This window comes from Microbacterium sp. SCPM-O-B-15248 (M128) (assembly GCF_058214835.1).
The window spans coordinates 1-220,767 of the sequence record NZ_JBYQLI010000004.1; the positions used below are offsets into that span (position 1 = coordinate 1).

The following is a 220,767-nucleotide window of genomic DNA, read 5'->3' on the forward strand; positions in this document are numbered from 1 at the left end:
TCCACCCCAGGAGGCGATCACACCGACCACGTCGTCACCGACCTTGTTGGCCCGCACCTCTCCCGAGTTCGAGACGGACAAAGCGCCCGAACCGCGAGTGACGAATCGCACCGCGACATTGCTAGGGATTTCGCCCGTCGCACTGAACGTCACGGATGCGCTCGCGCCACTGCCCAGTTCCATTTTGGCAGGCACGCCGCCAACTGAAACGGCGGTCAGAGTGGTGGCGGGGAAGGTGTACCAATCGTCTGTCGGCGTCCGGGCGAACGCTTCGAACTCCCGTATCTCGATGGCCGTGGAGGCGGACAATCTCAGAAACCGCGCACTACTGACTCCGCTCACGGTGAAGATCTGGACATTCGCCGACGTCTTCCGGAGATCTGCGGATACGGACTGCCAAGACTGCCCGTCCGTCGACCATTCGAGCGTGTAAGCGTCTGACGAGGGTACAGCCCCCCACTGCACGACCAAGGAGGACGGTGAGACGGGGCCGGAGAAGTGCCAGGTGATCGCGGCACCGGACGCTGGCGCACTCCACGATGATGCGAGCTTGCCGTCGAACGTGAATGTGGGTGAACCTGCAGCGGTGGCGGTTGCGGTTGCAGCGCGGATGGTCAAATCAGTACGAGGGAAGAGGACCCGATACTTCGAGGTGGAGCAGCCGGAACCGGACACCACGAGGAGCGCGTTGCGGTTGTCTGCGGTGCCCTGCGACACCGAGACGCTCCCCTGCGCCGCAGTCGCGCTCACGGCTGGGGGTGCCGTCCCCACTGGCTGAGGCACCACATAAGAAGCGACAGCGGGATCGAAGCCGTCAATAGTGGCACCGTTGACGGCGAGGGAACTCAGGGTGCACGGAGTCGCGCTCGGCGGCACCCAGGTGCTGAGCGCAGCGCTCCCGCGGAGAGGGGGAGCGGCCTCCGCGCTGGACCCGAGAGGGAGTGGAGTGAGTTGGACGGCGATTGTCGCCGACCCGTCTACGGCCGCCGTGACCGCTAGTTTACGGACGCCAGAGTTTGCCTCTTGCGCCGGCTGCGGCGAGGTCGGCTGCGCGGTGGCCGCCATCGTTGTGAAGGTCCCCGCGCTGGCAGGCAAGAGCCGCGCGAGTAGCCTTTGGCCTCCCAACCAGAGCAGCGCCGATCGTCCATCTGAGGCAACGGAGATGTTCGCGGCGGTGTGCATGGACCACAGGACGTCGGTGTTCGATGAGGCGGAGAATTCGTCTTGGACGAGGAGCTCGGTTCGCCCATTGAACAACTGAACGCCGCGGCGCCACGAATACAGGTTCGAGGTGGCGTTTGTTAGATCGGCGACCGTCGTCGTCGAGTCGACCGACGACCACGAATTCACGAGGTTGCCGACAGTGCCCGAAGGCGGTTCGGCCAGCGAAGGGTGGGTCGATAGTGTGTTGTGCCCCTCGGGGGCGACGCGGTAGTACTGCCAGCGGGGCGCGGCGCTGCCTTCCGAAAGCAGATAGGAGGCCGGCTCTAGACCGAGGTCCATCGCCCACTCTTGACCGAGCGCCTGAAAATTGAAGTCTCCCACATCGAACTGCTGATGACTGGCTGAGGGCGTGCCGCTGTACTTGAAGGCAAAGAACGATGAGTCCGACTGAAAACCCCCGCGACCGGAGGCAATGCTCCCATCGAGAGAGGCGTCGAGCGGCGCTCGGGGCGGAGCCACGCCACCGAGCGTCGCTGGATCCCGCCACAAAAGCTGCTGCGGCGCGAAGCCGGTCGAATCGGACGTCGCTGCGAGTGCCACGAGCGAGGGGTCTTGGAGCGCGGCACCAAGGCCACTCAGCGCGCCGCCGATCTGGATGTCCTGGGCGCTGTCCGCATACCCATACGCCGCACCATTCGGACCCACGAGAGACTGAATGAATGCGCCCGTCCGAGGGAAGCCGCCCTCAGAGCTCAGGCCGTAGTCGGAACCCATGCTGCTGCGAAGGGTCGTGATCGCTGAACTCAGGAAACGCGTTGCGTACTCCCAATATGTCGGGCCCTCAGCGAAGCTGCCATCGGCGGAGTATGCCCTGATGCCGACACGAAGGCTTGGAACGGCTTTACTCAGGACCGTGTTGACGACCGTCGAGGTCGAGTCACCTGCCACAGCGGAGGCACCGATGATCATCGCCGAGTTCACGACGACGTTAATGTTGTCGGCGCGCAGCGACCAATTGCCCAGGAACTTGAACGGCGACGCTGATGTTGTTGAGTCATATACGCGCAACGACGGTGCGAGCCCCTTGTCAACGATTGCCGTCCGCATGGCGCTGCGCTGCTGGTCGGTCCACGCGCTATATCCCCAGTCGTAGGCGATGCTCACGGCCTGGGTCATTTCCGCGGTCACGAGAAAGTGGTCGGGGTACCAGTCGGCGAGAGCGGTGGCCGCGGAGATGTCGGAGGCGAGTCGATCCAGGAAGGAACGGTCATTGGTCAGCCGCCACGCCATCGCGAGCGTGGTGCTTCGACTCGACAATGTCCGCGCTGAGGCGAGCATCGAGCCCGCGTCGGATCTGTCGAAGGTGACGACAGCCGAAGACATCATCTGACCAGCGTCCTGCAGCGTGCGCGCGCGCAGGATGTTCGAGTAGGCATCCGTTCCGGGCTGGGAAGGGACGGCTTCGAAGCGCCCTGGTGTCGCTAGAACCCGCGGGTGCGGGGACGAAATGCTTGAGACCGTCGGGCTGGCTGGAGCCTCCGCACTAGCTGCCTGCGCGTGTACGAGCGTAGATACCACGAGAAGAAAGGCCACTGTAAGCGACCAGGATGCGAATTGTCTGCAGCGCAGCATGACCCTCTACCCTCAAGACTTCCTCAAGATTGCGACAGTGTCCGCGCAATATTGTGCCAAGTCCAGCTTCGGCGGAGGATCGGATGCCTCGCAAGAGGTTAGGGTTGGGAAATTTGTCATCCTGCGCAAAGTGGCCGATGGTGGCGCATCGCGGGGTGATGCTCCGCACGGAGGCGTCAACTACACGCAGGTAGGATGACCCGACGGGTGCGAGTGTGAGGAGCGTCGTGGAACTTGGGGTGTATTTGCGTGTCTTTCGCGCGCACTGGGTGGCCATCGTCGTCGCGACCATTGTGGGGGGAGCGCTCGCGTATGGGTGGGCGGTATTGCAGCCCAAGACCTACACGGCCGAGGCGAGCGGGTACGTGGCGGCAACCGTCGGTGGAAGCGATGCGGGCTCCGCACTCATCGGCGAGAATCTCGCCAAAGCAAAAGTCAAGTCGTACATCGACTTGGGGTCGTGGCGCGCCGTTGCGCAGCACGCTATTGATGAGTTGGGCCTCAAAGTCACTCCGGAGTATCTGGTCAATCGGGTGGCTGTCACCAACCCGCTGGATACCGTCAACATCAATGTGCGCGCCCAGGCGTCCACGCCCGAGGGTGCTCGCGACCTCGCTCAAGCATGGCTGGCCGGGATGGCCGTCGAGGTGCAGAATTTGGAGGGCGGATCATCCGGCGGCGGCGAGGTCGTCCGCCTCGTCGAGGGTGACTCGGCCCGGCTGCCGTCTTCCCCGAGCTACCCCAACGACCGCCTGTTCGCTGCGCTCGGTGTGGTCGCGGGGCTTGCCCTCGGCATAATCTACGCCGTAGCGCGCCACACCTTGGATCGACGTGTCCGTTCGGCTGAGACGGTTGAGAAGGAGACGGGGCGAGCCGTCGTGGGTATCTTGCCTCTCGAGAGGACATTCTCGAGTGCGTCCCGACTTCTTCCGGCCGGCGGCTCTCACGTCCCCCACGAGCTTTTTGCGATGAGCGAAGCGATGCGGGAACTGCGCACGAACATCCAATTCATGGATGTCGATCACCCTCCGCGCATCCTTGTCGTAACAAGCCCACTTCCCGGCGACGGGAAGTCAACGACGAGCGCGAACCTCGCCGTCACCCTCGCCGCAAGCGGACAGCCCGTCGTGCTTGTGGATGCGGACTTAAGGCGTCCGATGCTGGCGAATATCTTCGGCATCGTGGCAGACGTCGGTCTCACCGACGTCCTCGCGCGGCGCTCGACTTGGCGGGAGGTTTCGCAGCCCGCCCACACTCCGAATCTCACGGTCCTTGCCGCGGGACGGATACCTCCTAACCCGAGCGAACTCGTAGGGTCTGAACGGATGAATCTGCTGCTGCACGAACTCGCGGCAGAAGCGATCGTCATTTTGGATGCGCCGCCGCTCCTGCCAGTTACGGACGCCGCTGTGTTGTCCAGACAGGCCGACGGGGCGATCATTGTAGTGACGGCGGGGAAGACAACGTATGACCTTCTGAAGCGCGCGCTCGCGAACATCGAAAAGGTGGGCGGGCGCGCGCTGGGAGTTGTTCTCAACCGTGTTCCAAAGCGTGGCGGCGGATACTATGGCGGGCACTACGGGCGCGAGTACTACGCGTCCGCCGAAGTTCAGGCGGTCTCAGCCGTCCCGGCGGTGACCCCAGCAGCAGGTGACAACCCAGCAGACGGGCAAGGATTGCGGCGTCGCTCGCGCCGATCAGCATGACTCGCGCGGTGTAGCCCGTCCGCTAACGGCGAGCGGTCACGTCGCGCATTGCCTCCGTCAAGAAGAATGCTACTGATGCGACGGCGGGGATCAGCTGCGCGAAGGAGCGGCGGTAAGTGTCGTCAGATCGCCCGAAGGGATCGGTCACGTCGAGTTCGCGCTGATCTTCCACTGGGCCGACGGAACCGCGGAGCGCCGCGGCGCGCGCGACGGCGGCGCGCATCGAACTAGAGATGTCTAGCGGAGGAGCGTCTGCGTCGATCTGGTCGAACCCCCCGCCCCGGGTCAGGTCGGCGATCCGGGCAAGCTCGCGCAGCGTGAAAGTCCGCCGCACCGCGCCTGGAACAGCTTCCACGATTGCCCGCCGATGGTCCCGGGCCATCGCGAGGATCAAATCCGCTTCTCGGATCTGGTCCTCCGTGAGCTGACGAGCGCGGTGCTCACTAGCGTCCAGGCCGTACTCCCGACCCATCGTCAGCGTCGTGGGTGGAACGCCGCTTCCGACAAGCGCGTGAGAGCCGGCGCTCGCGACGAGGACTTCGGGAATGTTGCGTAGCGCAGCCGAAAGCTGCAATTCAGCCACGGGTGAACGGCAGACATTGCCGGTACACACCGTGAGGATCGAGAAGGTCACGACCGCTTCGCCGATTTGCCGGCCGCCCGGCTTTTCAAGCCGGAGTCTTCGTCGAGTGCTCCGGCATAGGAGTACTCGCCGTAGCCGTAGCTGTCCGGTCCTTTGGGGGGCATCATGGTGACGACCACACCAAAAATTCGGCTCCCGATGGTGTTCAGCTTTTCTACGGCGGCGGAGAGCTGCGGCTTTCGCGTCGATCCCGATGCAGCGACGAGGAGTGTTCCGTTCGCGAGGCGAGAGATAACCGCGGCGTCCGTGACTAGAAGTAGAGGCGGGGCGTCGATCAAGACATAGTCGAACGCCGTTGTGAGCGCCTCGATTGTGCGCCGCATAGCCTCACTGCCCAGCAGTTCCGCGGGGTTGGGGGGGATACGTCCCGAAGGCAGAATGTACAACTTATTCGTGCCCCACTGCTGGAGAACATCGGCGAGAGCCGCGCGGCCGATCAGCACATCTGTCAAACCCGCGCCACCCTCGAGACCCATGTACTCCGCAATTCGCGGAAGGCGAAGATCGCCATCGACGAGCGCAACCTTTGCGCCTGTCTCTGCCAGAGCCAGGGCCAGGTTAACGGTCGTCACGGACTTGCCCTCGCCGGGCCCAGCGCTCGACACGACGAAGGTGCGGGCAGCGCCATCCACTTCGACGAACTGAAGGTTTGTTCGGAGGCTACGGAACGCTTCGGCACCTGGGCTTCGGCGGTCAGATTCAACGATAAGTGGCCTCTTGGTAATACCAACGTCATAAGGGATGCCCCCCAAGACTGGGAGGTCTGTGACGGCCTCGATATCGTGACGCGAATGGATGCGGGTATCCAGGACCGAGCGGCCCACCGCGGCAATCACACCGAGGGCGAGGCCTGCGACAAGGCCAAGCGCGATTGTGAGCGGGAAATTGGGAGATGAGGCCGTCGTGGGCACAAGCGCCGGCTCGATCGTTTCGATTCTCACGAGACTTGCGGTCTCACCTTGGGGCCGCTCGAGGGTGTTCACGACGACATCCGAGAAGTTTGTGCCGACGGAATTGGCAATGGCGGCCGCCGTCGATGGGTCTGGATCGGAAACCGTCACCGAAATGATGACCGAGTTCAGCGGGGTGGATGCCGCGACGGCGGAGCGAAGATGATCTGGCGTCGTGTCCAGTCGCAACTGGTCGATCACTCGCTCGAGCACGATCGAGCTGTTTACGACGTCGACAAAGCTCACGACCGCCTGACGGGCGAATGACGTTCCCTGGGCCAGTTCGCTGATCCCCGCTGCATCGGAGCGCGCGGACACATACAGCTTCGTCGTGGCCTCATAGCGGGGCGTCTGCAGAAACGAGACGCCGACCGCAAGGCCCCCGCCTACCAATGTGGCGACGAGAAGAAGTACCCAGTTCCTATGCAGGATCTGGAGGTAATCGCGCAGTTCCAACCTTCATCCGTTCGCTCGTAGGGGGTGCGAAGAGTTCGGTTTCAGCGTTACTGCACGTCGACCTCTCCTCGTCATCGAAAGCGTCTGCGCACAGCCTATGTCCAGATGTGCATTTGACACGGACGCGTCGATCGGATCGCAACGGCTCAACGGGTGAATCGGCGGGTGAAGTGCCGCCACTTGGCCGCCGCGTGCGCTTGCATGAGGGCACGCTGGCACCCGAAGCCGGCGCCGCGGTCCGTGCCCCGAAACACCCGCCGCGATCTTCGTGTTGCGTGAAACGAGCGTCAATTGTCGACGACACAGCACGGGCTCTCGCCGTCGGCGACCCCGCTGGGAAGTGTGCACCTGAGGGTGTACAACGAGCCGCGTCCGGCGGTTCCCGCCTTCGATGCGCGCGAGGGAGAGGCCTGGCTGGTGATCTCCCTGGACCGCCCCCCGTCGGCACAGGGCGGTGTCCACGAGCAGCGGGGGTGCCTCGCGCTCGTGGTGTCCGATCCCGCGGCGATGCCGTCGCTGCTGCCCGCGCGCTGTCACCTGACGGTGACGTTCCCCGCCGATGTGCTGCAGGGGATCGGCCTCGAGGACGTGGGTGCGCTCGCCCTGGACGTGGGATCCGCACTCTTCTGGCCATTCCTGACCTTCGCCTGGGCGTGCGCGACGGGGGAGAGCCGGCAGACCGGACTGACGCTGTACTACACCGAGCGACTCCTGCAGGAGATGGTCGCGGGAATCGTGGTCGCCTCGCTCCGGGGCGACCGTGCGCGGAGCACGGACCAGGGATACGCGGCGGCGTTGTCGATCATCGCCGCTCGTGTCGGCGACCCGGATCTGACGCCGGCTACCGTCGCGGCCGAACTGAACACGTCCCTGCGTTCGCTTCAGCGTCAGTTCGCTTCTCACGCGACGACGATGGATCGCAGCATCCGCAAGGCCCGCGTCGCGTACGCGGTCTCGTTGCTGGAGGACGCCATGTACCGCTCATTGACGATCGAGCGGATCGCCCACGTCTGCGGACTCGCGAACGGTTCGAGCCTGGCTCGCGCCTTCGCGTCCGAGGGGCTCGCGGCTCCGACGGCCGTTCGTTCGGCGGCGGCCGGCCGTCGCTGAGACCCCAACTCGCGTTCACCCCAAAGCGACACATCTCATACGCATCGCGACGGATCGCCTGCATCCCCGCAAATTCAACCTTACAGGCGGTGAATATCACCTGAACCGCACTCGGTACCCGAAGCCGAATGCACTACCGAACCTGAGGGGGCTCCATGAGCACCGAAACCAGTCAGCCGGGGCGCGACGGTTCCATCAGCCGTCGCACCGTCATCAAGACCGCCGCCTGGGCGGCACCGGTCATCGCCGTCGCTGTCGCCGCACCGCTCGCGTCGGCCAGCACGACCGGACCCGAGCCCGTTCAGCCGGGGTCGGCCACGACCCTCGACGGGGGAACGTCGATCTCGACCTACCGCGGGGGCAACCCGAACGAGATCCGGATCAACCAGTCGACCTCGGGCTTCGGCTTCTTCATCTTCGACGAGAACGGCGATGAGTACCCCGACGGCACCTACGTCGCGTCGACCCCGACGATCACCGTCACGTGGAACGGGGCCGGCGACTACACGCCCATCCTCCGCGACCTCCGCGGCTGGACCCAGTCCGGGGGCTCGCTGGCTGCGGGCACCTCGGGATCGATCACCTTCCTCTACTCGGGTCAGCTGCTCAACGGCGCGTCCAACCGGGTCCCAGCCCCGTATGTCGTCCTGCGCCCGACGACCGGCAACGCGCTCGGATCCACCCGCGCGACCGTGGAGGCCGCCGCCGTCAACTTCGACACGATCGACAGCTCCGTCACCATCTGACCGAGTTCGCCGGGGAGCGTCGCACCGAGGGGTGCGGCGCTCCTTCGCGTGTGACCGGTCCTCGGACCCGGGCCGCCGACATCTCGCACTTCCGCTCCGGCGCGCGGGACAGCACAATGAACCCCAGGCCGGCAGCGATGCCGGGATCCGAGACGAAGGGGAGACGCACATGGGAGTCGACGACATCATCAACAAGGGCAAGCAGCTGCTCGATCAGAACCGCGACAAGATCGAGGAGGCCCTCAAGAGCGAGAAGGCCGAGGAGGTCAGCGACAAGGTCCTCGACGGCGCCGCGGACGCGATCAAGAAGGTCGTCCCGGCTGAGCACCACGCCAAGGTCGACGAGGTGCGCGAGAACGTCGACAAGAACGTCGGCAACGCCTGAGTCCACCGCATCTTCACGGCGCCGTTCCCGGGAATCGGGGGCGGCGCTGTCGCGTTCTCGGTTGGGGGCTGAGGATATGCCGCACGCGACACGCCCGGGTTTGCGACACGCCCGAGTGGCCCGTAGACTATCCAGGTTCCACATTCCGGCGTGCGCCCGACGCGCGCCAGGATCACTGTCAGGGCAGTGCACAGGCGGCGCGTGAGCGCAGGGTCCTGGGCCGCGGGCAGCAGAACACACACCGAACCCCTCTTCCTTCGCGGGATTCGCACGCGTGCGTGCGAGGGGTGGGCCGGATGCCATGGCATCCGGTTTGACAGCTGAACAGCGGTGCAGCATCTCTCGCGCAAGCGAGGGGAAGTGCCAGGGCGCGAGAGCGCCACCGTGCGTCCGATGCCCTAGGTCGGGTAAGACGCGAGAAAGAGAGTGAGCAGACAATGGCGGGACAGAAGATCCGCATTCGCCTGAAGTCGTACGACCACGCCGGACTGGACTCGTCCGCGCGCAAGATCGTCGACACCGTGACCCGTGCCGGCGCCACCGTGGTGGGCCCGGTTCCCCTGCCGACCGAGAAGAACGTCGTGTGCGTCATCCGGTCGCCCCACAAGTACAAGGACAGCCGCGAGCACTTCGAGATGCGCACCCACAAGCGCCTGATCGACATCATCGACCCGACGCCCAAGGCCGTCGACTCGCTGATGCGCCTCGACCTCCCGGCCGATGTCAACATCGAGATCAAGCTCTGAGGTTCGACATGGCTGACATCAACTCCAAGATCTCCAAGGGCCTCCTCGGCACCAAGCTCGGCATGACCCAGGTGTGGGACGAGAACGGCAAGCTCGTTCCCGTCACCGTCATCGAGGTTGCGCCCAACGTCGTGACCCAGCTCCGCTCGATCGAGAAGGACGGCTACAACGCCGTTCAGATCGGCTACGGCCAGATCGACCCCCGCAAGGTGAACAAGCCCCTGACGGCTCACTTCGAGGCCGCGGGCGTCACCCCGCGTCGCCACCTCACCGAGGTTCGTACCGCGGATGCCGCGGACTACTCGCTCGGTCAGGAACTCACCGTCAACGGCCTGTTCGAGGCCGGCCAGCTGGTCGACGTCGTCGGCACCAGCAAGGGCAAGGGCACCGCCGGTGTCATGAAGCGCCACAACTTCAAGGGTGTCTCCGCTTCGCACGGTGCACACCGCAACCACCGCAAGCCCGGTTCGATCGGCGCCTCGTCGACCCCGAGCCGCGTCTTCAAGGGCATGCGCATGGCCGGCCGTATGGGTGGCGAGCGCGTGACCGTCCTCAACCTCACGGTGCACGCCGTCGACGCCGAGAAGGGTCTGCTGCTCGTCAAGGGCGCCGTCCCCGGTGCTCGTGGCCGCATCGTCTACGTCCGCAACGCAGTGAAGGGTGCCTGATCTCATGGCTGACTCGACTCTCGCGCTCGACGTTCGCAAGGCCGACGGCAAGAAGGCCGGCTCCGTGGAGCTGCCCGCCTCGATCTTCGACGTCAAGACGAACATCCCGCTGATCCACCAGGTCGTCGTCGCCCAGCGCGCCGCCGCCCGTCAGGGCACGCACTCGACCAAGCGTCGTGGCGAGGTCTCCGGTGCCGGTCGCAAGCCCTTCAAGCAGAAGGGCACGGGTAACGCCCGTCAGGGTTCGATCCGCGCGCCGCACATGACCGGTGGTGGCATCGTCCACGGCCCCAAGCCCCGTGACTACGGCCAGCGCACCCCCAAGAAGATGATCGCCGCCGCCCTCCTGGGCGCGCTGAGCGACCGTGCTCGTGGCGAGCGTCTCCACGTCGTGGAGTCCTTCGGCATCGAGGGTGCCCCGTCGACCAAGGCCGCTGCCGCGGTCCTGAACGGGTTCGGCGCCGTCAAGAACGTCCTCGTCGTGATCGACCGTGACGACGAGCTGACCGTCAAGAGCGTGCGCAACCTCGCGTACGTCCACGTGCTGACCTACGGCCAGCTGAACGCCTACGACGTGCTCGTCTCCGACGACATCGTCTTCACCAAGGCCGCCTACGACGCGTTCGTCGCGTCGAAGTCCGGCGCCACCGAGGAGGTCTCGGCATGACCACCGTCAACAAGGACCCGCGCGACATCATCCTGAAGCCGGTCGTCTCCGAGAAGAGCTACTCGCTCATCGACGAGGGCAAGTACACGTTCCTCGTGGACCCCCGCGCCTCCAAGACCGAGATCAAGCTCGCGATCGAGAAGATCTTCGGCGTCAAGGTGGCTTCGGTCAACACGATCAACCGCGTGGGCAAGGCCCGCCGGACCCGCTTCGGCATCGGCAAGCGCAAGGACACCAAGCGCGCGATCGTCAGCCTCAAGTCGGGCACCATCGACATCTTCACGGCAGTCGGCTGACGGTCGGGATAGAGGACAAGAACAATGGCTATTCGCAAGTACAAGCCCACGACGCCCGGTCGCCGCGGCTCGTCGGTGGCCGACTTCGCCGAGATCACCCGATCGACGCCTGAGAAGTCGCTGCTGCGCCCGCTGTCGAAGACCGGTGGCCGCAACAACCAGGGCCGCATCACCACCCGTCACATCGGTGGTGGACACAAGCGCCAGTACCGTCTGATCGACTTCCGTCGTAACGACAAGGACGGCATCGACGCCAAGGTCGCTCACATCGAGTACGACCCCAACCGCACCGCGCGCATCGCGCTCCTGCACTACGTGGACGGCGAGAAGCGCTACATCCTCGCGCCGAACAAGCTGTCGCAGGGCGACGTCGTCGAGTCCGGTGCCGGCGCCGACATCAAGCCCGGCAACAACCTGCCGCTGCGCAACATCCCCACCGGTACCGTGATCCACGCGATCGAGCTGCGTCCCGGTGGCGGTGCGAAGATGGCCCGTTCGGCCGGCGCCTCGGTGCGCCTGGTCGCCAAGGACGGCCCCTACGCGCAGCTGCGTCTGCCCTCGGGCGAGATCCGCAACGTCGACGTGCGCTGCCGCGCCACGATCGGCGAGGTCGGCAACGCCGAGCAGTCCAACATCAACTGGGGCAAGGCCGGCCGCAAGCGCTGGAAGGGCGTCCGCCCGACCGTGCGTGGTGTCGCCATGAACCCGGTCGACCACCCGCACGGTGGTGGTGAGGGCAAGACGTCCGGTGGTCGTCACCCCGTTTCGCCGTGGGGTAAGGCCGAGGGCCGCACCCGCCACGCGAACAAGGAAAGCGACAAGCTGATCGTCCGCCGTCGCACCGCCGGCAAGAAGCGTAAGTAGGAGTAGAGGAAGATGCCTCGCAGCCTTAAGAAGGGCCCCTTCGTCGACGAGCACCTGCTTCGCAAGGTCGTCTCGCAGAACGAAGCCGGCACCAAGAACGTCATCAAGACCTGGTCGCGCCGTTCGATGATCATCCCCGCCATGCTGGGACACACCATCGCCGTGCACGACGGTCGCAAGCACATCCCCGTGTTCGTGACCGAGACCATGGTCGGCCACAAGCTGGGCGAGTTCTCGCCCACCCGCACCTTCCGCGGCCACGTGAAGGACGACAAGAAGGGCCGCCGCCGCTGACGCGGGGGCGTAAGAGGAGAGAGAAATGGTGGAGTCCATCGCACGCGTGCGACACATCCGCGTGACCCCTCAGAAGGCTCGTCGTGTCGTCGCTCTCATCAAGGGGAAGCAGGCCGAAGAGGCCCTCGCCATCCTGAAGTTCGCGCCGCAGGGCGCGAGCGAGCCGATCTACAAGCTCGTCGCCTCGGCGATCGCGAACGCTCGCGTCACCGCCGACAAGACGAACGAGTACCTGGATGACGCCGACCTGTACGTGAAGAACGCGTACGTCGACGAGGGCACGACGCTCAAGCGTTTCCAGCCCCGCGCTCAGGGTCGCGCCTTCCAGATCAAGAAGCGCACGAGCCACATCACGGTCGTGCTCGCGACGCCGGAAGACGCTGCTGCGGCCCCGGCTCGCGCCAACAAGAAGGCGAGCAAGTAATGGGACAGAAGGTCAACCCGTACGGCTTCCGCCTCGGCATCACCACCGACCACGTGTCGCGGTGGTTCTCCGACTCGACGAAGCCCGGACAGCGCTACGCCGACTACCTCGCCGAGGACATCAAGATCCGTCGCCTGCTGACCACCTCGCTCGACCGCGCGGGCGTCAGCAACATCGAGATCGAGCGCACGCGTGACCGCGTCCGCGTCGACATCCACACCGCCCGCCCGGGCATCGTGATCGGTCGCCGCGGCGCCGAGGCCGAGCGCATCCGTGCCGACCTCGAGAAGCTCACGGGCAAGCAGATCCAGCTCAACATCCTCGAGGTCAAGAACCCCGAGGCCGACGCGCAGCTCGTCGCCCAGGGCGTCGCCGAGCAGCTCTCCGCCCGCGTGGCCTTCCGCCGCGCGATGCGCAAGGGCCTGCAGGGCGCGCAGCGTGCCGGTGCCAAGGGTGTCCGGATCCAGGTGTCGGGTCGCCTCGGCGGCGCCGAGATGAGCCGCTCCGAGTTCTACCGCGAAGGCCGTGTGCCCCTGCACACCCTGCGCGCGAACATCGACTACGGCTTCTACGAGGCCAAGACGACCTTCGGCCGCATCGGTGTGAAGGTCTGGATCTACAAGGGCGACCTCACCAACAAGGAGCTCGCCCGCGAGCAGGCCAACGCCCCGAAGTCGCGCGGTCGTGACGACCGCGGTGGCGACCGTCGTCGTGGCCCTCGCAACGAGGCCCCCGTGGCAGAAGGAGCGTCGGCGTAATGCTCATCCCCCGCAAGGTCAAGTACCGCAAGCAGCACCACCCGGGCCGTTCGGGCCAGGCCACCGGTGGCACCCAGGTGTCGTTCGGTGAGTTCGGCATCCAGGCGCTCACCCCCGCTTACGTGACCAACCGTCAGATCGAGTCCGCTCGTATCGCGATGACGCGTCACATCAAGCGTGGCGGAAAGGTGTGGATCAACATCTACCCCGACCGTCCCCTCACCAAGAAGCCGGCCGAAACCCGCATGGGCTCCGGTAAGGGCTCGCCCGAGTGGTGGGTTGCGAACGTCAAGCCGGGTCGCGTCCTCTTCGAGGTCGCCGGTGTCAACGAGGAACTCGCTCGTGAAGCACTGACCCGTGCCATCCACAAGCTGCCGCTCAAGGCACGCATCATCAAGCGCGAGGAGGGCGACGCGTAATGGCGATCGGCACCAAGCAGCTCGCTCCGAGCGAGCTCGACACGTTCGAAGACCAGCGCCTCGTCGAGGAGCTGCGTAAGGCCAAGGAAGAGCTGTTCAACCTGCGCTTCCAGTCGGCCACCGGCCAGCTCGAGAGCCACGGCCGCATCCGTGCGGTCAAGCGCGACATCGCGCGTCTCTACACGGTGATCCGCGAGCGCGAGCTCGGCATCCGTGCGACGCCGGCCCCGGTCGAGGCGACCAAGGCGAAGAAGACCAAGGCGAAGAAGGCGGATGCCGCCGACGACGCCGTGAAGGAAGAGGCGGAGTAATGGCTACCGCGAAGAAGGCAGAGGCCGAGGCGCAGGTCGTCGGTCACGAGCACGCCGCCAACGATGTGCGCGACGAGAACGCCCGCGGTTACCGCAAGGCGCGTCGCGGCTACGTCGTGAGCGACAAGATGGACAAGACGATCGTCGTCGAGGTCGAGGACCGCGTGAAGCACCCGCTCTACGGCAAGGTCATCCGCCGCACGTCGAAGGTCAAGGCCCACGACGAGACGAACTCGGCCGGCATCGGCGACCTGGTCGTGATCAACGAGACCCGTCCGCTCAGCGCCACCAAGCGCTGGCGCCTGGTCGAGATCCTCGAGAAGGCCAAGTAAGCCTCGCGGCTGCTTGGAACCCAAGGAGTAACAAGTGATTCAGAACGAATCCCGGCTGAAGGTCGCCGACAACACCGGCGCCAAGGAGCTGCTGACCATCCGCGTGCTCGGTGGATCGAACCGCCGGTACGCGGGCCTGGGCGACGTCATCGTCGCCACGGTCAAGGACGCCATCCCCGGTGGAAACGTCAAGAAGGGCGACGTGGTCAAGGCCGTCGTCGTCCGTGTGGTCAAGCAGACCCGTCGTCCCGACGGCTCTTACATCAAGTTCGACGAGAACGCCGCCGTGATCCTGAAGAACGACGGGGAGCCCCGCGGCACCCGTATCTTCGGACCGGTCGGTCGTGAGCTTCGCGACAAGAAGTTCATGAAGATCGTCTCGCTCGCCCCGGAGGTCATTTGATCATGGCGAAGATCAAGAAGGGCGACCTGGTTCAGGTCATCTCGGGCGCCAAGCCCGAGCGCGGCGGAGACCGCGGCAAGCAGGGTAAGGTCCTCGAGGTCCTCACCGAGCAGAACCGCGTCATCGTCGAGGGCGTGAACTACGTCACGAAGCACAACCGCGTGGGCCAGTCCCAGCGCGGCACCAAGACCGGCGGCATCGAGACGTTCGAGGCCCCGATCCACATCTCCAACGTCGCGCTCGTCGACCCCTCGACCAAGAAGCCGACCCGCGTCGGCCACCGCGTCGAGGAGCAGGTGAAGGACGGCGTCAAGCGCACCGTCCGCGTGCGCTTCGCGAAGAAGTCAGGCAAGGACCTCTGAGAATGAGCACTGTGACTGCCGCGGAGACTGGCAAGATCCAGCCCCGCCTGAAGCAGAAGTACAACACCGAGATCAAGAAGGCTCTGCAGGAGGAGTTCGGCTACCCGAACGTCATGCAGATTCCCGGCCTGGTCAAGGTCGTCGTGAACACCGGTGTCGGCGAGGCCGCTCGTGACAGCAAGGTGATCGATGGTGCGGTCGACGACCTCACCAAGATCACCGGCCAGAAGCCGATCGTGACGAAGGCCCGCAAGTCCATCGCGCAGTTCAAGCTGCGTGAGGGCCAGGCCATCGGCGCGCACGTCACGCTCCGTGGCGACCGCGCGTGGGAGTTCGTCGACCGCCTGGTCAACCTCGCTCTGCCCCGTATCCGCGACTTCCGCGGCCTCTCGGCCAAGCAGTTCGACGGCAACGGCAACTACACCTTCGGTCTCCAGGAGCAGTCCGTGTTCCACGAGATCGATCAGGACCGCATCGACCGCGTGCGTGGTTTCGACATCACGATCGTCACCACCGCCAAGACCGACGACGAGGGCCGTTCGCTGCTGCGCCAGCTCGGCTTCCCGTTCCAGTCGGCGGACGCTCAGGCCTGAGCCCCCGGGCCCCCGGGATCCCGGGGGCCTCTCATCGAAGGTCGCCTGTCGTGTAACGGCAGTCGAAACCTCATGATCGAAAGAAGCACCACATGACGATGACAGACCCGGTCGCAGACATGCTGACCCGTCTGCGCAACGCGAACTCGGCGCACCACGACTCCGTGTCGCTGCCGAGCTCGAAGCTCAAGACCCACATCGCCGCGATCCTCAAGCAGGAGGGGTACATCGCCGACTGGTCCGTTTCGGACGCTCGCGTCGGCCAGACCCTCACCATGACGCTGAAGTACGGCCCGAACCGCGAGCGGTCGATCGCCGGCATCAAGCGCGTCTCGAAGCCCGGCCTCCGCGTGTACGCGAAGTCCACCGAGGTCCCCACGGTCCTCGGCGGCCTGGGCGTGGCCATCCTGTCCACCTCCTCCGGTCTCCTCACCGACCGTCAGGCCGAGCAGAAGGGCGTCGGCGGGGAAGTCCTCGCCTACGTGTGGTGATCTGACATGTCGCGTATTGGACGTCTTCCCATCGACATCCCCGCCGGTGTCACCGTTTCGGTGAACGGCCGGGAGGTCGCCGTCAAGGGACCCAAGGGCGAGCTCACGCTCACCGTGGCATCCCCCCTCGAGGTGTCGGTCGACGAGAACCAGGTTCTCGTCACCCGCCCCGACGACGAGCGCGAGTCGCGGTCGCTTCACGGCCTGACCCGCACGCTCATCAACAACAACATCATCGGTGTCACCCAGGGCTACACCAAGGGCCTCGAGGTCGTCGGTACGGGTTACCGCGTGGCGCAGAAGGGCAGCTCGGTCGAGTTCGCCCTCGGGTTCTCGCACCCCGTCCTCGTCGACCCGCCGGCGGGCATCACCCTCACGGTCGAAGGCAACAACAAGCTGACCGTGAGCGGCATCGACAAGCAGGCCGTCGGCGAGGCCGCCGCCAACATCCGCAAGATCCGCAAGCCCGAGCCGTACAAGGGCAAGGGTGTGCGGTACGCGGGCGAGGTCGTGCGCCGCAAGGCCGGAAAGAGTGGTAAGTAGCCATGGCTCTCAAGACAAAGTCCGCTGCCCGCGCGCGTCGTCACGCTTGCCTTCGCAAGAAGGTCGTGGGTACCGAAGTCCGTCCCCGTCTCGTTGTGACGCGTTCGGCCCGCCACGTCTTCGTGCAGCTGGTCGACGACAGCAAGGGTCACACCGTGGCCTCGGCGTCGACCCTCGAGGTCGACCTGCGTTCGTTCGACGGTGACAAGACCGCCAAGGCACGCAAGGTCGGCGAGCTCGTCGCCGAGCGTGCCAAGGCCGCCGGTTTCTCGGACGTCGTGTTCGACCGCGGTGGCAACCGTTACGCCGGTCGTGTCGCCGCGATCGCCGAAGGCGCCCGTGAAGGAGGCCTGAACCTGTGAGTGACAACAAGGAGACCGAAGTGACCGACCAGACGGCGCCGGCCGAGGGTGCAGCTGCGACGCAGGCGCCCGCCGAGCGTGAGCGCGAGCCGCGTCGCGGTGGTCGCGAGCGCAACACCAACCAGCGCGACCGTGGTTCGCGCGACCGCAACGAGAGCCAGTTCCTCGAGCGCGTCGTGACGATCAACCGTGTCTCGAAGGTCGTCAAGGGCGGTCGTCGCTTCAGCTTCACGGCGCTCGTCGTCGTGGGCGATGGCAACGGTGTCGTGGGTGTCGGCTACGGCAAGGCCCGCGAAGTCCCCCTCGCCATCTCGAAGGGTGTCGAAGAGGCCAAGCGCAACTTCTTCCGCGTCCCGCGTTCGGGTTCGACCATCCCGCACCCCGTTCAGGGTGAGGCTGCCGCCGGTGTGGTGCTCCTGCGCCCCGCCGCCGCCGGTACCGGTGTTATCGCCGGTGGTCCCGTCCGCGCCGTGCTCGAGTGCGCCGGCATCCACGACGTCCTGTCGAAGTCGCTCGGTTCGTCGAACACGATCAACATCGTGCACGCGACCGTCGAGGCGCTGAAGTCGCTCGAGGAGCCCCGCGCCGTGGCAGCCCGCCGCGGTCTGGAGTTCGACCAGGTCGCCCCGGCCCGCCTCGTGCGCGCCGAGGCCGCCGCTCAGAAGGTAGGTGCCTGATGGCCGAGCGTCTGAAGGTCACGCAGATCAAGTCCAAGGTGAGCGAGAAGCAGAACCAGCGTGACACGCTGCGCTCGCTCGGTCTGAAGCGGATCGGCGACTCGGTCGTCCGCCCCGACGACGCGCAGACGCGCGGTTACGTCAAGACCGTCGCCCACCTCGTCAAGGTTGAGGAGATCGACTAATGGCTGACAAGAAGGACGAGACCGCCACGGTCGACGCCCCGAAGAAGGCTCCGGCCCGTAAGACGGCCGCCAAGAAGGATGCCGCTCCTGCGGCGCGCCCCGGCGTGCTGAAGGTCCACCACCTGCGTCCGGTCCCCGGCGCCCACACCGCGAAGACCCGTGTCGGTCGCGGTGAGGGATCCAAGGGTAAGACCGCCGGTCGTGGCACCAAGGGCACCAAGGCCCGCTACCAGGTGAAGGTCGGCTTCGAGGGTGGGCAGATGCCCCTGCACATGCGCACCCCGAAGCTCCGCGGCTTCAAGAACCCGTTCCGGGTCGAGTACCAGGTCGTCAACCTCGACAAGCTGGGCGAGCTCTACCCGCAGGGCGGCGACGTCACCGTCGTCGACCTGGTGGCCAAGGGTGCCGTGCGCAAGAACGAGAAGGTCAAGGTGCTCGGCACCGGCGACATCTCGGTCGCGCTCAACGTCTCGGTCGACAAGGTCTCCGGCTCGGCTGAGCAGAAGATCGTCGCCGCAGGCGGCACCGTCAACTGACGTCACACCCGAGGAGGGGCCGGCGGCCGTATGGCCGTCGGCCCCTTCTGGGTTAGTCTGATTCCGTGTGCGCCTCGGTGCGCGCCGAGATCTTTCTGGAGGAATCCCCTTGTTCAGCGCCATCGCGCGGGTTTTTCGCACGCCTGACCTGAGGCGGAAGATCGCCTTCACGCTGGGCATCATCGCCATCTACCGGCTGGGTGCTCACGTGCCGACGCCCTTCGTCGACTTCCCGAACGTCCAGCGTTGTCTCGCGCAGTCGGGGAGCACCGAAGGCCTGCTGTCGTTGGTCAACTTGTTCTCGGGCGGCGCGCTCCTTCAGCTGTCGATCTTCGCGCTGGGAGTCATGCCGTACATCACGGCCACGATCATCGTGCAGCTCCTGCGCGTGGTCATCCCGCACTTCGAGACGCTGTACAAAGAGGGCCAGGCCGGCCAGGCCAAGCTCACGCAGTACACGCGGTACCTGACGATCGCGCTGGCGCTGCTGCAGTCCACGACGCTGATCACGGTGGCGCGGTCGGGCCAGCTGCTCGGCACGGGCGGGGCTCCCGAGTGCCAGCAGCTGCTCACCAACGACATCTGGTGGGCCCAGCTGCTCATGATCATCACGATGACCGCCGGTACCGGCCTGGTCATGTGGTTCGCCGAGCTGGTCACCGAGCGTGGCGTCGGCAACGGCATGTCGATCTTGATCTTCACCTCGATCGCCGCGACCTTCCCCGCCGCGATGCTCTCGATCCTCAACTCGCGCGGCGTCGAGGTCTTCCTCCTCGTCCTGGCGGTGGGCATCGTCGTGGTCGCGCTCGTGGTGTTCGTCGAGCAGTCCCAGCGGCGCATCCCGGTGCAGTACGCCAAGCGCATGGTCGGGCGTCGCACCTACGGTGGGACCAACACCTACATCCCCATCAAGGTCAACATGGCCGGTGTGGTGCCGGTGATCTTCGCGTCGTCGCTGCTGTACATCCCCGCGCTGATCGCGCAGTTCAACCAGCCGCAGGCGGGCCAGGAGCCGGCCGGATGGGTGACGTGGATCTCGCAGTACCTCACGCGCGGTGACCACCCGCTCTACATGCTGGTGTACTTCCTGCTGATCGTCGGCTTCACGTACTTCTACGTCGCGATCACCTTCAACCCGGTCGACGTCGCCGACAACATGAAGAAGTACGGCGGCTTCATTCCCGGCATCCGGGCCGGTCGTCCGACCGCGGAGTACCTCGACTACGTGCTCACGCGCATCACGCTTCCCGGATCCATCTACCTCGGCCTCATCGCCTTGCTGCCTCTCGTGGCGCTCGCGACGGTCGGTGCCAACCAGAACTTCCCGTTCGGCGGCGCGTCGATCCTCATCATCGTCGGCGTCGGCCTCGAGACGGTGAAGCAGATCGACGCGCAACTCCAGCAGCGTCACTACGAGGGGCTGCTGCGATGACCGCGCGTCTTCTGATCGTCGGACCCCAGGGCTCGGGCAAGGGGACGCAGGGCGTCCGTGTCGGTGAAGCGCTGGGCGTCCCCGTCGTCTCGACCGGCGACGTGTTCCGCGCGAACGTGTCGCAGGGAACCGATCTGGGGCGTCAGGTGAAGTCGATCATCGACGCGGGGGACCTCGTGCCCGACGAGCTGACGAGTGCGGTCGTCCGCGACCGCCTGTCGCAGGCCGACGCGGCGGAGGGTTTCCTGCTCGACGGCTACCCGCGCAACCTCGCGCAGGTCATGCACCTGGACGAGTTCCTTGAGGGTCGCGACGAGAAGCTGGATGCCGTCATCGCGCTGGTCGTCCCCCGTGAGGAGTCCCTGGCCCGGCTGACGGCTCGCGCCACCGAGCAGGGTCGTGCGGACGACACCGAGGAAGCGATCGCCACGCGCCTGGGAATCTACGAGCGCGAGACGGCGCCGATCCTCAGTGTCTACGGCACGCGCGGCATCGTCGACGAGATCGACGGCGTCGGCGGGCTCGACGAGATCACCGCGCGGATCTTCGCCGCTCTCGAGGCACGCGGTCTGCGACCGGCGCGCTGACGTGGTGCTGCGCTCCTCGATCTACAAGAAGCCCGCGCAGCTGCGCGCGATGGTGGAGCCGGGTCTCATCACGGCCGCCGCGCTGGACGCGGTCCGCGAACTGATCGCGCCGGGTGTCACCACTCTGCAGCTCGACGCGGCCGCCGCGCGCGTCATCACGGACCGCGGCGCGAAGTCGAACTTCCAGATGGTGCGCGGATACCGCCACACGATCTGCGCCTCCGTGAACGAGCAAGTGGTGCACGGCATCCCGAACGATCGTCCGCTCCAGGCGGGGGACCTGCTCTCCATCGACGCGGGAGCGGAATTCCGAGGCTGGAACGGCGACTCGGCCTTCACCGTCGTGGTCCCCGGAGACGCGCCCGAAGAGGTCGTGGGGCCGCGACGGACGCTGTCCGAGGTCACCGAGGGGTCCCTGTGGGCGGGCATCGCCGCTCTGAGCCGTGCGTCCCACCTGGGCGAGGTGAGCGCGGCGATCGAGGAGTACATCGACACCCACGCTCCGGCCGGGGGATACGGCATCCTGCGCGACTATGTCGGTCACGGCATCGGTCGCAAGATGCACGAGTCGCCGAGCGTCTTCAACTACCGGGTGCCCGACCGGGGCGCCGAGGTGCGGGCAGGACTGGCTGTGGCCATCGAGCCGATGGTCGTGATCGGAGATCAGGAGACCCAGGTCGAGGACGACGGTTGGACGGTGTCCACGATCGACGGCACGGCCGGCTCCCATTGGGAACATAGCGTCGCCGTGCACGATGGAGGCGTCTGGGTCCTCACCGCTCCCGACGGCGGTGCAGAGAAGCTGGCACCCTTCGGTGTGGTGCCGAAGGAGATCGACTGATGATGGCTACTGCTCGCAAATCGACGAACTGGTTCGCGATCGGGGTGACCGCGGCGGCCGTCGTCGTGGTCCTCGTGATCGCGGGCGTGGTGTGGTTCGCCAACAACCAGGCGACCTCGCCCGGGACCGTACCCGAGTCGTCGGCGGTGAATGCCGACACCGGCGCGATCTCGGTCGGCTCGGGGAACCAGACCGTGGACACGTACGTCGACTTCATGTGCCCGGTGTGCAACTCGTTCGAGCAGGCCTACGGCCCGACGCTCCAGCAGCTCGCGGACGGTGGCACCATCACGCTGAACATCCACCCCATCGCGATCCTCGATGCGCAGTCGCAGGGAACCCAGTATTCGACGCGGGCCGCCGGTGCGGCGTACTGCGTCGCCGTGGACGACGCGGCGAACGTCCCCGCCTTCGTGAAGGCGCTGTACGCGCAGCAGCCCAAGGAGGGCACCTCCGGTCTCGACGACGCGACCCTCGCCACGATCGCGAAGGACGCCGGCGCCTCGGATGCCGTGACCTCCTGCATCCAGGACGGCACCTACGCGAAGTTCGTCACGGCGATGACGAAGAAGACGCCGTCGCAGACGGGGTCAGGTATCTCCACGCCGACGATCGCGATCAACGGTCAGGTTCTCGTGAACCAGAAGGACCTCACGGGCGACCCCCAGAAGGACATCGTCGGGCGTCTGAACGGCTGAACACGGCGGCAAGTTGCCGCATTGCGTTCTACCACGTATGCTTGATCTTTGGTGCGTTGCGCCTTCATTGGCGTGTCGCAGCACCAAACCCCCATCCACCGCAGACCGGCCGGTCTGCAACGAGCGTGAGCGAGTCTATGGCGAAGAAAGACGGTGTCATCGAGATCGAGGGCACGGTGTCCGAGGCACTGCCCAATGCGATGTTCCGTGTCGAACTGACCAACGGTCACAAGGTGCTCGCCACCATCTCGGGCAAGATGCGGCAGAACTACATCCGCATCATCCCCGAGGACCGCGTCGTCGTCGAGCTGAGCCCGTACGACCTCACGCGAGGTCGCATCGTCTACCGCTACCGCTGAGCCCGGCCGAGAAGTAACGAACCGCTCCGGCGGATCGAAGACAGCGAGATCAGGAATCATGAAGGTCAACCCCTCCGTCAAGCCCATCTGCGACCACTGCAAGATCATCCGTCGCCACGGGCGCGTCATGGTGATCTGCAAGAGCAACCCGCGTCACAAGCAGCGCCAGGGCTGAGTCCGCACGGACTCGACGAATCACTTCCAACTGAATACACACCGGCAGGATCAGAACCCGCGATGCGGGGGACACCTCGGGGCGGAGGCCCGAGCACCGATCCTGCTCCACACCTCCACGACACTCTGAGGAGAGCCGCATGGCACGTCTCGCCGGCGTCGACATCCCGCGCGACAAGCGCGTGGTGATCGCGCTTACCTACATCTACGGCGTGGGCCGCACCCGCTCCACCGAGATCCTCACCGCGACCGGCATCAGCCCGGACGTCCGCGTCAAGGACCTCACCGACGACCAGCTGGTCGCCCTGCGCGACCACATCGAGGGCACCTACAAGGTGGAGGGTGACCTCCGTCGCGAGGTGGCCGCCGACATCCGCCGCAAGGTCGAGATCGGTTCCTACGAGGGCCTGCGCCACCGCCGCGGCCTCCCCGTGCGCGGTCAGCGTACGAAGACGAACGCTCGTACCCGCAAGGGCCCCAAGCGCACCGTCGCCGGCAAGAAGAAGGCGCGCTAGGCCTCCGCCGGCGCAGGATCCAGGAGAACCGCACATGGCACAGGCCAAGTCCGCCGCGCGCAAGCCGCGCCGCAAGGAGAAGAAGAACATCGCTGTGGGCCAGGCCCACATCAAGTCGACGTTCAACAACACCATCGTCTCGATCACCGACCCCTCCGGGGCCGTCATCAGCTGGGCATCGTCCGGCGGCGTCGGCTTCAAGGGCTCGCGCAAGTCGACGCCCTACGCCGCAGGCATGGCTGCAGAGTCCGCTGCCCGCCAGGCGCAGGAGCACGGCGTGAAGAAGGTCGACGTCTTCGTGAAGGGCCCGGGTTCGGGCCGCGAGACCGCGATCCGCTCGCTGACGGCTGCCGGCCTCGAGGTCGGCTCGATTCAGGACGTGACGCCGCAGGCGCACAACGGCTGCCGTCCGCCGAAGCGCCGCCGCGTCTGACGCATCGTTCCCGGGGAGTGCTCGTCGCTCCCCGGGAACGCTCGCGCTTTCGCGCACCCCACGCATTCGGATGCCGTGACGCCCCCGGGCGGGCGGCATCCGACGAGTACAACTCAACACCTCACCCCATTACACGTGTCATATAGCGGGCACGTGATCGAAAGGAACACATAGTGCTCATCGCACAGCGTCCCACTCTGACCGAGGAGAAGATCGGGGAGTTCCGCAGCCGTTTCGTCATCGAGCCGCTCGAGCCCGGCTTCGGTTACACGATCGGCAACGCGCTGCGTCGCAGCCTCCTGTCGTCGATCCCCGGCGCGGCCGTCACGAGCATCCGCATCGATGGCGTCCTGCACGAGTTCAGCACCATCCCGGGCGTGAAGGAAGACGTCACCGAGATCATCCTGAACATCAAGCAGCTCGTGGTCTCGAGCGAGCGCGACGAGCCCATCACCGCGTACCTGCGCAAGACGGGTGCCGGCGAGGTCACTGCGGCCGACATCTCCGCTCCCGCGGGCGTCGAGGTGCACAACCCCGAGCTGGTCATCGCCACGTTGAACGACACGGCGAAGTTCGAGCTCGAGCTGACGATCGAGCGTGGCCGCGGCTACGTCTCGGCGACCCAGAACCGCAACGAGTACGCCGAGGCGGGTCAGATCCCGATCGACTCGATCTACTCGCCCGTTCTCAAGGTCAGCTACCGCGTCGACGCGACGCGTGCGGGTGAGCGTACCGACTTCGACAAGCTCGTCCTCGACGTCGAGTCGAAGCCCTCGATCGCTCCCCGCGACGCCGTGGCATCGGCTGGCCGCACGCTGACCGAGCTCTTCGGTCTGGCGCGCGAGCTGAACGTCGAGGCCGAGGGCATCGAGATCGGCCCCGCGCCGGTCGAGACCGTCCTCTCGAACGAGCTGTCGATGCCGATCGAAGACCTCGACCTCTCGGTGCGCTCGTACAACTGCCTCAAGCGCGAGGGCATCAACACCGTTTCGGAGCTGGTCGCCCTCTCCGAGACCCAGCTGATGAACATCCGCAACTTCGGTCAGAAGTCGGTCGATGAGGTGCGCGACAAGCTCACCTCGCTCGGCCTGTCGCTCAAGGACTCGGTGCCCGGCTTCGACGGCGCCCAGTTCTTCGGCGGCTACGACGACGAGACCGTCTGACCCGTCGGACCCGACCGAACCTTCCCACTGGAGTAACACGACATGCCCAAGCCCACGAAGGGACCCCGCCTCGGCGGCGGCCCGGCCCACGAGCGCCTGCTTCTCGCCAACCTCGCGGCGGCCCTGTACACCCACAAGTCGATCAAGACGACCGAGACCAAGGCCAAGCGCCTGCGTCCGCTCGCCGAGCGACTGATCACGTTCGCGAAGCGGGGTGACCTCCACGCTCGTCGCCGCGTTCTCTCGGTGATCGGTGACAAGGAGGTCGTGCACACCCTCTTCACCGAGATCGCTCCGCTGGTCGCTGACCGCGAGGGCGGCTACACCCGCATCACCAAGGTCGGCAACCGCAAGGGCGACAACGCCCCCATGGCTGTGATCGAGCTCGTTCTCGAGCCCGTCACGAAGAAGCCGTCCGCCGCCAAGGCTGCTGCCGCGCCCGCCGCGGCCGCTGCCCCCGCCGCGGAGGAGGCTCCCGCCGAGGAGACCGCCGCTGACGAGACGCCCGCCGTCGACGAGGCCGCCGACGCCGGCGCCGAGTCGCCGGAAGAAGGCGCGGCGGCCGAGGCTGCCGCCGAGGACGCGGTCGAGGGCGACGCCAAGGCGTAAACCCTCTCCCTCTCGCACTGAGGCCCCCTCCCGGACGGGAGGGGGCCTCAGTCGTCTCCGGGGCCGTGCCTCTAGGCTGGATAGGTGCGCATCCGTCTCGACATCTCCTACGACGGCACGCATTTCCGCGGGTGGGCGCGTCAGCCCGGACTGCGCACGGTGCAAGGCACGATCGAGGACGCGCTGACCCGCATCCTCGGAGGGGAGCCGCGCCTGGTGGTGGCCGGGCGGACGGATGCCGGAGTGCACGCCTCCGGACAGGTGGCGCACCTCGATCTCGACGTCGACCAGCTCGCGCGTCTGCCCCGTCGACGGCGTGACGGTGACGAGACCGATGCCGTGGCGGCGCTGGCCGGCCGTGTGAGGGGCGTTCTCGGCGCGTATCCCGACGTCACGGTGCGGCGCACCTCCGTGGCGCCCGAGGGCTTCGATGCCCGTTTCTCCGCCGTGTGGCGGCGGTATTCGTATCGCATCGCTGACCTCACAACCGGCTATGACCCCCTCGACCGGGCCCGAACGACGAGCGTCAAGGCGCACTTGGACGTCGAGGCGATGGATGCCGCTGCCCGCAGCCTCATCGGTCTCCACGATTTCGCCGCGTACTGCAAAGCCCGCGAGGAGGCCACGACGATCCGGACGCTCCTCGAGTTCGACTGGCATCGCGCGGCCGACGGCGCGGTCACGGCCAATGTCCGCGCGGATGCGTTCTGCCACAGCATGGTGCGCGCGCTCGTCGGCGCGTGCGTGGCAGTGGGTGAGGGGCGCATAGACGTGGACCGCGTCCTGGACATCCGTGACGCGGGTGCGCGCACCCCGGACACGAAGGTTCTGGCCGCGCGCGGTCTCGTCCTGGCGGAGGTGGGGTACCCCTCTGACGAACTGCTGGCATCCCGCGCGGAGCAGACGCGCAATCGTCGCGATGCGGACGGAATCAGTTCCTGAGGGTTTGGCAACCCTGGGTGAGCTCCGGGGCTCGGCGTCCTAGGCTGGCTTCGCCATGAAGGTCATCTCGTACAACTTGCGCAAGCATCGCGCGGCGGGGGAGCTCGCCGCTCTCGTCGACGCCCATGCGGTGGATCTCCTGTGTCTGCAGGAGTGCGACACCCGCGACATCCCGACCGAGATATCGGGGCTGCGACTGGCAGAGGCCACGCAGCGCAACCGCTTGGGGCTCGCCGTCTACTATCGCGAGAACACGTTCCGTGCGGTGGATGTGCGCTCGATCGCCCTGAAGAAGTCGCTGCACGACTACGTCCTCAAGCCTGCGGAGGAGCGCATGCTGGGCGTGCGGCTGCGCGACATCGATGACGGGCACGAGGTCATCGTCGCGTCGTTCCATGCGGCCCCGCTCACGGCGCTCAACTCCCTGCGCCGGCATCAGATCCGCACCGCGTTGGCCGAGCTGCAGAACCTCGGTCCGGGGCTTCCGACCCTGATGGTGGGCGACTACAACTACCCCGTCTTCAAGGAGAACCTCGGCCAGGCTGTGCGCGATCAGGGGTACGAGCTCACGCTGAGCGATTCCCGCACCTACACGCGGTACCGCTTCTTCCGCGGGCACTACGACTTCGCGACGTCGATCGGCTTCGACATCGCACACATCCGCACCCTGCCCCAGGGGCTCAGCGACCACCTGCCGATCCTCATCACGGCCGAGGTGCCGGGGACGCGCTCGGCTCTCGCTTCCTGAGGAACCGCGAGCACGAGAAGCGGGGGCCGTCCGGATGGACGACCCCCGCTTCTCGTATTCGCGGTTGTCAGGCGGTGTGGCGGCGTCGGCGGACGGTCGCCCCGATCCCGACCGCGGCTCCGGCGACGACCAGCGCGCCTCCGGCGATCCAGAGTCCCACGGTGTCGTCGGAGGCGATACCGGTGACCGCGAGACCGGCCTTGGACGGCGTCTTGGTGCCGGGCGCCACGACGGTGATACGCGAGTGCAGGACGACCTTGCTCGTCACGCCCGTGAACGTCAGATCGTAGGTGCCGATGCCGTTCGAGGGGAAGGCGATCGGGACGTTCAGCTTGCCCTGCACGGCGCGGGTGCGCAGGGTCGCGTTGGTCTCGACGGCGGCCTTGACCATGGCGAGCTTCGCGCCGCCGGCGTTCTCGCCCGTGATCGAGATCAGGATCTCTTCGGAGGCGTCGTACGGGGCGAGGTCGGTGGTGAAGGTGCTGGTACTGCCCGCGGTGATCGTGCTCGGGGTGGCGATGACGACGGCGGGGTCGGTGTAGGCGTTGGCGGCCGTCGGGGCCATCAGCGCGACGGCCGCCAACGAGAGCGCTGCGGCGGCACGGAGGATCGTGTTCTTCATGGTGGGCCCATCTCGGTGGCGGGTTTGGCCGGGTATGCGGTCGAGAACGGCATCGATGTGATGCCGCTCGTGCAGCCAGTCTTCCGAGGCGGCGCGACCGACATCGTCGGGGGCCAGCGAAGTTCACGCGGGGAGCTGCCGGATATCACCTCACCGCGACGGTGATTGCGAAGGGCCGCCCTCGATGCGGACGGCCCTTCGCGATCGACGTCTTCAGGTCTGGGGGTCGTGGCGGTGGCGTCGTACCGTCGCCCCGACCGCGATGGCCCCACCCGCGAGCGCGAGGGTTCCGCCGCCGATCCAGAAACCGAGAGCGGGCCCGGTCCCGGCATCGGACCAGGTGGCCGAGGCGTGGGTGGTGGCATCCTTTGGCGTGTCGGCGGTGGTCTCCGCCGAAGCGGTGGCCGGGAGGACGAGGGCAGCACCCGCGACGAGGGCTGCGAGGGCGACGGAACGGACCAACGTGAATTTCATGCGGCACCCACTAGCTAGAGGACACGTATCCGAGAACGGCACGTGCGGCAGTTCGGCGGAGATCGCGCCCCCACAGCGCGATGCGGATCCGTCTGTTCGACTATCCCTCATCCGCGCACGAGGCACCACCGGCGGGGGTTTCCATTGCGTAAAGGGTCGGCGTCGCGCGCGCTTCCAGGATGGGTGTCGCGGGCGTCGCGACACGCAGGTCGAGGGTGGCGGACTCCCCGGGTGCCAGGAGCACGGACCACTTCATCACCTCGTGGCCACCGTCGTCACCACCGGAGAAGCCGGTCGGCGCGCCGGTTCCGGTGGTGCGCCGCCCCTCGATCAGCGCACCCCGCGGAAGGTAGACGTAGACGCCGGTGAGCGTCTGGCCGGGCGGTACACCGTAGGCGCCGCCGCCTGTCACGTAGTCCGGGAGGGACTCGGCATCCGGGGCCTCGTTGCGCAGAGTCACGCGGAGCGCCGCCGTGGCGTCGGAGCACCACGCCGTGGCGACCCCGAGCCGCATGTAATAGTCCATCTTCGAGCCCGTGCCGTCGTTGACGTAGACGCCGAACGAGGTGCGACCGGCGTCATTCCCGGGCAGCGCTCCCTGCAGGTCGGTGCCGTCGAGCACGGCCTGTGCGGCGGGATCGGCGTTCCAGACGAGCAGACGGCGCTCGCGCGCGGCCTGATCGAGAGCCTCGACGAGCGCACGCGCTTCGGCTCGACCGGCGACCACCGCCTCGAAGACGGCGGCGGAGGCGGACTGGAAGAACGCGTCCTGACGCTTCGGGTCGTCGTAGCGCCGATACACCTCGTCGAGCAGGAGCGGGACGGCATCCTCGCTCGTGAGCACGTCTCCCGAGGGGAGTGTCACCGGACCGGTCGCGCGCAAGAGGTACGAGAGCGCGACGGGGTCGACCGCGACGACCCCGTCCACCTCGACACCGTGCTGTCGGCGCCACATCTCTCTCGCGACCGAGGCCCCGACGGTGAAGTCGGGCACCTGCGTCACGTTCTGCACGAAGCGGGCAGGACGATCGTCGAACAGCGCACGCAGACCCTCGGGCAGGTCGGCGACGGGTTCGCCACCGGCATCCTGGAAATCCGTCGACGACGCCTGCGCGCCGAGGGCGAGGCGCCCGTCGTCGGCGTCGATCTGCGCAACTGCTCCCACGACCCCGCCCAGGGAACGCCATTCCGCGCTGTTCTGGAACACCACCAGGTACGACCGCGTCCCGTCGGCGCCGAGCATGCCCGGCACGAGCAGGGTCGTGCGGTGGAGGGCGTCGGCTCCGTCGCGCGCGCGGGCGAGGAGTTCCCATGCGTGCACGAGCGGTGCGGCGATCGGCTCCAGCAGGTCATCGGGATCCACCGACGACACTTCGTCGCTCGCGTCGGCGAGGGCGGTGGCGGCCGCGCGCGCCCCGGGCTCCCAGGATGCCACCACGTCGAGGTCGTATCTGCCGTCGTCGGTGCGCAGAGAGCCGGACGAGAGGGCGGATGCCACCTCCTGCAGCGGTGCGAGAGCACCGACCGCGCGGTCGGTGGCGGAGGCGACGCGTGCCATGGCCGTCAGCTGAGGGCCGATCCACGGGAGCGATCCCGCCGCGGCCCAGATCGGGTCGTCGGTCAGGGCGTGCGCCGCGGCGACGTCGTCCGCCGTCGACCGCAGGAGGGCGGCCGCGGCGAGGGGGTCGTCGGTCGGGGCACCGGTCATCGCGGCGCGGGCCGCGGAGAGGTGGTGGAGAGCGAGGCCCCCGCGCACGGTGATCCACACCGCTCCGAGCGCCGCGGACACCAGCATCGTCACGGTGAGGGCGACGAAGAGGCGTTCTGCGGTGCCGCGGGCACGGGAGGTTCGAGAACTCACGCCAGCACCCTAGGCCCCCCCCGGAGGGGCGCTCCGGGGCCGGAGCGCCCCTCGCCGCCTAGACTCGACGGAAGACCACAGGAGGATGCATGGGGCACCGGGTGCGACGCGGCCGTGCCGCGCTGGGCGCGATCGTTGCGGGGGCGACGATGGTCGTGCTCGCCGGATGCGGGTCTCCGCCATGGGCCCAGGGCGGGGGACAGGCTGCGCCGTCGACCACCCCGTCGGCGGCCGTCGTGCCGGTGCCCGCGCCGGTGCCCAACGATCTCTCCAGCGGCTCCACGGAGCGCCAGGTCGCCGCCGGAGCCATCGCTGCCACGGTGAACTACTGGTCGACGCTGGCGATGGACCGCTGGACTCCGACGGCCCTCAAGCCGGTGAGCATTTCGATGGCCACCACCGTCACGCCGGACGACGGGCAGAAGGTCTACCTCCAACGCGCGACGATGACGGCGGTCCCCGGCAACGAGACGCAGTCGTTCGCGCCCCTCGCACCCCAGACCGATCAGGGCAACCCGCCGGGCTATCTCGTGCTGTCGCCGTACAGCTACTCCCAGACGTTCAACGTCGGAGAGGTTCCCGCCGACGCCACATTCGTCACCCTGCAGTTCACCTACGAGTTCCTCCTGCAGACGACGCCGACCTCGAGCGAGTTCGCCAAACAGACCGCCAGCGACTCGATCACCGTCGCGATCGCGCGGTCCGCCGCCACTCCCGCCGACTGATCAGGCGCGCACGCGCTCCCACCGGTCGCCGCCGAGGCCGGTGGCGATGAGGGCGGCGGCGTCGGCGCGCTCCACGAGCGTGGTCAGGTCGTACTGGGCCGACTCGGCCGGGACCCATCCGACACTGGCCGAGAGCTGGATGTCGACCCCGTCGGAATCCGCCTCCGTCAATCTCCGCAGAAGGGTCCGCACGTGCTCGCGAAGCACCGGTCCGGGGCGGCACACCAGCACCACCACGCGTCCCCGCGCCGGACGTCCCAGGTCGGCCTCGGCCGGCATGGTGTCGGCGACGAGGGCCTCGAACGTCGAGACGATCCGGATCCAGCTGCTCTCGCCCGTCGTGCTGCGGATCTGATCGGGATCGTCGAGGCGGATGGAGAGTATCGCCCACGAGCTCTCCTGCGCCCGTCGCGCTCGCGCGAGACGATCGGACGCGGTCACCGCGAATTGCGGCCACGAGATCGATGATCGCTCGCCGACGGGTGAGACCGAGCTGAAATACAGCAGGCTGACGGTCGCGCACACGAGGTAGACCAGCATTCCCAGACTGTTCAGGATCCGGGGGAGCTGCAGGTCCTGAGCGTTGGCGGGGAAGACCAGTCCCGCCACGACGATCGAGACGGCGAGCCCGACGAAGCCCGTCGAGACGATCATGAGGGGGAGTGCGAGCCTCTCCAGCCCGTCGGCGGCACGGCGGATCTCCAGGATCGTGAGCCCGGCGAACACCGCGGCACCCAGGAACGCCAGTCGGAACGTCATCCCGTAGCCACCCAGATCGCCCGCGGCGATGAAGGCCCCGGCGCTCGCGATCGACTGGACCACGGCGATCCACGGGAGGGCCCGGACACCCCGCCGCGCACGGAAACCCGCCCAGATGAGCGCGGGGGCGCCGAGCATGAGACCGAGCCCCGAGCGCCGTATCGCCTCGTCACCGATGACCGAGCCGGCCACCGAGACCCACGTGCTGGACATCGCGAGGACGAAGGCCAGCGACCACAGCAGCGAGGCCCGGGAAGGGCGGTGCAAGAAGCCCAGGCTGATCACCATCAGCGTGGCAAGGGTGGCCATGGTGGCCTGCGCCAGACCGAGGTTCTCCAGCGTCTGCTGCACGGTCATACGTTGCGGGCCTTCGAGGGCGAAGGCAGCCGCACCGTCACCGTCGTCCCCGTGCCGACTTCGCTCTCGAGCTCGAGGGATCCGCCCTGCTCCTCGACGATCCCGCGCACGATACCCATGCCCAGTCCCGTCCCCGGTGTGGGGCTCTCGCGAGCCGCCCGGGCACGGAAATAGGGGTCGAAGATCCGGGGCAGGTCATCGGGATGGATGCCGATCCCCGTGTCGGCGAACGTCAACTCCACGTGGTCATCGGACACCCTGATCGAGATGTGCACGCTTCCCCCGCCGGGGGTGTACTTGATGGCGTTGCTGAGGATGTTGTCGAACGCCTGACGCAGACGGAAGCCGTCGCCTACGACCTCGGCCGAGGCGGGGAGGTCCTCGCTCACGCTCACGCGCCGGGCGGCGGCAGCAGGACGGAACGACTCCAGCGACGACGCGATGATGCGCGTGGCATCCGTCGTCGTGGCCGCCTTCTCGTCGCGGAAGACTCCCCGCGAGTTGACGAGGATCTCCGAGATCAGCGTCTGCATGCGCTCGCCGGCTCCGACGATGACATCCAGCTGTTCACGCACCTTCGGCGAGAGGTCGGGGGCGTCCAGCGCCAGGTCGGCATGTCCGATGATCGCCGTGAGGGGGTTTCGCAGCTCGTGCGACACGGTGGCGGCGAGGCGTTCGCGGGCGCGCTCGGCCTCGATGAGCGCGGTGACGTCGTGGACGATCAGCAGGCTGCTCTCGGGTTCGTCCGACGACACGAGGCGACGCGTCGAGGCGGACAACGCGTGCCAGTTGCCCTGCGCATCGAACAGCCAGACCCGTTCGTCCTCGAACTGCTCTCCCCTCGCCGCACGGGTGAAAGGGCGCTCCGACTCTGCCAGCGGCTCGCCGCGGAGCGCGGCGTACTCGACCGCGCCGCCGGGCCGAGACGGATCGTCGCGATCGATCCCGTACAGACTGACGTAGGTGTCATTGAGGGCCAGGACCTCGCCGTCGACGGAGAGCCGGGCGATTCCCGTGTCCAGACCGTTGAGCATCTGCGAGACCCGGCGCTCCTGGCCGGTGACCCGTTGCAGAGTGCCCTGCAGCCGGGTGGCTTGGCGGCGGAGCAGCTGTTTGAACGCGCGGGTCTGCCGGGAGGACATGTACGCCGTGATCCCGATGAAGGTCAGCGACAGCATCACGACGGTCAGTCGTAGCGTCGCCGCCGGGCCGACGCCGTTGACCGCGGCATCCGCGACGATGATGACGCCGGCGGTCGCCAGCGAAGCGATCATCATGCTCAGGATGAAATGCGTGGCGATCCAGGTGATGGGGAAGACCCAGAAGTACCCGAAGCGCAGGTCGGTTCCGAAGCTCAGCAGGCCGATTCCGATGATGTCCCCGAAGGGGACGAGCGCCACCGTATTGCGTGGCAGGCGATGCCAGGGAACCATGATCGCCACCGCGGTGAGGGCGATGACGACACCGACTCCGCTCGAGAAGGTCCACACCGCGAACAGCGAGGGATCGAGCGCCTGCACGAGCAGGACCGTGATGATGACGCTGGCCCCCAGGACCAGTTGCAGCAGCCAGACAGAGCGTGTGCGGCTGCTCGGCCCGCTGGCGTCGTCGGTGTCGGAGCTGCCCGGCGACGTCGCGGGCTGAACGCTCCTCGCGGCTGCCATGTGATCGAGTGTATAGACGATGGTGTAGTCTTCTGCGCGCCATCCTGTCTCTGCTCGCCCTTTCGCGTCCTACCCGTCGCGTCGTCCGGTCAGACTCCCCCTGAGGCCTGCATCCCGCAGCGTGATGGTCGTTCGTCGACCTCTGCGCAGCCCGCGCCCTCAGACTCAGGAGATACCCGTGAGCAGCCCCTCTCGCCGTCGTCCCGTGCGCGCTCTCGCTCTCGCCGTCGCGCTCGCAAGCTCGGTCACCCTGACGGGGTGCACCCAGGTCGTGGATGCCTTCAACGCCCTCCAGGCCCAGACCTCCGGCGGGGGACAGCCGGTCGTGGTGTCCACGCCCGTTCCGCAATCGTCGCCCACGGCGATGCCGTTCGACTCCCGGTTCACCTACGACGGCTCGGTGTCGCTGTCCTCGGAGGTCGCGGACGGTCTCGAACTGCGCCTGGACGTCTGGGCCGTCGATCCCAAGCGCACGATGGAGTGGACTTCCTCGAACGAGAAGCAGTTCGGCTTCGCCCTCAACGTGCACGACCACCGTGTCGATGAGAAGGCGGTCCTGGCCCAGAAGCGTCGCGTGTACATCTCCTCGGTATCGGTCACGTCGCAGACCGCGCAGGCCGGCGGCCAGGTGTCGAATCCCTTCCAGTTCAGCGCCGACCCGCGCACGCTCGTGCCCTCGGACACGCTCCGCTCCGATCGCGGTCTGCTCCTGAACAGCTTCCAGGGCGGTCTCCTGGTGCCGACGACCTCTATCCGTCAGCTCCCCGCCGACACGTACGGCATCACGCTCGAGTTCGCGTTGAACATCGCGGTGGAGGGAACGGCGAACTCCGACGCCTCTTTCACGCAGCAGACGGTCTACCAGTACCTCCCCGTTGCGATCTTCGACGGTGATTCATCGTCGGGCTCGCCCGCGCCGGCCGGCTCGGGCACGAGCACCGGTCGTGCCCCGGGGTGGGGCCAGAGCGGCAACCAGGGCTGAACGCCGCGAAGCCGTCTCACGGGCGCGGCAACGCCCCCGAACCCGGGCGCAGCCGCCGGCTCTCCATGAGCAGCGACAGGTCGTGCAGATCTCTCACCGCGTGGTGCTCGAACGACAGATCCGGGACGTCGGAGTAGTCGATCAGCGGCATGTGGCCGGCGAATGCGTGCCGCAGATCGTCCTCGGCCCCGGGCCGGGGCGCCGACTTCGGGTGCACGATGAAGACGGTGTCGCGGGCGGGGACGCCGGGGGAGGACCCTGGCATCGTCTCCTTCGCCGCATCCGCGAGCACCATCACGATCTCTTCCGCGCGCTCGGAGCTGTGCGCGGCGCGGATGAGGTCGATCTCGGGGATGCGCACGATCATGACGCCGATGCGGTCGCCGGAGCGGAGCAGGTCACCCGCGGCGGCGCGGAGCGCCCCGCGGTCGTGCGCGCGGGTACCGGGGGTCGGGTCGTCGTCGAGTTCGCGCCCCAGCCGTACCGACCCGTACCCCATACCGACGATGGCCAGTGCGCTCAGGACCGTCGTCACCTGCGCGGAGGCGGTGTGCTGCCACAGCGCCGACGGCATCCCCGTGAGGGAGGCCACGACGAGTCGGTAGAGGTTGTAGGAGCCGAAGGCGACGAGGGTCACCACGAGCACTCGCGACCCGGCGAGCTCGCTCAGAGGTCGCCGGCTGAACTCGGCGGCGGCCAGCGCGCTGAGGACCGCGATGGCGCCGGTCTTGACCAACGTCGCGTCGTCGAGGGGCATGACAAACGTGAGACCCAGCATCAGGATGCCGCCGGCCGCCGTCGTGGCAGCCCCGATCGCGCGGCGGGCGTTCAGCCGCCGGGCGCCGCTCCACGCCAGGCCCACCGCCACGACGTTGGTGGCGTTGCCCACGGCGGCGGCAAAGGTCCCGCCGCCGACGATCTCGACGACATTCGCGAGAGCGCACGCGAGGGCCGCGAGGGCTGCCACGCCCATGTAGCGCACCAGCTCTGCGCGCGGACCTCCGCGGTCGTCTCCGTGCCGGCCGTGGGCCAGGAACAATGCCGCCCCCGCGACGGCGGCCGCGGCGATGGCGGCGAGGAGGTCGAGGACGACCATCGTCGAAGCTCTTCCTGTGCCGGGGCCCCGGGGGAATCTTGCGGAAACCTTGCGGGGACGGTGGTCATGTGCGGCGTTGGCCTTGCGGCGAACCTACCAGAGTGAGACACGGCTGAACCGCCACCCTCCGACAGGAAGACACCGCCATGACCGACGCGCGTAGCTACGCTCCCCAGACGCGAGCGTTGACCCACCCCATGGCCGGTGCGGGCTACGTCGTCGAGGAGCACGGCTTCGCCGACGACTTCGCCTCGGTCCTGGAGCACGCCACCGTCCACCGTTCGACGATCGGGTGCATCATCCCGGCGTACAACGAGGAGGAGTCGATCTCTCAGGTGATCGAGGCCCTGCTCGGGCAGACCCGCGTTCCCGACGTCATCCATGTCGTGGTCAACAACACCTCGGACGCCACGGTGAAGATCGCCTCGGAGTACAGCGGACCGCACGAGATCACCACCGACCTCGGCGAGCAGTTCACCGAGGTGTTCGTCCACGACATCGGCAAGAACCCGGACAAGAAGGTCGGCGCCCTCAACTACGGCTACTCGCTCGTCGAGGGCTACGACTACCTGCTCGGCGTCGACGGGGACACGATCGCCGACAGCAGGGCCGTGGAGTACCTCGAGACGGAGGCGGTCTCGGACTCCCGTATCGGCGGGATCTCGGCGATCTACACGATCGACGACAAGCCCATCAAGGGTCTTGTCGCGCGCTTCCTCACCGCCGGACAGCGCACCCAGTTCGCCGCGTTCAACCTCCAGAACCTGTTGCGCGGCCGCAACATGGCCGTTCTCGGCGGGCAGTTCTCGATCTTCTCGACGAACGCGCTGCGCGAGGCGATGAAGCAGAACCACCAGATCACACCGTGGGTGAAGGACTCCGAGGTGGAGGACTCGCTCCTCTCCCTGCAGATCAAGAGCGCCGGGTACCTCACCAAGATCAGCCCGTACGCCCGCGCCAACGTCGGGGGCATGACGACTCTGTCGGGGTACGACGCCCAGCAGGTCAAGTGGACGTACGGCGCGATCGAGCTGATGTGGCCCGGACAGCGCGGCGACACCAAGGGTCAGCCGTTCCATCCCAACCTGCGACTGCGCTGGTTCGAGAACTTCGGCATGCTCACCAACCTCTTCGTGCGGGTGGCGTTCTTGACCCTGTTGGCGGGGTCGCTCTCGATCAGTGCGTTCGTGTTCTCGCCACTGTGGCTCATCCCGCCGGCGGTCGCCATGCTTCTGAACCTGCGTATCGCGCGGACGATGGCCTCCTGCGACCGCACGGATGTGCTGTTCGCCGTGCTGTTCTTCCCCGCCGAGATCTTCATGTGGATCCGCATCAGCCACTTCGTCCGCTCCTGGACACGCTTCCTCTCGCGCAAGAAGGTCGACAACTGGGCGATGCAGGCCAAGGCCGAGCGCGGTGGCGGGCTCGGTCACTGGGCGCCGATGGTGGTGCTCATCGCGGTGGCGATCGCCCTCGCCGTCATCTGGGTGCTGGTCGGGCCGATGGTGCAGTCCTCGATCCTCTGGATCGGCTGGCCGATCGTCGGTGTCGTCACCGTCTTGCAGACCCTCCTCATGTTCTCCAAGCTCGTCCGTCGCCACCACGGATACAAGGTCTGATCGCGACCCGAACGCATCAGAGAAGAACGGATGCCTCGGCCCTGGGGAGGGTCGAGGCATCCGTGACGTCAGGGGTCGGCGCGTCAGGGCGCAGCCATGAGCTCCGAGGTGAGGCGGTAGCCGACCCCGCGCACCGTCTCGATGTACCGAGGGTTGGCGGGGTTGTCGCCGAGCTTGCGGCGGAGGTTGGTCATGTGAGCCTCGATGGCGCGTTTGTCGGCCTCGCCCACGAAGTAGCTGGTGACGTACGACTCACCGCGCAGGACGAGCGTCAGGTCCGCTTTGCTGCGCACGCGCCGCTTGGATTCCATGAGCGTCGCGAGGAGGTCGAACTCCGTGCGAGTGAGGTCGAGTTCGATGCCCTCGATCAGCACGATGTGGCTGTCGGGGTCGAGCTGCAGGTCGCGGTGGACGACCCAGGGAGAGCCGGTAGGGGTCAGTTCGCCATGCGATCGGGAGGCGACCTCGGTGCCAGGTCGGGCTGCCAGCTCGTTTCCCGGCGCCGTTGCCCACGGCTCGGGTCGCTGCGACGAGGGCACGACCACCGGGGCGCTCGGTTGCGGAGCGGGCAGGGTGGGCGCCGGGGCGGACTCCATCGGGCGCGCGGGCTCGGGCGTGGGGCGGGTCGTGGGGAACGAAGGCCCGACACTGTCTTGACGCGGCGCGGTCGTTCCGGGGCTGCCGGCGCGGGGCCGCCGGAGCAAAGCCTCGATGCGGGCCCGCAACTCACGCGGTCGGAAGGGCTTGACCACGTATTCGTCTGCGCCGGCCCCCAGGCCCAAGACCACGTCCGCCTCTTCCTCGAGGCCGGTGAGCATGATGATGTACGTGTCGCTCTGCTGTCGGATGCGCCGCGCGGCCTCGAAGCCGTCGATGCCCGGCATGTTGACATCCAGCGTGGTGATGAGCGGCTGATATGCGATGACGGCGCGCACCCCGTCGATCCCGTTGCCGACTGAGACGGTGGAGAACCCCGCGGACTCGAGCACCTCGACGAGGAGATGACGGATGTCAGGGTCGTCCTCGACGATCACTGCCGTCTTCAGCATCTCGGTGCTGTTGCTCATCCCACCACTCTTCCGGCTTCGCACGTCTGCCGTGCCCGCGCTCTCCCCCGAGGCACGGCGACCGCGGAGCGGCCGAGCCACATCCTTACACACTTCGGAGCGTGGACGGCGACTGCCGGCGGTCGTCCGCCCCGGTTCAGCGGCTCTCGCGCGTCAGTTCCACTGCGGCATCCGGCCACCAGGTGCCCGCAACGGGACCACCGTTGCATTCGCCGTCGCTCTCGCCCGGAGGCTTGATCCAGAGTGTGGTGTCCACGACACCGTCCCCGAAGGCGCCGCTGGCGGCGCCCACGAGTCGGCCGCCGGGGTTGCACCAGTCCGGTCCGGCAGGACCTGCGCCGTTGCGGGAGGTGTCGATGATCGCGTGCGTGCCGCCGAGGAGATCGGACAGTCGGTGCGCGTAGGCGAACTCGTTCGCCGTGTCCTGGTAGTTCGAGACGTTCAGGGCGACGCCGCGGACCTCATCGACAAGCCCGGTCGACCGCAGCAGGTCGGCCATCTCATTCACCGGATGCCATGCCGAATGACCTCCGTCGAGGTAGATCCACGTGTTCACGCCGCGCAGGTTCTCTACCGCCGTACGCAAGTGGCGTGCGCGCTCCTCGAGGGAGCCGCACGAGGGGGCGAGAGCGATGCTGTCGGGTTCGAGGACGACGATCTTGCGCACGTCGGACGCATTGCGCAACGCGTCGCCGATGCGGGCGGTCCACTCGCGGTAGGCGTCGGGGTCGAGACCTCCGGCGGAGTGGTTGCCGCAATCCCGGTCGGGCAGGCCGTAGACGGCGATGGACACGGTGGCGTCCTGGTCGCGGGCCTCGGCCGAGAGGTGGGCCACCCGGTCCCACACCTGGTCGACGGGGTCGATCTCGGGAGTGAGCCAATAGGTCGTGGGCTGCGCTGCCAACCAGGACGCGGCCTCGGCCGCGGCCGATCCCGCCGGCGTCTGCTGGGCGGCTTTGGCGGCCTTCGACTCGTCCGGGGTGACGATGCGGGTGTCGACGGCGGGAGGGCGCGCGGACAGCGTCTGGAACAAGGAAGACACGAGGGAACCCACCACGGCGATCCCGACCACGAGCGCCACGACGAGCACGACGGCCCCGCCCACCAGGACCGGCCGCGGAATCCGACGCCGGCGCTTCGGGCGGTGTGCTCTCCCCACTCTGAGGACTTTAGTCGAGCGATCCCGTGCGCGGCCGCAGGTCGAGGAGCGAACCCGGCCGTGATGAGGGCGGTTGCCCCGGGGGCCAAGGCGCAGCCGTCGTGCACTGATTAGGTCGATCGAGCGGATACCCTGTCCTCGTGGGCAAATTGGTTTACAACGCTCTCGGTCACGCGGTCGACGTCGAGGATCGGACTCTCGCCCATCTGCGCCTGGTCTTCATGAACAAGCTCCGTCGCGGCGAACCGTTCATGTTCCACTTCCCCGTCGGTGACGGGAGCGGCTCGCGCACTCTCTGGATCCATCCATCGATCCCGCTGGTGTTCCACTTCTACGGCAGTCGTCCGCCGCACGTGAACCGTCGTTGGGTCGACGAACTCATGCACGAGGCGAGTTCGCCGAACGGGCTGACTGTCGTGCCGGAGCCGGATCCGGATGCCGTGGAGCCGATCTCGGTGTGAGTCGAGTTCAGCGGCACTCGGCGTCGATGACCTCGCGGACGCGATCGAGGAAATCGGCGAGCTGGTCCGCCGCGCCGGCGGGAAGATCGAGAGCGAACTCGCGGATCCTCGCCGTGACCGGGTCGATCGCATCGGCGTCCGTGCTGCGGTCGAAGGGCACGACGAACTTGCTGCGACGATCGGCCGGGTTCGCCACGAACCCGATCAGCCCGCCCGCGTACAAGCGGTCGAGCATCCCCGTCACCGAGGCGGTCGACACGGCCAGGGCTTGAGCGATCTCGGTTGGGGTGATGGTGCCGCCCTCGTCGGCCCGTTCGAGGATCAGACGCATCGCCGCACGGGCGTTCTCGCTCGGTCCGCAGTCGGTCTGTCGGCGGCGGGCCAGTCGAGCCTCGGCCAGGCGAAGTCTCTCGACGGCGCGGGCGGCGACCGTCGATGGGTCGTCTTCAGTCACGATCGTCATTGCTCTCCTGTCGGGTCCGGCCGCCCGAGGCGACAGTCTAGTTACGCAAACGAGGCTCACGTGCGGCGGCGTCGGCCTCGGACGCGTCGGTGAGCGAGAAAGAAACTCGGTGGAACGTCGCGATTCCCGCGTGATTCACGTTGTGATAGTTAGGCGATCTAGTAAAATCCTGATTGCCGAAAACTCCGGAAGGAGATGCTCATGGGCCTACTGTTCTACGGCTCTTCCGAGCGCCCGATCCGGATCCCGGATCGCGTGCTCGCTCACGTGAAGGTCGTCACCGCGACCAAGCTCCGCCGCGGCGAGAGCTTCACCCTGTCGTGGCGCCATCCCGACGAAGAAGAGGGCGGGCGCAGCACGATCTGGATCCAACCCGCGATTCCGCTGCGTTTCGTCTTCGGATCCGTCGAGCCCGAGGTGCTCGACCCGTCGCTGTTGCAGACCTTCGCCAACTCGGCGAACTCCTCCAGCGGCCTCAGGATCGACCTCGACGACTCGCCGTCCGAACAGTCGGCCGGGGCGTCTCGGCGCACGGTCTGACGCCAGACGTTCCGCGCGGCGCGGGGACGTCATCGGTCAGACCCGACCGGCCGCGTGCCGGTACGCGATGAGCGACACCCACTCGTTGCCCGGGCAGGGCGGGGCCGATCGTCCGCGCATGCGCTCCCACGCCTCGACGTAGATGCCCTCCAGAAGGGACTCGGCGCGCGCGGCCTCCCTGGTGAGGGTGAGGAGTACCGCGTACACGCGCGGAGCCGTCACGTCGTAGAAGTGGACGAAGGCGCCGCGGTCACCCGAGGCGGCGCGCACGAGAAGGGCGTCCAGATCGACGCCGTCCCGTGCCGCGCGGGTGCTGTCCGTGAGCGTCATGGGCACCTCCTCGGTCGACGGGCTCTCAGTCAACAGTCCGGTGCTGCTCACGCCCGGGGGTTGCGTGACCGTGGCCATTCGCGTAGCGCTTCGGGCCCACGCGCGTCACGGGGATCGGACGTCCCGTCAAGCCCGCCCCGCTGCAGTCCTAGCGTGGCGGGATGAGATCGTTCGTCCGATGGGGCCTGGCCCTGGCAATGACCTTCGCCGGCCTGGCGCACCTGACCTTCGCCCGTCGTGACTTCCAGGCGCAGGTTCCCGACGCGGTGGTCGCGCACGGCCCCCTCGACCGCGACGCCGTGGTCGTGGCATCCGGGGTCGTCGAGATCGCCTTCGGAGCCGCGTTGGTGGCTCTGCCGAAGGAGCGGCGTCGCATCGGCGCCGCCCTGGCGGCCTTCTACGTCGCGATCTTCCCCGGCAACGTCGATCAGTGGCGCAAGGGACGTTCGGCTTTCGGGCTCGATACCGATCGTCGTCGCTTCGCCCGACTCTTCTTCCAGCCCGTGTTCGTCGCTGCCGCATGGTGGTCGACGCGATGACGTTCTGATGAGCGACGTCGTCAGCCTGGAGATCGTCTTCGACGCGGCCGCCGAGGCCGTGGTACGACGGGAATGGCGACTCCTGGCCGACGCGGGGCTTCCCAGTCAGGCTCGTCACACCGGTGCGAGCAACCGGCCGCACGTGACCCTGCTCGTTCGCCCGCGGGTCGCGGCCGTCGCCGCGGACGCGCTCGAACGTCGGCTGCCGCTGCCGATGAGGCTCGGTGCTCCGCTGCTGTTCGGTGGGGTCCGCTCCCGGGTTCTGGCCCGATCCGTCGTCCCCGACGCCGCCCTGCTCGACCTCCACGCCGCCGTGCACGCGTGGGCCGGGTCGGGCGACGATGCCCCGCATACCGGCGTGGGGGAGTGGATGCCGCACGTCACTCTCGCGCGTCGTGTCCCCCTCGCCCGGGTCAGCGAGGCGCTGCTGGCCCTCGGGGCGGAGGGTGGTGAGCCGATCGACGCGCGCGCGATCGGCCTACGTCGATGGGATGCCGCCACGCGGACCGTCTCGCACGTCGCCGGACGTGGCACGCTGGAACCGTGCTGACCGACGACGCCCTCGCCTTCCTGAGCGAGTACCACCTGGCTACTCTCTCGACCATCGGCCGCTCGGGGAGGGTGCACGCGGTGCCGGTCGGTTTCACGTACGACGACGGCGTGGTGCGCATCATCGGTTCGCGCGGCACGCAGAAGTTCGTCAACGCCGAGCGCAGCGGACGCGCATCGGTGTGCTCCGTCGACGGCGCCCGTTGGATCAGCTTCGAGGGACGCGCGCGCGTCAGCGACGACCCCGCGGAGGTCGCACACGCGGTCGACCTCTACGCCGCCCGCTACCGGCAGCCGCGAACGAACCCCGAGCGCGTCGTCCTGGAGATGACGGTCGAGCGCGTGCTCGGATCGGCCCCCTTCCGCGGCTGATCGGCGTACCCTCGAGGTATGTCGTCCTTCGCCCCATCGATGCCCTTCGGGCGTGAGGGGGTCGTCGGCGCCATCTGCGCCGACGGCAGAGGCTCGATCGGATCCGTGCTTCCCGCCGCCTGAGCGGCGATGTCGTGCGACCCTCCGGGTCGTGCGCCCCACCCGCGCCGAGACTCCTCGACGCGGAGGAATCCGATCGCCCGCGCCGTGCCGCGGGTGCCGCACGACCGGACCCGTTCCGGTCCACCGATGGGACCGTCATGATCTCCCTCACCGAATCCACCCTCCGATCCAGCTTCGTCAACGTCTCGTTGCGCGAGCGGAAGTCCATCGCTCTGCCCGCCGATCTCGCCGACCGCCCCTGGGATCGGCTCGACTACCTGGGCTGGCGCGACCCCAAGGCGCCCCTGCTCGGGTTCGTCGTCGCCGAGATCGACGGAGCTCCCGTCGGTCTGCAACTGCGGCAGGCGGAGCAGCCCACCCGTTCGCGTCCGCAGTGCTCGTGGTGCTCGGACGTCACCCTGCCCAACGACGTGGTCTTCTTCTCGGCCCGACGGACCGGCCGGGCGGGCAAGGCCGGCAACTCCGTCGGCACCCTGTTGTGCGCGCACTTCGAGTGCTCCGCGAACGTCCGGCGGCTGGACCCTCCGGCGTATCTCGGACACGACGCCGCCGCGGCGCGCGACCGTCGCATCGAGGGCTTGCGGGCGCACGTCGATGGGTTCTTCCGGGATCTCCTCGCCACTGCCTGAGTCGTCCCGCCCCGGGGCGGGGCTCAGCGCGCGGGGCAGGTCTGGAACGCGTACTCAGCCGCACCGGGCGCGGTGAGCAATCGGTCGCGGAGCACCGTCGAGGCGGGGGTGTCGGCGTCGGCGCACATGTCCCCGAAGCTCCTCGGCAGTTCGTCGGTGTACTCGATGTCGATCACGCGGGCACCGTAGACGTCGGTGTAGGCCCCGCACTCCTCGAACGCGGCGCATTCCTCGGTGACGGCGAAGTCGAAGCCGGCGGCCGTGCGGAGGTGGGCCGCGAATTCCGCGGCGTTCTTCTGTCCCGCGGCCAGGCCGGCTGCGTGGGCGACCGCCACCAGCGCCGTGGCGACGGCGGTGTTGTCCTCGAGGCTCAACGCTCCGTCGGTGCGCGTGAAGGTGTCGAGGTTGTCGAACTCGACGGCCCGGAACCCGGATGCCGCGCACCCGCGGATCCAGGGGGTCACGTGCTCCACGACACGATGACGCGCCTGCGCGGTCGAGGTGTCGACAATACGCTCCTCGGGCCAGGCCGGGTCGACGACCGGGTGCCCGTCGCGTTCGAGCAGCGTGCCGTCCGGCCAGTGCGCGCTCTCGCCCGGCTGGGTCTGGAACGCGTTGACATAGCAGATCGAGTAGAGGCCCGGCGCGGGGTCGGCGGATCGATCCCGCGCCACGATCCCCACCCCGTCGGCGGGGGGATAGGCCTCGCCGAGCTGGTAGTCGACAGCGGCGCCCGACGGGAATGCGGCGGCGGCGCCCTCGGCATCCTCTGTTCCGGTCGTGCCGCACGCGGCGAGCATCAGCACGAGCGCGAGCGCGATCGCCGGGACGAAGACACGCGACATACGACAACCCTACGATCGCGGACTGGGATACTCGACGCGATGAACCGCTTCCTCGCCGCGCTCGCGCTCGCCGCCGCCAGTGCTGCGGCGCTGTCGGCCTGCGCGCCCGCCTCCCCGAGCGCGCCTCCGCCCGCGCCGTGCGCCCCGGGTGCCGTCGCCGTGGGCGAGGGGACCGACGCTCTGCAGGCGGCACTGGATGCCGCGGTGCCGGGGGCGGTGCTGCAGCTGTCGTCCGCGGTCTATGTCGGGCACTTCCGCGCGACGGCGTCGGGGACGTCCGAGGCGCCGATCGTGTTGTGCGGATCCGACGGGACCGTGCTCGACGGTGGCGACGTCTCCGACGGCTACACGCTCCACCTCGACGGCGTCGCGTTCTGGGACGTGCGCGATCTCACGGTGCGGGGAGGCCAGAAGGGCGTCGTCCTCGACTCCACGACCCACAGCGTCCTGACGTCCCTGACGATCTCGGACGTGGGCCAGGAGGGCCTGCACCTCCGCGCCGGGAGCACCGACAACGCGGTGCGTTCGGTCACCGTGGAGCGCACCGGGCTGGTCGACCCGGAGTTCGGCGAGGGCGTCTACGTCGGTTCGGCCGAGTCGAACTGGTGCCGGTACTCGGCCTGCGAGCCCGATCGCAGCGACCGGAACGTCTTCGACGGTCTCGTCGTGCGGGACACCACGGCGGAGGCGCTCGACGTGAAGGAGGGGACGACCGCGGGCGTCGTCCGCGGATCGTCGCTGTCGACGGGGGCGTCCCCGGCGGTGGACAGCGCCGTCGATCTCAAGGGGAGCGAGTGGCGTGTGGAGGGTTCCACGGTCCAGGGCCCCGTGGATGCCATCTCGATCCACGTCATCCTGCCCCCGTGGGGTTCGCGCAACGTCGTCGCATCGAGCGTCCTGCGGCCCGGACCGGGGGGATTCGGAGTGACGCTGGTGGGTGCGGCCCGCGCCGCGGGGAACACCGTGGCGTGTGACAACAGCGTCGAGGCGGGTGCCTCCCTCGCCGACGTTGCGTGCACGTAATACGAACGCGGTAACCTTCACTGTCTTCCCCGGGCCGTTTTGGGCGTATTCGCCGCGCGTACCGGGGAGAACGGATGGGCCAGGGGTCATTCGGAGAGCAGCTGATGTGGCTGCTCCCCTTCGGCTACCTCGGCATCGTGTCGTGGGGGTTCTGGATCGTCCGCAAGATCCTGGCCGCAACCTCGCGTCCGGTGCGCAACGACTACCGCACCACGACCACGGTCGTCGTGCCGTCCTTCCACGAGGACCCCGACGTGCTCCTGCGCTGCCTGCAGACGTGGGTGCGGCAGGGGCCGTCGCGCATCATCATCGTTCTCGACGTGGCCGATGTGGAAGCGCAACGGCGTATCGAGGCGATGCAGCTGCCCACGGTGGAGGTCGTGATGTTCCACCACCGGGGGAAGCGCTCGGCGTTGGGGGTCGGCATCCGGATGGTGGACACCGAGCTGATCGTGTTCGTCGACTCGGACACCGCGTGGGAGGACGGCATGCTCGACGCCGTCCAGATGCCCTTCATCGACCCGGCGGTCGGGGCCGTCAGCACGCGCCAGAACGTCTACCTGCCCAAGTCGAGCATCTGGCGCCGGGTGGCGGACTGGATCATCGACCTGCGCTACACCGACTATGCGCCCGCGATGGGGCGGTTCGGCGGCATCATCTGCGCCTCCGGGCGCACGGCGGCCTACCGTCGATCGGTCATCCAGCCGCGCGTGGAGGACCTCGAGCACGAGATGTTCTTCGGCAAGGAGTGCATCGCGGGCGACGACGGACGGATGACGTGGCTCGTGCTCTCGCAGGGTTTCCGCGTCGCGCACCAGGACAGCGCCCGCGCCCTGTCGATGTTCCCGGGGACGTTCCGAGCCTTCGTGAAGCAACGCGTCCGGTGGAGCCGGAACTCGTTCCGCTGTTATCTCACGGCGATCCGCCACGGCTGGGTCTTCAAGGTGCCGCTGATCTCGCAGATCACGATGATGCAGATCCTGCTGACCCCGTTCACGATGTTCGTCGCGTTGGCGTACATCGCGCTCTCGGTGCGGGCGGAGCATCCGCTGCTCGGTCTGGGGCTGGCGATCGTGTGGCTGTTCGTCGGTCGCGGCATCCGGGGCATGTCGCACCTCTGGCGGCGTCCCGAGGACATCGTGCTGCTGCCGCTGGTGACGGTCGTCATCATCTTCGTGGCGCTGCCGATCAAGGTCTACGCGCTGTTCACGATGAACAAGCAGGGCTGGTTGACGCGTTCCGCCGACAGTCAGGGCGGTGAGGGGCAGTCCGAAGCGAGCCTCGGCGGCGAGGGGCAGTCGGCGGCCAGCGTCGGGCTGGATTCGACGACGGAACCCGCGGAGACACCCGGTGTCTGACGACGGCGCGCTGACCGCGCAGGAACGGGGGGACACCCACCCCGCCATCCGCGGAGTCGCGCGCGTGCTGATGGTGATCGCGGTCGTCGTGCTCGTGGCGGGCGTCGTGCTGGCGGGCAACTTCGTCCAGACGGGCACATTCCTCCCGTGGATGCAGGCCGATGCGCCGACGGGCCCGGTCGTCGCGGCGACGCCGTCCCCGGAGGCCACCGCGGCGGCGGATGCGCCGAAGACGGCCGCGCAGAGGGTCGCGGACGAGGACGCGCGGCTGTCCGCTGTCGCGGCCCTCGCGCCGGGCGACCCCGCCCTCACGGAGCTGTGGAACACCGTCGTCCTCGCTCCGCGCGGGGGGCAGCACACCGCGTACGGCGTGCAGGACCTGGTCGCCCTGGGTGCCGCGCGACAGGACGACACCGCAGTCTTCACGCTGATCCGCAATGTGGTCGTTCGCCCCGGAGCGGAGCTCGCACTCATCGGGCACGGGACGCTGAGGATCTCGAGTGCGCCGCAGGGCGCGGTGAGTGTCGTCGCGTGGGGCGGCACCCTGGGGTTCGGCGGCTCCGAGGAGCTGCCGCTCGTGGTCACGTCGTGGGACGACACCACCGGCGCACCCGATACGGACGAGAGCGACGGCCGCGCCTACATCCGCGTGCGGGACGGAAACCTCACCTCCGTGCGCGCCGAGTTCCGGGATCTCGGTTACTGGAGCGGTCGGACCGGCGGTCTCGCCGTGACCGGTACGGGCGATGCGCGGGCGACGGCCGCTGTCCAGAGATCGACCATGACCCGCCTGCATTACGGTCTCTTCCTCTCGGACACCACGGGCGTGCTGGTGCAGGACTCGACGGTCGAGGATTCCACCCTCACGGGCGTCGAGGTGACCAACGGCTCCGATGCCACCACGATCGAGCGCACCACCGTCTCCCGTTCCGGCGGCGACGGCGTTTCCGTCTCGCGGCAGTCCACGGGGACCAATATCCCCGACTCCACCGTGCAGGGCTCGACCGGCTGGGGCATTCGCATCGACGGTGCGGCGCTGGCCGACGGCCCCACCTCGGGCGGATACGGGCTCAGCCCCGCGAAGGGGTTCGCGCTCACCGGCTCGCACGTGAAGGACAACCGCGACGGCGGCGTGCGTGTGATCTCGACCGACGCCATCGAGATCCGGGGCGCCGAGGTCGACGAGACGCGCAGCGCCGTCCTGGTCGAGGGGCCGTCGACGGGCCTGACGGTCGCCGATGCCGTCCTCACCTCCGCCGAGCTGCGGGCTCTCGACGTGTCGGGGAGGATCACGGATGCCACGGTGACGGGCTCCCGCCTCTCGGGTCGCCGCATCGCCCTCGAACTGACGGGCGCGGCGGTGATCGTGAGAGACAACGATCTGCGGGTGGCATCCGGTTTCGCCATCGAACTCTCCGAGGGGGCGCGCGCCGACATCACCGGCAACACCTTCCACGGGGTGGGACAGGACGTCGTGGCCGTGTGGTCGGGGTCGCGCACGATGCAGGCGGACAACGACCAATCGGACTGGACGTTCCAGTGGGCATGGGTCGGGTGGATGAACGAGCATCCGATGATGTGGATGTGGGGTCTCGTCCTGCTGATTCCCGCGATCGGTCTGCCGCTGCTGTGGCGCCGGCGTCGCGAGCACGTCAAGCTCCGGGCGCTCCTGCACGAGGCGCTGCTGCGGCACGGGGAGCAACAGGTGGCCGCGTACCGGGCCGATGTGGCGGTGGTCGGCGGAGGTCCCCCGGCGACCGCCGTCGGGGCGCCGACCGCCGCCGGCGGGGCCGCGGAGACATCACCGAGCGTGCCGTCGGCGTCACCGGCATCCGTCCCCGTCGGAGGCGTCAGCCGCGGCCCGGCGGTCCGGCCCACGACGGTGTCGGCTGCCGGGACGCGAGCCGCTCCGCACCGGCCGCGCTCCTTCGCGGACCTGCGCACGGGTGCGCTGGAGGGACGGACGTTCGCCTCGCTGCAGCAGTTCGCCGTGGCGGCGGTGCTCGAGGGCGGCTATTCGGTGCCGACCATCGCGCGTCTGTTCCGCATCCAGCAGTGGCGACTGCAACAGTGGGTGGAGGAGGCAGCTCGAAATGCCGCGGTAGGAGGGGGCCGGCAATGACCGAGGAACTCGAGGACGACCGGCTGGATGCCGTCCTGCACCGGCTCGGACAACGCGTGCGGGCGATGCGCCTCGCGCGCGACCTGTCGATCACGGCGCTGTCGTTCGAGGCCGAGCTCTCGGAAGATCACCTGCAGGCACTCGAGGCCGGACGCACCACGCCGCCGCTGCCCGTCCTCGTCGCGCTCGCCGACGTGTTCGAGGTCGGAGTGGCCGACCTGTTCGGTGACGGTGCCACCCCACCCGACGGGACCGATGAGCCCCGTTCGAGCCGGCACGTCGTCCCGAGCCCGGTGATCTGGGGTGGAGAGCTCCCGCCGGCGCCGTGGATGACGCCTGCGGCGCCGGAAACCCCCACCGCCGCGACCGTGCCCGCTCCGCCGCCGCCGCTGGCGGCACCCGCCGCCATCCCTCCCGCCACGGGCATCCCTCCCGTGGCCCCCTCGGCCCCGGAGCCGTCGCCATGGCCCGCCGCCCCCGGCGGCACGGGCGGCCGCCCGTACGTCCCCTCGGCAGTCCCGCGCGTTCATCAGCGCGCGGCCGAACGCGGGATGCAAGGGGAGTCGCCCTACGTGTTCGTCGCTCCCGGAGCGGGGCCGGGCGTTGTCCCCCGGACCTTCGCCGACCTGCGCACCGGGGCGCTGGAGGGGCGGAACTTTCGCTCGCTCCAGGAGTTCGCGGTGGCCTCCGTCGTCGAGGGGCACCACTCGATCCCCGATGTGGCGCGCGTGTTCCGCGTACCCCCCTGGCGGCTCGAGCAGTGGGTGCGCGAAACCGGCCACGCGGTCTGAGCTCGAGGAGCGCGCGACCGCGCGGCCGATGCCCCGTCAGAGGGCCCGGAGCTTTTCCAGCAGCGGTGCGGCGACCTCGTCGACGAAGCGCTGCTGCTGCGCGTCGCCCACCTGCACGATGGCGATGTCGGTGAAGCCGGCGTCGATGAACGGCCGGACGCTCTCGGCGAGTTCGTCGAGATCGGGGCCGCACGCGATCGACTCCGCGACGTCCTCGGGGCGCACGAACTGTGACGCACCGGCGAAGCCCGCCGGCGTCGGCAGGTCGGAGTTGACCGCCCAGCCGCCGGCGAACCACCGGAACTGCTCGTGCGCGCGCGCGATCGCGGCATCCTTGTCGGGGTCCCAGCTGATCGGGATCTGACCGATCTTGCGCGACTGGCCCTCGTGGTGCTCATCCCATCCGCGTACCAGATCCGCCTCCGGCTCGGTGGTGATGAGGTGGTCGCCGAGGGGAGCGAAGCGGGCGATCGAGTGATCGCCCGACACGGCGACGCCGATGGGCACGCCACCCTCGGGCGCGTCCCACACGCGCGCCGAGTCGACCCGGAAGTACTCGCCGTCGTAAGTCACGAGGTCGCCGGTGTGCAGCGCCCGGATGATCTCGATCGCCTCGACGAGCATGTCCTGGCGGGCATGCACCGCGGGCCAGCCGTCGCCGACGACGTGCTCGTTGAGGTTCTCTCCGGAACCGAGACCGAGAGTGAAACGCCCGTCGGAGAGCAGCTGCAGCGTCGCGGCCTTCTGCGCCACCACCGCGGGGTGATACCGGATCGTCGGGCACGTGACGTACGTCATCAACTCGACATCGGTCGTCGCGTGGGCCACCGCGCCGAGCACCGTCCAGGCGTACGGCGCGTGTCCCTGCGAGGTCAGCCAGGGGGAGTAGTGATCGCTCGAGACGAGGAAGTCGTAGCCGGCGTGTTCGGCGCCGACGGCGTAGTCCACGAGCGCGCGGGGCCCGCTCTGCTCGGTCATGAGGGTGTATCCGAAACGAGTCATGTCGTCACGGTAGGAGCGGGAGGTGACGCCGCCCGCGGGGTTGCGCTCCGTCACCGGATACGGCAACGGGCCCGCAGCGCTCGCCGCGGGCCCGTCGCCGATGACTCAGTCCTCGGGAGCGTGGATGACCTTCTCGCCCTCGAACGTGTCGCGTCGCTTCTTGTCGGCATCCCGGCGCGTCTTGGCCAGGCTCGCCACGGTGGCCACGGCGACGGTCGCCGCGATGAACAGCAGCGAGAACCAGATCGGGATCTCGGGCACCCACAGCAACGGCTCACCGCCGTTGATGAAGGGCAGCTCGTTGACGTGCAGCGCGTGGAAGACGAGCTTGACGCCGATGAAGGCGAGGATGACGGCGAGTCCCTGCGACAGGTACACGAGGCGCTCCAGCAGCCCGCCGATGAGGAAGTACAGCTGACGCAGACCCATCAGCGCGAAGGCGTTGGCCGTGAAGACGATGTAGGCCTCGTTGGTCAGACCGTAGATCGCCGGGATCGAGTCGACCGCGAACACGAGGTCGATGAAGCCGATCGCGACGATCACCAGCAGCATGGGGGTGACGAAGCGCTTCCCGTTCTTCTTCACCGTCAGCCTGTCGGCGTTGTACTCCTCGCTGACGGGGAGGACGCGACGGACCAAGCGCATGAACTTGCCGTTGGCCGGGTCGCTCTCACCGTGGGCGAAGGCCTGGCGGTAGGCGAGGAACAGCAGCAGCGCACCGAAGATGTAGAAGATCCACGAGAAGTTCTCGATCAGGGCCGCACCCACCGCGATGAACGCGCCGCGCATGATCAGCGCGATGACGATGCCGACCATCAGGACCTTCTGCTGGTACTTCTTCGGCACCGCGAACCCGGTCATGATCAGGAGGAACACGAAGAGGTTGTCGATCGACAGGGCCTTCTCGGTGAGGTAGCCGGCGAAGTACTCGCCACCGTAGGTCCAGCCGGAGAACACTCCGATGCCCACGCCGAACAGCAGGGCGAGACCGATGTAGAACGCAGACCAGCGGGCGGATTCGCCGATCGAGGGTTCATGCGGTTTGCGGACGTGTGCGAAGAACTCGAACACGAAGAACGCGATCGTGACCGCGATCGTGATGAGCCAGATAAGCGGGGTGACACCCACGCGGGCCTCCAAGGGATGTGGTGTACGTCGAAACACCAAGGTCTCTTCCACTCGCGATGCGAGCCGACGACCCGGGGCCACGATGGCGTGGACCGTATTGACGGGAACGTCGCGTGGGAGTACTCCCCTTGCTGTACTCGATTCTAGGGCACGGTTCGTGCCGGAGGCTCCCCGTCGGCGGGGAACGGCGAGACGCCGTCCCGACGCAGCATGCGCGCCCCTCGTGCGCAACCCCTCGTCCCCGCGTGTTCCGTGCCCGGAGGATTCCAGGACGACATCGATCGAGGAGGACCCCATGGACGATCGCGATGAGACGCAGGACGGCCCCGTGATGGACGGTGCCACCGAGGCGGCCCCCGCGGAGAAGAAAGCGGGCGCGCAGGAGCAGCGGGCCGCCGACGCCGCCGTGAGCGACGACGCAGCCGAAGAGGAGCTGCAGGACGACGTCCGCAGCATCTGGGCCTACGGCGAGGATCGCTGAGACGACGAACCCCGTCCGGAGCCGCGTGGGGGCGTGGCTCGACGGACGGGGCGTCGCGCGCCCCGGAGGGCGGCATCCGCACCGGCGATGCCGGGGCTGGATGTCTTCGACGATACGCCGGATCGCGGAGAAGAGGGCCGTTGTCAGCCGATCCGTAGGCGCCGCCGCACCATCTCGCGGAAACGCCACGTCTGTCGGCGCGCCGCGTGTCGACGCGCCGCGCGACGCAGGACCGCCGCCCACCGATCCCGCACCGCCCGCTCATCGAGCGTGCGCGCCCGATCCACGGCATCCCGCCGCATCCGCGCGAGAACGCGCTCGTCGGTGGTGGTGGCGCGCACGAGCGCCTCGCTGAGGGCCGCGACGTCCCCCGGTGCCACCAGCCAGCCCGTCCGACCGTCGCGGATGAGTTCGCGGGGCCCGTAGGGCACGTCGTAGGCGATCGGCAGGCACCCCGCCGCCATGGCCTCGGCCACGACGAGGGAGAACGCCTCCGAGCGGCTGGTCAGGAGCAGGACGGATGCCGAAGTGAGTGCTGCTCGCGCCGAAGGGTCGAACCCGTGGAATCTCACCGCGCCGTCCGCGCCGGCGAGTGCCTCCAGGGCTCCGCGCCGGGGGCCGTCGCCGTAGACGTCGAGCGTGAGACCCGGTACGCGGACCTCCGCGTCCTGCACCGCTCGGACGGCGTCCTCGACGCGTTTGATCCCCTCCAGGCGCGCGATCATCACCGCGCCGCGGCGCGCAGAGGCGGGGGCGGCGACCGGGGCCACGGGGTGGGGCACGACGGCCAGCAACGGCAGCGGCCCGACACGGCGTCGCACGTCGCGTGCCTGCCGCGCCGTGCAGAAGACGACGGCGTCGAAGGCTCCGAGCCGCGCGAACACCTCAGCGCGGGAGGGGCGCAGGGCCGCTCCGTCGTCGGTGAGGTGGGAACCGTGCACGACGTGCACCACGACCACGTGTCGTCGACGGTACCCGGCCGCGAACCGTGCCATCGCCTTGCTGTCCACCAGCAGGAACGACGTCTCGCCTCCGGTCAGGCGATCCAGCCACGCGGCGTAGAGGGTGCGCACGCCCCGCCAGGCGGCGCGCGGTCGACCCGCCTCATCACACGTCACGATCACCCGGCGGACGTGACCGTCCGCGGTCGGGACGTCCCGACGGTCCGAGGCCGCGAGCGTTCCGTCGGCGCGCAGGTGATCGATCTGCTGGATCGCACCACGCGCGTCGGTGCGGATGCGGCGGTGCACGGCCCCTCCCGAGACCTCCTCGCCGAAACCCGCCGGGAGCGGCGAGAACCCCGCGCTCGGCCCGACGACGCGGCCGCGCAGATCGTTCTCGCGCAGCCACTCCCACAGGTTGCGCACGTGAACGCCGGGGGACAACGCCGCGCGTGCGGAGAGCTCCGCGTCGATGGTGATCGGATCCGCGCGGTCGTCGCAGGTCAGGACGTCGACGGGAACTCCGCCGAGGCGGTCGAACAGACGTGACCGCTGCAGGAGGGCGGCCGTCAGACCGCCGTATTCGCGAGGGATGCCCCACGTCAGGACGAAGTGCCGACCGGTCGGCAACCCGGTCATCGTTCGTCCCCGGGGGAGCAGAGCGGTCGCGGCGCGGGATCGCGCCGACGCCGGACGTCGTCGGCGCCGAGGGGGGAGGAGCGCATGACGCGACTCTACGCGGGGCCGGGGCACGCGCTGCCGCGGACGGGTTCGCCGAACGCCGAGCTCAGCGTCCCCCGCCGCCGCCCCCGCCCATCCCGCCCCGGGAAAAGCCGTCGCCGAACGAGCCGCCCGAGAAGCTGCCCGAGCCGCTGACCTGCGGGGCGGGGCTGCTTGCGGCGTGCATCGTCGACAGCGTCGAGAGGAAGACGGTGCTCGAGAAGCCGTTCGGTCCCGAATACCAGGAGAGGTCGCCCCCGCTCTGCCGTGCCTGGGCGCCGAGGACGTCGGCCCATTCCCGTTCGACGCCCCAGACCACGGCCCAGGGCAGCAGCTTCTCGTACAGGTGGAGCACCCGGGTCGGGTCTTCCGCGTCCATGACGCGGCGCTCGGCACCCTCGGGGCTCTGCAGGACGCGCAAGCGGTCGGCCTCGGCGAGGGCCAGGTAGTCGCGAAGGCCGCGGAGATGGTCGCGGGCGGGAGCGCCGGCATCCGTCACCACGTCCGAGTAGCGGAAGAGGACGAAGGTCAGGATGCCGGCGACCACCGTCACGGGGATCGCCGCGACCTGCCACCAGGCCGGCGACCCGCCGACCGCGGTGATCCCCAGTGTCGCGACCGACAGTCCGAATGACACCACCGCGATCGCGCCGGCGACCACGGCCGTCCCCGCGCGAGGGCGCCGCATCCAGCCGCGCCGCCGCAGCTCGGCGGCGGCCACGGGCGCAAACCCGCGCAAGCGCTCGCCGACGTCGCTTCCCGCGGTGTCGAGTGCGACGCGCTCGCCCGGGCGCGGCTGCGCGCCGAACACCGCGCTCAGAACCGCGGAGCGAAGGGGTGTCGCGCCCTCGCTGTCGACGTACTCCAGGGCGAGTCGCGTATCCGCGGCGGGGGCCTCGACGATGCGGAGATGCCCGGCCACCGCGGTGTCGAGCACGGCGGCCGGGATGGCGGCACCGCTCCTGCGCACCAGGTGGGCGCCCTCGACGACGTCGACGTCCTCGGGTGGCGTGTACTCCGGGATGATCACCCCGCGGCCCGGTGCGTCGCGGTTGCGGCGGCGGGCCAGGACCGCCACGCCGATGCCGATCGCGCTGAGCCCCACGGTGCCCAGCGACACCGCCGACAGGGTCGGCGCGGCATCCACGGAGAACTGCTCGCCGGGCGTGCGGACCACCTCGCCGGGGACGAACGTGCCGCGGGCGAACCCGACGGCGACCGTGACGTTCTCGCCTGGGCCCAGATCCGTGGCGCCCGCCGTGAACGTCACCGGTCCGTCCACGTCACTGCTGCGCGCGATGTCACAGCGCTCCTCCGATCCCTGTTCTCCCCGGTAGCACGATGCCGCACCGTCGAGTGCGGCATCGGCGAGCGTCGGTTCGATCGACAGCTCGACGCTCACGCGCCCAAAGGGCTGCTCCCACTGCGTCCCGTTCACGTCGCGGTAGAACTCGTCGGCGTCCGTGTCGGCGAAGGAGCGGATCGTGTCGCGCTGCGAGTAAGAGATCACGTAGGTCTGCTCGCCGTGGACGTACGTGTCGTCTCCGGTGAGCACGCGCACTTCTCGACGATCGGTCTCCACCTCGTAGGGGATGGGCGACCCGTCGGCACCGGTGACGGCGGTGACGCGCGTGTGCAGCGGGACGCCGTCGTAGTCGTCGGGGATCGCGCGCACGATTCCGCGATTCTGGTCCTCGTCGGGGAAGCGCGCGACGAGGGTCTCGGTGACGGTGAGTTCGGCGTGACCGTCGTCGGCGCGCGACAGGTGCATGCGGGCGTCGAAGGAGTCGAAACGGAAGTCGTCGACGTCGGCGTGCGCCGGAGCCGGGACCGCGCCGAGCACGGCCCACAGGGCGAAGACGGCCGCGACGAACACGAGGGGGCGGGCGGCGCGGACGCGGGTGGCGAGCTCGTGCATGCCTCGACGCTACCGAGAACGCGGCGGAGGCGACTCCGTCCTGTGGGGGATCCGGGACGCTCGGAGCGAGGCTCGCCGCAGTCTGCGCGACGAGGGGTCGTCGGTCCCGCGGAACTCAGCCTTATATCTCGCTTGCCTATTCGCTAGTCAATCTAGTAAGTTTGCGAACAATCAAAGAGGGAAGGTAAACATCATGGCGAAGATGTTCTACGGAACAACCCCCGAGCCCATCACGATCGACGATCGGATGCTGGCTCACGTCAAGGTCGTCGTGGCCACCAAGCTCCGCCGCGGCGAGAGCTTCACCCTTTCCTGGACCCACGGCGTCGACGAGCCCGGCGGACGCTCGACCATCTGGCTCCAGCCGTCCATTCCGCTGCGGTTCGTGTTCGATTCGGAGCAGCCTGAGTCTCTGGATCAGAACCTGCTCAAGCGCATGGCGAACGACGCCAACTCCTCTCGCGGGCTGAGCCTCGACATCGACGCCGACCGATCGGACGTCGCCGAACGCCCCGCGCAGGTCCGGAGGTCCGCGGCTCCGCGCTCTCTCGTGCGTGCGGCATGACCGCCACGGATACCCTGTCCGATGGCGCGTGGGTCAGCGGTCCCGCGTCCTGGGATCTGCCGACCGAGCCGCTGACCATCGTCGCCCCCGCGGCCGAGGCGGTCACCGTCAGCGTGTGACGTCGTCCTCCGACGCGGGCATCTCCGGCTCCCGCACGCCGGGCTCGGCGCGGGTGAGCACGATGGCCGCGGCCAGGATCACCGACCCGGCGACGATGAACGCCAGTTTCTGTCCGACCGAACTGTCCGCCGGCAGGAACAGCGTCGGGGCCGCGAAGACGACAGCGGCCACGACGGCCATGATCGCGCCCCAGGGTCGTCGCGTCATCCTGTGATTCCTCCCGTCGCCACCCGCTCGGTCAGGGGACGACGTATCCCGCAGCCCGGACCAGCGCGTACCACTCCGCGCGGGTGAGGTCGATGTCGGCACCGGCGGCGGCGTCCGTGACCCGCTGCGGGCTCGTCGTGCCGAGCACGACCTGCATGCCGGCGGGATGACGCGTGATCCACGCGACGGCGATCGCGAGGGGCGTGACGCCGTACCGTGCCGCGAGCTCGTCGATCACCGCGTTCAGATCGGCGTACGCGGGATTCCCGAGGAACACCCCGCCGCCGCGCGTTCCCTGGAGGGGCGACCACGCCTGCAGAGTGATGCCCTCGATCCGGCAGTACTCGACCAGGCCGCCACCGTCGAGGACCGCCGCCTGCGGGGTGCTCTCCATGTTCATGGCGAGGCCCTGCGTGATGATCGGCGCGTGCGCGATAGACAACTGCACCTGGTTCGCCACGATCGGTTGACGCACGGCGGTTCGCAGGAGATCGATCTGCCGCGGGGTGTGGTTGGACACCCCGAACGCGCGCACCTTGCCCGCCGCCTCGAGCTCGTCGAACGCGCGCGCCACCTCGTCCGGCTCGACGAGCGCGTCGGGGCGGTGCAGCAGCAGCACGTCGACGTAGTCCGTCTCGAGCGCGCGGAGCGACTCCTCGACGGAGGACACGATGTGCTCGTAGGAGAAGTCGAAGTACGGTCCTTCGCGGACGATGCCCGCCTTCGTCTGCAGACGGATCTCCGATCGCTCCGACGGGCTCAAACGCAACGCCTCGGAGAAACGCCGCTCCGCGGAGTGCAGCTCGCGGGCATAGATGTCGGCGTGGTCGAAGAAGTCGATCCCCGCGGACCGTGCCGCCGAGTACAGGGTGCGCACATCGTCATCGGACTTGCCGTCGATTCGCATCATTCCGGCGACGACGGCGGGAACGGCGGGGCCCGAGCGGCCGAGGGGAACGGATCTCATCGTTCCACGTTATCCCGCGTCCCGTCGCGAGCGGCGTCAGCCGCGCTCTTCCGTCCCGTCGTCGTCCGCCGCGCTGTCGTCGACGATGATCGGGGCGCCCCGGGGCGTCGCCCGCAAGAGCTCGTTCATCTCGGCCATGAAGCTGCTCACCTGCTGCTGCTGCCACCGGAGATCGCGGGTGCGGTCCTCGGCGTCGCGCAGCACGGCGGACGCGTGCCCGGTGATCGCGGCCGCGATGCGCTGAGCCTTCTCGCGAGCGTCATCGAGGATTTCCCGCGCGTGCACCTGCGCCTGGGTCTCGACCTGCTGCGCTTGCGCACGGGCGAGCCGCTCGTAGTCGTCAGCGCGAGCGGAGATCCGACGCGCGTGCTCGAGGGCGCCCTCGACCTGTTCGCTCGCATCCGCGGTGATGCGCTCCGCGTGGGCGACGGCCTGATTGTGCAGAACGAGGAACTCCTGCTGCGCGTCGTCCTGGCGTCGGGTCAGGGACTCCTCGAACTCCAGCACCCGCGCCGTCATCTCGCGAACGTCCCGTTCGGCTTTCGCGCGCAGGTCGCCGGTCTCGCGCGAGACGAGGGATCGCAGGGCTGCAGCCGCTTTCTCGGCCTCCGTCCGCAGCGCGACCGCCTCGCGTTCGGCCTGCGCGACCCTCTCGGCCGCGTGGGCGCGCTCCCGCTCCACGCGCGCGCCGTGGGCGGTGGCCTCGGTCTCGATGCGCAGTCGCACCTGGTCGGTGTCATGCTGCGCCTCGGCGAGCAGCCGTTCGCGTTCGGCGACGGCATCGTCGCGCAGGGCTGCAGCCTCGTCGCGGGCTCCCGCCAGAAGGCGCTCCGCCTGGGACACGGCGTTCTGAACCAGGACCGCCGCTTGCTCCTCGGCCACGCGCAGGATCGCTTCGAACTGCTGCCGGCTCTGCGCGGGATCGGTCTCATCGCCGAAGTCCGCGACCAAGCCGCTGGAGAGGGCGTGCACCTGCGCCTCGGCCTCCGCCGCGCGCGCGGCGGCTGCGCGCACCTCTTCCTGCAGACGTCCGGCGTCCTCAGCGTGGCGGCGCGCGGCCGCTTCGAGCTCGGTGTCGTGCTCGGCGCGCTGCTGCGCGAACAGCGACTCCGCGTGCAGCTTGTCGCGGTGCGCGTCGTCGGCGAGCTTGCGGACGCGCTGCGTGAGGCGGCGCACGGCATCGTCGACGGCATCCCGCTCGTATCCGCGGAAGCCGACCGGGAAAGCGGGAAGGGCGTCGCCGTCGTCGGCGGTGCCCAGCAGCTCGTCGAGGGGGGAGGCCGTCTCTCGCTCTTCGGGGGCCGGCCGTGCCGGGGATGCCGCAGAAGCACCGGCCTCGCTCTGGTCGTCCGTCACGGAAACTCCTCTCGGGCGGCGACGTCCTCATGGGCTCCTCGGCGCGCCGTGCGGGCGGGAGAGCCGGAGGGGATGCGCGGTCTCGAACCGGGTGCCGTGGCTACGAGACCGCGCATCCATGTTGAGTGACCGAGTTGAAGAGTAGGGAACTTGGGGGAGAACCACTCGCGATCACTCGAGGACGACAATGCCATGCGGTGCTCGATCCCATCGCCTGTGAGCCGATTCCTCACCCGCAGAATCGCCCGTACTGCGTCCACGACCCGACCGCTGCGCGGCGCCCGCCGCCTCTCCGCGATCCTCGACGCGGTACTCTGACCGAGCCCCCCTCGACGCCGCCGGAGACGCTCATGACCGAGACGATCGCGCGGTTCCCCCGTCCGGCGACGCGACCCGGGAACCGCCGCGTCCTGGTCCTGGCGACGGTGGGCGGGGCCGCCGCCTTCGTCAGTGCCGGGTTGATCTGGCTGAGTCGGCTGTGGGACCCGAGCGTGCACTACGTCAGTCAGCTCGGAGCGACCGGGATGCCCACCGCTCCGGTCTTCAACTCCGCCCTGTTGCTCTTGGGGATCGCGGCGGTGCTCGTCGACCGTGCCCTTCTGCACCAGTCGGCGTCGTACGTCGCGGGGTGGCCGATAGCGACGACCCTGGTGGTCTGCGGAGCGTGCTTCGCCGTGGCATCCGTCGTCACGTGCTCGCCCGGCTGCCCCGTCCCGTTCACTTCGGGCGCGCTGCCGCAGGATCTCATCCACATCAGTGCGGCCGTGCTCGGCTTCGTTCTGGCCATCGTGGCGATGGCGCAGGTCGCGGTGCTTCGTCGTCGTCCCTGGATGCGCGCCGCGAGCGTCGCGACCCTGGTCGCCGTCGGAGTGACCTCGCTCACGGGAGCCATGCTGGCGCTCTTCCGCGGCGACACGGTGCTCGGAGGCAACCTCGAGTTCACGGCCGCGACGCTCGCGATCGCCTGGTTCGGGATCTTCGGTCTGCAGGTGGCCGCCGACGAGCGGATCACCCGTCGGTCGGGCGCCGATGCGCTCGCGGTGCCGGGCTAGCGTGGGGTCATGACCAGACGACGTCTCCGACAGCTTCTCGGTGTCCTCGCCCCGGTCGCGGGCCTCGTCGTCATTCTCGTCGTGCTCCACGGAGCCGGGATTCCGCTGACCATCCCGGGTGTGATCGTGGTGCTCGTGCTGCTGGTCGTCGGGCGTCTCGTCTTCGCGTTCGCCCGACGGCGGCGGCCCGACCGACGATGAGACGGCCGGGCCACCGCGGTCAGAGCTCGTTCTCGGCTTCGATGAGTCCCCAGGCGTGGGCCGCGCGGATGGCACTGGCGCGGTCCGACACCTCGAGCTTGCGATAGAGGCTCTGCAGCTGCGTCTTGACGGTGTTCGGCGAGACCACCAGCGCACGCGCGATGTCGGCGATCGTCGAGGTCGGGGTGAGCTGAGCGAGCACCACCTGTTCGCGCTTGGTCAGGTGGGGGACGCTCACCGACGACGCGAAGAACGAGGCGCGATCGGCCACCTTCTCTCGGGCGGTCGGGGACAGCAGGCGCAGGACGAGGGCGCGGTCCTCCGGAGCGACGGCGCTCCACGGGCTCCACAGGTCGTGCCGGCCGCTGAGCGCCTCGGCGCGCTGAGCAGTGGAGCGGTGGGCACCGGTGCCGTTCAACCGGACGTCGGCGACCATGCTCACCACCAGGCTTTCCAACGCCGCCCGCGGGGAGGACTCCTGGTGGATCCCCCACTTCACGCTCATCACGTAGGCCTCGTGGGCGCGTCCGGCGTACAGCTGGGAGAGCGCGATCGCCGGCGCGGTCGCGGACGAGAGACCGAACGGTCCCTCGAACAGGGCCATGGCCTTGCGGGCTTGGCGCAGGGCGATGAGCACCTTGGCGCGGGCGGTGAGCAGCTGGATCGACTGGAAGTGGGACGGGGGCGTGCTGCGGGTGCGCGCCATCCACGAGCGGAGCATTCCGAGTGCGTCGGGAGCCGCGCCCGAGAGCAGGAACGCGATGGCCTGAGTGGCCGCGGCGAACGGCCAGAGCTCCCGCGCTCCGCCCGTGGCGGTCATCGTCTCGAGGCGCTCCCGCGCCCCCATCGCGTCGCCGCGTTCCAGGCGCAGCCATGCGTCGGCCAGACGCGTCCCCCCTCCCCACGGGGAGTTCACCCAGCTGTCCTCGCGGTCCGTGTCGCACAGCACCCCCGCCGCGCGCACATCGCCTTCCAACAGGGCGACGATCGCGAGGACGCCGCGGGCGCGCAGCCGCCGCGCGGGAGGAGCGAGCCGCTCGACCTGGCCGAGTGCGAGGGTCGCGTCGCGCAGCTTCCCCATCGCCAGGTGCGTCATCCCCACCTGATACCAGCCCTCGGCGACGACGTCGTCCGTGAGCGCAGGTCGCCGTCTCAATGCATCGACGAGCAAGGATGCCGATTCCGTGGCGAGCGCGAAGCGGCCCGCCGCGCGCAGCAGATCGACCCGCATGATGAGCGCCTCGACGTTGTGCTGGGCGGCGGCCTTCGCCTCGGGGAGGCGACCGAGCGCTCCGACGACCAGCGCGGGGGTCTCCGCGGATGCCGCGGTGTCCGGGTCGACGGTCAGGAGAGCGTCCACCGAGACCGGGTCGAAACCGACGTGGGCGCGCATCGTCTCGACGAGCCTGGTGAAGGCCGAGGAGTCACGAGCCCAGATCTCGGGCCCGGTGGAACGGAGGATGGATCCCAGGGTCGACCACTGGCCCGCATCGGCGGCGAGCTGGGCAGCCCGCAGGGGCTCGCCGGCGGCGACGAGGTGGTCCAGCAGCCGCAGCCGGGCGTGTTCGACCAACTGGGGAGCGCCTGCCGTGATCTCGCGCAACCACTGGGCTCGCACGGGTTCGGCCAGGACGAGTCGGGTGGTGCTCGGCCACACGAAGCCGGCGTCCTGCAGCTCGCCCAGCAGCTCGCTCGTCGACGCGTTGGTGGAGTCGATGCCGATCGCGTCGGCCAGCTCGACGTTGACGTACGGCGCCACGGCCAGTAGGCGCACCTCGTCGGTGACGGGAGTGCTCAAGTGCGCCTCCATGTCGGCGGTGAGCGCGCGGGTGGCGTAGTCGGCGATCGCATCGGCCTCGTCGCGCGTCCGCAACGGGAGCCCCTCGAGACGCAATCGCGAGCTGGAGAGCTGGGCGAGTGCGGGCCACCCATGGGTGCGCCGCATCAGCACGTCGATCGCGACGTCGGTGGTCTCGATCCCGTTGAGCTCGAGGACCAGCATCAGCTCCTCCCGCGACATCAGCAGGTCGGCGGGCGTCAGCACGTGCACGTCGAATTCGAGCGCGACGAGCGGACTCTCGAGCCGGGTGACATGCCGGGTCGCGACCACGATGCGGAGCGCGGGGTCGGTGCGCAGCATGTCCAGGACGACGGTGGAGTCCACCCCCCGGCCATCGTCGAGGTTGTCCACGAGCAGGACGTGCTGAGGCGGGCCCTCCCGGAACGCCGCAGCCACGCGATCGAGCACCTCCGGACCGGCGTGCCCGGCGTCGAGCAGCTGTATCCCGATCTCGGGGTCGTCCTCGAGCGTGGAGGCGAACTGCCGGAGCAACGCGCTCTTGCCGACACCCGCGGGACCGCGCAGGAGCACGACGTCGCTGTCGAGTGCCGTCCGGAGCGTGGCGATGGTCGCCGTGCGCGGCGTCCAGAAGCGGCTCGAGCGCCGTGCGGCGCGTGCCGTGGTGGGTGGGGTTTCCAGGTCGATCAGCATCGTTCTCTCCAACTCTCACGCCGGTGGTGTCGTCGGCCCGGTTCGGGTGCCGGGGACGAAGGGCGCGCACGGCGGTGGTGCGCTTCACCCGATCTTTGGGGTGATGTTCGCCCGTGCTTCGCACGAGAGGAGCGGTTTCATACCCGTCGTCATCCCCCTTTCACCCCGCCGGCATCACCTCCCCGGATCGTTCCTCACCAACACGGGCGGTCTCCGCGACGACCGCGCTTCGCCCGCTCGTGCGGATGCCCCAGGTGGCGGGAACGGGTGCCGGTGCGCACCTATGCTTCCCCGGGCTCGGCGTTCCCATCGCACGGGCCCGGTGAAAGGCGGAACACGAGTGGACATGCAACGCGTCGCGCGGATCCTGCGCGCGTACTGGAAGGCGATCGTCGCCCTGACCATCGCGGGGGGCCTCGTGGGCTTCGGATGGAGCGCCCTGCAATCGCCGGTGTACACCGCCGATGCGAGCGGATATGTCGCCAGCGTCGCGTCGGACGGCTCCACCGGGGCTGCGCTGGCGGGCAATCAACTGGCGCTGTCGAAGGTGAAGTCCTTCATCGACATGGGGTACTGGCGCTCGGTCGCCGAGACGGCTCGCGACCAGCTCGGTCTCACGGACACACCGGAGTCGCTCGTGCAGCGCATCCACGTGTCCAACCCGGTGGACACCGTCAGCGTGCGGGTCGAGGCGACCGGGTCGACACCCGAGTCTGCTCGAGACCTGGCCCAGGCGTGGCTGCAGGGGATGACCGTACAGGTCGACCAGCTGGAGTCGACGGGTGCTGCGCAGGGGGCCGTCCGTCTCATTCCGGGGGACTCCGCACGGCTGCCGACCGCGCCGTCCTCGCCGAACGTCAAGCTCAACGTCGCGATCGGCGCGATCGCGGGAGCCGTGGTCGGTGTCGTCTTCGCGCTCGTCCGTCGCGCTTTCGACCGTCGCTTGCGGTCGGCGAGCGACATCTCCGACGCCGTCGACGCCGCCGTCGTGGGAGTCTTGCCCGTCGACAAGGAACTCGCCGCCGGGCGCGCCGTGTTCTCGTTCGACGACATCCGCGACGGGCGGGGGTCCTTCGCTCACAAGGAGGCGATGCGGGAACTGCGGACCAACCTGCAGTACGTCGATGTCGACCACCCCGCTCGGGTGATGGTCGTGACCAGCCCGCTCCCCGGCGACGGAAAGTCGACCACGGCGGCCAATCTCGCCGTCAGCATCGCGGCGACGGGCCAGCCCGTCATCCTCATCGACGCCGACTTGCGGCGGCCGGTGCTGGGGGCGACCTTCGGCTTCTCCGACGACGTCGGTCTGTCCGACGTCCTCGCCGGCCGCGCCCAGATCGAGCAGGTGGCGCACCAGGTCGACGAGCACGGGCGTCTCTTCGTCGTGGCTGCGGGGCGCACTCCGCCCAACCCGAGCGAGATGGTCGGTTCGCAGCGGATGCAGCAGCTCGCGCGGAAGCTCGCCGACGATCTCGTCGTGATCATCGACTCCCCGCCGACCCTCGCCGTGGCCGACGCCGCCGTCATCGCGAGCTGGGCCGACGGCGCGGTGCTCGTCGTCACTGCCAGACGGACGACCGACGACATGCTCGCCCGCGCGGTCGAGAACATCGCCAAGACCCGCGGACGGCTCCTGGGTGTCGTGCTGAACCGCGTTCCGCTGCGGGGTGCCGACTCGAGTTACTACGGGTCGCAGTACGGCGGCTATTACGGCTACGGCGCGCCCAGCACCCGAGGCGGGAAGCCGTGGTGGCGGCGTCCGTGGAGACGTGTCTCCGGGGCCGAGGTCGGACCTGATGACGTCGTGCCCGGGCCGCGTCGACGGCCATCCGAGCTGCCGCCGTCCAACGTCAGCGGCTTGCGCACGCTCTCGCAGCGGCGGAAGGCGTCTTCCCTCGCGGGTGATCCCGATGGTGAACCAAACGAGCTCATCGCGCCGGTTCCGGGCGACGACGCGCGCACGTCCCGCCGCCGCCCGCGCGGCTGACGGACACCGAACGACGAAGGCGCCGGTCCCTCGGGAGCCGGCGCCTTCGTCGTTCGAAATCAGTGCGCGGTCGCGCCCGGAGCGACGACCGCCTTGACGGTGCGGAACAGGATCACGATGTCGCCCACGAGCGACCAGTTCTCGACGTAGAAGAGGTCGAGGCGGATGGCATCCTCCCACGACAGGGTCGAGCGCCCGCTGACCTGCCACAGGCCGCTCATGCCCGGGCGCACGATGAGGCGCCGACGGGCGTCGTCGTCGTAGAACGCGACCTCCGCGTCGCGCTGGGGGCGCGGGCCGACCAGGCTCATCTGACCGAGCAGCACATTGAAGAGCTGGGGGAGCTCGTCCAGCGAATACGTGCGCAGAATCCGGCCGATGGGGGTGATGCGGGGGTCGTTCTCGACCTTGAACAGCGGCGCACCGTCACGTCCCTGCTGCGCGAGCAACTCCGACAGGCGGGCATCGGCCCCGTCCACCATCGACCGGAACTTGAACATGCCGAAGCGGATCCCGCCCTGGCCGACACGTTCCTGGCGGTACAGGATCGGGCCCGGGCCCGACAGACGCACCAGGGCGGCGAGGACGAGGAGGACCGGGCTGAGAGCGATCAGCAGGAGCCCGGATCCGACGATGTCGAAGGCGCGTTTCAGCACCCTTTGACGGGTGGAGTACTGCGGCGTCTCGACGTGGACGAGCGGGAGTCCCGCGACGGGTCGCGTGTGGATGCGCGGACCGGCGACGTCGGTGAGGTTCACAGCGACGATCAGGTGCTCCCGCCCGGGCTCCAGGCCCCATCCGATCCGTCGGATGTCGTGCGCGTCGAGATGGGTCCCCCCGGTGACGAGGACGCTGTCGGCGTCGAGCTCCCCGAGCCGGCTCCGCAGCAGGCGGGCGTGCCCATCTGTCCAGCCCTGGCCCTGGTCCGCATCGAGCGGATGAAGTCCCACGATCGTCAACCCGACTCCGGGTTGGCGCGCGATCTCCCCGGCCACGCGGGCGTTCTCGTCGGCGCTGCCGACGAGAACCACGCGCGCCGACATGGCGCCCTTGCGGCGTCGGGCGACGAGCCAGGACCGGCAGGCGCTGCGCGCGGCCAGCAACGTCACGGTCCCCACCGGCAGGCTCAGCAGGAAGTACCCGCGCGAGAGATCGATCCCGCTGAGATAGGCCGCCATCGCGACGAGGCCGAAGAGTTGGACGGAAGCGGCCAGGACGAGTCGATGTTCGGCGACGCCGTGGCCGATGACGCGTGGCAGTCGCGTGCCCCACAGCGTCAGCGCGAGCAGCCACGCGAGGCTGAGCAGGGCCGACACCGTCGTGTAGTCGATCGGGACGGCGCTGACGCCGGTGGGCAGCGGGCCGAGCCACAGCACTTGCGTGCCGAAGACGGCGGCGACCACCACCACGGCGTCGACGACCGTGAGCAACGCGGCGTAGTGGGCCTGCCAGGTTCTTCTTCTTACGGGGCGCGCCCGGGTGAAGGTCTTGGCTAGGGCTGGTGAACTGAGTGAGGAGGTGGCGAGATCCATGGGTACTCCGCTGATCGGGCTCAGTGGCCGGAGATGATGCGCCTCTGGGCTGGAACAGGAGGCGCGGGGTCCGGGCACTCTGCCACTCGGTGGGCGGGGGGAGCATGGACGCCGTTCGGACGACGGAAGGGTGAACGCTCTCGGCGGCTCCATTGCGGCGGCGCGTCCTCGGTCCTTCGCGGCGGCGTCGGGCGCCGCCGCCCGGGGGATCGCCTCGACATTCACCTCGCCGGTATCGCTCGTCACCCTCCTCGTTCGGGCGCCGCTGTTCGCGCGCGTCGAAGATGAGGCATGCATACATGTTCATGTGGGCGTATGCGGACGGACAAGCTGGATGCATGACCGACGTGCCCGATCCCTGGACCGAGTTCGCCCGCGATTTCGGCGCCAGCCTTCGCCATGCGCGGGCCGAGAAAGGCCTCTCCCAGGAGCACGTCGCTCACGCGGCGGGGCTGGCGACGTTCACTTATCGCAAGCTGGAGCGCGGCGAATCCAACCCCGGGACCCCCGCGAACCCACGTCTGCGCACGATCGTATGTCTGGCCGAGGTGCTGGACATCTCTCTCACCGAGCTCTTGCCTCCGCCGCCGGAGGGGGTCGCCCCCGGGCGCTGACGGCGGTGTCGGAGGCTCGTGCTTCACTTCCTCCGTGCCCACCGACGATCGGGTCGTCCACGCGGACGACCCGGAGAAAGAGGTGTCCGGCATGAGTGAGTTCGACGTCCGCCCCCCTGGCCGCGCTCGGCGTTGCGGTTTCGCCTGGTGCACGACTCGGCACGGCGAGACGGCGCATCCCGATGACGAGGCGCATCGCAGTGACGGCGTGGCCTTCTCTGCGCGTGTTCGTGCCGTCGACGAGAGGGGCCCGGGAGTCGACGCCGAAGTGGAAGTGGGTCTGCTGCGGCGCGTGACCGACCAAGACACCTGGCTCGTGATCGAGTCCGCCGGCGGCACCGGTCTGGCGCTGACCCTCGAGGGGGCACGCGAGCTGCGTCGCATGCTCGACGGCGATCCGCAGGTCCGGACGGCGTTGTCGTCGTGACGCGCAGACGAGGTCTCGACCTCGCTGCGTTTCACCCGGGGTCGCCCGGGTGACGTCGCTCGCGGGAGTGTCCGGTGGCGTCCGGTCGGGCGATGGACTGGACCGGTCGGCGTCTTCCCCCGAGCGAAGTGAGGTCTCCGTGATCGCATCCCCGACGTCCGCGCGCGTCATTGTCGTCTGTACCGCGAATGCCATTCGATCACCGTTCGTGGAGCACCTGTTGCGTGCCCGTCTGGAACGGATCGGTGTCGCCCGACTGGACATCGGCAGCGCGGGCTCGGCAGCGCGACCTGGACGAACGGCCGAAACGCGCATCGTCGACATCGGCCGCGCGCACGGACTCGATCTCGGGGAGCACCGCACGCGCCGACTCGGCGAGTCGATGCTGCAGCCCGGAACCACCGTGCTGTGCGCGGCTGCAATTCACCGACGCGTCGTCCTGGACATGCGCCCCGATCTGCTGGATTCGACCTTCACCGTGCGTGAGTTCGCCCGGCTCCTCGAAGTCGACGACGGGCAGGGGAGTCAGGTGGACGACTGGCTCTCTCTCGTGCGGTGGGCGGCGCGGCACCGCACGCGCGCCCGCCCGGGTGCGCCGGCGGACGACGATCTCGTCGACCCGATCGGGCGGGAGCCGGCCGTCTGGACGGAGTTCGAACGTGACGCGGTCGCCGCCGTCGAGGCGATCGCTCGTCGCATCGCCGCGCTGCCGGTCATCGGGACGGGCGTCACGCCCCCCACCACGGTTCCCCGCACTCGGCGAGAGATGCGGGCGCGATCGGCGGCCGGCGCCGTGCCGCGGTGAACGCGGGGCTCATGTCCGATGTCGCGAGGGGTGGTGGCGTTGTAGGAGACGCCCCACAGCGACGGTTCCCGCACCGATCACCCCGCCGACGGTGTTCGCAGCGACGTCGAGCACGCTGGAGGTCCTTCCGGGCAGGAAGAGGCCCTGGGCGATCTCGATCAGCAGCGGTACGGCCCAGACGACGCCGAGGACGATGAACGGTCGACCGGGCAACACCGTCGCCAGGATCATCCCGAACGGGATGAGAAGGACGACGTTCAACGTGGCGTCGATGCCGAAGGGGAACGCCGCCGACGCGTATCGCAGGAGCAACGCGTAGAGGGGGCCCGCGCCGGAGTCGACGTGATGCGGCCACAACACGATTGCCGCCAGCGCGACGAGGTAGCCGAATGTCACAGCCGTGGCCAGGCCGCGAGTTCGACGGGGCACGGCCGTGGTGGGCATGCCTCACGATAGCCCGGACAACGCTCGCGTACGGACACGCCTATGGTGCGCTCAGAGGGTGGCGGCTCCGCTCAGTTCCGCGGGGGCGGGAGCGTCCAGGGCATGGCGCTCTTCGCTATCTGCGCGGGCGATGATCCGGCCGAGGCCGATCCCGGCCGCGAGAGCGGCAAGGACCCAGGTGAGGATGCCGACAGCGATGGCGGCGGTGACGAAGACCATGGGACTTCTCCTTTGGAGTCCGGTGGTGCACAACGGGAGCTGGTCGTCACTGTAGCGCCCTCCCACTCCCGGTGGGGATACTGACGCGCGCAGAACGGATGTGGTAGGTCAGCGTCGGCGGCTGAATGTGCGTCGGACGACGCGGAGCAGCCCGAGGAAGCCGAACAGGCCGATCACCGCGCCCAGGACCGAGAACAGGGTCACCGACCCGCCCAAGACAGGGCCGCCTCCCGCGACGATGAGGACGACGGCGATCACGACCGCGGCGATCGAGACCAGCGTCGAGGCGATCTCGGAGGTGATCCGGGTCAGGATGCCGCTGGCGTCGGTGCCGTCGTCGGACCGCAGGGTGATGCCGATGGACCCCCGTTCGATGCCGGTGAGGAGCGCCTCGAGACGCTGCGGCATCCGTTGCATCCGAGCGAGCGAGATCACCGCGGCGGCTTGGAGATCGGTCGCGGTGCGCGTGAGCGAGAGCGTCCGCCGCAACAGGCTCGGCATGAGTGGGAGGGCGCGACCGACCATGTCGAAGTCCTCGACGATCACGCGCAGGCACCCTTCCAGGGTGGCGAAGCTGCGCAGAGCCGAGGCCAGTTCCCCGGGGAGGGCGATCCGGTGCTGCCGGATGACGTCGACGATGCGGGTGAAGATCGATCCCTGACCGCCGCTGCGCAGATTCTCTGCCGTGAGGACGACCCCGACGTCGTGGCGGAAGGCGTTGAGGTCCACGTCGTCGGGCGCCGCGACGATCAGGAGGAGCGCATCGGTCGCCGCCACGTCGTTCTCGCTGAGCGCTGCCAGCAGGAACGCCGTCATGTGCTGTCGCGTGCTGCGTTCGATGATGCCGACCGCGCCGAAGTCGATCAGGCCCAGGGTTCCGTCGCTCTTGAGCAGCACGTTGCCCGGGTGGAGGTCGGCGTGGAAGACGCCGTACACGAGGATCTGCTCGATGACGGTCGTCATCAGCGCCTCGGCCAGCCGGTCGCGTTCCTCTGCCGACAGTGCCGCCAGTCGGTCGACGGCGTCGCCGAGAGCCACGCCGTCGACGAGTTCCATCGTCAGGACGCGGGGGCTCGAGGCCTCGGGGAATGCGGCGGGCACGGTCACGACTCCGCGGCGCGCGGGCTCAGCGGAATCGATCCGGTCGACGGTGGCTCGGATCATCTCGGTGTTGCGCGCTTCGACGCGGTAGTCCAGCTCTTCCAGGAGCGTCGTCGTGAACCCGCGGGCGACCGATTCGATGCGCAGGTCGCGACCGACCCGGGTTCGCGCCTCCGCGCGGTGGGCGAGACGACCGATGATGTCGGCGTCCGCCTCCACTTGCGCCCGTGCGACGGGACGTTGCACCTTGACCACGACGCGGCTGCCGTCGCGGAGCACCGCCCGGTGCACCTGCGCCACCGAAGCCGCGGCGAGCGGGATCGGGTCGACCTCGGTGAACACCTCGTCTACGGGGCGCCCCAGGTCGGTCTCGATGACCTCGCGGATGGTCTCCCACGGGAGCGTCGTGGCGCTCGTCTGCAGGGAGGCGAGTGCGCTCAGGTAGGGCTCGGGGATGAGGTCCCGGCGCGTGGAGAGCACTTGCCCGAGCTTGACGAAGCTCACGCCGGCGTCATTGATGGTCGCGACGATCGCGCGCGCGCGTTCTTCGGAGGTGCTCAGTTCGCGTTCGACGCGCGTGTGACCGCCGTGGAAGAGCCATCCCACCCCGTGCCGCGACGCGATGGTCAAGATCTGGATGTACCGACGCGTGCGCTTGCGCCGACGCAGGGCCGCGCGGATCACGTCGATCGGATTCGGCAGCGGCCGGGTCGGGAAGATCGCCTCGCTGGCCACGAGTGCCGCGACCCCGATGGCGAAGACCCAGCTGATCGACAGCGCGATGAGCCCGAGCCAGAGCCAGATGTCCTCGTCCCGCGTGGGAACCGCCGACGTGGGCAGCCCGGTCTGCCTCAGCACCCATCCGGCGAAGGGGACCCCGACGAAGAACACGAGCAGGCCGACGACGATGCTCCGCGGCCACCCGACCGGCGTGCCGAGGACCTGCCGAGCGATGAAGCCCACGAGGACCGCGCAGACCACGGCGACGACGGTGATGAGCAGGGTGACGAGCACGGGGTCAGCGTAGCCGTCGATCACGCGATCCGGACGAGACCGCATCCCGGGCACGTCCAGACGTCGGCCGAGCGCTGCCGACGTGGCTCCATCGTGTGCAGGCAACGGGGGCAATGGGGAGCGAACCCGATTGCGATGTCGGCGTCCGGCGGCGCCGCGGGTTCTCGCGGAGGCAGGGGTGGGGGGTCGGGGAGGAGACGCATCGCTGGCCCTTCTGTCGAAGGCATCTTTACATGCGCATGTAAGAATTCGCAGAATTCGTCCACAGACGAACCGCGTCCCGAGGCGCGAATGGCAGGGGCCCCCGCCTCGCGACGCGCAAGGAGAGGGGCGCCCATGCGCCGACCCGATTCCCGAATCCGAGCCGTCTATCGGCGGAACTGGCGCAGTGCCTTCTTGGCCTTCTTCTCCGCCTTCGCGGCGGCCTTGCGTCGACGGCGACGTGAGCGCGGGTCGTCCCACATACGGACCAGCTGATGACCGACCGACTCGCGGGACTTCACTTTCACGCCGCTGGCGCGGGTGCCCAGGACATAAGCGACCAGAACGACGGCGCCCACAATGATGATGCGGTTGCGCATGGCATCCTCTTTCTAGTTCAGGCGCCGCTGGTCGTGCGCGAGCTTGGCGCGCAGACTCGAGTGCACCGAGATGTACGTGCGGAACTGCTGGCCCGTCAGGGTCGCGAGGTTTGTGACGAGCGTGTCGACGTCCTCGGCGATCCGGCGCGGCGACGTGTTCTGTCGCGGCGTGACGCTGACGTGGAGCACCGCCTCTTTGCGCACCTCGTTCGAGGCGACGCGGGAGGCGAGGATCTCGTCGCGCTCGTCGAGCGAGCTCTTCAGAGCGGTCGAGGCGAAGCCGTCCGTGATGGTGATTCGCCCTGCGGCGCCCTCGGCTCCTGTCGACTGGAGGGGAACTCGATGGCGTCCACGCACGGCCCCGACCGCGACGAGGACGAGGAGGAGTGCCACGACCACGAGCGCAGCGACGGCGCCGATGCTGAGCGAGGGCTGGCCGATGTCGTCGGCCCACCCGCGGATGCTGTCGGCTGTGCGTGTCCACACATCTGCGGCACCGGGCACGGCGACGACCACGATCAGGAGGGCTCCCAGCCCGAGCAGGATGAGCGCCACGACGAACAGCAGGATGCGGTTCACGGCGCGATTGGTGCTTCTCATCGCGAGTCCTCCTTCCCGGCGTCACGGGGACGCTCGACGCGGACTATTGTGCGGACCGACGGGGTGAGCCGGTAGGACGCGACCTCGTCTTCGACGATCCGGCGCAGGTGCTCCCGGTCGACGGGGATGCCCATCGGCGGACGGACCGTCACGTCGACGGTGCGGTGAGCAACGCCCACCAGGAGATTCTCCCGGGCGATTCCCGACTCGGTGGCGAGATGCTGGGCCAGCGCCGAGGCCACGACGCCGTTGTCGACGACGACGGCCCGCTCACCCCAGGCCATCTCGTGCTTGGACAGGCGGCCGGGGGCCACCGCGAGGATCACGACGACGAGGCCGATGATCGCGAGGACGACGCCGGTCGCGATCAGCGCTGCGGGCGCGACGGCCGTGGGGAGAGCCGCCAACGCGTCGAACGCCGCGGCAGGGGCGATCAGCAGGGGAGGTCGGCCGAGCGACGCCACCACGATCTCGACCGCGGCGTAGGCCACGGCGAGGATGACCAGCACCACGACGACGAGCATCGCCGCGGTGCGGGGCGAATGCGTCTCACGGCGCACGACGGTGCGGAGGACGGAGTCGGTCATCTCACCCTCCTCCGGCTCGGGGCGGTCGCGCCGCTGATGGTCAGGTCCACGCGCGAGACCTCGCGGCCGAAGAGGCGGGTGAGACGCTCGTGCAGGTCGTGCTGGATGCCGTGAGCGGCTTCCAGCACGGGAGTGGCCGCGAGCACGGCCTCGGTGTCATCGAGGCGGGGGATCGGAAGCGGGGACCGCACGCGCACGGCGACGGTGTCGCGCGAGCCGGCGATCTCGACGCTCACATCCGCGCGGTCGACGCCGATCGATTCGGCGGCCGCCTGCTCCGCCGCCTTCCGGAACACCCGGTCGGCGATGTCGACGCGGCCGCCGAGGCGCACCGCGACCCCGCCCCCCGGAGCGGCCGTGGCCGTCCCGGGAATCACGGTGGTCACGATGTGCTCCGACCCGAGAATGCGTTGGCGATGCTGCGGATGTCGATCTGGCCCGAGACGATGCGGCCGACGACGGCGCCGATCACCATGAAGAGGGCGACCAGGAGGAAGCCCCAGAATCCGAAGATCAGAGCGGCGACGGCCAGGACGAGACCGACGAGCGCGCCGGTGAGAGTCGGGTTCATGACACGCGGGAGGGGGTCGAGTCGTCGTCGTCGTCACCCGGGATGTGGATGTCGTTGACGTCGACGTTGACCTCGACGACCTCGAGGCCGACGAGACGGCTGATGGCGCCGGCGACGCGAGCGCGCACCTGGTCGGCCACCTCCTGGAGGGGAGCCGGGTACTCGACCACGATCGTGAGGTCGGCCGCGGCTTGGGTCTCGCCCACCTCGACCTTCACCCCCTGGGCCAGGTCGGTCGCGTTGATCGCGTCGCGGATCGCGCCGAAGGCGCGGGCTCCGCCGCCACCCAGGGCGTGGACGCCGGAGACCTCACGCGCGGCCATGCCGGCGATCTTGGCCACGACCGCGTCGGCGATGGTGTTCTTGCCCGCAGTCTCGGCGGAGTCCCCGGAACCGGTGTACGCGCGGTCTACGCGCGACCCGTGGGGCGCGGCCGGGGATGCCGTGGGCGTGTCTTCGATAGCCATCGGAGTGTCCTTCCAGTACGTTCTGCTCCGGGCTGGTTCCCGGTGCAGCGATGTTCGCTTACTGAGGAGACGTACCGAGCGGGTGATTCGTCACGGGCGGGACGGACATTCGTGCGGGCCGGCGCGAATGACGAACGCCCCGGCATGCTGCCGGGGCGTTCGCGAATGTGTCAGAGGGGTCAGGGGCGACCCATGCCGTAGTACGTCCAGCCGGCCGCGCGCCACGCGGCGGCATCCAGGCAGTTGCGGCCATCGATCACGACGTGGCCGGAGGTCAGTTCGGCGGCGAGTGCGGGGTCGAGGTCGCGTCGGTATTCGTCCCACTCCGTCACGACGATCACGGCATCCGCTCCGCGCAGAGCCTCGTCGCGATCCTCGACGTACGTCAGCTGCGGGTGGATTCGGCGGGCGTTCTCGATGGCGGCCGGGTCGGTCAGGGTGACATCCGCGCCGAGGCCGTGCAGGCGCACCGCCACGTCGAGCGCGGGGGAGTCGCGGATGTCGTCGCTGTGCGGCTTGAAGGCGGCGCCCAGCACCGTCACCTTCTTCTCGAACACCGCGCCGCCGAGCGCCTGGACGGTCAAGTCGACGGCGCGGTCGCGGCGACGCAGGTTGATCGCGTCGATCTCGCGCAGGAACGCCACCGATTCTCCGCGGCCGAGCTCCTCCGCCCGAGCCGAGAATGCGCGGATGTCCTTGGGGAGGCAGCCGCCACCGAAGCCGATGCCGGCGCCTAGGAAGCGGCGTCCGATGCGCGCGTCGTGACCGATCGCGTCGGCCAGGGTGGTCACGTTGGCTCCGGTGACCTCGGCGATCTCGGCCATCGCGTTGATGAAGCTGATCTTCGTCGCGAGGAACGCGTTGGCCGACACCTTCACGAGCTCGGCGGTGGCGTAGTCGGTGATGATGAAGGGCGTGCCCTTGGCGATCGAGGGGTGGTACACCTCGCGCAGCACGTCCGCGGTGCGCGCGCCCTCTTCGGTCGGCGCGCCGTCGAGGCTCGGGACGCCCGCGACGAGACGGTCGGGGTCGATGGTGTCCTGCACCGCCCAGCCCTCACGGAGGAACTCGGGGTTCCACACGAGGGTCGCTCCGCGCTCGCTCACACGGGGCGCGAGCGACTCGGCGGTGCCGACGGGCACCGTCGACTTGCCCGCGACGATGTCACCCTCGGACAGGTAGGGCAGCAGACCATCCACGGCCGCGTGCACGTAGGTCAGGTCGGCGGCGTATCCGCCGGGCTGCTGGGGCGTGCCCACGCCGATGAAGTGAACCTTCGCACCCTGCGCGGCGGCCATGTCGGTCGTGAAGGACAAGCGGCCCGAGGCGATCCCGTCGGCGAGGATCTCCTGCAGTCCGGGTTCGAAGAAGGGGGCCTCTCCCTTCGAAAGCGAGGCGACCTTCCGTTCGTCGACGTCGATACCGACCACTTCGTGTCCGATCGAGGCCATCGCCGCCGCGTGAACGGCTCCCAGGTACCCACAACCAATTACAGAAAGACGCACGGGTCTCCTCCAGCTTTGTCCAGAGACGGCGCGCGAGTGGCGCACCGTCGACCCGCGCAGGGGCGCGGGGAGTTCACGCGGCCGTCTCGCCCGGCGCCAGGGCGGCGCGGGCGGTCTTGCCGAGGATCACGAAGTCGCCGACGAGCGTCCAGTTCTCGACATACGACAGGTCCAGGCGCACGGACTCTTCCCACGAGAGGGAGGAGCGTCCGCTGACCTGCCAGAGCCCGGTGATGCCGGGCTTGGCAAGGAATCGACGGTGCACGTGGTCAGCGTAGAGGGCGACTTCGGAAGGCAACGGGGGACGGGGGCCGACGAGCGACATCGAACCGCCGATGACGTTGAACAACTGCGGGAGCTCGTCGAGGCTGAACTTGCGCATGATTCGCCCGATGGGGGTGACACGCGGGTCGTTCTTCATCTTGAACAGCACCTCGTTGCCGGCGTCACGCTCCTGTTTCGCCAACTGCTCGAGGAGATCCTCGGCGTTGACCACCATCGAGCGGAACTTGATCATGGTGAATTCGCGCCCGCGGAATCCCACGCGCTTCTGTCGGAAGAACACCGGGCCTTCGCTGGAGAGCCGCACGGCCATCGCGAGGAAGGCCAGCAGAGGGCTGAGGACGATCACACCGGCGATGCTGGCGACGAGGTCCACCGTGCGCTTCAGGAAGATCTGTCCCCGCGAGAACCGGGGGGTCTCGACGTGGATGAGGGGAAGGCCCGCGACCGGACGCGTGTGCAGTCGTGGGCCGGCGATGTCGATGATGCTCGGCGCGAGCACGAGGTGCTGGCGGCCGGCTTCGAGACTCCAGGAGATCTGCTTGACCTTGTCTGCCGGGAGTTCGTCCGCGCTGGTGACGGCGACCGTGTCGGCGCCGGTGACCTGGAGAGCGCGGATGACGTCGCCGACATGTCCCATCACGGGGATGTCGGTGCCCGGGATCGTGTCGGCGACCTTTCCGCTGGGCACGCACGCCCCGACCACTCGGTAGCCGGCGTTGGGGCTGCGGGCGAATTCGTGCGCCAACTGCGTCACAGAGGTGAGCGAGCCCACCAGCAGCACGTTCGCCGAGTACTTCCCGCGGGAGCGTTGCACGACCAGCCACTGGCGCCAGAGCCAGCGCGTCACGATCAGGACCAAGACACCGACGGGCAGACTGATCAGGAGATACCCGCGCGCCACGTCGATCTGCGTCAGGAACGCGATGATGGCGATGGTCCCGAACAGCCGGAAGCTGGAGTCGACGACCCGGATGTACTCCTGCGAGCCGGTGCCCAGGACCCGGTCGCTGCGCGAGTCGATGAAGGAGAGCGCCCACATCCAGGCGACGATCAGAAGGGCGGAGAAGACCCAGTACGACAGGTCGGTGATGCGGCTGTCACGGCTGGCCGCGACAGCGGCGTTCCCCGTGCCGAACCACGCCAGCTGGGTGCCGTAGACGACCCACACCAGGGACGCGAAGTCGGTCAGGATGAGATTACGGCGATACCGCTGGCGCCAGCGGTCGTGCGTCGGGGGCGCGGCCGGGGAAGCGATGTCCGCGGGGGACTGGGAGCGTGTTCTCGTCGTCGGCGAATCGTCGATGCCGGCGACGGCGCTCTGCGACGTCGATGTCGCGTCGACCTGGAGGTCAGACGTCACAGTGCGTAGGCCCCTTTCCCCGAGCGTTCGGATCGTGGTTTCTCCTGCTGAACGATAACAGCCTGAACTCACCCCGTGAATCACCCCTGGATGAACGATTTGTTTCCTGGAGGTTGGCTGGAGTCACCCTGATTTTCCGGGGATCGGACGGTTGTCCACCGAACGGGGGACGCGTTTGCGTGGTGCGACCTTCGGGCTGCGCATCGCGCCGAAGCGCAGATATGCCGCTCCTGTCAAGCAGGGAGTGGGGATGCCGTCCTTGGTGTAAGGCGCCGGTTCGCCTATGCTCGGGGCTCGAATCGCGTGGCATCCGGATGCCGACGCCCCCGACGCCGGAGGAATCACCGATGACACGCGCTGACCGGCGGACTCTGCTCCGGGATCGCTTCGGCGTCGGCGCCCTCGTCGCGATCCTTGCCGTCGTGCTCTTGACCGGCGCGTCCATCGTCGTCTCGGGTGCGCTCGGGTTCTGGCCTGTCGGGGTCGCGGCTCCCGACGGCGTCCTGCCGATCCCGTCTTCGTCATCGACATCCGTGCCGACTTCGACGGCCCCTCCCTCTTCCGCGCCTGCCGCGACGCCGACACCACCGCCCGCCCCGCTCTCGCCGGCGGCGCAGCCGTGCGACGGCGAGACGCTGCTGTCGATCTGGGCGCATCCCGACGACGACATCATCTTCGGCAATCCCACGATCTCCGGTGCGATCGCCGCGGGGCACTGCGTGCGGACCGTGTTCCTCACCGCGGGCGACGCCGGGAAGGGCATCGGATACACCCATTCCCGGGAGCTCGGCATCCTTCGCGCGTACAACCACATGCGCGGCGTCGACGGGCTCTGGGACTCCACCGTCCTCACGCTGGACTCGGGGCTCCGGGTGGACCGACTGACCCCCCAGGGTGACGGGCGGATCTCGGTGATGTTCGTGCGGCTCCCGGACGGCAACATCACCGGTGGCGGGTTCGGCTCCACGGGGTACACGACTCTCAGCGCTCTGCTGGACGGAGGGATCGGCAGTCTCGCGCCGATCGACGGCGGGCCGGCCGTCGACCTCGGCCGGCTCTCCACCGGCCTGAGCGAGCTGGCGACCGCGCTGCAGCCCTCGCAGATCCTCACGCACGTCCCTCGCGGCAGCGCGTACGCCCCCGGCGATCACCCCGACCACTCGGCGGTCGGGACGCTGGTCCGCGACTCGATCGGTCGGGACGCGACGGTGGCCCCCGGCATCCGGTACTTCATCGGATATCCGTCGAGGGACCTGCCGCAGACGCTCGACGGGGCCGTCCTGGATGCCAAGGTCGAGACCTACCGCATCTATACGCAACAGGACGAGGTCGTGCGGTGCGCCGACCGCGACTCTTGTCTGCGCACGCCCAAGTTCGGGGACTGGCTGCGCAGGTCGTATCCGCTGAGCGAGGCCGAGCTCCGCCTGTCCTGACCCCTCCGCCGCGCGAGGATGCCACGGCGACCGGATCGCGCGCCCGTCGCGCGACGGCGACCTCGGCGTGCGGTGCGTCGCTCCCTCAGTGGGCGAAGGTGCCGTGGACGATCGCGCGCCCGAGCGTCGAGAAGGCCAGGCCGAACGAGACGGCGGCGGGGCTGGCGCCCGCATCCACCCCGAGGCTCTCGCTCCCGACGGCGTGCACGACGAAGAAATATCTGTGGGGCTGGTCGCCCTCGGGCGGTGCCGCTCCCATGAAGCCGGCCTCGCCGCCGTCGTTTCGGATGTGGAACGCGCCGGCAGGGAGGTGTCCCGAGGCGAATCCGGCCGGGATCTCCCGCAGATCACCGGGCAGGTCCACGAGGACCCAGTGCCAGAAGCCGCTGGGCGTGGGCGCATCGGGATCGAAGCACGTGATGGTGAACGAGGCCGTGCCCTCGGGGACGTTCGACCACCGGAGATGCGGCGACGTGTTGCCGCGCGCGGCGACCTGGTCGTCCTTCAGAGGCGCCCCGTCGGTGACGTCGTCGCTCACGACGTCGAAGGCGGCGACCGCGGGCAGAAGGGGGTACGGATCGGGGGTCTGGGGGCGGCGCAGATCAACCATGGCAGCACGATAGGACGCCCGGGCGAGGAGGGCAGCGGGCTTGCGTGGACCGGAGGCGAGCGTTAATCGCGGCGCGGCGCGTCCTCGTGCCGCAACGCCAGCAGGGTGCGGGCCACTTCGACGCTCCCCTCTGGGGTAGGCAGTCCGTAGTCGGTCTCGAGAACTCCCCGTAACTCGTCGGCGAGCTGGTCGACGGGAGGATCTTCGGCGATCGCGTCGATCAGTGGAACGAGCAGGTCGTCGTACTCGTCTTCGGGCCAGCCGTCTCCGATCGACCGCACGCCGATCGGGTCCCACTCCCACAGGACGGCGCGCACGCGCAGGGCGAAGGGAGACAGCGACCGCGGCGGCGAAGACGTCTGCATGGCCCCGAGTGTTTCGGCCGAGCCTAGGTGCCGGCTGAGCGCGCGCGATGAGGACGATGGGCGCGGCGGTGTCGTTCGCCCCGCCGGTCGGCCCCCTTTCCCCCGCCGCGCGGTGGGCATGACGCGTGGACTGTCCGGGTATTCGGTGCGGACGCGATAGCGTCGGAAGGTCACGCCGAGCGCCGACGACCCGAAACCGTCGCCCGCTCGGCCCGGGGGGATACGAGACGGAGCCACGGTGCAGGACGACGACCTTGCTGGGGTGGAAGGCGAGCGGGAGAAATCCGCGCGCGACGCCCGCCGCGTCCGTGTGACGCGGCGGGGACTGATCATCGGCGGATTGGCGCTCGCCGGGCTCGGCGGAGGCGCCCTTCTCGTGCGACAGTTGCGTCGCAGCGGCGGTCCGGTGGGCGCGTGGACGCCGCTTCAGCCGATCGCTCCGCCGGCGGCGCCGACGGAACTGTCTCCGGCGTTCGAAGCCCCGGGGATCGATACGGCGATGACGATCTGGGCGCACGCCGATGATGACATCATCTTCGCCAATCCCGGTCTCGCCGACTCGATCGCGGCGGGCGCCACCGTGCGTGCCGTCTACGTCACGGCGGGCGATGCGGGCAAGGGCCTGGAGTACGCGCAAGAGCGGGAAGCGGGGATCCGTGCGGCGTACGACCTCATGCGCGGAGCGACGGGGGAGTGGGACGAGCGCGAGCTCACCCTCCTCAGCGGAGCACGCGTGACGCGTTTCGTGCCGGCCGACGAGCCGCGCCTGTCCATCACGGTCCTGCGTCTGCCCGACGGTGGTCTCGACGCGAAGGGCTTCACCGCCACCGGCCACGCTGGGCTGACGCAGCTCATCAACGGGGACGCGACCGAGCTCGTGCCGATCGACGGTGGTCCGGCGTACAGTCTCCCCCGATTGACGGCGACGCTGGCCGAACTCATGGCCGCCGCCCGCCCGCGGCGGGTGAGCACGAACGTGCCGCACGAGAGCGCCTTCGCGCAGGGCGACCACCCCGACCACTCGTGCGTCGGCTCGCTCGTGCGCGCCTCCACCCCGGCGGTGGGTCTCGAGGCCGAGGCGATGTCGTACTACCTCGGCTATCCGTCGCAGGACCAGCCCGTCAATGTCGCGGGGGACGTGCTGGATGCCAAGGTCGAGGTGTACCGCACCTACGCGGCCGACGACCCCGTCGTGCGATGCGCGGATGCCTCCGCGTGCCTGGCGCAGCCCGGGTTCGGGGAGTGGTTGCGTCGGACGTACCCGAAGTCCGAAGCGGAGTTGCGCCTGTCCTGAGGCAGACTCAGCGCTCGGGTTCGCGCCGCGGAAGCGTCACCGCGAGGCGGAACCCTCCGTCGGGCTCGCCGGTGGCGTCGAGGCGTCCGCCCAGCAGCTCGGCGCGCTCGCGCAGTCCTCTCAGCCCCGCGCCGCCCGACGGCAGGGGGAGTGCGTCGGTGACCGGGGCGTCGTTGTGCACGACCACGTCCACGGTCGTCGTCGTCGTCCGCACGCTCACTCGGACGCGCGCCCCCGGGGCGTGCTTCCGCGCGTTCGTCAGCCCCTCTTGGACGGTCCGGTAGACCGCCCGCTGCAGCGGAGGCGCGAGTTCGCCGCGGACATCGGTGACCAGATCCGCCGGGAGGTCGCTGTCCGAGAGCAGACGCGGCAGATCGTCGAGGGTGGGTTGCGGCTTGTCGCCCGGGGTGGGCGCGCCCTCGGCCCGCAGGACGCCCACCATCTGACGCAGTTCGTCGAGCGTGCGCACGGACAGCGAGCGGATGATCCCGGCCCCGCGCCGTGCGGCGGGATCGGCCGAAGAGACCTGGAGCGCGCCCGCCTGGACGGCGATGAGACTCACCTGGTGGGAGACGACGTCGTGCATCTCGCGGGACAGGCGCGCGCGTTCGCGGCGGAGCACGTCCTGTTCGTCGCGTCGGCGCTCGCCCTCCCGGGCAGCCGAGAGCTCGCCCACCCGCTCGCTGAGCTCGCTACGCGTGCGTACGAGCGCGCCGAGGGCGATCGGAGTGGCCGCGTACAGCAGGGCGTACAGGAGCGAGGGGGCGAGGTAGTCCAGTTCCGGCAACTGCCAGTCAGGGAGAAGGAAGCACACGAAGGTCACCGCGCCCGCGACGATCACGGGGGGAAGGCGTCGCTCGCGCACGGCCACGGAGTACAGGGCGATCGGTGCGGCGATCGTCATGGCATCCACGACGAGGCCGGGCAGCACCAGCGCGAACGCGACCCACGGCAGACGTCGGCGCACGAGCAGGCCCGCGACGGCGATCGCGGCGAGCGTCGACTCGAACGGCGTCCAGGCGGGCAGCAGGACGATGACGTCGATCACGGCGGCAGCTGCCAAGGCCAGGTCGGTGACGACCGCGAACCAGCGGGTGCGGGTGAAGACTCGCAGGCGGTCGCGTGCGTCGGTGGTCACCGCCGGTCGCCGCCTCGCCGGGCGCGCTCCGCGATCAGAGCCGCCTCCAGTCGCGACGACACCGAGAGTTTGGCGAGGATCGCGCTGACGTGATCCTTCACGGTGGCTCCGCTCAGATGCAGGCGTCGTCCGATCTCGGCGTTCGACTCGCCGGTGGGGAGGTGCTCCAGCACGTCGCGCTCTCGGTCGGTCAAGAGCGCCACCCGCTCTACGGCATCCGGATCGGGCGCTCCGACATACCCCTCCACGAGGGTGCGGGACACTTGCGGCGACAGGACGACCCCACCGGCGGCGAGCGAGCGGACCATCGCGGCCAGATGCTCCGGCGGGGTGTCCTTCACCAGGAACCCTGACGCGCCGTCCTGGAGCGCACGAGCGATGTGCTCGTCGGTGTCGAACGTGGTGAGGATGCCGATGACGGGGCGGTCGGGATCGTCGCGGAGCTCGGCCAGCACGTCCAGTCCGCTGCGTCCCGGCATCCGGATGTCCAGGAGGACGACGTCCGGCCGCTCGCGACGGATGGCCTCCACGGCCGCGTCACCGTCGACGGCGGCGACCACCTCGATGTCGTCCGCGGCGCCCAGGATGAGCTCGAACCCCGAGCGCACGAGTGCTTCGTCGTCGACGACCAGGACGCGGATCACGATTGTCACCCTACGTCGGGCGGCGATGGGCCGCCTGTAGGGAAGCGCGAAGGGGGCACCGACTCGCCGGTGCCCCCTTCGCTGCGTCGGTGTCAGTCCTCGGCGACGGTGACCGTGACCTCGATGTTCCCGCGCGTGGCGTTGGAGTAGGGGCACACCTGGTGCGCCTCGTCGGCGAGCTGCTGGGCCAGGTCGTGCTCCACGCCGGGCAGCACCACCTCGAGCAGAACGGCGAGCTGGTAGCCGCCCTGGCCGTTGGGGCCGATCTGCACGCGACCGCCGACCGAGGAGTCCTCGAGCTTCACCTTGTGGCCGCGGGCGACGGCGTGCAGCGCGCTGTGGAAGCACGCGGCGTAGCCGGCGGCGAACAGCTGCTCGGGGTTGGTTCCGTTGCCGGATCCGCCCATCTCCTTCGGGACGGCGACGTCGAGGTCGATCTGGGAGCCGGCGACGACGTGGCCGTTGCGGCCTTCGCCGGTGGAGAGGGCTTCTGCGGTGTAGAGGACGTCCATGGGGTGGTTCCTTTCTGGTGGACGGGGTGGCTGCCGACGCGGGGTCAGACGCTCGGTCGAGGGGCGCCGATCGCGTCCAGCGCTGTCCGCGGGTGGTCGCGCAGATCGCGCATCGCCACGGTCAGTTGCTGGAGCGCCTGGATCAGCTCGTGAGCGCTGTCGGCGTCGGCGATCCCCGATCCGACGGCGATGCAGCGCGGGACGTGGGCGAGCTCGTCGCGCATCTCCCGACCGCGAGGTGTGAGCGAGACCGTCACGACGCGTTCGTCGTCGGCGCGGCGCTCACGCGTGACGTACCCCGCGTTCTCCATGCGCGCGAGCATCGGGGAGAGCGTGCCGGAGTCCAGTTGCAGGGCCTCGCCGAGTCCGCTGACCGTCTGGTCGCCGTCGCTCCACAGCGTCACCAGCGCGAGGTACTGAGGGTAGGTGAGGTCCCACGGGTCGAGCAGGACGCGATACGCCTGCGTGGTCGTGCGGCTGGCGGCGTAGAGGGCGAAGCACACGAGCGAGTCGACGGCGGGCATGACGTAATGGTTGCACGCAATTCAATTGTGCACAACTCAAGACCAGCCGTCACCGGTCCGACCTCGGGACACGGAACGCGCCCGGAGCCATCGACTTTGACGGGATCCGAGCCGGTCAGCCCGCGGAGCGCACGACGACGCCGTCGGAGACGGCTACCGACACCTCTGCTCCGTCGGCGAACTCGACCTTCCAGGCGGGGGCATCGGTGTCGCGATCCACCCCGGCATCGGTCACCCCTCCGCTCGCACTCCGGGCCGCGGCCGCGATGCGGATGCCGTCCGCGAGCGTCGTTCCCGCCGCGTCCAGCGCGGCACGATCCTCGCCCTCCAGGGATCCGTCGTCCCGTCGCTCCGTCACCGTCGGGCCGGCCAGATCCACATCGACCTCGATGTCGCGATCGCCCACGGCCACGTGCACCTGCGCCGTCCCGGAGTCGATCTCGAGCTCGAACGCCCGGCCGCCGGCATCCGACTCCGCCTGCACGACCGCGGCGATCGCCGCCTGGTAGACGACCTGGTCTGGAGTCCCCGCCCCCGGGGATGCCGGGGCACAGGCGGTCACCGCGACCGCGAGGCCGAGGGTCGCGAGGGCGATGGCGGGAACACGGAGGGATGCCATGGCGCGAGGCTATCGACCTCGTGCGAACCGATCCGGGTCGTTGCGTCGGAACTGCGGATGTGCCATTCCTCTCGCCGCGAAGTAGCAATTCGAGCCGAGCCCGTCAACCGCGGGCTCGCGTGCAGGTGCCCGGCGAAACATGAGCTCCATGAGCGAGATCACCGCACACCACGGACTGCTGACCGACATCGACCTCCACGTCGACGACACCGGCGGGGCCGGACGCCCCGTCGTCCTGATCCACGGATGGCCCCTCTCGGGCGAGTCTTGGGCCCACCAGGTGCCGGTGCTCGAAGCCGACGGCTATCGCGTCGTGACGTACGACCGCCGCGGCTTCGGGCACAGCGACAAGCCGCGCACCGGCTACGACTATGACACCTTCGCCGACGATCTCGACGCCGTGCTCGAGACCCTCGACCTGCGCGATGCGACCCTCGTGGGCTTCTCCATGGGCGGCGGGGAAGTGGCCCGCTACCTCACGCGCCACGGCTCCAACCGCGTGCGCAGCGTCGTCTTCGCCTCCGCCGTTCCGCCCTACCTCGCCCAGACGGACGACAACCCGGAAGGGCCGCTCGACAAGGGCACCGCGGACGGGATGGAGAAGGGGCTGAAAGACGACGAGAAGACCTTTTACCACCAGTTCACGACCGACTTCTTCTCGGTCGACGGTGCTCTCGCCGTGTCTTCCGCGGAGCAGGCCCAGGCCGAGCGCCTGGCGAATCAGGCCGACCACCACGCCGCGCTGAAGTCGATGGAGGCCTTCGCGACCACCGATTTCCGCGACGACCTGCAGAACGTCACGGTTCCTGCCTTGATCATCCACGGCGACAGCGACGCGACCGTTCCCTTTGCGGGGTCGGGCAAGCGCACGCACGAGGCGATCCCGGGAAGCGAGCTGCACGTCGTCGCTGGTGCTCCGCACGGCGTCAACGTCAGCCACGCCGACGAGTTCAACCGCGTACTTCGGGAGTTCCTGAAGCGCTGACGCCCCTCGTCCACGTCCTCGACCTCGCCCGCGACTCCGCGGAGGACGTGCCCTCCGACCCCGGCACCTTCTCGGTGCCGGGGTCGGTGTCGTCTTGGCGGGTGAACGCCGGATGCCGAGCGGGTGGGGGGCGATGCGAGCCCGGGACGGTCGCGCCTCGAAACGCGGTGTGAGGGCGTCCGGCGACCATACGGTGCTGCTCATGTCCGACCCGGTCGCCCGTCATCGCCCCCGCACGCCCCCGCGTCGCCGGCACCGCGCATGGCGCGAGGGTGGCTCCAGCGTCGCCCGTTGGGATGCCGAGATGCTCGGCTGGGCCGTGCTGTCCCTCGGCCTGGGGGTGCTGGCCGCGCGGGCCGGCGCGGTGCTCCTGCCGGGCGCGATCGCCGAGGTCGTGACCCAGGCGGTGCTGTGGGCCGCCTTCGCCGTGCCGGTCGTGTGGGCTTTCCGTCGGTCGCGGCCCCGCGGCCTCACACGGTTCCGTGCGGTCGACGTGCTCATCGGCGCGGTCTGGGGCGTCGGCCTGCGGCTGGCGCAGGGCGCGCTCGACGCGGCCGCCGGGGCGCCGGCGTGGCCGTCCGCCGGCACGGGAGGGGTGACGTCGCGACTCGTCGCCGAGTCCGTCGCGGCCACGACGGTCGGCCCCGCCCTCGAGGAACTCTTCTTCCGCGGTGTGGTGCTGGTCTGCACATACACCGCCGTGCGCCGGCTCAGCGGCCACGTGGCGGCCGTGGTCGCCTCCCTCGTGCTGTCGTCGATCCTGTTCGTGGTCGCCCACGCGCTCGTGGCCCCGCTGGGCCCGACGGATGCCGCCGCGCTCGCACTGGTGGGTGCGATCTGCGGGGTGTGCGTCCTGGTCACCGGCCGACTCTGGCCGGTGATCCTCGTGCACGTCGTCTACAACGCCACAGGGATCGCCGTCGTGGTCGTCGGGTCGCTGTACGGGTGAGGGTGGCCGAACGTTTGGCCATGGCATCCGGATGCCGTAAGATTACTCTTTGGTGCCCGCCTCACTGCGAGCAGGTGCCACGAACGTGAGCCCTCCACCGGCCCTGTTGCCCGGTCATCGACCGGAGAACGGACCACCGGAGCGGGATTCACGAACTCCTCCGTTCGAACAAGAAAGCAGCACTACTGTGACGCGCACTTTCACCCCCAAGGCCGCAGAGGTCACGCGCGAGTGGGTCGTTATCGACGCCACCGACGTCGTCCTCGGCCGCCTGGCCTCGCACGCGGCGGTCCTCCTCCGCGGCAAGCACAAGGCGACCTTCGCCAACCACATCGATTCGGGTGACTTCGTCATCGTGATCAACGCCGAGAAGGTGGCGCTCACGGGTCAGAAGCTCCAGAAGAAGATGGCCTACCGCCACTCGGGCTACCCGGGCGGCCTGAAGTCGGTCAACTACGAGGAGCTCCTCGAGAAGAACCCCGTCCGCGCGGTCGAGAAGGCCATCCGCGGCATGCTGCCCAAGAACAGCCTCGGCGCGGCGCAGCTCAAGAAGCTCAAGGTCTACCGCGGCGCCGAGCACCCCCACGGTGCCCAGCAGCCCACCGCGTACACCTTCGACCAGGTCGCCCAGTAAGCGCCGCCGGATAAGGACGAAACAGTGTCGAACATCGACTCCACCACCTTCAGCACCGAGACGCCGGCCGAGCAGTCCGTCGTCGCGGCCGAGCGGCCCGTTCTGTCGGTCCCCGGCGCAGCCGTCGGCCGTCGCAAGCAGGCCATCGCCCGCGTGCGTCTGGTTCCCGGCTCGGGCACGATCACGGTCAACGGCCGCACGATCGAGGACTACTTCCCGAACAAGCTCCACCAGCAGCTCATCAACGACCCGTTCACGGTGCTCGAGCTCGCCGGCGCGTACGACGTGATCGCCCGTATCTCCGGCGGTGGCCCCTCGGGTCAGGCCGGTGCGCTGCGCCTCGGCATCGCCCGTGCGCTCAACGAGATCGACGTCGAGAACAACCGCCCGGGTCTGAAGAAGGCCGGCTTCCTCTCTCGCGACGCTCGCGTCAAGGAGCGCAAGAAGGCCGGTCTCAAGAAGGCCCGCAAGGCGCCTCAGTACTCCAAGCGCTGAGTTCGACGTTCCGGATGCCTCTTTTCGGCACGGACGGGGTGCGGGGGCTGGCCAACGGCCTCCTCACCGCCGAACTCGCGCTGCACCTGGCCCAGGCGACCGCGGTCGTCCTGGGCCAGGGTCGTTCCGCGGAGGCGCGCATCGCCGAAGGGCGTCGCCTCTCGGCTGTCGTCGCACGCGATCCGCGTGTCTCGGGGGAGTTCCTCTCGGCCGCGGTCTCCGCGGGTCTGGCTTCGTCGGGCGTCGACGTGTTCGACGCGGGCGTGATTCCCACCCCGGCAACGGCGTTCCTCATCGCTGACACCGATGCCGACTTCGGCGTCATGGTCTCGGCCTCGCACAACCCCGCCCCGGACAACGGGATCAAGATCTTCGCCCGGGGCGGCACGAAGCTCCCCGACATCGTCGAGGAACGCATCGAGCGCGCTCTCGAGGGGGAGCGCCTGCAGCCCACAGGTGCCGGCGTCGGCCGCATCCGACGCTTCGCCGACGCCGAAGACCGGTACGTCGTGCACCTTCTCGGTTCGCTCCCGCACCGGCTCGACGGCATCCATGTCGTTCTGGACTGCGCCCACGGCGCAGCGGCGGGCGTCTCGCCGGAGACCTTCCGCGATGCCGGAGCGACGGTGACCGTCATCGGTGCCGAGCCGGACGGGCTCAACATCAACGACGGCGTCGGGTCCACGCATCTCGACGTCCTCGCCGAGGCGGTCGTCCGTCTGGGCGCCGACGTGGGGATCGCGCACGACGGCGACGCCGACCGCTGCCTCGCTGTGGACGCGCAGGGCACCATCGTCGACGGCGACCAGATCATGGCGATCCTCGCCGTGGCGATGAAAGAGCGCGGCGCCCTCGCCCACGACACCCTCGTTGCGACGGTGATGAGCAACCTGGGCCTGCATCGTGCGATGGCCGAGTACGGCATCCAGGTGAAGCAGACCGGCGTCGGAGATCGATACGTGCTCGAGGCGATGAACGAGGGCGGCTACTCGCTGGGAGGCGAGCAGTCCGGACACGTCATCATGAGCGACTTCGCCACCACCGGCGACGGGCTGCTGACCGGGCTGCACCTCGTCGCTGAGATGGCGCGGCAGAAGAAGACGATGGCAGAGCTGGCCGCGATCATGACGGTCTACCCGCAGGTGCTCGTCAACGTCCGCGGCGTCGATCGGGACGGGGTCGGGGACGCGGTCGTGCAGGAGGCGGTCGCTGCGGCCACGGCCGAGCTCGGCGATTCCGGCCGGGTGCTGCTGCGCGCCTCGGGCACCGAGCCGCTCGTGCGGGTGATGGTCGAGGCCGCGTCCGAGGACGTCGCTCGCGCCCACGCCGACCGCCTCGCCGGCGTCGTCCGCGAGCGTCTGTCTCTCTGACCCGCGCGCGAGTCGCCAGCTTTGTCGCCTGCCCATCGCCCGAGGCGACGAAAGGTGGCGAATCGCGCTCAGTAGGCGAGGGACTCGATGTACCGCAGAAGGACGCCTTCGCGCAGCGCCCAGGGCGAGACCTCGAGCTCGTCGACGTCCATCGCCTTCATCGCGCGCTCGACGACGACCGCGGCAGCGACGATCTGGAACGTGCGGTCGGCGGTGATCCCGGGGAGCGCCTCGCGCGCGTCGGCGGGGATCCGTGCGAGCCGCGGGATCCAGTCCTTCAGCTCCTTGCGCGGGAGCACCATGCGGTCGATCCCCGACCATCCGGGCACGGGGTATCCGGCGAGCTTCGCGAGCGAGCGGATCGCCTTGGACGAACCGATGACGTGATCCGGCCGCGGGAGAGCGGCGAACCGCTCCGCGACGGGGGCGAGAACGGATGCCGCGTGCCGACGCAGCGCGTCGATCTCGTCCTCGCTCGGTGGATCGTGGGGGAGGAACTGCACGGTCGAGCGGCCGGCGCCCAGCGGCACCGATTCGGCGAGCTCGGGCAGTTCGTCGGCGCCGCCGGCGATCTCGAGCGACCCGCCGCCGATGTCGAACAGCAGGATCTGCCCGGCCGACCACCCGAACCACCGGCGCACGGCGAGGTAGGTGTACCGTGCCTCGGTCTCACCGCCGAGCACCTGGAGAGGCTGGCCGAGCACCTCCTCGATCCGCGCGATCACGTCGTCGCCGTTCGCGGCCTCGCGCACGGCCGAGGTGGCGGTGGCGAGGAGTTCGTCGACACCCTCGGCGCGAGCCGTCTCGCAGGCCTGGGTCACGGCATCCACGAGCCCCCGCACGCCCTCGGCGGAGATCGAGCCGTCGGGCTCGAGGTAGCGCATGAGCCGCAGCACCGAGCGGTGCGAGGTCGTCGCGGTCGGCCGTCCCCCGGCGCGCGCGTTCGCGACCAGCAGGTGGACGGTGTTGGATCCGATGTCGAGTACCCCGAGTCGCACGCTCCGAGCGTAGTGCGAGCCCGCGGGTAGCATGGGCGGGTGTCCGCCGCCGAGACCGCCGCTCCCGCACCGTCGCTGAGCCCGTATCGCCAGATCGACCGCGCCGACTGGGCCCGGATGGCCGGCGGTATCGAGCAGCCGCTCACCGAGACCGAGGTCGTGCAGTTGCGCGGGATCGGGGATCGCCTCGACCTGCGCGAGGTGTCCGAGGTCTATCTGCCGCTGAGCCGGCTCCTCAGCCTCTATGCTCGGGCCACTCGTCGCCTCGGTGCCGACACCAGCGCGTTCCTGGGCGAGTCGGATGTGACGACCCCCTTCGTCATCGGGGTCGCCGGGTCGGTGGCGGTCGGGAAATCGACGATCGCGCGCCTGCTGCGCGAACTCATGAGTCGCTGGCCCGACACCCCGCGGGTGGAACTGGTGACCACCGACGGCTTCCTCTACCCCAACGCCGAACTCGAGCGCCGCGGGATCATGCACCGCAAGGGCTTCCCCGAGTCCTACGACCGGCGCGCGCTCGTGGAGTTCCTCAGCGAAGTGAAGTCGGGCGCCGAAGAGGTGCGCGCCCCGTTCTACTCGCACGTGCGGTACGACATCATGCCGGACGCCCACGTCACCGTGCACCGACCCGACGTCGTCATCGTCGAGGGGCTCAACGTCCTCCAGCCGCCGCCCACGCCGAACGACGTCGCGGTCAGCGACCTGTTCGACTTCTCGATCTACGTCGACGCCGACGCATCGCACATCGAACGCTGGTACGTGGATCGCTTCCTCGCCCTGCGCGACAACGCCTTCACCAACCCCACGTCGTTCTTCCGCGTGTTCGCCGACATCAGCGACGAGGAGGCCGTCGCGCGCGCGCTGGGGTTCTGGCGCGACATCAACCTCCCCAACCTCGAAGAGAACGTGCTGCCCACGCGCCACCGGGCCAAGCTCGTCCTGCAGAAGGGCGCCGACCACACGGTCGAATCGGTGCTGCTGCGCAAGCTCTGAGGCGCGCCCGCGGCATCGGCATCCCCTCAGCCCCGGCCCCGTAGACTCGGAGGCTATGTGCGGAATCATCGGATACGTGGGTCCTCGGCAGAGCCAGGACATCCTGCTGGCGGGGCTGTCGCGGCTGGAGTACCGGGGCTACGACTCCGCGGGCATCGCCGTGATCGACGCCGACGGGGGTCTCGGAATGCGCAAGCGCGCCGGCAAGCTCGCCGTGCTCCGTGACGATCTCGTCGCCACGCCCCTGGCCGACGGCACGACCGGCATCGGGCACACGCGCTGGGCGACGCACGGCGGTCCGACCGACGCCAACGCGCACCCGCACCTGGCCGACGACGACAAGCTCGCCGTCATCCACAACGGCATCATCGAGAATTTCGCCGAGCTCAAGAGCGAGCTCGTGGGCGAGGGCGTGGCCTTCCGCAGCGAGACCGACACCGAGGTCGCCGCGGCGATGATCGGCCGCGAGTACGCCCGCACGGGAGACCTGGTCGCCGCATTCCGCGCCGTGGTGTCGCGCCTCGAGGGCGCGTACACGCTGCTCGCGATGCACGAGGACCACCCGGGCCTCGTCGTGGGTGCCCGTCGCAACTCGCCGCTGGTGATCGGTCTGGGCGAGGGCGAGAACTTCCTCGGCTCCGACGTCGCCGCGTTCGTCGAGCACACTCGCAATGCCCTCGCGATCGGGCAGGACGAGATCGTGGCGATCACGCCCGAGGGCGTCGAGGTCACCGACTTCTCCGGTGCTCCGGTCGACGTCGAGCCCTTCGAGGTCACGTGGGACGCTTCGGCGGCTGAGAAGGGCGGTTGGTCGTCCTTCATGGCCAAGGAGATCTCCGAAGAGCCCGAGGCCGTCGCCAACACCATCCGCGGCCGGGTCCACGAGGGCCGCGTCGAGATCCCCGAGCTCGACGGAATGGACGAGTTCCTCGCCGACATCGATCGCATCCTCGTCATCGCGTGCGGCACGGCGGCGTACGCGGGCATGGTCGGCAAGTACGCGCTCGAGACGTGGACGCGCGTCCCCGTCGATGTCGAGCTCGCGCACGAGTTCCGCTACCGCGACCCGGTGCTCTCCCCGCGCACGCTCGTCGTCTCGATCAGCCAGTCGGGCGAGACGATGGACACCCTCATGGCGGTGAAGTACGCCCGCTCGCGCGGCGCGAAGACGCTGTCGATCTGCAACACGCAGGGCGCGACGATCCCGCGCGAGTCGGATGCCATCGTCTACACGCACGCCGGCCCCGAGGTGGCCGTGGCCTCGACGAAGGCCTTCGTCGCTCAGATCACCGCGCTGTATCTGCTGGCCCTCCACGTCGGCCGCGTCCGCGGAGCGATCGACCCCGTGGTCGCGGTCGAGGCCGTCACGGAACTCGAGTCAGTGCCGGGCAAGATCGCCCGCGTGCTCGAGACCGAGCAGGCGCGGATCGGTCAGCTCGCGCACTGGATGGCCGACACCCGATCGGTGCTGTTCCTCGGCCGGAACGTCGGCTACCCGATCGCCCTCGAGGGGGCGCTCAAGCTCAAGGAGCTCGCGTACATCCACGCCGAGGGCTTCGCCGCGGGTGAACTCAAGCACGGTCCCATCGCCTTGATCGAGCCCGGTCAGCCCGTGTTCGTCGTCGTACCGTCGCCGCGCGGTTCGGGAGAGATGCACAAGAAGGTCGTCTCCAACATCGAGGAGATCCGCGCCCGCGGGGCCCGCGTCATCGCGATCGCCGAAGAGGGCGACGTCGCCGTGCTCCCCGCCGCCGACGAGGTGCTGCGCATTCCGCTCGCGGCGCCGCTGTTCGAGCCGCTCCTCGCGGTCGTCCCGCTGCACATCTTCGCGATGGGCCTCGCCGAGGCGAAGGGCCTGGACGTCGACCAGCCCCGCAACCTCGCGAAGTCGGTGACGGTCGAGTAAGACCACACTCTTCGGGGCCGGATGCCACTGGCATCCGGCCCCTTTTCGCACTCTGCCCTGCACAACTCCTGCGCGGACGGCCGGGATCGTCGCCGTGTGCCGCCCGGGCGCTGATCCCGCAGGAGTTGCGCGGTGCGGCTGGCCGGCGGCATCCCGTCTGCTCTGCGGTGTTGCGCCTGCACAACTCCTGCAGCTTCCCCCGGCAACGCGACGGCGTGGGGTCGCCAGGCGATCACGCAGGAGTTGTGCCCGCTGAAGGCGCGGCCCAATCGGCCCGCGCAATTCCGGCACGGTGCGACTGCGGGCGTCGGGCCACGTCGGCGGGATGCGCCGGCGTCGTGCGGGGTGGGGTGGCGCGACGTTCGGCGCCGTCCTCACGGCAGAATGGACAGGATGCCACGAGGGGAGGGCGCATGATCGTCGGAATCGGCGTCGACCTGGTCGACGTGCCGCGTTTCGAGCAGCAGCTCGCGCGGACGCCGCGCCTGCTCGCCCGGCTCTTCGCTCCCGCCGAGCGTCTGCTCAAGCCCCGGTCGCTGGCCGCCCGCTACGCGGCCAAGGAAGCCCTGATCAAGGCGCTCGGCGGCTCGGACGGTGTGTACTGGACCGACATCGAGGTGACGCCCGAGCCCTCGGGACGCCCGACGTTCACGCTGAGCGGCGAGACCGCCACCACGGTGGCCGCACGCGGAATCACGGCGCTGCACCTGTCGATGTCGCACGACGCGGCTCTGGCGACGGCCTACGTCATCGCCGAGGCCCGCACCGTCGATACGGAACCCGCCCGAGAGGACCGCGCATGAGGATGGCATCCGGAGTTCTCCGCGAGGCGCTGATCGACGTCGATGCGATCGCCGAGAACGTGCGGCACCTGCGCCGACTCACGGGCGTCGAGGTCATCGCGGTCGTGAAGGCCGAGGGGTACGGGCACGGGGCGCACCGCGCGGCCCTCGCTGCCTTGCGCGGGGGCGCGACCCGCATCGGCGTCTCGGACATCGATGAGGCGCTGGCGCTCCGGCGGCGCGGCATCCGTGCCCCGATCTTCGCGTGGCTGCACGCCCCGGGCGCCTCGTTCGTCGAGGCCGTGCGCGACGACATCGAGCTGGGGATCTCCGACATCGATCAACTGCTGCGCGCCGGCGAGGCGGCCCAGGGCGATCGCCCCGCGGCGGTGCATCTGAAGATCGAGACGGGCCTGTCGCGCAACGGGATCGCTCCGGACGCCTGGAGCACGGTGTTCGCGGAGGCCGCACGGCTCGAGCGCATCGGACGCCTGCGCGTGGTGGGCCTCTTCTCGCATCTGTCGAACACGAGCGACGACGACGACCGCGCGGCCCTCGCCCGATTCGAGGAGGGCGTGCTGCTCGCCGCGGCTGCCGGGCTGAACCCCCCGCTGCGGCACATCGCGGCGACCCACGCTGCGATCGCCCTGCCCGAAGCGCGTCTCGACTGCGTGCGCATCGGCATCGGTATCTACGGTGTCTCGCCGTTCGAGGACCGCACGCCCGCCGACCTCGGGTTGCGCCCGGCGATGACGCTGCGCGGCGCCGTGGCTGCGGTTCGTCGCGTGCCGGCGGGAACCGGCGTCTCGTACGGCTACGCGTACCGCACCGAGCGCGATACGACACTCGCCCTGGTTCCCCTCGGCTACGCCGACGGGGTGCCGCGACACGCGTCCGGTCGCGGTCCGGTGTCGATCGACGGCCGCCGATTCACCGTCGCCGGGCGCATCGCCATGGACCAGTTCGTCGTCGACGTCGGTGATCACCCCGTCGCGGTCGGCGACGAGGTCGTGCTGTTCGGTGATCCGACCCTGGGGGTGCCGTCGGCGCGCGAGTGGGCGGATGCCGCCGACACGATCGACTACGAGATCGTCACGCGGATCGGCGCGCGCGTGCCCCGACGGGAGGTCCACGCATGAGCGTCCCCGACGAGATGCTCGGGACGCGCGAGATCGCCGACCCGGCCGACATGGAAGCCCTCGGGCGTGCACTCGGGCGTGCCCTCGAGCCGGGTGACGTGGTCGTGCTCACCGGTCCGCTCGGCGCCGGCAAGACGACCCTGACCCGCGGGATCGGCGAGGGGCTCGGCATCCGGGGTCCGGTCCAGAGCCCGACGTTCGTGATCGCGCGGACGCATCCGTCGCTCGTCGGCGGCGCGCCCCTGGTGCACGTGGATGCCTATCGGCTCGGCGCCGCCGTGGAGCTCGACGACCTCGACATCGACGTGGCGCATTCGGTCGTCATCGTGGAGTGGGGGCGCGGCGTCGCCGAGTACCTCGCCGACGGCTGGTGGGAGATCGAGATCGAGCGGGAGTCCGGTGGATGCGGCGTCGACAACGCGTGCGGCGAGATCGCCCCGCACACCCTCGACCTCGACGCCGATGCGCCGCGGACCGTGACGATCTCGCGCCGATCCTGACCGTGATTCACGTGGGCTGCCGGTCCCGCTCCGGCGCCGCGCGCCGACCGGGCTGTGCCGCCCACACCTCCCGCAGGGCCCGCAGGGTCTCGTACGCCTGCTCGACGTGGGCGAAGTGCCCGCTGTCCGCGAGGACGCGTTCGCGGTAGTCCGTGATCCGTCGGCGGGCCTCGCGCGAGTCGTGACGTCCCGCGAACACGTCGTGGCGACCGCGCACGGCCCGCACCGGCGCCGTGATCCGCCGCCACGCATCATCGTCGTGCGTGCGGGCGGCACGCGCGGCGGCGAGGAAGGCGGCCGGGCGGATCTCGTCGGCCAGCGCATCCGAGACGGAACGGTCGACGCGATCGGGGTGGCGGAACAGCGGGCGGGAGAGAACCCGCAGCAGTCCGGTTCGGCGCAGCCCCCGCAGCAACGGACGCGACAGCGGGCCGAGGCCGCGCAGGATCGCCATGGCCGCCACCATGCCGGCGAAGGCCGGGAGCCGCGCACCGCCCGCGAGTGGGCGGCGGGCGACCGCGCGCACCGCCGCGCCCGTGGGCGAGACCAGGCCCACGGCGACCGTCTGCGCCGGGAACCGGGCGGCGACGTCGAGGGCGACCACGGCGCCCAGCGAGTGCCCCACGATCCGCCACCGGGGGTATCCGAGGGCGCGAGCCGCCGCGGCCACGGCATCGGCGACATCCGGCGGCGACGGCACGGCGCCCCGTGACTCACCCCAGCCGGGAAGGTCGATCGCGATGACGTCGTCGACGGGGATGCCGAGTCGGTCGGCCGCGGTCAGCAGCGGCGTCCACGTCGTCCACGACCCGGCGGCACCGTGCAGCAGGAGGGTGGCCACGGCCCCCTCGGTGCGCCGACCGGCGTGCACGACGACCGGTCCGACGGCCGTGGGCACCACCAGTCGGTGCAGTCCTCGTTCCATACCCCTCATTCGGAGCCGAGGCGTCCCTCGGATGCCTGCGCAACTCCGGCACTTCCGGGGGTCTGAGACCGCCGATCCTCGGGGCTGCCCCTTTTGCCGGAGTTGTGCACCCCGCCGGGCGGTGGCCGGATGCGGGCGCGAGGCAGCCATCCGGCCAGCGGGCGACACCCCTGTCGGACGCCCCGGATACCCTGGAGCCGTGATCCTCGGCATCGACACCTCCCTCGGCACGGCAGTGGCGGCGATCGCGCGCGACGGCGAAGTGCTCGCCGACGAGCAGAGCGCGAACCCCCTCGGGCACGCCGAGGTGATCGGTGACCTCCTGCGTCGAGCCGCCACCGCCGCCCCGGCGCCCTCTCACGTCGCCATCGGCATGGGGCCCGGTCCCTTCACGGGGCTGCGCGTGGGGATTGCGACGGCTCGCGCCTACGCCTTGGGGCGTGGCATCCCCGTCGTCCCCGTGCCGAGCCATGACGGCGTCGCGCTGGGCGTGCTCCTCGCCGACGCGCTCACCGGTGCCGACACCCCGCGCTTCGCGGTCGTCACCGACGCCCGCCGCAGAGAGTTCGCCTACAGCGTCTACGACGGCCTCGACGACGACGGCCTGCCGGTGCGGATCGCGGATGCCGCCCTCAGCCCCCGCGACGACCTCGACGCGCGTCTGGCCGAGGCCGGTGCCGTCCGGTACGACGCGACGAGCGTCTCCGCCGCGATGATCGCGCTCGTCGCGGCACGCGCGCTCGACGCGGGTCGAACCCTCGCCGAGGCCGAGCCGCTGTATTTGCGCAGCCCCGACGTCGTGGCCGCCCACGCCCCGAAGCGGGTGAGCTGATGACGACGCGCGCCGCCACCGCGGCCGACCTCGACGCGATCATGGCGCTCGAGCACGCCTCGTTCCCCACCGACGCGTGGAGCCCCGCGATGATGCGCGAAGAACTCGCGTCGCCGCACGGCTGGTACGTCGTGGTCGAAGAGGCCGGGCGCCTCGTCGGCTACGCGGGTCTGCGTGCCGTGCGCGGTTCACGGGATGCCGACATCCAGACGATCACGATCGCCGAGTCCGCGCGCGGGCGCGGACGGGGTCGGGCGCTGTTGAGCGAGCTCCTCGTCGAGGCCGAGCGTCGCGGCGTGCACGAGGTGTTCCTCGAGGTGCGCGCCGACAACCCGGTCGCTCAGGCGCTGTACGCCTCGGAGGGATTCGCCGAGGTCGGCCGACGCCCGCGGTACTACCAGCCCGACGACGTCGACGCGATCGTCATGCAACTCGATCTCCGCGGCTGGGCCGCGCGCCGCACTCCGGATGACGCGACGACGACCACGACCGGAAAGGGATGGTGCTGATGGACGCGCCCCTCGTGCTGGGCATCGAGACCAGCTGCGACGAGACCGGTATCGGGATCGTCCGCGGCCGGCAGCTCCTCAGCAACACGATCGCCTCGAGCATGGACGAGCACGCCCGCTACGGCGGAGTCGTGCCCGAGGTCGCCGCGCGCGCCCACCTGGAGGCGCTGCAGCCCTCGATCGACGCGGCACTCGCCGAAGCCGGCGTGGCCCTGTCCGACATCGACGCGGTGGCCGTGACGAGCGGCCCCGGGCTCGCCGGCGCGCTCATGGTCGGCGTGGGGGCCGCGAAAGGTCTCGCCGTCGCCCTCGACAAGCCGCTCTATGCCGTGAACCACCTCGTCGGCCACATCGCGGCCGACATCCTCGACGCCGACGCGGGGGAGCTGGAGTACCCGACCGTCGCGCTGCTGGTGAGCGGCGGGCACACCTCCCTGCTGCTCGTGCGCGATCTCACCAGCGACGTCGAACTCCTCGGCGAGACGATGGATGACGCCGCGGGGGAGGCGTTCGACAAGGTCGCGCGCCTGTTGAAGCTGCCGTACCCCGGCGGCCCCGAGATCGATCGCGCCGCCGCCGACGGTGACCCCACCGCCATCCGCTTCCCGCGCGGGCTCTCGCGGGCGTCCGACATGGCCTCCCACCGGTACGACTTCTCGTTCTCGGGCCTGAAGACCGCCGTCGCCCGGTGGGTCGAGCAGCACGAGGCGGCGGGAGAGCCGGTGCCGGTGGCCGATGTGGCCGCGTCGTTCCGCGAGGCCGTCGTCGACGTGCTCGTCACCAAGGCACTGGACGCGTGCGAGCGGTTCGGGGTGCCCCGACTGCTCCTGGGCGGCGGGGTCATCGCCAACAAGCGCTTGCGTGACGTCGCCCTCGAACGCGCAGCCGCCGCAGGCGTCGCCGTGCGCATCCCGCCGCTGCGGCTCTGCACCGACAACGGCGCGATGATCGCCGCGCTCGCCGCCGAGCTCATCGCGTCGGGCTGTCGCCCGTCGACCCTGGCCTTCGGTGCCGACTCCACGCTCCCGGTCACCGAGATCCAGGTCGCCGAGGACCCGGATGCCACGGCCCCCGGCGCGGCGCTCGGACCGACCGCGGTGCGGGTGAGCACGTGAGCGCCCCGACGCCGCCGAGCCGCCGTGCCCGCAAGGCGGCGCAGGACGCGGCATTCGCTCCAGCCGGGGCCGGGGCCGGGGCCGGGGTGGGCGGGCCGACGGCCGCGGAGCAGATCGCCGCGGGCGACGCCTTCGACGACGAGCGCCTCCCGACGGCGCAACTGGAACGGGCCGCCTTCGGCGAGCACGTCCTGCCGTGGAGTCCGCCGGTGCCGACCGCCCCGCCCTCGGTCGCGCCGTGGGCCTTGGCGCTCGCCGTCGCGGCGCTGGTCGCCTCGCTGTTCGCGGGGGTGCTGCTGCCGCTCGGCGTCGTCGCGATCGTCTCCTCGATCATCTCGCTGCGCCGCGCGCACGACAGCCGCCGGGTGGCGGTGTGGGCTCTCGTGCTCGCCGTCGTGTCGGTGGTCTTCAGCGCCGGGTGGCTGTTCTGGGCGCTGCCGCAGCTCTCGACGATCTAGACCCGCAGCGCGGACAGCATGTCGGCGACGATGTCCCGGATGCCGGGGTGCTCGCCGGTGCGTCCGACCCGGAGACCGGTCGCGGGGCCGGGCACGGTGTGGCCGCCGCCGTGGACGACGTGCAGCGTGACGGGCGGTCGACCCTCCTGGCGGTAGCGGATCGTCTCGATCGGGGTGCTCCCGGGTCCGGCGCCGTGGCTCTCGGGGGTCTCGGTGATTCCGTTGCGCTGCGCGAAGTACTCGGCGGTCGCCGTCACCGAGAGCGTCGTCCCGTCGATCGCGAAGAGCTTCCGTGCCCACCACGGCATCCGTCCGCCGTCGAACGGCACGATCGGGTCGGAGGTGCCCGCCACGATCGTCACGGGTACGGGGTGGGCGGTGGACGTCGAGAACCCGGCGAGGAAATTCTCCCGCTCCGGCATGGTGGCCGCGACGACGACGCCACCCGCGAGTAGTCCCTCCGCTTCGTGCAGCAATCGGAGGATCATCTGGCCGCCGTTGGAGAAGCCGACGCCGACGACCGCCGAGGTGTCGATGCCGTGGGTCGCGGCGAGGGAGCGGACGACCTCTCGGGCGAAGGCAATGTCGTCGATCCCGTGCCGCCTGGCGGGGAAGGTGCTCTGCGCGCGGGCGTCGTTCCAATTGCCCCGATATCCGTCGAGGTACGCGATCACCGCGCGTCCCTCGTCGGTGAGCCCGTCCAGGGCGCGGCCGGTGAACCGGCGGTGGCCCTCGCCGTCTTGCCTCGATCCGTGGAAGACCAGCACGAGCGGTCGGTTCGGTGGTCCCTCCGGCGCGCCCGCCACGACGAAGGTCCGGGTGCGCCTCGCCGCCGGGATGTGCTCGCTCATGGTTCCCTCCTGCCGTAGCGCACCGTGGGCCGCGGCGTCAGCGAGCGTATAGATTGACATCGTGTCAAGGTCAAGGGGGAAGCGATGAGGATCGGCGAGGTCAGCGCCCGCAGCGGCGTGAGTGCGCGTTCCCTGCGGTACTACGAGCAGCTGGGCCTGATCGGGTCGGAGCGCGAGCCCAATGGCTACCGTCGCTACGACGACTCCGTCGTCGACCGGGCGATCGTCATCCAGATGCTCTTCGGGATGGATTTTCCCCGCGAGGTCGTGACGTCGGTGCTCGCCTGCACCGGGGAGGCCCCGGCCGCCGCGCACGACGCGCTCGTGGTGCAGCTCGCGCGGGTGCGGGACGACCTGTCGGAGCGCATCCGGACACTGACGGCGACGAGAGACCGGGTCGACGACTTCCTCGCGACCCGCGGAGACGCCGCGGCCCCGGCCTGATCGCGGCCTCGGCGAGCGGGCTCAGTCCACGCGGTCGGCGAGGAGCGCGCGTCTCCGACCCGCGATGCGCGTCAACAGGAGCGTCGCGGAGTCCTCCCCGCGCAGCGCCAGGCGCGTCCGCAGGGTCGCGGGATCGACGTCGACCCCGCGCTTCTTGATCTCCAGTGTTCCGATGCCGCGCTCGCGCAACGCCCGGGCCAGCTTCTTCGTGTCGGTCGGCAGTTCCTCGCGCACGCGGAACGACGACACGAACGGGCTCGTGAGGGCCGCGTCCGAGGTCAGGTACGCGATGCCGGGGGCCAGCATTCCCGCCTCGAGCGAGCGAGCCACCTCGCCGATCAGCCGCGCCCGGATGACGGCACCGTCGGGCTCGTGCACGAAGGCGCCGAGTTCGCGGGGTTCGGCGTCGGGGGCGTCGGCCGGGGCGGTGAGCTCCCACGCGTCGTCGCCGCGGACGACCAGAGCGGCGCGGCGCACGCCCTCGCGGGCGAGGCTCCCCGACCACAGGACCAGCTCGATCGTGGACCCGTCCGCACTGATCCACTGCGCCTCGACGTCGTCCGGGATCAACTCCCGGTCGAACGCCGGTCCGAGCTTCACCCCGCCGGGCCACCGCCGCAGCAGCGAGAACACCCAGTCCAGCGACGGCGACCACTGGTCGGCCGACACGCGCCGCGTTTCGCCGTGCCCCGCCGTGCGCCGCGCGGGGTCGAGCCACACGGCATCCACTCCGTCGAGGTCGGCGTCCTCCGCGCGCCCGTGAGCCACGGTGACGGCGTCGCCGAAGGGCGCGAGGTTGTACGCGGCGATCGCGGCCGTGACCTCGTCGGCGTCGACGGCGTGCACCCGGATGCCGAGCCCGGCGAGGCCCAGAGCATCGCCGCCGATCCCGCAGCCGAGGTCGGCCACCGACGTGACGCCCGCGGCACGGAAGCGTCCCGCGTGCCGCGCGGCGATGGACAGTCGCGTGGCCTGCTCGAGCCCCGCGCGGGTGAACAGCATCCGGTCGGCGAACGGGCCGAACTTCGCCGCCGCGCGCACGCGCAGTCGTGCCTGGCCGACGACGGCGGCGACGAGTTCGGGGGAGTGCCCGGCCGCCCGCAGGCGCGAAACGGCGCGGGCGGCATCGTCGGTGGTGGCGATCGGTCCGACCTCATCGAGCAGAGTCAGGCCACCGGGCGTGAGCAGCGCGGTCAGCTCGGCGATCTCCACCCGGCCAGCCTAAGCGCGGAATGTGTTGGCACTCGCGTTGCATGAGTGCCAGTGCTTCTCTACACTCGAATTAGCACTCTCCCCGCGTGAGTGCTGACAAGTCTTCTGTAACGAGAAAGAAGAGGTAGACCGTGTCGGTTTCCATCAAGCCGCTCGAGGACCGCATCGTCATCAAGCAGGTCGAGGCTGAGCAGACCACGGCGAGTGGTCTCGTCATCCCCGACACCGCCAAGGAGAAGCCGCAGGAGGGCGAAGTCGTCGCCGTCGGCCCCGGCCGCATCGACGACAACGGCAACCGTGTCCCCCTCGACGTCGCCGTCGGCGACCGTGTGCTCTACAGCAAGTACGGCGGCACCGAGGTCAAGTTCGGCGCCGACGAGTACCTCGTGCTCTCGGCTCGCGACGTCCTCGCGGTGGTCGTGCGCTGATCTTTCGCGATCCTCACGGGAACCCCGGATGCCTCGGCATCCGGGGTTCCCGTCTTTGGCAGGGAATGCGCGATGACCGGCGGATCCGCGGCGGGGCGCGGGCTTAGTCTGAGGAAGTGACCCCCGCTTCGCCGCCCGCCTCGGGAGCCGTGCGTGGCGGCCTCTTCGCCCTTGCCGCCTACCTCCTGTGGGGCGTGCTGCCCCTGTACTTCCTCCAGTTGGAGCCGACCGGCCCGTGGGAAGTCGTCGCCTGGCGCATCGCGCTGTCGTTCGTGTTCTGCCTGATCCTGCTCACGGTGCTGCGCGCGTGGCGGCCGTTCCTGGCGATCGTCCGGCAGCCCCGGCTCCTGGCGCTGACGGCGGTGGCCGGTGTGCTCATCTACGTCAACTGGCAGACGTACCTCATCGGTGCGCTGACCGGTCACGTCATCGAGACGAGTCTGGGGTACTTCATCAACCCCATCGTGACCGTGCTCCTCGGCGTGACGGTGTTGCGCGAACGCCTTCGTCTCGTGCCGTGGATCGCGATCGGACTCTCGGTGGTCGCGGTCCTCGTCATCGTGGTCGGGTACGGCAGCTTCCCGTGGATCGCCCTCACCCTGGCTTTCTCCTTCGGTCTCTACGGACTCGTGAAGAAGCAGATCGGACCCTCGGTGGATGCCGTCAGCGGACTGACTCTCGAGTCCTTCTGGCTCCTCCCGGTCGCTGCCGTGCAGCTGGTCGTCGTCGCGGCGACGACGGGTCTGACGATGGGGGCCAACGGTCCGCTGCACACGAGCCTGCTCGCCGCGGCCGGAGTGATCACCGCGATCCCGCTGCTGCTCTTCGCCGCCGGGGCGCGCCGTGCTCCCCTCACCGTCATGGGGCTCATCCAGTTCGTCGCACCGATCATCCAGTTCGTCATCGGCGTGTCCGTCCTGCACGAGCCGATGACGGTCGAGCGGTGGATCGGGTTCTCGCTCGTCTGGCTCGCGCTGATCATGCTGAGCGTCGATTCGCTCGTCGCCGCGCGGCGTCGCCGTCCGCTTGTATCGGATGTCGCCGAGCCCGTCTAGAGGGCGTTATGACGCCGTGACCTCGGCGACGCACATCGTTAACGAACGGCAACACGACGAAAACGTGGAGGCGATTAGGTTTAGGACACCAGACGGCACCCCTGTGTCGTCGAACGTTCATCCATAGCAAGGAGCACTATGAGCGTCTTCACGCGTACGCGTGCCGGCAAGGCCCTGGGCGGTCTCGCCCTGGTCGGTGCCAGCGCGCTCGTCCTCGCCGGTTGCGCCGGTGGTGGCGGCGACGCCGCCGCGCCCAGCGCATCATCCGGCGGAGGCGCCGTGTCCACCGCTGACGGGGTCTTCCACGTCGGCACCATCCTGCCCGCCACCGGAAACCTCGCCTTCCTCGGCCCGCCCGAGGTCGCCGGTGTCAAGCTCGCGATCCAGGACATCGAGGCCACGGGCGACGCGTTCCCGTTCACGACGGAACTCACCGAGCGCGACTCGGGTGACACCACGACCGACATCGCCACCCAGTCGGCGACCGAGCTCGTCGACGCCGGTGCCGACGTCGTCATCGGTGCGGCGTCGTCCGGTGTGTCGTTCACCTTCATCGACCAGCTGGTCAACGCGGGCATCGTCCAGATCTCGCCGGCCAACACGTCGCCCGACTTCACCACCTACGCCGACGACGGGTACTACTGGCGTACCGCTCCCTCGGACGTCCTGCAGGGGCGCGTGCTCGGTAACCTCATGACCGGCGACGGCGCCGCCAACGTGGGGATCATCTACATCAACGACCCCTACGGCATCGGCCTGAAGGACAACGCGACCAAGGCCGTCGAGGCCGCCGGTGGCGAGGTCTCGGTCGCCGTCCCGTACAACCCGGGCGACACCGTCTTTACGTCGCAGGTCGACCAGCTCCTGGCATCCAAGCCGGACGCGATCGCCGTGATCGCGTTCGAGGAGACCTCGTCGATCATCCCGCAGCTGGTCAACACCCAGGGCTACCCGGGATCGAAGGTGTACTTCGTCGACGGCAACCTGTCCAACTCGTACGAGTTCCAGGCGGGCACGCTCCAGGGAGCCAAGGGCACCCTGCCCGGCAACCCGGCCGACACCGAGTTCCAGAGCCGACTCCTCACGGTCGACCCCGCGCTCACCGACTTCAGCTACGCGCCGGAGTCCTACGACGCGGTCATCGTCGCGGCCCTCGCCGCGGCGCAGGCCAAGGACGACTCGGGCACGGCGATCCGCGACAACCTGAAGTCGGTCACCGAGGGTGGCGAGAAGTGCACCACCTTCGCCGACTGCCTCGCGCTGATCAACGAGGGCAAGGACGTCGACTACGACGGTGTCTCGGGCCCGATCACGTTCGACGACAACGGTGACCCGACCGAGGCGTACATCGGCATCTACCAGTACGGTGCCGATAACAAGTACACCCTGCTGAACACGGAGTTCGGTTCGCTCAACGAGTGATCTGACCCGATCGGGAAGGGCCCGGATGCCACGGCATCCGGGCCCTTCTTCCTGCATCCGCCGCGTGAGGGGTCAAGATCTGTCGCCTGGGATCATCCGAAGCGACAAATTTTGACCCCTCACGCGGACGCACACGGCCGCACGCGGCGGCGGTGAACGCCAGCAGCGCGTCGGCGACCGGTTGCGGACGCGCCAGCGACAGGGTGACGTCCCTCCCGTCGAGGCGGGCGACGAGGTCGAACAGCGTGCCGACCTTGTCTTCCGCGATCGCGTGCGGGTCGCACCGACGTGGTGTCACGGCGACGCTCAGCGTCGACGGCGCGTCCCCCGACCTCACCGCTGCGCCGAGCGGCGCTTCGTCCCCGGCGGCGAAGCGCAGAAGCGGCGTGCCGCGCAGGGCCACGAGATCGAGCGCCGATGTCGAGCCGCCGTCGGCCGGAGTGATCGAGATCGTGAGGTCGGCGGTGCCGTCGCCGTGCGGAGCGACCGCCGTCGCCTCGACGTGGGCCACGGCGTCGACCGCATCCTGATCGCACTGCGTGGCGCTGAGGCGCTCCAGGACGTGCAGGGGGTCGTCGGCGGTGATGTCTACGCTTCGGGTGCCGCCGTCAGCCGCGACCTCGAGCATCACGCGGGGGCCGTCGTCTCCGGTGGTGCAGGCCACCGGGGGAAGCGGCAGGGGCAGGTCGACGACGCGGCCGGGGGCGAGCGACGTGGCGCGGCGCGCTGACCAGGCGGCGGGCTCCGACAGTGCGGCGGACGTGAGTGTGGCCGCGACCACGGTGATCGGCTGGTCCGACCCGTTGGCGAGGCGCAGCTGTGCTCGTCCCGGTGCGATGTCTCCGCGCTGCTGGATGACCGAGACGGTCAGCCCGTCCGGAACGAGGGGAGGAGGGTTCGAGGAGCACCCCGCGAGGGCGACACCCACCAGGGTGAGCGTCGCTCCCACGGGACGCGCGCGGATCAGGCCTCGGTCTCCCGTGCGTCGCGCTTGGCGTCCTCGTCGGCGGCCAGGGTTCCGAGGTACAGCTCGATGACGCGGGGGTCGGTGAGCAACTCGCGGCCGGTGCCGGTGTAGGCGTCCTTGCCCTGATCGAGCACGTAGGCCCGGTGGCAGATCTGCAGGCAGCGGCGCGCGTTCTGCTCGACCATGATGATCGTCACGCCCGCGCGATTGATCTCGGCGACCCGGAGGAACGTCTCGTCCTGGCGCACCGGTGAGAGGCCGGCGGAGGGCTCGTCGAGAAGCAGGACCGACGGGTCCATCATGAGCGCGCGACCCATCGCGACCATCTGGCGCTCGCCGCCCGAGAGCGAGCCGGCGCGTTGGCGGCGACGCTTGGCGAGTTCGGGGAACAGGCCGGTCACGAACTCGAAGCGCTCCGAGAAGACCTTGGGGCGTTGGAACAGCCCCATCTGCAGGTTCTCTTCGATCGACAGGCTCGGGAACACGTTGTTGTTCTGGGGGACCATCCCCACGCCCTTGCCGACGAGCTTGTCGGCCTTGAGAGAGGTGATGTCCTCGCCGTTGAGCAGCACGGCTCCACCGCGGATCTTGACTTGACCGAAGATGGCCTTCAGCAGCGTGGACTTTCCCGCGCCGTTGGGGCCGATGATGCCGATGAGGTCGCCCTGGTAGGCGTCGACCGAGCAGCCGTTGAGGATGTTCACCCCGGGCAGGTAGCCGGCGACGAGGTCGTCGGTGCGCAGCACCGCAGTGCGGGTGGCGGTGGCGGTCATCGGAGCTTTCCGTCCTTCTCGTCGGCGGCGATCTCGGCATCTGCCTCGGCCGCGGCCTCGGCCTCGATCGTCGCGAGCTGCGAGGTGGTCATGTCGCCGAGGTCGGTGTCGTGGTGGGCGCCGAGGTAGGCGTCGATGACGGCCTGATCGCTCATCACGGTCTCGGGCGGTCCCTCGGCGACCACCCGGCCTTCGGCCATGACGACCACCCAGTCCGAGATGTGGCGGACCATGTGCATGTCGTGCTCGACGAACAGCACAGTCATGCCTTCGCTCTTGAGGTCGAGGATGTGACCCAGCAGGCTCTGGGTGAGGGCGGGGTTCACGCCGGCCATCGGCTCGTCGAGCATGACGAGCTTCGGGTCGCTCATGAGGGCGCGAGCCATCTCGAGGAGCTTGCGCTGACCGCCCGAGAGCGACGCGGCGAAGTCTTCGCGCTTGGCATCCAGCTTGAACCGGCGCAGCAGATCGTCGGCGCGTTCGGTGTTCACCCTCTCCTGCGAGCGCCAGATCGAGGGGATCATGGCGCGGAAGATGTTCTCGCCCTTCTGCCCGCGCGCCCCGAGCAGCATGTTCTGCAGCACCGACAGGCGACCGAGCGACTTCGTCAGCTGGAAGGTGCGGACCATTCCCTTGCGGGACACCTTGAAGGCGGGGACGCCGGCGAGGTTGGACCCCTCGAAGCTCCAGCGACCGGTGTTGGGCTTGTCGAAGCCGGTGAGCAGGTTGAACAGCGTCGTCTTGCCGGCGCCGTTCGGGCCGATCAGGGCCGTGATCTGTCCGCGGGGGATCTCGAGGTGCTCGACATCGACGGCCTTGAGGCCGCCGAACTGCCGCGTGACACCGTCGGCGACGACGATCGGGTCGACCTTCGCGCAGCCGGGGCCGACCTCGCCCTTCACCAGGGGGTGGGTGACGGTCGTGTCAGACATTGAACGACAGCTCCTTCTTGTTGCCGAAGATGCCCTGCGGCCGGAAGATGACCAGGAGCATCAGCCCGATCCCGACGATGATGAAGCGCACCTGCCCGGCCTGGGTGGTGCTCATGAAGCCCAGGATGCCGACGTCCCGCAGTCCCACGATGATGCCGTTCGACAGCGACAGCAGCACCCAGAACAGTGCGGCGCCCACGATGGGTCCGAGCAGCGTCGCGGCGCCGCCCAGCAGCAGTGCGGTCCAGATGAAGAACGTCAGCGCCGTGCCGTAGTTCCCGGGCTGGACGGCCCGGGGGAGGATGAACACGACGCCGGCGAGCCCGCCCATGACGCCACCGAGCACGAGCGCCTGCATCTTGTAGGAGTACACGTTCTTGCCGAGGCTGCGCACCGCGTCCTCGTCCTCGCGGATGCCCTTCACCACGCGACCCCAGGGGCTACGCATGAGGATCCAGACGAGAAGCGTGGCGAGGATCACGAGACCCCAGCCGAACACGCGCACCCACCAGTCGTTGGCGGAATAGGTCCAGGGGCCGATTCCGTAGGTGCCCTCGGGCAGGGGGTTCAAACCCTGGAAATCGCGGTTGTAGCCGTTGAGGCCCTGCGAGCCGCCGGTGATGCTGGTCAGGCCCACCGTCGAGACGACGTAGCGCACGATCTCCGCCGCGGCGATGGTGACGATCGCGAGGTAGTCGGCGCGCAGACGCAGGGTCGGGATGCCGAGGATGAACGCGAACACCACCGAGGCGGCGATCGCGATGAGGATCGCCAGCCACACCGGGGTGCCCAGCGACAGGGTCGAGATGGCGAAGGCGTAAGCGCCGACGGCCATGAAGCCCGCTTGACCGAAGTTGAGCAGACCCGCGTAGCCGAAGTGGACGCTGAGTCCGATCGCGGCGAGGGCGTAGGCCGCGGTGGTCGGGCTGATGAGCTCGCCCGCGGCGTTGTTGAGAATCGAAAGCCAGTCCATGTCGTTCTTCCTCAGCCGATCCGCTCTTTACGACCGAGCACACCTTGCGGCCGGAACAGCAGCACGCCGATGAGCACGATCAAGGCCACCGCGTACCGGAGGTCCGGGGGGATGACGATGGTGGACAGTTCCGTGATGATGCCGATGATGAGCGATCCGACCAGGGCGCCGAATGCGCTGCCCAGACCACCCAGGGTCACTGCCGCGAACAGCAGGAGCAGGATCGCGAAGCCCATGTCCCACGTGACGCCGCGGTACAGCCCGTAGAGCACGCCCGACAAGCCGGTCAGCGCGCCCGCCAGGACCCAGACGATGCGGATCACGCGATCGACGTTGATGCCGGATGCCGCCGCGAGCGACGCGTTGTCGCTGACGGCGCGCGTGGCCTTGCCGATGCGCGTGCGGGTCAGGAAGTAGGCCACGGCGGCGAGCATGACGACGCTGACGCCCATGCTGATGAGCGAGGTGAGCGTGATCGTCACCGGCCCGATCGTGACGTTTTCGGTGATGCCGGTGTCGATGTTGCGCGTCCCCCCGTCGAAGAAATAGAGGTAGAGGTACCGCAGCACGATCGAGAGGCCGATCGTGACGATCAGTACTTGGACGAGCCCGACGCCGCGTTTACGGAGAGGCTTGAAGAGCACGGCATCCTGGGTCCACCCGAGCGCGGCGGACAGCGCCACGGTGAGCAGGACCGCCAACAGGAGGTTCCATCCCATCGACGTGAACACGTAGAAGATGATCGCGCCGAAGGTGAGCATCTCACCGTGGGCGAAGTTGTTCACGCCCGTCGTGCCGAAGATCAACGAGATGCCGATCGCGGCGAGGGCGAGCAGCAGACCGAAATTCAAGCCGTAGATGAACCTCGAGAACAACGTGTCCCAGATCGAGCCGGTCACGGTCGTGCCCTCGCCGGTCGGGAAGAGCACGTTCACCGTGTTGGTGGTGCCTACCGTCACGTCGCGGCTGACGTTGTCGGGGTCGCGCGGAGCGACGCCGTCGGGCAACGTGTCGACCTGCAGGGTCGCCGTGTACGAGCCGGGCCCGGGGACGGACACCGACCATCGGCCGTCGGAGCGGGTGGTGCCGATCTCCGAGAAACCGGAGCCCTCGACGGCGATCTCGACGCCCTCCACCGGCTCGCCGTCGGCCTGGATGATGCCGCCGATGGTGAATTGCGTCGAGATGTCGCCGGTGCCCGGGGTGGCCGCGGGGGTCGGTGTCGTCTGTGCGCTGGCCGGGGCGGCCAGCAGAAGACTCAGGACAGCGACGGCGCTGGCGAGGAGCGAGACGAGGAGGGCTAGACGGGGAAGGGATCGCGATCGTGTCGCGGTGGGGGAGGAATGACCCACGGAGTCTCCAGTTCGGCAACGCTGACGATGTCGTCGTCAGCTTCGACGATCGACGGTACGAGCGTAATGTGTCGTTCGTGTTTCGGCTCGTCGCCGTTAGCGAACCGTGTCATCGCGGTTGCGTTTGCCGGACAGGCGCGGGGAATGAAACAACCGCCCCCGACGCTTAGAATTCAGAGCGGAGCGCCGTGCGCGCACCGGCCGACGTCGTCCCTTTTCGAACAGGCGCCGCGTGCGCAGGAGGATCCATGGAGCAGCACGACCCCTTCGGTTTCATCGGACTGACGTATGACGACGTCCTCCTTCTCCCAGGGCACACGGACGTCATCCCCAGCGAAGCCGACACGTCGTCGAGACTCACCCGGCGCATCACCGTGGCAACCCCCCTCCTCTCGTCCGCGATGGACACGGTGACCGAGGCGCGCATGGCGATCGCGATCGCCCGTCAGGGGGGGATCGGCATCGTCCACCGCAACCTCTCGATCGAGGACCAGGCCGGCATCGTCGACCAGGTCAAGCGCAGCGAGTCGGGCATGGTCTCGAACCCCATCACCACGACTCCGGATGCCACCGTCGCCGAGGTGGACGCGATGTGCGCGCAGTACCGCATCTCGGGTCTGCCGGTCATCGACCCCGACGGCGTGCTCGTCGGCATCATCACGAACCGCGACATGCGCTTCGTCTCGGGATTCGAGCGTCAGACCACGCTGGTGAAGGACGTCATGACGAAGGACGGTCTCATCACCGGGCCCGTCGGCATCCACGCCAACGACGTCATCGCCACTTTCGCGAAGCACCGCGTCGAGAAGCTCCCCCTCGTCGACGAAGACGGCAAGCTCGCCGGACTCATCACCATCAAGGACTTCGACAAGAGCGAGAAGTACCCCCTCGCCACCAAGGACGAGCAGGGTCGTCTGCGGGTCGGTGCGGCGATCGGTTTCTTCGGTGACGCGTGGCAGCGCGCCGAGGCGCTGCGCGATGCAGGCGTGGACGTGCTCGTCGTCGACACCGCCAACGGTCAGTCGGCGGGCGTCATCGACATCGTCCGCCGTCTCAAGGCCGACGAGTCCTTCGCCCACGTCGACGTCATCGGCGGCAACGTCGCCACGCGCGAGGGTGCTCAGGCGCTCATCGACGCGGGTGTGGATGCCGTGAAGGTCGGCGTCGGCCCGGGCTCGATCTGCACCACCCGCGTGGTCGCGGGCGTCGGCGTGCCCCAGGTCACCGCGATCTACGAGGCCGCGCAGGCCGCGATCCCCGCCGGTGTCCCGGTCATCGCCGACGGTGGCTTGCAGTACTCGGGCGACATCGCCAAGGCCCTCGTCGCCGGAGCCGACACCGTGATGCTCGGCTCGCTCCTGGCGGGCACCGACGAGTCGCCGGGCGAGATCGTCTTCCAGGGCGGCAAGCAGTTCAAGCAGTACCGCGGCATGGGGTCGCTGGGCGCGCTGCAGACCCGGGGCAAGAAGACCTCGTACTCGAAGGACCGCTACTTCCAGGCCGACGTCCCCAGCGACGACAAGCTCATCCCCGAGGGCATCGAGGGTCAGGTCCCTTACCGCGGCCCCGTGGCGGCTGTCGCGTACCAGCTCATCGGTGGCCTCCGCCAGTCCATGTTCTACGTCGGTGCGCGCACCGTCGAAGAGCTGAAGTCCAAGGGCAAGTTCGTGCGCATCACTTCGGCGGGCCTGAAGGAGTCGCACCCGCACGACGTGCAGATCGTCGTCGAGGCACCGAACTACAAGAAGTAGGTCACGTGCGAGGGGCCGGGCAGGCAACTGCCCGGCCCCTCGACGTTCCGCGGGGCGACGCTACGCTGTCCGCATGATCCGGCGCACTCGGCATCCTGAGGCCACCGTCTCGGCGCGACGGGCCGAGGCGTACACGGACGGCGTCTTCGCGATCGCGGCCACGCTGCTCGTGCTCGGACTCACCTCGCAGTCGCTGGGCACCGTGAACTCGGATGCCGATCTCGCCGCGGCGATCGGGGCGCTCCTGCATCCGGTGTTCTCGTTCGTCATCAGCTTCCTCATCCTGTGCATCATGTGGATGACGCACGTGCGGCAGTTCGAGTGGATCGTCCGCATCGACCAGGCCGGACTGTGGATCAACAACATCCGTCTGCTGCTCGTCGTCCTGGTGCCCTTCACCTCCTCGCTCGACACCGATTACTCCGAGTTCCTGCTCGGACGGGTGCTGCTGCCGGTGAACTTCTTCCTCGCGATCCTCCTGGGATGGGTGCAGTGGGCCTGGGCGGTGCGGTCGGGAGCGATCCCCGATCTGTCGCGGGAGGACGCGCGCCGCTTGGGGCGGGCGGGGTTGAGCGCGGTGCTCATCAGCGGCGTCGCGGTCCTGCTCAGCCCGCTCGTGGGCTCGGTCGCCTTCGCGCTGTTCATCTTCGACGGGCTCCTCACCCGGTTGCTGCGCGGGGGCGACGCGCCGGCCGATCCGGTCCGCGGGGCTCCCGGATCGCCGGGGGCGTCGGAGGGCGCGGGTAGGCTGGGGGAGTGACCATGGAGATCGATCTCGGCCGTGCCAAGCGTGCCCGCCGCGCCTACACCTTCGACGACATCGCCGTCGTCCCCTCGCGGCGCACGCGCAACCCGGAAGACGTGTCGACGGCCTGGACCATCGACGCCTTCCCGTTCGAGATCCCGGTGCTCGGCGCCCCGATGGACTCGGTCGTCAGCCCGCGCACCGCGATCGAGCTCGGTCGACTGGGTGGGCTGGGCGTTCTCGACCTCGAGGGCCTGTGGACGCGGTACGACGACCCCGAGCCGCTCCTGGCCGAGATCGCGGGGCTGCCCGACTCCGAGGCGACGCGTCGCATGCAGGAGCTGTACTCCGAGTCGATCAAGCCCGAGCTGGTGCGCGATCGTCTCGCCGAGGTCCGCGCCGCCGGCGTCACGGTGGCCGGCGCCCTCACCCCGCAGCGCACCCACGACCTCTACGAGACGGTAGTTGCGGCCGGCGTCGACCTCTTCGTGATCCGCGGGACGACGGTCTCGGCCGAGCACGTCTCCAGCGTCGCCGAGCCCCTGAACCTCAAGAAGTTCATCTACGACCTCGACGTCCCCGTCATCGTCGGCGGTGCGTCCACGTACACGGCCGCGCTGCACCTCATGCGGACGGGCGCCGCGGGCGTCCTGGTCGGCTTCGGCGGTGGCGCCGCGTCCACGACTCGCGTGACCCTCGGCCTGCACGCGCCGATGGCCACCGCGGTCGCCGACGTCGCCGGAGCGCGACGCGATTATCTTGACGAGTCGGGCGGACGCTACGTCCACGTGATCGCCGACGGCGGCGTGGGCACCTCGGGCGACATCGTGAAGGCTCTGGCCATGGGCGCCGACGCGGTCATGCTCGGCGTCGCTCTTGCTCGCGCGACGGATGCCCCGGGTCGTGGGTTCCACTGGGGCCCCGAGGCCCACCACGCGAAGCTGCCCCGCGGACACCGCGTGGCCGTCGACCGCGTCGGCCCCCTCGAGCAGATCCTCTACGGCCCGGCCCCCGTGGCCGATGGCACCGCGAACCTCATCGGCGCGCTGAAGAAGTCGATGGCCACCACCGGGTACTCCGACCTCAAGGAGTTCCAGCGGGTCGAGGTCGTCGTCGCGCCCTACGGGCACTGATTCCGGTACCCGCGTGACCTCTCCCACCGTCATCGAGCAGGAGCCCCGAGAGGTGTTCCCGCCAACGTTGCGTGAGGTCATGCTGCGACCGCGCTGGCTCGCGCTGCTGGCGTTCTCGCTCGTCGTCGCGGGCGTGCTGGCGTGGCTGGGCCAATGGCAGCTCGGCCGCGCCGTCGACACGGCGCCCGCCGAGCCGGGGCAGACCGAGATCGTTCAGCCCTTGGCCGACGTCGCCCAGCCGGGCGCGTACCTGCCCGAGCCGCTCGTCGGTCAGCGGGTCGAGGCGAGCGGGCGGTGGATCGCTCCCGATTTCCTCGTGGTCTCGTCCCGTTTCAACGACGACGTCGAGGGGTACTGGGTCACCGGGCAGCTCCGCCTCGACGGCACGGCCGTGCCCACCTCGATCGCCATCGCGCTCGGGTGGACTCGCGATGCGTCGGCGGCCGAGCGGGCCGCCCAGACCCTGCGCGCGCAGGCCGAAGCCGACCCCGATGCCGTCGTCGCCGTGACCGGGCGTCTGATCTCCGACGAGGGCCCCGGCCGCCCGCCGGCCGGCGCCGACCCGCAGACCATGACGCGGATGTCGCCGGCGGCATTGCTCGGACGCTGGACCGACATCGACGGGGTGTCCGTGTACCGGCCCTACCTCACCTCGCAGACCGCTCTCGGGCCCCTCGACGCCATCGACTCCCCGGCCCCCGACGAGCGATCGCGGGTGAACTGGCTGAACATCTTCTACGCGGCCGAGTGGGCGGTCTTCGCCGGCTTCGCTCTCTACCTCTGGTACCGCCTCGCCCGCGACGCGTGGGAGAAAGAGGTCGAAGACCTCGAGGATGCCGAGGCGGATGCCGCCGGCACGGCCCCGTCGACATCGGCGTAGAGCGCTCCACGGGTTCACATCGAGGTGGACGGCGGGTAACGCCATCGCGAACGACGTCAGAGGGCGGACGGTCGCCGAACCCAGCCGGAGATGACATTTCGCGCCCGACGTGAACGTTGCTCGAACGTCGTGCGAGAACACCGCCCACGACCAGATCGAACGATGAGCCACCGACACAATCGCTAGGGATCCGCTGACAGCGGGTCATCTCGCCTGCAGTTGCCGGCCTACCCGGGGCCGGCCATGTCGAAGGGGCTTCTGCGTGCTCAAATTCGCTCGTCCGACGGCCATGACCGCGGGGGCTGTCGCCCTCGCGATCGGTCTGTCCAGCTTTGGAGGCGGCGTCGCCGTCGCCGCCGGTGGAGGCCTCGCGCCGCCCGCCATCGACCCCGTGCTCGTGCACACCCCGACCGCGGTTCCCGACCGGGTGATCCTGACCCCGACCGAGACGCCGACGACGAGCCAATCCGTCACCTGGCGCACCTCGAAGGACGTGACGACGCCCCGCGTCGAATGGGCTCTGAGCGGCCCCAGCGTGGTCAGTGGTGCGCAGTCGATGGACGCCACCTCCACGCACCGGCTGGACACCACGCTCGGCTACGAGATCGCGCACCACTCGGCGACGATCTCGGGCCTCGAACCCGACACGACATACGTCTACCGCGTCGGTGACGGCCAGACCTGGAGCGAATGGCTCGAGTTCACCACCGCGAGCGCGAAGCCGGGCGACTTCAGCTTCCTGGTGCAGGGCGACGCGCAGAACGACAACAAGGCCTACACCTCGCGCACCTTCCGGGCCGCGTTCGAATCCCGGCCGTACGCCCGCCTCGTGGTGCACGCCGGAGATCTCATCGACACCGAGACGAGCGACGCGGAGTGGGGAGAGTGGCATGAAGCCGCCGCCTTCTCCAACCAGTACCTCAACGTCGTGGCATCCACCGGAAACCACGAGTACTACCCGGGACCCGACCTGGCGGCGCACTGGGGCGCGCAGTTCGAGTATCCGCTCAACGGCCCCGAGGGGGCGGAGACCCTGAAGGAGACGGTCTACTCCGTCGACTACCAGGGCGTGCGTTTCATCAGCCTCGACTCCACGCAGGCCATGGGTGCGCAGTCGCGTGCGGCGCAGACGGCGTGGCTCGAGTCGCGCCTGGCCGAGAACCCGAACCAGTGGACCGTCGTGACGTTCCACCACCCGATCTTCTCGGTCACGAGCGGACGCGACAACGCGGTGCTGCGCGACGCCTGGCTGCCGCTGTTCGAGAAGTACGACGTCGACCTCGTGGTGCAGGGTCACGACCACGCGTACGGGCGCGGCAACCTCCGCGCCAACGAGCAGAGCCTGCCCGCGGGCGCGGACCCGGCGAAGAGCCACACCGGCCCCGCCTATCTCGTCAGCGTCGCCGGCCCGAAGATGTACGTGCCCGACCCCGCCGAGGCGAACAACTGGACCGCGAACGGTGCCAACCTCCGGGTGACGGGCCGCGACGTGCAGCTCTTCCAGACGGTCGACGTCACCGCCGACGGTCGCATGCACGTCGAAGCGCGCACGGTCGACGGCGCACTGTTCGACGCCTTCACGATCACGAAGGATGCCGGTGGCGCGAAGCTCGTGACCGATGACTCCACGGCGTGGGTCGGTGGACCCGGATCGACCCGTGACGGTGTCGACGGTCCGAGCGTCCCGACGCCGACGCCGACGCCGACGCCGACGCCCACGCCGACCCCGACCGCGACGCCGACGCCGACGCCCACGCCGACCCCGACCGCGACGCCGACGCCGACCGCGACGCCGACCGCGACGCCGACCCCGACCGCGGAGCCGACGACCGAGCCGACGCCGACAGCGACGCCGACCCCGACCGCGGAGCCGACGACGAGCCCCGCGCCCACCCCTGCGCCCGGTGGCGACCCGAAGATCATGGTCGGCGACAACACGGTCGCCCCCGGAGGAGCCCTGTCCGTCTCGGGTACCGGCTTCGTCGCCGGCGAGCGGGTCGCCGTCGAGCTCCACTCGACGCCGGTGACCCTGTCGCTGGTGACCGCCGATGCCACGGGCGCGCTCAATGCGACCGTCACGATCCCGGCCGGCACGGAGCCCGGTGAGCACTCGATCGTGCTGACGGGCCTCGATTCGAAGCGCACCGCATCGATCGGGATCGTCGTGACCCAGCCGGCCGTCGGTGCCGCATCGCTTCCCGCGACGGGAGCCGCACTTCCGGTCACCCTGATGGTTCTCGGCGGCGTCCTCGCCGCGGGCGGCGCCGTCCTCATCCTCCGCTCCGTCCTTCGCAACCGAAAGGCCTCCTGATCATGGCCCGCATCCGTACAGTCGGTCGCGTCCTTGCAGCCGGTGTCGCCTTGGGTGTGATCGCGACCGGCGGCGTCATCGCCACCGCGGCGCCCGCGTCCGCGGCATCCGTCCCCGCCGCCGAGCGCTACGCGCCGTCGATCGTCCCCGATCGCATCACGCTGCTGCCCGCGGCCGATCCCACGACGCAGCAGGTCGTGAAGTGGCGCTCGTCCACCGGCGTCGCGCAGGGAGTCGTGGAGTACCGCAGCCTCACCCCCGCGCCGTACCCGGCGAACGTGCTCTCGGTCGACGCGCAGAGCCGCGTCGAGCAGGCCGCCGATCTCGGGTACACGAACGTCGTCCACACGGCCACCCTGAGCGGGCTGCAGCCCGGCGTGTCGTACATGTATCGCGTCGGTGACGGCACGAACTTCAGCGAATGGCAGGACTTCGACACCGCGGCCGCGTCCGGGGACGACCGGTTCTCGTTCGTCTACCTCGGAGACGTGCAGAACGGGATCCTCGGTGACGCCTCGCGCGTGGTGCGTAACGCGTTCCGTGACCGCCCGAACGCCGACCTCGTCGTGCAGGTCGGCGATCTCGTGAACGACGCGCACTCCGACCAGCAGTGGGGCGAGCTCTATGAGGCCTTCTCGTACGGTCTGGGCACGCAGCAGTTGCTGACCACGCCGGGAAACCACGAGTACGACGGGGTGCTCTCGTCGCAGTTCTCGAGCATGTACACCTACGCCGACAATGGTCCGCAGGGTGAGGGCGGGGTCTACGACAAGCTCGCCGGCACGGTGTACTACGCCGACCACGAGGGCGTTCGCTTCATCTCGCTCAACAGCAACGTCTCCGATGCTGAAGGCCTGCGCGTCCAGGGCGAGTGGCTCGACAAGGTGCTGACGGAGAACACCCAGCGGTGGGCCGTGGTGTACTTCCACCACCCCGTCTACTCGCTCGACGAAGGTCGGAACAACCTCGGCATCCGCCAGGAGTGGGGGCCGATCATCGAGAAGCACAACGTCGACCTCGTGCTCAACGGACACGACCACGCATACGGTCGCGGCAACCTCGTCGCCAACGAGAAGAACCTGCCGGCCGGCGCAGACCCCAGTCGGAGTTCGACGGGCCCGGTGTACGTCTCGTCCAGCGTCGGGTCGAAGTTCTACGATGCGGGCCCGCGCCACTGGAACGAGAACGCCGCGCACCTGCGTCGCCTCGAGACCGGCCTGCAGACGTACCAGATGATCGACATCAACGGCGGCACGCTCCGTTTCGAGTCGCGTACGGCCGACGGCAAGTTCTTCGACGGGTTCACCATCACCAAGGACGGCGACACCAAGCTCGTCGTCGACGGCGTCGAGCCGCAGGTCATCGATCCGGGAACTCCCGTGCCGTGCCTCGGTTGCGAGCCGAACCCCGATCCCGGGCCGACCGATCCGACCGATCCCGAGGTCCCCGTGGGCGACTTCGAGTACGAGCAGACGGCCCTGCTGGACGCCGTCATGCCGAACAGTGTCGGTGGGGATCACACGGCGGCGTTGCCGGCGGGTGTGGCGTATCACCAGGGTCGTGACGTGCTGTACCTGGGCGACCAGAACGGTCGGAAGATCTTCGAGATCGACCCCGACACCGACACGGTGCGGCGCGAGATGACCCTGCCGGAGAACATCCGTGACCTGGGGATCGACGAGGAGCGTCAGCTTCTCTACGTGGGTCAGCAGAACCGGAACTGGGTGGTCGTCTCGATCGCGGATGATACGTTCGGGCAGGTCGTGCGTGGGCCGTACCCGATCATCGAGTCGCAGCGTTCGATCGACGTCGACCCGGTGAACGACTACGTCTACGTCGCCGTTCCCGCTCGCGGTATCGAGGTCTTCAAGGCCTCGACCGGTGTGTCGCTCGGCGTCGTGCGCGGGACGGCGGATGCGTACTACGTCGCGGCCGACCCGGCCACCGGCATGGTCGCCTCGACGAAGTTCCAGGGTGTTGCGGGTACTCCTGACATCCAGGTCTTCGACGCGAAGAAGGGCTTCGCCCAGGTCTGGGAGGGCGAGGTGCGCCCCGGCGCGCGTCAGCTGGACATCGACAGCGAACGGGGGCTGCTCTACGTCGGCTACACCGGCACTTCCTCCGACCGCGGTGGGTTCTCGGTGCACTCGCTGGCCACCGGTGAGAAGTACGCCGACCAGGTGGGTCCGCAGTTCGGCAAGGACGGTTACGGCATCGCGATCGACGAGGAGGACCAGCGGGTCTTCGTCGCCAACCGCGACTTCCGCCTCAACCCGCCCGGAGAAGAACTGGAGCCCCAGGCGGTGACCGTCAGCGCTCGCGCGACGACGGACCCGACGGACCCGACCGATCCGACCGATCCGACGGACCCGACGGACCCGACGGACCCCGAGGTTCCCGGTACTCCGTACGAGCCGAAGGCGCTCACGGTCTTCCCGACCGAGGGCGCGCCGGATGCCGCAGAGATCCGTCCCGTCGGCTCGGCGGTCGACCCCGCCACCGGCTTCGTCTACGTGGCCGACGAGATGCGCCCCGCGCGGGTGCACGTCGTCGACCCGAAGACGGACAAGATCGTCCGCACCCTCACGGCGCCCACGACGGACCCGGCCGAGGACGGTCTGCGCGACATCGCGTTCGACCCGGCCACGGGCCATCTGACGGTCGCGTTCGGTGGGAACTGGGTGGTCATGGACGCCACGACCGGCGACAAGATCGCGGGGCCCTTCGCCTTCAGCGGCGGGGTGCGAGGGATGGACGTCGACTTCGCCGGCGGACGCGTCTTCGGTGGTCTCCGTGGCACGGGCTTCGACGTGCGCAACGCGGTGACGGGCGAGCTCATCACCGCGGTCGAGGGTCCCGCTGACGGTGGACCGTGGCGTACCCACGGTGTCGCGTACGACGAGAAGAACAACCTTGTCTACGTCAGCAACAGCGACACCTCGGGGTCGACCCAGGGCATCCGCGTCTACAACGGCACGGACTACACACTGGTCGACACGCTCGCCATCGACGGCGCGGACTTCCGCTCGATCGATGTCGACTCCGCCACCGGCGCCGTCGTGGTCGGGCACCAGTCGACCACGTTCGAGAACTCGGGCGTCTCGGTCTACCGCGCGGCCGACCTCGGGCTCGTCGAACGGCTGTCGGCCCACACCTACGGCAACAAGGTCTACGGGGTCTCGATCGACCCGAAGAGCCACGCGCTGTACGTGTCGGCACGCGACCGGTTCCCGACCGGGTTCATCCGCGTGACGCTCCCGGCCGAGCTTCCCGCCGCGCCGGCCGAGCCCTGGATCTCTCGTGCCCTGGGCGCCATCCCGACCGAGGGGGCGGCCGACGCGGCCGAGATCCGTCCGGTCGGGTCGGCGGTCGACCCGGCGACCGGGTACGTGTTCGTCGCCGACGAGATGCGTCCGGCACGCGTGCACGTGATCGATCCCGCGACCGACACGGTCGTCCGCACCCTGACCGCGCCGACGGCCGACCCGGTGCAGGACGGTCTGCGGGACATCGCGTTCGATGCGAAGAACGGGCTGCTGTACGTCGCGTTCGGCTCGAACTGGGTGGTCATGGATGCCGAGTCCGGCGCCAAGGTGCGCGGTCCGTTCGCGTTCAGCGGCGGTGTGCGCGGCATGGACGTCGACTTCGGTCGCGGACTCGTCTACGGCGCCACTCGCGGCGGCGGCTTCGATGTCGCGGACGCCGTGACGGGCGAGCTGAAGCAGACCGTCGCCGGACCGTCCGACGGTGGCGCGTGGCGCACGCACGGTGTCGCCTACGACGCGGTCGCCGACCTGCTGTACGTCAGCAACAGCGATGCCGACGGCTCGACCGAGGGCATCCGGGTGTACAAGGGGTCCGACTACTCGCTGGTGCAGCGCCAGCAGGTCGCGGGCGCCGACTTCCGCTCGATCGCGGTGGACGGCAAGAGCGGAACGGTGGTCGTGGGCAACCAGAGCACGACCTTCGATCAGTCCGGGGCGACGGTGTTCTCCGCCGGTGACCTGAGCCTCGTCAAGCGGCTCTCGGCGCACGAGTTCGGCAACAAGGTCTACGGGGTCTCCATCGACACCGAACGCCACCTGCTGTACGTCTCCGCGCGCGACCGGTTCCCCGCGGGCATGATCCAGGTGACGCTGCCGCAGGGCTGAGTCGCCGCATCCGTCGGGCCGCACTCCCTTCGCCGGGAGGGCGGCCCGACGTCGTCGCGGCGGGGATGCCGCGGGGTCGCGACTAGACTGGCATCCATGCCCCGCGCCCCCAAGCTCGCCTCGTTCCCGGCGATCCGCGGAGCCCTGAAGTTCTACCAGATCTGCTCCATCATCACCGGTGTCGGCCTGCTTCTGCTGGTCGCCGAGATGATCGTGAAGTACACGCCCATCCACAAGGAGCTCTTCCTGGGCGGATCCGGCGGCTTCCTGTGGTTCGCGGACGCCATCCCCGGTCCCGGATGCCAGTGGTTCTCGCTGTTCGTCCCCGGCGGCAGCGGGTGTGACATCGTCTCCACCGGCGACGGCCTGAACATCTCGCTCGCGATCCTCGTGGTCCACGGCTGGTTCTACGTCGTGTACCTGTTCTCGTGCTTCCGCGTGTGGAGCCTCATGCGCTGGCCCTTCCGCCGGTTCGTCTTCCTCGCCCTCGGCGGCGTGGTGCCCTTCCTCTCCTTCTTCCTCGAGGTGCGCACCGCCCGCTCCGTGCGCGCCTATCTCGCCCAGCGCGAGGCCGACGAGGCCTCCGCTCCCGTCTCCGCCCCGGAAGGATCCCGGTGACCGAACAGACCGAAACGTCGCAGCGTCCCGTCCTCGTCGTCGACTTCGGCGCCCAGTACGCGCAGCTGATCGCCCGTCGCGTGCGCGAGGCCGGCGTCTACAGCGAGATCGTGCCGCACACGGCCTCGGCCGCAGAGATCGCGGCGAAGAACCCGGTGGGCATCATCCTCTCCGGCGGTCCCTCCTCGGTGTACGAAGAGGGTGCCCCGCGGCTGGACGAGGGCGTCTTCGACCTCGACGTGCCCACGCTCGGCATCTGCTACGGCTTCCAGGTCATGGCGCAGGCGCTCGGCGGCGAGGTCGCGAACACCGGCTTGCGCGAGTACGGCGCGACGGATGCCACGATCGTCACCGAGGGCACCCTGCTGCAGGGCCAGCCCGCCGAGCAGAACGTGTGGATGAGCCACGGCGACCAGGTCTCCCGCGCGCCCGAGGGCTTCGACGTCCTCGCCCGCACCGCGCACACGCCCGTCGCCGCGTTCGCGAACGACACCCGTCGCTTCTACGGGGTGCAGTGGCATCCCGAGGTCAAGCACTCCGACCACGGTCAGAACGTGCTCGAGAACTTCCTGCACAAGGCCGCGGGCCTCCCCGCCGACTGGAACAGCGGCAACGTCATCGCCGAGCAGGTCGCGCGCATCCGCGAGCAGGTCGGCACGGGCCGCGTGCTCTCGGCGCTGTCGGGCGGGGTCGACTCGGCCGTGTCCACCGCGCTCGTGCACGAGGCCGTCGGTGATCAGCTGGTCGCGGTGTTCGTTGACCACGGGCTCCTCCGCAAGGGCGAGCGCGAGCAGGTCGAGAACGACTACGTCGCCTCGACCGGTGTGCGCCTCATCACCGTCGACGCACGCGAGACGTTCCTGAACGCCCTCGCCGGCGTCAGCGACCCCGAAGAGAAGCGCAAGATCATCGGCCGCGAGTTCATCCGCGCGTTCGAGAAGGTGCAGGCCGACCTCGTCGCCGAAGCGAAGGCCGACGGCGAGCTGATCCGCTTCCTCGTCCAGGGCACGCTGTACCCCGACGTCGTGGAGTCCGGCGGCGGCGCAGGCACCGCGAACATCAAGTCGCACCACAACGTCGGCGGCCTTCCCGAAGACCTGCAGTTCGAGCTCGTCGAGCCGCTGCGTACCCTCTTCAAAGACGAGGTGCGCGCGATCGGTCGCGAGTTGGGCCTGCCCGAAGCGATCGTCGGCCGTCAGCCCTTTCCGGGGCCCGGTCTTGGCATCCGCATCGTGGGCGAGGTCACCGCTGACCGTCTCGAGATCCTGCGTGATGCCGACGCGATCGCCCGCGCCGAGCTGACGAAGGCGGGACTGGATGCCGAGATCTGGCAGTGCCCCGTCGTGCTGCTGGCCGACGTGCGCTCGGTCGGGGTCCAGGGCGACGGTCGCACGTACGGTCACCCGATCGTGCTGCGCCCCGTCTCGTCGGAAGACGCGATGACCGCCGACTGGACGCGTCTGCCCTACGACGTGCTGTCGAAGATCAGCAACCGCATCACCAACGAGGTGCGCGAGGTCAACCGCGTGGTGCTCGACGTCACGTCGAAGCCGCCGGGGACCATCGAATGGGAGTGAGCCGGTTCTGACACCGGCTCCCGCGCCGGTGCCGTCGCCCCTCCAGCGGGCGGCGGCATCGGCGCTGTGTCGTCAGGAAGATGAGGGGACGAGAGTGGACTTTCCCGACGCGTGGTATCTCATCCTGTCGAGCCGACTCATCCCCGACCTCGACGGCGGGTACACGATCTCGACGCTCGCGCGGGCGCAGCAGATGGCGGATGCCGGAGCCTCGGCGCTGCTGCTGACCGTCGACCCCGGCACCAGCGAGGCGCACGCCGCGCACCGCGCGGAGTTCGTCGCGCGCGGGGCGGCGACGGCATCCGATGTCTTCCGCAACCTGTTCGACGAGGCCGTGGGGCCCGACGGCGGGGCTGCCGACTGGCTGCGCGCGGCGGCGCGGCGGGGCGCGGCTGACTCGGCGCTGGAGTACCGCAGCGTCGCCGGGGGAGCGGTCGACCTGCCGAACGTCATCGATCCGCACTGGCACCTCACGACGGCGCCGATCGTGATCCGGGATGCCACGGGCGCCGACGTCGGGGTCATCGACGGGTTCGGGGCGCTCTACCGCGCGTGGCTCGCTCACGTCGTCGCGGGGCTCCGCGCCGAGCGCGACGTGCCCGTCGTGGTCGTGTGCGAGTCGCGTCAGCTCGGCGAGCTCATCGTCGAATGGGACGACCCCGACGTGCGGATCGTGCACACCGTGCACACGATCCACCTCGAGCCGCCCTTCACCGCCGACGCTCCGATCAACGCCCTGTGGGAGCGGTGGCTGGCGGTCGCCCCGCGATTCGACGCGGTGCTGTGGCCGACCGCGTGGCAGCGCGACGACGTGCGCGAGCGGTTCGGCGCGGACCGCGTGGACGTCGTGGCCCCGCACGGGGTCCCGACACCCGCCGTCGCGGCCCCCGCGGAAGACGGACCCGTCGTGGTGCTCGGCCGACTCGCGCCGGGGAAGCGCCTGGACCACGCCGTCCGTGCCTTCGCGCGCGTCGCCGTGGCCATCCCGACCGCGCGCCTGGAGTTGTGGGGCGCGGGCGCCGAACGCGACCGCCTCGAAGCGCTGGTCGCGGCGCTCGGCGTCGGCGACGCCGTGACACTGCCCGGGCTGACACTCGACCCCGGTGCCGTCCTCGACTCCGCGTCGGTGTACCTCACGACCTCGGCGTTCGAGGGCCAGGGCCTCGCGCTCGCCGAGGCGCTCGCCCATGGCATCCCCGTCGTGGCCTACGACATCCGGTACGGCCCTCGCGACATGCTCGCCGCAGGCGGCGGCATCCTGGTTCCGGACGGCGACGAGGACGCGCTCACCGACACCCTCACGCGCATCCTCGGCGACGCGGCGCTGCGGCAGCGGCTCGCGGCCGAGGCTCGGCTGGCTGCGGCGTCGCTGAGTCCCGCGCGCGCGATGGACACCCTCGCCGCGGCGGCTGCCGAGGCGCTGTCGCGTCCGACCCGGCGCTAGCCCGGTCGCCGGCCGTGTCGCCAGGTCGGGGCCGCCGGGACACAACGCAGGAAAAGCGCAGCGGGAGGCTCATCGATCCGCGTCCTCGCGGGAGGCGTGGACCGCATCTCCTTCGTTGTGTATCGGGAGGGGCTCAGGGCCGGCCCGCCCAGGGGTCGTAGTCGGCGATCAGTTGCTCCTGCGGCGGACGCTCGGCATCCGGGACGTGCTGCAGGTTCACCCGCACGCGGTACCAGAGCGAACTCGACCCGCGCATGCCGTCGAGCAGGACGTCCGCGGGATGCAGAGCCGACGCGGCCTCCGGATGCCGCGACCTCCAGGTCTCGAGGGCGTCGAGCGCCTCGGGCTTCGTCTTCGTGCGGGCGACCTCGATGAGCGGCATCGTCGATGCACGGCGCCCCGAGCCGTCCGAGCCGCGCGGCGGCTTCTCGGCCGGCCCCATCCGCTCGGCGAGCGCCAGGAGCCCCTCGAGGGACCCGACGGCGTCGTCGATGCCCGCGTGGGGATCGCCGTTCGCCGCGAAACGCTCGGGCACCGTGAGCACGGTGAACTCCTCCGGGCGGCGCTCGCGCACCTCGTCCCACGTCAGCGGCGTCGACACGCGCGCGTCGGGCAGCGGCCGGACCGAATAGGCGGATGCCACGGTGCGGTCCTTCGCGTTCTGGTTGAAGTCGACGAACACGCTCTCTCCGCGCTCCTCCTTCCACCAGCGAGCGGTCGCGAGGCCCGGGGCACGGGTCTCGACCTCACGCGCGAGGGTTTCCGCCGCGAGCCGCACGTCGGGGTATGCCCACTCGGGGGCGATCCGGACGAGGATGTGCAGACCACGCGAGCCCGACGTCTTGGGCCACCCGGCGAGCCCGTGGTCCTCCAGCACGTCGCGGGCGACGAATGCCGTGTCCACGATCTGCGCCCAGTCCACGCCCGGCATCGGGTCGAGGTCGATGCGCAGTTCGTCGGGGTGGTCGAGGTCTTCGGCGCGCACCGGGTGGGGGTTGAGATCGAGGCATCCGAGGTTGACGATCCACGCCAGGCCCGCGGCATCCCGGATGACCGTCTCTTTCGCCGACGTGCCCGAGGCGTACTCCAGGGTCGCCGTGTCGATGAAGTCGGGGTGGTTCTCGGGCACGCGCTTCTGGAAGAACGGCTCTTTGTCGAGTCCTCTGGCGAAGCGCTTGAGCACCATGGGGCGTCCGGCCGCACCGCGCAGTGCTCCGTCGGCGACGGCGAGGTAGTAGCGCACCAGGTCGAGCTTGGTGAGCCCGGGGACGGGGAACACGACTCGATCGGGGCTCGTGACCACGACGTCGTGACCGTAGACGTCGAGGGTCACCGGGGGAGTCTTGGCGGGGCTCATGCCGCGAGGCTAGACCCGCGGCATCCTCTGCGCGGGCCCCTTGCGCGGGCCCGTCCCCCGCGTCGCCGGGCGCTGAACGAACGACGAAGGGCCGCCCCGAGAACGGGACGGCCCTTCGTGGGAAGCGGGTGCGTCAGTTGTTGCCGCGCAGGATCGCGAGGATGCGCAGGATCTCGACGTACAGCCACACGACGGTGACCATGATGCCGAAGGCGCCGACCCAGCCGTAGACGCGCGGGGCGCCGTTGCGGACGCCGCGCTGGATCTGGTCGAAGTCGAGCACCAGCGAGTACGCGGCCATGATGACCACGAAGACGCCGATGATGAGACCCAGCGGGATGCCGAAGATCTCGACGCTGCGGAGACCGAACGCGCCACCGGCGAGCGGCACGTTGAAGAGCATCAGGCCGAGGTTCACGAGGCTGAAGACCAGGTAGCCGACCATCGCGATCATGAAGATCTTGGTGGCGCGGGCCGAGGCGCGGATCTTGCCGCTGGCGAACAGGGCGAGGGTCACGCCGACGACCGAGAGGGTCGCGAGGGTCGCCTGCACGACGATGCCGGGGTAGAGGAACTCGAAGAACGCCGAGATGCCACCGACGAAGAGACCCTCGAACGCTGCGTAGGCGATGAAGACGGGGACGGAGGGCTTCTTCTTGAAGATCGCGACCATCGCCAGCACGAACCCGCCGAGGCCGCCGATGATCATCGGCAGCACGTTGGGGCTGGGGTTGGCGACCGTGACGGTGCTCATCGTCCAGATCCAGCCGACGACGGCGGTGACGATGAGGATCGCGAACAGGCCGATCGTCTTGAAGACGGTGTCTTCGACCGTCATGCGGTCGGTCTGCACCGCGCCCGCGGACGGGGCTGCGTACATGCCCTCGATGTTGGCGGTCTCAGCCGCTGCGGCTGCGGTGTTCGCCGGGGGAGGGCTGTAACGGGTCTGGGCGCCGGCACGAGGGTCCTGGAACGCCGGGGTGTTGAAGGCCGGGTTGTTGAGGGCCACAGGGACTCACACTCCAAATACTGGTGATCACAGCACCGTGCTGTCAGACAACAGTAGCCGAGGAGACCGCGAGAATCCTTGTGTCGACTGGGATTCTGCTATGAGCGAGCGGCGTCGGCGGCGCCTCCTCGCTAGCCTGATCCGGTGCCCGTCCACCGGCCCCTGATCATCGGCCACCGCGGCGCTCCGGGATACCTCCCCGAGCATTCGCGGTCGTCCTACGCCCGAGCGATCTCCGCGGGGGTGGATGCCGTCGAGCCCGACGTCGTGCCGACGCGGGACGGCATCCTCGTCGTCCGGCACGAGAACGAGATCGGTACGACGACGGACGTCTCGGCGCGCGCGGAGTTCGAGGCCCGGCGCCGCACGGCGGTCGTCGACGGCGAGCGGCTGGAGGGATGGTTCACCGAGGACTTCACCTGGGCCGAGCTGCAGACCCTCCGCTGCCGGGAGCGGGTCCCCGCTGTTCGGCCGCGGAGCGCGGCCCACGACGACGAGGACCCGGTGTTGTGCCTGCGCGACGTCCTGGATCTCGCGCGCGCCGGGGGAGTCGGGGTCGTGCTCGAGATCAAGCACGCCGCGTTCTTCGCCCGCGCCGGCTTCGACATGGCCGCGCTCGTCGAGGGCGAGCTGCGGGATGCCGGTTGGTGGGACGATCCCGGTCTGGTCATCGAGTCGTTCGAGCCCCTCGTGCTGGAGCGGTTGCGGGAGCGTGGCATCCCGGCTCCGCTGGTCCAACTCGTCGAGGCGAGCGGGGCGCCGTGGGATCTGCGCGAGCGCGACGGGGCGCGGGCGCCGTCGTACGCGTCGATGCTCACGCCCACGGGGCTGGATGCGCTCGCCGAGTCGGTCGAGGGGATCAGCCCCGACAAGCGGCTGATCCTCGCGCCCGACCGGCTCGGACGCGTGCGCGGGCCCGCGCCCTTCGTCGCCGAGGCGCACGACCGCGGGATGCGGGTCCTCACGTGGACCTGTCGCCCCGAGAACCCGTTCCTGCTGCCCCCGTTCCGGCGTTCCGGCGGGGCGGCGGCGTTCGGAGACTATGAGCGCGAATGGGCCGTGCTGCGCGACGCGCGGCTCGATGGGGTCTTCGTCGACCACCCCGACCTGGGGGTCGAGTTCTTCCGGGCACGGTGATGACCGGCGCAACCCCCGGCCGCGTGCCCGTGCAGCGGACGAGGATGGCGGGATGACGGTGGACGTGACGGTGGTCGGCGGCGGCATCTCGGGACTCGCGTGCGCGCGGGCGGTGCGGGATGCCGGGAAGTCGGTGCACGTGATCGATCGCGGGCGCCGCCCGGGCGGTCGCCTCTCCAGCCGCACCCTCGACGGCCGGGCCGTGGACCTCGGGGCGTCGTACTTCGTCGTCGGAGACGACGAGGGGTTCGCGCGCGTCGTCGACGAGTGGGAGGCGCGCGGACTCGCGCGGCCGTGGACCGACACGTTCTCGGCGATCGACGCCGACGGCACCGTCACCCGGAAGACCGGCCCGATGAGGTGGTCGGCCCCGGCGGGCCTGCGCTCGCTCGCGCTCGACCTGGCCGAGGGACTCGACGTCGAATCGGGTCGCGCGGTGGAGCGCGTCGCGCCGTTCCGCGTCGACGGCGAGGAGGCCGGCGAGGTCGTGCTGGCGATGCCGGAACCGCAGGCCCGCCGCCTCGTCGACGTGCCGCCGGTCGCCGCCCAGGAGTGGGAGGCCGTGATCGCCGTCGTGCTGCGGTGGGACGAACGGCTGTGGCCGGACGACCTGCACGGCGTTTTCGTCAACGGTGATCCCGCCATCGCGTTCGTCGCCGACGACGGCGACCGCCGCGGCGACGGGGCTCCGGTCCTCGTCGTCCACACCACCGCTGCGGCGGCGCAACGGCACCTCGACGACCCGGATAGCGTGATCGCGCCCGTCGTCGCGGCGATGCGCCGCGTGCTGCAGATCCAAGCTGAGCCGGTGGCGACGCATGCGCACCGCTGGACCTTCGCCCGCCCCGCGGGGACGACCGGGGCGCCGTTCTTCCGCTCCCCGGGGCTGTCGCTGTGCGGCGATGCGTGGGGCGAATCGGCGGCCGTGCGCACGGCGTGGGCCTCGGGCGACGCGCTCGGTCGCGTGCTCGCGGCATCCTGAATCCCGGGGGCATGTCGGCATGCCCCCCTAGGGTGGAGGGATGGACGCAGGGGGCGCGGGCATCGAAGCGGTACAGGTCAAACGGGCGTTCGGCGGGGTGACCGCCGTCGCCGACGTGACTTTCTCGGCCGAGCCGGGGCGGGTGACGGGACTCGTCGGACCGAACGGATCCGGCAAGACGACGCTGTTGCTGATGCTGGCGTCGCTGCTGCGGCCGGACCAGGGTGAGATGCGGATCGCGGGCGTCGATCCGGTCGCCGATCCGGCGGGCGCGCGACGACTTCTCGGATGGATGCCGGACTCCCTCGGCGCGTGGCCGAGCCTGACCGCGCGCGAGGTCCTCGTCGCGACGGGGCAGCTCTACGACCTGCCGCGCGCCGCCGCCCGGTCCCGCGCCGATGCGCTGCTCGAACTCGTCGACCTCTCCGCGCTCGCCGCCTCACCCGCCCGGGTGCTCTCGCGCGGGCAGAAGCAGCGCCTGGCGCTGGCGCGGGCGCTCGTGCACGACCCGCGGGTGCTGCTGCTCGACGAGCCCGCGTCGGGTCTCGACCCGCAGGCGCGGATCGCGCTGCGCGTGATGCTCCGGCGTCTCGCGGAGGAGGGCCGCACGATCCTCATCTCCAGCCACGTCCTGTCCGAGCTCGAGGAGGTCGTCGACGACGCCGTGTTCGTGCTCGACGGCCGGACGGTGGGCCGCGATCGTCTCGCCGCCGCGACCACGCGCGTGCGTCCGTGGCGGGTGCGCCTGTCGACCGATGCCTCGCGCGGGACCGAGTCCGATCGAGGCGCTGTCGCCGCAGCCCTCGGCCGTACGGCCGACGATCTCGGTGTCGACCGCCGCGACCTGCTCGTGCCGTTCAGCGACGAGGCAGCCGCCGTCGCGGGTCTGCGGGCCCTGGTCAGCGCCGGCCTCCCGGTCTCCGAGTTCGCGCCCGCGGTCGGCGACCTGGAGCACGCCTTCCTCGATCTCCGAGGAAACACCGCGACCGAGGGGAGCCCCGAATGAACCTGCGTCGCCTCGGCACCGTGATCGGGATCGATCTGCGCCAGCGCGTGCGTTCCGTGGGCTGGTACGTGCTGCTCGGCGTGTTCGCCGTCATCCTGCTGGCACTGCTGCTGCTGTCGTTCTCGGCGTTCTCACTCAGCACGGGCGGCAACGGGTGGTTCTACTCGATCGTCATCATGTTCGTCCTGCTGCTCGTGCTGCTGGTCTCACCGACGCTCAGCGGGAGCGCGGTGAACGGCGATCGGGATGCCGCGACGCTCGCGCCCGTGCAGGTGACGCTCGTCACGACGACCGAGATCGTCCTGGGCAAGTTCCTCGCGGCGTGGATCTCGGGCTTGGCGTTCCTCGTCGTGGCGCTGCCGTTCCTCATCGTCGCGACGTTCGCCGGGTCGTTGAATCCCGCGGTCATCGCCTCGTCCCTCGGCATCCTGGTGATCGAGGTCGGCGTGGTCGCGGCGATCGGGGTCGGGGTGAGCGCGATCGTGGCGCGCCCGGTCTTCTCGGTGGCCACGACCTACCTCATCGTGGCGGCCCTCACCCTGGGAACGCTCATCGCCTTCGGCCTGGGGGGAACGGCGCTGCGGTCGGAGCAGACCACCACGACGCGCGAGATGGACTGGAACGCGGTGCCCGCGGGGTGCGACCCGTACCTCGAGAACGACGTGACAGGGTGCCCGAGCGTGGACGAGATCGGCTGCACGACGTCGACGTACACGAGCGAGGTGCCGCGCTTCGACCGGGTGTGGGGCGTGCTGGCGGCCAACCCATTCGTCATCCTGGCCGATGCGACCCCGCCCACCTACGACAGGTACGGCAACCCGTCGGATCTGTTCTCGCAGATCGCCTCGGGCGTCCGCCTGGCGCAGATCCCGCCCGACCCCGCGCCCGCCTACGACTACTGCGCGGCTACGCCACTGACCGACGAGTCGATGGAGGATCGCATCGCGGGGACCGTTCCGAGCTGGTTCGTCGGTCTGTTCCTGCAGCTGCTGCTCGCGGGCGGACTGCTGGCGTGGGGCATCGCGCGGACGCGCACGCCCGCGCGACGCCTGCCGCCGGGGACGCGTATCGCGTGACGGCGCGGGTGCGTGACGTCACCGACCGCTCGACGGCACGGGGCGCCCGCGGTCAGCGCAGTCGTTCGGCGAGCGCGATCGCGTCGTGAGGGGCGCGCCCGCGCGCATCGTTGTCGAAGTAGACGAACACCTCGCGGGGATTGCCGTGTCGGTCGGTCGCGGAACGCCAGCCGCGGATGCGATCGGCCCATTCGTCGAGCTCGGCAGCGGTGTAGCCGCTCGAGTAGAGCTCCGTCGAGCCGTGCAGCCGGACGTACACGTGATGGGCGGTCACCGCGTCGAAGGCGGGCCACCGGCCGGCGGTGTCGGCGACGACCAGGGCGACACCGTGCTCGCGCAGGAGCTCGGTGGCGCGCGGGTCGCCGAACGTCGATGACCGAGGTTCGACGGCGTACCGCAGGGGAGCGTCCGCGTCGATCTCGAGCCAGGAGCGGCCGTCGAGTCGGGCATCGTGCCCGCGGGCGAGATCGAGCGCCTCACCCGTCGTGCGGGGGAGGCGGCAGAGGAAGCCGCCGAAAACCTCGGGGTCGAACTCCACCCGTTCGGGAAGCTGCCACAGGATCGGTCCCAGTGTCGGGCCGAGCGCGAGGACGCCCGAGGCGAAGAAGTTCGCCAGGGCCGCGTCGATGTTCCGGAGCCTCAGCATGTGCGTCACGTACCGCGACCCCTTCACCGCGAAGACGAAAGTCTCCGGCACCTCCGACCGCCAGCGCCGATAGCTCTCCGGGCGCTGGAGCGAGTAGAAGGAGCCGTTGAGCTCCACACTCGGCATCCGCTCGGCGAGGTACTCGAGCTCGCGCCGCTGCACGAGGCCCGGCGGATAGAAGTCGCCCCGCCACCGCGGGTACCGCCACCCCGACGTCCCGACGTAGGCCGTTGTGGTCAGGCGTGTCCCTCGCTGGCGGGGAAGTCCGGGCCGGTGGGCTGATCGGCGTCGACGTCGTCGCCGGTGTGGTCGTCGAGGTCGACGTCCTCTTCCGACTCGGCGGCGTCTTCGCGAACGTCGTCGGTGACGGCGTCGGTGGGCGCTCCGCTGTCGGCGTGCGCGTCGTCGGAGTGGCGGGTGGGCAGATCCGGAGTACTCATGTCGGCCACGGTGCCCCATCTGGGCGGAGTGGGCGAGCGGCTTGACAGGCTGTCAGTCGGTGGCATCCGGGATCGACAGGTCGACGGCGGGCCAGGCCGGGAGCGGATCCTCGTACCGCACCCACGCCTCGGGCCCGGCGGCGAGCTCGTCGTCGGTCAGGGCGGCGAGGTCGAGCACGTGCCGCAGGCGCGGTGCCGAGAGGTCGAGCCCGGTGAAAGCGATCTCTTGGCCGACGCCCATGCGCCCGTCGTCGGTGCCGATCGGTTCGATCCACATCGCCGACCCGACGTGTTCCCAGCGGGCCAGGATGCCGGGGCGTGAAGCGATCCGGCAGAACCCCGCGGAGCGCACGAGGCGTCCGGCCGCGCCGTCGTCGAGTCTGTCGAGTGCGGTCTGCAAGCGCTGCGGGTGGAAGGGACGCACCTGGTCGTAGCGCAGAGTGCTGACGCGGTTGTCACGCATGTACGGATCGTGCTCGTCGTTGAGGGTGCGCACCCAGCCGGCGCGCTCGAGGATCTCGGTCTCGTCTTCTCGCGGCGCGGCCGCGCCCAGATCGGTGCGCGGGTCGCGGCTGAGCCGCAGCGTCGCCCGAGGATTGAGGTGGGATGCCAGCGCCATCTGCACCGCGAGAGCCGCCGTCGGAACCTGCTCCCAGTTGACCCACACGATGCGGGTCGCGAGTTCGAGTGCGAGAGCTGCCTGACGCGCGCGAGCGCCGACGTCGCCGCGGGTGTCCCCGGCCGGGGCGGATGCCACGAGCGGTGCCCCCTCGAGCAGGTCGCCGATCATGTGACGCGCGTCCACGATGCACACGGCCTCGACCTCGACCCCGCCCCTCTCGGCGATCGCGTGGATCAGGTCGACATCGGTGCCGAGGTCGACCACGGCCCGTTCGCCGGCGGCGCGCGGTCGGGGTCGAGGGAGGGCGTGCGCGGCGCGGAGATCGCGGTAGCGGAGGAGGTGCAACGGGCGACCGAGGGTGGCGGCGATGCGTTCGGCGTAGGCCTGCCTCTCGGGCGCGCACACGCCCATCGTCACGATCGTTCTCTCCACGGCATCCGCCCTTCGTTTGTCGGGAATCGACGGACAGCCTATCTTGTTATTGAGAACGGTTATCAACAGGAGGATGCCATGAAGGTCCGCAACTCGATCACGTCACTGAAGAACCAGCCCGGTGCGCAGGTGGTCCGCCGCCGTGGGCGGGTGTTCGTGATCAACAAGCTGAACCCGCGGTGGAAGGGGCGGCAGGGCTAAGGCGAACGAGAACCGTTCCCGATTGACTGCACACATTGCAATTCGTTTATGTGTGTGGTGATGTGGATGCGTGGACAGGATCGCGGGACTCGAGGACGCCGCCGAGCTGTTCAAGGTTCTCGGCAACGAGTCGCGCCTCGCGCTCGTCTGGCTGTTGAGCCGGGAACCGCTCACGGTGGGCGCCCTCGCCGCTCAGGCCGAGTTGTCGCAGCCCCTCGTGTCGCAGCATCTGCGGACGCTGCGGCAGGCCGGGCTCGTGACGTCGGAGCGGGAGGGCAAAGAGATCCGATACGCCCTCGCCGACCAGCACGTCGCCCACGTCGTGCTCGATGCGATCACCCACGTCCAGGAATCGAACGATCAGGGGAACGAGCAATGAGCACCACCGAGACGCACGCCGAGCACACCGTCGATGAGCACGCCCACGGCGACGACTGCGGTCATCAGAAGATCGAGCACGGCGACCACATCGACTACGTGCACGGCACGCACCACCACGCGCTCCACGGTGACCACTACGACGAGCACGAGTCGAAGGCCGAGCACGGCGTCGACGAGCACCGTCACGGAGACGACTGCGGTCACGAGAAGGTCGCGCACGACGACCACGCGGACTACGTGCACGACGGACACCGTCACGCCCTGCACGCCGACCACTACGACGAGCACTGAGCTGTCGCAGAGCCGTCCCGGGCCCGCCTCTCCGTTCCGGAGGGCGGGCCCTTCGCGTCGAGTCAGGCGGTGTCGAAACGCGCGATCAGGCGTGTGAGGGTCGGGAGACTGCGCGAGGTCGCGGGCTGGCCCGTGAGGCGCTCGATCACGGGAGTCGCGTTCGACTCGCGATCCCGTTCGTTGACGGTCACGACCCAGCCCGCGCCGCTGTCGAGGATCCGGCACCGGCGCCGGGCGGCTTCGTGTTCGGTCTGCGCGTCGAGCATGATGGCGTCTCCGCGGTGGAGGGTGAGCTCGCGCCGCACCGCGTCGCGGGCGTCGCGGTGCGCGGCCACGATGTCTCCAAGCTCGTCGAGCGCGAGCGTGAAGACCTCCCGTTCCACGCCGGTGCGGGCGGCGAGGGCGTCCATCGCGTCGTGAGCGAGCGCCGGGTCGCCGCCGCAGACGACGGTGCCGTTGCTCTGGAAGGGTGCCGGGTCGTGGCATCCGGCATCCACGAAGGCGGCGATGAGGTCGGCGGTGGACACGTGCCCTCGCTGACCCTGGTTGAGGTTCCGGACGAACGCGACGTGGCGCATGTGGGCGAGGGTAGCGCGGTGCGACGCCCGCGAGTCGACGCGACGGCGGGAGTCGAACCCGCCACGCCTTCGGTTATGAGCCGAGGCCCGGGACCGCCCGGATCGCCGCGATGTGTCCCCACGCTAACCGCGGGTCGATCACCGCGCTCCCACGTTGCGGGAAGTAACTCTCCATTTCTCTCCGTGTCACCCGAGGGTCGTGGAACCGGAGGAGTTTCCCCCGGGGCCCTTGCGGTGCGCGGCATCACGGGCGTTGAATCAGCGCAGCAGTGCAGTCGCGATCTGAGGGGGCATCATGACCAGCAACCCATCCGAATACGATCCGGACGGCGGGTACGACCCCGACGGCGGGTACGACCCGGACGGCGGGTACGACCCGGACGGGGGATATGACCCGGACGGTGGCTACGACCCGGACGGGGGCTACGACCCGGACGGGGGCTACGACCCGGACGGGGGCTACGACCCGGACGGGGGCTACGACCCCGACGGCGGATACGTCATCTGACCGGGGGCACCTTCTCGTTCAGGCGAGCGCTCGCCTGAGGACCTCCCGATCGTCGTGAGGCACCTTCACGGTGCCGACGATCTGGGTGGTCTCGTCGCCTTTCCCGGCCACGAGGACGAGATCGCCCGGCCGGGCCATCTGGAGCGCCGCGTGGATGGCATCCACGCGTGACGGGATCTCGAGGGCATCCGGAACTTCTGCGCGGACTTCGGCACGGATGCGATCGGGAGGCTCTCGTCGGGGGTTGTCGTCGGTCAGGATGGCGACGTCGGCGAGTTCGGCGGCGATCGCGCCCATCTGAGAGCGCTTGCCGCGGTCCCGCTCTCCGCCGGCGCCGAACACGAGGATGATCCGACCCGCGGTGCGGGCGCGGACCGAGCGGAGCGCGACGCGGAGGGCGCCCGGATTGTGGGCGGTGTCGACCATCGCCGTCACTCCGTCCTTCTCGGCGATGAGCTGCAGGCGCCCCGGCGGCGGCTCGACGTGCGCGAGCGCGTCCGCGACGGCCGCGGGTTCTCCGCCCGCTCCGATCACGGCCGCTGCCGCGAGGAGCAGATTGGTCACCGCCACGGAATGCACCGTGGGCAGCGAGATCCGGTGCGGCGTTCCCTCGACGCGCAGGACCCCGACGAGACGGCCCTCTTCCTCCCGCACCGCCTCGGTATGCAGATCGCCCCCGTCACCCACGACGATCACCCGGATTCCGCGACGGTCCGCCGCCTCGCGAACCAGGTCTCCCTGCGCGGACTCCGCGGAGATGATCGCGAGCCCGTCCGGGCGCAGATACTCCCGGAAGAGCCGGAGTTTGGCGTTCCAATACCCCTCGACGCTGCGGTGGACGTTGATGTGGTCGCGCTCCAGCCCGGTCGAAACGGCGGTGTCGACGGAGACCCGGTCGAACAACCCGTCGGCCAGAATGCCGACGAACGCCTCGATCGACAGCGCCCGCGCCCCGGCGCGCGCCTGTGCGTCGATCAGTTCGGGCAGGTAGTCGGGGGATCGGCGGACCCGGCTCTCGCGAAGAACCCCGTCGACACCCGTCACCCCGGTCGAGTCGTACCCGGCAGCCCGCCAGCCGATGAGTGTCATCAGCTGCCGCGTCGCGGTCGCGACGCTGGTCTTCCCGTTCGTCCCCGTGACGGCCGAGATGATCGGCCGGCCCGTCGGCGGTTCGATGCGAAACGTCATGGTGCCCCCTCCACGTCGCGTCATCATCTCACCGCGAGGGATGCCGGACACCCCTGCTGTCGAGGATCGCTTGCGTCGAATGGTCGAGGTGCGCCCGCACTGCGCGCACGGGGTCGGCCAGTGCTTCCTCGACGTAGGCGCGATGCTCGGTCGCCAAGGCCCCCGGGGCGTAGGCGGGGCGCACGTGCGTGAGCAGCAGGTGCATCTCGGAATCGAGCCGGCGGTACTCCTCGGCGATGCGCGGGGAGTCGGCGGCATCCACCAGGGCCAGATGCACCCGGGCGTGAGCGTCGAGGGTGGCGGGCCAGTCGCCCGAGGTTTCGGCGGCCGCGAGAGCGTCGAGGGCATCGTCCACGGCAGGGGGACGGATGCCACGGTCGCGCACGATCCGCAGAGCCTCGGTCTCGAGGGCGCACCGTAACTGCTGCAGGGCGACGAGCGCGTCGTCGTCGAGCAGAGAGACGCGCACACCGCGGTAGGGCTCGGCCGTGACGAGACGTTCGGCCGTGAGGCGCGCGAGGGCGGTGCGCGCGGTGTGCCGCGAGACGCCATGCGTCGCGCTGAGCTCCTCTTCGCGCAAGGCGGTGCCCGGAGCGAGGTCGCCCGACAGGATGCCATGACGCAGGGCCGCGGCGACGACGTCGGCCGCGCGGGGGCCGGGTGCATCGCTCGGCCGGCGACCCGCTGCGTCCGTCGCGCGCGCGGCGGCTTCGCTGCTCGGCCGCGGGGATGCAGCATCGGCGGGGACGAACGGCTGCATCGGGGGATCACGCCGGGGCCGTGGCATCCGGAACCTCCTCACGTCGACGCGACGGAGCGGAGACCACGGCGAGGCCCATCGCGATGAGCGCGAGGCCGACCGCGCTCACGGCGCTCAGCTGCTCCTGCAGCACGAGGAGTCCGAGGAGCGTCGCACCGAGAGGCTCGGCGAGCGTCAGCGTCGAGACCGTGACGGCGGTCAGACGCGCGAGTCCCCACCCGAACAGCAGGTACGCGACCGCGGTGGTCACGACGCCGAGCCACAGGGCCAGGCCGAGACCGTTCGGGGTGAGCAGCCACGACGTTCCTGCGGCGAGCAGCACCGGTAGGCTCGCGACGGCGGCGACACCGAACACCGTGCCCATGACGCGCGTGGAGTTCCACCCCCTCTCGAACAGCGCCTTGGCGCACACGGTATAGAGGGCGTACGACATTCCCGCGCCCGCCGAAGCGAGCAGGCCGCCCGGGGCCAGGGCGACCGCGCCGCCGGTGACTCCCGAGACGAGCACGACCCCCGCGAGAGCGATCGCGGTGGCGAGCATCCACCGGCCCGAGGGGAGGCGGCGCGAGCGGATGGCATCCACGATCCCCGTCGCGATCGGCGCGGAACCGAGGGCGACCACGGTGCCGATCGCGACGCCGTTCTCGCGCGTGCCGAGGAAGAAGAGCGGCTGATACGCCAGGACGCCGAGGGCGCCGACGGCGATGAGTACGGCCGTGGATCCCCGCCGCGCAGCCGCCCGGGGCGGCGACGTCGGGCGCCGCCGGGCGAGCGCGAGGAGTCCCAGGATGCCGCCGCCCACCACGATCCGCGCGGCGCCGACGGCCACGGGGGAGGCGTCGACCCCGGCCAGCGCCTGAGCCGTACCGGTCGTGGCGAAGCACAGGGCGGCGGCGAGGACCGCGAGTGCGGGAAGCATGGAGAGATTGTTACACAATCTAGGAAGGTTCACTCCCGCAGCGATCGCACCATGGAGCGCAAGGCCGTGCGGGCGGCGAGCTGTTCGGCATCCGTCATCCCGCCGAGCATTCGGCGCTCGACCCCGCGCACGGCGGCGCTCGCCCGTGCGAGGTCGCTCCGTCCTTGCGCGGTGAGGCGGGTGGGGAGGGCTTTGCCGGAGGGGGCGGTCTCGGCGCGCTCGACGATGCCGTCACGCTCGAGGGTCTGCAGGAGCACGTTCATCGACTGTCGTGTCACGAAAGCACCGCGGGCCAGATCGGAGTTCGACGACCCGGGGCGTTGGGCCAGCTGCTCGAGGCAGGAGTAGTGCGTGATCGTCATCCCGAGGGGGCGCAGGACCTCCTCCATGGCGGTCCTCAGCGCGCTCGACGCCTCTTTCAGCAGGTAGCCGAGCGATGTCTCGAGGTCGATTCCCTCTTGCTTCATGTCAGTAGTCTGACATATGCTGGATGTCAGTTATCTGACACAAGGAGATTCCATGCCCGTCACCGGCCCCGACTTCCTCTCCCTCCAGGTGCGCGACCTCGGCGCCTCGCAGGCCTTCTACGAGCGCTACCTCGGCCTCGTCCGATCGCCCGCGGGTCCGCCGCACGCCGTCGTCTTCACGACGGCGCCGATCGCTTTCGCGCTGCGCGACCTCGTGCCGGGGACCGACATCGACGCGGTCGCACAGCCGGGCCTCGGCGTCGCCCTGTGGCTGCATGCCACCGACGTGCAGGCGATCCACGACGCCCTCGCCGCCGCGGGGCAACGCATCGTGTCCGCGCCCATCGACGGACCTTTCGGCCGCACCTTCACCTTCGCCGACCTCGACGGGTACCACGTGACTCTCCACGACCGCGCGTGAGGTGTCTGCCGCGGGTGCTCCGGGGTGCGGTGCCGCGGGTGCCTCAGCCGCCGCAGAAGCGCACAGGCGCGGGCCGGTAACGTGGGTGCATGGCGACGACGACGGGGCGAGGCATCCTGGCCCTCGGCGTCGCCGCCGCTCTGCTCATCGCCGGGGTGGTGATGGCACTCGTGGTCGATCCGTTCGCCCGGATGCCGCGCAAAGTGGATGCCACGACCGAGTGGATCGCACGAGGGCTCCTGCTCCTCGCCGTGGCGTGGGTCGCGATCGGGATGCTCGCGTCCCGGACCCGCCTGGTGGGGCGGCCGGGCGCCGCCGCGGCGCGCGCCACCTGGATCGCGTCGACGCGCCCGTGGCGTGCGCGCGAGTCGACGCTGGGCGTGTTGCCCCTCGACCGGTGGTTCATGATCATCATCCCCGGTGGCCTGCTCGTCGCCACACGTACGGTGCAGGCGCAGCGCGAGGGACTGAGCAGCGTCGCCTTCGCGGTCGCGGGATGGCTCGTCTTCGCGCTCGTCGTCCGACTGCTGCTCGGCTCGCGCTCGCCATGGCCGATCATCGCCGCCGTGGGCGGAGCGCTCGTGCTGCGGTGCATCGTCGCTCTCGCGGCGATCGGGCTCTCGGGCCCTGACGGTGCGTGGCCCACCCTGTGGGGTGTGTCGTTCGTCCGGATCGCCTATCTCACCGTGGCGTTCGCCCTCGTGGCGTGGGTGTTCGTCGTCGCCGGCTGGTCTCTCGCGCCGCAGCTCGGTCCGCGTCGTGCGGCGGGGATCGCGCTCGGCGGGGTGGGCATGGCCTTGGCGCTGCCCACGGTCGCGGCCGCTGTGTTCGGCACGGGCCCCGCCCTGTCGTCGTGGAACAACCAGGTCGGGGTGCTGCCGTGGCACCTGGCCCGGATCAGCGGTCTGTACGACGGAGCCGTGCCGGCCGAAGCGATCCTGAGCGCAGCGGTCGTCGGCGTGCTCATGACGATCGCGGGCCTCGTGCTCGCCCTGCCGTTGCGGCCGGGCGAGCGACGGCCTCGGAGACTCGCGGCCTGAGGCCGCGGCTTAGCCGGCGAGCGTGCGGTCGAACGGGCCGCCGCGCCGGATGTCGCGCACCTCTTTACCGAGCGGCATGAGCGACACCGGCACGAGCTTGAAGTTCGCGATTCCGAGCGGGATGCCGATGATCGTGATGCACAGCACGAGCCCGGTGATGATGTGCTCGAGGGCGAGCCACCACCCGGCGAGGATCACCCACACGACGTTGCCGAGGAACGACCCCACGCCCGCGGTCGGCTTCGCCACGATCTCGCGGCCGAAGGGCCACAGGGCGTACAGGCCGATGCGGAACGAGGCGACGCCCCACGGAATGGTGACGATCAGGACGCACAGCACGACACCCACCGCCAGGTAGCTGAGGAACAGCCAGAAACCCGACAGCACGAGCCAGAGGACGTTGAGGATGAGGCGCATACGTCGATTCTCTCGCGTTCGGCGAGAGCGGGCCGGATGCCCCCTTTTCTCGGATCCACGACTGTTCACCCGTCGGACACCGGCACGGCCGACCGTGGTCACCCACGCGTGGTCCAGTGGCGGGACCCGATCTCCCGAGGAGTGTCATGTCGACCCTGCGTCGTGCCCTGGCGGCCGTGGCAGCGAGCGCCGTGTGCGCCGCCACCGTCGTCGCTCTGCCGTTCCCGTCCGTGGCAGCCGAGCCCGCGGGCGTCCGGATCAACGAAGTCGAATCCAGCGGGGGAACCCCCGGCGACTGGGTGGAATTCGTCAACACCACGTCGTCGTCGGTGTCGTTGGCCGGGTTCACCTTCAAGGATGACGACGACACGCACGCGTTCGTCTTCGGAGCCGACGCGACGATCCCCGCCGGGGGCGTGTACGTCATCGACGAGAAGGACGGCGTCGGCAACTTCGGATTCGGACTCGGCGGCAAGGACTCCGCGCGCCTGTTCGACCCGAACGGTCAGCTCGTGGACTCGCGCTCCTGGACGGCGCACGCGGCGACCACGTACGGGTTCCAGCCGGGCGGCTCGCCGGACTGGGCGGTCACGGCGGAGCCCACGAAGGGCACGGGCAACGTCTTCGGCGGATCGACGCCCACACCGACTCCGACTCCTAGCGCGACGCCCTCGCCCTCGCCGACCACCGCGCCCGCTGCCGGCGTCGTCGTCAACGAGATCGTCTACGACGCCGTCTCGGGCGTGCCCTCGGACAGCATCGAGCTCTTCAACGCCGGCGTCTCCCCGGTCGACATCGGCGGCTGGAAGGTGAGCGACGACAAACGCAGCGAGGTCGGCACGATTGCCGCCGGAACGGTTCTGACGCCGGGGGCCTTCCTCGTGCTCGTCAAAGACACGGACTTCCCGTTCGGCCTCGGCAAGGGCGACGAGGTCGTGCTCTTCGACAGCACCGGTGCGGTCGTCGACGCCTACGCATACGCCAACACGGCGCCGCTGGCCACGTGGGCTCGCTGCCCCGACGGCACCGGTGCGTGGGCGCCGGCGACCGTCGTCACCCTCGGTGCGGCCAACGTCTGCGCCGCCCCCTCCGTCCCCGGGAGCGTCCGTCTGAACGAGGTCGACTCGCAGCCGGCCGACTGGGTCGAGCTCTACAACCCGGGGTCCACCGCGTTCGACCTCACCGGATACGAGCTCCGAGACAACTCCGACGACCACCGCTGGACGTTCCTCCCCGGCACGATGCTGCCCGCCGGCGGATTCCTCGTCGTCGATGAGGCGACCGAGGGCCTGGTGGGCGGCGTGCGTGCGGCCTTCCGCGACCCGATCGGGATCGGCAGCGCCGACCGCATCCGCCTCTTCGACGCAGCAGGAACGCTCGTCGACGACACGCTGCCCTGGCAGGGACACGCGGCGATCGAGGGGGACGCGGCGGCAGCGACGCTCGCCCGCTGCCCCGATGGGCGGGGGGATTTCGTGCTGGCGCATCCCACGCCCGGTGCGGCCAACGACTGCGTGCTGCCCGACGTCGTGATCAACGAGGTCGAATCCGACGGCGACGCCACGGACTGGGTCGAGATCGTGAACCGGGCGTCCACGCCCCTCGACATCTCGGGCTGGACCCTGCTCGACAACGATCCGATCGGTCACGCCGCGGACGTCAGCCCGGTGGCGGCCGGCACGGTCGTGGCCCCGGGCGGGCGGTTCGTGTTCGACGGTGGCATCCACTTCTCCTTCGGTCTCGGCGGCGCCGATACCGCCACGATCCGCTCGGCCTCGGGCATCACCGTCGCCGAGTACTCGTGGACCGCTCACGCTCAGGGCGTGTACGCGCGCTGCCCCGACGGTGTCGGTGAGCTGCGCGATGTCGCGCTGTCGACGAAGAACGCGTCGAACGCGTGCGGCAACCCGGTGCGCATCAACGAGGTCGAGTCCGACGGCGGATCGCCGGACGACTGGATCGAGTTGGTGAACCCGACCGGTTCGCCCGTGGATGCCGCGGGCCTCGTGCTCAAGGACGACGACGACTCGCACATCTACACCCTCCCCGCCGGCTCCACTCTTTCTGCGCGCGGCCACCTCGTGGTGGAGCGTGCCGACCTCGGCTTCGGGCTCGGCGGCGCGGACTCCGTGCGCTTGTTCGAGGGCGAGACCCTCCTCGATTCCACGACATGGACCGCCCACGCGTCCGCCACCTGGGGTCGGTGCCCTGACTCCACGGGCGTGTTCGGCCCCACCTTCACCTCGACCAAGGGCGCGGCCAACGTGTGCGAGGCCCCCGCGGTGGCGTGGCCGGGTGTGCCGGAGGCCCGCGTGGTCGATACGGCCCCCACGTTCCTGTCCGACAGTTCGGGTCTCGACAGTCAGGTCACGGCCGACGGCACGTTCTTGTGGGCCGTCGACAACGGCACGGGCACGTTCTGGAAGCTCGCGGTCGCGGCGGACGGCTCGGCCACCCCGGTCGCCGGTTGGGAGAACGGCAAGCGTGCGCGTTTCCCGAAGGACGCGGGCAACGCCCGTGCCGCCGGACCCGATGCCGAGGGCATCACCGTCGCCGGAGACGGCTTCGTCTACCTGGCCACCGAGCGCGACAACAGTGCGAAGGGCGTGAACCGCAACACGGTGCTGAAGATCGACCCGAACGCCCCCGGGCCGGACGTCGTCGCGAACCAGGAGTGGGACCTCACCGCCTCTCTCCCCGCGGTGGCGGCGAACACCGGACTCGAGGCGGTCGAGTGGATCGCCGACACCGACCTGCGGACGACACTGATCGATCAGAACACGGGTGCTCTGTATGACCCGGCCCGCTACCCCGGCCACGGCGCGGGGCTCTTCTTCACCGCCCTGGAGGACAACGGGCATGTGTACGCCTTCGCGCTGAACGCCGACGGAACACACGCCCTCGTCGCCGAGATCGCGCCCGGGCTCCCGGCGGCCATGGCACTGGACTGGGATAGCGCACTCGGCGTCCTGTGGGTCATGTGCGATGACGGATGCCACGGCGACGGCGTCCAGGTGACCCTCAACGGCACGGTCACGCCGGATGTCGTCCGCATCTCGCGGCCGGCGGGGCTGCCCGACACCAACAACGAGGGCTTCGCCACGCTGCCGGTGGCTCTGGGTGGCGGGTCGACGCGGCCGGCCTGGTGGTTCGCCGACGGGCTCTCTTCGGGCGCACTGCGAGCGGGCGGGCTGCCTGCGGTCGCCGGGCCCGTCGACCCGACGCCGACCCCGACGCCGACTGCGACGCCGTCCGTGACGCCGACGCCGACCATGACGCCGACGCCGACCGCATCGCCGACGCCGATCACGAGCCCGACGCCGACTGGTGCGCCGACGGCGGGAGGCACCGTTCAGCCGCTGCCCGGTGACCAGCTGACCGGTGCCAACCGCGGGCCTGTCCGCGCCCCCGGCTCCGCGGTCGCCGGCTCGCCGATCTCCGTCGTGGTGGATGCCGATCGCGCCGGTCAGCGCGTGCAGGTGTGGCTGTACTCCACGCCGATGCTTCTGGCCGAGGCCACCGTCGACGCCCAGGGGCGCGTCGCGGTCACCCTCCCGGCGGACGTCACGGGTTCCCACCGCATCGCGGTGTATGCCCTCGACGGCACGCTACTCGGATGGGCTCCGGTGGAGATCAGTGCCTCGTCGGCGACGGCGCCCGGTTCGGCTCTGGCGTCGACCGGTGCGACGATCGCGACCAGCGCTGCGGTGGCCGGTGGCATCCTGCTGCTGGCTGGCTTCGTCGTGATGATCGCGCGTCGTCGTCGCACGGTCGGCTGACCCTCGATCCGTGCGGCGCCGTCCCCCGCGGGCGGCGCCGCAGGGCTGCGTGATCCACCGTGTCGGGGGCCCCGCCTAGACTTGTGGCGCCATGACCGACGCCTCCCTGCCCCTCATCGTCGGCGCTTCCGCGCCGTCGGACGCCCGCCCCGACGCCGACCTGCTCGCCGGTCTGAACGGGCCGCAAAGAGAGGCCGTCACCTACCGCGGACAGGCTCTGCTGATCGTCGCGGGGGCCGGGTCGGGCAAGACGAGCGTGCTGACGCGGCGCATCGCCTCCCTGCTGCGCACGCGCGAGGCCTACCCGAGCCAGATCCTGGCGATCACCTTCACCAACAAGGCCGCGGGCGAGATGCGCGAGCGCGTCCACCAGCTGATCGGGCAGAAGGCCGACGGCATGTGGATCTCGACGTTCCACTCCGCGTGCGTGCGCATCCTCCGGCGCGAGGCGCAGCAGTTCGGCTTCACCAAGGCGTTCACGATCTACGACTCGGGCGACTCGCGCGCCCTCATCAAGCGCCTGGTGAAAGAGCACGAGGGTGATGCGTTCGGTCTCACCCCTGCGGGCACGCAGAGCCGGATCTCGAAGCTCAAGAACGAGCTGGCGGATGCCGAGTCCTACGCGCGGCAGGCCAATACGAGCGACCCCGCAGAGCGCGTGTTCATCGAGATCTTCTCGGCGTACCAGCGCGAGTTGCAGCGCGCGAACGCGTTCGACTTCGACGACCTCATCGCGCAGACCGTCTACCTGTTCCGGGCGTTCCCCCACGTGGCCGACGTGTATCGCAAGAGATTCCGCCACATCCTGGTGGACGAGTACCAGGACACCAACCACGCCCAATACGCCCTCATCCACGAGCTGACCCTGCCGCCCGGCAGCGACGCCGAGCCGATGTCGGCGGGCGGCGGCATGATGATCTTCGAGGCCGAGCCCGCGGCCGAGAGCGGGGCCTCGCTCACCGTCGTCGGTGATTCCGATCAGTCGATCTACGCGTTCCGTGGTGCGGACATCCGCAACATCAGCGAGTTCGAGCGTGACTACCCGGGCGCGAAGGTCGTCCTGCTCGAGCAGAACTACCGGTCGACGCAGAACATCCTGTCGGCGGCGAACGCGGTGATCTCGAACAACTTCGACCGCAAAGACAAGAAGCTCTGGACCGACGTGGGCGCGGGCGACCCGATCATCGGGTTCACCGGCTACTCGCAGCACGACGAGGCGCAGTTCGTGGCCGACGAGATCGAGGCGCTGCACCGCACCGGCGTCGACTACGCGCAGATGGCGGTGTTCTACCGCACGAACTCGCAATCCCGTGCGCTGGAAGAGATCTTCATCCGCTCCGCGGTGCCCTACAAGATCATGGGCGGCACCAAGTTCTACGAGCGCGCCGAGATCAAGGACGCCCTGGCCTACCTCGTCGCCGTGGCCAATCCCGCCGATGAGATGGCGCTGCGCCGCATCCTGAACAAGCCCCGCCGTGGCATCGGTGATGTCACCGAGACGGCGATCGCGCGCTACGCCGCCGACCACGGCATCACCTTCCGCGACGCGCTCGCCAACTCGCCGCAGCTGGGCGTCGGTCCGAAGCTGCAGAAGGCGATCGACCACCTCGACGCGGTACTGAGCGAGGCGACGGCGCTGATGCTCCCGGCATCCGGAGAACTCGCCCCCTCGACCTCCGTCAGCGAAGGGCTCACCCTGCTGCTGAACAAGAGCGGCTACTTCGACGCCCTGCGCGCCAGCCGCGACCCGCAGGACGAGGCGCGCCTCGAGAACCTCGACGAACTCGTCGCCGTCACGCGTGAGTTCGCGCGCAACAACCCCGACGGCACGATCATCGACTTCCTCACCGAGGTCGCCCTCGTCGCCGACGCCGATGACCTCGACGACGCATCGGGCTCGGTCTCGCTCATGACCCTGCACACCGCGAAGGGACTCGAGTACGACGCGGTGTTCCTCACCGGCGTCGAGGAAGACCTGCTGCCGCACCGCATCTCGGCCGGCGAACCCGGCGGACCGCAAGAAGAGCGGCGCCTGTTCTACGTCGGCATCACGCGCGCGCGCAAACGCCTGCACGTGTCGCTCGCGATGACCCGGGCGCAGTTCGGCGAGGTCACCGTCGCGATGCCGAGCCGGTTCCTCCAAGAGATCCCCGCCGACCTCATCGACTGGCGGCAGTCGCCCGGCGACGTCAACGGGCGGGGAGGCACTCAGTCCCGAGCGCTCAACGCTCGCGGCCGTCGTCCCGGGCAGAGCAGTGGGGGCAATCGGTACGGCGACGACCTCGTGCCGCTGCCCAAGCGCGCGCCCGCTGACCCGAGCAAGTTCCCCAACCGCATCCCCGCCAAGGTGCGCGACAACGGCGACATGGAACTGGCCGCCGGCGATCGCATCCGCCACGACGACTTCGGCGAAGGACGCGTGGATGCCATCACCGGCGAGGGTGCGAAAAGGGTCGCCCACGTGCGCTTCGACACCGTCGGGGCCAAGAAGCTGCTGGTGAAGATCGCGCCGATCTCCAAGCTGTGAGGCGCCCGGCGACACGCCGGGCGAGCGCGGGGCACGGATAGGGTCGAACAATGGCACTTTTCTCGCGCCGCAAGAAGACCGATTCCGATGATGCCTCGGCCGATCGTCCCGAGGGCGTGATCGAACCGGGCGAGCAGCCCGTCGCTCCGTCCCGTCCGGATGAGGCCGCGTCGACGGAGACCACGGCCACCCCGGTGCCGAACGTGACGATCTCGACGTCGTCGTTCCGCGGCGTCGGTGCACCGATCGATGCGGCACCCGTCGAGGATTCCACCCCGCCGGTCGCCGCCCGTCCGTCGGCCCGCCCTCCCGGCCCGATGGAGGCTCCGGAAGGCTTCGAGTCCATCCCGGGTCTGCGCGACAACGCGCTCCTGGCCGGCGCCCTCGCCGAGATCAGCGGCCAGCCCGAACCGGCCCAGCTTCTCAACGTCGCACGACAGCTGCTGCAGGGACACGTGTTCCTCCGCGTCAAGGGCGACGCCCGGGCGCTCCTCGCCGAAGGCAAGGACCTGCCGCTCGCGATCGCGACCCGCGGCGACGAGCAGCTTGTTCTCGCGTACAGCAGCGGGCACGCACTGACCAAGAGCGTCGAGGCCGACGGCGACCGCGACACCTCGGCCATGGGGCAGCCCGTCATGGCCCTCCTGAAGCATGTGCTCGCCGGCCCCTACGCCGGTGTCGTGCTCGACCACGCATCCGACGACGCCCGTGCGGTACTGCCCTCGGCCCTGCTCGAGCGGATGGTGTCCGAGGCCGACCCCGACCTGCGGATCAAGACGGCGCTCAGCGAGAAGCGCACCGAGTCCACGGCATCCACCGTCGCCGAGGCGATCCTCGCGGGCGCTCCGCTGTGGATCGCCGTCGCTCAGTCCGAGGACGGCGGCCCCGTGGGCGTCGCCGAGTCGCGCTCCGCGACGGGCGAGCGCTTCCTCGAGGTGTTCTCGCACCCGCTCGAACTACTCGCTCTCGGACGCGGCGATCAGCCGGTGCCGCTGCAGAACGAGCAGCTCGCCAAGGCACTCGTCGGCGACGCCGGTCTCACCGGGCTCCTGGTCGACCCCGCGGGTCCGTGGATCCGCCTCACGCGCGAGCACCTCACCGGCCTCATCGCCCTCGCCGACTGAGTCCGGCCGCGGCTCGTCTGGCCGCGTGGGGCGGGTGTCGGGCGCGGGCGTCGGGCGCGGCGGCGGGTGCCGGGCGTCGCGGGGCGGGCCGAACTCCTGAGTTTTTGTCCTCGCGCCCCGTTCTTGCGCCGTGCAGGGGCCGGACCGGTGGGTTTCTCCGGAGTTCGGCACGTTCTACCGCCCGGTCGGCTCGCGCCGGGTGCAGTCCGGCCCGGAGCAGCACGAGCCCGCGGGGCGACGGGCCGGACGGGTCGGCAGACCCCGCCGGGAACCTCGTGCGCGCGCGGCGCCCCGGGGATCACACCCCGTAGAGCTCGCCGACCGGAACGGTGACGGGCAGCACGTTGCCGGCCGGAGCCAGCGGGCACGCCCACGCGGGGTCGTAGGCGCACGAGGGGTTGTACGCGAAGTTGAAGTCGAGCACGAGGGTGTCCGGCGCGGTACCGGTGCCGAGGTCGGCGCCCTTGATCGTGTCGAGCAGGTAGCGGCCGCCTCCGTAGGTGCCGCCGGGGCGTCCGGCCGAGGCGTCGCGGACGGGCACGAAGAGGCCGCCTCCGTAGGAGGTCAGCCGCCACACGTCGAGGGATCCGGTGTCGGGCAGCTCGACGCGGCCGATGCGTTCGAAGCCGACGTCGCCGTCGGTGCCTGTCGTCGCGACGAAGGAGGCGTCGTCGGCGTCGAGCAGCGTGACCTCGAACCGCCACGCGGCGTCGTACGGCGCGAGCGGCAGCCCCGCGAACCCTTCGCGCTGCTCGGGCAGCAGGGGAGTGGCGGGGTGGTCGGCGAAGAGGGCGTCGCGCTCGATGCGCCACAGCTCGTGGGCCTCTTCCGGGTCGTCCAGCTCGCGGATGGCGGCGTAGAGCGCGAAGACGCGGCGTCGCCAGTCGGCGATGTCGAGGGCAGTGCGGGCGGCGCGGGAGGTCATGCATCGAGCGTAGGCGGGCCGGCAAAGCCGTAGGGCGGGCTGGACACGGCCGTCCCCCGAGTGTGAGGCGCCAGAATCTGTCGCTTCGAGGCCGCGCGCGGCGACAGGTATTGGCACCTCACGCGCAGGGCAACGGGGCAGACACGGCGCGCGCCGACCGTTAGCGTCGGGGCATGGCATCCCCGCGCATCACGCTCACCGTGCCCGGCCCCGACGGCGATCGCGAGATCGGCGTGTCCAACCCCGACCGTGTGCTGTGGCCTGAGGTCGGGATCACCAAACGCGAACTCGCCGAGTACCTGATCGCGGTCGCGGAGCCGTTCCTCGCCGCGAACGGCAACCGGCCCGTGTCGCTCGAGCGGTTCCCCGACGGCGTCGGCGGGGAGAGCTTCTTCTCGAAGAACCCGCCGAAGGGGGCGCCGGCGTTCGTCGAGGCGGTCACCGTGACGTACAACAGCGGTCGGCGGCATCCGCAGCTCGTCCTCACCGAGATCGGGTCGGCGGTGTGGGCGGCGCAGATGAACACGATCGTGTTCCACCCGTGGGCCTCGCTCGCGAGCGACCCCGACCACCCCGTCGAGCTGCGCATCGACCTCGACCCGCAGCCGGGTACGGGCTTCGCCGAGGCCGTGACCGCCGCGCTCGCGCTGCGCGACGTGCTGCACGACGCGGGTCTGGAGCCCTGGATCAAGACGAGCGGCAACCGTGGCCTCCACGTGTTCTGCCCCATTGAGCCGACGCATGAATTCCTCGATGTGCGCCACGCCGTCATCGCCGCGGCCCGGGAGCTGGAACGACGGATGCCGGATGCCGTGACGACCAACTGGTGGAAGGAAGAGCGCGGTCAGCGCATCTTCGTCGACTTCAACCAGGCCAACCGCGACCGCACCATGGCGGGGGCGTACTCGCCGCGGGCGCTTCCGACCGCGACCGTGTCGACCCCGGTCACGTGGGAGGAGCTGCACGACGTCGACCCGCTCGCGTTCACCGTTCGCAGCGTTCCGGAGCGTCTGGCATCCCTCGGCGACCCGTGGGCGGATTTCGCCGCCGCCCCCGGCCGCATCGACACGCTGCTGGAGTGGTGGCAGCGCGACCTCGAGGCCGGTCTCGGCGAGCTGCCGTTCCCGCCCGAGTTCCCCAAGATGCCGGGCGAGCCGCCGCGCGTGCAGCCGTCGCGGGCCAAGAACGCGGCGGAGTAGCGCTGCGCGGGGCTGTGGCGGCGGGGCTGGGCGCCGCGGCCCGGCGTGGGGCGGTGCGCTGAGAACAGGGGATGCCACTCGGCGCAGCGCCTGTTCTCGGCGCGGCGCGTGTTGTGGGAACCGCCGGGGCCGTGACGCGAACGGTGCGGGGGCCGTGGCGGGGCAGCGCCTGTTCTGGGAACCGCCGGCCCGGCGCTCAGTCCAGGACGTCGCCCAGGTCGTACGCGCCGACGGTCTCGAGTTGCTCGAAGGTGCACGAGGTCGCGTCGCGGTCGGGACGCCAGCGCTCGAACTGCACGGTGTGCCGGAAGCGCATGCCCTCGAGCTGGTCGTACCGCACCTCGAGCACGCGCTCGGGGCGCAGCCGGACGAACGACACGTCCTTGGATGCCGCGAATCTCGAGCGGTCGGTCTCGCCGACGACCGCTTCGCCCTCGGCATCCCGCTCGACGAGGGGCGCGAGTTCGTCGATGAGTTCCAGCCGACGCTTGTCGGTCCACGCGGACACCCCGCCGACGCCGTGCAGCCGACCGCCGTCGTCGTAGAGGCCGACGAGCAGTGAGCCCACGCCCTGCCCCGACTTGTGGATGCGGTAGCCGAGCGCCACCACGTCGGCGGTGCGGGCGTGCTTGATCTTGAACATCGTGCGCTTGCCCGGGGCGTAGGGCTGCGCGAGGGGCTTGGCGACGACGCCGTCCAGGCCCGCTCCCTCGAACTCGGCGAGCCAGCGGCGGGCGAGGTCGGGGTCGTCAGTGGTGCGGGTGACGTGCACGGGGTGGGGGACCGCGCGGAGCAGGTCGACGAGCTGCGCGCGACGCTCGGCGAAGGGCTCGCTCTGCAGGTCACGGTCGCCGCGCGCGAGCAGGTCGAACGCGATGAACATCGCCGGCGTCTCTTCGGACAGCAGCGCCACGCGCGAGGCTGCCGGGTGGATGCGTTGCGAGAGGGCCTCCCAGTCGAGGCGCTGCCGGCCCGGCTCGCCACGGGCCACGACCACCTCGCCGTCGAGGAGGCACGGCCCGGGCAGGAGCCGGGCGAACGCGTCGACCAGTTCGGGGAAGTACCGCGTCAACGGCTTTGCGCCGCGACTGCCGATCTCGACATCGGTTCCGTCCCACGACACCAGCGCGCGGAAGCCGTCCCACTTCGGTTCGTACGACAGCCCGCCCGACACCTTGCCGGGCTCGGGAACCTCGGGCACGGCCTTCGCCAGCATCGGGGCGGGGACGTCGTACGGCATCGGCTCAGCCTTCGCTCTCGCTCCCGGCCAGCGGCACGGGGTTGCGGCGCTTCTTGCGGCGCGCCCACTCGGCGGGCTCGTCGGGACCGTTCCAGACGGTGACGATGCCCCACGCCACGGCGGTGAGGGGCACGGCCAGCAGCGTGCCCAGGATCCCGCCGATCGCGGTTCCGCCGGCGAGGACGATCAGGACGACGAACGAATGCAGCTTCATGGACCGGCCCATGAGCACCGGCTGGAGGAAGTTGCCCTCGAGCTGGTTCACCAGGACGACGATGCCGACCACGATGAGCGCGACGACCCAGCCGTTCGTGACGAGCGCGACCAGAGCGGCCAGGATGCCGGCGGTCACGGCGCCCACGATCGGGATGAATGCCAGCAGGAAGACGAGCACCGCGAGCGGCAGCGCGAGAGGGATCTGCAGGATCGCGAGACCGATGCCGATGCCGATCGCGTCGACGGCGGCGACGGATGCCGTGCCGCGGACGTAGGAGCCCAGCACCGTCACGGTCTTGTCGCCGATGCGGCGAGCCCGGTCGTAGTGGCTGCCCCGGAACGGGCGCAGGACGAACTCCCACATGCGCGGGCCGTCCTTGAGGAAGAAGAACAGGATCACGACCAGGAGCACGAAACCGGTGACGAACGACGCGACGGCGCTGACGCCGGCCAGTGCTCCGCTGCCGAACTGCGCGCTCGTCACGAAGTCGGTGATGGCCTTCACGGCCCCGTCGATCTGGTCGGGCGAGATCGCGAACGGAAGCGTGTGGTACCAGTCCTGTGCCTGCTGGAACCCCGACACGGCCTGCGTGCTCAGCTCGTCCCACTGACCGATGACCGCGTTGACGACGAGCCAGCCGAGCGCCCCGAGCACGGCGACGACCGCGAGCAGGGTGAGAAGCGTCGCGAGTACCGCGGGTACGCCCTTACGGCGCATCCACATCGTCACCGGTCCGAAAGCGGAGGCGAAGATGAGCGCCAGGATCAGGGGGATGATGACAAGCGTCAGCTGCTGGATGCCCCAGATGAGGCCGGCGACCAGCAGCACAACGACGATGATCTGCACCGCGCGCACGGCGAGGCGCCCGAACCCGTCGGCCCACAGGCTGCGCGGAGGCGCCTCGACGGCGGCAGCGACGGTGTTCGCGAGGTCGTGGGACGCGGGATGGCGAGAGAACAGGCCCATGTTCCGAAGGTAGCGGGCGCCACCGACATGGCCCGTGCGGCTTGCGCGGTTCCCCGGTGCGCATTAGGTGCCCCGGGGAACCGGCATCCGGGATCAGACGAAGGCGCTCATGCCGGTGATGTCGCGGCCCAGGAGGAGTGCCTGCACGCTCTCGGTGCCCTCGTACGTGTGGATCGCCTCGATGTCGGCCATGTGCTGCATGACACCGTTCTCGAGCAGGATGCCGTTGCCCCCGAGCAGGTCGCGGGCGATCGCCGCGACGCGGCGCGCGGCGCGGGTGTTGTGGTACTTCGCCAGCGACGCCTGCGTGGGGCGCAGGCCGCCCGAGGTCTCGAGGTCGGCGAGACGTCGGCAGTACAGCTGCATCGCGGTGAGCTCGTCGAGCATCTGGGCGAGGCGTTCCTGCACCATCTGGAACTTCGCGAGCGGCTTTCCGAACTGCATGCGCTCGGTGGCATATGTCCGCGCCGCCTCGTAGCAGGCGGTCGCGTGCCCGAGCGCCGACCACGCGACGCCCGACCGCGTGGCGAACAGCACGGCCGACGCGTCCTTGAAGGTGTGAGTCCCCGGGAGCACGGCATCCGGGGCAAGACGCACCCCGTCGAGGGCGATGTGAGCCTGATGGATGCCGCGGAGCGACACCTTCCCCGTGATCACGGTGCCCGTGTACCCCGGGGTGTCCTGCTCCACCAGGAAGCAGCGCACCTTGTCGTGGTCGTCGTCGCCCTCGGCATCCACGCGCGCCCAGACGAACGTGATGCCACCGGAGGCGCCGTTGCCGATCCACTTCTTGGTTCCCGAGAGCGTCCAGCCCTCGGCCGTGCGGGTCGCGGTGGTCTCGAGCGAGACGGAGTCGGAGCCGTGGTCGGGCTCCGTCAGGGCGAAGGCGCCGAGCACCGTGCCGTCGGCGAGGGGCTTGAGCCAGCGCGCCTGTTGCTCGGGGGAGCCGAACATCGCGAGCGTGCGCAGGGCGAGACCGCCCTGAACGGCGAGGGCGGTGGCGAGCGAGCCGTCTCCGCGCGAGACCTCCATATTGACCAGGCCGGCCGCCAGCGGCGAGGACGCCGGGAGGTCGGGGTGCTCGATGCCGTCCGTGAACAGCTCGAGCTCGCCCATGCGCCGCAGCAGCTCGACGGGGTACGTCGCGGCATCCCACTCGGCCTGCATGCGGGTGCCGACCTCGTCGACGAAGAGCTTCGCGTTGTCCCACGCGACGCGGTCGGCGTCGGGGATGTCGGCGAAGACGGCGTAGTAGTCGGTGTCGCGGCGACCGAGCAGGTCGTACGAGGCGATGCGCTCGCCGGGGAGCGTGCGGGGCTGGGCGTCGGTGCTCATGTACTCAGTATCGCGCATGGTGGGACCGGGTGTCATGCGGTCATGGAGTGCTGATTCGCCTTCATTCGGCAGAACCCTTGCATTCTCATACATCATTCATATGATGTTTAACGTGCAGCCGCACACCCCGTTCACAAGGCCGTGATCGAAACCGCGAGTCGCGCGTCCGGGACATCCCCTTCCTCGACAGGACCCCCCGTGAAGACAAGCCACCTCCGTGGCGGCGCACTGGCGGTGATCGGAGCCCTCGCGGCCTCCCTCGCCCTCGCCAGTCCCGCCGTCGCCGCTCAACCTCGAACCCTCCACGTCTCGCCGGACGGCTCGGGTTCCGTCTGCTCTCCAGGCAAGCCCTGCGACCTGCCGACGGCGAAGGACCGCGTCCGCGACCTCGTCGCCGACGGCCCCTCCGACGTCGTCGTCGAGCTCGCCGATGGGGAGTATCGGATCGACGAGCCGCTGCAGTTCCGCCCCGAAGACGCCGGCGGCGACGGCGGTTCCGTGCGGTGGGCCGCCGCCGCCGGCGCCCACCCCGTGATCTCGGGCGCCGACCGGGTGTCGGGCTGGCGCGTGCACGACGGCGACGCCGGCATCTGGGTGGCCGACACCCCGCAAGGTGTCGACACCCGCCAGCTCTACGTCAACGGCGTCTACGCCCAGCGCGCGCAGCGCCAGGTCGCCGGCGCCGATCTCGCGCTCGACGAGTCCGGGATCACGCTGAAGAACCCCGACCTCGCGTTCCTCAACGACGTCCCGCAGCCCGACCGCATCGAGTTCGAGGCGAAGGGCGACTTCACCTACCGGTATTCGCCGGTGGCGAGCATCGCGAACTCGAAGCTGACGATGGTCCAGCCGGCGTGGGAGAACAACACCTGGGGATGGGACACCCCGCAGTTCGCCCTCCTGGGCGGCTCCACCTATTGGCTCTCGAACTCCCTGGCGTTCATCGACCAGATGAACGAGTGGTACATCGATCCCGATGGCGGGAAGCTCTACTACAAGCCGGGTGAGGGCGTGGACCCCAACGACCTCGACGTCGAACTCCCGCGGGTCGAGGTGCTCCTGAGCGTCGGCGGCACGTACGACCAGCCCCTGAAGAACCTCGCGTTCCAGGGCATCACGTTCACGGGTACGTCGTGGCTCGGGCCGAGCACCGACGGGTACGCGACGCAGCAGAACGGCTCCTACATCAAGGGCCATTACGACTACCGACCGGCCGACGCCTTCACCAGCTGCTCGCGCGGATGCGAGCAGTTCGAACGCGCGCGGACCGGCTGGTACCAGCAGCCGGCCGCGGTGCAGGTGTCCGCGGCATCCGGTGTCCGGTTCGAGGACAACCTGTTCGTCGGGCTCGGGTCGTCGGCGCTCGGCATCGGCAACGACACCAACGCCGCGCTGAGCGGCGTGGGTCTCGGTGCGCAGAACATCCAGGTGATCGGCAACCGCTTCACCGAGGTGGGCGGCCACGGCGTGTTCGTGGGCGGCAACCGTCCCGAGGCGCACCACCCCGACGACGCGCGGATGATCAACCGCGACATCACGGTCGAGCAGAACACCGTGACGCGCGCGGCCGTGGAGTACAAGGACAACTCCGGCATCCTCAGCACGTACGTGACCAACGCGCGCATCCAGAACAACGAGGTCGCCAACGTCGCCTACGACGGCATCGACACCGGTTACGGCTGGGGCATGAACGACGCCGGCGGTTCGGGGGAGTACACCCAGCGCGGGTACTACAACTGGAACACCCGCTACGAGACGCCCACGACGCTGAAGGACAACCTCGTCGCCGGCAACCTCGTGCACAACACGAAGTCGCAGTTCGCTGACGGCGGTTCGATCTACAACCTGTCGGCCAGCCCCGGATCGGTGACGGAGCGGAACTACCTCTACAACGTCTCCGGCGTCGGGCTGTACCTGGACGAGGGCACGCGCTCGACGATCTACCGGCAGAACGTGCTCCAGGGCACGAACCCGTGGGTGTTCACCAACGCCTACAACGCCACGAACACGAGCGACAACCTCATCACGCAGAACTGGTACAACTCCGGCGGCACCCAGACGCCGAATCTCGAGGCGAACCGCAACCGGCTCGTCGACAACGTGCAGGTGTCCGGACTGAACTGGCCGGATGCCGCGCGCCAGGTCATCTGCCAGGCCGGGGTCGCTCCCGAGCGGCGGACCGCACTCAATGCCACTCTGTTCACCGAGGACGCCGCGTGCGGTGACACGGGCGAGCAGGTGGGGGCGCCGTTCACGACCACGGCGGCGTCGGCGAACAGCTCGCACTTCGCCCAGGCGGACGGTCATTTCGCCATCCGTGCCCAGGGTGCGGACGTGTGGGGCGGCGGCGGTCAGCGCGACGACGCGTACGGCTCCATCTTCCAGAAGGATGCTGTGAACGCGGCGTCCAGCGTGTCCGCGCGCGTCGACACCGTCGGCGACGCGAACGCCTGGGCGAAGTCGGGCGTGATGATCCGCAACGACATCGATCAGCCGGGGGCGTCCGCGGGGTATGCGGTCGTGGCCGTCACTCCGCGCAACGGCGTCGTCTTCCACTGGGATGCCAACGGCGACGGCTTCGTCGAGAGCTCGGCCGCGGCGAACGTGAACACGTTCCGCCCAGTGTGGGTGAAGCTCGACCGCAGCGGTGACCGGGTGAGCGCCTGGTACTCGTTCGACGGGACCAATTACGCGCAGATCGGCTCGACGGTCACCCTGACGGGGGCAGCCGCGGTCCAGGATGCCGGGATCTTCTCGTCCTCGCACGATGCGGGCCGCTCGGCTCTCAACGTGTTCAGCGACCTGCGCATCGACCGCGACGACGTGAAGCCGACGGCGACCCTCGTCACGCCGACCGCGGCGGGTCCGTCCCGCACGCTCGACCTCCGGATCGACGCGACCGACGACCGCGGTCTGTCCCAGATCGTGGCCAACGTCTATCAGGGCGGCGCGCTCGTGCGCAGCACGCAGACGGCGGTCGACGGCGCGCGGACGGCGACGCACACGGCGTCGGTGTCGCTGCCGGACGGGCAGTACCAGCTGAAGTACAACGCGCACGACCGTGCGGGCAACGTCTCGGCGACCGGGACGTTCGCGTTCACGATCGACGCCACCGCGCCCACGGTGACCGTGAAGGACGGCAAGAACTTCACCGTCGCCACCGGGGAGTCGTACGACCGGGTGAGCTTCAAGCTCTACGACGCCGGCCGCATCGACCGGGTCGAGCTCAACGGCGTCGTGAAGGATCTGGCGGACGCACCCTGGTCCGACGTGAACTTCGTAACGCCCGGCGTCTTCGGCGCGGTCCGCGGAGAGAACACGCTCGTCGTGTTCGACGTCGCCGGCAACAGTCAGTCGACGGTGTTCAAGCTGAACTGACGAACGACGGTGCCCCCTCGTTCCGCGGAGCGAGGGGGCACGGTCGTGTCCGACGGCGAGTCAGCGCACGACGGGGTCGCCGTCTCCCGCCGCGAGGAGCTCCAACTGGCGGCGGTGCGGCAGGCTCTCCCAGTCGCCGCGGCCGAGGCAGGCGAACGCGCCCGCCGCCACCGCCGTGTCGATGCGGCTCTCGAGAGGGGCGCCGCGCAGGGTGTCCGCGAGGTATCCCGCCACGAAGGCGTCGCCCGCGCCGACCGTGTCGACGGGGTGGATCGGCCACGCCGGTCGGTGCAGCAGCCGTCCCTCGGCAAGGACCGTCGCCCCCTCGGCGCCGCGCTTGAGCGCCACCGTCGACGGACCCAGGGCCGCAATGGCATCCACGAGCTCGTCGTCGGGCATCTCACCGACGATGAGCGCCGCCTCCTCGCGACCGGCGAACACCATGTCGGACTGCGTCGCGAGCCGCCGGTAGACCGCGGACGCATCTCGTCCGCGCCAGAGCGAAGGCCGATGGTTGACGTCGAACGACACCGTCGCGCCGGCCGAGCGTGCGGCTGACATCGCCGCGTCGACGGCGGCGGACGCGGATGCCGACAGCGCGGGGGTGATCCCGGTCACGTGCAGGACCGACGCGGGCGTGAGCACCGCGAGGTCGAGGTCGTCGGGGTGCAGTCGGCTACCGGCACTGCCCGCACGCCAGTACTGCACGCCGACCCGCCCCGGGGCGATCTCGGTCTTCATCATCGAGCCGGTGGATGCCTCGGCATCGACGGTGACGCGGAGCTCGACGCCCTCGGCGCGCAGTTCCCTGCGGATCCGCCGCCCCGCGACGTCGTCACCCACGCGTCCCATCCACACCGCACGGCCGCCGAGGCGTGCGATGCCGACGGCCACGTTGCTCTCGGCGCCGCCGAAGGACAGGCGATAGTCGGTGGCGTTCTCGCCCTCGGTCGGGTCGGCCGGGCGGAACAGCGCCATGGTCTCGCCGAACGTGACGACCGCGGCGGTCACGTCGCCGCCCGCAGCTGCATCGCCGCCCGGGCGCGCTCGGCGACGCGCGACAGGTCTCCCGCCTCGATCTCGGCGCGCGGGGCGAGCCAACTCCCGCTCACCGACGGCACCGCGGGGTGCGCGAGGTAGTCGGCCGCGTTGTGCGGACCGACGCCGCCGCTCGGCACGAAGCCCGTGTCGGCGAAGACCGCCGACAGGGCGTCGATGGCGGCCCGACCCCCGAGAAGGTCGGCGGGGAAGAGCTTCACCGCTCGAACTCCCTCGCGCCGGGCACGCTGCACCTCCGTGGCCGAGGCCACGCCGGGCAGCACATCAAGACCACGCGTGCGCGCACGGTCCACGACATCGGGGTCGAACCCGGGGCTGACGATGAACGCCGCGCCCGCATCGGCGACGCGGCCCACCTGCGCGACCTCGAGGACCGTGCCGGCCCCCACGACGAATCCCGGCGGCGCGTTCGCGATCATCGCGGCGAGCACTTCCAGGGCGCGCGGTGTGCGCAGCGTGATCTCGGCGCAGTCGACACCCCCGTCGTGGAGGGCGTGCGCGAGGTCGGCCGCGATGTCGGGGCGGTCGCACACGATCACCGGAACGATCGGGAACGGGCGCAGCCACTCGCTCATCGGCCGAGCCAGCCGCCGTCGACGGGCAGCACGATGCCGTTCACGTAGTCCGATGCCGCAGATGCCAGGAACACTGTCGCACCGGCGAGATCCGAGCCCTCCCCCCAGCGTCCCGCGGGGATGCGCTCGAGGATGCTGCGCGATCGATCGGGGTCGCCGCGCAGAGGCGCGGTGTTGTCGGTGGCGATGTACCCGGGGGCGATCGCGTTGACGTTGACGCCCCTGGCGGCCCATTCGTTCGACAGAGCTTTAGTCAGCCCCGCGATGCCCGACTTCGCTGCGGCGTATCCGGGCACGTTGATCCCGCCCTGGAAGCTCAGCAGTGAAGCGGTGAAGACGACCTTCCCCGAGCCGCGCTCCAGCATGCCGGCCGCGACGGCCTGCGTCAGCAGGAACGGACTGGTGAGGTCGACCTCGAGGACGCGGTCCCATAGGGCGGTCGGGTGCTCGACCGCGGGGGCGCGCTCGATGGTGCCGGCGTTGTTGACGAGGATGTCGACCCGATGGTCGCGCAGGTCGTCGATGAGCGCCAGCACGGCGGTTCGGTCAGAGAAGTCGCACGCGAACGACGTGAACCCCCGCCCATGGTCGCGCACGGCGATCGCAATGGTGCTGTCGGGCTCGGCATCCCTGGTGCTGACCGCGACGATGTCGGCGCCTGCTTCTGCCAGGGCGGATGCCATGGCCAGGCCGATCCCGCGGTTCGCCCCTGTGACGAGGGCGGTGCGACCGGTGAGGTCGAACAGACCGGCGCTCACTGCTCGCCCCCGACCGCGACGAGCAGCTTCAGGGCCTGACCCGCCTCGAGCGCGGCGAACGCGTCACCGGTCTTCTCCAGGGGAACCACGTCGGTGATCAGGGTGTCCGTCGGGATCGCGCCGCCCGCGAGCAATTCGACGGCGGTCTCGAAGTCGCGGCGCTGGTAGACGCGCGCACCGAGGAATCGCAGCTCGCGCCAGAAGACGCGCTGCAGGTCGATCTCGCGAGGCTGCGGGTGGATGGCGACCACGACGATGGTGCCGCGGACCTTCGCCAACGCGGTCATCCCGCGGACAGCTGCGGCGGCACCCGAGACCTCGAACACGACGTCGGCGCCAGCACCGCCCGTCCATTCCTCCACCCAGGCCGCCTGATCGGTCGCGAGAGGGTCGAGCGTGCGGAAGCCGAGGTTCTCGATCGTGCCTCGGCGCCCGGCATCCGGCTCGATGACGACGACATCCGCCCCCGTGTGCCGGGCGACGCTCGCGATGAGGACGCCGATGGGGCCGCCCCCGATGACGACCGCGGTGTCTCCGGCGGACAGCTCCGAGCGGCGCACGTCGTGGACGGCGACGGCGACCGGCTCCACGAGAGCTCCCTCGCGCAGGTCGAGGTCCTCGGGCAGACGAACCACGGTGGATGCCGGGACGTTCCACAGCTCCTGCAACGCGCCGGGGGAGTCGATGCCGATGAAGTCGAGGTTCTGGCAGATGTGCTCGTTGCCCGCGAGGCACGCGGGGCACGTGCCGTCCCAGTCCAGCGGCATCACGGTGACGCGGTCTCCCGGCATCCATTCGTCCACCTCGTCGCCGACGGCGGTGATGACTCCGCTCATCTCGTGGCCGAAGACGAGGGGTCGCTGGACGCGGGCATCCATGTCACCGTGGAAGACGTGCAGGTCGGTGCCGCAGAGGCCGGCGTACGCCACGCGGATCTGCACCTGCCCCGCGGTAGGAGCCTCCGGCGGGATGTCCACAGGGTCGACGGTTCGAGCCGAGATGTAGTGAAGTGCGCGCACGACGGGTCCTCTCCGGTGAGAGCGGATGAGGTCGACATCCGCCCCTTCACCATACGGGGTTTTCCTCATAGGTCACATGTATGATCTAATGAAAGCGCGCCGCATCGCGGTGAGTCGTCAACGACGTCGACCATGTGAGGACTGGAAATGGCAACACAGCACCGTCGCTTCATCCGTTTCGCCCGATTCGGGGCCTTGGCCCTGGCGGGGGTGACCGCTGTCGCTCTGAGCGCCTGCAGCCCCGGCTCCGGTAGCGGAGACACTTCGCTGGGCTTCCCGCAGGCCGAGCAGGAGGCCGGCAGCCCGATCACGGTGTGGGTGGATGCCACCCGCGAACCGATCATCGACGCCTTCAAGAAGGCGCACCCCGACATCCAGATCAACGCCGAGACCTACGACGGCAACGCCAGCGGTTCGGCGAGCCTCCAGACACGCATCGCGCTGTTCGACCAGGCCGGTGAGGGCTGGCCCGACGTGGTGTTCTCGACGCAGAACAACGACGCGTCCTGGGCTTCGAAGGAATCCAACGGCCAGCAGGCGTTCGCCGCCCCCGTCAACAAGGGCTGGTTCGACGACGACTTCCTCGCCGGGTTCACCCCCGGATCGCTCGATCCCCTGACGATCGACGGAACCACCTACGGGCTGCGCAACGACCTCGCGCAGGTCGTGTTCTGGTACGACCAGGCCCTCTTCGACCAGTTCGGCTACGAAGTGCCCACCACCTGGGAAGAGTATGAGCATCTGAGCGACCGTGTGGCCCTGGAGCACCCCGGCTACCTCCTCGGCTCGGTCGGAGACGGCTTCCTCGGGTCGTACGTCTACTACTGGGGTGCGCAGGCGCCGATCTTCCAGCTCGACGGCAACGACTTCACGTCCGACTTCGGTGCCGAGAACTCGAAGAAGATGACCGACCTGCTCGACCACATGGTGGCGAACAAGACGCTGTCGACGGCTTCGGTGTTCGGCTCGGACTTCATCCAGCAGGCGCAGGGCAAGGTTCTCGGCATGCCGGGGCCCGTGTGGTTCACGGGTGCGCTGTTCCAGAACCCGGACAGCCTCAACGTCCCCGCCGGTCAGCTCGGCGCCGGCACCCCGCTGCACTGGGAGGGTGAGGACGTCGGCACCGGCAACGTCGGCGGTGGAACGTGGCTCGCATCGAGCCACTCGAAGAACCTGGATGCCGTCAAGACCTTCATGGAGTTCGCCGCCAGCTCCGACGAGTACCAGGTCGACCTCGCGCCCGGATACCCGGCGTACGCCGAGGCCGGCGAGAAGTGGATCGCCAAGCAGGCCGCGGACGGCTACTTCGTCGGCGACTTCGAGAAGAATGTGATCGACGCCGGTGGTCAGGTGTGGAGCGGATGGGGCTTCCCGAGCTTCAGCGCCGAGACCGCGTACAGCAAGGTTGTTCTGCCGGCACTCGGCGCGGGCAAGTCCATCGGTGACGTCACCGGTGACTGGCAGGCCGAGATCCTGAACGAAGCCCAGGTGCAGGGCTACACCGTCACTCGCTGACCCCGCTCGATCCCACGAAAGGCCAGGCCATCGTCACTTCCACGATGACGCCCCTCTCCGCCGGCGCCGAAACGCGCCGGCGGGGAGGCGAGCAACGGCGTCGAAACCCGAACCGTTCCCAGTCGGCGATGGCCTATGCCTTCAGCTCGGGGTACGGCATCCTGTTGCTGTTGTTCGGCCTCGGCCCGGCCCTGTACGCGGTGTATCTCGCGTTCACCAAGGCGGGGAGCTTCGCGGGCGTAGACAACTTCGTCCGCGTCTTCGGCGACTACCGCTTCTGGCCCGCGGTCCAGCACGTCTCGGCGTACCTGGTGATCTGGCTGATTTTCCAGATCGTGTTCGTCGTGCTGCTTGCGCTGATCGTGCACAACTTCGCGTCGCGGTGGCTCTCCACGTCAGTGCGGTTCGTCTACTACATCCCGGGAGCGCTCGCGGGCGCGTCCAGCGTTCTGCTGTGGCTGTTCCTGCTCGATCCCAGCGTGAGCCCGGTGTCCGGCATCCTGCGGGGTCTCGGCTTCGACTCCTTCGTGGCCACCGTCTCGCTGGACAACCTGCCCGTCATCTTCACGATCGTCTCGTTCTGGACGGGCGCGGGGCAGTGGATCGTCATCATGTACGGCGCGCTGAACAACATCAGCCCCGAGATCATGGAGGCGTCGCGGATCGACGGCGCCGGCCCGGTGCAGACCGCGTGGTACATCCAGCTGCCCCTGCTGCGGAAGTGGATCTCGTACATGGTCGTCATGTCGATCGCCGCGGGTAGTCAGCTCTTCGTCGAGCCTCGCGTGCTCTCCCAGGCGAGCAAGGGCGTCGTCCCGCAGGACTACTCGCTCAACCAGCTCGCCTACCTCTACGCCTTCCGGCAGAACGACTTCAACGGTTCCGCCGCGATCTCCCTCATCCTTCTGGCCGTCGCCCTGATCCTGGCTGCCTTCTTTGTCTTCCGAGGAGGACTCTTTGAGCGCGACTGAAACCGCGACCCTGCTGCGCGCCGACGAGCGGGCCCTCGCCGCCCGCGCGCGTCGCCGGCGGATGACGCCCGGCGAGTGGCTCGGCCGAGCCCTCGTCGTCGTGATCGCCCTGTTCTTCGTCGTGTTCTTCCTGCTGCCCCTGGTGTGGCTGCTGCTGGCCCCGACGAAGACCCCGCGCGAGCTGCTGCTGAACGGCCCGTTCGACTTCGGGGCGTTCTCGACGCTGGCCGACAACTGGAACGCCCTCATGGCCTTCCAGAACGGAATCGTCTGGACGTGGCTCGGCAACGCCGCGCTCTACACCGGCGGCGCGCTCATCCTGACGTTGCTCGTGACCATCCCTGCCGGGTATGCCCTCGCGATGATCGACTTCCGGCTGCGTCGCACGCTGCTGGCGGTGACCCTCGTGGTGATGCTCATCCCGAGCACCGCCCTCGTGCTGCCGACCTTCCTCGAGCTGAGCGCCGTGCGGCTCATCGGCAATCCGCTCGCCGTGATCCTGCCCTTCTCGTTCTTCCCCTTCGGCGTGTACCTGACGTACATCTACTTCTCGACGAGCATTTCGAAGGACCTCCTGGATGCCGCTCGCATCGACGGCGCGGGGGAGTGGCGGGTCTTCTGGCGCGTCGCCATGCCGTTGGCGACCCCGGTCATCGCGCTCGTCGGCTTCTTCAACGTCGTGGGCAACTGGAACAACTACTTCCTGCCGTTCGTCATGGTGCCGGGCCGCCGCGCCCCGATCCAGGTCGGCCTGGCCGAACTGCTCTCGAACGTGCCGCTGTTCAACCCGACGTCGGCGGGATCGGTGACCATCGAGCTTCCTGTGCTCGCGCTGGCGACCCTGGTCTCGGTCCTCCCCGTGCTGCTGATCTTCCTGTTCTCGCAGAGGTTCCTCGTCACCGGCATGACCGCCGGCGGGACGAAGGAGTGAGCGTGCTCCGCGTGGGCATGGTGTGCCGCATGGTGCCCGAGAAGCGCGAGGAGTATCTCGCGCTTCACCGCGCCGTGTGGCCGGGCGTCGAGCAGACGCTGCGCGAGGGGAACATCCGCAACTTCACGATCTTCGTCCGCGGCGACGTGCTGTTCGGCTACTACGAATACGTGGGCGAGGACCTCGCCGCCGATGACGCCAAGATGGCGGCCGACCCCATGACGCAGGAGTGGTGGGCCCGCACCGGGCCGTGCCAGGTGCCGTTCGACGACGACGGGTCGGAGCCGAACTGGCAGATCATGACCGAGGCCTGGCACCTGGACTGACCGGGATGCCGACCCCGGCCGGTGTCCGCGCATGCCGCACGTGCGCGGTCGACCTCAGCGTTCGCGCGCGGTGGGGAAGCGGCGGCGCTGCCAGGCGTCGAGGATGTGCGCCCGCATCGCCGCCTCGGCCGCGGCGGGATCGCCCGCCGCGATCGCGTCGTGCACGCGCCGGTGCTCCTCGAGCGTGATGTGGAACGCGTCGGTGGACTGGTTGCCGACGAAGCGCGCGGATTGGCGCGCGCGCGAGAACAGGATCTTCGTGATGCTGCTGGCCAGCTCGTTGCCGGACAGCGTCATGACGAGGAAGTGGAAGTCGAGGTCGGCGTCCGGGAAGACCTCTGGGTCTTCGACCGATTCCTCCATACGCGCCAGGGATGCCGTGATCTGGGCGATCTGCTCGGGCGTGCCGTGCTGGGCTGTCGCCGCCGACATGGATCCTTCGAGCGCGGCGCGGATCACCGAGATCTCGTCGAGCACGCCGAGCGACGAGTCGTTCTCGAGCAGGACGGCGAGCACCACCGGATCGAGGACGTTCCACGAGGTCTTCGGCTGCACGGTCGTGCCGCGGCCGGGGGCGACGCTGATGAGCCCCTTCTCCTCGACCCGCTTGACGGATTCGCGGATGACCGTCCGGCTGACGGCGAAGTGCTGGGCCAGCTTCTCTTCGGGTGGCAGCGTGTCGCCCGGGGGCACGTCGCCCTTGACGATGGCCTCCACCAGGTCGTGCACCACGGCGACCCCGAGCCGGGCGGTCGGCGTGCGCGGCGTCGAGCTGCGCAGGGCCGACCCGATGCCGGTGGGCACGGTCTCCTCGCTCATGCGGCCAGCCTAGTCGCGCGTCATCTCGGCGTCGGGCCGTTCGTGCCGATCGGCTTCGGGCACCAGTCGGAGCCCCGCGCGGTCGGGGCGCACGTGCGGGCCCGCGCCCACGAGCCAGCTCGCGCCCCGGTCGCCGCCGTCGGCGATGAGCGCTTCGTCGACGCTTACGCCGTGCCCGGGAGTGTCGCCGAGGACGATCCCGCCGTCGGCGAAGTGCTGGTCGATGTGCAGGCCGAACGGCGCCCCGAGGTCCTGCACCTCGGCGCTGAGGTGGTTCGGTACGGCGATGGCGGCGTGGGCGACGGCCTGGTTGGCGGTCACGCCGACGGGGCTGATCGGAAGGTCGCGGCCGTGGGCGAGGATGGCGACGCGAAGGAAATGCGTCACGCCCCAGGTGCACCCCACCTGCACGACGTCGACGCCCCCGGCATCCATGATCGGACGGAACTGCTCGAGGCCCGTCAGGTTCTCGCCCGTGGCGACGGCGGCGCGGATGCTCCGGGAAAGGCGCGCGTGCCCCTCGGCGTCCCACCGTCGCAGGGGCTCCTCGACCCAGGTCAGGTCGATGTCGCGCTCGAGTTCGCTGACGTAGCGGACCGCCTGCTTGAGGTTCCACGACTCGTTGGCGTCGAACATCACGGCCGGTCGCCGGGAGTTGCGGCCCATGGCATCGCGCACGATGTGCAGGCGGCGACGGTCGGCGTCGAGGTCGCGTCCACCCTTGAGCTTGCCGCTGCTGAAGCCGAGGTCGGCCATCTGGGCGTAGAACGCGGCGAGTTCCTCGTCGGACAGGGCGATGTCGAGGCCCGAGGCGTACCCGGTGACGAAGCGGTCGCGGGCGCCGAGCAGTCGCCAGAGGGGCTCGCCGGCGGCCTTGGCCTTGATGTCCCACAGCGCCATGTCGAACGCCCCGATGCTGCCGAAGGTCGCGCCGGCGTGACCGGCCTTGAAGACGCGGGCGAGCATGCGGTCGTAGAGGGCGGTGACCGCGCGAGGGTCCTGGCCTTCGATGGCGGGGAAGAGGCGCGCGAGGTCGGCGACGTGTCCCGTGCCGACACCGGTGATGCCCGCGTCGGTGTCGACGAGGACCACGGCTTCTTCGGTGATGCCCGACGCGATGTGTCCGTTCACGTCGCCGATGGGGCGTCCCCATTCGCGGAACGTGCGGAGCACGCGGTAACCGGTGACCTTCATATCGCCCTTGACTTCCTGCTGGGGGACTCGGAGCGAGCCCACAAAGAACATACATCATATGTTACTGTTCGATCGGAGCGACCGACAGGCCGGGCTCCGCACGGAGGTGAAGATGCAGACGCGATCAACGGCGAGGACGCCGGCCCTGACCGAAATCGGCTTCGGCGGGGCGCAGATCGGGAATCTCTCGCGCGAGGTCGACGACGCCACGGCGCGCGGTGCCGTCGATGCGGCGTGGGATGCCGGCATCCGGTACTTCGACACGGCGCCGCACTACGGACTCGGACTGTCGGAGCGTCGTCTCGGGGTGGCGCTGCGCGACCGTCCTCGTGACGAGTATGTGCTGTCGACGAAGGTCGGCCGCCTGCTCATCGACTCACCCGACACCGCCGACCGTCAGGATGACGACGGGTTCGCCGTCCCGGCCACGGTCGTCCGGCGATGGGACTTCTCGCGCGACGGCATCCTGCGCTCGGTCGAGGAAAGTCTGACGCGCCTCGGGCTGGACCGCATCGACATCGCGTACCTGCACGATCCCGACGAGCACTGGGATGCCGCCTCGACCACCGGTGTCGGCGCGCTCATCGAGCTGCGCGACCAGGGCGTCGTGTCGGCCATCGGCGCGGGCATGAACCAGGCGGCGATGCTCGCCGACTTCGTCGAGCGGTGCGATGTCGACATCGTGATGGTGGCCGGCCGGTACACGCTGCTCGACGACGCGGCGGCGGATCGGCTGCTGCCCCTCGCGGCCGAACGCGGCGTCGGCGTGGTGGCGGCGGCCGTGTACAACTCGGGGCTGCTCAGCGTTCCCCGCCCCGCGCCCGGCGCGAGCTACGACTACACGAGCGCCCCCGACGAGCTGATCGAGCGTGCACACCGGATCGCCGACATCTGCGAGCGCTACGGCGTGGATCTGCCGTCCGCCGCGCTGGGATACCCCCTGCGTCGCCCGGAAGTGGTCTCGGTCGTCGTGGGCGTGCGGTCTCAGGCGCAGGCCGAGTCGACGCTGCAGCGCTACCTCGCCACGGCGCCCGAGGATATGTGGCGAGAGCTTTCCGCGGCGGGACTCGTCGCGGCATGACGCGTGCGCGGCGGGCGCACGCGACGACCCGACGGAAGGACGCTGACGCATGAGATTCGCGCGACGAGGAGTCGACGGCTCCGAACGGCTGATCGTCGAGTTCGACGGCGAGGGGTACATCGTCCCCGCCGAGCTCGGTGACCTGAACGGCCGGTTCCTCGAGGACGGCGGGCTCGAACGCCTGGCGGGGATGGATGCCTCGACCTTCACCCCGTACGACCTCACCGGCGACGAGCGGTGGGCGGCGCCGATCGCGACGCCCGGCAAGGTGGTGTGCGTGGGGCTGAACTACCGAGACCATGCGGCCGAGACCGGCGCCGCCATCCCGGCGGAACCGGTGGTGTTCATGAAGGATCCCGCGACCGTCGTGGGGCCGTTCGACGACGTCCTCATCCCGCGCGCCTCGGTGAAGACCGACTGGGAGGTCGAGCTCGGCGTGGTCATCGGCCGCACCGCTCGCTACCTCGACTCGGTCGAGAGCGCCGCCGATTGCATCGCCGGGTACGTCCTGTCGCACGACGTGAGCGAGCGCGAGTTCCAGCTCGAGCGCGGCGGCCAGTGGGACAAGGGCAAGAGCTGCGAGACGTTCAACCCGTGCGGACCCTGGTTCGTGCCGGCATCCGGGATCGGGGATCCGCAGGCGCTGCGGCTCTGGGCGAGCGTCAACGGCGAGATGCGCCAGGAGGGCACGACCGCCGACATGGTCTTCTCGGTCCACGAGATCGTGCGGTACCTGTCGCAGTTCATGGTTCTGCGGCCGGGTGACCTGATCAACACCGGAACCCCGGCCGGGGTCGCGCTCGGGATGCCGACTCCCGAATATCTCCGCGAGGGCGACGTCGTGGAGCTCGGGATCGACGGCCTCGGCACCGCCCGTCAGCGGATGGTGCAGGCGTGACCTCGCCGTTCGCGGGACTGGTCGCCGTCGTCACGGGCGGGGGCTCGGGTATCGGTCTGGCGACGGCGCTTCTGCTGCGGGATCGGGGTGTCTCCGTGTGGTGTCTCGACGCGGCCAAGGGTGAGACCGCCGAGGGCACCCGCCGCCTGACGTGCGATGTGCGCGACGGGGCATCGGTGGCCGCGGCGCTCGCCGAGGTCGGCGCGGCGGAGGGTCGCATCGACGTCCTCGTCAACAACGCCGGGATCAGCGCCGTCGGCACCGTCGAGGCGTTCGATGAAGACGAGTGGGCGCGCGTGCTCGACGTCAACGTGGTGGGGATGGCGCGCGTGACCGCGGCGTCTCTGCCGTGGCTGCGGCGGTCGGATCACGCGGCGATCGTCAACGTGTGCTCGATCGCGGCGCTCAACGGCCTACCCGATCGCGCGCTCTATTCGGCATCCAAGGGTGCCGTCTACGCGCTCACCCTCGCGATGGCCACCGATCACGTGGGCGAGGGCATCCGCGTCAACGCGGTCAGCCCCGGCACCGTCGAGACGCCCTTCGTCACGCGGATGCTGGAGGGTTTCGCCGACCCGGTCGCGGAGCGGCGCGCCCTCGAGGCTCGCCAGGCCACTCGGCGGTTGGTGCAGCCCGAGGAGGTCGCCCGCGCGATCGCCTACCTCTGCGACCCGGATGCCACGTCGACGACCGGCACCATACTCGACGTGGACGGCGGCGTGACCCGCCTCCGCGTGAGGGCAGGGACCGCATGATCGACGCGCACGTGCACCTGTGGGACCCTTCGGTGCTGACGTACGAGTGGCTCGAGGGTTCGGAGCTGCGGCGCCCGATGCTGCCCGCGGAGTACGACCGCGGGGGAGTGTGGGTCGACGGCGCGGTGTTCGTGCAGGCCGCCGACGGGCCGTCCGATCCCGTGGCCGAAGCGCGGTGGGTCAATGGGCTCGACTGGCCCGAGCTGGTGGCGATCGTCGCGGATGCCGACCTTGGCGCTTCGACCGGCGCCGTGTACCACCACCTGGCCGCGCTCGCCGCGATCCCGCGCGTGACCGGTGTGCGGCATCTGCTCCAGGACCGGGCGGTCGACGCCTTCCCCGCGCTCGCGCCCGGGCTCGCGGCGCTCGCCGCCCGCGGTGGCACGTTTGACGCGTGCATCCGTCACCCGCAGCTGCCCGCGCTGATCGAGCTGCTGCGCGGAGTGCCCGAGCTGACGGTCGTCGTCGACCACGTCGCCAAGCCACCCATGGGCGAGGGCATCGACAGTGCGGCGGGGGCGGCATGGGCTCGATCTCTTGCCGCCCTGGCCGAGCGGCCGCGGACGTTCGTGAAGCTTTCCGGACTGACGGGCGAAGCACAGGACACCGCCGAGGTCGAGCGCCACGCGCCCGCCTTCCTTACGCACGCCGTCGACGTCTTCGGCCCGGAGCGGTCGATGATCGCGAGCGACTGGCCCGTGAGTTCGCACTTCGGCGCGGGGGGTTCGTTTGCGGACTGGGTGGACCTCGTCCGTGCGGCCGTCCCGGCCGAGGGGTGGGACGAGGTCGCCGAGGGCGCGGCGCGGCGGGCGTATCTTCCAGGCGGGGCTCCTGCCCTCGCGCGCGACGCGTAGGTCGCCGCCGATGCCGGGTGGCGTGTCAGCGCTCTCCGCCTACTGCGGCAGGTTCGCCCGCAGGCGCCGCGTGACCTCGGCCGCCGGCATCCGGCGGGGGAAGGCGGCGACGATGAGGTCGTCGCCCGCGGCGTCGTCGCCGTCGGGGTGCACGCCGTACCGGCGCAGCACGTCGTCGAGTGCACGACGGAGAGTGGATGCCGGCACCCGCGCGCCCCGCATGAGGCGGCGCAGCACGTGGTTGTGCACGGCGGTGACGAGGGCGGCGAAGCCGACGGCATCCAGGGGGTCGAGGCCGGGGAGCGTCTCGCGGAGGTACTCGTCGAAGAGGCGTTCGTAGCGGAACACCGTGACGATCTCGCGATCGCGCAGCACGGGCACCTCGCGCACGATCGCGTAGCGGCGACGCGCGAGTTCGGGGTCGGCGGCGAAGTGGCGGAACACCCGCATCGACGCGTCGCACACCGCGGCCCAGGGGTCGTCGTGCTGCTGAGCCAGAAAGGCGCGCGTCTCGTCGAGCAGCACCTCGTGGTCGGCGAAGACCACATCTTCTTTGCCGCCGAACTGCCGGAAGAACGTCGACCTCGACACCCCCGCGGCCTGCGCGATCTGCTCCACCGAGGTCTGGTCGTACCCGCGCTCGGCGAACAGTGCGATCGCGGCGGCCACGACGGCGGTGCGGCCGGGAGGGGCGGGGGCGTCGGTCATGTGGGGAAGCCTACGGGCGTGGATGCCGACGAACGTTCCGCCACAGCGTCGACTGGGTCAGGGCCTTGTCTCTTACCGGTATCGAACGACTGCTTCCCGGATCGAATCCGCGTGCTGGTAGATCTCGTCCAGCTCCTCGATCGGATGCCGCGTCTCTGTCTTCTGCGCGTCCAGCAGCCCAAGGTACTTCTGGCGACCGTTGAAGTGCAGTCTCGCGATCGGCTTGCGATTGTTGTCGTCGAGGAGCACGGCGAAGTAGCTCTTGGCGTCGCGGTGGGTGATCCGCTGCGGTTTCGTCTCGCCGCACGCAATCGCCTTGACGATCTGGTAACCCTCGAGTTCCTCGAGGGTCGTCTCGATCTCGGTGTCCCGCTGGAGGTCGTCTTCGGCGACACTTTCGCTGGTCACTGCCGCCGGGGCATTCGACACGATCGGAACCGCCACGCCGGCGCCGAGAGCTGTCTTCAACCGATCGTTCACGCTTTCCGTGAGGAACTGGCGCGAAGCCTTCCTCACGAGAGCGGTGAATTGCTCGCGTACTTTCGCGGTGTAGGACCCCTCGTATACGCGTTGCGTGAAGAACTTGATCCACTCGTCGCTTGGCTCGCGGAACTGCCCGGCGATCTCGCGCTTCAGGGCTCCGACATACTTCAGTTCCTCGGCGGCGCTGATGATGGACTCGAGATCGAAGCTGTCCTTGCTGAGCTTCTGAACCTCGGGAATCAGTGTGTCGTCGATGTCGAGGAGGTCGAGCACGAGGAACGGCTTGGCGTCCATCTTGTTCGGCGCGTCGAGATCGGTGAAGAACTGCCAGACGACTCCGTTGGTGAGAGCCGCGATCCGGGCGTTGGTCGTGGAGAAGTACCGGAAGAGCTGAGACGCGTGCTCGATCTTGGGTGCGCCGGTCGATGCCTTGCACTCGATGAGGATCTGCACCTCGCCGTCGCGCATGATCGCGTAGTCGACTTTCTCGCCCTTCTTGATGCCGACGTCGGCGGTGAATTCCGGCACCACCTCGAGAGGGTCGAAGACGTCGTATCCCAAGATCGTCGAGATGAAGGGCATGACGAAGGCGTTCTTCGTCGCTTCCTCCGTGCCGATTGCCGAGGCTTGATTGCTCACCTTTGTTGCGAGTGCTGCAATGCGGTCGTGAAACTCCATCGGTCCCCCCACGGTGACGAATATGTGGTGACCATAGCGGAATCACAGCAAGAGCGCGTGGGGCGGCGCGCCATTGCCCCCTCCTTCACACCACGCGCCGGAACCGCGGCCCCTCGTACCCGTCCCGCTCAACGTTCCCCAAGAACATCTCCACCGGCCGTACCCAATACGAGTAGTCGTCGTAGAGCTGGCGGTACGAAACGAAGACCTCCTCTGTCTCAGAGTGCCTGGCCGTCCCGAACACCTCATAACGCTGGCCCTTGAAGTGCTCATAGATGCCGGGTTTGATTTCCACTCGGCTCGCCCCCTCCGCAATCGTCGAACGACGCATCGTGCGTGTATCTCGGGTGCCGAGTATGGCAGTCGGCCGCGGGGCAGGTGACGACCGCGACGCAAGAGGCACCTCCCCCCCCTGAAGATCGCAGGACCCGCCGGTGCACGTTCACTACGGTGAAGACGTGGACCCCGAGGCGCTCATCGACCCGCGGCGCGACCGCCGCTCGGCCGGTTCGTCGACGTGGACGGGCGGCGACTCTGGGTCGATTCGCGGGAGGGCCCCGTCCCCTGCGTGGTCTTCCTCCCCGGCTCGGGCGATGTCGGTCTCGATCTGTGGCGCGCCTACGATCGCATCGCGCCATTGCGAGCGGGCGTCATCTACGACCGGGGCGGCACGGGGTGGAGCGAAGACATGATCGTCCGCGTTTCCGAGGCGCACGTGCGCGACGGGCTCGAGGAAGAGTTCCTCGCTCGCCTGCGCGATCTCGTCTCGTCGTTCCCCGACCGGTACGAGGGGCTGGTCCGTCACGCGGTGCTGGTCGACCTCGCCGATCCGCGCCGCGTGCAGTACGTCAGCGAGTGGGCCGACGAAGCGGCGCTCGTCGCGTTCGCGGGGGAGGGCTGGCGCACCGACGCGGTGACGTTCCCCGATGAGGACGCCTACCTCACCGGGCCCCTCGTCCTCCGCCACCACGAGTCGATCGAGATCGACACCTCCGGCGGCTGAGCCGACTCACGCCGCGAACCGGATGACGCCCGCGATGATGAGCGTCACCGCCGTCGTCCACAGGGCGATCGCCGCGGCCTGCCACGCGATGACCCGCACCGGGGGAACACCGGTAGAGGTGAGGGCCGCGGCGGTGAACTGCGTCGGCAGCAGTAAGGGGCCGAGAAGGCTCACGCCCGCGGTGCCGTAGCGGTGGTAGGCCCGCTCGAACTTCTGACGCCGCGGCGAGAGCGGCTCGGCCGGGCCGCCGCGGCGCGCGGTGACGGCGGTGCGCACCCGCGAGGTCGCGAGCACGACGATCGCGACACACAGCAGGTTGCCGACCGCCCCGGCGATCGCGGCGACGACGGGATGGATGCCACCGATGATGCCGATCGCGGCAGCTCCCTCGCCCTCGATGAACGGCACCGCACCGGCGAGTGCCACGATGAGCGGTTGCACGAGGCCGGGCACGTCGGCGACGAGGCCCTGGAAGCCGAGGATGAGGTCGGACAGGGGGTTGGACATGGCTGCTCCGGGTGATCGGTCCGCGGCGGGTTCCGCGGTCATTCCATCTGATCCGTGAGCACACCGCTCGCGGCAGTGTCGCGGTGTCATCGGCATCCCGGAGGAAGCGACGCCCCACCCATGACGAATGTCACGGTCGTACAGTGGCCGGGGTGAGCACCCCCGCCGCCGTGACGTCCTACGCCCGCGATGTGAGCGCGACCTGGTGGTACACGGCCGGGTCGATCCTGATGTTCCACGTACTCGGAATCGTGGTCTGGTCGGTGCCGATCCTGCTGCGCCCGACCCTGCTGCCCGAGCCGCTCGCGATCACGCTGTTCTTCGTCGGCTCGGCGGGCTCTCTCGCTGCCGCCGTCGCCCTTCTCGTGCGCTATCGGCGCGAACCGATCGACGGCGACGAGGCCCCGGTTCGCCGGTCGTGGCCCCTTCTTCTGGCCGGTGCGGCCAGTGCGGCGTTGATGGCGCTGAGCGTGGGTTCGCTGATCCTCGGCACGTGCCTCGCGGCCTATGTCCTGTGCCTGGTGCGGTGGCGCGGTGGCATCCGTCTGCGTCTGGTGACCCTGCTGGTGATCGTTATCCTCGCGGTCTGGTTCGTGGATGCCACGCGCCTCGCGCCCGAGGCCTCCGGCTCGTCGGTGTTCGGGCTCGTGCTGTTCGTCGCGATGCTGCCCGCTCTGGCGGCGACGTCGCTGTGGTGGTGGGACATCGTTCGGGAGCTGGACCGAGCCCGCCGTGCGGAGGGACGCCTCGCTGCGGCGCAGGAACGGCTTCGCCTTGCAAGCGACCTGCACGACCTGCAGGGCCACCACCTGCAGGTGATCGCGCTGCAGCTCGAGCTCGCCGAGAAGATGATGGGGCGCGACCCCGACGCCGCGGTGGAGCAGGTGCGGGCCGCGCGCGCGAGTGTCGACGACGCCCGTCGCGGAACCCGCGACCTCGCGACGCGGTTCCGGGGTGTGCCGCTGCCCGATGAGCTCGCCAACGCCGCCGACCTGCTTCGCGCCGCAGGCCTCACCGTCGAGCTGCGGGTCGACGCCGAGGCCGATCGCGCGCCGGCGGACGTGCTCGGTCCCGTCGTCCGCGAGTCCACGACCAATGTGCTCAAACACGGCAGGGGAGTCTCGGCATCCCTCTCCCTCGCCCGCCACCGCGGGGACTGGGTGCTCGTGGTCGAGAACGACTTGCGCTCGCCCGAGTCGCCCCCGGGCGAAGGAGCGGGCGTAGCGGGGATGGCCGAGCGCGTGGGTGCTGTCGGGGGATCGATGGATGCCGGACGGGTCGGCGAGCTCTTCCGCGTCACGGTCCGCGTGCCCGAGGGGGTGTCCGCATGATCCGCGTTCTCATCGCCGACGACGAGGACATGATCCGCACGGCCCTCGCCGCACTGCTCCGGCTGGAGGACGACCTCGAGGTCGTGGCGGAGTGCCGCGACGGCGAAACCGCGCTCGCCGAGGCCGAGCGGCTCCGGCCCGACGTCTGTCTCCTCGACCTCGAGATGCCCGGGATGGATGGCATCGACACGGCGGCGCGGATCTTGCGTCGCGTTCCGTCGCGCTGCGTGATCGTCACGCGGCACGCGCGGCCCGGGGTGCTGCGCCGCGCGCTCGGCGCCGGAGTGAACGGCTTCCTTCCGAAGTCCCGACCCGCGGATGACGTCGCCGCGGTCATTCGCGAGGTCGCCGCCGGGCGCCGATACGTCGACCCCGAGATCGCGGCTGACGCGCTGAGCGAAGAGCGCAGCCCGCTCACCGACCGGGAGCTCGACGTTCTCCGGGCGGGCGCGCGCGGAGAGACGGTCGTCGAGATCGCGGCATCCCTCCACCTCTCGAGCGGGACCGTGCGCAACCACGTCTCGTCGGTGCTCGGCAAGCTGGGGCTGGCGAGCCGCCAGCAGGCGACGATCCACGCGCGGGAGCGCGGCTGGATCTAGCGGCTCACGCCTCGTGCACGACCGCCGTCAACTCCGGCAGCAACTCCCGCGCGAGGAACCCGATGCCGACCCGCTCGGTGAGTCGGTCGCCGGCGCGGGCGTGCGTCCACCCGCCCCACACGGCGGCGCGTTCCGGCTCCATGCCCAGCGCCGCGAATCCGGTGATCGCGCCCGACAGTACGTCGCCGCTGCCGGCGGTGCCGAGGCCCGAGCTGCCGGGCTCCGCCTGCCACGTGCGTCCGTCCGGGTGCGCCACTGTGCCGAAGCAGTGCACGACGGCCTCGTAGCGTTCGGCGATCTCCCGAATGTCGGCGGCGCGGTCATCGCTGAGGTCGCGTTCGAGCAGCAGCGCGGCCTCCTCCTCATTGGCGTTGAGGATCAGCTCCGCGGGCAGGATGCCGCGTTCGACCGACCCCAGGATGCCGAGCGCGAACGCATCCAGCACGAGTCGGTCGATGTCGGCCTCGGCGATGGCGTGCAGGGCCGCGCGGGTGGCATCCGGATCGTCGAATCCGGGGCCGAGGAGCACGGCATCCGCGGATTCGAGGGTGGCGCGGAGGGCATCGTCGACGGACGCGGAGCCGGTGGGAAGCGAGTGGATGCCGGCCTCGGGCATCGCGGGCCCCAGGTAGGGCGCGATCTCGGCAGGGACGGCGAGGGCGGTGCGTCCGGCGCCGACGCGCAGCGTCGCCTCGGCAGACAGGAGCACGGCACCGGGGGAGCGCGGCGATCCGCCGACGACGACCACCTGGCCGCGAGATTTCTTCGAACCCCCGGGGTCGGGTAGCCCCCACTCGCGCAGCAACGCCAGCGTGACCCCTTCAGGAGCGGGGGACATCGTCGCCTCCCGAGTGCACGGTGATGTCGGCGCCCTCGGCCGCGAGGTGGTCGACAGACGAGAACGTCACGAGCATCCAGCCGTCGTCGGTGCGCACGAGCTCGGTGACCGAGGCGTTGCGCACCGTGTGACTGGCGCTGAAGGCGAGCAGTTCGGCCTCGGTCATCCGCAACAGCACGTACAGCACGAGCATGATCACGGCGTCGTGCGCGACGACCACGACGGTGCCAGGCGACGCGTCGAGCCGCTCGCCGAGGAACGACCGAAGCCGCAGCGTGACGTCGGCCCATGACTCCCCGCCCGGGGGCCGGTGGGAGAACTTGCCGAGGTGGCGCCGACGGGCCGCTTCTTCCGGATGCAGCTCCTGCACTCCGCGGGTGGTCAAGAGATCCAGGATGCCGAGCTCGCGGTCGCGCAGCCGTTCGTCGATGACCGTGGGAACCGACGCCGGCCGGTCGCCGAGCGCGAGCGACAGCGTCTGCCGCGCACGAAGGTAGGGCGACACCCAGTACTCGTCGACGGGGGCGTCGAGGTCGGCGAACCAGGCGCTGAGCGCCGTCGCCTGTTCCACGCCCACGGGCGAGAGCTCCACGTCGCTGTCGCGCGTGTCGAGCGCGATCACCGGGGAGCCCTCGCGCTCGGCCCTCGAGGCCGCGACGTTCCCTTCGCTTTCGCCGTGCCGGATGAGCCACAGTCGATTCACTGCCATTTCCCCACGGTAGGTCGCTCCGGCGAACAGACGCGCGGGCGTTGACAGCGACGGGGCATCGAGGGCAGCGCACGCGCGCTGTCCGGCGATCCGCGCGTCTGCCAGGCTTGCGAAGCGAGCGGAGGAGCCCCATGACGGCCAAGATCGACTTCAAGAACTCTCTCGACAGTTATCAGGCCAGGGTCGGCGAGTTCAGGGTCGTGGAGATTCCCGACCTGCGATATCTGATGATCGACGGGCACGGTGACCCCAACACCGCGCCGGCCTACGCGCAGGCCTTGCAGGCGCTGTACCCGGTCGCGTACAAGCTGAAGTTCGCGAGCAAGCGCGAACTCGGCCGCGACTACGTGGTGCCTCCGCTGGAGGGCCTGTGGTGGGCGGACGATATGGATGCCTTCACCGTGGTGAGAGACAAGTCGCGGTGGGACTGGACGATGATGCTCCTGGTTCCCGACTGGATCGACGAGGCGATGTTCCAGTCCGCCGTCGAGATCGTGCGCGCCGCAGGATCCGCCGATCGGCTGGAAGAAGTGCGGATGGAGACCCTTGCCGAAGGACTGTGCGTGCAGACGCTGCACGTCGGTTCCTTCGATGAGGAGGCAGACGTGCTGGATGAGATGCACCACGCCTTCATCCCCGGTCAGGGGCTCAGCCTGAGCGGGAAGCACCACGAGATCTACCTGAGCGACGTCCGCCGAACCTCTCCCGACAAGCTCCGTACCATCCTCCGCCAACCCGTTTGTCGAACTCCGGCGTAGCCGACGAGCGGAGCAGCCGCGCGTGATCTCCGGTGTGAGCCGGGCGGCATCCTGCCATCATCGAGCCATGGCCGACGACCTCGCCCCGACCGACCTCGCCCACCTCCGTCGCGCGATCGAGCTGTCGATCCTCGCGCGCGACCACGGCAACCACCCATTCGGCGCGGTGCTCGTCAGCGCCGACGGCCGCGTGCTCGAGGCCGAGAACACCGTGCTCACCGACCGTGACGTGACGGCGCACGCGGAGACGAACCTCGTCCGCCTCGCCTGGAGAACCCTGGATGCCACCGATCTGCCGGCATCCACTCTCTACACGTCGTGCGAACCGTGCGCGATGTGCGCGGGGGCGATGTTCTGGGCGGGCATCGGGCGCATGGTCTACGCCCTCTCGGGCCGGGGACTCATCGCGCTCGCCGAGACGGAGGACGGTGGCCGCGAACTCGACCTGCCGTCGCGCGACGTGTTCGCGCGCGGTGTGCCGGTGGTCGAGGTATGGGGGCCGCACCTCGAGGAGGAGGCCGCCGAGCCGCACCGGGGGTTCTGGGGATGATGCCTGACGGCGCGGACCAGCCGAACCGTGTTGAGCGGACCTAGCGATCGAGGACGGCGGCGACCGCCTCGATCTCGACGAGCTGGTTCTCGTAACCGAGGACGGTGACGCCGAGCAGGGTGCTCGGAGCGTCGTGCTCACCGAAGGCATCCCGAACCATTCGCCATGCCGCCACGAGATCTTCCCGTCGCGATGATGCGACGAGCACCCGGGTGCTGAGGACATCCCTCAGCTCGGCCCCGGCTTCAGCGAGCGCGATCGCCATGTTCTCCACGCACTTCGCGGCTTGCACCGCGACGTCGCCCACGCCCACCACGGATCCCTCGAGATCGAGCGGACATGACCCCGCGAGGAACACGAGCCGCGCGTCGGCCGGTGCGGTTGCGGCGTACGCGTACTCGGCGCGATCGCTCAGCGAAGCGGAGCGGATGAGGGTCACGGCTCGGGGCATGGGCGCCATCCGGGAACCGTAGCGGAGTCGTCGCCCACCGCGGTAGGCAGACCGTCGAGAGCTTGGCATCCATCTCCCGAACCCCCTCCGTTCGAAGGTGCAACCGTCCGGGCTGTTCAGCCGGGTCTAGTAGTGTGGACCCTCGGCGAGATCTCTCGATATCAAGAGATCTGAGCCTCCTCCCACCACCGATCGCCCAGCGAAGGATCATCCGTGGATCTCTACGAGTACCAGGCCCGAGACCTGTTCGAAAAGTACGAGGTGCCGGTGCTCGCCGGCATCATCGCCGACACCCCTGAGGAGGCGAAGGCGGCCGCAGAGAAGCTCGGCGGTGTCGTCGTCGTCAAGGCTCAGGTCAAGACCGGAGGCCGCGGCAAAGCCGGCGGTGTGAAGGTCGCGAAGAACCCCGACGAGGCCTTCGAGGCGGCGCAAGCCATCCTCGGTCTCGACATCAAGGGCCACGTCGTCAAGCGCGTCATGGTCGCCGCGGGCGCCAAGATCGCCAAGGAGTTCTACTTCTCGGTGCTGCTCGACCGCGCCAACCGCTCCTACCTCTCGCTGTCCAGCGTCGAGGGCGGCATGGAGATCGAAGAGCTGGCGGTCGAGCGTCCCGACGCTCTCGCCCGCATCGAGGTCGACCCGCTCGAGGGGATCACCCCCGAGAAGGCCCTCGAGATCGCCAAGGCCGCGAAGTTCGACGACGAGCTGGCGCCCAAGGTCGCCGACGTCTTCGTCAAGCTCTTCAACGTCTACAAGGGCGAGGACGCCACCCTTGTCGAGGTGAACCCCCTCATCCAGTCCGAGGACGGCGACATCATCGCCCTCGACGGCAAGGTCTCGCTCGACGAGAACGCCGGTTTCCGTCACCCCGAGCACGAAGAGCTCGAAGACAAGGATGCCGCCGACCCCCTCGAGGCCAAGGCCAAGCAGCACGACCTCAACTACGTCAAGCTCGACGGCCAGGTCGGCATCATCGGCAACGGCGCGGGTCTGGTCATGTCGACCCTCGACGTCGTCGCCTACGCAGGTGAGAACCACGGAGGGGTCAAGCCCGCCAACTTCCTCGACATCGGCGGTGGCGCCTCGGCCACGGTCATGGCCGCCGGCCTCGACGTCATCCTCGGCGACGAGCAGGTCAAGAGCGTTTTCGTCAACGTCTTCGGTGGCATCACCTCGTGCGTCGCCGTGGCCGAGGGCATCGTCAAGGCCCTCGAGATCCTCGGCGACGCCGCCACCAAGCCGCTCGTGGTCCGTCTCGACGGCAACCAGGTCGAAGAGGGTCGCGCGATCCTCGCCGCCGCCAACCACCCGCTCGTGACCCTCGCCGCCGGTATGGACGAGGGCGCCGACAAGGCCGCCGAACTGGCCAACGCGTAAGGGATAGAACAGATGTCGATCTACCTCAACAAGGACTCCAAGGTCATCGTCCAGGGCATCACCGGCGGCGAAGGCACCAAGCACACCGCGCTCATGCTCAAGGCCGGCACCCAGGTCGTCGGCGGTGTGAACGCCCGCAAGGCCGGCACCACGGTCACGCACACGGATGCCGCCGGCAACGACGTCGAGCTTCCCGTCTACGCCTCGGTCGAAGAGGCCATGCGCGAGACCGGCGCTGACGTGTCGATCGCGTTCGTGCCCCCGGCCTTCACGAAGGACGCGATGGTCGAAGCCATCGACGCCGAGATCCCGCTGCTCGTCGTGATCACCGAGGGCGTGCCCGTCGGCGACAGTGCCGAGGCGTGGGCGTACGCGAAGTCGAAGGGCGAGAAGACCCGCATCATCGGCCCGAACTGCCCCGGCATCATCACACCTGGCGAGGCGCTCGTGGGCATCACGCCCGCGAACATCACCGGCAAGGGCCCCATCGGCCTCGTGTCGAAGTCGGGCACCCTGACCTACCAGATGATGTTCGAGCTGCGCGACCTGGGCTTCTCGACCGCCATCGGCATCGGCGGCGACCCCATCATCGGCACGACGCACATCGACGCGCTCGCCGCGTTCGAGGCCGACCCCGAGACCAAGGCGATCGTCATGATCGGCGAGATCGGCGGTGACGCCGAGGAGCGTGCGGCCGACTTCATCAAGGCCAACGTCACCAAGCCGGTCGTCGGCTACGTCGCGGGCTTCACCGCCCCCGAGGGCAAGACGATGGGCCACGCCGGCGCCATCGTCTCCGGTTCGGCGGGCACCGCCCAGGCGAAGAAGGAGGCCCTCGAGGCCGCCGGCGTCAAGGTCGGCAAGACGCCGTCCGAGACCGCCGCGCTCATGCGCGAGATCATCGAGGCGCTGTAACCCCGCCTATGTGAAGGGCCCGGATGCCATGGCATCCGGGCCCTTTTCCGTTCCTCCCGCCGGCGATCACCACGTCCACCACGCCGATGCGCCACGGGTGACCTGCCCGTCAGGGGAGAAGGATGAGCTTCCCCGTCGATCCGCCCGCCTGGCCCAATTCGTGAGCCCGGGCGGCTTCCGTCAGGCCGAACGTCTGCGCGACGACGACGCGGATGTCGCCCCTCCCGGCGAGCTCCGCGAGCTTGGCGCGCATGGACAGTCGGTAGGCGGTCCCCGCATCTTGACCGGGACCGTAGCCCAAGAGCGCGATCCCCTTTCCCGCGCGCCGGTCAGACCCCGTGATCGAGGCGATGCGTGCCGGATCGGAGACCAGGGCGAGCGACACGTCAAGAGCTTCATCGGTGCCGACCGTGTCGATCGCTGCGTCCACCCCCCGCGGAGCCGCCGCTCGTACACGATCGGCCAGGCCCTCACCGTAGACGACGGGGATCGCTCCGAGCTCACGCAGCAGATCGTGATTGCGCTCGGCAGCCGTCGCAACGACGGCTGCGCCGTGCACGCGCGCCAACTGCACGGCCATGAGGCCGACCCCTCCGGCGCCGCCGTGGATCAGGACGGTGTCGCCCGGTCGGACGCCCGCGGCGTGCAGAGCGTGCGCTGCCGTCAGCCCGGCCAGCATCAATCCGCCCGCCTCGGCCCACCCGAGCGACGCCGGCTTGGGGATCAGCGAGGAGAACGGCACGACGACGGTGTCGGAATAGGCACCGGTCACCGGATAGACGATCACCTCGTCGCCGACGGCGACGTTCTCGACGCCCACGCCGACCGCGCTGACGACGCCCGCGCAGTCCATACCCAGGGTGGGTAGTGGGTCCGCCAGACCGGCGCCGTCCTTCTCGTCGTCGTCGACCTCGTGGAACGCGCCGCCGTACAGCTTCCAGTCGAGAGGATTCACGCCCGCGGCGCGGACCTGGACGACCACGTCGCCCGGACCGGGCTCCGGCACGTCGATGTCACGGACGGTGAGAACGTCGGGGCCGCCGAATGCTCTCGGACGCACGGTTCGGGCCATCAGAACTCCTCGGAGGGGCGGCGCCCGGCGTGGTGCCGAGCGGAGGGAAGCTGTCGGGTCGATCAGCCTGATCTCCATCGTGGTCGCGCGCACGGGCATCGGGAAGCGCAATCTCTGCAATGCTGCTTTGCGCCTGACACAATTCCCTGTGATGGCCGAACAACTCGATCTCAACCTCCTCCGCGTCCTCGACGCCGTGCTCGACACCGACAGTGTGTCGCGCGCCGCCGATCGCCTGCACCTCTCGGTCCCCGCGACCAGTCGCGCGCTGGGGCGCCTTCGACGGGCCATGAACGACCCGATCCTCGTGCGCGCGGGGAGATCGATGGTTCCGACGCCCTTCGCCCAGCGCGTGGCCGCACGGGTGAAGGCGATCCTCGACGACGCCGACCGTCTCCGCTCGGAGACGCACTCCGACCCCGCCACGTGGCGCCGCACGTTCGCGATCCGCATCAACGATGCACTGTCGCCCGTCCTCGCCCCTCGCTTGGCGCGACTCGTCGCAGCCCATGCCCCGCACGTGCAGTTGAGATTCGTCGCCCAGGAGTCGAAGAACGCCGACCTTCTCCGCAACGGCACTCTGGACCTCGACGTGGGAGTGGCCGACCCCGCACCGCCGGACGTGAGGTCCTCGGTCCTCTTCACGGACGTCTTCGTCGCGGTCGTCGCGGCGGCATCCGACCTGGGGAGGAAGTCGGCCCTGACGCTCGACGATCTCTGCGCCGTCCCGCATGTCTCGGCGTCGCGCCGAGGGCTCGACCGCGGCCCGCTCGACGACGCCCTGGAGAGGATCGGCCGCTCGCGCCGGGTCACCGCCGTCGTCCCGACCTACGCCGTCGGGGCGCTCATGGCTCTCGAGGACGACGCGCTCTGCCTCGTTCCCTCGCGGCTCGCGTCGCACCTGCGCGAGCGGGGTGTGCCGTTGCGCGCACACGAGGTGCCGGTTCCCCTGCCCCGCGCAACCGTTGAGCAGCGCTGGCATCTTCGCGTCGACAACGACCCCGCTGTCCGATGGCTGCGATCGGCGCTCGTGACGGCATCCTCCGTGGCGCAACCCGACGCACCGTGATGGCGCGGAGAGGAGTCGAAGCACTTTCCCCGGTCGCGATGCTCAGCCGAGCAGGGACTCCACGGGGCCCCGGGCGAAGAACACGACGAAGCCGGCGGCGACGATCCACAGCAGCGGACTGACGCGGCGCGCGCGGCCCGACAGCGCCTGGATGACGACCCAGCTGACGAAGCCCGCGCCGATGCCGTTGGCGATCGAGTAGGTCAGCGGCATGATCGTCACCGTCAGGAACACCGGGATCAGCACCGACAGGTCGCTGAGGTCGACGTGGCGGATCTGGCCCATCATCAGCGCACCCACGATCACGAGCGCGGCCGCGGCGATCTCGGTGGGCACGACGCTGGTCAGCGGCGTGAAGAACATCGCCAGCAAGAAGAGTGCTCCGGTCACGACGTTCGCGAGGCCCGTCCGGGCGCCCTCGCCGATACCCGAGCCCGACTCGATGAACACGGTGTTCGACGACGAGGAGGTCGCGCCGCCGGCGACGGCGCCGATGCCCTCGATCACCAGCGCCGAGCGCAGGCGCGGGAAGGTGCCATCGGGGGCAGCGAGGCCCGCCTCGCGGGAGAGACCGGTCATCGTGCCCATGGCGTCGAAGAAGTTCGTGAAGACGAGCGTGAAGACCAGCATGAGGGCCGCGAGGACACCGATACGGCCGAATGAGCCGAAGAGGTCGACCTGGCCGACGAGCGACAGGTCGGGCAGGCCGACCCACTTCGCCGGCACCGTCGGGACGCTGAGGCCCCAGCCGCCGGGGTTCTCGGCCGAGCGCGCGCCGAGCCGCGCGATGGCCTCGACGATCACGGCGATGACGGTGCCGCTGAGCAGCCCGATGAGGAGGGCCGCCTTGACCTTGCGCACCATCAGCACGGCGGTGATGAGGAGGGTCAGCACGAACAGCGCCGTCGGGATGGTCGCGATCGATCCCTGCACGCCGAGGCCCACCGGGGGCGACGAGAGGCCCGTGGCGGTGACCAGCCCGCTGTCGACGAAGCCGATGAAGGCGATGAACAGGCCGATGCCGACGGTGATGGCCGTCTTGAGAGCCAGCGGCACGGCCTCGAAGATCATGCGGCGCAGACCCGTGACCGCCAGGAGCACGATGATGAGTCCGTTGATCACGACGAGGCCCATCGCCTCGGGCCACGTGACCCCGCCGACGATGCCGACGGCGAGGAACGAGTTGATGCCCAGGCCCGCGGCGAACGCGAACGGCAGTCGGGTGACGAGGCCGAACAGCATCGTCATGACACCGGCGGTGAGGGCGGTGACCGCGGCCACCTGCGGGAAGCCCAGGGCGTTTCCGGCGACGTCAGGGGTCCCCGACAGGATGATCGGGTTCAGGATGACGATGTACGCCATCGTCACGAACGTCACCACGCCGCCGCGCACCTCCGCGCCGACAGAGGACCCTCGCGCGGTGATCTCGAAGAAGCGGTCGAGCGCGTTCTTCGGTGCGGGGGCGGTGGTGGTCTCGGGAGCGGGCGTGCTCATGGGGGCTCCAGGAAAATGGGAGAGGCGGTGCCGGGGAGGGGGGAGCGGGCCTATCGTGGAGGACATGCCGCTCTCAGGAGAGTATCTGCCCAGCACCAGCGAATGGGCCCGTACGCAGGCCGAGACCTTCGAGGCCACGGGTGGCCAGGAGGCCGCGGAACTGCGGGGCGTTCCCATCATCGTCCTCACCACCGTCGGAGCAAAAACGGGGGGCCTGCGCAAGACGGCTCTCATGCGCGTCGAACACGACGGTCGCTACCTCGTCGTGGCATCCAAGGGTGGGGCTCCCGAGCACCCCGCGTGGTTCTACAACCTCGTGAAGAACCCGCGCGTCGCGCTGCAGGACGGCGACGACAAGCGCGAGTACGACGCGCACCAGGCCGAGGGCGCCGAGCGCGACGAGTGGTGGGCCCGTGCGGTGGCGGTGTGGCCGGACTACGACGAGTATCAGCGCAAGACCGAGCGCCGCATCGAGATCTTCGTCCTCGAGCCCGTCGACTGACGAGCACGCCCGGATGCCGCCGCGCCTGAGCGGCGCTGTCGGGGGCCGCGGGTAGGGTCTGAGTCGCTCATGCATCGTCTACTCGTCGCCCTCCTTGTCGCCCTCGACGCCGTGCTGGTGGCCGCGGGGGGTATCGCCGTGGTGCTCGCGCCCCTGACGCTTCTGTGGGTGTTCGGCGTAGGCGATCCCGATTGGGGCGCCCTGTGGCCCGCGTCGGCCGCAGTGTGGCACCTGGGCCATCTCGTGCCCGTCTCCGTAACGTTGCCCGACACCTATCTCGCGGCCACGGGCATCGATCCCGCGCTCGCGACCTTCACGCTCTCGCTCGCACCGCTCGCGTTCGCGGTCTTCACCGGTCTGTTCGCGGCCCGCTCCGGCTCGCGCGCGGCAGAAGCGGGCGCCGCGATCACCGGCTGGCTGTCCGGCTCGCTGGTCTTCGCCGCGCTCTCGACGCTCGTCGCGCTGACGGCGAATGCCGAGCTCGTGGCATCCGAGATCTGGCCGGCGATCCTGCTGCCGTCGTCGATCTTCTTCGCCTCGTCGTTCGTCGGCGCCGTCGTCGGATCGTGGCGGGTGGGCGATGACGGCCCCGTCGACGCGCTGCGGGACCGGCTCGCGCGTCTCCCGCGGGCCTGGGCCGAAGTGCCTGTCTTGGCGGTGCGCGGCCTCGCCCTGACCACTCTCGGACTCGTCAGCGTGGGGGCCGTGGTGTTCGTCGCGGGGCTCGTCGCGGGCTCCGGCCAGGTGATCGGGCTCTTCCAAGCCAGCAACGCCGACGCCGTCGGCGCGACCGTGATCGCGCTGGGGCAACTCGTCTACCTCCCCACGCTCGTGCTGTGGGCGCTCGCGTTCACCGCCGGACCCGGCTTCGCGATCGGCACCGACACCGCGGTCACCCCGGCCGCGACGCAGGTCGGCGCGCTCCCCGGCATCCCGGTGCTGGGCGCCGTGCCCGATTCGACCTCGCCGTGGTTGCTGCTGCTCGTGCTGCTGCCCGTCGGGGTGGGTGCGCTGACCGGGTGGGTCCTGAGAGGCCGGATGCCGTCGGCCACCGGCCCCGAGCCGATCGGACCGCGCCTTACCCTCGCGGTCGTCGTCGCCGCGCTCACGGGCGGGGTCGGGGCGCTGGTCGCGCTCGTCTCGTCGGGCGCGATGGGGCCGGCGCGTCTCGCCGACACGGGACCGCAGCCGGGTCCCCTCGCCCTGGCGCTCGGCCTCGAGGTGCTCGTCGGCCTGGCGATCCTGCTGCTGAGCCCGCGCGTCGGTGGCCGGACGGCGCCCGTCTCCGAGGCGCGCGAGCACGTCCCGGCGTTCTCGTTCCCGACGCGCGAGCACGTGCCCTTCGATCGCGCCGAGCACGCGACCGGACCGACCCCCACGGCCCCCGGCCCTGGCGTCGGGATCGCGACCGACGTGTGGCCGAGTGCCTACCGGGATCCGGATGCCGCGGAGGCGGGGCCCGCGCCGGACGCCACCGCCACGGCGAGCGATGACGACGTCCGCGCGCGCATCCGGGCCGCGTGGGGCGACGCCGCGCCGGATCAGCGCTGACCTGTCGGCGCGCCGTCGGCGACGCGGTCACGTCCGCGGAGACGGGCCGATCCGCGCGCTCGAACGCACCTGCGTAGACTGGCCTCCGTGCTCACGGTCGCCGTCCTCATCTCCGGCACCGGCTCCAATCTCCGCGCCCTGCTCGAGGCGGCCGCCGCCCCCGACTTTCCGGCGCGCGTGGTCGCGGTCGGTGCCGATCGCGAGGCCGACGGCTTCGCGCACGCCGAGCACTTCGGCATCCCGACCTTCCTCGTCCCGTTCGATGCCTTCGCGTCGCGCGCCGAGTGGGGAGCGGAACTGGGGGCGCAGTTGCGCGTGTGGCAGCCCGACCTCGTCGTGCTGAGCGGAATGATGCGCCTGCTCCCCGCCGACCTCGTCGCCGAGTGGGAGCCCCGCATCATCAACACCCACCCGGCGTACCTGCCCGAGTTCCCCGGCGCGCACGGGGTGCGCGACGCCCTGCGGTCCGGTGTCTCGCAGACCGGGGCGAGCGTCATCGTCGTGGACTCCGGCGTCGACACCGGTCCGATCCTCGCGCAGGAACGCATCCCCGTGCTCCCCGACGACGACGAAGCGGCACTGCACGAGCGCATCAAGCCCGTCGAACGGCGCCTGCTCATCGACGTGGTCCGTCGCATCGCCGAGGGCGACCTCGACCTCGCCGTCGCGGCATCCCGAACCCCCTGATCCCGCGGGCGTCCGCACGCCCGCGTCCTTGAACCCCGACACGAGACACAGGAGCCGCAGCCATGGCCGGACCCCGCCACGACCCCGCCGACTACCGTCCCCGTGACGTCGTCCCGATCCGCCGAGCGCTGGTGTCGGTCAGCGACAAGAACGGCCTGCTGCAGCTCGCCGAGGCCCTCGCCGGTGCGGGCGTCGAGATCGTCTCGACCGGCTCGACCGCGGCGACGATCCGTGACGCCGGCCACGACGTCACCGACGTCTCGACCGTGACCGGGTTCCCCGAATCGCTCGACGGGCGCGTGAAGACGCTCCACCCGAGCGTCCACGCGGGTCTCCTCGCCGATCTGCGTCTGGCCAGTCACGAAGCGCAGCTCGATGAGCTCGGCATCCTCCCCTTCGAGCTCGTGGTGGTGAACCTCTACCCGTTCGTGGAGACCGTGGCATCCGGGGCCGAGGGCGACGACGTCGTGGAGCAGATCGATATCGGCGGCCCCGCGATGGTCCGCGCGTCGGCGAAGAACCACGCGAACGTCGCCATCGTCGTCTCGCCCGAGTCCTACCCCGCGATCATCGACGCGGTGCAGCGCGACGGCGGCACCTCGCTCGTGCAGCGGCGCGAACTCGCCGCCCGCGCCTTCGCGCACACCGCGGCGTACGACACCGCAGTGTCGACGTGGTTCGCCGAGGGCACGCTCGGTGACGACATCGACCTGCCCGCGCACCTCACCATCCAGGCCGAGCGCCTGTCGACGCTGCGGTACGGCGAGAACTCGCACCAGCGCGCCGCGATCTATACCCGCGTCGGCGGTCACGGGATCGCGCAGGCGACGCAGCTGCAGGGCAAGGAGATGTCGTACAACAACTACGTCGACGCCGATGCCGCCCTGCGCGCGGCGTTCGACATGGTCAAGCCCGCCGTCGCGATCATCAAGCACGCCAACCCGTGCGGCATCGCCGTCGCCGCACCGAACGCCCTCGACCCGATCGCCTCGGCCCACCTGCGCGCGCACGAGTGCGACCCGGTGTCGGCGTTCGGCGGCGTGATCGCGGCGAACCGCACCGTGACGCTGAAGATGGCCGAGAACCTCCGCGATATCTTCACCGAGGTCATCATCGCGCCCGACTTCGAGCCCGAAGCGCTCGAAGTGTTCAAGCTCAAGAAGAACCTGCGCGTGCTGCAGCTGCCCGCCGACTGGCGGCAGGAGCCGATGGACGTGCGCCTGGTGTCGGGCGGGCTGCTGCTGCAGGATGCCGACCGGTTCCCCGACGACATCGAGTCGGTCGCGAAGAACTGGGAGCTCGTCTCGGGCGAGCGGCCCGCCGACGAGGACATGACGAACCTGATCTTCGCGTGGAAGGCCTGCCGCGCGGTGAAGTCGAACGCGATCGTCCTGGCGAAGGGCTCGGCGACGGTCGGTATCGGCATGGGCCAGGTGAACCGCGTCGACTCGTGTCGCCTGGCGGTCGAGCGCGCGGGCGACCGTGCCGCCGGCTCCATCGCGGCATCCGATGCTTTCTTCCCGTTCGCCGACGGGCCGCAGGTGCTCATCGACGCCGGCATCTCGGCGATCATCCAGCCCGGCGGGTCGGTGCGCGACGGCGAGGTCGTCGACGCCGCCCGCGCCGCCGGCGTGACGATGTTCTTCACCGGCGAGCGGCACTTCTTCCACTGAGCGCCCGCGGCCGCTGCCGCCTTGCGCCGCTGCCTCCCGCTGTCGATAAACGCCCTGTCGAGCGAGACACACCCTGTTGCGTGGTGTCTCACTCGGCAGGGCGTTTATCGCGGGGGCGCGTGGGGGTGGGGGCGGGGCGCTACGCGCTGAGGGCGATGAGCTTGGCGATCGTGTTGGCGTTGCGGGCGGTCGCGACGACACCGAGGTGTTTCTCGAACCAGCCCGCCTGCAGCTTCGAGCCGCCGATCCCCTCGGGGTAGCGCACGAAGACTTCGCGGCCATCGAGGACCGCCTCTTCGGGGATGCCGGCCGGCAGACGCACCGCGGCGACGGCGGGGACGGAGTCGAGGAACACCGTCTGGACCCACCGTCCCTCGGCCGCGTCGGCGAAGGGGTTGCGGGCGTGCGCGTCGGCGAGTTCGGCGTGAGAGCGCACCACGACGGGCAGATCGTGGCCGAAGGCCCCGAGCACGGCCGCCCGGACGACCCCGGCGACGGCCTCGGGGGAGCGTCCCGCGTCGTCGAGCACGATGTTCCCGGCCACCTGGAGCGTCTCGACCTCGCCGAGCCCCGCGGATGCCAGCACCTCGCGGAGACGGGCCATCTTCAGCGCCGTGGGGCCACCCACGCCGCGGAGGAGTGCGATCGTCCGGGCCACGACGCAAATCTACGCCGGTGGACCCGCCGGTCGGGCGGAAAGGCGCCGGCACGTGGGGCCGCGGTGAAAGACCGCACCCCGCCCTGGTGGTCAGGGCGGGGTGCGGCAAAGAGGGTGCGGTCAGGCCGCGGCGACGAGTTGCACGCGGTGCGCGCTCTCGTGCTCGTGCCAGGTGGCGGCGTCGAGCACCAGACCCGACGACATCGCGGCCTGGTCGGCGAGCTGACGGAGGTACCCGCCGGACAGGCGCTGGGCGTCCACGCTCGAGTACAGGAATCGCAGGGGGATGGACGGCTGGATCCACAGCGTGGTGCGGGCGTGCGAGGCCGCGGCATCCGTCCACGTGATGGTGAACGACTCGCTGCGACGCAGCTTGGTCGAGAAGACGACCTGAAGGTACTGCAGCAGTCGATCGTCGATGTCCATCGGCTGCGGGTCGGAACCGTAGAAGAGCTTTCCCATGATGACTCCTGGCGTGTGTGAATGGCTCAAAGAACGAGGGGGAGGACGACCCCGACCGCGATCGAGACCGTCACGGCAGCCGCGACGACGACGGGCGTCGGCGCGGGCGTGAGCGGGCGACCGGCAGCCGGGATGAACGTGGATCTCCGCACGGGTGCGGTTCGGATCCCGGTGAAAAGACTGTGGGCCATCGCGGTTCCCCCCTTCGTCCACGGTGCGCCGGGCTGTCAACCCCGGTGAAGATCAACCTACCATGTAATTAACTCAGTTAGTAAACACGGTTGAGGTTCACTGCGGTGAACAGTCACTGAAGGTGATTGTCAGGTTCGGAACCTTAGGGGGTTAGGTATAGTGCTTCGGGGCAGGAGCTACGTAGGGAGCGGTTCAATGACGGAGAAATCGGGTGATTCGTCGCCGTTGATGGCAGCGCTCGCCTTCTACGTCCGGGAACGAGACACGGCCGCCGCTCAGGCGCGCAAGCAGCTCGGTGTCAACGAGCTCGATGCCAAGGCCCTCGCCTACGTCGGGGCTCACCCCGGCGTTCGGCCATCGGAGTTGGCGGGGCACCTCGGTGTGACCTCGGCTGGGATCACGACGATGGTGGAACGGCTCGTGCGTCGCGGCATCCTGCGCCGAGAGTTCGACGCGGCGGACCGTCGAGTGAACCACATCCATCTGGTCGTGGACCTCGAAAAGGAGCCGTGGTCTCAGCTGGCCCGCTTCGACACGGCCTGCCGGCAGATCATCGGCCACCTCGACCCACAGGTCGAGGCCAACCTCGCGGACTTCCTCACTCACACCACTGCAGCCGCGCGGGACCAAGCCCGACGCATCGACCCGCAGGCCGCCGACGAATCCGAGTCTTCGGTCGCGTAGCTAGTCCTGGGCGTGCGCGTTCAGGTGGGCCATGTGGTCGATCGACTTCGCCTGCAGGAAAGCGCAGAGAGCGGCGGTGTTCGCCAGTTCCTCGCACAGGTCGTACAGGGCCTCGGGTGAGAGTTCGGTCACCTCGGGCTGTGCCTCTATCGTGACCCGCCAGTCCGGTGCCCCGGTCTCCATGGGCTGGATGTACACCGAGGTCGTGGCGTTTCGCAGGGGGAAGATCACCAGGCCGCTGTCGCGACCGTCAACGGCTTCCTGATCAGCGACGTACGCGGTGCCGATCCGGCCGGGCTCTTTCGCGTCGAATTCATCCAGCCATACCTGCAACGTGTCTTTGCTGCGAAACGGCACCTTGCCTACCCCCACGGTTCACGGTGAAGGCGGGCTCCACCGCATGAATCGTACGACAGATTGGACTCGGTCCATCAGTTGCGACTTCGCGGCGAAGCGGTGTCGTCGCGGCGCCGCGAGCGCGCGTGGTCACGCGCTCTCGCGGCCGAGCGTCTCGAGGAGACGCAGCCAGACCTCGCTGACCGTCGGGTACGAGGGAACCGCGTGCCACAGTCGCTTGATCGGCACCTCGCCCACGACCGCGATCGTGGCCGAATGCAACAGTTCGGCGACGTCGGGGCCGACGAAGGTCGCGCCCACGAGCACTCCCCGGTCGAGGTCGACGATCGCGCGGGCGCGGCCCACGTAGGCGTCGGACTGCTCGCTGGCGCCCGCGACGTGCGCGAGGTCGTAGTCGAGCACCTTCACGTTCAGGCCACGCTCTTCTGCCCGCTTCGCCGTCGCTCCGACCGAGGCCACCTCGGGGTCGGTGAAGGTCACTTGCGGAACGGCGTCGTGGTCGGCGGTCGCGACGTGGGCTCCCCACGGGCTGTCGTCGACCTCGCCGCCCTGCGCTCGGGCGGCGATGACGTCGCCGGCGGCGCGCGCCTGGTACTTGCCCTGGTGTGTGAGGAGTGCACGATGGTTGACGTCGCCGACGGCGTAGAGCCAGTCGAACCCCCGCACGAGCAGGGTGTCGTCCACGTCGAGCCACGAGCCGGCATCGAGCCCGACGGTGTCGAGGCCGAGGTCGTCGGTGCGGGGAACGCGGCCCGTGGCGACGAGGACCTCGTCGGCGGTGACGGACGTGCCGTCGGACAGCTCGAGAACGCGGCGCCCGTCGTCGTCGCGGCGTGCGGCCGTGGCATCCACCCCCGTCTTGACCGTGACTCCCCGCTCGCGCAAGGAATCCGCGACGAGCTCGCCGGCGAACGGCTCGGTGCCGCCGAGCAGTCCCGAGCGCGCGATGATCGTGACCTCGGCGCCCAGGCTGGAGAAAGCGGTGGCCATCTCGGCCCCGACGACACCACCGCCGAGAATCGCGAGCGAGCGGGGGATCTGCTGCACCGCGGTGGCCTCGCGACTCGTCCACGGCGCGATGTCGGCCAGGCGCGGGATGCCGGGAAGAAGCGCGGCCGAGCCGGTGCACACCGCGACGGCATGCCGAGCGACGAGGTCGGTGGTCGTGCCGTCGTCGGCGGTGACGCGCACGGTCTTCTCGCCGGTGAGCCGACCGTGGCCGCGCACGAGGTCGATCCCGGCACCCTGCAGCCACTCGACCTGTCCGGAGTCGTTCCAGTCGCTTGTCATGGAGTCGCGGCGACGGAGCACGGCCGCGACGTCGAGGTCGCCGGTGATGGCCTGCTTCGCGCCGTCGATGTTGCGCGCGGCCTGCAGGGCGGCACCGCTGCGCAGCAGAGCCTTCGACGGCATGCACGCCCAGTACGAGCACTCGCCCCCGACCAGCTCGGACTCGATGATGACGGCCGTGAGTCCGGCTTGCACGGCACGGTCGGCGACGTTCTCGCCCACGGGGCCGGCGCCGATGACGATGAGGTCGTATTCGCGTTCGCTCATGTCCCTCACGCTAGCGAGGGGTGACGACATGGGGGAGGGGTTGCGGGGCGTCCCCGCCGGGGCCCCAAACCCAGAAGGCTCGTCGTGGCCCCGGGGCCACCTACGGCGCCCCGGGGCCACGGAGTGCCCGTCGAGGGTTGACGGCGTCCCTGAACCGGTTTAGGCTCGACCCACTGAACCGGTTTAGATCGCCGGATGCCACGACGAGGTGAAGCATGACGAACGAGACGCGACCCACGATCGCCGATGTCGCGCGGCGCGCCGGGGTCAGCAAGGGGCTGGTGTCCTTCGCGCTGAACGGTCGCGCGGGCGTCTCGCCCGACACTCGCGCGCGCATCCTCTCCGTCGCTGCCGAGATGGGATGGAGCCCGAGCCTCCGAGCCCGCTCGCTGAGCGTGGGACGTGCGTTCGCGTGCGGCCTCGTCATCGGCCGCAGCCCCGACGTGATCGCCGCCGACCCCTTCTTCCCGTCGTTCATCGCGGGCGTCGAGGACGAGTTCTCGGTGTCCGGCCAAGTGCTGGTGCTCGCGGCCGCCACCCCCGGCCGCCATGAAGAGCAGACCTACCGCGGACTCGCCGCGGACCGTCGCGTCGACGGCGTCATCCTCTCCGACCTGCGTGCCGACGACCCCCGCATCGCCCTCGTCGCGAGCCTCGGTATCGCCGCCGTGACCCTTGGTGTGCCCGATGTCGACAGTCCCTTCACCTCGGTGTCGGTGGACGACGGCGCGGGGATCCGTCTCGCGGTCGACCACCTCGCCGACCTCGGGCACACCGAGATCGCCCACGTCGCCGGGCCCTCCGCCATGCTGCACGGCCGTCACCGCGCAGCGGCGTTCGAAGCCGCGGCGCGGGCGCGTGGCATCCGGGCCCGTGTCGTCGAGACGGACTTCAGCGCCGCCGACGGGGCGCGGGCCACCACGGCCCTGCTCGATGCCGAGGTCCCGCCGACGGCGATCGTCTACTCGAACGACAACATGGCTGTCGCGGGGCTCGGCACGGCGCAGCGCCGCGGCCTGTCGGTGCCCCGCGACCTCTCGATCACCGGGTTCGACGACACCGAACTCGGCCGGCACCTGTTCCCCGCCCTCACGAGCGTCTCCACCGACGCTCGCGGCTGGGGGAGCGCGGCCGCGCGAGCGCTGCTGCAGGCCATCGGCGGGGCGGAGCCCGAAGCGCTCGTCCTCGCCGACCCGGTCCTGTGCGTGCGCGACTCCACGGCACCGCCGACACGAAGCTGACACCCCGCGGGCCCCCGCCCGCCCCCACAAGGAGGAAGACATGCGACGACGCATTCTCGCCACAGCAGTAGCCGCCACCGGCATCCTCGCCCTCTCCGCGTGCAGCGGAGGCGGCGGTGGTGCCTCGGGAATGGATGCCAAGGGCCCGATCACGATCTGGTATTCCAACAACGCCGCAGAGATCGCGTGGGGCCAGCAGATGGTCGAGGCCTGGAACGCCGACCACCCCGACGAGCAGATCACGGCGCAGGAGATCCCCGCGGGGTCCTCCAGCGAAGAGGTCATCGGTGCGGCGATCACCGCGGGCAACGCCCCGTGTCTGGTGTTCAACACCTCGCCCGCGGCCGTGCCCGGCTTCCAGCGCCAAGGCGGCCTCGTGAACTTGTCGGACTTCCCCGACGGCGAGCAGTACATCACCGAGCGCAGCGGCGACCTCGCCGACCAGTACCGCTCGGACGACGGCGGCTTCTACCAGCTGCCGTGGAAGAGCAACCCGGTGATGATCTTCTACAACAAGGACCTGTTCGCGAAGGCCGGTCTCGACCCCGAGAAGCCGCAGCTGTCGACGTACGACGAGTTCCTCGCGACCTCGCAGAAGCTGAAGGCCGCGGGCGTCTCGGACTACGCCATCAACCCGGCGCCCACGAGCGAGTTCTTCCAGTCGTGGTTCGACTTCTACCCGCTGTACGCCGCGCAGACCGGGGGCAAGCAGCTCGTCGAGGACGGCAAGGCCACCTTCAACGACGCCGACGGTGAGGCCGTCGCGAACTTCTGGCGCACGATCTACACCGACAAGCTCGCCGGCAACGAGCAGTACCAGGGCGACGCGTTCGCCGACGGCAAGGCCGCGATGGCCATCGTCGGACCGTGGGCCGTGTCGGTCTACAAGGACAAGGTCAACTGGGGCGCCGTGCCCGTGCCGACAGAGAAGGGCACCGCGGCCGACCAGACGTGGACCTTCAGCGACGCGAAGAACGTCGGTCTCTTCACCGCGTGCCAGAACAAGGGCACCGCCTGGGAGGTGCTGAAGTTCGCCACCAGCCAGGAGCAGGACGGGAAGTGGCTCGAAGAGACCGGTCAGATGCCGCTCCGCACCGACCTGACCACCACGTACGCCGACTACTTCAGCGCCAACCCGGCATACCAGCAGTTCGGTGACCAGGCCGCGCGCACCGTCGAGGTGCCCAACGTCACCAGCTCGGTCGAGATCTGGCAGGCGTTCCGCGACGAGTACTCCAAGTCGGTCATCTTCGGCGAAGAGGACGTGAACACCTTCCTCTCCAACGCCCAGACGCAGATCGACCAGCTCGCGGCGGGGAAGTGACATGACCGCCGATCTCACCCGCACGCCCGGTCGGACCGGGGGCGACCCCGGCCGGTCCGGTCGTGCGGGTGGAGTGGGGGATGCCGGGAAGAAGCGGCGCCGCCTCCTCGGGGCGCAGCCGCTCGGCATCCTGTTCTCCGCTCCGTACCTGATCTTCATCGGGGTCGTCTTCGCCTACCCGATCGTGTTCGCGGTGTGGATGTCGTTCCACGACTACTTCTTCACCGCCCCGGGCGCGAACGTCGACCGGCCGTTCGTCGGCCTCGACAACTACGTCACGGCGCTGAGCGACCCGGCCGTCTGGCGGTCGTTCGGCAACGTCGGGATCTTCCTGCTCATCAACGTCCCGTTGACGGTCGTGCTGTCGATCGTGCTGGCCACGGCGCTGGACCGGGTGGTGCGAGCCCGCGCGTTCTTCCGCGTCGCGTTCTACGTGCCCTACGTCACGGCATCCGTCGCCGTCGTCGCGGTGTGGCTGTTCCTGTTCTCGAACTCGGGGCTGATCAACAACGCGCTCGGCCCGCTCGCGCCGAGCCCGTCGTGGCTGGTCAACTCGGCGCTGGCGATGCCGACGATCGCGCTGTTCGTGACGTGGAAGGGGCTCGGGTTCTACATCCTGCTGTACCTCGCGGCGCTCCAGAACGTGCAGCACGAGCTGTACGAATCGGTCGCGGTGGACGGCGGCGGACGCCTCCGGCAGTTCTTCTCGGTGACCGTGCCGGGCGTGCGTCCGGCGACGTTCCTCGTGGTGCTGCTGGCCACGATCACCGGCGCGAACCTCTTCACCGAACCGTACCTGCTCACCAACGGCGGCGGCCCCAACGGGGCGTCGACATCGCCCGTGCTCCTCATCTACCAGAAGGGCATCGAGCAGCAGAACCCCGACGTGGCCGCGGCCATCGGGGTGGTGCTGATCATCTTCGTGCTGATCATCGCGGCGCTCCAGCGCCGGTTCGTGGGGAGGGAGGAATCATGAGGACGAGAGTCGTGACCTACGGCGTGCTGACGCTCGGCGCCCTGGCGTTCCTGTTCCCCTTCTACTACATGGTCGTCGGCTCGCTACAGACGAACCCCGACACCTCGATCGCGGGGGCTTTCCCGCACCCGTCGAACCTGACGCTCGAGAACTACACGGCGATCGACGGGCGCATCAACCTGCTGAAGGGCCTCGTGAACTCGGGGATCTTCACCGGGGGCGTGATCCTCGGCACCGTCGTGTTCGGGGTGCTCGCCGGGTACGCGCTCGCGGTGCTGAAGTGGCGCGGCCGGTCGGCGACCTTCGCGCTCGTGCTGCTGGTGCAGGTGATCCCGTTCCAGCTGCTGATGATCCCGCTGTACGTCATGATCGCCCGCGACTACGGCCTGAGCGACAGCTACCTCGGCATGATCCTGCCGTTCTTCATCAACTCCACGGCCGTCGTCATCTTCCGGCAGTACTTCCTGCAGCTCCCCAAGGAACTGTTCGACGCCGCCCGCATCGACGGGGCGAACGAGTTCCGGCTGCTGTGGAGCGTCGCGCTGCCGCTCGTGCGTCCGGCGCTGCTGACCGCGGTGCTGCTGACCTTCATCGGTCCGTGGAACGAGTTCCTGTGGCCCTTCCTCATCACGAAGGATGCCGCCATGCAGCCGCTCGCGGTGTCGCTGGCGAACTTCATCTCCACCATCGCGGCATCCACGACCAACCCCTTCGGCGCGATGATGGCCGGCGCCGTCGTGCTCGCCGCCCCCGCGGTGGCGCTGTTCCTGATCTTCCAGCGCTACTTCACCTCCAACGACCTCGGATCCGGAGTGAAAGGATGACAATGACCCCCGCATCCCCCGTCCCTTACCGCCTCACACGCCTCGGTGTGGTGATGACCCCCGAACCCGGGAACACCGACGAAGCGGAGGGCGTGCTCAACCCGGCCTCGGGTCGCGGCCCGGACGGCGAGCTGTACCTGCTGCCGCGCCTGGTCGCCGAGGGCAACGTGTCGCGCGTGGGCCTCGCCCGCGTCGTCGTCGAGGACGGTGTGCCCGTCGCCGTCGAACGCGAGGGCGTGGTGCTCCAGCCCGACCGCGGCTGGGAGCGCGGCGCCGACAACGCCGGAACCGAAGACCCGCGCACGACATGGGTCGAGGCGCTCGGCCTGCACGTCATGACCTACGTCGCCTACGGGCCGTTGGGTCCGCGGACCGCGATCGCGGTGTCGGACGACCTGCGCGACTGGCGGCGGCTCGGACCCGTGCTGTTCCGCTACCAGGACGACCTCGACATGGACCTCAACCTGTTCCACAACAAGGACACCGTGTTCTTCCCCGAGCCGGTGACCGCGCCCGACGGCACCGAGGCCTTCGCGGTGCTCCACCGCCCGATGTGGGACCTCGGCGAGACCAAGCCCGGTCAGGGCGTGCGGCTGCCGGCCGGCATCGAGGATGCGCGGCAGTCCATCTGGATCAGCTACGTGCCCGTGGCATCCGTTCGGGAAGACCTGTCGAACCTCGCGCTGTGGGAGCAGCACCGGTTCGTCGCGGGGCCGGAGTTCCCGTTCGAAGAGGTCAAGATCGGGGGCGGTCCGCCGCCGCTGCGCATCCCGGAGGGGTGGCTCGTGCTGCACCACGGCGTGACCGGCGTGATCGACAGCGCGTTCTCGCAGCAGCAGAAGGTCAACTATGCCGCCGGTGCCCTCATCCTGGATGCCGACGACCCCAGCCGCGTGATCGCGCGCACGCCCGAGCCGCTCCTGGCTCCCGAGACCGACGACGAGCGCAGCGGAATCGTGCCCAACGTCGTCTTCCCGACCGCGATCGAGGAGATCGACGGCCGACACTTCGTGTTCTACGGCATGGCGGACTCGAAGATCGGCGTCGCCCTGCTCGAACGCACTGACTGAAGCCCCGCGTCGCGTCCGACGCCGGGAGGCTCGGGCGCGGCGCGGTCACAACTCCTGCAGGATCGCCGCCGCATCCGCCGTTCGGCGGCCCCGAGGTGGTTCTGCAGGAGTTGTGCCCCCACCCCCCCCACGGAAGGATCCCCCCATGAACGCACGATGGAGTGCGCGCGGCCTCGCCCTGCTCGGCGCGGTCGCCCTCGCGGTGCCGTTGACGGCGGCGGCCTCGGCTCCGGCTCCGGCCACCGCCGCGGCACCGGCCGCGATGACCGAGGCACCGGCCACCGCCGCGGCGCCGCTGACCAACCTCGACCACCTCGACTTCCTGCTCGGCGAGCCCACCCCGCCCGCCGACGTCGCCGGCCACACCACCTACCGTCTCGCCGAAGAGCCCACGCTCCTCGCGCCGTGGACCTACGCCGACGCGCGCGACGGCGGCACGTTCGAACGCGTCGGCGGCGGCCCGCTCGACCCCGCGACCGGCGACTGGGGGCAGGGCGCGTACAACGCCGACGACACCACCCGCGCCGCCGTGGTCTACCTCCGCCACTGGCAGCAGACGGGCGACGACGGCAGCCGGCACAAGGCGTACGAGCTGCTGCGCACGGTCGCCTACCACCAGACGACCGAGGGACCGGATGCCGGGAACGTCGTGCTGTGGATGCAACCCGACGGCGACCTGAACCCCTCGGCAGAGCCGATCGAACTGCCCGACCCCTCGGACTCCGGCCCCAGCTACTGGCTTGCTCGCACCGTGTGGGCGCTCGGCGAGGGGTACGCGGCGTTCGTCGACGACGACCCCGACTTCGCTGCATTCTTGAAGGAACGTCTCGCCCTGTCGCGTGGTGCGATCGAGCGCGACGTTCTCTCGCGCTACGGCCAGTACGTCGAGTCCGATGGCAAGAGAGTTCCCGCGTGGCTCATCGTCGACGGGGCGGATGCCTCGGCCGAGGCCGTCCTCGGACTGACCGCCGCCGTCCGGGCCGGGGACGACTCCTCGACCACCGCGGCGCGTCAGCTCGCCGAGGGCGTGGCCGCTATGGCATCCGGATCCTCCCGCGAGTGGCCCTACGGCGCGGTGCTGCCGTGGGCGCAGTCGCCGGCCATGTGGCACGCGTGGGGTTCGCAGATGCCCGCGGCGCTCGCCGTGGCCGCCGACGTGCTGGATGACCCCGCCCTGGCAGATCCCGCGATCGCCGACGCGACGGGGTTCACGACGACCCTGCTCACGGCCGGTGGGCCCGACAACGGCTGGTTCCCGAGCCCCACCGACCGGGTCCAGATCGCATATGGCGCCGACTCGCGGGTGCAGTCGCTCGTCGCTCTCGCCGACACGACAGGCTCGTCGGCGTTCGCCGAACTGGCCGGGATGCAGGCTGCGTGGTTCTTCGGCGCCAACCACGCCGGCGCACAGATGTACGACCCCGCGACGGGCGTGACCTTCGACGGTCTGCAGCCCGACGGCACGGTCAACCGCAACAGCGGGGCCGAGTCGACGATGCACGGCCTGCTCACCGCACTCGCGCTCGACGCCCACCCCGACATCGCCGCACGGGCGACGGCGCTGACGTCGGTCGCGGACCGCGTCGGACTGTCGTTCGTCGAAGCCGAGGATGCCACGGCCACCGATGGCACGGTGTCGACGCCGGCGTCGTGGACGGGGGAGTCCAGTTGGTCGGGCGATGCCCTCACCCTGCGCCCGGGGCAGAGCGCCACGTGGGACATCGGTCCCTCGGACTCCCGTCGCTGGGTCGAACCGGTCGTGTTCTCGCAGCCGGGGGAGACGTCTCTCTCGCGCTGGCGCGGGAACGGCGCGCTGAAGGCCACCGGTCCCGCCCAGGGCATTTCGCCCACGGCGGGAGCTCTGCTGCCGCACGCCCTGCGGGTGCCGGTCCCGGAACGGCGCCGCACGGTCGACGTCACCGCGCTGCGCGGCGACCTCGTGCTCGACGGGCTGATCGTTCGGCCGTGGGTGTCGCGCCTGGTGCTGGCGGGCGGTGACAGTCGTAGCGAGCTCGTGCACTCCAGCGCCCCGTCCGCGCAGCGGACGACCGTCTCGGGCGGCGGAACGGTGCGGGTGTACGACGCCCGCGGAGCGCTGCTGCGCACGATCGCGTTCGACGACGAGACGACGGTGGTGCTGCCCGCGGGCGGCTTCGCGATCGCCGAGCGCTGAGCCCCGCGGCCGCGGGCTCGCGCGAGCCGGGTTCGGGGCGCGATTCTCCGTTCGGGGCGGGGGATTCCGCGCCCCGAACGGAAGAACGCGCCCCGAATCGGGGTCGGCTGCGGCTCAGCGGCTGGCGTGCACGGCGCGAACCGGCGTGGGGCGCACCGCGCCGGCATCCTCGTGTCCGATTTCCGCCGGACAGTGTCGGAGGTCGGTGGCAGGGTGGATGCCATGACGATCACCGCGACAGAGGCCCGGGGCTTCGACGAGCGTTACCGGGTGATCCAGTCGCGCGACCGCCGCTTCGACGGGCAGTTCGTGACCGCCGTGCGTTCGACGGGCATCTACTGCCGGCCCAGCTGCCCCGCGCGCACGCCGAAAGAGGCGAACGTGACGTTCTACGCCACGTCCGCGGCGGCGCACGAGGCCGGGTACCGCGCCTGCAAGAGGTGCCTTCCCGAGGCCGCCCCGGGGTCGCCGGCGTGGGACGTCCGCGGCGACGTCGCGGCGCGGGCGATGCGCCTCATCTCCGACGGCGTCGTCGACCGCGAGGGCGTTCCCGGACTCGCGCGGCGCCTGGGCTACTCGGCGCGTCACCTCGGTCGGCTGCTCACCGCCGAACTTGGTGCCGGACCGCTCGCCCTGGCCCGGGCGCAGCGCGCCCACACCGCTCGCGCGCTGCTGGTGGGCACCGACCTGTCGTCGACCGACGTGGCCTTCTCGTCGGGGTTCTCCAGCGTCCGGCAGTTCACCGAGACGATCGGCGAGGTGTTCGGCATGTCGCCCACCGCCCTCCGCGCACGTCGGACGCGGGCCGCCGGGGTGGTCCCGGTCGGCGAGATCGACCTGGCGCTGCCCGTCCGCGGGCCGATCGACACGGTCGGGCTGTTCGGCTGGATGCGGGCGCACGCCGTCCCCGGCGTCGAGATCGGCGGAGACACGTCGTTCGCCCGGGTCGTGCGGCTCCCGGGCGGACCGGCGTGGTTCGAGGTGCGTCGCGGCGCCGATTCGCGGCTGCGTCTGCGCGCCCGGCTGACCGCCCCCGCCGACCTCGGCACGCTCATCGCGCGCGTCCGCCGCCTGTTCGACCTCGACGCCGATCCGCTCGCGATCGACGAGGCACTGGTACGGCACCCCGAGCTCGCGCCCGCCGTCGCCGCGATCCCGGGCGTGCGGGTGCCCGGCGCCATGGATGCCGGGGAGATGCTGCTGCGGGCGATGATCGGTCAGCAGATCAGCGTCGCCTCGGCCCGCACGATGCAGGGCCGCCTCTCGGCCGAGCTGGGAGAGACCACCGAGATCGGTGGCTCGCCGATGACGCTGTTTCCTGAGCCCGCCGTGATCGCGGAAAGCGGCATCGACGTGCTGCGCGGGCCCGAGGCCCGTCGCCGGGCGATCGTCGCGACCGCCGCGGCACTCGCCGACGGCTCGCTCGCCCTGGGTCCCGGCGACGACGGCGCGGAACAGCGCGCCCGTCTCCTCGCGCTGCGGGGGATCGGCCCGTGGACCGCCGACTACGTGCGCATGCGCGTGCTGGGTGACCCCGACGTCCTGTTGCCGGGTGACGTCGCCGCGCGCGCGGGTGCCGCAGCCCTCGGCCTTCCGTCCGACGCCGCCGGATTCACGGCGTGGTCGGATCGGCTCGCTCCGTGGCGCAGCTACGCGATGGCGCACTACTGGTACGCCGCGCCCGTCACCCAGGCGTGGCGCGCGACCGACACAGTCCCGTCTCCCACCGAAAGCGAGCCCGCCCCGTGAGCACCGTGACCGCCGCGACCCTGCAGTTCCTCGACACCCCCGACGGCGCCTTCGCGATCCTCGCCGACGACGCCGACCGCGTGCTGGTCGCGGGCTGGACCGACGACAGGGATGCCATGCTCGCGCGCCTGCGACCCGCCCACCGCCCGGTGACCGTCGTCACGGGCGAGACCCGCGCCGCAGACGCCGTCCGCGCCTACTACGACGGCGACCTCGCCGCGATCGACGGCGTCGAGGTCGCGCAGTTCGGCACGCCCCTGCAGCAGCGGGGGTGGGCCGCCCTGCGCGGTATCCGTCCCGGGCAGCCGCTCACCTACACCGGGTTCGCGACCGCCCTGGGCTCTCCCACGGCGGTGCGGGCGGCGGCATCCATCTGCGCCCGGAACGCGCCCGCGCTGTTCGTGCCGTGCCACCGGGTTCTGCGCGGCGACGGGACGATGGGCGGGTTCGCGTGGGGCGTCGAGGTCAAGCGCCGGTTGCTCGAACGCGAAGCCGCGGGGTGACCCCTCGGGCATCGGAGCCCGCGGCAGCGGACGGCGCCCGTGCCCTCGGATCCAGTCTTGCCTCCAGGGATCCCTCAGGCATATCCTGAAAAGCTGCCGCGTCCCCCGGTGGCTGTGTACCGATCGAGGAGGATGCCATGGACCAGATCGACGCCCCCGTCGTGCGTGCCGCTTTCTCCGCCGTCGCCCGCCCGTAGCGCTCCGACCGCTCGCGCGTCGCACGCCCGGCGGACCTCCGCCGGTTCCCCCCTGGCATCCCCTTTCCCGCGCCCACTCCGGCGCGTCGCTTCGACCCCACGAGGATCATGACCACCGCACCGTCCCGCCCGCATCTCTCGACACCCCGCTCGCTCGCGCGGCTGCTTCCCATCGCCCGGCCCGTGCTCCCGCGCCTCGCACTCGGTGCCGTGAGCGCCTTGGGCGCGAGCGTCCTCGCCCTGGCGATCCCGCTCGTCCTCGAGCAATTGGTCGCCGGTCCCATCGGCTCGGGCGATCCCGGTCAGTTGGCCTGGGGCGCCCTCCTCATCCTCGGGCTGGGGCTGGCCGAGGCCGGCATGGTGTGGTTGCGCCGCTGGTTCGTGCTCGCCCCCGCGACCAAGGTCGAGTACGACCTCCGCCAATCGTTCTACTCGCGGCTGCAGCGTCTGCCCGTCGCCTTCCACGACCGGTGGCAGTCGGGGCAGTTGCTCTCGCGCATGATGCAGGACATCAGCATGCTGCGCCGTTGGCTGGCGTTCGGCCTGATCCTCCTGATCGTCAACGTCCTGACGATCCTCATCGGCGCCGTCCTGCTCTTCCGCTGGCACTGGCTCCTGGGCACGCTCTTCCTGATCGCGTCGGCGCCGCTGTGGTACGCCGGCTACCGCTTCGAGAAGCGCTACGGCGCGCTCGCCCGGCAGAGCCAGGACCAGGCGGGCGACCTGGCCACCTCGGTGGAAGAGAGCGTCCACGGCATCCGCGTCCTCAAGGCCTTCGGTCGTGGGAAGCACGCGCTGCAGAAGTTCACACGGCAGGCGGAGTCGCTGCGCGAGACCGAGCTCGGGAAGGCCCGTGCGATCGGGTGGATCTGGTTCTGGCTCGTGCTGCTGCCCGACATCGCGTTCGCGGTGTGCCTGGGGGCCGGCATCGTGCTGACCCAGCTCGGAGAGCTGCAGATCCCCGAGCTCGTGGCGTTCTTCGCCATGGCCACGGTGCTGCGGTGGCCGATGGAGTCGATCGGCTTCCTGTTCTCGTTCCTGCTGGACGCGCGCACCGCGACCGACCGCATCTTCGAGGTGTTCGACGAGCACAACACCATCGTCGACCCCGCAGAGCCCCGCACGATCGCCGCACCCCGCGGGGAACTCGTGCTCGAGGGGGTCCACTTCCGGTACCAGGATGCCGCGGATTCCGAGCCCGATCTGCTGGACGGGGTCGACCTGAGCCTGCGTCCGGGGGAGACGATGGCGCTCGTGGGGCTGACCGGTTCCGGGAAGACCACTCTCACCACGCTCCCCGGACGCCTGTACGACGTCACGGGCGGGCGCGTGCTGCTCGACGGCGTCGACGTCCGCGAGCTGCGTCTGTCCGAACTCCGTCGGCACGTCGGCATGGCGTTCGAGGACGCGACGCTGTTCTCGCAGACGGTGCGCGAGAACGTGCTGCTCGGCCGGGAAGAACTCCCGCCGGGGTCGCCCGAAGCCGAGGCCGTCCTGCGCGAGGCCCTCGGGGTGGCGCAAGCGCACTTCGTCCACGACCTGCCCGACGGGGTGGACACCGTCATCGGCGAAGAGGGGTTGAGCCTGTCCGGCGGTCAGCGGCAGCGTCTCGCTCTCGCCCGGGCGGTCGCGGCCCGGCCCGCGGTGCTCGTGCTCGACGACCCGTTGTCGGCTCTCGACGTTGACACCGAGGCCCTCGTCGAGGACGCGCTGCGTGAGGTGCTGAGCGAGACCACGGCCCTCGTCGTGGCGCACCGGCCCTCGACCGTGACGCTCGCCGACCGTGTCGCACTGCTGCAGGACGGGCGTATCGCCGCCGTCGGCACGCACTCGGATCTGCTGCGCGAGAGCGACGCGTACCGTCACGTCATCTCGAGCCTCGAAGAGGCCGAGGCCGAGCGCGAGGCGCAAACCGGGGCGATCCCGGTCATCCGATCCGACAGCGGCCGAACCGCCGCGGCCGATGACACCACCTCCGAGAAGGAGCCCACCCGATGAGCGCCACCACCGTCTCCGGGACCAGCGGCGAGGATCGCTCGGACTACACGCGTGACGAGAGTCGCGCGATCCGCCAACGATCCCTGCGTCTGCTGGGCTCGCTCGTGTCGCCGCTGCGCTGGCAGCTCGTGCTCGCCGCCGCCGTGCTCGTCGTCTCGACGGCGTTGCGCGTCGCCGGTCCGGCGCTGATCGCGTTCGGCATCGACAACGCCCTGCCCGCCGTCATCCAGAACAACGACTGGATGCCGACCATCCTCGTCGTCGCGATCTATCTCACGGCCGGCATCGGCGGCGCGGTGCTGATCGGCTGGTACGTCGTGGTCGCGGCGCGCCTCACGCAGGCCGTCATGCTCGACCTGCGAAAGCGCATCTTCCTGCACACCCAGCGCCTGAGCCTGGAGTTCCACGAGTCGTACACGTCGGGCCGCATCATCTCGCGCCAGACGAGCGACCTCGACACGATCCGCGAGCTGTTGGACGGGGGACTGAACGAGCTCGTCTCGGGCGTGCTGTACGGCCTGTTCACCCTCGTCGCGCTGTTCCTCATCGACTGGCAGTCCGGCCTCGTCCTCACCGTCATGGGCCTTCCGCTGTTCCTGCTGATGCGCTGGTTCTACGGGCGGTCGCAGGTGATCTACCGCGAGTCGCGGGTGGTCAGCGCGCAGGTGATCGTGAAGTTCGTCGAGAGCATGACCGGCATCCGCGCCGTGAAGGCCTTCCGCAAGGAGCCGCGCAACGACGAGGAGTTCGGCGAGCTCGCGGGCCAGTACCGCGACGTGAACATGCGCTCGATCCGCCTCTTCGGTACCTTCGAGCCGGCCCTGATGGCCGTGGCATCCGTCTCGGTGGCCCTCGTGCTCCTGTGGGGCGGCGGTCGCGTGATCGGCGGAGCGCTCGAGATCGGTGTGCTCGCGGCGGCCGTGCTGTACGTCCGCAACTTCTTCGCCCCGCTGCAAGAGGTCGCGTTCTTCCTCAACTCGTACCAGTCGGCCACGGCGGCGCTCGAGAAGGTCTCCGGCGTGCTCGAGGAGGAACCCACGGTCCCCGACCCGGTCGACCCCGTCGACCTGTGGAGCGCCCGCGGGCACGTTCGCTTCGACGAGGTCACGTTCGGGTACTCGGAGGAGCGCGTCATCCTGCCGCACTTCTCGCTCGACATCCCCGCGGGACAGACGATCGCCCTCGTCGGCACCACGGGCGCCGGCAAGACGACGCTCGCGAAGCTCATCTCGCGCTTCTACGACCCCACGAAGGGGGCCGTCACGCTTGACGACGTCGACCTGCGGCGGCTGCACCCCAAGGACCTGCGGCGCGCGATCGTCATGGTGACGCAGGAGGCGTACCTGTTCAGCGGGACCGTGGCCGACAACATCGCGCTGGGCAAGCCCGACGCGACGATGGACGAGATCCGTGCCGCTGCCCGGGCGGTGGGGGCCGAGGGGTTCATCGAGAAGCTGCCCGACGGCTACGACACCGACGTGAACAAGCGCGGCGGACGCGTGTCGGCGGGGCAGCGGCAGCTGATCTCGTTCGCTCGGGCCTTCCTCGCCGATCCCGCGGTGCTGATCCTCGACGAGGCGACGGCGTCGCTGGACATCCCCAGCGAGCGCCTCATCCAGGACGCGCTGCAGACGCTGCTGGCCGACCGCACGGCGATCATCATCGCCCACCGGCTGTCGACGGTCGCCATCGCCGACCGTGTGCTCGTGATGGAGCACGGTCGCATCATCGAGGATGACGCCCCGGACGCGCTCATCGCCGGGACCGGCAAGTTCGCGCAGCTGCACGCCTCGTGGCGGGAGTCGCTCGTCTGACGGATCGGAGGACGGATGCCACGGCCCCGGTGCCGTGGCATCCGTTCGCTTGTCGTGCCGAACCTGACGTGTTCGCGGCGCGGGGTGAGCGCCTCTTCCGGGTCGGGTGATTCGGCCCCCGCGTGCCTCGCCGCGTCTCGGCGGCATGTATACATTTCTTCTCGACCCCGTTTCGACGGAGGGTCCCCGCGCTCCGGAAGTGCGCGGGGCAGTGGCGAGGGGATGTATCCGGTGACCGGAGGGGCAGTCGATGCGCGCGATGCGCGCATGGTCGTGGAGTGGATCACGGGCCGGCACGAGTCGTTCCGGCAGGCGGTGTTCTGCGCTCCCGACGCGCCCACCGCTCCGGCAGCGGCAGCCCTCGGCCGCGATGACGTGTTGTTCGTCCCGGCCGACGCGCCCGTCGACACGGTGGCTCATGTCGTCCGCTACAGCGGTGCCTTCGATGAGGTCGGCGACACCCTGCACGTGGCCGGACACACCGTCGAACTCCAGCACTACGCGGCCGCCGCCTACGTCGAGCTCATCGGTCCCACCGCCGTCCGGTTCCTCGACGCCGACGGGTGGAGCGCTTTCCTCGACGACGCCGAGCTCGCCCGTGACGCGGGCGTCTTCACGGCGCCTCTGATCGACGGGCGGCTGCGTCTCGCCGATGCCGCCGTCCTCGACGCCCCCTTCGCCGAGGCGGCCCCGGTCTCGCTCCACGTGCACGGCGACGGCCGCGTGACCGCGGGGGCGCAGGGCGGCGTCGTCGGCCCCGTCGGCACGGCGCTGACGACGCCGGTGCCGCGGTGGACGGCTGTCGCGGGCATCACGGTGCCCGAGCGCGTGGCGGACGACCTCGCGACGCGGCCCTGGCTCGGGCGTTATCGGCACGCCGCCGAGGTGGTCGCGGCGCTGGGACTCGAGCCCGGGGCGGCGTCGATCGACGGATTCGGCTGGTCGGTGCTCGACACAGCCGGCAGGACGCAGCCCCATCCCGACGATCCGTTCCTCGTGACCACGCCCGCAGGACTCCTTCTCGTCGACGTGCGCACGCGTCGTCGACAGCGTGTTCCCGCGGCCACGGCGACGGTCGTGGCGGCGGTGCAGACCTCGCCCGACGTCGCCCGCGCGGCCGAGCGCGTCGCACACGACCTGGGCGTCTCCCTCGGCTCCGCGCGGCGACTCTGCGCCGAGGCGACAGACCTCCTCGGCGTGCGCACGGGCGTCCCGCTGCCCGGCGCTGTCGTCGGGGGAGGGGCATGAGCCCCGTCTGGCCGGCGCTCTCGCCCGCGGACACAGTCGTCGACGCCGGCCGGATCGCCGTGTCCGCATCCGGGCACCGCATCCGTTACGCCGACGGATCGGTCCGGCTGTGCGCAACGAGCGGCCTGTGGAACGTGCCCCTCGGGTATGGGCATGAGGGCATCGCCGAGGCGGTCGCGGCTGCCCTTCGCGACGCGTCCTACCTGTCGCTCTTCCGCGGCGTCCATCGTCCGGCGCAAGAGGCCGCCGATGCCCTGCTCGGTCTCGCCGGCCGCGACGCCTACGAGCGCGTGATCTTCTCCACCGCCGGAGGCGCAGCGAACGATGCCGCGATGAAGCTCGTCCGACAGCATCACCTCGAGCGGGGTGAGCGGGCGCGCACGCTCGTCGTGGGTCTGCGCGGCAGCTACCACGGCACGATGTACGGCAGCCACGCCCTGAGCGGCGACGCGCTCGGTCAGGGCGCGTACGCCCTCGACCGGCGTGCGGTGCGGCACGTCGACCACGCCGACGGCGGGGCGGAGCTGACGGCACTGCTGCGCCGCGAGGGAGCGCGGGTCGCCGCGGTGGTGATCGAGCCGCTCCTGGGCAGCGGTGCCCATCCGGTGGACCGGGCGTTCATCGACGCGGTGCTCGACCTCCGCGACGCGCACGGTTTCCTGCTCGTGGCCGACGAGGTCGCCACGGGGTTCGGGCGCACCGGAGCGCTGTTCGCCTCGGGAGAGTGGTCGCGCCCGCCCGATGTCCTGGTGCTCTCGAAGGCGCTGACCAACGGCGCACTCGGCGCCGCCGCGCTGCTGGTGGGCCCCCGCATCGTGGCCGGCTTCCGCGACCACGGCGCGACGTTCGTGCACGGGGAGACGCAGGCCGGCACACCGGCCGTCGCGGCCGCGATTCGCACCGTCGTCGAGGAGGTCCGCCGCACCGACGTGCGCGCCACCGTCGGCCGGCTGGGCGAGCGGCTGCGCGCGCTCGCCGACGGACTGGTGCGCGACGGGCTCGCGGTCGGGGTGCGCGGACGCGGAGCCTTCCTCGCCGTGGCCCTGGCCGACCACGGTGCGTCGCGACCGCCGGCCACATCGGCGTGGTCGTCCGTTTCGTCGGGAGCGACTCCGCGACTGCCCGCCGAACGCGTGGCAGACGTCGTCGCCGCGATCGGCGACGCGGGCGCGGTCGTGCATCCGGGGGTCGACGGCATCCAGCTCATCCCCGCGTACGGGTTCGACGACGGCGATCTCGCCGAGCTGGACACGGCGATCCGTGCGGGACTCTCGCGCGTGTCGGAGGGCGCCCCGTGACCGCAGCGATCCGGCGACGGCGGTCGACCCTCGTCGCGGGCTCGGCGATCACGCCGGCGGCCTGCGCCGCGATCACGTCAGGCCGCCGCGCGGCGGTCGTGGTCGACGAGCGGATCGCACACCTCGCGCAGGATCTCGAGTCCATCGACACGGTCATCGCGGTCGAACCCGCAGAACTGGATGCCACGGCGGTCGCCCACCTGAGCGAACGCGTGCGCGCCGCTCGGGCGGGGGTCGTCGTCGCGATCGGCGGCGGAACCACGATCGACGCGGTGAACGTCGCCGCGATCGGCGTCTCCGCTCCCCGAACGCTCGACTGGGCGCTCGCCCGCGCCGACGGCGCCCCGGTCGTGAGGATCCCCGAGGGGGATGCCGCGGGCATCGACGTCGTGGCCGTGCCGACGACCGTCGGTACATCGGCGGAGTCCAATGCGGTCGCGATCGTCCGCACGGCCGGAGGGCAGTGCCTCCTGCTCGGCGAGGTGCTGCGGCCGCGGTACGCCGTCCTGGACGACGTGAACTACCGCTCGCTCGATGCCCGCGACGTGCGGGCCGGCTGCCTCGAGGCCCTCCTGCGTCTCGCCGGCGCGAGCACCGCGGCCCGGGCACATCCGCGCGCGACGGCGCACGCGGTGACCCTGGCACGCGCCCTGGTCGGGCTCGGTCACGGCCCGCTCTCGGACGCCGCGCGCCTGCGGATCGCCCGATGCAGCGCGGCCACGCAGCGCAGCGCCGCGCTTCGCGGACGCGCGCCCTTCAGCCCCCGCCACTGGTACCTCGCCAACGAGGTGTCCTTCGTCGCCCGAACGACGAAGATGCGGGCGACGGCGTCGGTCGTCTCCCGCGTGTGGCAGCGCATCGAGGACGGCGACTCCCGCTGGGGATCGCTCGGGCCGCTGGAGGCGTTCTGGCGCGAGGTGGTCCGCGACACGCGGCTCCCGCTCGCTCCGGCGGCCGGCATCGACGCCCTCGTCGCGCGCTGGGGACTGCCGCTCGCGCCGCGCCCGAGCGAGGACGCCCTGGCGTCGATCGCCGGACGGGTGGAGCGGCGGTGGGCACGTCGGGGGCCGGCGCTCCGCGGGATCACGGCCCCCGACGTGCGTGACGTCCTCGATCGAGCGCGATGGGACCCGAACCCGTCCGCCGAGGCGTCACGCCTCCTGCCCCCGCTCGCCCCCGAGAGCAGAGGGAGGAGGTGATGACAATGACGTCTTCCACGCCTTCGCCGCAGCTGAGGTTCGACGAGCTCGACGCCCTCGAGACCCCCAGCTGGGAGAGCTTCTACAAGGGCGTCCTGGGCGGTCTGGCCGTGGTCGGCATCGGTGTCGCGATCGCCACGTGACGCTCAGCCGCTCGTCCGACACGACCCCGAGGAGGTGACATGCACATGACGCCCACGCTGGAGTTCGTCGAGCTCGACTCGATGGACGCCCCCGACGACGGATGGGACTGGTTCCGCGGCTTCAGCTACGGAGTGGCCCTGGGGTTCCTCGCCCTTTCCGCCACCTGAACCCGCTCACGGATGCCGCGCCCGCGGCATCCGGTCCTTGTCGGCACCCGAGGAGGTGACACATGACCAACGATCTCGCTCTGCGCTTCGACGAGCTCGACGAGCTCGACGCCCCGATGGAGTGGTGGGAGCACGCCAGCTACATCATCGCCATCGCCGCCGCGACGGTCGCCATCGCCACCTGATCGCCGCCGTCGAGGGGGAGACGCCCCGTACGTGTCCCCCTCGACGGTTCCGCAGCCCACCGCCCCCGGAACGAGGATCCATGACCGCTCCGCTCACCCTGTCCGTGCACCGACTCCTGGACGACGCCGGTCGTCGCGCCGAGCCCCGCGACGTGTACGCGGGCGACGGCGCGCGTTTCTACGACGAGCTCGTCGGTCCCGACAGGTCCGAGATCGGGGAGGTCCTCGCCGTGGCGCGTCGCAGCGGACCCGCGGTGCTCGACCTCGCGGCCGGAAGCGGCCGGGTCACGCTCCCGCTCCTGCGCGTCGGGAAGTCCGTCACCGCCCTCGACCTGTCGCCCTCCATGCTGCAGCGGCTGAGCGATGCTCTGCCGCCGGGTGCCCGCTGCGACCTCGTCGTCGCGGACATGCGCGCCTTCGACCTCGGCCGCGAGTTCGACCTCGTGGTGATCGCGGCCACCTCGATCACCCTGCTCGACCGCGACGATCGCCGGCGCCTGTTCCGCGCCGTCCGACGCCACCTCGCGCCGACCGGCACCCTGCTGCTGTCGGTCGCGGGGGATGAGGCACTGCGCGCTCTGCGCACATCGGGCGATCGCGAGATCTCGGTCGCATCCGGCGACCGCGTGACCCGCTACCTGCAGTCGCAGCAGGTCGAACCCGACGGTTCCCGCCGGGTGGTCAACTGGATGCCACTCCCGCTGCCCGCGCCCCCAGAGCCCGTGCCCGTGCTGACCACCCGTCTGCAGCTGCTCGATGCTGCGACCGTCGCGGCCGAGTTGGAGCAGAACGGATTCCGCCCGCCCGCGACGATCCCCGTGCGCAGCCCCGGGGTCGCCGACGGCGAGGGCATGCTCCTCCTGCGCACGGGGGTCGACCACGGAGGTGCCCATGACGCGTGAGGCGCGGACCCCCGAGGTCGCCGCGAGTCCGCGGGTGTCGGCATCCGTCCGTCTCGAACCCGGAGCAGACACGGACCGCTGGCTCGTCACGGTCGACGGCGTGCCGGTCTCGCGCGTGTCGACCCCGGTCGCGCAGACGCTGCGCGCGATGGACGGGTCGACCAGCGTCGACGAGCTGCGTCGACGCTTCGCCCCCGCGCACTCCGCGGCGGAGTTCGCCGACCTCCTGGACCGATTCCGGCGCGCCGGTCTGCTCCACGGATCCGAGCGGCGGACGGCCGGGCGTGTGACCTATCGCCCGCCGCTGACGATCCAGTTCGCGACCCTGCGCGCCCCCCAACTCTTCGCCGTGTTGCATCGCGTGCTTCGTCCGGCCCTGGTGGGGTGGATGCGGTGGCCGATCGCGGCGGTCATGCTCCTCGGCGGGATCGCGCTGGTCGTGCAGTCCGGCGAGGCGATGACGGCCCTCGCCTCTCCGCTTCCGCTGACCGACGTGCTCGTGGTCGCTCTCGTCCTGGTGTGCGCGACTTTCGCCCACGAGGTGGCGCACGGAGTGAGCCTCGCGCACGCGGGCGCACGGCCCCGCCGCGCCGGCGTGATGCTCCTGTACCTGGGTCCGGCGTTCTTCGTCGATGTCACGGATGCCTGGCGGCTGCCCTCCCGGGCGTCCCGTGTCGTGATCGCCCTCGCCGGCCCCGCGGTGCACGCCGTGCTCGCCGGAGCCGCGTCGCTGTGCGCGCTCGCGGCCGTTGACGCCGACACGCGCCGGACGCTGCTCCTGCTCGCGTGCGCGTGCGCGACCGTCGTCGTGGTCAACCTCGTGCCGTTCGTCCGGTTCGACGGCTACATCGCGCTGATGAGCGCGATCGACGAGCCGAACCTTCGCGCGCGCACGATGGCCGACGCCGGGGCGGCCGCCCGGCGGGTGCTCTTCGGCGCCGAGCGCGAACCGCGGGCACTGGCGCGGTGGTGGAGCGTGCCGTTCGGCGTGCTCAGCGTCCTCGTCCCCACCGCGCTGGTGTGGTTCGCCCTCGAGCGCGCCGTGGGTGCCCTGTCGGGGGCGGGCCCGGTGGGCGCACTCCTCGTCCTGGTGCTGCAGGTCGCGATCCTCCTCGCGGTCGGCGTTCCGGTGGTGCGGTGGCTCGCGGCCGGCGCACGCAAGGGGCGGGGGCGCGTGCGGTTCCTCCTGGTCGGGGCGACCCTCGTTGCCGCGATCATCGGGGCGGCCGGGGTGATCCCTGTCGCGGACGTGCGCTCCGCGGGCTTCGCCGTCGATGGTGCGCGCACGCTCCTGGTCGTGCCCGCCGACTCGGCCGCAACCGTCCCGCTCGACGACGGCACCCCGGTCGTGCTCTCCACCCGGGGCATCCTCGGCGACGCGCCCGTGGCCTCGGGGATCGCGCATCCGGAGCATCCGCGATCGCACGCGGCGCCGATCTCGGCTTTCGCCCCCGTGGAGGTCTCCGGTGTCGAGGTCGATGCCGTCGCCGTCGGAGTGATCGACCTGCCCGTCGACGCGGTGATCCCGGCGGGCGGACGCGCGGTCGTGCACCTCGGCACGCGCTCTCTGCTCTCGCACGTGTGGTCCACCCACGTGGCCGATCCCGTCTCGGCACTTCTCGCCTCGCTGTTCCCCTCGCTCGACGACCCTCAGGAAGACCGGACATGACCGACAACGCCATCGAGGTGCGCCACCTCACCAAGACCTACGGTTCGCGCACGGCCGTCGACGACGTCTCGTTCGCGGTGCGCCGCGGCAGCATCGTCGGGCTGCTCGGACCGAACGGGGCGGGCAAGTCCACGACGCTCCGCGCCGTCGTCGGTCTGTCCGCACCGACCGACGGAGCGGCCCTCATCGACGGTGTGCCTTTCGCTCGTCTCGCCCAGCCGTCGGCGCACGTCGGTGTGCAGATGGACGGATTCGGCTTCGAGGTCGGCATCACCGCCCGACGCCACCTCGAGATCGCGCGCCTCGCCGTCGGCGCGCCGCGTCGTCGCGTCGACGAGGTGCTCGACGAGGTCGGGCTCACGAACGATGCCCGCCGGCGGGTGAAGTCGTTCTCCACCGGGATGGTCCAGCGGCTCGGACTCGCCGCGGCGCTCATCGGCGCGCCTCGCACGCTGGTGCTCGACGAGCCCTCCAACGGCCTCGACCCCGACGGCATCCGTTGGCTGCGCCGGTACCTCCGCGCGTTCGCTGCGGACGGCGGCTCGGTCCTCGTCTCGAGTCACCAGCTCGCCGAGCTCGAGCACACGGTCGACGAAGTCGTCATCCTGAACCGGAAGGTGCTGTACTCCGGAGCGCTCGCCGATCTCGTACGCGGAGACGGCGACTCCCTCGAGGACCGCTACTTCGACCTCGTCGAAGGGACCCGGGCGTGATCGGGGCGATTCGGGCCGAGATCCTGCGCGCCCGCAGCGGGGCCAATACGCTGGCGGTCCTCCTGCTGGCGGGGTTCATCCCCGTCATCATCCTCACCAGCGACGACACCCTGGGCCGCATGACGAGCCTGGATGCCGCGCACGCGGCGCCGCTGCTCTTCGCTCCGGTGGCGTGGACGTTCGTCGTGGCGGCGTTCGCGGGCGCCTTCGGCGTCACCCGCGAGTTCTACTACGGATCGATGGGCAGATCCATCGTGCAGGTCGGATTCACGCGGGCGTTCCTCGGCAAGGGGGTCGCGGCGGTCGTCGTCGGCCTCGTGCTCACCGCCGGGCTGGTCGCGGTGTGGTGCGGCGTCGTGGCCGTTGTGCTGGCGGTGAACGGGCGGGCTTTCGCGGTGCCCGCGGCGGCGTTCTCGACGGTGCTCGGGGCGTTCCCGGCGGCGCTCCTCGGGGCGGTGATGGGCGCGTCGATCGGCTGGATCGTCGGCAACTACTACGTCGCGGCGGCGATCGTGCTGGCCGGTCCGATCGCCTTCGAACTCGCGCTGCTGGGCACCGCGCCCGATGTCGCGCGGTTCCTGCCGGGACTGTCGCTCGCGGCCCTGGCCTCGCCGCAGAACCACCCCGGTCTGCTCGCGCCGGGTGCCGGCCTGGCGGTGGCCCTGGCCTGGACCTTCGCCCTGACGGTGTGCGCATGGGTCGTCGGACGTCGGAGGTTCACGTGACCGGTGCCGCACTGCCCACCGCATCGTTTCCGGTGCGGATGGGGCGCGCACTCGCCGCGCAGGGCCGGAGCTTCGCGGCGGACCTGCCACTCGCCGGGGTCTGCGCGGCGGCGCTGGTGCTGTCGGCCTCGATCGCGGCCGGCATCCCCGGCGACGCCGCCGGCGCCCCCGACGACGCGAAGGCGCTGGTGGTGGGGCCGCTGTCGACCGTGATCGGTGTGTACGCCGCCGTGATGGCCGCGATCTACGGCTCGTTCCGCTACACGATCGACCGCCGCACGGGAGTCGTGGCGCAGCGTGCCACGCTGCAGCCTCGCCGCTGGGCCCTCACCGGGCGGGTCCCGTTCATCGCGCTCGGGGGCGCGCTCGTGGCCGCGACCGCGGTGCTCGGCGGGCGACTCGCGCTGGCACCCGCCTTCGGTCTCGTCGGGCTCGACGCCCCCGCCGTCCTCGCCGTCCTCGGCGTGGGAGGAGCCTCGGCCGTATGGGGACTCGGCGTGGGGCTCCTGGTCCAGGCGCATCTCCCGGCGTTGTTCGTCGCGCCGTTCTCGCTCAGTATCGCGTTGATGGGGGCGCCCCTGTGGCCCGACATCGTGGCCTGGTTGCCGCTCCCCGCGATGCTGCGCGCCGTCGGCCTCGACCTCGCCGCGCTGGGCATCGGTGATTCCGTCGGTCCGACGCCGGAGGTCGCGGTCGCGGTCGCTGCGGCCTGGGTCGCGGCTGTACTGACGGCGGGCGCGTGGTCGTTCGTGCGCCGCGATCTCCGCTGACGCCGTACCCGCGGCTCACCGCCGCGTCAGATGTGGACGCGGCCGATGGTCTCGCCGTACTCCGTCTCTCCGACGGGCTCGAAGCCCGCGCGGAGGAAGAACGCCTCGGGGCCGCCGACGCCCGGTTCGTAGATGACGTCGACGTGGTCCATGCCGCGGGAGCGTGCCTCGTCCAGCAGGGCCCGGAGGGCGTAGCGACCGACGCCGCGTCCCTGTTCGTCGGCGTCGACGTTGATGCGCCACAGCACCGAGCGGAAGTGCTCCTCGTGCGCCTCGGGGTCGAAGTTCGCGCTGACGAACCCCACGACCTCGTCTCCGTCGAGCACGACACGCTGCCACGACGTCTGCGGATCCATGACCGTCGCGGCGATGCCGTAGCTCACCGGAGCGAGGAACTGCTCCTGTCCGGGCTTCAGCGACAGCGTGTTCACCGCCACGATCGTGGAGGCGGAGAGTTCGACGAGACGAAGGTCGGCCATGCGCCCAGGCTATCCGCCCCGCCGATCCGCGCAACATTTCGGATGCCATCGCCCGGCCGACGATTAGATGAACGCCGTTCGCGGACGGCGTTCATCGGGGCCCGAGCGCCGCCCCGGGCGCCGCGGGGACACCCCCAACTATCTCGACATCAAGAGACTTTGCCGCGGTGCGATAGGCTGAAGAGCAACCCTGGCCGCCTCTACGGAGAGATTCGACGTGCCCGATTCCACCATCATCTACACGTACACCGACGAGGCGCCGGCGCTTGCGACCGCGTCCTTCCTGCCCATCGTGCAGGCTGTCACGACCCAGGCGGGCGTCGACGTCGAGACCCGCGACATCTCGCTCGCCGGACGCATCCTCGCGGCGTTCCCCCAGCGCCTCACCCCCGAGCAGCACGTGGGCGACGCGCTCGCCGAGCTCGGCGGCCTGGCGACGCTCCCCGAGGCCAACATCATCAAGCTGCCGAACATCTCGGCATCCATCCCGCAGCTGAAGGCTGCGATCGCCGAGCTGCAGTCGCAGGGCTACGACATCCCCGACTACCCCGAAGACGCCTCGAGCATCGACGACAAAGACGTGCGGGCCCGCTACGACCGCATCAAGGGCTCCGCGGTCAACCCGGTGCTGCGCGAGGGCAACAGCGACCGGCGTGCCCCGCTCGCGGTGAAGAACTACGCCAAGAAGCACCCGCACCGCAACAAGCCGTTCGCCGAGGGCTCGAAGACCCGCGTCGCGACGATGGACCACGACGACTTCAAGAGCAACGAGAAGTCGTGGGTCGCCGCTCACGACGACGTGCTCACGATCCGCCACACGGCGGCCGACGGCACCGTGACGGTCCTGAAGGACTCGCTGAAGGTCCTCCCGCGCGAGATCATCGACGCCACGTTCCTCTCGGCCGCCGCGCTCGACGCGTTCCTCGCCGAGACGGTCGCTCAGGCCAAGGCCGACGACGTGCTGTACTCGGTGCACCTCAAGGCCACGATGATGAAGGTCAGCGACCCGATCATCTTCGGCCACGTCGTCAAGGCGTACTTCGCCGACGTGTTCGCGCAGTACGGCGAGAAGCTCGCCGCGGCGGGCCTGAACCCCAACAACGGTCTGGGTGGCATCCTGTCGGGTCTGTCGTCGGTCGAGGGCGGCGATGAGATCGCCGCAGCGTTCGAGAAGGCCGTCGACGAGGCCGCGCGCCTGTCGTACGTCAACTCCGACAAGGGCATCACGAACCTGCACGTTCCGTCCGACGTCATCGTGGATGCCTCGATGCCGGCGCTCGTGCGCAACGGCGGCAAGCTCTGGGGCGCCGACGGGGGAGAGGCAGACACCCTCGCGGTCATCCCCGACTCCTCGTACGCGGGGGTGTACCAGGCCGTGATCGACGACGTCATCGCCAACGGTCCGCTGAACCCGGCGACGATCGGCACCGTGCCCAACGTCGGACTCATGGCCCAGGCGGCCGAGGAGTACGGCAGCCACGACAAGACGTTCGAGATCGCTGCCGACGGCCGCGTCGAGATCGTCGACGGTGATGGCAACGTCGTCATCGAGCACGACGTGCAGGCGGGCGACATCTGGCGCGCGACGCAGACCAAGTACGTCGCGATCGTCGATTGGGTGGGTCTGGCCGTGCGCCGCGCCCGCGCCACGAACGTCCCCGCCGTGTTCTGGCTCGATGTCAACCGCGCCCACGACGCGCAGATCATCGCCAAGGTCTACCAGGCGCTCGCGACGATCGACACGCACGGTCTCGAGATCCTGATCCTCCCGCCCGCCGAGGCGACCCGCTACACGCTGGCGCGTCTGCGCCACGGCCTGGACACCATCTCGGTGACCGGCAACGTGTTGCGCGACTACCTCACCGACCTGTTCCCGATCCTCGAGGTCGGCACGAGCGCCAAGATGCTCTCGATCGTTCCGCTGCTCGCCGGCGGCGGTCTGTTCGAGACCGGAGCGGGCGGCTCGGCGCCGAAGCACGTGCAGCAGCTCCTCGAAGAGAACTACCTGCGCTGGGATTCGCTCGGCGAGTTCTTCGCCCTCGCGGCCTCGCTCGAGCACTACGCCGGCTTCACCGGCAACGCCCGCGCGCAGGTGCTCGCCGACACCCTGGATGCCGCGACCGGCACGTTCCTCGAGAACGACAAGTCGCCCGGCCGTGCGCTCGGCACGATCGACAACCGCGGCAGCCACTTCTACCTCGCCCTGTACTGGGCGCAGGAGCTGGCGCGGCAGACGACGGATGCCGAGCTCGCCTCCGTCTTCGCCCCCGTCGCCGAGGCCCTCGCCGCGAACGAAGACACGATCGTCGCAGAGCTGAACGCGGTCCAGGGCCACGCGGCCGAGATCGGCGGGTACTACCGTCCCGACACCGCGCTGGTCGAGAAGGTCATGCGTCCCTCCGCGACGCTGAACGGCATCATCGACGCCCTGCGCTGAGACGGAACCCGAGAGGGGCGGATGCCAGCGGCATCCGCCCCTCTTCCGTTCCCGCCGCGCCCGCATGACTCCGGCAGTATCGGCGGTGGTGGCGGTGGCGGTGGCGGTGGCGGTGGTGGTGGCGATGGCGGTGGCTAGCTGTTGCGGTGGCTGGCTGTTGCGGTGACGCCCGCATAACTCCGGCAACGCTGCGGGCGGCAGGGGCTGGGCGGCCGAAACGAAACGGAATGCAGGAGTTCTGCGTGCCGCTGCCCCGTTCCCTCGCGGAGCTTCCCGCCCGCCGCCCGCCGCCCGCCCCGCCATTCCCACGGCGCTGTGCGGCCGTCGGGCCCCTGCATAACTCCGGCGGAACGCTGTCCCGGCGGCGGCCCGAGGGCCGCGGCGGTTCGCGATGCAGGAGTTGTGCAGGGGCGCTCCGCCTCGCCGGGCTAGTGGCGACGGCTACTCCGACGCCGTGTCGACGTCCGCGGCTGCGGCCCAGTTGCTGCATAGCTCCGGCGGAACGCTGTCCCGACGGCGGTCCGAGGGCCGCGGCGGCGCGCGATGCAGGAGTTGTGCAGGGGCGCTCCGCGTCGCGGGGCCTGTGGCGACGGCTTCTCCGACGCCGTGTCGACGTCCGCGGCTGCGGCCCAGTTGCTGCACAGCTCCGGCGGAACGCTGTCCCGACGGCGGTCCGAGGGCCGCGGCGGTTCGCGATGCAGGAGTTGTGCAGGGGCGCTCCGCCTCGCCGGGCTAGTGGCGACGGCTACTCCGACGCCGTGTCGACGTCCGCGGCTGCGGCCCAGTTGCTGCATAGCTCCGGCGGAACGCTGTCCCGACGGCGGTCCGAGGGCCGCGGCGGCGCGCGATGCAGGAGTTGTGCAGGGGCGCTCCGCGTCGCGGGGCCTGTGGCGACGGCTTCTCCGACGCCGTGTCGACGTCCGCGGCTGCGGCCCGGCTGCGGCACAACTCCGGCACAACTCCGGCACGAGCCGGCGGTCGCACGTGCGGCGCGGGGCAGCGCCCGCACGCTGCAGGAGTTGTGCACCGGGTGCCTGCGCGGCGCGGAACGAAGAAGGGGCCGGATGCCGTGGCATCCGACCCCTGTCCGCGGGTGGGGCTCAGTAGTGGACCGAGACCTCGGTGCCGCGGTAGGCCCAGTCGTAGAGCTCCTTGGCCTGCGGGATCGTCATGTTGATGCAGCCGTGGCTCATCGGCGTCCCGAAGTTGTTGTGCCAGTAGGTGCCGTGGAAGCCCTCGTCGCCGTTGAAGTAGGCGACCCAGGGGACGTCCTTCGTGCAGTAGTCGTAGCCGGGGACGCAGCCCATGTCCTGCATGCTGGTCTTCCAGCCGATGCGGAAGTTGCCGGTGTGCGTGGCGTGGTCGCCGGCGCCCGACGAGATCGTGTAGGTGCGGTACACCTGACCGTTCTGCCACAGCGTCGTGGTCTGCGTGCTGAGGTTGACGTCGATCCGGCGCTCGGTCTTGGTGGTCTCGAAGGGCGTCTCGGCGACGGTGAGGGCGTACTTGCCGTTGCCGTCGGCCAGCTGAGCGGCGAACGCCGCGGCGATGCCGGCGGTGTCGCCGAGCGCGCGGCCGGTCTGCCCCTCGGTGATCGTGTGGATCACTTCGCCGCCCGAGTCCACGATGACGTCGGCGTTGACGGCGCCGCGATCGACCTGGCCCGGCAGGCCGTCCACGGCCTTCTGGATCTCGGCCTCATCGGCGGCGATGGTGAAAGCGCCGTGGCCGTCGGAGGTGACGGTGAGCCACGAAGCGGCGGCCGCGCGGTCGACGGGAACGGTGCGCTCGTCGCCGACGTAGAAGCCGGCCGAATCCAGGATGCCGTTGAGCGTGGCGACGGCGGCGTCGGCTTCTTGCGTGCTGACGGGCGCGTCGACCGGAACGAATCCGGCCTGCACCGTGGTGCGGACGGTGCCGGCGTCGAAGGCGGACTGCAGCGCCGCGGTCACGGCGGAGACGTCGATGCCCTCGCCGGCCTCGGCGGGCGTGGTGACGTACGACTGCGAGCCGGCGTCGAACGCGACGGTGGCGTCGACCGGGGCGCGATACGTGCCGGGGGCGCGTTCGCGCAGGACCGCCGCCGCTTCGGCGGGATCGACGTGGATCTGCACGCCCGTGCCGGCGGGGAACCAGGACGCGGGCTTCCACATCGGGTTCTCGGCGAAGGCCTTCTCGGCGATGGCGGTGGCGTCGACCGTCGCACCGAGCTCGGCGCCGGTGACGGTCACCTCGCCCGCGGGGCTCTCGATCGTGACCTCGGTCGTTGCCAGGTGCGCGGAGATCGCCTGTGCGGCGCCGCCGGCGGTGAGCCCGCCGATCTGCACGCCGGCCACCGAGGCGCCGGGAGCGATGAGGACCAGTGAGGCCGCGATGAGGGCGACCGCGGTCGCGCCCGCGGGGATGCCGATCCACAGGCCCGAGCGGTTCTTCCGCTTGGCGGGCTCGGGCGGAGCCCAGGCGTAGGTGACGCCGTCGGTGCCGTTCGCGCCGTCGGTCATGTGAGAACCCCCCGAAAAGTCAGTCTTTCCATGGTATGTGGGCACTCTGGGCCTCGGCGGTGAGGTTTGTCACGTTCTGGTCACGCTGCCGCGGCTCGGATCACGGCGCGAAGACCTTGCCCGGATTCAGGATGCCGAGCGGGTCGAAGACCCGCGCGATGTCGCGCTGCAACCGCCATTGGTCGTCGCCGAGCTCATCGGCGAGCCACTGGCGCTTGAGCACGCCGATGCCGTGCTCGCCGGTGAGCGTGCCGCCCAGGGCGAGCGCGGCGCGGAACAGCTCTTCGGCGGCATCCCAGACCACGGGGGGAACGTCGGCCCCCTCGAACACGAAGTTCGGGTGCAGGTTCCCGTCACCCGCGTGCGCGACGGTGGGGATCACGAGACCGAACTCCCGCTCGATGCGCCCGATCTCGTCGAACATCGCCGGGAGGGCGCTGCGCGGGACGGACACGTCTTCGATGAGCGTCGTCCCGAGCGTCTCCATGGCGGGGTGCAGGGCCCGCCGCACCGCCAGGAGCTT

At 69.9% G+C, this 220,767-nt stretch carries 233 protein-coding genes and 1 tRNA gene (1 of these 234 only partly in view); 145 read left to right on the forward strand and 89 right to left on the reverse strand.

The window, feature by feature from the left end:
• On the reverse strand, positions 1-2,550 hold a 2,550-nt coding region (locus AC3E6M_RS08205; protein WP_490529646.1), incomplete at its 3' end, for a heparinase II/III domain-containing protein.
• Positions 2,551-3,023: 473 nt separating this feature from the next.
• Here AC3E6M_RS08205 and AC3E6M_RS08210 point away from each other — a divergent pair.
• Complete coding sequence (locus AC3E6M_RS08210) at positions 3,024-4,502, forward strand: tyrosine-protein kinase domain-containing protein (protein WP_171024264.1); 1,479 nt, start codon at positions 3,024-3,026, stop codon at positions 4,500-4,502.
• Positions 4,503-4,524: 22 nt separating this feature from the next.
• Here AC3E6M_RS08210 and AC3E6M_RS08215 read toward each other — a convergent pair whose 3' ends face one another.
• Together AC3E6M_RS08215 and AC3E6M_RS08220 are read right to left on the reverse strand one after the other, a co-directional pair.
• The gene (locus AC3E6M_RS08215) at positions 4,525-5,136 is read right to left on the reverse strand and encodes an arsenate reductase/protein-tyrosine-phosphatase family protein (RefSeq protein WP_252370947.1); all 612 of its coding nucleotides are present in this window, start codon (positions 5,134-5,136) and stop codon (positions 4,525-4,527) included.
• A complete protein-coding gene (locus AC3E6M_RS08220; RefSeq protein ID WP_138174690.1) occupies positions 5,133-6,551 on the reverse strand; it encodes a tyrosine-protein kinase domain-containing protein in 1,419 nt (472 codons plus the stop codon). The genes AC3E6M_RS08215 and AC3E6M_RS08220 overlap by 4 nt, the downstream gene beginning before the upstream one ends.
• Before the next feature lie 291 nt (positions 6,552-6,842).
• On the opposite strand from AC3E6M_RS08220, the gene AC3E6M_RS08225 reads away from it, so the two are divergent.
• The 35 genes from AC3E6M_RS08225 (at position 6,843) to AC3E6M_RS08395 (ending at position 27,224) form a co-directional block, all read left to right on the forward strand.
• Positions 6,843-7,661, forward strand: coding sequence for a helix-turn-helix domain-containing protein (locus tag AC3E6M_RS08225; protein WP_138174688.1), 819 nt, complete (start codon positions 6,843-6,845; stop codon positions 7,659-7,661).
• A 155-nt stretch (positions 7,662-7,816) separates the two neighbouring features.
• On the forward strand, positions 7,817-8,407 hold the full coding sequence (locus AC3E6M_RS08230) for a hypothetical protein (protein WP_138174686.1): 591 nt from the start codon (positions 7,817-7,819) through the stop codon (positions 8,405-8,407).
• Positions 8,408-8,576: 169 nt separating this feature from the next.
• On the forward strand, positions 8,577-8,792 hold the full coding sequence (locus AC3E6M_RS08235; RefSeq protein ID WP_138174684.1) for an Rv0909 family putative TA system antitoxin: 216 nt from the start codon (positions 8,577-8,579) through the stop codon (positions 8,790-8,792).
• Between the two features lie 437 nt (positions 8,793-9,229).
• Positions 9,230-9,538, forward strand: coding sequence for a 30S ribosomal protein S10 (rpsJ, locus tag AC3E6M_RS08240; RefSeq protein WP_013584016.1), 309 nt, complete (start codon positions 9,230-9,232; stop codon positions 9,536-9,538).
• An 8-nt stretch (positions 9,539-9,546) separates the two neighbouring features.
• Positions 9,547-10,206, forward strand: coding sequence for a 50S ribosomal protein L3 (rplC, locus tag AC3E6M_RS08245; protein WP_138174682.1), 660 nt, complete (start codon positions 9,547-9,549; stop codon positions 10,204-10,206).
• A 4-nt stretch (positions 10,207-10,210) separates the two neighbouring features.
• Positions 10,211-10,873, forward strand: a complete 663-nt coding sequence (gene rplD, locus AC3E6M_RS08250; protein ID WP_138174680.1) for a 50S ribosomal protein L4 — start codon at positions 10,211-10,213, stop codon at positions 10,871-10,873.
• The gene (gene rplW / locus AC3E6M_RS08255; protein WP_134125041.1) at positions 10,870-11,169 is read left to right on the forward strand and encodes a 50S ribosomal protein L23; all 300 of its coding nucleotides are present in this window, start codon (positions 10,870-10,872) and stop codon (positions 11,167-11,169) included. Before rplD ends, rplW begins: the two co-directional genes overlap by 4 nt.
• Before the next feature lie 24 nt (positions 11,170-11,193).
• The gene (gene rplB, locus AC3E6M_RS08260; RefSeq protein ID WP_138174677.1) at positions 11,194-12,033 is read left to right on the forward strand and encodes a 50S ribosomal protein L2; all 840 of its coding nucleotides are present in this window, start codon (positions 11,194-11,196) and stop codon (positions 12,031-12,033) included.
• A gap of 12 nt (positions 12,034-12,045) precedes the next feature.
• Entirely contained in the window at positions 12,046-12,327 is a 282-nt protein-coding gene (gene rpsS / locus AC3E6M_RS08265; RefSeq protein ID WP_022878257.1) for a 30S ribosomal protein S19, read from the forward strand.
• A gap of 25 nt (positions 12,328-12,352) precedes the next feature.
• The gene (rplV, locus tag AC3E6M_RS08270) at positions 12,353-12,751 is read left to right on the forward strand and encodes a 50S ribosomal protein L22 (protein WP_058623970.1); all 399 of its coding nucleotides are present in this window, start codon (positions 12,353-12,355) and stop codon (positions 12,749-12,751) included.
• Positions 12,751-13,509: a 30S ribosomal protein S3 gene (gene rpsC, locus AC3E6M_RS08275; RefSeq protein ID WP_058230882.1), complete on the forward strand. Its 759-nt coding sequence runs from the start codon at positions 12,751-12,753 to the stop codon at positions 13,507-13,509. The genes rplV and rpsC overlap by 1 nt, the downstream gene beginning before the upstream one ends.
• On the forward strand, positions 13,509-13,928 hold the full coding sequence (gene rplP / locus AC3E6M_RS08280; RefSeq protein ID WP_077049577.1) for a 50S ribosomal protein L16: 420 nt from the start codon (positions 13,509-13,511) through the stop codon (positions 13,926-13,928). Before rpsC ends, rplP begins: the two co-directional genes overlap by 1 nt.
• Positions 13,928-14,239, forward strand: a complete 312-nt coding sequence (gene rpmC, locus AC3E6M_RS08285) for a 50S ribosomal protein L29 (RefSeq protein ID WP_138174675.1) — start codon at positions 13,928-13,930, stop codon at positions 14,237-14,239. The genes rplP and rpmC overlap by 1 nt, the downstream gene beginning before the upstream one ends.
• Complete coding sequence (gene rpsQ / locus AC3E6M_RS08290; protein WP_134125036.1) at positions 14,239-14,571, forward strand: 30S ribosomal protein S17; 333 nt, start codon at positions 14,239-14,241, stop codon at positions 14,569-14,571. The genes rpmC and rpsQ overlap by 1 nt, the downstream gene beginning before the upstream one ends.
• A 34-nt stretch (positions 14,572-14,605) precedes the next feature.
• Positions 14,606-14,974 (forward strand): 50S ribosomal protein L14, encoded by a 369-nt coding sequence (rplN, locus tag AC3E6M_RS08295; protein WP_013584005.1) that lies wholly within the window; start codon positions 14,606-14,608, stop codon positions 14,972-14,974.
• Between the two features lie 2 nt (positions 14,975-14,976).
• Entirely contained in the window at positions 14,977-15,336 is a 360-nt protein-coding gene (gene rplX, locus AC3E6M_RS08300) for a 50S ribosomal protein L24 (RefSeq protein ID WP_094736303.1), read from the forward strand.
• A gap of 2 nt (positions 15,337-15,338) precedes the next feature.
• Positions 15,339-15,929 (forward strand): 50S ribosomal protein L5, encoded by a 591-nt coding sequence (gene rplE / locus AC3E6M_RS08305; RefSeq protein ID WP_138174673.1) that lies wholly within the window; start codon positions 15,339-15,341, stop codon positions 15,927-15,929.
• A 92-nt stretch (positions 15,930-16,021) separates the two neighbouring features.
• Entirely contained in the window at positions 16,022-16,420 is a 399-nt protein-coding gene (gene rpsH, locus AC3E6M_RS08310) for a 30S ribosomal protein S8 (protein WP_138174671.1), read from the forward strand.
• A gap of 6 nt (positions 16,421-16,426) precedes the next feature.
• Entirely contained in the window at positions 16,427-16,963 is a 537-nt protein-coding gene (gene rplF / locus AC3E6M_RS08315) for a 50S ribosomal protein L6 (RefSeq protein ID WP_138174669.1), read from the forward strand.
• Between the two features lie 2 nt (positions 16,964-16,965).
• Positions 16,966-17,325 carry a 50S ribosomal protein L18 gene (gene rplR / locus AC3E6M_RS08320; protein ID WP_490529648.1) on the forward strand — a complete coding sequence of 120 codons (360 nt, stop codon included), beginning with the start codon at positions 16,966-16,968 and terminating at the stop codon, positions 17,323-17,325.
• Complete coding sequence (rpsE, locus tag AC3E6M_RS08325) at positions 17,322-18,002, forward strand: 30S ribosomal protein S5 (protein ID WP_171024263.1); 681 nt, start codon at positions 17,322-17,324, stop codon at positions 18,000-18,002. The genes rplR and rpsE overlap by 4 nt, the downstream gene beginning before the upstream one ends.
• Positions 18,002-18,187, forward strand: coding sequence for a 50S ribosomal protein L30 (gene rpmD / locus AC3E6M_RS08330; protein WP_013583998.1), 186 nt, complete (start codon positions 18,002-18,004; stop codon positions 18,185-18,187). Before rpsE ends, rpmD begins: the two co-directional genes overlap by 1 nt.
• Complete coding sequence (gene rplO, locus AC3E6M_RS08335) at positions 18,187-18,723, forward strand: 50S ribosomal protein L15 (protein WP_138174664.1); 537 nt, start codon at positions 18,187-18,189, stop codon at positions 18,721-18,723. Before rpmD ends, rplO begins: the two co-directional genes overlap by 1 nt.
• A gap of 109 nt (positions 18,724-18,832) precedes the next feature.
• Positions 18,833-20,155, forward strand: coding sequence for a preprotein translocase subunit SecY (secY, locus tag AC3E6M_RS08340; RefSeq protein WP_138174662.1), 1,323 nt, complete (start codon positions 18,833-18,835; stop codon positions 20,153-20,155).
• Positions 20,152-20,742 (forward strand): adenylate kinase, encoded by a 591-nt coding sequence (locus AC3E6M_RS08345; RefSeq protein WP_138174660.1) that lies wholly within the window; start codon positions 20,152-20,154, stop codon positions 20,740-20,742. The genes secY and AC3E6M_RS08345 overlap by 4 nt, the downstream gene beginning before the upstream one ends.
• A 1-nt stretch (position 20,743) precedes the next feature.
• Positions 20,744-21,583, forward strand: coding sequence for a type I methionyl aminopeptidase (gene map, locus AC3E6M_RS08350; protein WP_138174658.1), 840 nt, complete (start codon positions 20,744-20,746; stop codon positions 21,581-21,583).
• Complete coding sequence (locus AC3E6M_RS08355; protein WP_138174656.1) at positions 21,583-22,281, forward strand: DsbA family protein; 699 nt, start codon at positions 21,583-21,585, stop codon at positions 22,279-22,281. The genes map and AC3E6M_RS08355 overlap by 1 nt, the downstream gene beginning before the upstream one ends.
• Positions 22,282-22,418: 137 nt before the next feature.
• Positions 22,419-22,640 carry a translation initiation factor IF-1 gene (infA, locus tag AC3E6M_RS08360; RefSeq protein ID WP_013583992.1) on the forward strand — a complete coding sequence of 74 codons (222 nt, stop codon included), beginning with the start codon at positions 22,419-22,421 and terminating at the stop codon, positions 22,638-22,640.
• 58 nt (positions 22,641-22,698) lie between these two features.
• A complete protein-coding gene (gene rpmJ / locus AC3E6M_RS08365; protein ID WP_138174654.1) occupies positions 22,699-22,815 on the forward strand; it encodes a 50S ribosomal protein L36 in 117 nt (38 codons plus the stop codon).
• Between the two features lie 139 nt (positions 22,816-22,954).
• Entirely contained in the window at positions 22,955-23,329 is a 375-nt protein-coding gene (gene rpsM, locus AC3E6M_RS08370) for a 30S ribosomal protein S13 (RefSeq protein ID WP_063256596.1), read from the forward strand.
• Between the two features lie 34 nt (positions 23,330-23,363).
• Positions 23,364-23,762: a 30S ribosomal protein S11 gene (gene rpsK, locus AC3E6M_RS08375; RefSeq protein WP_013583990.1), complete on the forward strand. Its 399-nt coding sequence runs from the start codon at positions 23,364-23,366 to the stop codon at positions 23,760-23,762.
• Positions 23,763-23,935: 173 nt separating this feature from the next.
• Positions 23,936-24,925 carry a DNA-directed RNA polymerase subunit alpha gene (locus AC3E6M_RS08380; RefSeq protein WP_022879045.1) on the forward strand — a complete coding sequence of 330 codons (990 nt, stop codon included), beginning with the start codon at positions 23,936-23,938 and terminating at the stop codon, positions 24,923-24,925.
• A gap of 42 nt (positions 24,926-24,967) precedes the next feature.
• A complete protein-coding gene (gene rplQ / locus AC3E6M_RS08385) occupies positions 24,968-25,534 on the forward strand; it encodes a 50S ribosomal protein L17 (RefSeq protein WP_138174652.1) in 567 nt (188 codons plus the stop codon).
• Between the two features lie 84 nt (positions 25,535-25,618).
• Positions 25,619-26,476, forward strand: a complete 858-nt coding sequence (gene truA / locus AC3E6M_RS08390; RefSeq protein ID WP_138174650.1) for a tRNA pseudouridine(38-40) synthase TruA — start codon at positions 25,619-25,621, stop codon at positions 26,474-26,476.
• Between the two features lie 55 nt (positions 26,477-26,531).
• Positions 26,532-27,224, forward strand: a complete 693-nt coding sequence (locus AC3E6M_RS08395) for an endonuclease/exonuclease/phosphatase family protein (RefSeq protein WP_138174648.1) — start codon at positions 26,532-26,534, stop codon at positions 27,222-27,224.
• A gap of 67 nt (positions 27,225-27,291) precedes the next feature.
• Here the strand turns inward: AC3E6M_RS08395 and AC3E6M_RS08400 are convergent, their stop codons facing one another.
• The 3 genes from AC3E6M_RS08400 to AC3E6M_RS08410 all read right to left on the reverse strand — a co-directional run bounded on the left by AC3E6M_RS08400 (position 27,292) and on the right by AC3E6M_RS08410 (position 30,181).
• A complete protein-coding gene (locus tag AC3E6M_RS08400; RefSeq protein WP_138174646.1) occupies positions 27,292-27,846 on the reverse strand; it encodes a hypothetical protein in 555 nt (184 codons plus the stop codon).
• Positions 27,847-28,059: 213 nt separating this feature from the next.
• Positions 28,060-28,320 carry a hypothetical protein gene (locus AC3E6M_RS08405; RefSeq protein ID WP_138174644.1) on the reverse strand — a complete coding sequence of 87 codons (261 nt, stop codon included), beginning with the start codon at positions 28,318-28,320 and terminating at the stop codon, positions 28,060-28,062.
• Between the two features lie 100 nt (positions 28,321-28,420).
• Entirely contained in the window at positions 28,421-30,181 is a 1,761-nt protein-coding gene (locus AC3E6M_RS08410; RefSeq protein ID WP_138174642.1) for a DUF4012 domain-containing protein, read from the reverse strand.
• An 89-nt stretch (positions 30,182-30,270) separates the two neighbouring features.
• On the opposite strand from AC3E6M_RS08410, the gene AC3E6M_RS08415 reads away from it, so the two are divergent.
• A complete protein-coding gene (locus tag AC3E6M_RS08415) occupies positions 30,271-30,906 on the forward strand; it encodes a hypothetical protein (RefSeq protein WP_252370946.1) in 636 nt (211 codons plus the stop codon).
• Here the strand turns inward: AC3E6M_RS08415 and AC3E6M_RS08420 are convergent, their stop codons facing one another.
• Together AC3E6M_RS08420 and AC3E6M_RS08425 are read right to left on the reverse strand one after the other, a co-directional pair.
• Positions 30,907-32,016, reverse strand: coding sequence for a nucleotidyl cyclase domain-containing protein (locus AC3E6M_RS08420; protein ID WP_138174640.1), 1,110 nt, complete (start codon positions 32,014-32,016; stop codon positions 30,907-30,909).
• 2 nt (positions 32,017-32,018) lie between these two features.
• Positions 32,019-33,686 (reverse strand): sensor histidine kinase, encoded by a 1,668-nt coding sequence (locus AC3E6M_RS08425; protein ID WP_138174638.1) that lies wholly within the window; start codon positions 33,684-33,686, stop codon positions 32,019-32,021.
• A gap of 178 nt (positions 33,687-33,864) precedes the next feature.
• Between AC3E6M_RS08425 and AC3E6M_RS08430 the strand changes: the two genes are divergently transcribed.
• A complete protein-coding gene (locus tag AC3E6M_RS08430) occupies positions 33,865-34,668 on the forward strand; it encodes a fructose 1,6-bisphosphatase (RefSeq protein WP_252370945.1) in 804 nt (267 codons plus the stop codon).
• A 16-nt stretch (positions 34,669-34,684) separates the two neighbouring features.
• Here the strand turns inward: AC3E6M_RS08430 and AC3E6M_RS08435 are convergent, their stop codons facing one another.
• On the reverse strand, positions 34,685-35,764 hold the full coding sequence (locus AC3E6M_RS08435; protein ID WP_138174634.1) for a hypothetical protein: 1,080 nt from the start codon (positions 35,762-35,764) through the stop codon (positions 34,685-34,687).
• A 146-nt stretch (positions 35,765-35,910) separates the two neighbouring features.
• On the opposite strand from AC3E6M_RS08435, the gene AC3E6M_RS08440 reads away from it, so the two are divergent.
• Entirely contained in the window at positions 35,911-37,383 is a 1,473-nt protein-coding gene (locus AC3E6M_RS08440; protein WP_138174632.1) for a glycosyltransferase family 2 protein, read from the forward strand.
• A gap of 83 nt (positions 37,384-37,466) precedes the next feature.
• Here AC3E6M_RS08440 and AC3E6M_RS08445 read toward each other — a convergent pair whose 3' ends face one another.
• Complete coding sequence (locus AC3E6M_RS08445) at positions 37,467-38,450, reverse strand: response regulator transcription factor (RefSeq protein ID WP_490529651.1); 984 nt, start codon at positions 38,448-38,450, stop codon at positions 37,467-37,469.
• A gap of 136 nt (positions 38,451-38,586) precedes the next feature.
• Complete coding sequence (locus AC3E6M_RS08450) at positions 38,587-39,609, reverse strand: glycoside hydrolase family 6 protein (RefSeq protein ID WP_138177671.1); 1,023 nt, start codon at positions 39,607-39,609, stop codon at positions 38,587-38,589.
• A gap of 140 nt (positions 39,610-39,749) precedes the next feature.
• Between AC3E6M_RS08450 and AC3E6M_RS08455 the strand changes: the two genes are divergently transcribed.
• On the forward strand, positions 39,750-40,070 hold the full coding sequence (locus AC3E6M_RS08455) for a DUF7882 family protein (protein ID WP_138177669.1): 321 nt from the start codon (positions 39,750-39,752) through the stop codon (positions 40,068-40,070).
• 7 nt (positions 40,071-40,077) lie between these two features.
• Here AC3E6M_RS08455 and AC3E6M_RS08460 read toward each other — a convergent pair whose 3' ends face one another.
• A complete protein-coding gene (locus AC3E6M_RS08460; protein ID WP_490529652.1) occupies positions 40,078-40,533 on the reverse strand; it encodes a MarR family winged helix-turn-helix transcriptional regulator in 456 nt (151 codons plus the stop codon).
• A 201-nt stretch (positions 40,534-40,734) separates the two neighbouring features.
• Between AC3E6M_RS08460 and AC3E6M_RS08465 the strand changes: the two genes are divergently transcribed.
• Positions 40,735-41,073: a DUF7882 family protein gene (locus tag AC3E6M_RS08465; RefSeq protein ID WP_138177665.1), complete on the forward strand. Its 339-nt coding sequence runs from the start codon at positions 40,735-40,737 to the stop codon at positions 41,071-41,073.
• Between the two features lie 36 nt (positions 41,074-41,109).
• Here the strand turns inward: AC3E6M_RS08465 and AC3E6M_RS08470 are convergent, their stop codons facing one another.
• The gene (locus AC3E6M_RS08470) at positions 41,110-41,403 is read right to left on the reverse strand and encodes a sigma-70 family RNA polymerase sigma factor (RefSeq protein ID WP_138177663.1); all 294 of its coding nucleotides are present in this window, start codon (positions 41,401-41,403) and stop codon (positions 41,110-41,112) included.
• 161 nt (positions 41,404-41,564) lie between these two features.
• Between AC3E6M_RS08470 and AC3E6M_RS08475 the strand changes: the two genes are divergently transcribed.
• The 4 genes from AC3E6M_RS08475 to AC3E6M_RS08490 all read left to right on the forward strand — a co-directional run bounded on the left by AC3E6M_RS08475 (position 41,565) and on the right by AC3E6M_RS08490 (position 43,615).
• Positions 41,565-41,942 (forward strand): DoxX family protein, encoded by a 378-nt coding sequence (locus AC3E6M_RS08475; RefSeq protein ID WP_138177661.1) that lies wholly within the window; start codon positions 41,565-41,567, stop codon positions 41,940-41,942.
• Between the two features lie 7 nt (positions 41,943-41,949).
• Positions 41,950-42,492 carry a 2'-5' RNA ligase family protein gene (locus AC3E6M_RS08480; RefSeq protein WP_138177659.1) on the forward strand — a complete coding sequence of 181 codons (543 nt, stop codon included), beginning with the start codon at positions 41,950-41,952 and terminating at the stop codon, positions 42,490-42,492.
• Positions 42,486-42,863 carry a PPOX class F420-dependent oxidoreductase gene (locus AC3E6M_RS08485; protein ID WP_289508593.1) on the forward strand — a complete coding sequence of 126 codons (378 nt, stop codon included), beginning with the start codon at positions 42,486-42,488 and terminating at the stop codon, positions 42,861-42,863. The genes AC3E6M_RS08480 and AC3E6M_RS08485 overlap by 7 nt, the downstream gene beginning before the upstream one ends.
• A gap of 260 nt (positions 42,864-43,123) precedes the next feature.
• A complete protein-coding gene (locus AC3E6M_RS08490; protein WP_138177655.1) occupies positions 43,124-43,615 on the forward strand; it encodes an FBP domain-containing protein in 492 nt (163 codons plus the stop codon).
• Between the two features lie 23 nt (positions 43,616-43,638).
• On the opposite strand, the gene AC3E6M_RS08495 is transcribed toward AC3E6M_RS08490, so the two are convergent.
• A complete protein-coding gene (locus tag AC3E6M_RS08495; RefSeq protein WP_138177653.1) occupies positions 43,639-44,460 on the reverse strand; it encodes an endo alpha-1,4 polygalactosaminidase in 822 nt (273 codons plus the stop codon).
• A gap of 39 nt (positions 44,461-44,499) precedes the next feature.
• Here AC3E6M_RS08495 and AC3E6M_RS08500 point away from each other — a divergent pair, with 39 nt between their 5' ends.
• The 4 genes from AC3E6M_RS08500 to AC3E6M_RS08515 all read left to right on the forward strand — a co-directional run bounded on the left by AC3E6M_RS08500 (position 44,500) and on the right by AC3E6M_RS08515 (position 49,754).
• Positions 44,500-45,483, forward strand: a complete 984-nt coding sequence (locus AC3E6M_RS08500) for a right-handed parallel beta-helix repeat-containing protein (RefSeq protein ID WP_138177651.1) — start codon at positions 44,500-44,502, stop codon at positions 45,481-45,483.
• Between the two features lie 74 nt (positions 45,484-45,557).
• A complete protein-coding gene (locus AC3E6M_RS08505; protein ID WP_138177649.1) occupies positions 45,558-46,841 on the forward strand; it encodes a glycosyltransferase in 1,284 nt (427 codons plus the stop codon).
• Positions 46,834-48,963 carry a right-handed parallel beta-helix repeat-containing protein gene (locus tag AC3E6M_RS08510; RefSeq protein WP_138177647.1) on the forward strand — a complete coding sequence of 710 codons (2,130 nt, stop codon included), beginning with the start codon at positions 46,834-46,836 and terminating at the stop codon, positions 48,961-48,963. The genes AC3E6M_RS08505 and AC3E6M_RS08510 overlap by 8 nt, the downstream gene beginning before the upstream one ends.
• Complete coding sequence (locus AC3E6M_RS08515; RefSeq protein ID WP_394529875.1) at positions 48,960-49,754, forward strand: helix-turn-helix domain-containing protein; 795 nt, start codon at positions 48,960-48,962, stop codon at positions 49,752-49,754. Before AC3E6M_RS08510 ends, AC3E6M_RS08515 begins: the two co-directional genes overlap by 4 nt.
• 36 nt (positions 49,755-49,790) lie before the next feature.
• Here AC3E6M_RS08515 and AC3E6M_RS08520 read toward each other — a convergent pair whose 3' ends face one another.
• Complete coding sequence (locus AC3E6M_RS08520; protein ID WP_138178238.1) at positions 49,791-50,756, reverse strand: LLM class F420-dependent oxidoreductase; 966 nt, start codon at positions 50,754-50,756, stop codon at positions 49,791-49,793.
• A 105-nt stretch (positions 50,757-50,861) separates the two neighbouring features.
• The gene (locus AC3E6M_RS08525) at positions 50,862-51,884 is read right to left on the reverse strand and encodes a TerC family protein (RefSeq protein ID WP_138178244.1); all 1,023 of its coding nucleotides are present in this window, start codon (positions 51,882-51,884) and stop codon (positions 50,862-50,864) included.
• 295 nt (positions 51,885-52,179) lie between these two features.
• Here AC3E6M_RS08525 and AC3E6M_RS08530 point away from each other — a divergent pair, with 295 nt between their 5' ends.
• Positions 52,180-52,365, forward strand: a complete 186-nt coding sequence (locus AC3E6M_RS08530; protein ID WP_138178240.1) for a hypothetical protein — start codon at positions 52,180-52,182, stop codon at positions 52,363-52,365.
• Between the two features lie 143 nt (positions 52,366-52,508).
• On the opposite strand, the gene AC3E6M_RS08535 is transcribed toward AC3E6M_RS08530, so the two are convergent.
• Positions 52,509-53,945, reverse strand: coding sequence for a glycosyltransferase (locus AC3E6M_RS08535; protein WP_394529873.1), 1,437 nt, complete (start codon positions 53,943-53,945; stop codon positions 52,509-52,511).
• Positions 53,946-54,093: 148 nt separating this feature from the next.
• The gene (locus AC3E6M_RS08540; protein WP_490529654.1) at positions 54,094-55,944 is read right to left on the reverse strand and encodes a DUF2207 domain-containing protein; all 1,851 of its coding nucleotides are present in this window, start codon (positions 55,942-55,944) and stop codon (positions 54,094-54,096) included.
• Between the two features lie 193 nt (positions 55,945-56,137).
• On the opposite strand from AC3E6M_RS08540, the gene AC3E6M_RS08545 reads away from it, so the two are divergent.
• Entirely contained in the window at positions 56,138-56,509 is a 372-nt protein-coding gene (locus AC3E6M_RS08545) for a DUF7882 family protein (RefSeq protein ID WP_138176980.1), read from the forward strand.
• On the forward strand, positions 56,506-56,628 hold the full coding sequence (locus tag AC3E6M_RS08550; protein WP_289508592.1) for a hypothetical protein: 123 nt from the start codon (positions 56,506-56,508) through the stop codon (positions 56,626-56,628). The genes AC3E6M_RS08545 and AC3E6M_RS08550 overlap by 4 nt, the downstream gene beginning before the upstream one ends.
• Here AC3E6M_RS08550 and AC3E6M_RS08555 read toward each other — a convergent pair.
• The 3 genes from AC3E6M_RS08555 to AC3E6M_RS08565 are packed head-to-tail and all read right to left on the reverse strand — an operon-like array spanning position 56,618 to position 59,159.
• Complete coding sequence (locus AC3E6M_RS08555) at positions 56,618-56,836, reverse strand: hypothetical protein (RefSeq protein ID WP_138176983.1); 219 nt, start codon at positions 56,834-56,836, stop codon at positions 56,618-56,620. The genes AC3E6M_RS08550 and AC3E6M_RS08555 overlap by 11 nt on opposite strands.
• Before the next feature lie 31 nt (positions 56,837-56,867).
• Complete coding sequence (locus AC3E6M_RS08560; protein WP_138176986.1) at positions 56,868-57,803, reverse strand: aldo/keto reductase; 936 nt, start codon at positions 57,801-57,803, stop codon at positions 56,868-56,870.
• Positions 57,804-57,839: 36 nt separating this feature from the next.
• A complete protein-coding gene (locus AC3E6M_RS08565; protein ID WP_212743528.1) occupies positions 57,840-59,159 on the reverse strand; it encodes a coiled-coil domain-containing protein in 1,320 nt (439 codons plus the stop codon).
• 350 nt (positions 59,160-59,509) lie between these two features.
• Between AC3E6M_RS08565 and AC3E6M_RS08570 the strand changes: the two genes are divergently transcribed.
• Both AC3E6M_RS08570 and AC3E6M_RS08575 read left to right on the forward strand, forming a co-directional pair.
• Positions 59,510-60,211 carry a DUF998 domain-containing protein gene (locus AC3E6M_RS08570; RefSeq protein WP_138176989.1) on the forward strand — a complete coding sequence of 234 codons (702 nt, stop codon included), beginning with the start codon at positions 59,510-59,512 and terminating at the stop codon, positions 60,209-60,211.
• Between the two features lie 9 nt (positions 60,212-60,220).
• Positions 60,221-60,412 (forward strand): hypothetical protein, encoded by a 192-nt coding sequence (locus tag AC3E6M_RS08575; RefSeq protein ID WP_138176992.1) that lies wholly within the window; start codon positions 60,221-60,223, stop codon positions 60,410-60,412.
• A 19-nt stretch (positions 60,413-60,431) separates the two neighbouring features.
• On the opposite strand, the gene AC3E6M_RS08580 is transcribed toward AC3E6M_RS08575, so the two are convergent.
• Positions 60,432-62,903, reverse strand: coding sequence for a helix-turn-helix transcriptional regulator (locus AC3E6M_RS08580; RefSeq protein ID WP_490529655.1), 2,472 nt, complete (start codon positions 62,901-62,903; stop codon positions 60,432-60,434).
• Positions 62,904-63,249: 346 nt separating this feature from the next.
• Here AC3E6M_RS08580 and AC3E6M_RS08585 point away from each other — a divergent pair, with 346 nt between their 5' ends.
• Positions 63,250-64,890 (forward strand): tyrosine-protein kinase domain-containing protein, encoded by a 1,641-nt coding sequence (locus AC3E6M_RS08585; RefSeq protein WP_171024357.1) that lies wholly within the window; start codon positions 63,250-63,252, stop codon positions 64,888-64,890.
• A gap of 59 nt (positions 64,891-64,949) precedes the next feature.
• Here the strand turns inward: AC3E6M_RS08585 and AC3E6M_RS08590 are convergent, their stop codons facing one another.
• On the reverse strand, positions 64,950-66,422 hold the full coding sequence (locus AC3E6M_RS08590; protein ID WP_138177001.1) for a sugar transferase: 1,473 nt from the start codon (positions 66,420-66,422) through the stop codon (positions 64,950-64,952).
• A 338-nt stretch (positions 66,423-66,760) separates the two neighbouring features.
• Between AC3E6M_RS08590 and AC3E6M_RS08595 the strand changes: the two genes are divergently transcribed.
• The 3 genes from AC3E6M_RS08595 to AC3E6M_RS08605 all read left to right on the forward strand — a co-directional run bounded on the left by AC3E6M_RS08595 (position 66,761) and on the right by AC3E6M_RS08605 (position 68,268).
• Positions 66,761-67,036 carry a helix-turn-helix domain-containing protein gene (locus AC3E6M_RS08595; RefSeq protein ID WP_138177004.1) on the forward strand — a complete coding sequence of 92 codons (276 nt, stop codon included), beginning with the start codon at positions 66,761-66,763 and terminating at the stop codon, positions 67,034-67,036.
• Between the two features lie 34 nt (positions 67,037-67,070).
• On the forward strand, positions 67,071-67,463 hold the full coding sequence (locus tag AC3E6M_RS08600) for a hypothetical protein (RefSeq protein ID WP_138177007.1): 393 nt from the start codon (positions 67,071-67,073) through the stop codon (positions 67,461-67,463).
• A 139-nt stretch (positions 67,464-67,602) separates the two neighbouring features.
• A complete protein-coding gene (locus AC3E6M_RS08605; RefSeq protein WP_171024358.1) occupies positions 67,603-68,268 on the forward strand; it encodes an arsenate reductase/protein-tyrosine-phosphatase family protein in 666 nt (221 codons plus the stop codon).
• A 9-nt stretch (positions 68,269-68,277) separates the two neighbouring features.
• On the opposite strand, the gene AC3E6M_RS08610 is transcribed toward AC3E6M_RS08605, so the two are convergent.
• The 11 genes from AC3E6M_RS08610 to AC3E6M_RS08660 form a co-directional block, all read right to left on the reverse strand.
• Complete coding sequence (locus AC3E6M_RS08610) at positions 68,278-68,712, reverse strand: VanZ family protein (RefSeq protein WP_138177013.1); 435 nt, start codon at positions 68,710-68,712, stop codon at positions 68,278-68,280.
• Between the two features lie 51 nt (positions 68,713-68,763).
• Positions 68,764-68,931, reverse strand: a complete 168-nt coding sequence (locus AC3E6M_RS08615) for a hypothetical protein (protein WP_171024359.1) — start codon at positions 68,929-68,931, stop codon at positions 68,764-68,766.
• A 108-nt stretch (positions 68,932-69,039) separates the two neighbouring features.
• Complete coding sequence (locus AC3E6M_RS08620; RefSeq protein ID WP_171024360.1) at positions 69,040-71,046, reverse strand: ABC1 kinase family protein; 2,007 nt, start codon at positions 71,044-71,046, stop codon at positions 69,040-69,042.
• A 368-nt stretch (positions 71,047-71,414) separates the two neighbouring features.
• Positions 71,415-71,627: a hypothetical protein gene (locus tag AC3E6M_RS08625; protein WP_138175533.1), complete on the reverse strand. Its 213-nt coding sequence runs from the start codon at positions 71,625-71,627 to the stop codon at positions 71,415-71,417.
• A 12-nt stretch (positions 71,628-71,639) separates the two neighbouring features.
• A complete protein-coding gene (locus tag AC3E6M_RS08630) occupies positions 71,640-72,227 on the reverse strand; it encodes a hypothetical protein (RefSeq protein ID WP_138175535.1) in 588 nt (195 codons plus the stop codon).
• Complete coding sequence (locus AC3E6M_RS08635) at positions 72,224-72,814, reverse strand: DNA/RNA endonuclease G (RefSeq protein WP_138175537.1); 591 nt, start codon at positions 72,812-72,814, stop codon at positions 72,224-72,226. Before AC3E6M_RS08635 ends, AC3E6M_RS08630 begins: the two co-directional genes overlap by 4 nt.
• Positions 72,811-73,200 carry a hypothetical protein gene (locus tag AC3E6M_RS08640; RefSeq protein ID WP_138175539.1) on the reverse strand — a complete coding sequence of 130 codons (390 nt, stop codon included), beginning with the start codon at positions 73,198-73,200 and terminating at the stop codon, positions 72,811-72,813. Before AC3E6M_RS08640 ends, AC3E6M_RS08635 begins: the two co-directional genes overlap by 4 nt.
• Positions 73,197-73,385: a DUF2273 domain-containing protein gene (locus AC3E6M_RS08645; RefSeq protein ID WP_138175541.1), complete on the reverse strand. Its 189-nt coding sequence runs from the start codon at positions 73,383-73,385 to the stop codon at positions 73,197-73,199. Before AC3E6M_RS08645 ends, AC3E6M_RS08640 begins: the two co-directional genes overlap by 4 nt.
• Positions 73,382-73,852, reverse strand: a complete 471-nt coding sequence (locus AC3E6M_RS08650; RefSeq protein WP_138175543.1) for an Asp23/Gls24 family envelope stress response protein — start codon at positions 73,850-73,852, stop codon at positions 73,382-73,384. Before AC3E6M_RS08650 ends, AC3E6M_RS08645 begins: the two co-directional genes overlap by 4 nt.
• A 179-nt stretch (positions 73,853-74,031) precedes the next feature.
• The gene (locus AC3E6M_RS08655) at positions 74,032-75,357 is read right to left on the reverse strand and encodes a UDP-glucose dehydrogenase family protein (protein ID WP_138175545.1); all 1,326 of its coding nucleotides are present in this window, start codon (positions 75,355-75,357) and stop codon (positions 74,032-74,034) included.
• A gap of 73 nt (positions 75,358-75,430) precedes the next feature.
• A complete protein-coding gene (locus AC3E6M_RS08660) occupies positions 75,431-77,002 on the reverse strand; it encodes a sugar transferase (RefSeq protein ID WP_138175547.1) in 1,572 nt (523 codons plus the stop codon).
• 347 nt (positions 77,003-77,349) lie between these two features.
• Here AC3E6M_RS08660 and AC3E6M_RS08665 point away from each other — a divergent pair, with 347 nt between their 5' ends.
• Positions 77,350-78,435, forward strand: a complete 1,086-nt coding sequence (locus tag AC3E6M_RS08665) for a PIG-L family deacetylase (protein ID WP_138175551.1) — start codon at positions 77,350-77,352, stop codon at positions 78,433-78,435.
• A gap of 85 nt (positions 78,436-78,520) precedes the next feature.
• On the opposite strand, the gene AC3E6M_RS08670 is transcribed toward AC3E6M_RS08665, so the two are convergent.
• Both AC3E6M_RS08670 and AC3E6M_RS08675 read right to left on the reverse strand, forming a co-directional pair.
• On the reverse strand, positions 78,521-79,045 hold the full coding sequence (locus AC3E6M_RS08670) for a YbhB/YbcL family Raf kinase inhibitor-like protein (RefSeq protein ID WP_138175553.1): 525 nt from the start codon (positions 79,043-79,045) through the stop codon (positions 78,521-78,523).
• Positions 79,046-79,107: 62 nt separating this feature from the next.
• Positions 79,108-79,410 (reverse strand): hypothetical protein, encoded by a 303-nt coding sequence (locus AC3E6M_RS08675; protein ID WP_138175555.1) that lies wholly within the window; start codon positions 79,408-79,410, stop codon positions 79,108-79,110.
• Positions 79,411-79,648: 238 nt separating this feature from the next.
• On the opposite strand from AC3E6M_RS08675, the gene AC3E6M_RS08680 reads away from it, so the two are divergent.
• On the forward strand, positions 79,649-80,704 hold the full coding sequence (locus tag AC3E6M_RS08680; RefSeq protein ID WP_138175557.1) for a PIG-L family deacetylase: 1,056 nt from the start codon (positions 79,649-79,651) through the stop codon (positions 80,702-80,704).
• Positions 80,705-80,711: 7 nt separating this feature from the next.
• Here the strand turns inward: AC3E6M_RS08680 and AC3E6M_RS08685 are convergent, their stop codons facing one another.
• The 5 genes from AC3E6M_RS08685 to AC3E6M_RS08705 all read right to left on the reverse strand — a co-directional run bounded on the left by AC3E6M_RS08685 (position 80,712) and on the right by AC3E6M_RS08705 (position 84,141).
• On the reverse strand, positions 80,712-81,842 hold the full coding sequence (locus AC3E6M_RS08685) for a sensor histidine kinase (RefSeq protein ID WP_490529656.1): 1,131 nt from the start codon (positions 81,840-81,842) through the stop codon (positions 80,712-80,714).
• A complete protein-coding gene (locus AC3E6M_RS08690) occupies positions 81,839-82,486 on the reverse strand; it encodes a response regulator (RefSeq protein WP_138175561.1) in 648 nt (215 codons plus the stop codon). Before AC3E6M_RS08690 ends, AC3E6M_RS08685 begins: the two co-directional genes overlap by 4 nt.
• A 92-nt stretch (positions 82,487-82,578) precedes the next feature.
• Positions 82,579-82,998, reverse strand: a complete 420-nt coding sequence (locus AC3E6M_RS08695; protein ID WP_138175563.1) for an organic hydroperoxide resistance protein — start codon at positions 82,996-82,998, stop codon at positions 82,579-82,581.
• Positions 82,999-83,042: 44 nt separating this feature from the next.
• Positions 83,043-83,522, reverse strand: coding sequence for a MarR family winged helix-turn-helix transcriptional regulator (locus AC3E6M_RS08700; protein ID WP_490529657.1), 480 nt, complete (start codon positions 83,520-83,522; stop codon positions 83,043-83,045).
• 115 nt (positions 83,523-83,637) lie between these two features.
• Positions 83,638-84,141 (reverse strand): hypothetical protein, encoded by a 504-nt coding sequence (locus AC3E6M_RS08705; RefSeq protein ID WP_490529658.1) that lies wholly within the window; start codon positions 84,139-84,141, stop codon positions 83,638-83,640.
• A 148-nt stretch (positions 84,142-84,289) separates the two neighbouring features.
• Here AC3E6M_RS08705 and AC3E6M_RS08710 point away from each other — a divergent pair, with 148 nt between their 5' ends.
• The 5 genes from AC3E6M_RS08710 (at position 84,290) to glmM (ending at position 88,574) form a co-directional block, all read left to right on the forward strand.
• A complete protein-coding gene (locus AC3E6M_RS08710) occupies positions 84,290-85,126 on the forward strand; it encodes an alpha/beta fold hydrolase (RefSeq protein ID WP_490529659.1) in 837 nt (278 codons plus the stop codon).
• A gap of 202 nt (positions 85,127-85,328) precedes the next feature.
• Positions 85,329-86,075 (forward strand): CPBP family intramembrane glutamic endopeptidase, encoded by a 747-nt coding sequence (locus tag AC3E6M_RS08715; protein WP_490529660.1) that lies wholly within the window; start codon positions 85,329-85,331, stop codon positions 86,073-86,075.
• Between the two features lie 187 nt (positions 86,076-86,262).
• A complete protein-coding gene (gene rplM / locus AC3E6M_RS08720; RefSeq protein WP_056226423.1) occupies positions 86,263-86,709 on the forward strand; it encodes a 50S ribosomal protein L13 in 447 nt (148 codons plus the stop codon).
• Between the two features lie 24 nt (positions 86,710-86,733).
• Positions 86,734-87,204: a 30S ribosomal protein S9 gene (gene rpsI / locus AC3E6M_RS08725; RefSeq protein ID WP_138175573.1), complete on the forward strand. Its 471-nt coding sequence runs from the start codon at positions 86,734-86,736 to the stop codon at positions 87,202-87,204.
• Positions 87,205-87,218: 14 nt separating this feature from the next.
• On the forward strand, positions 87,219-88,574 hold the full coding sequence (gene glmM, locus AC3E6M_RS08730) for a phosphoglucosamine mutase (RefSeq protein ID WP_490529661.1): 1,356 nt from the start codon (positions 87,219-87,221) through the stop codon (positions 88,572-88,574).
• A 68-nt stretch (positions 88,575-88,642) separates the two neighbouring features.
• Here the strand turns inward: glmM and AC3E6M_RS08735 are convergent, their stop codons facing one another.
• Entirely contained in the window at positions 88,643-89,572 is a 930-nt protein-coding gene (locus AC3E6M_RS08735) for a Ppx/GppA phosphatase family protein (protein ID WP_138175577.1), read from the reverse strand.
• 39 nt (positions 89,573-89,611) lie between these two features.
• On the opposite strand from AC3E6M_RS08735, the gene coaA reads away from it, so the two are divergent.
• The 5 genes from coaA (at position 89,612) to tsaE (ending at position 94,892) form a co-directional block, all read left to right on the forward strand.
• Positions 89,612-90,565: a type I pantothenate kinase gene (coaA, locus tag AC3E6M_RS08740; RefSeq protein ID WP_138175579.1), complete on the forward strand. Its 954-nt coding sequence runs from the start codon at positions 89,612-89,614 to the stop codon at positions 90,563-90,565.
• 55 nt (positions 90,566-90,620) lie between these two features.
• Complete coding sequence (gene glmS / locus AC3E6M_RS08745) at positions 90,621-92,471, forward strand: glutamine--fructose-6-phosphate transaminase (isomerizing) (protein ID WP_490529662.1); 1,851 nt, start codon at positions 90,621-90,623, stop codon at positions 92,469-92,471.
• A gap of 413 nt (positions 92,472-92,884) precedes the next feature.
• A complete protein-coding gene (locus tag AC3E6M_RS08750; RefSeq protein ID WP_138175583.1) occupies positions 92,885-93,274 on the forward strand; it encodes a holo-ACP synthase in 390 nt (129 codons plus the stop codon).
• On the forward strand, positions 93,271-94,392 hold the full coding sequence (gene alr / locus AC3E6M_RS08755; protein WP_171024303.1) for an alanine racemase: 1,122 nt from the start codon (positions 93,271-93,273) through the stop codon (positions 94,390-94,392). Before AC3E6M_RS08750 ends, alr begins: the two co-directional genes overlap by 4 nt.
• A complete protein-coding gene (gene tsaE, locus AC3E6M_RS08760) occupies positions 94,389-94,892 on the forward strand; it encodes a tRNA (adenosine(37)-N6)-threonylcarbamoyltransferase complex ATPase subunit type 1 TsaE (RefSeq protein ID WP_490529663.1) in 504 nt (167 codons plus the stop codon). The genes alr and tsaE overlap by 4 nt, the downstream gene beginning before the upstream one ends.
• A 7-nt stretch (positions 94,893-94,899) precedes the next feature.
• On the opposite strand, the gene AC3E6M_RS08765 is transcribed toward tsaE, so the two are convergent.
• Positions 94,900-95,817, reverse strand: a complete 918-nt coding sequence (locus AC3E6M_RS08765) for an alpha/beta fold hydrolase (RefSeq protein ID WP_490529664.1) — start codon at positions 95,815-95,817, stop codon at positions 94,900-94,902.
• 199 nt (positions 95,818-96,016) lie between these two features.
• Here AC3E6M_RS08765 and tsaB point away from each other — a divergent pair, with 199 nt between their 5' ends.
• Genes tsaB through AC3E6M_RS08785 form a run of 4 tightly spaced genes read left to right on the forward strand, consistent with a single transcriptional unit; the run spans position 96,017 to position 98,731 of the window.
• Positions 96,017-96,649: a tRNA (adenosine(37)-N6)-threonylcarbamoyltransferase complex dimerization subunit type 1 TsaB gene (gene tsaB / locus AC3E6M_RS08770; RefSeq protein ID WP_138175589.1), complete on the forward strand. Its 633-nt coding sequence runs from the start codon at positions 96,017-96,019 to the stop codon at positions 96,647-96,649.
• Positions 96,649-97,158, forward strand: a complete 510-nt coding sequence (rimI, locus tag AC3E6M_RS08775; RefSeq protein WP_138175591.1) for a ribosomal protein S18-alanine N-acetyltransferase — start codon at positions 96,649-96,651, stop codon at positions 97,156-97,158. Before tsaB ends, rimI begins: the two co-directional genes overlap by 1 nt.
• Positions 97,158-98,273: a tRNA (adenosine(37)-N6)-threonylcarbamoyltransferase complex transferase subunit TsaD gene (tsaD, locus tag AC3E6M_RS08780; RefSeq protein ID WP_171024304.1), complete on the forward strand. Its 1,116-nt coding sequence runs from the start codon at positions 97,158-97,160 to the stop codon at positions 98,271-98,273. The genes rimI and tsaD overlap by 1 nt, the downstream gene beginning before the upstream one ends.
• On the forward strand, positions 98,270-98,731 hold the full coding sequence (locus tag AC3E6M_RS08785; RefSeq protein ID WP_394529818.1) for a hypothetical protein: 462 nt from the start codon (positions 98,270-98,272) through the stop codon (positions 98,729-98,731). The genes tsaD and AC3E6M_RS08785 overlap by 4 nt, the downstream gene beginning before the upstream one ends.
• Here AC3E6M_RS08785 and AC3E6M_RS08790 read toward each other — a convergent pair.
• Complete coding sequence (locus AC3E6M_RS08790; RefSeq protein WP_490529665.1) at positions 98,728-99,582, reverse strand: CE1 family esterase; 855 nt, start codon at positions 99,580-99,582, stop codon at positions 98,728-98,730. The genes AC3E6M_RS08785 and AC3E6M_RS08790 overlap by 4 nt on opposite strands.
• 84 nt (positions 99,583-99,666) lie before the next feature.
• Here AC3E6M_RS08790 and AC3E6M_RS08795 point away from each other — a divergent pair, with 84 nt between their 5' ends.
• Positions 99,667-100,026, forward strand: coding sequence for a MerR family DNA-binding transcriptional regulator (locus AC3E6M_RS08795; RefSeq protein ID WP_138177456.1), 360 nt, complete (start codon positions 99,667-99,669; stop codon positions 100,024-100,026).
• 21 nt (positions 100,027-100,047) lie between these two features.
• Here AC3E6M_RS08795 and AC3E6M_RS08800 read toward each other — a convergent pair whose 3' ends face one another.
• Positions 100,048-101,238, reverse strand: a complete 1,191-nt coding sequence (locus AC3E6M_RS08800; RefSeq protein WP_490529666.1) for a class I SAM-dependent methyltransferase — start codon at positions 101,236-101,238, stop codon at positions 100,048-100,050.
• 131 nt (positions 101,239-101,369) lie between these two features.
• On the opposite strand from AC3E6M_RS08800, the gene groES reads away from it, so the two are divergent.
• The 3 genes from groES (at position 101,370) to AC3E6M_RS08815 (ending at position 104,143) form a co-directional block, all read left to right on the forward strand.
• Positions 101,370-101,666 carry a co-chaperone GroES gene (gene groES / locus AC3E6M_RS08805; protein WP_039394204.1) on the forward strand — a complete coding sequence of 99 codons (297 nt, stop codon included), beginning with the start codon at positions 101,370-101,372 and terminating at the stop codon, positions 101,664-101,666.
• 116 nt (positions 101,667-101,782) lie between these two features.
• Positions 101,783-102,721: an EamA family transporter RarD gene (gene rarD / locus AC3E6M_RS08810; protein ID WP_138177451.1), complete on the forward strand. Its 939-nt coding sequence runs from the start codon at positions 101,783-101,785 to the stop codon at positions 102,719-102,721.
• A 138-nt stretch (positions 102,722-102,859) separates the two neighbouring features.
• Positions 102,860-104,143: an ABC transporter substrate-binding protein gene (locus tag AC3E6M_RS08815; RefSeq protein ID WP_138177449.1), complete on the forward strand. Its 1,284-nt coding sequence runs from the start codon at positions 102,860-102,862 to the stop codon at positions 104,141-104,143.
• On the opposite strand, the gene AC3E6M_RS08820 is transcribed toward AC3E6M_RS08815, so the two are convergent.
• The 5 genes from AC3E6M_RS08820 to AC3E6M_RS08840 are packed head-to-tail and all read right to left on the reverse strand — an operon-like array spanning position 104,133 to position 109,140.
• Positions 104,133-105,071: a hypothetical protein gene (locus AC3E6M_RS08820; RefSeq protein WP_490529667.1), complete on the reverse strand. Its 939-nt coding sequence runs from the start codon at positions 105,069-105,071 to the stop codon at positions 104,133-104,135. The two genes, AC3E6M_RS08815 and AC3E6M_RS08820, sit on opposite strands and share 11 nt — an antisense overlap.
• 35 nt (positions 105,072-105,106) lie before the next feature.
• Positions 105,107-105,883, reverse strand: a complete 777-nt coding sequence (locus AC3E6M_RS08825) for an ABC transporter ATP-binding protein (protein ID WP_138177445.1) — start codon at positions 105,881-105,883, stop codon at positions 105,107-105,109.
• A complete protein-coding gene (locus tag AC3E6M_RS08830) occupies positions 105,880-106,815 on the reverse strand; it encodes an ABC transporter ATP-binding protein (RefSeq protein WP_394529816.1) in 936 nt (311 codons plus the stop codon). Before AC3E6M_RS08830 ends, AC3E6M_RS08825 begins: the two co-directional genes overlap by 4 nt.
• The gene (locus AC3E6M_RS08835) at positions 106,808-107,788 is read right to left on the reverse strand and encodes a branched-chain amino acid ABC transporter permease (protein WP_138177441.1); all 981 of its coding nucleotides are present in this window, start codon (positions 107,786-107,788) and stop codon (positions 106,808-106,810) included. Before AC3E6M_RS08835 ends, AC3E6M_RS08830 begins: the two co-directional genes overlap by 8 nt.
• 11 nt (positions 107,789-107,799) lie before the next feature.
• Positions 107,800-109,140, reverse strand: a complete 1,341-nt coding sequence (locus AC3E6M_RS08840) for a branched-chain amino acid ABC transporter permease (RefSeq protein ID WP_138177439.1) — start codon at positions 109,138-109,140, stop codon at positions 107,800-107,802.
• A 248-nt stretch (positions 109,141-109,388) separates the two neighbouring features.
• On the opposite strand from AC3E6M_RS08840, the gene guaB reads away from it, so the two are divergent.
• The 9 genes from guaB to AC3E6M_RS08885 all read left to right on the forward strand — a co-directional run bounded on the left by guaB (position 109,389) and on the right by AC3E6M_RS08885 (position 123,750).
• Complete coding sequence (gene guaB / locus AC3E6M_RS08845) at positions 109,389-110,891, forward strand: IMP dehydrogenase (protein WP_138177437.1); 1,503 nt, start codon at positions 109,389-109,391, stop codon at positions 110,889-110,891.
• A gap of 73 nt (positions 110,892-110,964) precedes the next feature.
• The gene (locus AC3E6M_RS08850; RefSeq protein ID WP_394529814.1) at positions 110,965-111,651 is read left to right on the forward strand and encodes a TMEM175 family protein; all 687 of its coding nucleotides are present in this window, start codon (positions 110,965-110,967) and stop codon (positions 111,649-111,651) included.
• A 2-nt stretch (positions 111,652-111,653) separates the two neighbouring features.
• Positions 111,654-112,769 carry a GuaB3 family IMP dehydrogenase-related protein gene (locus AC3E6M_RS08855; RefSeq protein ID WP_138178234.1) on the forward strand — a complete coding sequence of 372 codons (1,116 nt, stop codon included), beginning with the start codon at positions 111,654-111,656 and terminating at the stop codon, positions 112,767-112,769.
• A 79-nt stretch (positions 112,770-112,848) separates the two neighbouring features.
• Complete coding sequence (locus tag AC3E6M_RS08860) at positions 112,849-113,649, forward strand: SURF1 family protein (protein WP_490529761.1); 801 nt, start codon at positions 112,849-112,851, stop codon at positions 113,647-113,649.
• Positions 113,650-113,911: 262 nt separating this feature from the next.
• A complete protein-coding gene (locus AC3E6M_RS08865; RefSeq protein ID WP_490529669.1) occupies positions 113,912-115,960 on the forward strand; it encodes a purple acid phosphatase family protein in 2,049 nt (682 codons plus the stop codon).
• A gap of 2 nt (positions 115,961-115,962) precedes the next feature.
• Entirely contained in the window at positions 115,963-120,111 is a 4,149-nt protein-coding gene (locus AC3E6M_RS08870) for a metallophosphoesterase (RefSeq protein ID WP_490529670.1), read from the forward strand.
• A gap of 96 nt (positions 120,112-120,207) precedes the next feature.
• Complete coding sequence (locus tag AC3E6M_RS08875; RefSeq protein ID WP_138175354.1) at positions 120,208-120,729, forward strand: DUF3817 domain-containing protein; 522 nt, start codon at positions 120,208-120,210, stop codon at positions 120,727-120,729.
• Entirely contained in the window at positions 120,726-122,306 is a 1,581-nt protein-coding gene (guaA, locus tag AC3E6M_RS08880; RefSeq protein ID WP_490529671.1) for a glutamine-hydrolyzing GMP synthase, read from the forward strand. The genes AC3E6M_RS08875 and guaA overlap by 4 nt, the downstream gene beginning before the upstream one ends.
• A 94-nt stretch (positions 122,307-122,400) precedes the next feature.
• Complete coding sequence (locus tag AC3E6M_RS08885; RefSeq protein WP_490529672.1) at positions 122,401-123,750, forward strand: glycosyltransferase; 1,350 nt, start codon at positions 122,401-122,403, stop codon at positions 123,748-123,750.
• Positions 123,751-123,883: 133 nt separating this feature from the next.
• On the opposite strand, the gene ligD (AC3E6M_RS08890) is transcribed toward AC3E6M_RS08885, so the two are convergent.
• Complete coding sequence (ligD, locus tag AC3E6M_RS08890) at positions 123,884-125,107, reverse strand: non-homologous end-joining DNA ligase (protein ID WP_490529674.1); 1,224 nt, start codon at positions 125,105-125,107, stop codon at positions 123,884-123,886.
• Between the two features lie 133 nt (positions 125,108-125,240).
• Positions 125,241-126,116, reverse strand: a complete 876-nt coding sequence (locus tag AC3E6M_RS08895; protein ID WP_490529675.1) for a Bax inhibitor-1/YccA family protein — start codon at positions 126,114-126,116, stop codon at positions 125,241-125,243.
• 144 nt (positions 126,117-126,260) lie between these two features.
• Between AC3E6M_RS08895 and AC3E6M_RS08900 the strand changes: the two genes are divergently transcribed.
• The 4 genes from AC3E6M_RS08900 to AC3E6M_RS08915 are packed head-to-tail and all read left to right on the forward strand — an operon-like array spanning position 126,261 to position 130,317.
• The gene (locus AC3E6M_RS08900; protein ID WP_490529676.1) at positions 126,261-127,253 is read left to right on the forward strand and encodes a glycerophosphodiester phosphodiesterase family protein; all 993 of its coding nucleotides are present in this window, start codon (positions 126,261-126,263) and stop codon (positions 127,251-127,253) included.
• A 52-nt stretch (positions 127,254-127,305) separates the two neighbouring features.
• Positions 127,306-128,235: an NAD(P)/FAD-dependent oxidoreductase gene (locus tag AC3E6M_RS08905; RefSeq protein WP_490529677.1), complete on the forward strand. Its 930-nt coding sequence runs from the start codon at positions 127,306-127,308 to the stop codon at positions 128,233-128,235.
• A gap of 40 nt (positions 128,236-128,275) precedes the next feature.
• Positions 128,276-129,241: an ABC transporter ATP-binding protein gene (locus tag AC3E6M_RS08910; RefSeq protein ID WP_138175340.1), complete on the forward strand. Its 966-nt coding sequence runs from the start codon at positions 128,276-128,278 to the stop codon at positions 129,239-129,241.
• Positions 129,238-130,317 carry an ABC transporter permease gene (locus AC3E6M_RS08915; RefSeq protein WP_138175338.1) on the forward strand — a complete coding sequence of 360 codons (1,080 nt, stop codon included), beginning with the start codon at positions 129,238-129,240 and terminating at the stop codon, positions 130,315-130,317. Before AC3E6M_RS08910 ends, AC3E6M_RS08915 begins: the two co-directional genes overlap by 4 nt.
• 52 nt (positions 130,318-130,369) lie before the next feature.
• Here the strand turns inward: AC3E6M_RS08915 and AC3E6M_RS08920 are convergent, their stop codons facing one another.
• Genes AC3E6M_RS08920 through AC3E6M_RS08930 form a run of 3 tightly spaced genes read right to left on the reverse strand, consistent with a single transcriptional unit; the run spans position 130,370 to position 132,457 of the window.
• Positions 130,370-131,203, reverse strand: a complete 834-nt coding sequence (locus AC3E6M_RS08920; protein WP_138175362.1) for a DUF72 domain-containing protein — start codon at positions 131,201-131,203, stop codon at positions 130,370-130,372.
• On the reverse strand, positions 131,200-131,403 hold the full coding sequence (locus tag AC3E6M_RS08925) for a hypothetical protein (protein ID WP_138175360.1): 204 nt from the start codon (positions 131,401-131,403) through the stop codon (positions 131,200-131,202). Before AC3E6M_RS08925 ends, AC3E6M_RS08920 begins: the two co-directional genes overlap by 4 nt.
• A 52-nt stretch (positions 131,404-131,455) precedes the next feature.
• Positions 131,456-132,457, reverse strand: coding sequence for a GTP-binding protein (locus AC3E6M_RS08930; RefSeq protein WP_252370975.1), 1,002 nt, complete (start codon positions 132,455-132,457; stop codon positions 131,456-131,458).
• 78 nt (positions 132,458-132,535) lie between these two features.
• Here AC3E6M_RS08930 and ykgO point away from each other — a divergent pair, with 78 nt between their 5' ends.
• From ykgO to AC3E6M_RS08945, 3 genes are all read left to right on the forward strand, one after another.
• On the forward strand, positions 132,536-132,658 hold the full coding sequence (gene ykgO / locus AC3E6M_RS08935) for a type B 50S ribosomal protein L36 (protein WP_134124926.1): 123 nt from the start codon (positions 132,536-132,538) through the stop codon (positions 132,656-132,658).
• 70 nt (positions 132,659-132,728) lie between these two features.
• Positions 132,729-133,037: an ArsR/SmtB family transcription factor gene (locus AC3E6M_RS08940; protein WP_138175336.1), complete on the forward strand. Its 309-nt coding sequence runs from the start codon at positions 132,729-132,731 to the stop codon at positions 133,035-133,037.
• Entirely contained in the window at positions 133,034-133,330 is a 297-nt protein-coding gene (locus AC3E6M_RS08945) for a hypothetical protein (RefSeq protein WP_138175334.1), read from the forward strand. The genes AC3E6M_RS08940 and AC3E6M_RS08945 overlap by 4 nt, the downstream gene beginning before the upstream one ends.
• 62 nt (positions 133,331-133,392) lie before the next feature.
• Here AC3E6M_RS08945 and AC3E6M_RS08950 read toward each other — a convergent pair whose 3' ends face one another.
• Entirely contained in the window at positions 133,393-133,908 is a 516-nt protein-coding gene (locus AC3E6M_RS08950) for a DUF1697 domain-containing protein (RefSeq protein WP_138175332.1), read from the reverse strand.
• Positions 133,909-133,945: 37 nt separating this feature from the next.
• Positions 133,946-134,018: transfer RNA gene (locus AC3E6M_RS08955), tRNA-Met, on the reverse strand.
• A 185-nt stretch (positions 134,019-134,203) separates the two neighbouring features.
• Here AC3E6M_RS08955 and AC3E6M_RS08960 point away from each other — a divergent pair.
• Entirely contained in the window at positions 134,204-134,416 is a 213-nt protein-coding gene (locus tag AC3E6M_RS08960) for a hypothetical protein (protein ID WP_490529678.1), read from the forward strand.
• Between the two features lie 18 nt (positions 134,417-134,434).
• On the opposite strand, the gene AC3E6M_RS08965 is transcribed toward AC3E6M_RS08960, so the two are convergent.
• Genes AC3E6M_RS08965 through AC3E6M_RS08980 form a run of 4 tightly spaced genes read right to left on the reverse strand, consistent with a single transcriptional unit; the run spans position 134,435 to position 137,750 of the window.
• Positions 134,435-135,604, reverse strand: coding sequence for a Mur ligase family protein (locus tag AC3E6M_RS08965; protein ID WP_490529679.1), 1,170 nt, complete (start codon positions 135,602-135,604; stop codon positions 134,435-134,437).
• A 28-nt stretch (positions 135,605-135,632) separates the two neighbouring features.
• Positions 135,633-136,364, reverse strand: coding sequence for a GntR family transcriptional regulator (locus AC3E6M_RS08970; RefSeq protein ID WP_490529680.1), 732 nt, complete (start codon positions 136,362-136,364; stop codon positions 135,633-135,635).
• A 7-nt stretch (positions 136,365-136,371) separates the two neighbouring features.
• Positions 136,372-137,283 carry a DMT family transporter gene (locus AC3E6M_RS08975; RefSeq protein WP_490529681.1) on the reverse strand — a complete coding sequence of 304 codons (912 nt, stop codon included), beginning with the start codon at positions 137,281-137,283 and terminating at the stop codon, positions 136,372-136,374.
• 29 nt (positions 137,284-137,312) lie between these two features.
• Positions 137,313-137,750 carry a MarR family winged helix-turn-helix transcriptional regulator gene (locus AC3E6M_RS08980; protein WP_138175322.1) on the reverse strand — a complete coding sequence of 146 codons (438 nt, stop codon included), beginning with the start codon at positions 137,748-137,750 and terminating at the stop codon, positions 137,313-137,315.
• 52 nt (positions 137,751-137,802) lie between these two features.
• Between AC3E6M_RS08980 and AC3E6M_RS08985 the strand changes: the two genes are divergently transcribed.
• Complete coding sequence (locus AC3E6M_RS08985) at positions 137,803-138,171, forward strand: VOC family protein (RefSeq protein ID WP_490529682.1); 369 nt, start codon at positions 137,803-137,805, stop codon at positions 138,169-138,171.
• An 89-nt stretch (positions 138,172-138,260) separates the two neighbouring features.
• Complete coding sequence (locus AC3E6M_RS08990; protein ID WP_490529683.1) at positions 138,261-139,211, forward strand: hypothetical protein; 951 nt, start codon at positions 138,261-138,263, stop codon at positions 139,209-139,211.
• A gap of 9 nt (positions 139,212-139,220) precedes the next feature.
• Here AC3E6M_RS08990 and AC3E6M_RS08995 read toward each other — a convergent pair whose 3' ends face one another.
• Positions 139,221-139,628, reverse strand: a complete 408-nt coding sequence (locus tag AC3E6M_RS08995; protein WP_490529684.1) for a YccF domain-containing protein — start codon at positions 139,626-139,628, stop codon at positions 139,221-139,223.
• A 146-nt stretch (positions 139,629-139,774) separates the two neighbouring features.
• On the opposite strand from AC3E6M_RS08995, the gene AC3E6M_RS09000 reads away from it, so the two are divergent.
• The 3 genes from AC3E6M_RS09000 (at position 139,775) to AC3E6M_RS09010 (ending at position 147,058) form a co-directional block, all read left to right on the forward strand.
• On the forward strand, positions 139,775-143,407 hold the full coding sequence (locus tag AC3E6M_RS09000) for a lamin tail domain-containing protein (RefSeq protein ID WP_490529685.1): 3,633 nt from the start codon (positions 139,775-139,777) through the stop codon (positions 143,405-143,407).
• 91 nt (positions 143,408-143,498) lie between these two features.
• Positions 143,499-145,934 (forward strand): ATP-dependent helicase, encoded by a 2,436-nt coding sequence (locus AC3E6M_RS09005; protein ID WP_490529686.1) that lies wholly within the window; start codon positions 143,499-143,501, stop codon positions 145,932-145,934.
• Between the two features lie 50 nt (positions 145,935-145,984).
• The gene (locus tag AC3E6M_RS09010; RefSeq protein WP_394529762.1) at positions 145,985-147,058 is read left to right on the forward strand and encodes an SseB family protein; all 1,074 of its coding nucleotides are present in this window, start codon (positions 145,985-145,987) and stop codon (positions 147,056-147,058) included.
• 298 nt (positions 147,059-147,356) lie between these two features.
• On the opposite strand, the gene AC3E6M_RS09015 is transcribed toward AC3E6M_RS09010, so the two are convergent.
• The gene (locus AC3E6M_RS09015; protein WP_138176154.1) at positions 147,357-147,983 is read right to left on the reverse strand and encodes a DUF1684 domain-containing protein; all 627 of its coding nucleotides are present in this window, start codon (positions 147,981-147,983) and stop codon (positions 147,357-147,359) included.
• Between the two features lie 173 nt (positions 147,984-148,156).
• On the opposite strand from AC3E6M_RS09015, the gene ligD (AC3E6M_RS09020) reads away from it, so the two are divergent.
• Positions 148,157-149,182, forward strand: coding sequence for a non-homologous end-joining DNA ligase (gene ligD / locus AC3E6M_RS09020; RefSeq protein ID WP_490529687.1), 1,026 nt, complete (start codon positions 148,157-148,159; stop codon positions 149,180-149,182).
• Positions 149,183-149,378: 196 nt separating this feature from the next.
• Here the strand turns inward: ligD (AC3E6M_RS09020) and AC3E6M_RS09025 are convergent, their stop codons facing one another.
• The 3 genes from AC3E6M_RS09025 to AC3E6M_RS09035 form a co-directional block, all read right to left on the reverse strand.
• A complete protein-coding gene (locus tag AC3E6M_RS09025) occupies positions 149,379-150,422 on the reverse strand; it encodes an ATP-dependent DNA ligase (protein ID WP_490529689.1) in 1,044 nt (347 codons plus the stop codon).
• A 4-nt stretch (positions 150,423-150,426) separates the two neighbouring features.
• Positions 150,427-151,605 (reverse strand): AI-2E family transporter, encoded by a 1,179-nt coding sequence (locus AC3E6M_RS09030; protein WP_490529690.1) that lies wholly within the window; start codon positions 151,603-151,605, stop codon positions 150,427-150,429.
• 93 nt (positions 151,606-151,698) lie between these two features.
• Positions 151,699-152,940: an acyl-CoA dehydrogenase family protein gene (locus tag AC3E6M_RS09035; protein WP_490529692.1), complete on the reverse strand. Its 1,242-nt coding sequence runs from the start codon at positions 152,938-152,940 to the stop codon at positions 151,699-151,701.
• A 198-nt stretch (positions 152,941-153,138) separates the two neighbouring features.
• Here AC3E6M_RS09035 and AC3E6M_RS09040 point away from each other — a divergent pair, with 198 nt between their 5' ends.
• Positions 153,139-156,318: an Ig-like domain-containing protein gene (locus AC3E6M_RS09040; RefSeq protein WP_490529693.1), complete on the forward strand. Its 3,180-nt coding sequence runs from the start codon at positions 153,139-153,141 to the stop codon at positions 156,316-156,318.
• 60 nt (positions 156,319-156,378) lie between these two features.
• Here AC3E6M_RS09040 and AC3E6M_RS09045 read toward each other — a convergent pair whose 3' ends face one another.
• The 4 genes from AC3E6M_RS09045 to AC3E6M_RS09060 are packed head-to-tail and all read right to left on the reverse strand — an operon-like array spanning position 156,379 to position 159,729.
• Positions 156,379-157,329 carry a sugar kinase gene (locus AC3E6M_RS09045; protein ID WP_490529694.1) on the reverse strand — a complete coding sequence of 317 codons (951 nt, stop codon included), beginning with the start codon at positions 157,327-157,329 and terminating at the stop codon, positions 156,379-156,381.
• Positions 157,326-157,952, reverse strand: a complete 627-nt coding sequence (locus AC3E6M_RS09050; protein ID WP_138176164.1) for a bifunctional 4-hydroxy-2-oxoglutarate aldolase/2-dehydro-3-deoxy-phosphogluconate aldolase — start codon at positions 157,950-157,952, stop codon at positions 157,326-157,328. The genes AC3E6M_RS09045 and AC3E6M_RS09050 overlap by 4 nt, the downstream gene beginning before the upstream one ends.
• On the reverse strand, positions 157,949-158,710 hold the full coding sequence (locus tag AC3E6M_RS09055) for an SDR family oxidoreductase (protein WP_212743522.1): 762 nt from the start codon (positions 158,708-158,710) through the stop codon (positions 157,949-157,951). Before AC3E6M_RS09055 ends, AC3E6M_RS09050 begins: the two co-directional genes overlap by 4 nt.
• On the reverse strand, positions 158,707-159,729 hold the full coding sequence (locus tag AC3E6M_RS09060) for a zinc-dependent alcohol dehydrogenase (protein ID WP_138176167.1): 1,023 nt from the start codon (positions 159,727-159,729) through the stop codon (positions 158,707-158,709). The genes AC3E6M_RS09055 and AC3E6M_RS09060 overlap by 4 nt, the downstream gene beginning before the upstream one ends.
• A gap of 147 nt (positions 159,730-159,876) precedes the next feature.
• Here AC3E6M_RS09060 and AC3E6M_RS09065 point away from each other — a divergent pair, with 147 nt between their 5' ends.
• The 4 genes from AC3E6M_RS09065 (at position 159,877) to AC3E6M_RS09080 (ending at position 163,472) form a co-directional block, all read left to right on the forward strand.
• Positions 159,877-161,244 carry an ABC transporter substrate-binding protein gene (locus AC3E6M_RS09065; RefSeq protein WP_490529695.1) on the forward strand — a complete coding sequence of 456 codons (1,368 nt, stop codon included), beginning with the start codon at positions 159,877-159,879 and terminating at the stop codon, positions 161,242-161,244.
• 128 nt (positions 161,245-161,372) lie between these two features.
• Positions 161,373-162,215 (forward strand): carbohydrate ABC transporter permease, encoded by an 843-nt coding sequence (locus AC3E6M_RS09070; RefSeq protein WP_252371010.1) that lies wholly within the window; start codon positions 161,373-161,375, stop codon positions 162,213-162,215.
• Complete coding sequence (locus AC3E6M_RS09075) at positions 162,202-163,146, forward strand: carbohydrate ABC transporter permease (RefSeq protein ID WP_490529696.1); 945 nt, start codon at positions 162,202-162,204, stop codon at positions 163,144-163,146. Before AC3E6M_RS09070 ends, AC3E6M_RS09075 begins: the two co-directional genes overlap by 14 nt.
• Positions 163,147-163,148: 2 nt before the next feature.
• On the forward strand, positions 163,149-163,472 hold the full coding sequence (locus AC3E6M_RS09080) for an L-rhamnose mutarotase (protein WP_252371012.1): 324 nt from the start codon (positions 163,149-163,151) through the stop codon (positions 163,470-163,472).
• Positions 163,473-163,526: 54 nt separating this feature from the next.
• Here AC3E6M_RS09080 and AC3E6M_RS09085 read toward each other — a convergent pair whose 3' ends face one another.
• Both AC3E6M_RS09085 and AC3E6M_RS09090 read right to left on the reverse strand, forming a co-directional pair.
• On the reverse strand, positions 163,527-164,291 hold the full coding sequence (locus tag AC3E6M_RS09085; RefSeq protein ID WP_138176173.1) for a FadR/GntR family transcriptional regulator: 765 nt from the start codon (positions 164,289-164,291) through the stop codon (positions 163,527-163,529).
• A 9-nt stretch (positions 164,292-164,300) separates the two neighbouring features.
• Positions 164,301-165,536, reverse strand: coding sequence for a mandelate racemase/muconate lactonizing enzyme family protein (locus AC3E6M_RS09090; RefSeq protein WP_252371013.1), 1,236 nt, complete (start codon positions 165,534-165,536; stop codon positions 164,301-164,303).
• A gap of 61 nt (positions 165,537-165,597) precedes the next feature.
• Here AC3E6M_RS09090 and AC3E6M_RS09095 point away from each other — a divergent pair, with 61 nt between their 5' ends.
• From AC3E6M_RS09095 to AC3E6M_RS09110, 4 genes are read left to right on the forward strand one after another with little or no spacing between them, the layout of a single operon-like run.
• A complete protein-coding gene (locus AC3E6M_RS09095; protein ID WP_490529697.1) occupies positions 165,598-166,566 on the forward strand; it encodes an aldo/keto reductase in 969 nt (322 codons plus the stop codon).
• Between the two features lie 49 nt (positions 166,567-166,615).
• Positions 166,616-167,464: a fumarylacetoacetate hydrolase family protein gene (locus tag AC3E6M_RS09100; RefSeq protein WP_138176176.1), complete on the forward strand. Its 849-nt coding sequence runs from the start codon at positions 166,616-166,618 to the stop codon at positions 167,462-167,464.
• Positions 167,461-168,219 (forward strand): SDR family NAD(P)-dependent oxidoreductase, encoded by a 759-nt coding sequence (locus tag AC3E6M_RS09105; RefSeq protein ID WP_138176178.1) that lies wholly within the window; start codon positions 167,461-167,463, stop codon positions 168,217-168,219. The genes AC3E6M_RS09100 and AC3E6M_RS09105 overlap by 4 nt, the downstream gene beginning before the upstream one ends.
• Positions 168,216-169,073, forward strand: a complete 858-nt coding sequence (locus AC3E6M_RS09110; RefSeq protein WP_490529698.1) for an amidohydrolase family protein — start codon at positions 168,216-168,218, stop codon at positions 169,071-169,073. The genes AC3E6M_RS09105 and AC3E6M_RS09110 overlap by 4 nt, the downstream gene beginning before the upstream one ends.
• A gap of 39 nt (positions 169,074-169,112) precedes the next feature.
• On the opposite strand, the gene AC3E6M_RS09115 is transcribed toward AC3E6M_RS09110, so the two are convergent.
• From AC3E6M_RS09115 to AC3E6M_RS09125, 3 genes are all read right to left on the reverse strand, one after another.
• Positions 169,113-169,781, reverse strand: a complete 669-nt coding sequence (locus AC3E6M_RS09115) for a TetR/AcrR family transcriptional regulator (protein ID WP_490529699.1) — start codon at positions 169,779-169,781, stop codon at positions 169,113-169,115.
• 72 nt (positions 169,782-169,853) lie between these two features.
• Positions 169,854-170,942: a type I restriction endonuclease gene (locus AC3E6M_RS09120; protein WP_490529700.1), complete on the reverse strand. Its 1,089-nt coding sequence runs from the start codon at positions 170,940-170,942 to the stop codon at positions 169,854-169,856.
• Positions 170,943-171,027: 85 nt separating this feature from the next.
• Positions 171,028-171,237, reverse strand: coding sequence for a DUF1653 domain-containing protein (locus AC3E6M_RS09125; RefSeq protein ID WP_490529701.1), 210 nt, complete (start codon positions 171,235-171,237; stop codon positions 171,028-171,030).
• Between the two features lie 273 nt (positions 171,238-171,510).
• On the opposite strand from AC3E6M_RS09125, the gene AC3E6M_RS09130 reads away from it, so the two are divergent.
• Positions 171,511-171,945: an antibiotic biosynthesis monooxygenase family protein gene (locus tag AC3E6M_RS09130; RefSeq protein WP_212743534.1), complete on the forward strand. Its 435-nt coding sequence runs from the start codon at positions 171,511-171,513 to the stop codon at positions 171,943-171,945.
• A gap of 6 nt (positions 171,946-171,951) precedes the next feature.
• On the opposite strand, the gene AC3E6M_RS09135 is transcribed toward AC3E6M_RS09130, so the two are convergent.
• Entirely contained in the window at positions 171,952-172,452 is a 501-nt protein-coding gene (locus AC3E6M_RS09135; RefSeq protein WP_138177398.1) for a small multidrug efflux protein, read from the reverse strand.
• 152 nt (positions 172,453-172,604) lie between these two features.
• Here AC3E6M_RS09135 and AC3E6M_RS09140 point away from each other — a divergent pair, with 152 nt between their 5' ends.
• Positions 172,605-173,783: a sensor histidine kinase gene (locus tag AC3E6M_RS09140; RefSeq protein WP_252371050.1), complete on the forward strand. Its 1,179-nt coding sequence runs from the start codon at positions 172,605-172,607 to the stop codon at positions 173,781-173,783.
• Positions 173,780-174,382, forward strand: coding sequence for a response regulator transcription factor (locus tag AC3E6M_RS09145; protein WP_138177396.1), 603 nt, complete (start codon positions 173,780-173,782; stop codon positions 174,380-174,382). The genes AC3E6M_RS09140 and AC3E6M_RS09145 overlap by 4 nt, the downstream gene beginning before the upstream one ends.
• Before the next feature lie 4 nt (positions 174,383-174,386).
• On the opposite strand, the gene AC3E6M_RS09150 is transcribed toward AC3E6M_RS09145, so the two are convergent.
• Together AC3E6M_RS09150 and AC3E6M_RS09155 are read right to left on the reverse strand one after the other, a co-directional pair.
• Positions 174,387-175,220 (reverse strand): ADP-dependent NAD(P)H-hydrate dehydratase, encoded by an 834-nt coding sequence (locus tag AC3E6M_RS09150; protein ID WP_490529702.1) that lies wholly within the window; start codon positions 175,218-175,220, stop codon positions 174,387-174,389.
• Positions 175,204-175,929: a histidine phosphatase family protein gene (locus tag AC3E6M_RS09155; protein ID WP_138177392.1), complete on the reverse strand. Its 726-nt coding sequence runs from the start codon at positions 175,927-175,929 to the stop codon at positions 175,204-175,206. Before AC3E6M_RS09155 ends, AC3E6M_RS09150 begins: the two co-directional genes overlap by 17 nt.
• A 131-nt stretch (positions 175,930-176,060) precedes the next feature.
• Between AC3E6M_RS09155 and AC3E6M_RS09160 the strand changes: the two genes are divergently transcribed.
• Both AC3E6M_RS09160 and AC3E6M_RS09165 read left to right on the forward strand, forming a co-directional pair.
• Positions 176,061-176,687: a GyrI-like domain-containing protein gene (locus AC3E6M_RS09160; RefSeq protein ID WP_138177390.1), complete on the forward strand. Its 627-nt coding sequence runs from the start codon at positions 176,061-176,063 to the stop codon at positions 176,685-176,687.
• 67 nt (positions 176,688-176,754) lie between these two features.
• The gene (locus AC3E6M_RS09165) at positions 176,755-177,237 is read left to right on the forward strand and encodes a nucleoside deaminase (protein WP_490529703.1); all 483 of its coding nucleotides are present in this window, start codon (positions 176,755-176,757) and stop codon (positions 177,235-177,237) included.
• Between the two features lie 40 nt (positions 177,238-177,277).
• Here AC3E6M_RS09165 and AC3E6M_RS09170 read toward each other — a convergent pair whose 3' ends face one another.
• Positions 177,278-177,688 (reverse strand): RidA family protein, encoded by a 411-nt coding sequence (locus AC3E6M_RS09170; RefSeq protein ID WP_138177402.1) that lies wholly within the window; start codon positions 177,686-177,688, stop codon positions 177,278-177,280.
• Between the two features lie 213 nt (positions 177,689-177,901).
• Here AC3E6M_RS09170 and sucC point away from each other — a divergent pair, with 213 nt between their 5' ends.
• Complete coding sequence (gene sucC / locus AC3E6M_RS09175; RefSeq protein WP_138177386.1) at positions 177,902-179,065, forward strand: ADP-forming succinate--CoA ligase subunit beta; 1,164 nt, start codon at positions 177,902-177,904, stop codon at positions 179,063-179,065.
• A gap of 12 nt (positions 179,066-179,077) precedes the next feature.
• Positions 179,078-179,980 carry a succinate--CoA ligase subunit alpha gene (gene sucD / locus AC3E6M_RS09180; RefSeq protein WP_490529704.1) on the forward strand — a complete coding sequence of 301 codons (903 nt, stop codon included), beginning with the start codon at positions 179,078-179,080 and terminating at the stop codon, positions 179,978-179,980.
• A gap of 109 nt (positions 179,981-180,089) precedes the next feature.
• Here the strand turns inward: sucD and AC3E6M_RS09185 are convergent, their stop codons facing one another.
• Complete coding sequence (locus AC3E6M_RS09185) at positions 180,090-181,052, reverse strand: NADP-dependent oxidoreductase (RefSeq protein ID WP_490529706.1); 963 nt, start codon at positions 181,050-181,052, stop codon at positions 180,090-180,092.
• A gap of 151 nt (positions 181,053-181,203) precedes the next feature.
• On the opposite strand from AC3E6M_RS09185, the gene AC3E6M_RS09190 reads away from it, so the two are divergent.
• Complete coding sequence (locus AC3E6M_RS09190; RefSeq protein WP_490529707.1) at positions 181,204-182,121, forward strand: LysR substrate-binding domain-containing protein; 918 nt, start codon at positions 181,204-181,206, stop codon at positions 182,119-182,121.
• Positions 182,122-182,163: 42 nt separating this feature from the next.
• Here AC3E6M_RS09190 and AC3E6M_RS09195 read toward each other — a convergent pair whose 3' ends face one another.
• Complete coding sequence (locus AC3E6M_RS09195) at positions 182,164-183,615, reverse strand: NCS2 family permease (RefSeq protein ID WP_138177378.1); 1,452 nt, start codon at positions 183,613-183,615, stop codon at positions 182,164-182,166.
• A 64-nt stretch (positions 183,616-183,679) separates the two neighbouring features.
• Here AC3E6M_RS09195 and AC3E6M_RS09200 point away from each other — a divergent pair, with 64 nt between their 5' ends.
• The 4 genes from AC3E6M_RS09200 (at position 183,680) to purH (ending at position 188,028) form a co-directional block, all read left to right on the forward strand.
• Positions 183,680-184,117: a nitroreductase family deazaflavin-dependent oxidoreductase gene (locus AC3E6M_RS09200; protein ID WP_138178342.1), complete on the forward strand. Its 438-nt coding sequence runs from the start codon at positions 183,680-183,682 to the stop codon at positions 184,115-184,117.
• A gap of 69 nt (positions 184,118-184,186) precedes the next feature.
• On the forward strand, positions 184,187-185,668 hold the full coding sequence (locus AC3E6M_RS09205; protein WP_490529708.1) for a cell division protein PerM: 1,482 nt from the start codon (positions 184,187-184,189) through the stop codon (positions 185,666-185,668).
• An 87-nt stretch (positions 185,669-185,755) separates the two neighbouring features.
• Complete coding sequence (purN, locus tag AC3E6M_RS09210; protein ID WP_490529710.1) at positions 185,756-186,355, forward strand: phosphoribosylglycinamide formyltransferase; 600 nt, start codon at positions 185,756-185,758, stop codon at positions 186,353-186,355.
• A gap of 62 nt (positions 186,356-186,417) precedes the next feature.
• A complete protein-coding gene (gene purH, locus AC3E6M_RS09215; RefSeq protein ID WP_138178261.1) occupies positions 186,418-188,028 on the forward strand; it encodes a bifunctional phosphoribosylaminoimidazolecarboxamide formyltransferase/IMP cyclohydrolase in 1,611 nt (536 codons plus the stop codon).
• A gap of 139 nt (positions 188,029-188,167) precedes the next feature.
• On the opposite strand, the gene AC3E6M_RS09220 is transcribed toward purH, so the two are convergent.
• The 3 genes from AC3E6M_RS09220 to AC3E6M_RS09230 all read right to left on the reverse strand — a co-directional run bounded on the left by AC3E6M_RS09220 (position 188,168) and on the right by AC3E6M_RS09230 (position 189,339).
• Positions 188,168-188,686 (reverse strand): DUF1697 domain-containing protein, encoded by a 519-nt coding sequence (locus AC3E6M_RS09220; RefSeq protein ID WP_490529711.1) that lies wholly within the window; start codon positions 188,684-188,686, stop codon positions 188,168-188,170.
• 120 nt (positions 188,687-188,806) lie between these two features.
• Positions 188,807-189,148 (reverse strand): DUF7882 family protein, encoded by a 342-nt coding sequence (locus tag AC3E6M_RS09225; protein WP_138178226.1) that lies wholly within the window; start codon positions 189,146-189,148, stop codon positions 188,807-188,809.
• 26 nt (positions 189,149-189,174) lie between these two features.
• Positions 189,175-189,339 (reverse strand): hypothetical protein, encoded by a 165-nt coding sequence (locus AC3E6M_RS09230; RefSeq protein WP_490529712.1) that lies wholly within the window; start codon positions 189,337-189,339, stop codon positions 189,175-189,177.
• Between the two features lie 196 nt (positions 189,340-189,535).
• Here AC3E6M_RS09230 and AC3E6M_RS09235 point away from each other — a divergent pair, with 196 nt between their 5' ends.
• A complete protein-coding gene (locus AC3E6M_RS09235) occupies positions 189,536-190,024 on the forward strand; it encodes a MarR family winged helix-turn-helix transcriptional regulator (protein ID WP_490529713.1) in 489 nt (162 codons plus the stop codon).
• On the opposite strand, the gene AC3E6M_RS09240 is transcribed toward AC3E6M_RS09235, so the two are convergent.
• Positions 190,025-190,396, reverse strand: a complete 372-nt coding sequence (locus AC3E6M_RS09240; RefSeq protein WP_138178222.1) for a hypothetical protein — start codon at positions 190,394-190,396, stop codon at positions 190,025-190,027.
• Between the two features lie 114 nt (positions 190,397-190,510).
• The gene (locus AC3E6M_RS09245) at positions 190,511-191,938 is read right to left on the reverse strand and encodes a dihydrolipoyl dehydrogenase family protein (protein WP_138178220.1); all 1,428 of its coding nucleotides are present in this window, start codon (positions 191,936-191,938) and stop codon (positions 190,511-190,513) included.
• A 215-nt stretch (positions 191,939-192,153) separates the two neighbouring features.
• On the opposite strand from AC3E6M_RS09245, the gene AC3E6M_RS09250 reads away from it, so the two are divergent.
• The 21 genes from AC3E6M_RS09250 (at position 192,154) to AC3E6M_RS09350 (ending at position 214,827) form a co-directional block, all read left to right on the forward strand.
• Positions 192,154-193,179 carry a LacI family DNA-binding transcriptional regulator gene (locus tag AC3E6M_RS09250; protein WP_138178159.1) on the forward strand — a complete coding sequence of 342 codons (1,026 nt, stop codon included), beginning with the start codon at positions 192,154-192,156 and terminating at the stop codon, positions 193,177-193,179.
• 40 nt (positions 193,180-193,219) lie between these two features.
• Complete coding sequence (locus tag AC3E6M_RS09255; RefSeq protein ID WP_490529714.1) at positions 193,220-194,503, forward strand: extracellular solute-binding protein; 1,284 nt, start codon at positions 193,220-193,222, stop codon at positions 194,501-194,503.
• Position 194,504: 1 nt separating this feature from the next.
• Positions 194,505-195,479 carry a carbohydrate ABC transporter permease gene (locus tag AC3E6M_RS09260; RefSeq protein ID WP_138178155.1) on the forward strand — a complete coding sequence of 325 codons (975 nt, stop codon included), beginning with the start codon at positions 194,505-194,507 and terminating at the stop codon, positions 195,477-195,479.
• The gene (locus tag AC3E6M_RS09265) at positions 195,476-196,303 is read left to right on the forward strand and encodes a carbohydrate ABC transporter permease (RefSeq protein ID WP_138178153.1); all 828 of its coding nucleotides are present in this window, start codon (positions 195,476-195,478) and stop codon (positions 196,301-196,303) included. The genes AC3E6M_RS09260 and AC3E6M_RS09265 overlap by 4 nt, the downstream gene beginning before the upstream one ends.
• A gap of 2 nt (positions 196,304-196,305) precedes the next feature.
• A complete protein-coding gene (locus AC3E6M_RS09270; RefSeq protein ID WP_138178151.1) occupies positions 196,306-197,373 on the forward strand; it encodes a glycoside hydrolase family 130 protein in 1,068 nt (355 codons plus the stop codon).
• A 145-nt stretch (positions 197,374-197,518) separates the two neighbouring features.
• On the forward strand, positions 197,519-199,546 hold the full coding sequence (locus AC3E6M_RS09275) for a hypothetical protein (protein WP_138176532.1): 2,028 nt from the start codon (positions 197,519-197,521) through the stop codon (positions 199,544-199,546).
• Positions 199,547-199,768: 222 nt separating this feature from the next.
• Positions 199,769-201,295 (forward strand): DNA-3-methyladenine glycosylase 2 family protein, encoded by a 1,527-nt coding sequence (locus AC3E6M_RS09280; protein WP_138176507.1) that lies wholly within the window; start codon positions 199,769-199,771, stop codon positions 201,293-201,295.
• Between the two features lie 5 nt (positions 201,296-201,300).
• Positions 201,301-201,798: a methylated-DNA--[protein]-cysteine S-methyltransferase gene (locus tag AC3E6M_RS09285; protein ID WP_138176534.1), complete on the forward strand. Its 498-nt coding sequence runs from the start codon at positions 201,301-201,303 to the stop codon at positions 201,796-201,798.
• 305 nt (positions 201,799-202,103) lie between these two features.
• Positions 202,104-203,993 (forward strand): ABC transporter ATP-binding protein, encoded by a 1,890-nt coding sequence (locus AC3E6M_RS09290; protein ID WP_138176509.1) that lies wholly within the window; start codon positions 202,104-202,106, stop codon positions 203,991-203,993.
• Complete coding sequence (locus AC3E6M_RS09295; RefSeq protein ID WP_138176511.1) at positions 203,990-205,807, forward strand: ABC transporter ATP-binding protein; 1,818 nt, start codon at positions 203,990-203,992, stop codon at positions 205,805-205,807. Before AC3E6M_RS09290 ends, AC3E6M_RS09295 begins: the two co-directional genes overlap by 4 nt.
• A gap of 231 nt (positions 205,808-206,038) precedes the next feature.
• Positions 206,039-207,055: a daptide biosynthesis RiPP recognition protein gene (mpaB, locus tag AC3E6M_RS09300; RefSeq protein WP_138176513.1), complete on the forward strand. Its 1,017-nt coding sequence runs from the start codon at positions 206,039-206,041 to the stop codon at positions 207,053-207,055.
• Positions 207,052-208,353, forward strand: a complete 1,302-nt coding sequence (mpaD, locus tag AC3E6M_RS09305; protein WP_138176515.1) for a daptide-type RiPP biosynthesis aminotransferase — start codon at positions 207,052-207,054, stop codon at positions 208,351-208,353. Before mpaB ends, mpaD begins: the two co-directional genes overlap by 4 nt.
• Positions 208,350-209,552, forward strand: a complete 1,203-nt coding sequence (locus AC3E6M_RS09310) for an iron-containing alcohol dehydrogenase (protein WP_138176517.1) — start codon at positions 208,350-208,352, stop codon at positions 209,550-209,552. Before mpaD ends, AC3E6M_RS09310 begins: the two co-directional genes overlap by 4 nt.
• 5 nt (positions 209,553-209,557) lie before the next feature.
• Positions 209,558-209,695 (forward strand): MpaA1 family daptide-type RiPP, encoded by a 138-nt coding sequence (gene mpaA1 / locus AC3E6M_RS09315; protein WP_171024342.1) that lies wholly within the window; start codon positions 209,558-209,560, stop codon positions 209,693-209,695.
• A gap of 39 nt (positions 209,696-209,734) precedes the next feature.
• On the forward strand, positions 209,735-209,863 hold the full coding sequence (gene mpaA2 / locus AC3E6M_RS09320) for an MpaA2 family daptide-type RiPP (protein WP_289508589.1): 129 nt from the start codon (positions 209,735-209,737) through the stop codon (positions 209,861-209,863).
• Between the two features lie 62 nt (positions 209,864-209,925).
• Positions 209,926-210,048, forward strand: a complete 123-nt coding sequence (gene mpaA3, locus AC3E6M_RS09325) for an MpaA3 family daptide-type RiPP (protein ID WP_289508590.1) — start codon at positions 209,926-209,928, stop codon at positions 210,046-210,048.
• An 80-nt stretch (positions 210,049-210,128) separates the two neighbouring features.
• Positions 210,129-210,950 (forward strand): daptide-type RiPP biosynthesis methyltransferase, encoded by an 822-nt coding sequence (gene mpaM, locus AC3E6M_RS09330; protein WP_138176519.1) that lies wholly within the window; start codon positions 210,129-210,131, stop codon positions 210,948-210,950.
• Positions 210,940-212,619, forward strand: coding sequence for a daptide biosynthesis intramembrane metalloprotease (mpaP, locus tag AC3E6M_RS09335; RefSeq protein ID WP_138176521.1), 1,680 nt, complete (start codon positions 210,940-210,942; stop codon positions 212,617-212,619). The genes mpaM and mpaP overlap by 11 nt, the downstream gene beginning before the upstream one ends.
• Positions 212,616-213,332, forward strand: coding sequence for an ABC transporter ATP-binding protein (locus AC3E6M_RS09340; RefSeq protein ID WP_138176523.1), 717 nt, complete (start codon positions 212,616-212,618; stop codon positions 213,330-213,332). The genes mpaP and AC3E6M_RS09340 overlap by 4 nt, the downstream gene beginning before the upstream one ends.
• The gene (locus AC3E6M_RS09345; RefSeq protein WP_138176525.1) at positions 213,329-214,057 is read left to right on the forward strand and encodes an ABC transporter permease; all 729 of its coding nucleotides are present in this window, start codon (positions 213,329-213,331) and stop codon (positions 214,055-214,057) included. Before AC3E6M_RS09340 ends, AC3E6M_RS09345 begins: the two co-directional genes overlap by 4 nt.
• A gap of 38 nt (positions 214,058-214,095) precedes the next feature.
• On the forward strand, positions 214,096-214,827 hold the full coding sequence (locus AC3E6M_RS09350; RefSeq protein ID WP_490529717.1) for a hypothetical protein: 732 nt from the start codon (positions 214,096-214,098) through the stop codon (positions 214,825-214,827).
• Positions 214,828-214,853: 26 nt separating this feature from the next.
• Here AC3E6M_RS09350 and AC3E6M_RS09355 read toward each other — a convergent pair whose 3' ends face one another.
• Complete coding sequence (locus AC3E6M_RS09355) at positions 214,854-215,306, reverse strand: GNAT family N-acetyltransferase (RefSeq protein WP_138176529.1); 453 nt, start codon at positions 215,304-215,306, stop codon at positions 214,854-214,856.
• Positions 215,307-215,523: 217 nt separating this feature from the next.
• On the opposite strand from AC3E6M_RS09355, the gene AC3E6M_RS09360 reads away from it, so the two are divergent.
• On the forward strand, positions 215,524-217,743 hold the full coding sequence (locus tag AC3E6M_RS09360) for an NADP-dependent isocitrate dehydrogenase (protein WP_138176531.1): 2,220 nt from the start codon (positions 215,524-215,526) through the stop codon (positions 217,741-217,743).
• 1,100 nt (positions 217,744-218,843) lie between these two features.
• Here the strand turns inward: AC3E6M_RS09360 and AC3E6M_RS09365 are convergent.
• Both AC3E6M_RS09365 and AC3E6M_RS09370 read right to left on the reverse strand, forming a co-directional pair.
• Positions 218,844-220,244, reverse strand: coding sequence for a L,D-transpeptidase family protein (locus AC3E6M_RS09365; protein ID WP_138177478.1), 1,401 nt, complete (start codon positions 220,242-220,244; stop codon positions 218,844-218,846).
• A gap of 100 nt (positions 220,245-220,344) precedes the next feature.
• Positions 220,345-220,767, reverse strand: the 3' portion of a protein-coding gene (locus AC3E6M_RS09370; protein WP_490529718.1) for an FAD-binding oxidoreductase. It continues 942 nt past the right edge of the window; 423 of the gene's 1,365 nt are visible here — the last part of the coding sequence; its start codon lies off the right edge, out of view; it ends in the stop codon at positions 220,345-220,347.

Excerpts from the sequence above, each read along its gene's own strand:
- rplR (WP_490529648.1), top strand. The coding sequence starts at position 16,966 with ATGGCTCTCAAGACAAAGTCCGCTGCCCGCGCGCGTCGTCACGCTTGC.
- AC3E6M_RS09270 (WP_138178151.1), top strand. The coding sequence starts at position 196,306 with ATGACCCCCGCATCCCCCGTCCCTTACCGCCTCACACGCCTCGGTGTG.
- AC3E6M_RS08670 (WP_138175553.1), bottom strand. The coding sequence starts at position 79,045 with ATGGTTGATCTGCGCCGCCCCCAGACCCCCGATCCGTACCCCCTTCTG.
- AC3E6M_RS08650 (WP_138175543.1), bottom strand. The coding sequence starts at position 73,852 with ATGGCTATCGAAGACACGCCCACGGCATCCCCGGCCGCGCCCCACGGG.
- rpsH (WP_138174671.1), top strand. The coding sequence starts at position 16,022 with ATGACGATGACAGACCCGGTCGCAGACATGCTGACCCGTCTGCGCAAC.
- tsaE (WP_490529663.1), top strand. The coding sequence starts at position 94,389 with ATGAGCGTCCCCGACGAGATGCTCGGGACGCGCGAGATCGCCGACCCG.
- AC3E6M_RS08855 (WP_138178234.1), top strand. The coding sequence starts at position 111,654 with ATGGAGATCGATCTCGGCCGTGCCAAGCGTGCCCGCCGCGCCTACACC.
- AC3E6M_RS08475 (WP_138177661.1), top strand. The coding sequence starts at position 41,565 with ATGAGATCGTTCGTCCGATGGGGCCTGGCCCTGGCAATGACCTTCGCC.
- AC3E6M_RS08490 (WP_138177655.1), top strand. The coding sequence starts at position 43,124 with ATGATCTCCCTCACCGAATCCACCCTCCGATCCAGCTTCGTCAACGTC.
- AC3E6M_RS09295 (WP_138176511.1), top strand. The coding sequence starts at position 203,990 with ATGAGCGCCACCACCGTCTCCGGGACCAGCGGCGAGGATCGCTCGGAC.
- glmM (WP_490529661.1), top strand. The coding sequence starts at position 87,219 with ATGCCTCTTTTCGGCACGGACGGGGTGCGGGGGCTGGCCAACGGCCTC.
- AC3E6M_RS08590 (WP_138177001.1), bottom strand. The coding sequence starts at position 66,422 with ATGGATCTCGCCACCTCCTCACTCAGTTCACCAGCCCTAGCCAAGACC.
- AC3E6M_RS08985 (WP_490529682.1), top strand. The coding sequence starts at position 137,803 with ATGCCCGTCACCGGCCCCGACTTCCTCTCCCTCCAGGTGCGCGACCTC.
- AC3E6M_RS09250 (WP_138178159.1), top strand. The coding sequence starts at position 192,154 with ATGACGAACGAGACGCGACCCACGATCGCCGATGTCGCGCGGCGCGCC.
- rpsS (WP_022878257.1), top strand. The coding sequence starts at position 12,046 with ATGCCTCGCAGCCTTAAGAAGGGCCCCTTCGTCGACGAGCACCTGCTT.
- AC3E6M_RS09070 (WP_252371010.1), top strand. The coding sequence starts at position 161,373 with ATGGCCTATGCCTTCAGCTCGGGGTACGGCATCCTGTTGCTGTTGTTC.
- AC3E6M_RS09035 (WP_490529692.1), bottom strand. The coding sequence starts at position 152,940 with ATGAGCACCGACGCCCAGCCCCGCACGCTCCCCGGCGAGCGCATCGCC.
- AC3E6M_RS09095 (WP_490529697.1), top strand. The coding sequence starts at position 165,598 with ATGCAGACGCGATCAACGGCGAGGACGCCGGCCCTGACCGAAATCGGC.
- AC3E6M_RS08585 (WP_171024357.1), top strand. The coding sequence starts at position 63,250 with ATGCAACGCGTCGCGCGGATCCTGCGCGCGTACTGGAAGGCGATCGTC.
- AC3E6M_RS09110 (WP_490529698.1), top strand. The coding sequence starts at position 168,216 with ATGATCGACGCGCACGTGCACCTGTGGGACCCTTCGGTGCTGACGTAC.
- ligD (WP_490529674.1), bottom strand. The coding sequence starts at position 125,107 with ATGAGCCCCGCCAAGACTCCCCCGGTGACCCTCGACGTCTACGGTCAC.
- AC3E6M_RS09005 (WP_490529686.1), top strand. The coding sequence starts at position 143,499 with ATGACCGACGCCTCCCTGCCCCTCATCGTCGGCGCTTCCGCGCCGTCG.
- rpmJ (WP_138174654.1), top strand. The coding sequence starts at position 22,699 with ATGAAGGTCAACCCCTCCGTCAAGCCCATCTGCGACCACTGCAAGATC.
- AC3E6M_RS09255 (WP_490529714.1), top strand. The coding sequence starts at position 193,220 with ATGCGACGACGCATTCTCGCCACAGCAGTAGCCGCCACCGGCATCCTC.
- AC3E6M_RS08345 (WP_138174660.1), top strand. The coding sequence starts at position 20,152 with ATGACCGCGCGTCTTCTGATCGTCGGACCCCAGGGCTCGGGCAAGGGG.
- AC3E6M_RS09085 (WP_138176173.1), bottom strand. The coding sequence starts at position 164,291 with ATGAGCGAGGAGACCGTGCCCACCGGCATCGGGTCGGCCCTGCGCAGC.
- rplF (WP_138174669.1), top strand. The coding sequence starts at position 16,427 with ATGTCGCGTATTGGACGTCTTCCCATCGACATCCCCGCCGGTGTCACC.
- AC3E6M_RS08705 (WP_490529658.1), bottom strand. The coding sequence starts at position 84,141 with ATGGCATCCCTCCGTGTTCCCGCCATCGCCCTCGCGACCCTCGGCCTC.
- AC3E6M_RS08700 (WP_490529657.1), bottom strand. The coding sequence starts at position 83,522 with ATGCCCGCCGTCGACTCGCTCGTGTGCTTCGCCCTCTACGCCGCCAGC.
- AC3E6M_RS08905 (WP_490529677.1), top strand. The coding sequence starts at position 127,306 with ATGACGGTGGACGTGACGGTGGTCGGCGGCGGCATCTCGGGACTCGCG.
- AC3E6M_RS08470 (WP_138177663.1), bottom strand. The coding sequence starts at position 41,403 with ATGACGCTCACGGACAGCACCCGCGCGGCACGGGACGGCGTCGATCTG.
- AC3E6M_RS08415 (WP_252370946.1), top strand. The coding sequence starts at position 30,271 with ATGGGGCACCGGGTGCGACGCGGCCGTGCCGCGCTGGGCGCGATCGTT.
- rplC (WP_138174682.1), top strand. The coding sequence starts at position 9,547 with ATGGCTGACATCAACTCCAAGATCTCCAAGGGCCTCCTCGGCACCAAG.
- AC3E6M_RS08875 (WP_138175354.1), top strand. The coding sequence starts at position 120,208 with ATGCCCCGCGCCCCCAAGCTCGCCTCGTTCCCGGCGATCCGCGGAGCC.
- AC3E6M_RS08870 (WP_490529670.1), top strand. The coding sequence starts at position 115,963 with ATGGCCCGCATCCGTACAGTCGGTCGCGTCCTTGCAGCCGGTGTCGCC.
- rplQ (WP_138174652.1), top strand. The coding sequence starts at position 24,968 with ATGCCCAAGCCCACGAAGGGACCCCGCCTCGGCGGCGGCCCGGCCCAC.
- AC3E6M_RS08715 (WP_490529660.1), top strand. The coding sequence starts at position 85,329 with ATGTCCGACCCGGTCGCCCGTCATCGCCCCCGCACGCCCCCGCGTCGC.
- AC3E6M_RS08750 (WP_138175583.1), top strand. The coding sequence starts at position 92,885 with ATGATCGTCGGAATCGGCGTCGACCTGGTCGACGTGCCGCGTTTCGAG.
- AC3E6M_RS08630 (WP_138175535.1), bottom strand. The coding sequence starts at position 72,227 with ATGAGAAGCACCAATCGCGCCGTGAACCGCATCCTGCTGTTCGTCGTG.
- AC3E6M_RS08560 (WP_138176986.1), bottom strand. The coding sequence starts at position 57,803 with ATGAGATCCGTTCCCCTCGGCCGCTCGGGCCCCGCCGTTCCCGCCGTC.
- AC3E6M_RS08960 (WP_490529678.1), top strand. The coding sequence starts at position 134,204 with ATGACCAGCAACCCATCCGAATACGATCCGGACGGCGGGTACGACCCC.
- AC3E6M_RS08460 (WP_490529652.1), bottom strand. The coding sequence starts at position 40,533 with ATGACGATCGTGACTGAAGACGACCCATCGACGGTCGCCGCCCGCGCC.
- AC3E6M_RS08465 (WP_138177665.1), top strand. The coding sequence starts at position 40,735 with ATGGGCCTACTGTTCTACGGCTCTTCCGAGCGCCCGATCCGGATCCCG.
- AC3E6M_RS08850 (WP_394529814.1), top strand. The coding sequence starts at position 110,965 with ATGATCCGGCGCACTCGGCATCCTGAGGCCACCGTCTCGGCGCGACGG.
- AC3E6M_RS08980 (WP_138175322.1), bottom strand. The coding sequence starts at position 137,750 with ATGAAGCAAGAGGGAATCGACCTCGAGACATCGCTCGGCTACCTGCTG.
- AC3E6M_RS08965 (WP_490529679.1), bottom strand. The coding sequence starts at position 135,604 with ATGACGTTTCGCATCGAACCGCCGACGGGCCGGCCGATCATCTCGGCC.
- AC3E6M_RS09150 (WP_490529702.1), bottom strand. The coding sequence starts at position 175,220 with ATGTCCCCCGCTCCTGAAGGGGTCACGCTGGCGTTGCTGCGCGAGTGG.
- AC3E6M_RS08575 (WP_138176992.1), top strand. The coding sequence starts at position 60,221 with ATGACCAGACGACGTCTCCGACAGCTTCTCGGTGTCCTCGCCCCGGTC.
- rpsK (WP_013583990.1), top strand. The coding sequence starts at position 23,364 with ATGGCACAGGCCAAGTCCGCCGCGCGCAAGCCGCGCCGCAAGGAGAAG.
- AC3E6M_RS09230 (WP_490529712.1), bottom strand. The coding sequence starts at position 189,339 with ATGGCCCACAGTCTTTTCACCGGGATCCGAACCGCACCCGTGCGGAGA.
- AC3E6M_RS09275 (WP_138176532.1), top strand. The coding sequence starts at position 197,519 with ATGAACGCACGATGGAGTGCGCGCGGCCTCGCCCTGCTCGGCGCGGTC.
- mpaA3 (WP_289508590.1), top strand. The coding sequence starts at position 209,926 with ATGACCAACGATCTCGCTCTGCGCTTCGACGAGCTCGACGAGCTCGAC.
- ligD (WP_490529687.1), top strand. The coding sequence starts at position 148,157 with ATGGCATCCCCGCGCATCACGCTCACCGTGCCCGGCCCCGACGGCGAT.
- AC3E6M_RS08765 (WP_490529664.1), bottom strand. The coding sequence starts at position 95,817 with ATGGAACGAGGACTGCACCGACTGGTGGTGCCCACGGCCGTCGGACCG.
- AC3E6M_RS08675 (WP_138175555.1), bottom strand. The coding sequence starts at position 79,410 with ATGCAGACGTCTTCGCCGCCGCGGTCGCTGTCTCCCTTCGCCCTGCGC.
- AC3E6M_RS09160 (WP_138177390.1), top strand. The coding sequence starts at position 176,061 with ATGACGGCCAAGATCGACTTCAAGAACTCTCTCGACAGTTATCAGGCC.
- AC3E6M_RS09265 (WP_138178153.1), top strand. The coding sequence starts at position 195,476 with ATGAGGACGAGAGTCGTGACCTACGGCGTGCTGACGCTCGGCGCCCTG.
- mpaA1 (WP_171024342.1), top strand. The coding sequence starts at position 209,558 with ATGACGTCTTCCACGCCTTCGCCGCAGCTGAGGTTCGACGAGCTCGAC.
- mpaP (WP_138176521.1), top strand. The coding sequence starts at position 210,940 with ATGACGCGTGAGGCGCGGACCCCCGAGGTCGCCGCGAGTCCGCGGGTG.
- AC3E6M_RS08825 (WP_138177445.1), bottom strand. The coding sequence starts at position 105,883 with ATGACCGCCACCGCCACCCGCACTGCGGTGCTGCGCACCGACGACCTC.
- AC3E6M_RS09185 (WP_490529706.1), bottom strand. The coding sequence starts at position 181,052 with ATGGCCCGAACCGTGCGTCCGAGAGCATTCGGCGGCCCCGACGTTCTC.
- AC3E6M_RS08230 (WP_138174686.1), top strand. The coding sequence starts at position 7,817 with ATGAGCACCGAAACCAGTCAGCCGGGGCGCGACGGTTCCATCAGCCGT.
- AC3E6M_RS08435 (WP_138174634.1), bottom strand. The coding sequence starts at position 35,764 with ATGGTCGTCCTCGACCTCCTCGCCGCCATCGCCGCGGCCGCCGTCGCG.
- AC3E6M_RS08975 (WP_490529681.1), bottom strand. The coding sequence starts at position 137,283 with ATGCTTCCCGCACTCGCGGTCCTCGCCGCCGCCCTGTGCTTCGCCACG.
- AC3E6M_RS09200 (WP_138178342.1), top strand. The coding sequence starts at position 183,680 with ATGCCGCTCTCAGGAGAGTATCTGCCCAGCACCAGCGAATGGGCCCGT.
- AC3E6M_RS08830 (WP_394529816.1), bottom strand. The coding sequence starts at position 106,815 with ATGTCTGACACGACCGTCACCCACCCCCTGGTGAAGGGCGAGGTCGGC.
- infA (WP_013583992.1), top strand. The coding sequence starts at position 22,419 with ATGGCGAAGAAAGACGGTGTCATCGAGATCGAGGGCACGGTGTCCGAG.
- AC3E6M_RS08990 (WP_490529683.1), top strand. The coding sequence starts at position 138,261 with ATGGCGACGACGACGGGGCGAGGCATCCTGGCCCTCGGCGTCGCCGCC.
- AC3E6M_RS08925 (WP_138175360.1), bottom strand. The coding sequence starts at position 131,403 with ATGAGTACTCCGGATCTGCCCACCCGCCACTCCGACGACGCGCACGCC.
- AC3E6M_RS08610 (WP_138177013.1), bottom strand. The coding sequence starts at position 68,712 with ATGCCCACCACGGCCGTGCCCCGTCGAACTCGCGGCCTGGCCACGGCT.
- AC3E6M_RS08425 (WP_138174638.1), bottom strand. The coding sequence starts at position 33,686 with ATGGCAGCCGCGAGGAGCGTTCAGCCCGCGACGTCGCCGGGCAGCTCC.
- guaB (WP_138177437.1), top strand. The coding sequence starts at position 109,389 with ATGGAGCAGCACGACCCCTTCGGTTTCATCGGACTGACGTATGACGAC.
- glmS (WP_490529662.1), top strand. The coding sequence starts at position 90,621 with ATGTGCGGAATCATCGGATACGTGGGTCCTCGGCAGAGCCAGGACATC.
- rplX (WP_094736303.1), top strand. The coding sequence starts at position 14,977 with ATGGCGAAGATCAAGAAGGGCGACCTGGTTCAGGTCATCTCGGGCGCC.
- AC3E6M_RS08515 (WP_394529875.1), top strand. The coding sequence starts at position 48,960 with ATGACCGAGGAACTCGAGGACGACCGGCTGGATGCCGTCCTGCACCGG.
- alr (WP_171024303.1), top strand. The coding sequence starts at position 93,271 with ATGAGGATGGCATCCGGAGTTCTCCGCGAGGCGCTGATCGACGTCGAT.
- AC3E6M_RS09205 (WP_490529708.1), top strand. The coding sequence starts at position 184,187 with ATGCATCGTCTACTCGTCGCCCTCCTTGTCGCCCTCGACGCCGTGCTG.
- AC3E6M_RS08910 (WP_138175340.1), top strand. The coding sequence starts at position 128,276 with ATGGACGCAGGGGGCGCGGGCATCGAAGCGGTACAGGTCAAACGGGCG.
- AC3E6M_RS08355 (WP_138174656.1), top strand. The coding sequence starts at position 21,583 with ATGATGGCTACTGCTCGCAAATCGACGAACTGGTTCGCGATCGGGGTG.
- rpsQ (WP_134125036.1), top strand. The coding sequence starts at position 14,239 with ATGGCTACCGCGAAGAAGGCAGAGGCCGAGGCGCAGGTCGTCGGTCAC.
- rplE (WP_138174673.1), top strand. The coding sequence starts at position 15,339 with ATGAGCACTGTGACTGCCGCGGAGACTGGCAAGATCCAGCCCCGCCTG.
- AC3E6M_RS08615 (WP_171024359.1), bottom strand. The coding sequence starts at position 68,931 with ATGGTCTTCGTCACCGCCGCCATCGCTGTCGGCATCCTCACCTGGGTC.
- AC3E6M_RS09100 (WP_138176176.1), top strand. The coding sequence starts at position 166,616 with ATGAGATTCGCGCGACGAGGAGTCGACGGCTCCGAACGGCTGATCGTC.
- AC3E6M_RS09120 (WP_490529700.1), bottom strand. The coding sequence starts at position 170,942 with ATGGAGTTTCACGACCGCATTGCAGCACTCGCAACAAAGGTGAGCAAT.
- rpmD (WP_013583998.1), top strand. The coding sequence starts at position 18,002 with ATGGCCGAGCGTCTGAAGGTCACGCAGATCAAGTCCAAGGTGAGCGAG.
- AC3E6M_RS08795 (WP_138177456.1), top strand. The coding sequence starts at position 99,667 with ATGAGGATCGGCGAGGTCAGCGCCCGCAGCGGCGTGAGTGCGCGTTCC.
- AC3E6M_RS08645 (WP_138175541.1), bottom strand. The coding sequence starts at position 73,385 with ATGAACCCGACTCTCACCGGCGCGCTCGTCGGTCTCGTCCTGGCCGTC.
- AC3E6M_RS08835 (WP_138177441.1), bottom strand. The coding sequence starts at position 107,788 with ATGGACTGGCTTTCGATTCTCAACAACGCCGCGGGCGAGCTCATCAGC.
- AC3E6M_RS08500 (WP_138177651.1), top strand. The coding sequence starts at position 44,500 with ATGAACCGCTTCCTCGCCGCGCTCGCGCTCGCCGCCGCCAGTGCTGCG.
- AC3E6M_RS09065 (WP_490529695.1), top strand. The coding sequence starts at position 159,877 with ATGGCAACACAGCACCGTCGCTTCATCCGTTTCGCCCGATTCGGGGCC.
- AC3E6M_RS09090 (WP_252371013.1), bottom strand. The coding sequence starts at position 165,536 with ATGTTCTTTGTGGGCTCGCTCCGAGTCCCCCAGCAGGAAGTCAAGGGC.
- AC3E6M_RS09280 (WP_138176507.1), top strand. The coding sequence starts at position 199,769 with ATGACGATCACCGCGACAGAGGCCCGGGGCTTCGACGAGCGTTACCGG.
- rplV (WP_058623970.1), top strand. The coding sequence starts at position 12,353 with ATGGTGGAGTCCATCGCACGCGTGCGACACATCCGCGTGACCCCTCAG.
- rpmC (WP_138174675.1), top strand. The coding sequence starts at position 13,928 with ATGGCGATCGGCACCAAGCAGCTCGCTCCGAGCGAGCTCGACACGTTC.
- mpaA2 (WP_289508589.1), top strand. The coding sequence starts at position 209,735 with ATGCACATGACGCCCACGCTGGAGTTCGTCGAGCTCGACTCGATGGAC.
- AC3E6M_RS09355 (WP_138176529.1), bottom strand. The coding sequence starts at position 215,306 with ATGGCCGACCTTCGTCTCGTCGAACTCTCCGCCTCCACGATCGTGGCG.
- AC3E6M_RS08550 (WP_289508592.1), top strand. The coding sequence starts at position 56,506 with ATGACCGCCACGGATACCCTGTCCGATGGCGCGTGGGTCAGCGGTCCC.
- AC3E6M_RS08505 (WP_138177649.1), top strand. The coding sequence starts at position 45,558 with ATGGGCCAGGGGTCATTCGGAGAGCAGCTGATGTGGCTGCTCCCCTTC.
- AC3E6M_RS08595 (WP_138177004.1), top strand. The coding sequence starts at position 66,761 with ATGACCGACGTGCCCGATCCCTGGACCGAGTTCGCCCGCGATTTCGGC.
- AC3E6M_RS09155 (WP_138177392.1), bottom strand. The coding sequence starts at position 175,929 with ATGGCAGTGAATCGACTGTGGCTCATCCGGCACGGCGAAAGCGAAGGG.
- AC3E6M_RS09225 (WP_138178226.1), bottom strand. The coding sequence starts at position 189,148 with ATGGGAAAGCTCTTCTACGGTTCCGACCCGCAGCCGATGGACATCGAC.
- AC3E6M_RS08520 (WP_138178238.1), bottom strand. The coding sequence starts at position 50,756 with ATGACTCGTTTCGGATACACCCTCATGACCGAGCAGAGCGGGCCCCGC.
- AC3E6M_RS09135 (WP_138177398.1), bottom strand. The coding sequence starts at position 172,452 with ATGTCCAACCCCCTGTCCGACCTCATCCTCGGCTTCCAGGGCCTCGTC.
- AC3E6M_RS08915 (WP_138175338.1), top strand. The coding sequence starts at position 129,238 with ATGAACCTGCGTCGCCTCGGCACCGTGATCGGGATCGATCTGCGCCAG.
- AC3E6M_RS08405 (WP_138174644.1), bottom strand. The coding sequence starts at position 28,320 with ATGAAATTCACGTTGGTCCGTTCCGTCGCCCTCGCAGCCCTCGTCGCG.
- AC3E6M_RS09050 (WP_138176164.1), bottom strand. The coding sequence starts at position 157,952 with ATGAGCGAGTGGCTGCGCCCGTTCCCGATCGTTCCGGTGATCGTGTGC.
- AC3E6M_RS08495 (WP_138177653.1), bottom strand. The coding sequence starts at position 44,460 with ATGTCGCGTGTCTTCGTCCCGGCGATCGCGCTCGCGCTCGTGCTGATG.
- AC3E6M_RS08235 (WP_138174684.1), top strand. The coding sequence starts at position 8,577 with ATGGGAGTCGACGACATCATCAACAAGGGCAAGCAGCTGCTCGATCAG.
- sucD (WP_490529704.1), top strand. The coding sequence starts at position 179,078 with ATGTCGATCTACCTCAACAAGGACTCCAAGGTCATCGTCCAGGGCATC.
- AC3E6M_RS09165 (WP_490529703.1), top strand. The coding sequence starts at position 176,755 with ATGGCCGACGACCTCGCCCCGACCGACCTCGCCCACCTCCGTCGCGCG.
- AC3E6M_RS09350 (WP_490529717.1), top strand. The coding sequence starts at position 214,096 with ATGGGGCGCGCACTCGCCGCGCAGGGCCGGAGCTTCGCGGCGGACCTG.
- AC3E6M_RS08480 (WP_138177659.1), top strand. The coding sequence starts at position 41,950 with ATGAGCGACGTCGTCAGCCTGGAGATCGTCTTCGACGCGGCCGCCGAG.
- AC3E6M_RS08950 (WP_138175332.1), bottom strand. The coding sequence starts at position 133,908 with ATGCGCCACGTCGCGTTCGTCCGGAACCTCAACCAGGGTCAGCGAGGG.
- rpsC (WP_058230882.1), top strand. The coding sequence starts at position 12,751 with ATGGGACAGAAGGTCAACCCGTACGGCTTCCGCCTCGGCATCACCACC.
- AC3E6M_RS09340 (WP_138176523.1), top strand. The coding sequence starts at position 212,616 with ATGACCGACAACGCCATCGAGGTGCGCCACCTCACCAAGACCTACGGT.
- AC3E6M_RS08815 (WP_138177449.1), top strand. The coding sequence starts at position 102,860 with ATGAGCGTCTTCACGCGTACGCGTGCCGGCAAGGCCCTGGGCGGTCTC.
- AC3E6M_RS08555 (WP_138176983.1), bottom strand. The coding sequence starts at position 56,836 with ATGACGCGACGACCCTGGGGCGCGATCATGGCCGTCGTGGCCGCTGTC.
- AC3E6M_RS09030 (WP_490529690.1), bottom strand. The coding sequence starts at position 151,605 with ATGGGCCTGTTCTCTCGCCATCCCGCGTCCCACGACCTCGCGAACACC.
- AC3E6M_RS08400 (WP_138174646.1), bottom strand. The coding sequence starts at position 27,846 with ATGAAGAACACGATCCTCCGTGCCGCCGCAGCGCTCTCGTTGGCGGCC.
- AC3E6M_RS09000 (WP_490529685.1), top strand. The coding sequence starts at position 139,775 with ATGTCGACCCTGCGTCGTGCCCTGGCGGCCGTGGCAGCGAGCGCCGTG.
- AC3E6M_RS08625 (WP_138175533.1), bottom strand. The coding sequence starts at position 71,627 with ATGCGCAACCGCATCATCATTGTGGGCGCCGTCGTTCTGGTCGCTTAT.
- AC3E6M_RS08530 (WP_138178240.1), top strand. The coding sequence starts at position 52,180 with ATGGACGATCGCGATGAGACGCAGGACGGCCCCGTGATGGACGGTGCC.
- AC3E6M_RS08440 (WP_138174632.1), top strand. The coding sequence starts at position 35,911 with ATGACCGACGCGCGTAGCTACGCTCCCCAGACGCGAGCGTTGACCCAC.
- rplP (WP_077049577.1), top strand. The coding sequence starts at position 13,509 with ATGCTCATCCCCCGCAAGGTCAAGTACCGCAAGCAGCACCACCCGGGC.
- AC3E6M_RS09025 (WP_490529689.1), bottom strand. The coding sequence starts at position 150,422 with ATGCCGTACGACGTCCCCGCCCCGATGCTGGCGAAGGCCGTGCCCGAG.
- AC3E6M_RS08540 (WP_490529654.1), bottom strand. The coding sequence starts at position 55,944 with ATGCACGAGCTCGCCACCCGCGTCCGCGCCGCCCGCCCCCTCGTGTTC.
- purH (WP_138178261.1), top strand. The coding sequence starts at position 186,418 with ATGGCCGGACCCCGCCACGACCCCGCCGACTACCGTCCCCGTGACGTC.
- AC3E6M_RS08570 (WP_138176989.1), top strand. The coding sequence starts at position 59,510 with ATGACCGAGACGATCGCGCGGTTCCCCCGTCCGGCGACGCGACCCGGG.
- mpaD (WP_138176515.1), top strand. The coding sequence starts at position 207,052 with ATGAGCCCCGTCTGGCCGGCGCTCTCGCCCGCGGACACAGTCGTCGAC.
- AC3E6M_RS08535 (WP_394529873.1), bottom strand. The coding sequence starts at position 53,945 with ATGACCGGGTTGCCGACCGGTCGGCACTTCGTCCTGACGTGGGGCATC.
- AC3E6M_RS09195 (WP_138177378.1), bottom strand. The coding sequence starts at position 183,615 with ATGAGCACGCCCGCTCCCGAGACCACCACCGCCCCCGCACCGAAGAAC.
- AC3E6M_RS09115 (WP_490529699.1), bottom strand. The coding sequence starts at position 169,781 with ATGACCGACGCCCCCGCCCCTCCCGGCCGCACCGCCGTCGTGGCCGCC.
- AC3E6M_RS08790 (WP_490529665.1), bottom strand. The coding sequence starts at position 99,582 with ATGAGCGAGCACATCCCGGCGGCGAGGCGCACCCGGACCTTCGTCGTG.
- AC3E6M_RS08580 (WP_490529655.1), bottom strand. The coding sequence starts at position 62,903 with ATGCTGATCGACCTGGAAACCCCACCCACCACGGCACGCGCCGCACGG.
- mpaM (WP_138176519.1), top strand. The coding sequence starts at position 210,129 with ATGACCGCTCCGCTCACCCTGTCCGTGCACCGACTCCTGGACGACGCC.
- AC3E6M_RS08995 (WP_490529684.1), bottom strand. The coding sequence starts at position 139,628 with ATGCGCCTCATCCTCAACGTCCTCTGGCTCGTGCTGTCGGGTTTCTGG.
- AC3E6M_RS08665 (WP_138175551.1), top strand. The coding sequence starts at position 77,350 with ATGACACGCGCTGACCGGCGGACTCTGCTCCGGGATCGCTTCGGCGTC.
- AC3E6M_RS08395 (WP_138174648.1), top strand. The coding sequence starts at position 26,532 with ATGAAGGTCATCTCGTACAACTTGCGCAAGCATCGCGCGGCGGGGGAG.
- AC3E6M_RS09365 (WP_138177478.1), bottom strand. The coding sequence starts at position 220,244 with ATGACCGACGGCGCGAACGGCACCGACGGCGTCACCTACGCCTGGGCT.
- rplB (WP_138174677.1), top strand. The coding sequence starts at position 11,194 with ATGGCTATTCGCAAGTACAAGCCCACGACGCCCGGTCGCCGCGGCTCG.
- AC3E6M_RS09190 (WP_490529707.1), top strand. The coding sequence starts at position 181,204 with ATGGCCGAACAACTCGATCTCAACCTCCTCCGCGTCCTCGACGCCGTG.
- AC3E6M_RS08445 (WP_490529651.1), bottom strand. The coding sequence starts at position 38,450 with ATGAGCAACAGCACCGAGATGCTGAAGACGGCAGTGATCGTCGAGGAC.
- AC3E6M_RS09290 (WP_138176509.1), top strand. The coding sequence starts at position 202,104 with ATGACCACCGCACCGTCCCGCCCGCATCTCTCGACACCCCGCTCGCTC.
- AC3E6M_RS08860 (WP_490529761.1), top strand. The coding sequence starts at position 112,849 with ATGCTGCGACCGCGCTGGCTCGCGCTGCTGGCGTTCTCGCTCGTCGTC.
- AC3E6M_RS09260 (WP_138178155.1), top strand. The coding sequence starts at position 194,505 with ATGACCGCCGATCTCACCCGCACGCCCGGTCGGACCGGGGGCGACCCC.
- AC3E6M_RS08545 (WP_138176980.1), top strand. The coding sequence starts at position 56,138 with ATGGCGAAGATGTTCTACGGAACAACCCCCGAGCCCATCACGATCGAC.
- ykgO (WP_134124926.1), top strand. The coding sequence starts at position 132,536 with ATGAAGGTCCGCAACTCGATCACGTCACTGAAGAACCAGCCCGGTGCG.
- rplD (WP_138174680.1), top strand. The coding sequence starts at position 10,211 with ATGGCTGACTCGACTCTCGCGCTCGACGTTCGCAAGGCCGACGGCAAG.
- tsaD (WP_171024304.1), top strand. The coding sequence starts at position 97,158 with ATGGACGCGCCCCTCGTGCTGGGCATCGAGACCAGCTGCGACGAGACC.
- rplO (WP_138174664.1), top strand. The coding sequence starts at position 18,187 with ATGGCTGACAAGAAGGACGAGACCGCCACGGTCGACGCCCCGAAGAAG.
- AC3E6M_RS09145 (WP_138177396.1), top strand. The coding sequence starts at position 173,780 with ATGATCCGCGTTCTCATCGCCGACGACGAGGACATGATCCGCACGGCC.
- AC3E6M_RS09235 (WP_490529713.1), top strand. The coding sequence starts at position 189,536 with ATGACGGAGAAATCGGGTGATTCGTCGCCGTTGATGGCAGCGCTCGCC.
- AC3E6M_RS08635 (WP_138175537.1), bottom strand. The coding sequence starts at position 72,814 with ATGACCGACTCCGTCCTCCGCACCGTCGTGCGCCGTGAGACGCATTCG.
- AC3E6M_RS09245 (WP_138178220.1), bottom strand. The coding sequence starts at position 191,938 with ATGAGCGAACGCGAATACGACCTCATCGTCATCGGCGCCGGCCCCGTG.
- AC3E6M_RS09170 (WP_138177402.1), bottom strand. The coding sequence starts at position 177,688 with ATGCCCCGAGCCGTGACCCTCATCCGCTCCGCTTCGCTGAGCGATCGC.
- rimI (WP_138175591.1), top strand. The coding sequence starts at position 96,649 with ATGACGACGCGCGCCGCCACCGCGGCCGACCTCGACGCGATCATGGCG.
- AC3E6M_RS09010 (WP_394529762.1), top strand. The coding sequence starts at position 145,985 with ATGGCACTTTTCTCGCGCCGCAAGAAGACCGATTCCGATGATGCCTCG.
- rplW (WP_134125041.1), top strand. The coding sequence starts at position 10,870 with ATGACCACCGTCAACAAGGACCCGCGCGACATCATCCTGAAGCCGGTC.
- rpsM (WP_063256596.1), top strand. The coding sequence starts at position 22,955 with ATGGCACGTCTCGCCGGCGTCGACATCCCGCGCGACAAGCGCGTGGTG.
- AC3E6M_RS08945 (WP_138175334.1), top strand. The coding sequence starts at position 133,034 with ATGAGCACCACCGAGACGCACGCCGAGCACACCGTCGATGAGCACGCC.
- AC3E6M_RS09015 (WP_138176154.1), bottom strand. The coding sequence starts at position 147,983 with ATGACCTCCCGCGCCGCCCGCACTGCCCTCGACATCGCCGACTGGCGA.
- AC3E6M_RS08970 (WP_490529680.1), bottom strand. The coding sequence starts at position 136,364 with ATGCAGCCGTTCGTCCCCGCCGATGCTGCATCCCCGCGGCCGAGCAGC.
- AC3E6M_RS08710 (WP_490529659.1), top strand. The coding sequence starts at position 84,290 with ATGAGCGAGATCACCGCACACCACGGACTGCTGACCGACATCGACCTC.
- rpsJ (WP_013584016.1), top strand. The coding sequence starts at position 9,230 with ATGGCGGGACAGAAGATCCGCATTCGCCTGAAGTCGTACGACCACGCC.
- AC3E6M_RS08695 (WP_138175563.1), bottom strand. The coding sequence starts at position 82,998 with ATGGACGTCCTCTACACCGCAGAAGCCCTCTCCACCGGCGAAGGCCGC.